Annotated in this window: 163 protein-coding genes, 1 tRNA gene, 5 pseudogenes and 1 riboswitch (1 of these 170 running past the window's edge); of the genes and pseudogenes, 103 read left to right on the plus strand and 66 right to left on the minus strand. The window is 74.1% G+C overall.

The window, feature by feature from the left end; genetic code table 11:
• The 3 genes from AB0883_RS22655 to AB0883_RS22665 all read right to left on the minus strand — a co-directional run.
• A protein-coding gene (locus AB0883_RS22655; RefSeq protein WP_366643176.1) for an NAD(P)/FAD-dependent oxidoreductase crosses the window boundary here: on the minus strand, nt 1–359 show its start. It extends 991 nt beyond the left edge of the window; 359 of the gene's 1,350 nt are visible here — the first part of the coding sequence; its start codon is at nt 357–359; the stop codon falls past the left edge of the window.
• Nucleotides 360–372: 13 nt separating this feature from the next.
• A complete protein-coding gene (locus AB0883_RS22660; RefSeq protein ID WP_121398742.1) occupies nt 373–723 on the minus strand; it encodes a TcmI family type II polyketide cyclase in 351 nt (116 codons plus the stop codon).
• 123 nt (nt 724–846) lie between these two features.
• Nucleotides 847–1,656, minus strand: a complete 810-nt coding sequence (locus AB0883_RS22665; RefSeq protein WP_366643177.1) for a BTAD domain-containing putative transcriptional regulator — start codon at nt 1,654–1,656, stop codon at nt 847–849.
• A gap of 418 nt (nt 1,657–2,074) precedes the next feature.
• Here AB0883_RS22665 and AB0883_RS22670 point away from each other — a divergent pair, with 418 nt between their 5' ends.
• From AB0883_RS22670 to AB0883_RS22715, 10 genes are all read left to right on the plus strand, one after another.
• The gene (locus AB0883_RS22670; RefSeq protein ID WP_366643179.1) at nt 2,075–2,413 is read left to right on the plus strand and encodes a TcmI family type II polyketide cyclase; all 339 of its coding nucleotides are present in this window, start codon (nt 2,075–2,077) and stop codon (nt 2,411–2,413) included.
• Entirely contained in the window at nt 2,410–4,131 is a 1,722-nt protein-coding gene (locus AB0883_RS22675; RefSeq protein WP_366643180.1) for an acetyl-CoA carboxylase carboxyltransferase subunit alpha, read from the plus strand. Before AB0883_RS22670 ends, AB0883_RS22675 begins: the two co-directional genes overlap by 4 nt.
• A 140-nt stretch (nt 4,132–4,271) precedes the next feature.
• Nucleotides 4,272–4,829, plus strand: coding sequence for a biotin/lipoyl-containing protein (locus AB0883_RS22680; protein ID WP_366643363.1), 558 nt, complete (start codon nt 4,272–4,274; stop codon nt 4,827–4,829).
• 14 nt (nt 4,830–4,843) lie between these two features.
• Nucleotides 4,844–6,220: an acetyl-CoA carboxylase biotin carboxylase subunit gene (locus AB0883_RS22685; protein WP_366643182.1), complete on the plus strand. Its 1,377-nt coding sequence runs from the start codon at nt 4,844–4,846 to the stop codon at nt 6,218–6,220.
• On the plus strand, nt 6,220–6,945 hold the full coding sequence (locus AB0883_RS22690; RefSeq protein ID WP_366643183.1) for an SRPBCC family protein: 726 nt from the start codon (nt 6,220–6,222) through the stop codon (nt 6,943–6,945). Before AB0883_RS22685 ends, AB0883_RS22690 begins: the two co-directional genes overlap by 1 nt.
• On the plus strand, nt 6,938–7,342 hold the full coding sequence (locus tag AB0883_RS22695) for a cupin domain-containing protein (RefSeq protein WP_366643184.1): 405 nt from the start codon (nt 6,938–6,940) through the stop codon (nt 7,340–7,342). The genes AB0883_RS22690 and AB0883_RS22695 overlap by 8 nt, the downstream gene beginning before the upstream one ends.
• 55 nt (nt 7,343–7,397) lie before the next feature.
• Nucleotides 7,398–8,672: a beta-ketoacyl-[acyl-carrier-protein] synthase family protein gene (locus AB0883_RS22700; RefSeq protein ID WP_366643185.1), complete on the plus strand. Its 1,275-nt coding sequence runs from the start codon at nt 7,398–7,400 to the stop codon at nt 8,670–8,672.
• Nucleotides 8,669–9,916 (plus strand): beta-ketoacyl synthase N-terminal-like domain-containing protein, encoded by a 1,248-nt coding sequence (locus AB0883_RS22705; RefSeq protein WP_366643187.1) that lies wholly within the window; start codon nt 8,669–8,671, stop codon nt 9,914–9,916. The genes AB0883_RS22700 and AB0883_RS22705 overlap by 4 nt, the downstream gene beginning before the upstream one ends.
• 83 nt (nt 9,917–9,999) lie before the next feature.
• Entirely contained in the window at nt 10,000–10,302 is a 303-nt protein-coding gene (locus AB0883_RS22710) for an antibiotic biosynthesis monooxygenase family protein (protein WP_121399356.1), read from the plus strand.
• A gap of 618 nt (nt 10,303–10,920) precedes the next feature.
• Nucleotides 10,921–12,306 (plus strand): class I adenylate-forming enzyme family protein, encoded by a 1,386-nt coding sequence (locus tag AB0883_RS22715; RefSeq protein WP_366643189.1) that lies wholly within the window; start codon nt 10,921–10,923, stop codon nt 12,304–12,306.
• A gap of 278 nt (nt 12,307–12,584) precedes the next feature.
• Here AB0883_RS22715 and AB0883_RS22720 read toward each other — a convergent pair.
• Nucleotides 12,585–13,100: pseudogene (locus AB0883_RS22720) on the minus strand (4'-phosphopantetheinyl transferase superfamily protein); the annotation flags it as partial.
• A gap of 15 nt (nt 13,101–13,115) precedes the next feature.
• On the opposite strand from AB0883_RS22720, the gene AB0883_RS22725 reads away from it, so the two are divergent.
• The 13 genes from AB0883_RS22725 to AB0883_RS22785 all read left to right on the plus strand — a co-directional run bounded on the left by AB0883_RS22725 (nt 13,116) and on the right by AB0883_RS22785 (nt 25,460).
• Entirely contained in the window at nt 13,116–13,382 is a 267-nt protein-coding gene (locus AB0883_RS22725) for an acyl carrier protein (RefSeq protein WP_121398730.1), read from the plus strand.
• On the plus strand, nt 13,382–13,627 hold the full coding sequence (locus tag AB0883_RS22730) for an acyl carrier protein (RefSeq protein ID WP_366643190.1): 246 nt from the start codon (nt 13,382–13,384) through the stop codon (nt 13,625–13,627). The genes AB0883_RS22725 and AB0883_RS22730 overlap by 1 nt, the downstream gene beginning before the upstream one ends.
• Nucleotides 13,620–14,702 carry a beta-ketoacyl synthase N-terminal-like domain-containing protein gene (locus AB0883_RS22735; protein WP_366643191.1) on the plus strand — a complete coding sequence of 361 codons (1,083 nt, stop codon included), beginning with the start codon at nt 13,620–13,622 and terminating at the stop codon, nt 14,700–14,702. The genes AB0883_RS22730 and AB0883_RS22735 overlap by 8 nt, the downstream gene beginning before the upstream one ends.
• Nucleotides 14,699–15,241 carry a beta-ketoacyl synthase chain length factor gene (locus tag AB0883_RS22740; RefSeq protein WP_366643192.1) on the plus strand — a complete coding sequence of 181 codons (543 nt, stop codon included), beginning with the start codon at nt 14,699–14,701 and terminating at the stop codon, nt 15,239–15,241. The genes AB0883_RS22735 and AB0883_RS22740 overlap by 4 nt, the downstream gene beginning before the upstream one ends.
• A complete protein-coding gene (locus tag AB0883_RS22745; RefSeq protein ID WP_366643194.1) occupies nt 15,238–16,854 on the plus strand; it encodes a class I adenylate-forming enzyme family protein in 1,617 nt (538 codons plus the stop codon). The genes AB0883_RS22740 and AB0883_RS22745 overlap by 4 nt, the downstream gene beginning before the upstream one ends.
• Nucleotides 16,851–18,089, plus strand: coding sequence for a beta-ketoacyl-[acyl-carrier-protein] synthase family protein (locus AB0883_RS22750; protein ID WP_366643195.1), 1,239 nt, complete (start codon nt 16,851–16,853; stop codon nt 18,087–18,089). The genes AB0883_RS22745 and AB0883_RS22750 overlap by 4 nt, the downstream gene beginning before the upstream one ends.
• 67 nt (nt 18,090–18,156) lie before the next feature.
• Nucleotides 18,157–19,257: a 4-hydroxyphenylpyruvate dioxygenase gene (hppD, locus tag AB0883_RS22755; protein ID WP_366643196.1), complete on the plus strand. Its 1,101-nt coding sequence runs from the start codon at nt 18,157–18,159 to the stop codon at nt 19,255–19,257.
• Complete coding sequence (locus AB0883_RS22760; protein ID WP_366643197.1) at nt 19,254–20,183, plus strand: phytanoyl-CoA dioxygenase family protein; 930 nt, start codon at nt 19,254–19,256, stop codon at nt 20,181–20,183. The genes hppD and AB0883_RS22760 overlap by 4 nt, the downstream gene beginning before the upstream one ends.
• Nucleotide 20,184: 1 nt before the next feature.
• Nucleotides 20,185–20,982: a DUF3050 domain-containing protein gene (locus AB0883_RS22765; RefSeq protein WP_366643198.1), complete on the plus strand. Its 798-nt coding sequence runs from the start codon at nt 20,185–20,187 to the stop codon at nt 20,980–20,982.
• Nucleotides 20,979–21,950 (plus strand): thiamine pyrophosphate-dependent dehydrogenase E1 component subunit alpha, encoded by a 972-nt coding sequence (locus tag AB0883_RS22770; RefSeq protein WP_366643199.1) that lies wholly within the window; start codon nt 20,979–20,981, stop codon nt 21,948–21,950. Before AB0883_RS22765 ends, AB0883_RS22770 begins: the two co-directional genes overlap by 4 nt.
• Nucleotides 21,951–22,922, plus strand: coding sequence for a transketolase C-terminal domain-containing protein (locus AB0883_RS22775; RefSeq protein ID WP_366643201.1), 972 nt, complete (start codon nt 21,951–21,953; stop codon nt 22,920–22,922).
• Nucleotides 22,923–24,281, plus strand: a complete 1,359-nt coding sequence (locus tag AB0883_RS22780) for a hypothetical protein (protein WP_366643202.1) — start codon at nt 22,923–22,925, stop codon at nt 24,279–24,281. It abuts the gene before it with no gap.
• A gap of 147 nt (nt 24,282–24,428) precedes the next feature.
• The gene (locus AB0883_RS22785; RefSeq protein WP_366643203.1) at nt 24,429–25,460 is read left to right on the plus strand and encodes a phosphotransferase; all 1,032 of its coding nucleotides are present in this window, start codon (nt 24,429–24,431) and stop codon (nt 25,458–25,460) included.
• 55 nt (nt 25,461–25,515) lie between these two features.
• Here AB0883_RS22785 and AB0883_RS22790 read toward each other — a convergent pair whose 3' ends face one another.
• From AB0883_RS22790 to AB0883_RS22825, 8 genes are all read right to left on the minus strand, one after another.
• The gene (locus tag AB0883_RS22790) at nt 25,516–26,397 is read right to left on the minus strand and encodes a cupin domain-containing protein (protein ID WP_366643204.1); all 882 of its coding nucleotides are present in this window, start codon (nt 26,395–26,397) and stop codon (nt 25,516–25,518) included.
• Between the two features lie 14 nt (nt 26,398–26,411).
• Nucleotides 26,412–26,831 carry a lasso peptide biosynthesis B2 protein gene (locus tag AB0883_RS22795; RefSeq protein ID WP_366643205.1) on the minus strand — a complete coding sequence of 140 codons (420 nt, stop codon included), beginning with the start codon at nt 26,829–26,831 and terminating at the stop codon, nt 26,412–26,414.
• The gene (locus AB0883_RS22800) at nt 26,828–27,088 is read right to left on the minus strand and encodes a lasso peptide biosynthesis PqqD family chaperone (RefSeq protein ID WP_366643206.1); all 261 of its coding nucleotides are present in this window, start codon (nt 27,086–27,088) and stop codon (nt 26,828–26,830) included. Before AB0883_RS22800 ends, AB0883_RS22795 begins: the two co-directional genes overlap by 4 nt.
• Nucleotides 27,089–27,111: 23 nt before the next feature.
• Nucleotides 27,112–28,917 (minus strand): asparagine synthase-related protein, encoded by a 1,806-nt coding sequence (locus AB0883_RS22805; RefSeq protein ID WP_366643207.1) that lies wholly within the window; start codon nt 28,915–28,917, stop codon nt 27,112–27,114.
• A gap of 108 nt (nt 28,918–29,025) precedes the next feature.
• The gene (locus AB0883_RS22810) at nt 29,026–29,151 is read right to left on the minus strand and encodes a lasso RiPP family leader peptide-containing protein (protein WP_366643208.1); all 126 of its coding nucleotides are present in this window, start codon (nt 29,149–29,151) and stop codon (nt 29,026–29,028) included.
• A gap of 358 nt (nt 29,152–29,509) precedes the next feature.
• On the minus strand, nt 29,510–32,146 hold the full coding sequence (locus AB0883_RS22815) for a tetratricopeptide repeat protein (protein ID WP_366643209.1): 2,637 nt from the start codon (nt 32,144–32,146) through the stop codon (nt 29,510–29,512).
• 158 nt (nt 32,147–32,304) lie between these two features.
• Complete coding sequence (locus tag AB0883_RS22820) at nt 32,305–32,952, minus strand: response regulator transcription factor (protein ID WP_366643211.1); 648 nt, start codon at nt 32,950–32,952, stop codon at nt 32,305–32,307.
• Nucleotides 32,916–34,841 carry a histidine kinase gene (locus AB0883_RS22825; RefSeq protein WP_366643212.1) on the minus strand — a complete coding sequence of 642 codons (1,926 nt, stop codon included), beginning with the start codon at nt 34,839–34,841 and terminating at the stop codon, nt 32,916–32,918. The genes AB0883_RS22820 and AB0883_RS22825 overlap by 37 nt, the downstream gene beginning before the upstream one ends.
• Nucleotides 34,842–34,972: 131 nt before the next feature.
• Between AB0883_RS22825 and AB0883_RS22830 the strand changes: the two genes are divergently transcribed.
• Nucleotides 34,973–35,704 carry an ABC transporter ATP-binding protein gene (locus tag AB0883_RS22830; protein WP_366643214.1) on the plus strand — a complete coding sequence of 244 codons (732 nt, stop codon included), beginning with the start codon at nt 34,973–34,975 and terminating at the stop codon, nt 35,702–35,704.
• Entirely contained in the window at nt 35,704–36,447 is a 744-nt protein-coding gene (locus tag AB0883_RS22835; RefSeq protein ID WP_366643216.1) for an ABC transporter permease, read from the plus strand. The genes AB0883_RS22830 and AB0883_RS22835 overlap by 1 nt, the downstream gene beginning before the upstream one ends.
• A gap of 296 nt (nt 36,448–36,743) precedes the next feature.
• Here the strand turns inward: AB0883_RS22835 and AB0883_RS22840 are convergent, their stop codons facing one another.
• The 5 genes from AB0883_RS22840 to AB0883_RS22860 form a co-directional block, all read right to left on the minus strand.
• A complete protein-coding gene (locus tag AB0883_RS22840; RefSeq protein ID WP_366643217.1) occupies nt 36,744–37,400 on the minus strand; it encodes a hypothetical protein in 657 nt (218 codons plus the stop codon).
• Nucleotides 37,401–37,434: 34 nt separating this feature from the next.
• Nucleotides 37,435–38,112: an SGNH/GDSL hydrolase family protein gene (locus AB0883_RS22845; protein ID WP_366643218.1), complete on the minus strand. Its 678-nt coding sequence runs from the start codon at nt 38,110–38,112 to the stop codon at nt 37,435–37,437.
• Nucleotides 38,113–38,207: 95 nt separating this feature from the next.
• Nucleotides 38,208–38,603 (minus strand): MmcQ/YjbR family DNA-binding protein, encoded by a 396-nt coding sequence (locus AB0883_RS22850; RefSeq protein ID WP_366643220.1) that lies wholly within the window; start codon nt 38,601–38,603, stop codon nt 38,208–38,210.
• Between the two features lie 10 nt (nt 38,604–38,613).
• Entirely contained in the window at nt 38,614–39,849 is a 1,236-nt protein-coding gene (locus AB0883_RS22855; RefSeq protein WP_366643221.1) for an MFS transporter, read from the minus strand.
• On the minus strand, nt 39,846–41,441 hold the full coding sequence (locus AB0883_RS22860; RefSeq protein WP_366643222.1) for an AMP-binding protein: 1,596 nt from the start codon (nt 41,439–41,441) through the stop codon (nt 39,846–39,848). The genes AB0883_RS22855 and AB0883_RS22860 overlap by 4 nt, the downstream gene beginning before the upstream one ends.
• Before the next feature lie 272 nt (nt 41,442–41,713).
• Here AB0883_RS22860 and AB0883_RS22865 point away from each other — a divergent pair, with 272 nt between their 5' ends.
• The 7 genes and pseudogenes from AB0883_RS22865 (at nt 41,714) to AB0883_RS22895 (ending at nt 49,299) form a co-directional block, all read left to right on the plus strand.
• Nucleotides 41,714–43,015, plus strand: coding sequence for an SGNH/GDSL hydrolase family protein (locus AB0883_RS22865; RefSeq protein ID WP_366643223.1), 1,302 nt, complete (start codon nt 41,714–41,716; stop codon nt 43,013–43,015).
• Between the two features lie 65 nt (nt 43,016–43,080).
• A pseudogene (locus AB0883_RS22870) lies at nt 43,081–43,380 on the plus strand (cytochrome P450); the annotation flags it as partial.
• A gap of 86 nt (nt 43,381–43,466) precedes the next feature.
• Nucleotides 43,467–44,384 (plus strand): annotated as a pseudogene (locus AB0883_RS22875) (alpha/beta hydrolase); the annotation flags it as partial.
• Between the two features lie 221 nt (nt 44,385–44,605).
• Nucleotides 44,606–45,730 carry an alpha-hydroxy acid oxidase gene (locus AB0883_RS22880; protein ID WP_366643225.1) on the plus strand — a complete coding sequence of 375 codons (1,125 nt, stop codon included), beginning with the start codon at nt 44,606–44,608 and terminating at the stop codon, nt 45,728–45,730.
• A gap of 3 nt (nt 45,731–45,733) precedes the next feature.
• A complete protein-coding gene (locus AB0883_RS22885; RefSeq protein WP_366643227.1) occupies nt 45,734–47,062 on the plus strand; it encodes a PLP-dependent aminotransferase family protein in 1,329 nt (442 codons plus the stop codon).
• A gap of 67 nt (nt 47,063–47,129) precedes the next feature.
• Nucleotides 47,130–47,390: a hypothetical protein gene (locus AB0883_RS22890; RefSeq protein WP_121398707.1), complete on the plus strand. Its 261-nt coding sequence runs from the start codon at nt 47,130–47,132 to the stop codon at nt 47,388–47,390.
• 226 nt (nt 47,391–47,616) lie between these two features.
• A complete protein-coding gene (locus tag AB0883_RS22895; RefSeq protein WP_366643228.1) occupies nt 47,617–49,299 on the plus strand; it encodes a ribulokinase in 1,683 nt (560 codons plus the stop codon).
• A gap of 190 nt (nt 49,300–49,489) precedes the next feature.
• On the opposite strand, the gene AB0883_RS22900 is transcribed toward AB0883_RS22895, so the two are convergent.
• Complete coding sequence (locus AB0883_RS22900) at nt 49,490–50,929, minus strand: glycine hydroxymethyltransferase (RefSeq protein ID WP_366643229.1); 1,440 nt, start codon at nt 50,927–50,929, stop codon at nt 49,490–49,492.
• Between the two features lie 17 nt (nt 50,930–50,946).
• A riboswitch (ZMP/ZTP riboswitch) is annotated at nt 50,947–51,036 on the minus strand.
• A gap of 173 nt (nt 51,037–51,209) precedes the next feature.
• On the opposite strand from AB0883_RS22900, the gene AB0883_RS22905 reads away from it, so the two are divergent.
• Together AB0883_RS22905 and AB0883_RS22910 are read left to right on the plus strand one after the other, a co-directional pair.
• Nucleotides 51,210–52,016, plus strand: coding sequence for an SDR family NAD(P)-dependent oxidoreductase (locus tag AB0883_RS22905; RefSeq protein WP_366643230.1), 807 nt, complete (start codon nt 51,210–51,212; stop codon nt 52,014–52,016).
• A gap of 91 nt (nt 52,017–52,107) precedes the next feature.
• Nucleotides 52,108–52,959 (plus strand): metallophosphoesterase, encoded by an 852-nt coding sequence (locus AB0883_RS22910; protein ID WP_366643231.1) that lies wholly within the window; start codon nt 52,108–52,110, stop codon nt 52,957–52,959.
• Nucleotides 52,960–53,001: 42 nt separating this feature from the next.
• On the opposite strand, the gene AB0883_RS22915 is transcribed toward AB0883_RS22910, so the two are convergent.
• The 7 genes from AB0883_RS22915 to AB0883_RS22945 form a co-directional block, all read right to left on the minus strand.
• On the minus strand, nt 53,002–53,502 hold the full coding sequence (locus tag AB0883_RS22915) for a hemerythrin domain-containing protein (RefSeq protein ID WP_366643232.1): 501 nt from the start codon (nt 53,500–53,502) through the stop codon (nt 53,002–53,004).
• A 114-nt stretch (nt 53,503–53,616) separates the two neighbouring features.
• Nucleotides 53,617–55,104, minus strand: coding sequence for a S8 family serine peptidase (locus AB0883_RS22920; RefSeq protein WP_366643233.1), 1,488 nt, complete (start codon nt 55,102–55,104; stop codon nt 53,617–53,619).
• A gap of 149 nt (nt 55,105–55,253) precedes the next feature.
• The gene (locus AB0883_RS22925; RefSeq protein WP_366643235.1) at nt 55,254–56,123 is read right to left on the minus strand and encodes an NAD(P)H-hydrate dehydratase; all 870 of its coding nucleotides are present in this window, start codon (nt 56,121–56,123) and stop codon (nt 55,254–55,256) included.
• Complete coding sequence (locus tag AB0883_RS22930; RefSeq protein WP_366643236.1) at nt 56,107–56,838, minus strand: histidine phosphatase family protein; 732 nt, start codon at nt 56,836–56,838, stop codon at nt 56,107–56,109. Before AB0883_RS22930 ends, AB0883_RS22925 begins: the two co-directional genes overlap by 17 nt.
• Before the next feature lie 126 nt (nt 56,839–56,964).
• Nucleotides 56,965–57,687, minus strand: coding sequence for an alpha/beta hydrolase (locus AB0883_RS22935; protein ID WP_366643237.1), 723 nt, complete (start codon nt 57,685–57,687; stop codon nt 56,965–56,967).
• Nucleotide 57,688: 1 nt separating this feature from the next.
• Nucleotides 57,689–58,192 carry a DUF899 family protein gene (locus AB0883_RS22940; RefSeq protein WP_366643239.1) on the minus strand — a complete coding sequence of 168 codons (504 nt, stop codon included), beginning with the start codon at nt 58,190–58,192 and terminating at the stop codon, nt 57,689–57,691.
• A 105-nt stretch (nt 58,193–58,297) separates the two neighbouring features.
• On the minus strand, nt 58,298–59,353 hold the full coding sequence (locus AB0883_RS22945) for a sigma-70 family RNA polymerase sigma factor (RefSeq protein WP_366643240.1): 1,056 nt from the start codon (nt 59,351–59,353) through the stop codon (nt 58,298–58,300).
• 211 nt (nt 59,354–59,564) lie between these two features.
• On the opposite strand from AB0883_RS22945, the gene AB0883_RS22950 reads away from it, so the two are divergent.
• Together AB0883_RS22950 and AB0883_RS22955 are read left to right on the plus strand one after the other, a co-directional pair.
• Nucleotides 59,565–59,795: a hypothetical protein gene (locus tag AB0883_RS22950; protein ID WP_366643364.1), complete on the plus strand. Its 231-nt coding sequence runs from the start codon at nt 59,565–59,567 to the stop codon at nt 59,793–59,795.
• Between the two features lie 163 nt (nt 59,796–59,958).
• Entirely contained in the window at nt 59,959–60,930 is a 972-nt protein-coding gene (locus AB0883_RS22955; protein ID WP_366643241.1) for a DNA primase small subunit domain-containing protein, read from the plus strand.
• Nucleotides 60,931–60,973: 43 nt separating this feature from the next.
• Here AB0883_RS22955 and AB0883_RS22960 read toward each other — a convergent pair whose 3' ends face one another.
• Nucleotides 60,974–61,480 carry an Lrp/AsnC family transcriptional regulator gene (locus AB0883_RS22960; protein WP_366643243.1) on the minus strand — a complete coding sequence of 169 codons (507 nt, stop codon included), beginning with the start codon at nt 61,478–61,480 and terminating at the stop codon, nt 60,974–60,976.
• 104 nt (nt 61,481–61,584) lie between these two features.
• On the opposite strand from AB0883_RS22960, the gene pdhA reads away from it, so the two are divergent.
• The 5 genes from pdhA (at nt 61,585) to AB0883_RS22985 (ending at nt 68,526) form a co-directional block, all read left to right on the plus strand.
• Nucleotides 61,585–62,751, plus strand: a complete 1,167-nt coding sequence (gene pdhA / locus AB0883_RS22965; RefSeq protein WP_121398694.1) for a pyruvate dehydrogenase (acetyl-transferring) E1 component subunit alpha — start codon at nt 61,585–61,587, stop codon at nt 62,749–62,751.
• The gene (locus AB0883_RS22970) at nt 62,751–63,767 is read left to right on the plus strand and encodes an alpha-ketoacid dehydrogenase subunit beta (protein WP_366643244.1); all 1,017 of its coding nucleotides are present in this window, start codon (nt 62,751–62,753) and stop codon (nt 63,765–63,767) included. The genes pdhA and AB0883_RS22970 overlap by 1 nt, the downstream gene beginning before the upstream one ends.
• Nucleotides 63,764–65,140: a dihydrolipoamide acetyltransferase family protein gene (locus AB0883_RS22975; RefSeq protein WP_366643245.1), complete on the plus strand. Its 1,377-nt coding sequence runs from the start codon at nt 63,764–63,766 to the stop codon at nt 65,138–65,140. Before AB0883_RS22970 ends, AB0883_RS22975 begins: the two co-directional genes overlap by 4 nt.
• An 88-nt stretch (nt 65,141–65,228) precedes the next feature.
• Nucleotides 65,229–66,929, plus strand: coding sequence for a right-handed parallel beta-helix repeat-containing protein (locus tag AB0883_RS22980; protein ID WP_366643246.1), 1,701 nt, complete (start codon nt 65,229–65,231; stop codon nt 66,927–66,929).
• A gap of 331 nt (nt 66,930–67,260) precedes the next feature.
• Nucleotides 67,261–68,526, plus strand: a complete 1,266-nt coding sequence (locus tag AB0883_RS22985; RefSeq protein ID WP_366643247.1) for an Ig-like domain-containing protein — start codon at nt 67,261–67,263, stop codon at nt 68,524–68,526.
• A gap of 106 nt (nt 68,527–68,632) precedes the next feature.
• On the opposite strand, the gene AB0883_RS22990 is transcribed toward AB0883_RS22985, so the two are convergent.
• Entirely contained in the window at nt 68,633–69,652 is a 1,020-nt protein-coding gene (locus AB0883_RS22990) for an SMP-30/gluconolactonase/LRE family protein (protein WP_366643248.1), read from the minus strand.
• Nucleotides 69,653–69,805: 153 nt separating this feature from the next.
• On the opposite strand from AB0883_RS22990, the gene AB0883_RS22995 reads away from it, so the two are divergent.
• Nucleotides 69,806–70,156, plus strand: a complete 351-nt coding sequence (locus AB0883_RS22995; protein ID WP_366643249.1) for an STAS domain-containing protein — start codon at nt 69,806–69,808, stop codon at nt 70,154–70,156.
• A gap of 119 nt (nt 70,157–70,275) precedes the next feature.
• On the opposite strand, the gene AB0883_RS23000 is transcribed toward AB0883_RS22995, so the two are convergent.
• Complete coding sequence (locus AB0883_RS23000; RefSeq protein ID WP_366643250.1) at nt 70,276–70,668, minus strand: FKBP-type peptidyl-prolyl cis-trans isomerase; 393 nt, start codon at nt 70,666–70,668, stop codon at nt 70,276–70,278.
• A gap of 193 nt (nt 70,669–70,861) precedes the next feature.
• A complete protein-coding gene (locus tag AB0883_RS23005; RefSeq protein WP_366643251.1) occupies nt 70,862–71,437 on the minus strand; it encodes a hypothetical protein in 576 nt (191 codons plus the stop codon).
• 213 nt (nt 71,438–71,650) lie between these two features.
• On the opposite strand from AB0883_RS23005, the gene AB0883_RS23010 reads away from it, so the two are divergent.
• Together AB0883_RS23010 and AB0883_RS23015 are read left to right on the plus strand one after the other, a co-directional pair.
• Nucleotides 71,651–72,349: a CBS domain-containing protein gene (locus AB0883_RS23010; protein ID WP_366643252.1), complete on the plus strand. Its 699-nt coding sequence runs from the start codon at nt 71,651–71,653 to the stop codon at nt 72,347–72,349.
• A 393-nt stretch (nt 72,350–72,742) separates the two neighbouring features.
• Entirely contained in the window at nt 72,743–73,696 is a 954-nt protein-coding gene (locus AB0883_RS23015; protein ID WP_366643253.1) for a TerC/Alx family metal homeostasis membrane protein, read from the plus strand.
• A 24-nt stretch (nt 73,697–73,720) separates the two neighbouring features.
• Here the strand turns inward: AB0883_RS23015 and AB0883_RS23020 are convergent, their stop codons facing one another.
• Nucleotides 73,721–74,449, minus strand: a complete 729-nt coding sequence (locus AB0883_RS23020) for a helical backbone metal receptor (protein ID WP_366643254.1) — start codon at nt 74,447–74,449, stop codon at nt 73,721–73,723.
• Nucleotides 74,450–74,593: 144 nt separating this feature from the next.
• Here AB0883_RS23020 and AB0883_RS23025 point away from each other — a divergent pair, with 144 nt between their 5' ends.
• Entirely contained in the window at nt 74,594–75,460 is an 867-nt protein-coding gene (locus tag AB0883_RS23025; protein WP_366643256.1) for a phytanoyl-CoA dioxygenase family protein, read from the plus strand.
• A gap of 79 nt (nt 75,461–75,539) precedes the next feature.
• Here AB0883_RS23025 and AB0883_RS23030 read toward each other — a convergent pair whose 3' ends face one another.
• Together AB0883_RS23030 and AB0883_RS23035 are read right to left on the minus strand one after the other, a co-directional pair.
• Nucleotides 75,540–75,926 (minus strand): YciI family protein, encoded by a 387-nt coding sequence (locus AB0883_RS23030; protein WP_366643257.1) that lies wholly within the window; start codon nt 75,924–75,926, stop codon nt 75,540–75,542.
• 336 nt (nt 75,927–76,262) lie between these two features.
• Nucleotides 76,263–76,853, minus strand: coding sequence for a GNAT family N-acetyltransferase (locus AB0883_RS23035; RefSeq protein ID WP_366643259.1), 591 nt, complete (start codon nt 76,851–76,853; stop codon nt 76,263–76,265).
• Between the two features lie 155 nt (nt 76,854–77,008).
• Here AB0883_RS23035 and AB0883_RS23040 point away from each other — a divergent pair, with 155 nt between their 5' ends.
• Both AB0883_RS23040 and AB0883_RS23045 read left to right on the plus strand, forming a co-directional pair.
• Complete coding sequence (locus tag AB0883_RS23040) at nt 77,009–77,893, plus strand: hypothetical protein (protein ID WP_366643260.1); 885 nt, start codon at nt 77,009–77,011, stop codon at nt 77,891–77,893.
• Nucleotides 77,894–78,225: 332 nt separating this feature from the next.
• The gene (locus AB0883_RS23045) at nt 78,226–79,452 is read left to right on the plus strand and encodes a hypothetical protein (RefSeq protein WP_366643261.1); all 1,227 of its coding nucleotides are present in this window, start codon (nt 78,226–78,228) and stop codon (nt 79,450–79,452) included.
• A gap of 51 nt (nt 79,453–79,503) precedes the next feature.
• On the opposite strand, the gene AB0883_RS23050 is transcribed toward AB0883_RS23045, so the two are convergent.
• The 3 genes from AB0883_RS23050 to AB0883_RS23060 all read right to left on the minus strand — a co-directional run bounded on the left by AB0883_RS23050 (nt 79,504) and on the right by AB0883_RS23060 (nt 82,201).
• On the minus strand, nt 79,504–80,754 hold the full coding sequence (locus AB0883_RS23050) for an MFS transporter (RefSeq protein ID WP_366643262.1): 1,251 nt from the start codon (nt 80,752–80,754) through the stop codon (nt 79,504–79,506).
• 320 nt (nt 80,755–81,074) lie between these two features.
• Nucleotides 81,075–81,422 carry an Lsr2 family protein gene (locus tag AB0883_RS23055; RefSeq protein ID WP_121398678.1) on the minus strand — a complete coding sequence of 116 codons (348 nt, stop codon included), beginning with the start codon at nt 81,420–81,422 and terminating at the stop codon, nt 81,075–81,077.
• 137 nt (nt 81,423–81,559) lie between these two features.
• Nucleotides 81,560–82,201, minus strand: coding sequence for a response regulator transcription factor (locus tag AB0883_RS23060; protein ID WP_366643264.1), 642 nt, complete (start codon nt 82,199–82,201; stop codon nt 81,560–81,562).
• A gap of 58 nt (nt 82,202–82,259) precedes the next feature.
• Between AB0883_RS23060 and AB0883_RS23065 the strand changes: the two genes are divergently transcribed.
• The 5 genes from AB0883_RS23065 to lon all read left to right on the plus strand — a co-directional run bounded on the left by AB0883_RS23065 (nt 82,260) and on the right by lon (nt 87,777).
• Nucleotides 82,260–82,991 (plus strand): HAMP domain-containing sensor histidine kinase, encoded by a 732-nt coding sequence (locus AB0883_RS23065; protein WP_366643266.1) that lies wholly within the window; start codon nt 82,260–82,262, stop codon nt 82,989–82,991.
• Between the two features lie 86 nt (nt 82,992–83,077).
• Nucleotides 83,078–83,947 (plus strand): manganese catalase family protein, encoded by an 870-nt coding sequence (locus AB0883_RS23070; protein WP_366643267.1) that lies wholly within the window; start codon nt 83,078–83,080, stop codon nt 83,945–83,947.
• Between the two features lie 67 nt (nt 83,948–84,014).
• Nucleotides 84,015–85,127: a putative manganese transporter gene (locus AB0883_RS23075; protein WP_366643269.1), complete on the plus strand. Its 1,113-nt coding sequence runs from the start codon at nt 84,015–84,017 to the stop codon at nt 85,125–85,127.
• 23 nt (nt 85,128–85,150) lie between these two features.
• Nucleotides 85,151–85,408 carry a hypothetical protein gene (locus AB0883_RS23080; RefSeq protein ID WP_366643270.1) on the plus strand — a complete coding sequence of 86 codons (258 nt, stop codon included), beginning with the start codon at nt 85,151–85,153 and terminating at the stop codon, nt 85,406–85,408.
• 38 nt (nt 85,409–85,446) lie between these two features.
• On the plus strand, nt 85,447–87,777 hold the full coding sequence (lon, locus tag AB0883_RS23085; protein ID WP_366643271.1) for an endopeptidase La: 2,331 nt from the start codon (nt 85,447–85,449) through the stop codon (nt 87,775–87,777).
• Nucleotides 87,778–87,864: 87 nt separating this feature from the next.
• Here lon and AB0883_RS23090 read toward each other — a convergent pair whose 3' ends face one another.
• Entirely contained in the window at nt 87,865–89,661 is a 1,797-nt protein-coding gene (locus tag AB0883_RS23090) for a DEAD/DEAH box helicase (protein WP_366643272.1), read from the minus strand.
• Nucleotides 89,662–89,773: 112 nt separating this feature from the next.
• Here AB0883_RS23090 and AB0883_RS23095 point away from each other — a divergent pair, with 112 nt between their 5' ends.
• On the plus strand, nt 89,774–90,301 hold the full coding sequence (locus AB0883_RS23095; protein WP_366643273.1) for a 2'-5' RNA ligase family protein: 528 nt from the start codon (nt 89,774–89,776) through the stop codon (nt 90,299–90,301).
• Between the two features lie 80 nt (nt 90,302–90,381).
• Here the strand turns inward: AB0883_RS23095 and AB0883_RS23100 are convergent, their stop codons facing one another.
• Entirely contained in the window at nt 90,382–92,601 is a 2,220-nt protein-coding gene (locus AB0883_RS23100) for a family 43 glycosylhydrolase (RefSeq protein WP_366643274.1), read from the minus strand.
• Nucleotides 92,602–92,732: 131 nt separating this feature from the next.
• On the opposite strand from AB0883_RS23100, the gene AB0883_RS23105 reads away from it, so the two are divergent.
• From AB0883_RS23105 to AB0883_RS23130, 6 genes are all read left to right on the plus strand, one after another.
• Nucleotides 92,733–93,482, plus strand: coding sequence for a winged helix-turn-helix domain-containing protein (locus AB0883_RS23105; protein WP_366643275.1), 750 nt, complete (start codon nt 92,733–92,735; stop codon nt 93,480–93,482).
• A gap of 581 nt (nt 93,483–94,063) precedes the next feature.
• On the plus strand, nt 94,064–94,858 hold the full coding sequence (locus AB0883_RS23110) for an isocitrate lyase/phosphoenolpyruvate mutase family protein (protein ID WP_366643276.1): 795 nt from the start codon (nt 94,064–94,066) through the stop codon (nt 94,856–94,858).
• 140 nt (nt 94,859–94,998) lie between these two features.
• On the plus strand, nt 94,999–95,961 hold the full coding sequence (locus AB0883_RS23115) for a DUF5715 family protein (protein WP_366643277.1): 963 nt from the start codon (nt 94,999–95,001) through the stop codon (nt 95,959–95,961).
• A gap of 4 nt (nt 95,962–95,965) precedes the next feature.
• Nucleotides 95,966–97,576, plus strand: a complete 1,611-nt coding sequence (locus AB0883_RS23120; protein ID WP_366643278.1) for an asparagine synthase-related protein — start codon at nt 95,966–95,968, stop codon at nt 97,574–97,576.
• A 125-nt stretch (nt 97,577–97,701) separates the two neighbouring features.
• Nucleotides 97,702–98,634: a PfkB family carbohydrate kinase gene (locus tag AB0883_RS23125; protein WP_366643280.1), complete on the plus strand. Its 933-nt coding sequence runs from the start codon at nt 97,702–97,704 to the stop codon at nt 98,632–98,634.
• A gap of 115 nt (nt 98,635–98,749) precedes the next feature.
• The gene (locus AB0883_RS23130) at nt 98,750–98,971 is read left to right on the plus strand and encodes a DUF2188 domain-containing protein (protein WP_121398663.1); all 222 of its coding nucleotides are present in this window, start codon (nt 98,750–98,752) and stop codon (nt 98,969–98,971) included.
• A 69-nt stretch (nt 98,972–99,040) separates the two neighbouring features.
• Here AB0883_RS23130 and AB0883_RS23135 read toward each other — a convergent pair whose 3' ends face one another.
• A complete protein-coding gene (locus AB0883_RS23135) occupies nt 99,041–100,492 on the minus strand; it encodes a hypothetical protein (RefSeq protein ID WP_366643281.1) in 1,452 nt (483 codons plus the stop codon).
• Between the two features lie 139 nt (nt 100,493–100,631).
• Between AB0883_RS23135 and AB0883_RS23140 the strand changes: the two genes are divergently transcribed.
• The 5 genes from AB0883_RS23140 (at nt 100,632) to AB0883_RS23160 (ending at nt 106,711) form a co-directional block, all read left to right on the plus strand.
• On the plus strand, nt 100,632–101,318 hold the full coding sequence (locus AB0883_RS23140) for a DUF305 domain-containing protein (RefSeq protein WP_366643282.1): 687 nt from the start codon (nt 100,632–100,634) through the stop codon (nt 101,316–101,318).
• Between the two features lie 62 nt (nt 101,319–101,380).
• A complete protein-coding gene (locus tag AB0883_RS23145) occupies nt 101,381–102,625 on the plus strand; it encodes a histidine kinase (RefSeq protein WP_366643283.1) in 1,245 nt (414 codons plus the stop codon).
• Entirely contained in the window at nt 102,622–103,287 is a 666-nt protein-coding gene (locus AB0883_RS23150; protein ID WP_366643284.1) for a response regulator transcription factor, read from the plus strand. The genes AB0883_RS23145 and AB0883_RS23150 overlap by 4 nt, the downstream gene beginning before the upstream one ends.
• 149 nt (nt 103,288–103,436) lie before the next feature.
• Nucleotides 103,437–104,231 carry an ABC transporter ATP-binding protein gene (locus AB0883_RS23155; RefSeq protein ID WP_366643285.1) on the plus strand — a complete coding sequence of 265 codons (795 nt, stop codon included), beginning with the start codon at nt 103,437–103,439 and terminating at the stop codon, nt 104,229–104,231.
• On the plus strand, nt 104,228–106,711 hold the full coding sequence (locus AB0883_RS23160; protein WP_366643286.1) for an FtsX-like permease family protein: 2,484 nt from the start codon (nt 104,228–104,230) through the stop codon (nt 106,709–106,711). The genes AB0883_RS23155 and AB0883_RS23160 overlap by 4 nt, the downstream gene beginning before the upstream one ends.
• A 59-nt stretch (nt 106,712–106,770) precedes the next feature.
• Here the strand turns inward: AB0883_RS23160 and AB0883_RS23165 are convergent, their stop codons facing one another.
• Together AB0883_RS23165 and AB0883_RS23170 are read right to left on the minus strand one after the other, a co-directional pair.
• Complete coding sequence (locus AB0883_RS23165; RefSeq protein WP_366643287.1) at nt 106,771–108,033, minus strand: nucleotide sugar dehydrogenase; 1,263 nt, start codon at nt 108,031–108,033, stop codon at nt 106,771–106,773.
• 268 nt (nt 108,034–108,301) lie between these two features.
• Complete coding sequence (locus AB0883_RS23170) at nt 108,302–109,663, minus strand: protein kinase (RefSeq protein ID WP_366643288.1); 1,362 nt, start codon at nt 109,661–109,663, stop codon at nt 108,302–108,304.
• Between the two features lie 548 nt (nt 109,664–110,211).
• Between AB0883_RS23170 and AB0883_RS23175 the strand changes: the two genes are divergently transcribed.
• The 9 genes from AB0883_RS23175 (at nt 110,212) to AB0883_RS23215 (ending at nt 117,813) form a co-directional block, all read left to right on the plus strand.
• Nucleotides 110,212–110,841 (plus strand): RNA polymerase sigma factor, encoded by a 630-nt coding sequence (locus AB0883_RS23175; RefSeq protein WP_366643289.1) that lies wholly within the window; start codon nt 110,212–110,214, stop codon nt 110,839–110,841.
• A gap of 16 nt (nt 110,842–110,857) precedes the next feature.
• Nucleotides 110,858–111,604, plus strand: a complete 747-nt coding sequence (locus tag AB0883_RS23180) for a hypothetical protein (protein WP_366643290.1) — start codon at nt 110,858–110,860, stop codon at nt 111,602–111,604.
• A gap of 202 nt (nt 111,605–111,806) precedes the next feature.
• The gene (egtA, locus tag AB0883_RS23185) at nt 111,807–113,039 is read left to right on the plus strand and encodes an ergothioneine biosynthesis glutamate--cysteine ligase EgtA (RefSeq protein ID WP_366643291.1); all 1,233 of its coding nucleotides are present in this window, start codon (nt 111,807–111,809) and stop codon (nt 113,037–113,039) included.
• A complete protein-coding gene (egtB, locus tag AB0883_RS23190; RefSeq protein WP_366643292.1) occupies nt 113,036–114,373 on the plus strand; it encodes an ergothioneine biosynthesis protein EgtB in 1,338 nt (445 codons plus the stop codon). Before egtA ends, egtB begins: the two co-directional genes overlap by 4 nt.
• Before the next feature lie 145 nt (nt 114,374–114,518).
• On the plus strand, nt 114,519–115,265 hold the full coding sequence (gene egtC, locus AB0883_RS23195) for an ergothioneine biosynthesis protein EgtC (protein ID WP_366643293.1): 747 nt from the start codon (nt 114,519–114,521) through the stop codon (nt 115,263–115,265).
• A 45-nt stretch (nt 115,266–115,310) separates the two neighbouring features.
• Nucleotides 115,311–116,276 carry an L-histidine N(alpha)-methyltransferase gene (gene egtD, locus AB0883_RS23200; protein WP_366643294.1) on the plus strand — a complete coding sequence of 322 codons (966 nt, stop codon included), beginning with the start codon at nt 115,311–115,313 and terminating at the stop codon, nt 116,274–116,276.
• A gap of 261 nt (nt 116,277–116,537) precedes the next feature.
• Complete coding sequence (locus AB0883_RS23205) at nt 116,538–117,125, plus strand: TMEM165/GDT1 family protein (protein WP_366643295.1); 588 nt, start codon at nt 116,538–116,540, stop codon at nt 117,123–117,125.
• A 38-nt stretch (nt 117,126–117,163) separates the two neighbouring features.
• Complete coding sequence (locus AB0883_RS23210; protein ID WP_366643296.1) at nt 117,164–117,526, plus strand: DUF1622 domain-containing protein; 363 nt, start codon at nt 117,164–117,166, stop codon at nt 117,524–117,526.
• The gene (locus tag AB0883_RS23215) at nt 117,523–117,813 is read left to right on the plus strand and encodes a hypothetical protein (protein ID WP_366643297.1); all 291 of its coding nucleotides are present in this window, start codon (nt 117,523–117,525) and stop codon (nt 117,811–117,813) included. The genes AB0883_RS23210 and AB0883_RS23215 overlap by 4 nt, the downstream gene beginning before the upstream one ends.
• Before the next feature lie 70 nt (nt 117,814–117,883).
• Here AB0883_RS23215 and nhaA read toward each other — a convergent pair whose 3' ends face one another.
• Complete coding sequence (gene nhaA / locus AB0883_RS23220; protein ID WP_366643299.1) at nt 117,884–119,206, minus strand: Na+/H+ antiporter NhaA; 1,323 nt, start codon at nt 119,204–119,206, stop codon at nt 117,884–117,886.
• A gap of 330 nt (nt 119,207–119,536) precedes the next feature.
• On the opposite strand from nhaA, the gene AB0883_RS23225 reads away from it, so the two are divergent.
• A complete protein-coding gene (locus tag AB0883_RS23225; RefSeq protein ID WP_366643300.1) occupies nt 119,537–120,997 on the plus strand; it encodes a polysaccharide biosynthesis tyrosine autokinase in 1,461 nt (486 codons plus the stop codon).
• Here the strand turns inward: AB0883_RS23225 and AB0883_RS23230 are convergent.
• Nucleotides 120,978–121,532: a low molecular weight phosphatase family protein gene (locus AB0883_RS23230; RefSeq protein ID WP_366643301.1), complete on the minus strand. Its 555-nt coding sequence runs from the start codon at nt 121,530–121,532 to the stop codon at nt 120,978–120,980. The genes AB0883_RS23225 and AB0883_RS23230 overlap by 20 nt on opposite strands.
• A 162-nt stretch (nt 121,533–121,694) precedes the next feature.
• On the opposite strand from AB0883_RS23230, the gene AB0883_RS23235 reads away from it, so the two are divergent.
• The 5 genes from AB0883_RS23235 (at nt 121,695) to AB0883_RS23255 (ending at nt 128,937) form a co-directional block, all read left to right on the plus strand.
• On the plus strand, nt 121,695–122,918 hold the full coding sequence (locus AB0883_RS23235) for a glycosyltransferase family 4 protein (protein WP_366643303.1): 1,224 nt from the start codon (nt 121,695–121,697) through the stop codon (nt 122,916–122,918).
• Between the two features lie 121 nt (nt 122,919–123,039).
• Entirely contained in the window at nt 123,040–124,818 is a 1,779-nt protein-coding gene (locus AB0883_RS23240; protein WP_366643305.1) for a DUF4012 domain-containing protein, read from the plus strand.
• 13 nt (nt 124,819–124,831) lie between these two features.
• Complete coding sequence (locus AB0883_RS23245; RefSeq protein WP_366643306.1) at nt 124,832–125,473, plus strand: hypothetical protein; 642 nt, start codon at nt 124,832–124,834, stop codon at nt 125,471–125,473.
• Nucleotides 125,474–125,705: 232 nt separating this feature from the next.
• A complete protein-coding gene (locus tag AB0883_RS23250) occupies nt 125,706–127,031 on the plus strand; it encodes a protein kinase (protein ID WP_366643307.1) in 1,326 nt (441 codons plus the stop codon).
• Between the two features lie 91 nt (nt 127,032–127,122).
• Nucleotides 127,123–128,937, plus strand: a complete 1,815-nt coding sequence (locus AB0883_RS23255; RefSeq protein ID WP_366643309.1) for a substrate-binding and VWA domain-containing protein — start codon at nt 127,123–127,125, stop codon at nt 128,935–128,937.
• 24 nt (nt 128,938–128,961) lie between these two features.
• On the opposite strand, the gene gdhA is transcribed toward AB0883_RS23255, so the two are convergent.
• Nucleotides 128,962–130,299 carry an NADP-specific glutamate dehydrogenase gene (gdhA, locus tag AB0883_RS23260; protein ID WP_366643310.1) on the minus strand — a complete coding sequence of 446 codons (1,338 nt, stop codon included), beginning with the start codon at nt 130,297–130,299 and terminating at the stop codon, nt 128,962–128,964.
• Nucleotides 130,300–130,411: 112 nt separating this feature from the next.
• On the opposite strand from gdhA, the gene AB0883_RS23265 reads away from it, so the two are divergent.
• Complete coding sequence (locus AB0883_RS23265; RefSeq protein ID WP_366643311.1) at nt 130,412–130,732, plus strand: MazG-like family protein; 321 nt, start codon at nt 130,412–130,414, stop codon at nt 130,730–130,732.
• A 185-nt stretch (nt 130,733–130,917) separates the two neighbouring features.
• On the opposite strand, the gene AB0883_RS23270 is transcribed toward AB0883_RS23265, so the two are convergent.
• The gene (locus AB0883_RS23270) at nt 130,918–131,907 is read right to left on the minus strand and encodes an NAD(P)/FAD-dependent oxidoreductase (protein WP_366643312.1); all 990 of its coding nucleotides are present in this window, start codon (nt 131,905–131,907) and stop codon (nt 130,918–130,920) included.
• Between the two features lie 80 nt (nt 131,908–131,987).
• On the opposite strand from AB0883_RS23270, the gene AB0883_RS23275 reads away from it, so the two are divergent.
• Together AB0883_RS23275 and AB0883_RS23280 are read left to right on the plus strand one after the other, a co-directional pair.
• Complete coding sequence (locus AB0883_RS23275) at nt 131,988–132,599, plus strand: XRE family transcriptional regulator (RefSeq protein ID WP_366643313.1); 612 nt, start codon at nt 131,988–131,990, stop codon at nt 132,597–132,599.
• A 183-nt stretch (nt 132,600–132,782) separates the two neighbouring features.
• Nucleotides 132,783–133,202: a protein-tyrosine phosphatase family protein gene (locus AB0883_RS23280; RefSeq protein WP_366643314.1), complete on the plus strand. Its 420-nt coding sequence runs from the start codon at nt 132,783–132,785 to the stop codon at nt 133,200–133,202.
• A 235-nt stretch (nt 133,203–133,437) separates the two neighbouring features.
• Here AB0883_RS23280 and AB0883_RS23285 read toward each other — a convergent pair whose 3' ends face one another.
• Entirely contained in the window at nt 133,438–135,711 is a 2,274-nt protein-coding gene (locus AB0883_RS23285) for an excinuclease ABC subunit UvrA (RefSeq protein WP_366643315.1), read from the minus strand.
• A 177-nt stretch (nt 135,712–135,888) separates the two neighbouring features.
• On the opposite strand from AB0883_RS23285, the gene AB0883_RS23290 reads away from it, so the two are divergent.
• The gene (locus AB0883_RS23290; RefSeq protein ID WP_366643316.1) at nt 135,889–136,629 is read left to right on the plus strand and encodes a MerR family transcriptional regulator; all 741 of its coding nucleotides are present in this window, start codon (nt 135,889–135,891) and stop codon (nt 136,627–136,629) included.
• 1 nt (nt 136,630) lies between these two features.
• On the opposite strand, the gene AB0883_RS23295 is transcribed toward AB0883_RS23290, so the two are convergent.
• The 3 genes from AB0883_RS23295 to AB0883_RS23305 all read right to left on the minus strand — a co-directional run bounded on the left by AB0883_RS23295 (nt 136,631) and on the right by AB0883_RS23305 (nt 138,743).
• On the minus strand, nt 136,631–137,359 hold the full coding sequence (locus AB0883_RS23295) for a methyltransferase domain-containing protein (protein ID WP_366643317.1): 729 nt from the start codon (nt 137,357–137,359) through the stop codon (nt 136,631–136,633).
• A gap of 176 nt (nt 137,360–137,535) precedes the next feature.
• Nucleotides 137,536–138,228 (minus strand): YwiC-like family protein, encoded by a 693-nt coding sequence (locus AB0883_RS23300; protein ID WP_366643319.1) that lies wholly within the window; start codon nt 138,226–138,228, stop codon nt 137,536–137,538.
• A 182-nt stretch (nt 138,229–138,410) separates the two neighbouring features.
• The gene (locus AB0883_RS23305) at nt 138,411–138,743 is read right to left on the minus strand and encodes a cupin domain-containing protein (RefSeq protein WP_366643321.1); all 333 of its coding nucleotides are present in this window, start codon (nt 138,741–138,743) and stop codon (nt 138,411–138,413) included.
• Nucleotides 138,744–139,008: 265 nt separating this feature from the next.
• Between AB0883_RS23305 and AB0883_RS23310 the strand changes: the two genes are divergently transcribed.
• Both AB0883_RS23310 and AB0883_RS23315 read left to right on the plus strand, forming a co-directional pair.
• Entirely contained in the window at nt 139,009–140,352 is a 1,344-nt protein-coding gene (locus tag AB0883_RS23310) for a D-alanyl-D-alanine carboxypeptidase (RefSeq protein WP_366643322.1), read from the plus strand.
• A 141-nt stretch (nt 140,353–140,493) separates the two neighbouring features.
• Nucleotides 140,494–141,276: a peptidylprolyl isomerase gene (locus AB0883_RS23315; RefSeq protein WP_366643365.1), complete on the plus strand. Its 783-nt coding sequence runs from the start codon at nt 140,494–140,496 to the stop codon at nt 141,274–141,276.
• A gap of 187 nt (nt 141,277–141,463) precedes the next feature.
• On the opposite strand, the gene AB0883_RS23320 is transcribed toward AB0883_RS23315, so the two are convergent.
• The gene (locus AB0883_RS23320) at nt 141,464–142,486 is read right to left on the minus strand and encodes a LacI family DNA-binding transcriptional regulator (protein WP_366643323.1); all 1,023 of its coding nucleotides are present in this window, start codon (nt 142,484–142,486) and stop codon (nt 141,464–141,466) included.
• Nucleotides 142,487–142,723: 237 nt separating this feature from the next.
• Between AB0883_RS23320 and AB0883_RS23325 the strand changes: the two genes are divergently transcribed.
• From AB0883_RS23325 to AB0883_RS23350, 6 genes are all read left to right on the plus strand, one after another.
• On the plus strand, nt 142,724–144,022 hold the full coding sequence (locus AB0883_RS23325) for an extracellular solute-binding protein (protein ID WP_366643324.1): 1,299 nt from the start codon (nt 142,724–142,726) through the stop codon (nt 144,020–144,022).
• 8 nt (nt 144,023–144,030) lie between these two features.
• Nucleotides 144,031–144,972 carry a carbohydrate ABC transporter permease gene (locus AB0883_RS23330; protein ID WP_121398630.1) on the plus strand — a complete coding sequence of 314 codons (942 nt, stop codon included), beginning with the start codon at nt 144,031–144,033 and terminating at the stop codon, nt 144,970–144,972.
• A complete protein-coding gene (locus AB0883_RS23335; RefSeq protein ID WP_366643325.1) occupies nt 144,969–145,790 on the plus strand; it encodes a carbohydrate ABC transporter permease in 822 nt (273 codons plus the stop codon). Before AB0883_RS23330 ends, AB0883_RS23335 begins: the two co-directional genes overlap by 4 nt.
• Complete coding sequence (locus AB0883_RS23340; protein ID WP_366643327.1) at nt 145,787–148,165, plus strand: glycoside hydrolase family 3 N-terminal domain-containing protein; 2,379 nt, start codon at nt 145,787–145,789, stop codon at nt 148,163–148,165. The genes AB0883_RS23335 and AB0883_RS23340 overlap by 4 nt, the downstream gene beginning before the upstream one ends.
• Before the next feature lie 3 nt (nt 148,166–148,168).
• Complete coding sequence (locus tag AB0883_RS23345; protein ID WP_366643328.1) at nt 148,169–149,158, plus strand: acetylxylan esterase; 990 nt, start codon at nt 148,169–148,171, stop codon at nt 149,156–149,158.
• Nucleotides 149,159–149,244: 86 nt separating this feature from the next.
• The gene (locus AB0883_RS23350; protein WP_366643367.1) at nt 149,245–150,108 is read left to right on the plus strand and encodes a M15 family metallopeptidase; all 864 of its coding nucleotides are present in this window, start codon (nt 149,245–149,247) and stop codon (nt 150,106–150,108) included.
• A gap of 30 nt (nt 150,109–150,138) precedes the next feature.
• Here AB0883_RS23350 and AB0883_RS23355 read toward each other — a convergent pair whose 3' ends face one another.
• The 5 genes from AB0883_RS23355 to AB0883_RS23375 are packed head-to-tail and all read right to left on the minus strand — an operon-like array spanning nt 150,139 to nt 155,800.
• On the minus strand, nt 150,139–151,317 hold the full coding sequence (locus AB0883_RS23355; RefSeq protein WP_366643329.1) for an acyl-CoA dehydrogenase family protein: 1,179 nt from the start codon (nt 151,315–151,317) through the stop codon (nt 150,139–150,141).
• On the minus strand, nt 151,314–152,270 hold the full coding sequence (locus AB0883_RS23360; RefSeq protein ID WP_366643330.1) for an NAD(P)-dependent oxidoreductase: 957 nt from the start codon (nt 152,268–152,270) through the stop codon (nt 151,314–151,316). Before AB0883_RS23360 ends, AB0883_RS23355 begins: the two co-directional genes overlap by 4 nt.
• 7 nt (nt 152,271–152,277) lie before the next feature.
• On the minus strand, nt 152,278–153,714 hold the full coding sequence (locus AB0883_RS23365; RefSeq protein ID WP_366643331.1) for an aldehyde dehydrogenase family protein: 1,437 nt from the start codon (nt 153,712–153,714) through the stop codon (nt 152,278–152,280).
• Nucleotides 153,711–154,757 carry an oligopeptide/dipeptide ABC transporter ATP-binding protein gene (locus tag AB0883_RS23370; RefSeq protein ID WP_366643332.1) on the minus strand — a complete coding sequence of 349 codons (1,047 nt, stop codon included), beginning with the start codon at nt 154,755–154,757 and terminating at the stop codon, nt 153,711–153,713. Before AB0883_RS23370 ends, AB0883_RS23365 begins: the two co-directional genes overlap by 4 nt.
• Entirely contained in the window at nt 154,754–155,800 is a 1,047-nt protein-coding gene (locus tag AB0883_RS23375) for an ABC transporter ATP-binding protein (protein ID WP_366643333.1), read from the minus strand. The genes AB0883_RS23370 and AB0883_RS23375 overlap by 4 nt, the downstream gene beginning before the upstream one ends.
• A gap of 128 nt (nt 155,801–155,928) precedes the next feature.
• Here AB0883_RS23375 and AB0883_RS23380 point away from each other — a divergent pair, with 128 nt between their 5' ends.
• From AB0883_RS23380 to AB0883_RS23395, 4 genes are read left to right on the plus strand one after another with little or no spacing between them, the layout of a single operon-like run.
• Entirely contained in the window at nt 155,929–156,459 is a 531-nt protein-coding gene (locus tag AB0883_RS23380; RefSeq protein ID WP_366643334.1) for an Lrp/AsnC family transcriptional regulator, read from the plus strand.
• 21 nt (nt 156,460–156,480) lie between these two features.
• Entirely contained in the window at nt 156,481–157,428 is a 948-nt protein-coding gene (gene nikB / locus AB0883_RS23385; protein WP_366643335.1) for a nickel ABC transporter permease, read from the plus strand.
• Entirely contained in the window at nt 157,418–158,341 is a 924-nt protein-coding gene (locus tag AB0883_RS23390; protein ID WP_366643336.1) for an ABC transporter permease, read from the plus strand. The genes nikB and AB0883_RS23390 overlap by 11 nt, the downstream gene beginning before the upstream one ends.
• Nucleotides 158,342–158,361: 20 nt before the next feature.
• Entirely contained in the window at nt 158,362–160,557 is a 2,196-nt protein-coding gene (locus AB0883_RS23395) for a thiamine pyrophosphate-dependent enzyme (protein WP_366643337.1), read from the plus strand.
• Nucleotides 160,558–160,758: 201 nt separating this feature from the next.
• Here the strand turns inward: AB0883_RS23395 and AB0883_RS23400 are convergent, their stop codons facing one another.
• From AB0883_RS23400 to AB0883_RS23420, 5 genes are all read right to left on the minus strand, one after another.
• Nucleotides 160,759–161,739, minus strand: coding sequence for a D-2-hydroxyacid dehydrogenase (locus AB0883_RS23400; protein ID WP_366643338.1), 981 nt, complete (start codon nt 161,737–161,739; stop codon nt 160,759–160,761).
• Nucleotides 161,736–161,939 carry a tautomerase family protein gene (locus AB0883_RS23405; protein WP_089000078.1) on the minus strand — a complete coding sequence of 68 codons (204 nt, stop codon included), beginning with the start codon at nt 161,937–161,939 and terminating at the stop codon, nt 161,736–161,738. The genes AB0883_RS23400 and AB0883_RS23405 overlap by 4 nt, the downstream gene beginning before the upstream one ends.
• Nucleotides 161,940–161,941: 2 nt before the next feature.
• On the minus strand, nt 161,942–162,814 hold the full coding sequence (locus AB0883_RS23410) for a tetratricopeptide repeat protein (protein ID WP_366643339.1): 873 nt from the start codon (nt 162,812–162,814) through the stop codon (nt 161,942–161,944).
• Between the two features lie 70 nt (nt 162,815–162,884).
• Nucleotides 162,885–164,495: an ABC transporter substrate-binding protein gene (locus tag AB0883_RS23415; RefSeq protein ID WP_366643340.1), complete on the minus strand. Its 1,611-nt coding sequence runs from the start codon at nt 164,493–164,495 to the stop codon at nt 162,885–162,887.
• 38 nt (nt 164,496–164,533) lie between these two features.
• Nucleotides 164,534–165,583 carry a membrane dipeptidase gene (locus AB0883_RS23420; RefSeq protein WP_366643341.1) on the minus strand — a complete coding sequence of 350 codons (1,050 nt, stop codon included), beginning with the start codon at nt 165,581–165,583 and terminating at the stop codon, nt 164,534–164,536.
• A gap of 381 nt (nt 165,584–165,964) precedes the next feature.
• On the opposite strand from AB0883_RS23420, the pseudogene AB0883_RS23425 reads away from it, so the two are divergent.
• Nucleotides 165,965–166,186: pseudogene (locus AB0883_RS23425) on the plus strand (DUF664 domain-containing protein); the annotation flags it as partial.
• Nucleotides 166,187–166,248: 62 nt separating this feature from the next.
• Here the strand turns inward: AB0883_RS23425 and AB0883_RS23430 are convergent.
• The 5 genes from AB0883_RS23430 to AB0883_RS23450 are packed head-to-tail and all read right to left on the minus strand — an operon-like array spanning nt 166,249 to nt 169,848.
• Nucleotides 166,249–167,031 carry an alpha/beta hydrolase family protein gene (locus tag AB0883_RS23430; RefSeq protein WP_366643342.1) on the minus strand — a complete coding sequence of 261 codons (783 nt, stop codon included), beginning with the start codon at nt 167,029–167,031 and terminating at the stop codon, nt 166,249–166,251.
• Between the two features lie 22 nt (nt 167,032–167,053).
• Nucleotides 167,054–168,244: a spore photoproduct lyase family protein gene (locus tag AB0883_RS23435; RefSeq protein ID WP_366643343.1), complete on the minus strand. Its 1,191-nt coding sequence runs from the start codon at nt 168,242–168,244 to the stop codon at nt 167,054–167,056.
• A gap of 43 nt (nt 168,245–168,287) precedes the next feature.
• A complete protein-coding gene (locus tag AB0883_RS23440) occupies nt 168,288–168,704 on the minus strand; it encodes a DUF4180 domain-containing protein (RefSeq protein WP_366643344.1) in 417 nt (138 codons plus the stop codon).
• On the minus strand, nt 168,697–169,155 hold the full coding sequence (locus AB0883_RS23445) for a helix-turn-helix domain-containing protein (RefSeq protein WP_366643345.1): 459 nt from the start codon (nt 169,153–169,155) through the stop codon (nt 168,697–168,699). Before AB0883_RS23445 ends, AB0883_RS23440 begins: the two co-directional genes overlap by 8 nt.
• Before the next feature lie 39 nt (nt 169,156–169,194).
• Nucleotides 169,195–169,848 carry a DUF6058 family natural product biosynthesis protein gene (locus AB0883_RS23450; RefSeq protein ID WP_366643346.1) on the minus strand — a complete coding sequence of 218 codons (654 nt, stop codon included), beginning with the start codon at nt 169,846–169,848 and terminating at the stop codon, nt 169,195–169,197.
• Between the two features lie 463 nt (nt 169,849–170,311).
• Between AB0883_RS23450 and AB0883_RS23455 the strand changes: the two genes are divergently transcribed.
• From AB0883_RS23455 to abc-f, 4 genes are all read left to right on the plus strand, one after another.
• Nucleotides 170,312–170,384: transfer RNA gene (locus AB0883_RS23455), tRNA-Pro, on the plus strand.
• Between the two features lie 239 nt (nt 170,385–170,623).
• A complete protein-coding gene (locus AB0883_RS23460) occupies nt 170,624–171,823 on the plus strand; it encodes an RtcB family protein (RefSeq protein ID WP_366643347.1) in 1,200 nt (399 codons plus the stop codon).
• A gap of 128 nt (nt 171,824–171,951) precedes the next feature.
• Complete coding sequence (locus tag AB0883_RS23465) at nt 171,952–173,046, plus strand: SRPBCC family protein (protein ID WP_366643348.1); 1,095 nt, start codon at nt 171,952–171,954, stop codon at nt 173,044–173,046.
• Between the two features lie 223 nt (nt 173,047–173,269).
• On the plus strand, nt 173,270–174,919 hold the full coding sequence (abc-f, locus tag AB0883_RS23470) for a ribosomal protection-like ABC-F family protein (RefSeq protein ID WP_366643349.1): 1,650 nt from the start codon (nt 173,270–173,272) through the stop codon (nt 174,917–174,919).
• A 9-nt stretch (nt 174,920–174,928) separates the two neighbouring features.
• Here abc-f and AB0883_RS23475 read toward each other — a convergent pair whose 3' ends face one another.
• Nucleotides 174,929–176,134 carry a chitosanase gene (locus tag AB0883_RS23475; RefSeq protein WP_366643350.1) on the minus strand — a complete coding sequence of 402 codons (1,206 nt, stop codon included), beginning with the start codon at nt 176,132–176,134 and terminating at the stop codon, nt 174,929–174,931.
• Nucleotides 176,135–176,347: 213 nt separating this feature from the next.
• Here AB0883_RS23475 and AB0883_RS23480 point away from each other — a divergent pair, with 213 nt between their 5' ends.
• The 3 genes from AB0883_RS23480 to AB0883_RS23490 all read left to right on the plus strand — a co-directional run bounded on the left by AB0883_RS23480 (nt 176,348) and on the right by AB0883_RS23490 (nt 179,047).
• Nucleotides 176,348–176,827, plus strand: a complete 480-nt coding sequence (locus tag AB0883_RS23480) for a hypothetical protein (RefSeq protein WP_366643351.1) — start codon at nt 176,348–176,350, stop codon at nt 176,825–176,827.
• Between the two features lie 229 nt (nt 176,828–177,056).
• Entirely contained in the window at nt 177,057–178,265 is a 1,209-nt protein-coding gene (locus tag AB0883_RS23485; protein WP_366643352.1) for a snapalysin family zinc-dependent metalloprotease, read from the plus strand.
• Nucleotides 178,266–178,390: 125 nt separating this feature from the next.
• A complete protein-coding gene (locus tag AB0883_RS23490) occupies nt 178,391–179,047 on the plus strand; it encodes a hypothetical protein (RefSeq protein ID WP_366643353.1) in 657 nt (218 codons plus the stop codon).
• Nucleotides 179,048–179,152: 105 nt separating this feature from the next.
• On the opposite strand, the pseudogene AB0883_RS23495 reads toward AB0883_RS23490, so the two are convergent.
• Nucleotides 179,153–179,344, minus strand: a pseudogene (locus AB0883_RS23495) (phytochelatin synthase); the annotation flags it as partial.

Raw genomic sequence — 179,344 nt, forward strand, 5'->3', positions numbered from 1 at the left:
AGCAGGACCTGGCGCAGGGTCATCCGGGCGACGGACCGTTCGGTGTTCACCGGGTCGGTGTCCGGCCGGAGCGTGAACGAGGCCGTGCGCCGCATGCCCTGGGTGATGACGTTGAAGTAGCGGGGAGAGCGGGCACAGGTGGCGAGGTAGACGTCGAACAGGGCGGGTGGCAGGCACTCGCGCAACGCGCGGCTACCGGTCGGTCCGATGCCGACCCGGTAGCCGAGCAGCCCTTCGCCGCGGGTGCGGTACCGCTCGTAGACGGCGACGCTGATGCCGGCCCGGCGCAGGCCGTGCGCCAGGCACAGCCCGCCCGTGCCGGCCCCGACGATCAGGACATGGGGTGGTCTGGAGGACATGGCGACCGCCCGTTCAGCCGGCTGGCTGCGACGACGCCGCCGCGTCGGCGGCGTCCCACCGGTAGAAGCAGCCCGCGATAGCGTCGCGCGGCGAGCGCCAGGTCGGCAGGTACGGCGTGGTGTGCGCGGACAGCCGCTCGTTGACCTGGCGGTAGAGCGGGTGGTTGCGGGCGTCGGCCAACGCGTCCGGGGCCACGTCGGCGGTCTCCATCAGGTGTACGCACAGGTCGTGCAGGCAGTACAGGGACCGGTGCCGGACCCCGGTCAGGGCGGGCAGTTCGGTCGCGTCGGACTCGGCGAAGATCTGCGCCACGCGTCCCTCCGCGCCCGGGATGATCCTGCTGACGATCAGAAGACGGCTCATGGGACCCCTCTCGTCGGTGGCGCTCCGCGAGCACGTCGGAGACCACGGACTGCTGTGCGGCCCACCGTGCCCCGACGACTGTCACCTGTCCGTCACTCGCCCCGCCGCGGCGGTGACGCCGCCTCAGCGCGCGTGGGGCGCGATCCGGGTGGACGGCGCCCGGCGGGGCCCGGCCGGGGCGGTGCGGGTGGCCTCGCGGATCGGCGCGAGGGTGTCGTCGAGCAGGGCGGTCATCGCCGCCGAGGGCTCCAGCCGCAGTTCCCGCAGCAGCAGGTCGCGGTAGACGTAGAAGGCGTGCACGGCCTCGAAGGCGTTGCCCTCGGCGAGGTGGATGCGGACCACCAGCCGGTGCGGCGTCTCGCGCAGGGGTTCGGCGGCCATCGCCTCCAACGCGGCTTCCAGGGCCGCGCCGTGGCGGCCCGCCGACAGGTGCTGGCCGGCCAGTTCCTCCAGCATGTGCAGGCGCAGCTGGCGCAGCCGCTCCCGGTCGGCCAGCACCCAGTCGTCGTACCAGCCGGGGAGCAGGTCGTGCCGGCCGGCGGCGAGCGCGGCGGCGGCGCACGGGTCGTCTCCCTCGCGTACCCGCGCCGCCGTGCCGACGAGCGCGTCGACGTCCACCCGCACGACCGGGCCGAGGGAGACCGTGTCGCCGGAGGTGGTGATCGGGCAGCAGGGATCCTGGCGCAGCCGCCACAGCGCGGTCCGCAGGGAGGACAGCGCGCGGTCCTCCGGCGTGTCCGGCCAGAGCAGGCCGGCCAGGTTGCTGCGGGTGGCGCCGGGGCGCAGCCCGATCAGCGCGATGACGCGTTGCAGGCCGCGCGGCACCACGACCGGGGTGTCGCCGTGCAGCAGCCGGAACCCGCCCAGCAGGTGCAGGGAGATCTCGGCGTCGGCACGGCAATCGGTGGTCGGCGTCGATCGATCAGCGGCCACGGCGGCACCCCCTGCGGAACGCACGTCCCGACTCGTCTGCTGTCCCCGGCGCGGCTGCCCATGACCCCACTGTCGGATCGCTCCGCCGCGGCACGGCGTCGCACACCGCGGCCGCCGGGCTGACCGTGACGAAGATTATCAATTGTGGTCACTCTCGGTCAATATCCTGTGCAGGATCGCGCTTGCCTGTCGGCGTCCCACGAGAACCCTTCCTAACTGCGGATAGTCCACGTCGGATGATCGGTGGCGCACAGCGGATGCACAGGTGGCGTCAACGCAGCGTCACGGAAGCTGCGTCGCCGCCCGGCGGTCGCCGGTGACGCCGCCGTGACGCCCGGGGCCGGATCGTGTCGCCAGTCGTCCGGCTCGGCCGGTGCCGTCGTCACCGACGCCGGATGCCGTGGAGGGAGGCCCGTGCATGGACCGTTCGCTGATCGTCGCGAAGGTGGTGCCGAGCGCCGAGGCGCGTGTCGCCGAGATCTTCGCCGAGTCCGACGCCACCGAACTGCCGCGCCTGGTCGGTGTCCGGCACCGGTCGCTCTACCGGCTGGGTGACCTGTACGTGCACCTGCTGGAGACGGAGGCGCCGGGCGGGAGAGCGGTCGAGGCGGCCCGGGGACACCCCGAGTTCGCTCGGGTGAGCGCCCGGCTGCGGCCGTACGTGTCGCCGTACCTGCCGACGTGGCGGGAGCCGCGCGACGCGATGGCCCAGTGCTTCTACCGCTTCGACGCCGCGCCCGTCGGGCGGTCGTCGTGACCGCCACCGCGCCCCGCGAGGGGCAGCTCTGGTCCCGCTGCGGCGGCTGCGCCACCCTGCTGTACCGCAAGCGGCTGCGGCGCAACCTCGACGTCTGCCCCGAGTGCGGGGCGCACGCCCGGGTCGACGCGCCCGAGCGGCTGCGCCAACTCGTCGACCCGGGGTCGTTCACCGCCCTGCCGGAGCGGCCGGCCGAGGTCGACCCGATCGGCTTCGTCGACCTGCTGCCGTACCCGCACCGGCTCACCGCGGCGCGGGCCGGCACCGGGTTGGACGAGGCGGTCGTCTGCGGTACCGCCGCCGTCGGGCGGCATCCGTGCGTGCTCGCCGTGATGGACTTCCGGTTCCTCGGCGGCAGCCTGGGCTGCGTAGTGGGGGAGCTGGTCACCCTGGCGGCCGAGCGGGCCCTGGCCGACGGGGTTCCGCTGGTCCTGGTCACCGCCTCCGGTGGGGCGCGGATGCAGGAGGGCGCCCTGTCGCTGATGCAGATGGCCACGGTCAGCCAGGCGATCGCCGGGCTGCGGGAGGCCGGCCTGCTCACCGTCAGCGTGCTCACCGACCCGACGTACGGGGGCGTGGCCGCCTCGTTCGCCACCAACACCGACGTGCTGCTCGCCGAGAGCGGGGCGCGGATGGGCTTCGCCGGCCCCCGGGTGATCCGGCAGGTCACCGGCCGGGACCTGCCGGAGGGCTTCCAGACCGCCGACTTCCTGCTCCGGCACGGCCAGGTCGACATGGTGGTGCCCCGGCACGCCCTGCGGGGCCGGCTGGTGGCGCTGCTCGCCGCCGCGCGGGCCGGGCGGCGGCCGGCGTCGCGTCCCGGCGTACCCCGGCAGGAGCCGTCGCCGCTGGTGGCGCGGCCGGCCGGCGGGACCGCCGCCACGACGGCGCCGGGCCCGGACGGCGACGCCTGGGAGACGGTACGGCTGGCCCGGCACCCGGGCCGTCCGACCACGCTGGACTACCTGGAGACGGCGTTCGACGGCTTCGTCGAGCTGCACGGCGACCGGCTCGGCGCGGACTGCCCGGCCGTGGTGGGCGGGCTGGCCCGGCTCGACGGGCGGCCGGTCATGGTCATCGGGCACCAGAAGGGCCACACCACCGCCGAGCTGGTCGGGCGCAACTTCGGCATGGCCAGCCCGGCGGGGCACCGCAAGGCGCTGCGGCTGATGCGTCTCGCCGCCCGCCTCGGCCTGCCGGTGGTCACCCTCGTCGACACCCCCGGGGCGGATCCCGGTGTGCGGGCCGAGGAACAGGGCCAGGCCGCGGCCATCGCGGAGAACATCCTCGCCCTGACCGTGCTGCCCACCCCCGTCGTCGCCGTGATCACCGGCGAGGGCGGCAGCGGTGGTGCGCTGGCTCTCGCGGTGGCCGACCGGGTGCTCATGCTCCAGCACGCCGTCTACTCGGTGATCAGCCCGGAGGGCTGCGCGGCGATCCTCTGGCCGGACCGGGGCGCCGCGCCGCAGGCGGCCCGCGCGCTGCGGCTGACCGCCCCCGACCTGTGCCGGCTCGGGATCGTCGACGACCTCGTCCCCGAGCCGGCCCCGGCCGCCCACCACGATCCGCAGGCAACGGCCCGGGCGCTGCGCGAGGCGGTGCTGGCGCATCTGCTGCCGCTGCTCGACGTGCCGCCCGCCGCGCTGGTCCGGCGCCGGCGGCAGCGCTTCCGGCGCTTCGGCGCCGCCCGCCTCGGCGCCCGGGCGGGTGCCCGGTGAGCGCCGGCGGCATCCCGGTCGACGCCCCGCCGGCGTCGCCCGGCACGGAGGCGACGACCGCCGTGCGGCCGACGCCCGGCACGCGGGCCGCCCCCGACGCGCACCCGGCACCCGACGCGCATCCCGCCCCCGCCGGGCGGGTGGCGCGCGACGTGGAGCCGGCGTCCGGCGGGCAGGTGGCGTGGGACGCGGAGCCGACGTCCGGCGCGCAGGTGGCGTGGGACGCGGAGCCGGCCTCCGGCGTCGCGGCGGAGGCGGGGCACGGGGTGGACGCCGTGCTGGCCGGGCTGCGGCGGCACGCCCGGCACCTCGTCGCCGAGCTCGCCGGCCCGCTGCGGCGGGTGCGGCTGCGCAACGGGGACACGGTGCTGGAGGTGGAGTGGCACGACGCCCCCGCCGGCGCCGCGCCCGCGGCGGCGCCCCCGGGGCCCCCGCCGCCCGTCGCGCCACGGCCCGACCGGTACGCCGTGCGCTCGCCCATCGTCGGCACCTTCTACCGCGCGTCGGAGCCGGGCGCCGCGCCCTTCGTCGCCGTCGGCGACCTGGTCCGTCCCGGACAGGTCGTCGGCATCGTCGAGGCGATGAAGCTGATGAACGAGGTGACCGCCGACCGGGGTGGCCGGGTCGTCGAGGTCCTCGCCGCCGACGGCCACCCGGTCGAGTACGACCAGCCGCTGGTCGCGCTGGATCCGGTCTGAGGGGGCGGGCCGCGATGTTCGAGAAGGTGCTGATCGCCAACCGGGGGGAGGTAGCCCTGCGGGTGCTGCGTGCCTGTCGCGAGCTGGGGGTGCGTACGGCGGTCGTCTACTCCACGGCGGACGCCGACTCCGCCGCCGTGCGCCTGGCCGACCAGGCCGTGCGGATCGGGCCGCCGGCCAGCCGGCGCAGCTACCTCAACGCGGCGGCGATCGTGGAGGCGGCCCGGCAGGTGGGCGCGCAGGCGGTGCACCCCGGCTACGGCTTCCTCTCCGAGGACGCCGACTTCGCCGAGATCTGCGCCGACAACGGCCTGATCTTCATCGGCCCGCCGCCGGAGGTGATGTCCGTGCTGGCCGACAAGTCCTCGGCGCGGGCGCTGATGCGCCGGGCCGGGCTGCCCCTGCCGCCGGGCAGCGTCGCGCCGGTGCCCACCGCCGCCGCGGCGGCGGAGGTCGCCGCCGAGGTGGGCTATCCGGTGATCGTCAAGGCGGCGGCCGGCGGCGGGGGCCGGGGCATGACGGTGGTCGCCACCCCTGCGGAGCTGCCCCGGGCGTACGCGCGGACCCGGGCCGCCGCCCAGGCCGCCTTCGGCGACGACCGGGTGTACGTGGAGCGGTACCTGACCGGTGCCCGGCACGTCGAGGTGCAACTGCTGTGCGACTCCCACGGCAACGGCGTGCACCTGGGCACCCGGGACTGTTCGGTGCAGCGCCGGCACCAGAAGCTGGTGGAGGAGGCGCCGGCCCCGGCACTGTCGGCCGGCACCCTGGAGGCCATCGCGGAGTGCGCCCTGCGCGGCGCGCTGCACGCCGGCTTCACCGGCGCCGGCACCGTGGAGTTCCTCGTCGACCCCGACGAACGGTTCCACTTCCTGGAAATCAACTGTCGGATCCAGGTCGAGCACCCCGTCACCGAGATGATCACCGGGATCGACCTGGTGCACGAGCAGCTGCACATCGCCGCGGGGGTGCCGCTGCGCTGGCGGCAGGAGGACGTCCGGTCGCACGGGGTCGCCATCGAGTGCCGGGTCAACGTGGAGGACCCGGACCGCGGCTTCGCGCCGACGCCCGGCCGGCTGGAGCGCTTCGTCCCGCCCGGCGGCCCGTTCACCCGGGTTGACACGCACGGCTACGCCGGCTACCTGTTCGGCCCGCACTACGACTCCCTGCTGGCCAAGGTTGCGGTCTGGGCACCGGACCGGGAACTCGCGCTGAACCGGTTGGAACGCGCCCTCGACGAGTTCGACATCGCCGGCCCCGGGGTCCGCACCACCATCCCGTTCGTCCGGCGGGTGCTCGACGACGCCGGGTTCCGCAAGGGCCGCTACTCCACCGGCCTGGTCGAGCAGTTGCTCGCCGGCCCGCCCGACGCACACCACAGGAGGCTCTGATGACCGTCACCCATGGCCGTCCGCTGACCGCTGAGATCACCGACATCCTGGTGGCCAACTGCGGGCTGGACGCCGAGGCCGCCGCCCGCGCCCCGGCCGCGTCCCTGGAGGAACTCGGCATGGACTCGCTGGCGCTGCTCGAACTCTCCGCCGTGGTCGCCGACCGGTGGCGGGTGCAGATCCCCGAACAGGCCGGGCAGCTCAGCATCGCGGGTGTGGCCGAGCTGGTCGGCCGCCGCGCCGGGACGCCCGGGCACACGGAGAACAGCGTCCTCATCGCCGCGCCGCTGTCGCTGGTGTGGGACGTCACCAACGACGTCGCCAACTGGCCGCAGCTGTTCACCGAGTACGCCCGGGCGGAGATCCTGCACCGCGACGGCGACACGGTGCGGTTCCGGCTCACCATGCACCCCGACGAGAACGGCACGGTGTGGAGCTGGGTCAGCGAACGCACCGCCGACCCGGTCACCCGGCAGGTCGACGCGCGGCGGGTGGAGACCGGGCCGTTCGAGTACATGCGCATCCAGTGGCGCTACGACCAGGAGCCCGGCGGGACCCGGATGACCTGGGTGCAGGACTTCGCGATGAAGCCCACCGCGCCGGTGGACGACGCGGGCATGACCGACCGGATCAACGCCAACAGTGCGGTGCAGCTCGCCGTCATCAAGGAGAAGATCGAGCGGCTGGCCGGGGCCGACCGGGCGACGGGAGCCGGCGGTGAGTGAGCGGACCCTGCGGCTGGTCGCCGCCGCCGACGTCGCGCCCGACGGCCGCCGCGGCGGCGAGCTGCGGGTGCTGCTCGGCCCGAAGACCGTCGGCAGCACCTCGGGTTTCATGGGGGTGGCGACGCTGCGCCCGGGGGAGCGGATCGCCGAGCACTACCACCCCTACAGCGAGGAGTTCCTCTACGTGGCGCGGGGTGCGATCACCGTCGACCTGGACGACGAGCCGGTGCCGCTGGCCGCCGGAGAGGCGCTGTTCGTGCCGCGCAACGTCCGGCACCGGCTGCGCAACACCGGGGACGAACCGGCCGAGGTGGTCTTCCACCTCGGACCGCTGGCGCCCCGGCCCGAACTCGGCCACGTGGACACCGAGCTGGTCGAACAGCGGGGCAGGCCGTGAGCGCGAGGAGCGAGCCGGGGTTGCGAGCCCCGCAGTCGCGAACCGAGGTGTCGCCGTGAGCGGGCGCCGCACGGTGGTGACCGGCGTCGGGGTGGTCGCCCCCGGCGGCGCCAGCCGGGACCGGTTCTGGAAGACCGTCACCGAGGGGCGTACGGCGACCCGGCGGATCACCTTCTTCGACCCCTCGCCGTTCCGCTCCCAGATCGCCGCCGAGTGCGACTTCGACCCGGTCGCCGCCGGCCTCACCGCGGCCGAGCGGCAACGCGCCGACCGGTACGTGCAGTTCGCCCTCGCCTGCGCCGCCGAGGCCGTCACCGACTCCGGCCTGGAGCTGACCGACGCCGAGCGGGACCGCGCCGGCGTGGTGCTCGGCACCGCCGTCGGCGGCACCACCGCCCTGGAGCAGGAGTACGTCACGGTCAGCGACGCCGGCAGCCGGTGGCTGGTCGACGCCGGGCGTGGCGGCCCGTACCTCTACCAGGCGCTCGTGCCCAGCAGCCTCGCCGCCGACGTGGCGTGCCGGCACGGGCTGCACGGCCCCGCGCAGGTGGTCTCCACCGGCTGCACCTCCGGCATCGACGCGATCGGGTACGCCCACCAGCTCATCGCCGACGGTGAGGCCGACATCGTGCTGGCCGGGGCCGCCGACTCGCCGATCTCCCCGGTCACCGTCGCCTCCTTCGACGCGATCAAGGCGACCAGCCCGGACAACGACGACGCGGCGCACGCCTCCCGCCCGTTCGACGCCGACCGGCACGGCTTCGTCCTCGCCGAGGGGGCGGCCGTGCTGGTGCTGGAGGAGGCCGGGCACGCCCGGCGCCGCGGGGCGCACGTCTACTGCGAGGTGGCCGGCTACGCCAGCCGCAGCAACGGCTACCACATGACGGGGCTGCGGCCCGACGGGCTGGAGATGGGGCTGGCCATCTCGGCCGCGCTGAAGCAGGGCCGCATCGCCCCCGAGCAGGTCTCCTACATCAGCGCCCACGGCTCGGGCACCCGGCAGAACGACCGGCACGAGACCGCCGCGTTCAAGCGGGCGCTGGGGCAGGCCGCGTACCGGGTGCCGATCAGCTCGATCAAGTCGATGGTCGGGCACTCGCTCGGCGCGATCGGCTCGATCGAGATGGCCGCGTGCGCGCTGGCCGTGGAGTTCGGCGTGGTGCCTCCGACGGCCAACTGGAGCACCCGCGACCCGGAGTGCGACCTGGACTACGTCCCGAACGAGGCGCGGGAGCTGCCGGTCGACGTGGCGCTCTCGGTGGGCAGCGGGTTCGGTGGTTTCCAGTCGGCGATGGTGTTCCGCCGGCTGCCGGGGCGGGTGCTGCCGTGACCGCGCGGGCCGTGGTGACCGGCATCGGCGTCGTCGCGCCCAGCGGGATCGGCGTGGACGCGCACTGGCGTACGGTGCTCGCCGGCACCCGCCGCACCGGACCGATCACCCTGTTCGACCCCGCCGGCTACCCCACCCGCCACGGCGGGGAGGTGCCCGACTTCGACGCCGGCGCGTACGCCGACAACCGCCGCCTGGTGCAGACCGACCGGTGGACGCACCTCGGCTTCGCCGCCACCCGGCTGGCGCTGGCCGACGCCGGCCTGCCCGAGCGGGCCCCCGACCCGTACGGCTACGCCGTGGCGCTGGCCAGTTCCTCCGGCGGGAACCTGTTCGGGCAGCGGGAGCTGCAACGGCTCTGGGGCGGGCCGTCGCGCACCGTCGGGGCGTACCAGTCGATCGCCTGGTTCTACGCGGCCAGCGTCGGCCAGCTCTCCATCCACCACCAGTTCAAGGGCCCGTGCGGGGTGCTGGTCGCTGAGGCCGCCGGCGGACTGGACAGCCTGGCGCACGCCGCGCGGGCGGTGCGCCGGGGCACGCCGGTGGTGATCGCGGGGGCGACCGAGTGTCCGCTGAGCCCGTACGCCCTGGCCTGCCAGCTGCGTTCGGGGATGCTCAGCGACGTGGCCGACCCGGAGCGGGCCTACCGGCCGTTCGACGCCGCCGCCAGCGGCTACCTGCCCGCCGAGGGCGGCGCGGTGTTCGTGGTGGAGGAACTGGGCCACGCGCTGTCGCGGGGCGCCCGCGTGTACGGCGAGGTGACCGGCTGGGGCGCCACCCACGACGCCGTCCACACCGGACCGGACTCCGCCGGCGACCCCGGGCAGTACGCCCGCGCCATGCGGCTGGCCCTGGACCGGGCGAGTGTCGGCGCGGAGACGGTCGACGTGGTGCTGCCCGACGCGCTCGGCGTGCCCCGCTACGACCGCAGCGAGGCCGCGGCGCTGCGCGCCGTCTTCGGCGACCGGCCGCCCCCGGTGAGCACCCAGAAGCCGCTGACCGGCCGCGCGCACCAGGGCGGCTCGGCGCTGGACGTGGCCACCGCGCTGCTCGCGTTCGGCCACGACACGCTGCCGGCCTCCGCCGGGCCGGACGAGGTGGCCGAGGGCTGTGAGCTGGACTTCCTGCGGGAGCACCGGCGACCGCGCAGCCGGCTGGCGCTGGTCTGCGCCCGCGGCTTCGACGGTTTCAACAGCGCGCTGGTCCTGCGCGGGGCCGCGCCGCAGAGGAGAGTGACGCCGTGAGCGAGCAGGTCACCGGTACGACCCCCGTCGGGTCCCGGGTCGGGGCGCAGCGGGGAGCCGACGCGGGCGGGCAGCGGGCGCGGGTGGTGTTCCTGGTGCGGGTGCCGCGCGAGCGTACGGAGGCTTTCCTGGCCGCGTACGAGGCGGTCCGGCACCTGGTGGCCGGGGGCGTCGCCGGGCACCTCGTCGACCAGGTCTGCCGCTCGTCGACCGACCCGGAGCAGTGGCTGATCACCAGCGAGTGGGCGAGCCTGGCCGACTTCGAGGCGTGGGAACGCAGCCCGGAGCACCGGGACCTGGTGCGACCGATGCGGGAGTGCTTCACCGACGCCCGGTCGCTGCGCTTCCACATCCACGCCCAGACCCCCGCCACGTCCCCGGCCTGAGCCCCGCCCGACCTGCCCTGCCGACCCGGCTACCCCGGTCGCCGGGGAGGCGGCAGCGACGCCGTGGGCCGCTCGCCCACCGGCGCCGCAGGGCACGAGTGGAACACCAGGGCTGTCAACGGCGGGGGTGACACCCCTGGTGTTCCACTCGTGCGGTGGCAGGTGCGTGCGCCGCCCGGCACACGTCGTTCCTGGCTCGGTCCGTCCCGGCCGCCCACCCCGGCCGTACCACCCCCGCCCGGCCGCCGCGCTCCGGGCCGCCCGGCCACCCCCGCGCGGCCGTACCGTCCCGCTCGCGTAGCGTCCGCCCGGCTGTACCACCCCGCCCCGTCCCGGCCCGCGTGGCCGTACCGGCCCGCCTGAAGACCGCCATCGGCCGTCCGGTGGGCGTGTCGCGCCGTACGCACGACGGGTCATCCGGCGGATACCCTCAGTCGACGTACACGCCCGATCCTGCCCGCCGAACCGGTCGTGGGCAATCCGGCCGGCCGCCCTTTCTGATCTAGCCATTTGCATCTAGCTATGGGTCCGGACGGCGTCGTAAGGTTCCCCGCAGCACCCCGACAGGCACACCTTATGGGCGGTTCCGCCCTTATTGAGGCTGGGCGGTGAACGGTAGTGACCAGGGGAAATCCTGCGGCGACAGACCCGATCTGGGTTGACGAAATTCTGCTCCAAGGCCGTTCGACCGACATTTGTCTCCGACTGCCCGAACCGGTCGACCGGGGCACCCTGCGGCGGCTGGTTACCGAGGCGCAGGCCCGCCTCGGCGCCGCGGGACTGCGCCCCGGGGGCGCCGCCGCGCTGCGGATGCCGCCCTCGCTGGCGTACGTGGTGAACCTGCTGGCCACCTGGCGCAGCGGGGCCCAGGCGATCCTGCTCGACCACCGGCTCACCGACCACGAGGTCGACCGGGCGCTCGCGCGGCTCACCCCGCAGGTGGTCGTGGCCCCGGTCCGCACCGGCGGCGGCGGGCTGCGGGTCTTCGTCGACGTCACCGAGGGCGTCACCGCGTACGCCGACCGCCCGGCGGTCAGCGGGCACGCGGTGATCCAGCTCAGCTCCGGCTCCACCGGACCGTCCAAGGTGATCGGTCGTACCGCCGAAGACCTGATCGCCGAGGTGCGCCGCTACACCCGCGTCGACGGCGTGGCGCTGCCCGGCGAGCGGATCATCCTGCTGCCCTCGATGGTGCACGTGCTCGGCCTCGTCGGTGGCCTGCTCTACGGCCTGCACGCCGGCGTCGAGCTGGTGCCGCCGGAGCGCCTCGCCGGCGACGTGGTGCTGGCCGCGATCGCCGCCGACGACTCGCCGGCCACCGTGCTCGGCGTTCCGTTCCACATCGGACTGCTCGCCTCCACCCGTCCCGCCGGGCCCCTGCCGCAGTTCAGGCGGATGACCACCGGCGGCGAGCTGGTGCCGTCCGCCGTGGCCCGCGCCTTCACCGACCGGTACGGCGTACCGCTGGGCAACATGTACGGGATGACCGAGGTCGGCGTCATCGGCACCGACCTGTACGGGCGGCACCGCCCGTCGATCGCCCCGGCGCCCGGCATCGAGGTCCGCGAGGTCGCCGGCGAGCTGTGGGTGAGCTGCCCCGCGTCACCGTACGTCGGGCTGAGCGACCCCACCCGCTGGGCCGACGGCTGGCTGCGCACCCGTGACGCCGGCGCCGTGGACCCGGACACCGGCCTGGTCACCGTCCGCGGGCGGCTCGACTCGCAGGTCTCCGTCGGCGGCCTGAAGGTCGACCTGACCGAGGTGGAGGCGACCGTCGCCGAGCTGCCCGGCGTCGGCGCCGCCGTGGTCGTCTTCGACGGCGGGATCACCGCCTACGTGCAGCCGGACGGGCCGCTGTCGGAGGAGGTGCTCGACAAGCTGATCGCCGAGCGGCTGGCCGGCTACAAGCGCCCCCGCACCCTGCGCCTGGTGGATCAGCTGCCCCGTACGACCACCGGCAAGCTGGTCCGCTCGGCCGACGCGCTGCGGGTGGCCGCCACGTGAGCGCCCCGCGCCGCCCCGACCGATCCGCCTGTCCCGACCGCCCCATCCGATCCGTCCGCGCCGACCGGCACCGCCCCGACCGGCACGACGTGGACCGGCAGCGCCTCGCCGGCGGTCACCGCGACCGCCAGGACCAGGCCCCCGCCCACCCGGGGATGCCCGACGCGCAGCCGCCCGGCCCCGGGCGGTTGCCGCAGCCCGCCGTCGAGGGCCTCGGACACCGGGCGCAGCGTGCCGCCGAGGGCGTCGGGCACCGGCCACAGCGTGCCGCCGGGGGCGTCGGGCACCGGGCGCAGCGCCCCGTCGGGGGCGTCGGGCACCGGCATGAGCCGCCGCAGACCGCCGTCGCGCAGCCCCGTGCCGAGCGCCTTGCCCACGGCCTCCTTCGCCGTCCACAGCCGCAGGAAGTCCCTCGCCCGCCCGTCGGCGCCACGCCCGGCCAGCCATGCCGCCTCGGCCGGCGCGAACCAACGCCCGGCCAGCGCCAGCGCGGGCAGCGGGCGGCACCACTCCACGTCGACTCCCACGGGGCCGGCTGCCCGGGCGGCGACCGCGACCACTCCGTCGGCCCGGCTGACGCTGACCGGCAGCTCCACCCGGGCCCCCGCGCCGGACGCCGCGACCAGCGGACGCCCGTCGCGGCCGTGCTCCACCACGATCTCCGCCTCCGCGCGGCCGAGCAGCGTGGCACCCGCCCGCCGCAACAGCCGCCCGGCCGGGAGCGGCCGACCGCCGACGCCCCGACCGATCCACACGTACACGGTGTCCCGACCGGGCACCGGTGACTGGCTCACGGAAAGAGGTTAACCATGCGACCCGAGATCCGCGCCTTCGTCGTCGAGCAGCTCGAGGACATGAACTACGACGTCGAGGGCCTCGACGACGACACGACCCTCGGCCCGTCCGGGGTGGACCTGGAGTCCCTGGCCCTCGCCGACCTCGCCGTACGCGTGGAGGACCGCTACGGCCTGAAGTTCGCCGACGACGAGTCCGAGAAGCTGGCCCTGATGACGGTCGGCGAGTTCACCACGATGGTCGCCGACCGGGTCGCCGGGGCCACGAGCGACAACGCCTGATGGCCGGTCAGCCCGAGCTGGAACGGGCCGACCTGGTGGCCATGCTCGCCGAGCTGGCCGGGAAACCGGCCGCCGAGGTCGGCGACCGGATCGGCTCCATGGAGCTGGCCTGGCTGGTGCACCTCGTCGAGCAGCGCCTCGACCGGCGCCTCGACCTCACCGACGACCAGCTCGCCGGGATCCGGACCGTCGACGACGCCCTGGCGGTCTTCCGGACCACCCTGACCGCCGCCGCCGATGGCTGAGCGGGCGGCCGTCCAGCTCACCGGCGTCCAGGCGACCAGCGCGTTCGGCAGGGGAACCGAGGCGCTGCTCGCCGGCGTGCTCGCCGGCGCCCCGGCGTTCCGGCCGGTGGACCGCTTCGACACGACGCCCCGCCGGGTCGACGCCGCCGCCATCCTGTCCGACGCCGACGACCTGACCGACGAGCTCGCCGAGGCGGTCGACGCGGCCTGCCGGGACGCCGGGCTTGACGCCGGTCGCCGGGCCGGCACGGCCCTGCTGCTGGCGGTGCACGGCGGCGCGCACGTGCCGGCGCTCACCACCGGGCTGGCCGCCCGGACCGGGCTCACCGGCCCGGCCCGGGCGTACACCACCGCCTGCGTCTCGGCCAGCAGCGCGGTCGCCGACGCCGCCGCCCTGATCCGCCGGGGCGACGTCACCCGGGCGGTGGTGGCCGCCGGCTACCTGGTCGAGCCGGACCAGTACGCGCTCTTCGACGCCGGTCGCGCCCTCGCCACCGACGGCGCGGTGCGCCCGTTCAGCGCCGGCCGCACCGGGCTGCTGCTCGGCGACGGCGTCGCCGCGGTGGTGCTGGAGTCGCGGGCCGTCGCCCGGGGCGCGGTCGCCGACCTGCTCGGCTGGGGCCGGACCGGGGACGCCTTCCACCCCTGCCAGCCGGAGCCGGGCGGGCGGGGCCTGGCCCGGGCGGTCACCGCGGCGCTGCGCCGGGCCGGGCTCGCGGCGGAGGCGATCGGGTACGTCAACGCCAACGCCACCGGCACCGGCCACAGCGACGCCGCCGAGGCGGCGGCGCTGCGCACCGCGCTCGGCACGGCGGCGGCACGCGTCCCGGTCAGCTCCACCAAGGCGCTGCACGGGCACGCCCTGGAGGCCTCCGGCCTGCTGGAACTGGTGGTGACCGTGCTCGCCCTGCGGCACGGGAAACTGCCCGTCAACGCCGGCTGGCTCGGCCCCGACCCGGCCTGCCCGCTGGACGTCGTCCGCGACGCGCCCCGGCCCGCCGCCACCGGGTACGCGCTGAGCCTGAACGCCGCCTTCGGTGGCGCCAACACGGCGCTGCTGGTCGGTGCGGCATGAGCGCGACAGAAAACCTCACCGTGCTGGCCGAGGCGGCCTGGCCCGAGCCGGGCGACGGGGCGCCGCCGCCGGTGCCCGGGTACGTGCACTCCAGCTTCCCGCCCCTCGTCGCGGCCGTCGCCGAGCGCTGCCTGACCCGGGCGTACGGCCGGCGGCCGGTCCCCGACGGCGAGCGGATCGCGGTCGTGCTGGTCAGCGCGGCCGGGGACCGGGCCAGCGCGGCGCACGTGCGTGCCACGGTCGCCGGCGGCGGCCGACCCGGGCCGCTGTTCTTCTTCCAGTCGGTGCCCAACAGCGTGGCCGGGCACGTGGCCGCCCGCTGGGGCCTCGGCGGGCCGGTGGTCTGCCTCGCGCCGGCCGGCGACCCGCGCGCCGAGGGCACCGCCGAGGCCGAGCTGCTGCTGCACGACGGTGACGCCGACCGGGCGTTGCTGGTCCTGATCGAACAGGCACCCGTCGACGGCGGTGCGCGGGACGCGGGCGGGCCGCCCGAAGCCCGGGCCGTCGCGGTGCTGCTGGGGGGAGGAGACGCACCATGAGGAACAGGGGACTGCGTGGGGTGCTTGCCGCCGACGAGCGGATCGGCGCGGGCAACGTGCTGGCCCGGGTGCTGGCGCACGGCGCCGACCCGGACGGGCCGGGCCTCACCTTCGACACCGCCGTGGACGGCCACCCGGCCGGGCGGGCGCTCACGCTGGGCCGGCTCGACGAGCGGGTCGCCGCCCGCGCGGCCTGGCTGCACGAGCGGGGGATCAAGCCCCGCGACCCGGTCGCCGTGTGGGCCACCGCCGCCGCCGACATGGTGCTCAGCTTCCTCGCGCTGACCCGGCTCGGCGCGATCCCGGCGCTGGTGAACGGCGGGCTGCGTCCCGAGATCGCCGCCGAGTACGTCCGCCGGCTGCGCGGCGTCGGCGTGCTCGCCGACGACGCGCACCGCGCCCTGCTGGCGGGCCACGACCTCGGCGTGCCGGTGCTCGGCACGCCCGCCGAGGCCGGCACCGGCGACCCGGCCGCCGCGCCGGAGCACTACCGGCACCACGCCGACGACCCGGTGGTCATCACCCACACCTCCGGCACCACGGGGGTGCCCAAGGCGGTGCTGCACTCGCACGCCAGCCTGTTCGCCGCCACCCGGCACCTGCTCGCCATGCCGCAGGCGCAGGGCACCCGCCGCATCCTCAACGCCCTGCCCGCTCCGCACACCGCCACCGTGCTCATGGTCAACCAGGCCCTCGGCAACTCCGCCGAGATGCTCCTGCTCTCCGAGCAGGGCGGCGGGCGGGTGCTGGAGGCGATCCAGCGCTGGCGTCCCGACGGGGTCTTCGGGTTCTCCGTGACGTGGGCGGAGCTGGCCCGCTTCGACCTGTCCGCGTACGACCTGGACTCGGTGTCGCTGTGGTTCAACACCGGCGACTGTTCGCACGAGCCGCACGTGCGCCGGCTGGTCGCGGTCGGCTCCCGCGACGTGGTGACCCGCGAGGGGATCACCCGGGTGCCCGGCTCGGTCTTCATCGACGGGCTCGGTTCCAGCGAGATGGGGCACTCGATGTTCCACATCACCCACCGCGTCGACACCGACCGGTACGGCCGCTGCGTCGGCCGGCCCTACCGGTTCGCCCGGGTCGCCGTGCTCGACGCCGACGGCGACCCGGTGCCGGCCGGCGAGGTGGGCTGGCTCGGCGTCGACTCGCCGTCGCTGTTCCGCGGCTACTGGAACGACTCCGTCACCACGTACCGGTCCCGGCGACGCGGCTGGTACCTGACCGGCGACCTGGTGTACGCCGACGACGAGGGCCGCTACCACCACCTGGACCGGGCCGTCGACGCGGTCGACGCGGGAGAGGGGCGGTGGTTCTACACCGCGCTGTCCGAGGAGCGCGTCCTCACCGCCTGCCCGGACGTCACCGACTGCACGGTCGTGATCACCTCGGGGGCCGGCGAGGTGGTCACCGACGTGCTGCTGGAACTCGCCGCCGGCGCCGACCCCGCCGAGGACCGCACCGGGCGGGTCCGGACCGCGCTCGGCCCGGACGTCGGCGCGACCCTGCGCCGGGTCGTGCCGGTCCGCTCCGCCGACATCCCGGTCACCGTCACGGGCAAGGTGCGCAAGGTGGCCCTGCGGGAGCGCTACCTCACCGAGACGCCGTCATGACCGCCGTCATCACCGGGATGGGGCTGTTCACCCCCGTCGGGCGGGGCGTCGACGCCACCTTCGACGCGCTCTGCGCCGGCCGGTCCGGACTGGCCCGGCCGCCGGCCGGGCACCCGGCGGCCGGGTCGCTGGAGGTGGCCGGCGTGCTCCCCGACGTCGATCCCCGCACGGTCGCCACCGGGCCGGAGACCAGGGTGCTGGACCGGGTCGTGGTGCTCGCCCTGCTCGCCGCCGCCGACGCGCTCGCCGACGCCGGCATCGAGGTGGGCCGGGACGTGGATCCGGGCCGGATCGGGGTGATCGTCGGCGGCGTCGGCGGGATGGCCACCCTGGAGGCGCAGGTGCTGGCCCGCGCCGAGCGCGGCCGGGCGGCGGTCAGCCCGTACCTGCTCACCGGCATCCTGCCGAACATGCCGTCGGCCCGCATCGCCATCCGTCACGGCATCCGCGGCTACACCTCGTCCGTCGGCACCGCCTGTGCCTCCGGCGCCCAGTCGATCGCCGACGCGGTGCGGCTGATCCGCGCCGGGGAGGCCGACGTGGTGCTCTGCGGGGCCAGCGAGGCGCCGCTGTTCCCGACCTTCTCCGACACCTTCGGCAACGCCCGGGCGCTCGCCCGGGGCTGGGCCGACCCGACCGCGGCGAGCCGGCCGTTCGACGCCCGCCGCAACGGCTTCGTCCTCGCCGAGGGCGCGGCCCTGCTGGTGCTGGAACGCGCCGAGCACGCCGCCGCCCGGGGCGTCGCCGGCTACGCCGAGGTCGCCGGGTACGGGGTGAACACCGACGCGTACCACCCGACCGCCCCGCGACCGGACGGCGCCGGCGCGGCGGAGTGCATGCGGCGCGCGCTGGTCAGCGGCGGTGTGCCCGCCGCGCGGGTCGGCTACGTCAACGCGCACGGCACCGCCACGAAGCTCGGCGACATCGCCGAGACGACCGCGCTGGCCGAGGTGTTCGGCGCCGGCGGCGTGCCGGTCAGCTCCACCAAGGCCCTCACCGGCCACCTCCTCGGCGCCTCCGGGGCGCTGGAGGCGGCGGCCACCGCGCTGGCGCTCGGCCGGGGCCTGCTGCCGCCGACGCACAACCTCGACGACCCGGACCCGGCCTGTCCCGCGGACCACATCCGCGTCGAGCCGCGGAAGACGGACACCGGATACGCGCTGACCAATTCCTTCGGCTTCGGCGGACAGAACGTGAGCCTGCTGCTCGCGCGGGCCGCCCGGTCGAGGGACTGACCACGCACCATCCCGGGCGGACCGCGCCCGGACGGCAACCACGGGGAACCGTGAAAGGGCTGAGGACATGGACATCCGTGGGATAGACCACATCGAACTCTTCGTGGGCGACGCCCGGCAGGCGGCCTTCTACTTCGACCGGGCGGTCGGCTTCCAACTGCGCGGCCAGGGCGGCCCCGAGACCGGGCTGGCCGACCAGCGGTCGCTGCTGCTGAGCCAGGGCGACGTCCGGATGGTGCTCACCACCGGGCTCACCGCCGAGCACCCGGCGTCGCGGTACGTGCAGCGGCACGGCGACGGCGTGGCCGTGATCGCGCTGGAGGTCGACGACGCCGCCGGCGCGTACGCCGAACTGGTGCGCCGGGGAGCGGCGGGGGTGACGCCGCCGACCACCCGCACCGGCGCGGACGCCGAGGTGGTGACCGCCGAGGTGGGCGGCTTCGGCGACGTGCGGCACCGCCTCGTGTCCCGCCACGGCGACCGGGACGAGTTCCTGCCCGGGGCGATCGAGATGGTCCCCTCCGACGGCGGCGGCAAGCTGCTCGCCGAGATCGACCACCTGGCGGTCTGCGTGCCGCCCGGGCAGCTCGACGAGACCGTCCGGCACTACCGGGACGTCTTCGGGTTCGCGGAGATCTTCACCGAGCACGTGGAGGTCGCCGGGCAGGCGATGAACTCCACGGTGGTGCAGAGCGGCTCGGGGCGGGTGACCCTGGTGCTGCTGGAACCGGACCGCTCCCGCCGGCCCGGGCAGCTCGACGCGTTCCTGGACCAGCACGTCGGCGCCGGGGTGCAGCACCTGGGGCTGCGCACCGACGACATCGTCACCGCCGTGGCCGCCCTCGCCGAGCGGGGCGTGCGCTTCGCCGGCACCCCGGCCAGCTACTACGACGCCCTGGAGGCGCGCGTCGGCCCGGTGGACGCGCCGCTGGAGCGGCTGCGCGACCTCGGCGTGCTCGTCGACCGCGACCACGGCGGTCAGCTGCTGCAGATCTTCACCGAGTCCATGCACGTGCGCCGCACGCTCTTCCTGGAGCTGATCGAGCGGCGGGGGGCGCGGACCTTCGGCAGCGGCAACATCAAGGCGCTCTACGAGGCCAAGGAACGGGAACTGGCCGCGGCGGGAACCACCGTCGCGGCCCCGACACCGCAGGAGGTGCGGGCGTGACCGCGACCGAGTTCGAGCCGACGCTGACCGCCGAGGAGGAGGCGCTGCTGCCCTCCGAGGAGGACGTGGCGTTCTACGCCGCGCACGGCTGGTACCTGTCGAAGAAGCTGCTCACCGACGACGAGGTGGACGCCCTCACGGCCGCCGCCGACCGCTACTACGCGGGCGAGCGGGACCGCCGCCTGCCGGTGCGCCCGCCGAGGCTCGCCTACTGGGAGCCGTCGAAGGGCCCGGTGCAGCGGCACAACGACTACGTCCACCACGAGCACGACGTGCTCGGGGCCATCCTGCGCAAGCCGCTGATCGGTGCGGTCGCCGCCCGCCTCGCAGGGGCCACCGAGATCCGCGTCTTCCAGTCCACGCTGATCCACAAGCCACCGGTCTCGGGCGAACCGTCGAACATCGTGCCCTGGCACTTCGACAAGCACTACTGGGCGTCCTCGTCGTCGGAGAACATGCTCACCGCGTTCATCCCGTTCCACGACTGCGGCGAGGAGATGGGCACCATCACGATGGTCGACGGCTCGCACCGCTGGGCGGAGACCGGCACCGACGACACGGTGGTGCGCCACTTCGCCGAGCGCGACCGCGACCAGTTGGAGGAGATGCTCGCCGAGAACGCGGCCCACAACGGCGCGCGGATCCGCAAGGTGCCGATGGTGATCCCCAAGGGACACATGAGCTTCCACCACTGCCGCACCTACCACGGCAGCGGCGCCAACGTCAGCGGCCGCCCGCGCCGGGCGATCTCGCTGCACCTCCAGGACGGCGACAACGCCTGGCGGGCGTATCCGCTCTCCGACGGCACCCTCGCCGCGTACAACCACGACGTGCTGGTCCGCCGCACCGACGACGGGCGGCCGGACTACGCGGACCCCGAGTACTGCCCGGTCATCTGGCGCCACGGCGCCCCGCAGGGAGGCTGAGATGTCACGGTACGACTGGGGTAGGACGCACCCGGGCATCGAGCGGCTGGAGAAGGCGGTGAGCGAGCGCCGCGAGGCGGTCGTGCGGCACCCCCTCTACGCCGCCCTCGACACCCACGAGGCGCTGGTCGCCTTCATGGAGCACCACGTCTTCGCCGTCTGGGACTTCATGTCCCTGCTGAAGTCGTTGCAGCGGCAGCTCACCTGCGTCACGGTGCCGTGGATCCCGACCGGCCCGACGGGCAGCCGCCGGCTGATCAACGACATCGTGATGGTGGAGGAGAGCGACGAGCTGGGCGACGGCTACGTCAGCCACTTCGAGCTGTACGTGCGGGGCATGCGCGAGGCCGGCGCCGACACCACCGCCGTCGACCGGCTGGTCGAGCTGCTGCGGTCGGGCCGGCCGGTGGCCGAGTCGCTGGTCGAGGCCCGCGTGCCCGCGCCGTCGGCGGCGTTCGCCGGCACCACCTGGCGGATCATCGAGAGCACCCCGGTGCACTGCCAGGCCGCCGCCTTCGCCTTCGGCCGGGAGGACCTGATCCCCGACATGTTCACCCAGGTCGTGGCCGTCAACGAGCGCAGCCGGCGGCTGCACACGTTCGTCGACTACCTGGAACGGCACATCGAGGTCGACGGCGAGCAGCACACCCCGATGGCGATGCAGATGCTCGCCGACCTGTGCGGCGACGACGACGCCAGGTGGCAGGAGTGCGCGGACACCGTCAACACCGCGCTGGCCGCCCGCGCCCGGCTGTGGGACGAGATCCTCGCCGCCGTCGAGGAGGGGCGCGAGCGGTGACGGGCACCGACCCGGTCCGGCTCTACCGGACGGTCCGGCTGATCCGCCGCTTCGAGGAGCGGGCCATCGAGCTGGTGCGCTCCGGGCACGTCGTCGGCGGCATCCACCCGTACCTCGGGCAGGAGGGGATCGCCGCCGGGGTGTGCGCCGCGCTGCGCGCCGCCGACGTGCTCGCCGGCACCCACCGGGGGCACGGGCACGTGCTCGCCAAGGGCGCCGACCCGGCCCGGATGATGGCCGAGCTGTGCGGCCGGGTCACCGGCCTCAACGCCGGCCGGGGCGGCTCGATGCACGCCGCCGACTTCGGCGTCGGCGTGCTCGGCGCCAACGCCATCGTCGGCGCGTCCGGGGCGATCGTCACCGGCGCGGTCTGGGCGCGTCGCCGTCGGGGCGACGACATCGTCGGGGTGAGCTTCTTCGGCGACGGCGCCGTCAACGAGGGGATGCTGCTGGAGGCGTTCAACCTGGCCGCGCTGTGGCGGGTGCCGGTGCTGTTCGTCTGCGAGAACAACGGCTACGCCACCACCATGCCCGTCGCGGGCGCGGTCGCCGGCAGCATCCCCGGCCGGGCCGCCGCCTTCGGCATCCCGGCCGCCGTCGTGGACGGCCAGGACCCCGAGGCGGTACGCGACGCCGCGAGCGCCGCCGTCGACCGGATGCGCGCCGGTGGCGGCCCCGAGCTGATCGAGGCGCTGACCTACCGGTTCGACGCCCACCACACCTTCGAGCACGCGGTACGCCTCGACTACCGCCCGCCCGACGAGGTGGCCCGGGGCCGTTCCCGCGACCCGGTGGACATCCAGGGCGCCCGGCTGCCCGCCGCCGCACGGGCCGACGTGGACGCCGAGGTGGAGGCGACCCTGGCGGCGGCCGTGCGGTTCGCGCTCGCCAGCGCGGAGCCCGATCCGGTCGACGCCCTGGCACACCTGTACGCCAGCGGCCTGACCGCCCGCACCGGAGGGGGCTAGATGCCCAGACTGTCCTACCGCAAGGCCCTCACCCGGGCGCTCGCCGACGAGTTGGCCCGCGACGAGTCGGTGTTCCTGCTCGGCGAGGACATCCGGGTGGCCGCCTCGAACGTCACCGCCGGGCTGGTCAAGCGGTTCGGCCCCGACCGGGTACGCGACACCCCGCTGTCGGAGCAGGCGTTCACCAGCTTCGCCACGGGGGCGGCCCTGGCCGGGATGCGGCCGGTGGTGGAGTTCCAGATCCCGTCGCTGCTGTTCCTGGTCTTCGAGCAGATCGTCAACCACGCGCACAAGTTCCCGCTGATGACCGGCGGGCAGTGCGCGGTGCCCGTCACCTACCTGGTGCCGGGCTCCGGCTCCCGGACGGGCTGGGCGGGCCAGCACTCCGACCACCCGTACGGCCTCTTCGCCCACGTCGGGGTGACCACGGTCGTGCCGGCCACCCCCGCCGACGCGTACGGCCTGCTGGTGTCGGCGGTGCGGTGCGACGACCCGGTGGTGGTCTTCGCCCCGGCCGGGGCGCTGGACGTCCGCGCCGACGTCGACCTCGCCGCGCTCGCCCCGGTGCCGCTGGGCCGCGCCCGGGTGCACCGGCCCGGCGACGACGTGACCGTGGTCGCGGTCGGGCACCTGGTGCACGACGCCCTCGCCGTCGCCGAGGAACTGGCCGACCAGGTTTCGGTGGAGGTGTTCGACCCGCGCACGCTCTACCCGTTCGACTGGGACGCCCTCGCCGCCTCGGTGGGCCGCACCGGGCGGCTGGTGGTCGTGGACGACTCCAACCGCTCCTGCGGCATCGCCGGGGAGATCATCGCGACCGTGGTCGAGCGGGTGCGGCTGGTCGCGCCGCCACGGCGGGTCACCCGCCCCGACGGCGCGGTGCTGCCGTTCGCCCCGGCGCTGGACCGGGCCGTGCAGCCCGGCCGCGAGCAGCTGCGGGCCGCCATCGGACACGTCATGAAGGAGGGATGAATGGACGACGTCGACTACCGCTGGCCCTCCGCCGCGCGGGCGTGGCTCGACCTGCCCGCGCCGGTACGCGCCGAGATGGTGGCCGCCGGGGCGCGGTCCTGGCGGGAGATCTTCGACGGCCGGGCCACGTACAACAAGCAGTGGCGCCTGGCCCGGCCGCCGGTGATGGACGAGACCTCGCTGGGCGTGCTGAACGCCGTCTGCGACCGGATCGCCCAGCTCGTCTTCGAGGCGTGCCGGCGGCGGGCCGGCACGGCGGGGGAGCTGCGCCGGCTGCTGGACGTGCCCGACGGCGCGACCCGGCTGCTCGACGACGACGAGCCGCTGACCGAGGCGCTGCTGGACGCCTTCCGCCCGGACGTGCTGCTCAGCGACGGGGTGCCCCGGTTCGTCGAGTACAACATCGACAGCAGCCTCGGCGGTGCGTTCGACGCCGACACCACGGTGCGCCGCTTCGTCGACGTCTACCGGCGGACCGGCCTCACCGAGCGGGTCCGGCTGGCGGCGGCGCCCTCCGCGGTGGACCGGCGCTTCGCCGCGATCCGCGCCGGCCTCGGCCTGCCCGAGGGCGCCCGCGTCGCCATGCTTGTCGACTTCGACGCCGAGTACCCCGGACTCGACGACCCGCAGCGGTTCATCCGGCTGCTGTCGCCGGTGGTCGAGCGGGCCACCGCGTGCGGCATGGACCTGGTCGTCGCGCCGGTCTCCCAGGTCACGCTCGACGACCGGAAACGGCTGGTCGCCGGCGGGGCACCGGTCGACGGGGTGTTCCGGCTCTTCGTGCCCAACCGGGTCACCCCGAGCGCCGGGGTCGACGCCCTGGAGGCGGCGCTGGCGGCGGGCACGGTGCCGATGTGGGTGTCGGCGGCGGCCTGGCTGGTCGCCAACAAGCGCGCCTTCGCCTGGCTGTGGGAGGACGCCGACACGCTGCCGGCCGCCGATCGGGACCTGGTGCACCGGTACGTGCCGCGTACCTGGTCGCTGACGGCGCAACTGCTCGACCGGGCGGTGGCCGAGCAGGCCGGCCTGGTGGCGAAGCCGGCCGACGGCTCCGCCGGGGCGGACGTGCTGATCGGCCGGGAGACCGACGCCGACGCGTGGCGCGACGGGCTGACCCGCGCCGTCGGGCGGGGCGGCTTCATCCTCCAGGAGTACGTGCGGGCCGACGACGTGCCGCTGGACTTCGTGCACGTCGAGACCGGCGAGACGGTCGCCGCCGAGGTGCCGTACAGCATCGCCCCGTACCTGTTCGGCCGCCGGCCCGCCGGCGCCTGCATCCGTACGGGCTTCCCCGGCTGCGACGGCGTGCTCAACCTGGCCCGCGGCGTCCTCCTCTCCGGCCTCCTGACCACCCCCTGACCACCCCCCCCACCCCCGGCCCTCCGACGCGTCGATCATGCAGTTGTGGTGGGGTACACAGTGGATGAGGCTGGATGACCCGGGCACCACGACTGCATGATCCACGTTTGCGGAGGGCCGGGATCTCCCGGGAGTGGTGTCGGGCTGGTGCGGAACTTCGGGTGGATGGGCGGGTGGGTGCGGGTGGGGTTGACGGTTGGCGAGCTGCGGGCGGTGGCGGGGGCGGCGTTCGGGGGCGGGCGGGTGCTGGTGTCGGCCGAGCGGTTGGCCGGCGGCACGAAGAAGGGCGTCTACCGGCTGACCCTCGACGACGGGTCCACCGGTGTCGCCTACGTGTGGCATCCGGCGGAGGACTACTGGCCGACGCGGGCGGCCTCGGAGCCCGACGACCTCTTCGGGCACGCCACCGGGGCTGGCCTGTTCGCCACGGCGCACCGGGAGTTCAGCGCCGCGGGGGTGCGGGTGCCCCGGCTGCTGCTCGCCCCCACGGCAGGGCTCGTGGCCGGCGAGGTGGCGGTGGTGGAGGACGTCCGGGGTGGCACCCTCCAGCACCTGCGGGAGCGTGACCCGCGACGGGCCGAGGCGGTGCTGGCCCGGCTCGGCGAGGCCGTCCGGAGCATGCATGCGCGCCGTCGCGACCGGTACGGCCGGCCGGGTCTCGACGGGCCGGGTCCATCGGGGCTCGACGGGCCGACGCCCGGCCGGCCGGTGGAGCGGGTCGTGCTCGACCGGGCGCTGCGGGACCTGGCCGAGGCCGCCGCCCGGGTGGAGCGGATCGCCGCCGTGCGGCAACGCCTCGCCGACGCCCTCGCCGAGCGCTGGGCCGCCGTGGCGCCCCGTTCCCGGTACGGCCTGATCCACGGTGAACTCGGGCCGGACCACGTGCTCGTGGACGAGCGGAACCACCCGGTGCTCGTCGACATCGAGGGCGCGATGTTCCTCGACGTCGAGTGGGAGCACGCCTTCCTCGAACTACGGTTCGGCGACGCCTATCCGGCGCTGGCCGTCGACGGGCTCGACGGACACCGACTGTGCCTCTACCGGCTCGCGACACACCTGTCGCTGGTGGCGGGCCCGTTGCGCCTGCTCGACGGCGACTTTCCCGACCGGGCCGGCATGCGCGCCATCGTCGAGCACAACGTCGCCCGGACGTTGCACCAGCTCGCCCGGCCGAGCTGACCGTGCGGTTCGCCCGGACGAGAACCGGTCGTGGGCCGGCCCGCATCCCCCACGATCAACGAGAGGGTGGCCACCCTGTCTCCATCGCGTCTTCCTCCACCATCCTGAGCACCTCGCCGGTGTCGAGTTCACGCACGGCCGAGACGAACTCGCGGGCGATGGTCGCCGCGCGCGCACTCCGCTCCGCGACCGGTCCCGCCGCGAGCCTGGTCCGGACGCCCTGCGCGGCGCGTTCGAACATCGCGAGCAGAAGGTCCTTCGTCTCCGGCTCCTCGACGACGAACGACACATGGGTGCTGGGCTCGTCGGTGGCACGTGCGGTGTGCGCGACCCCCGGCGGCATGTAGAGCGCCTCGCCGCAGCGGAGGATGACGTGTCCGACATCGGTTCCGGGGCCTTCGACGAGGGCACCGGACGACCACCAGCCCGATGGCGCGTTCCTCTCCACGCGCCATTCCTTCGCGCCCGCCAGCTGCACGGCGAACACGTGCTGGGCGTCCCGGTGCCACGCGAGTCCGGGGCTGTCCGCCGGGGTGTGGAACACGGTCGCGCCGCAGCGCGCGCGCAGCGCCGACGAGATGCGCTCGGCGATCGTGCCCAACGAGTCGATCCAGTGGTGAGCCTGGTAGAACATCACGGTGGCCCCGTCGGCCACGAGCGATCTGGCTTTCGCCCTGTCCAGGAGCCCGCTGTGTCCCGCTGCCGACGGCGTCCCCCCGATGGTGACCTCGTGGTCCGGCAGCTGCCTGCCCTCGCGGGCGAAGGAGACGTACGGCGGCCTGAGCGACCTCTCCTCCAGCAACCGGTCGATGGTGATCTGATCGATCGACGCGAGGAAGGACGGCGCCACCGCCATCGGGCTCGTCCGGGATCCCCAGGCGGCGTCGATCATCGAGTCCTCCGTCGTGAGCAGGTCGAATCCCCGTAACGTCGCCATCCCGGCGCCTCCCATCACGAGCGGGGCCCGATCATCACAAGTTCGTGGAAGTAGCGGAGTTGCTCGGCGTCCTCGTCCACCGGCGAGCCCGCCACCTGGATCCAGGCATGGGCCCGGAAGGGCTCCGTCCGCACCCCCACGCACCACTGCGGCCAGGTACCGCACAGCCGGCACAACAGCGCGGCTGCTATCGACCTCTGCAGACACCACGGCCCCGTGCACATCACGCTGACGAAGACGACAGCGTTGCGTGCCCGGTGCGCCTCGTCCACGTTGCACGCGCGGGCTCCGAGGCGAACGGCCTTGAGCAGCGCGAACTGGCGCTCGGGGGTCAGTCTGGCGATGACCCGGGCCAGCAGGACCGCGAGCCTCGCCGGTGGTCGGATCCACAGCGGCGGCGCGACAGCCCTCTCGTTGACCACCGGTGCGCTCATCGGGCGATCAACCTCGCGGCACGTAGTTGTCGCACCAGTTCGTGCACGTCCGACTCGGCGTGGTCGGACGCGTCGGGGTACTTCTCCCGGAGCCGGCTCGCCGTCGATTCCACGGTCTCCCCGCCCAGCAGCAGGCGGAGTGTCTCCGAACCCGTGCCGTTCAGTTGCCAGTAACGTCCGGTCCGTGTGTTCAGGAACACCATCCCGTCCTCGGACTCGATCATCGTGACGAACGGGGACAACGCTATTCCTGCCATCGAGGGCCTCCTGGTTCGTTGGATCACGGCCGCGGTGGGCCGATCTCGGGCGGCAAGGACCGGAGCCACGCCTCACAGGCCAGCGTGCGTTCGAGCCGGTTGATGTTCGCGGCGTCCGGCATGATTTCCGACAGCGACCGGCGGAAGCTGTCGCGATCGATCAGCCCCATCGCGGCGAGACGCGACTCCTCACACATCTCACGCAACTTCCCGAGGTTGTGCTTCCGGCCGACGTAGGTGTCCATGGTGAAGTGACCCTTGGCGGTCCTGTCGAAGACGTAGTCCGGCACGATGCCGCGCAGGGCGGTCACCAACAGGGGCTTGGTACGGCCGAGCACGTACCGGTCCGCCAGACGGACGGACAGGGCCGTCTCCACCGTCCGGTCGTCGATGAACGGGGCTTCGAAGGTCACGTCGAAACGTTCCCCGAGTGCGCTCGCGAAGCGCACGCTCGAACCGTTCAGGAGGACGGAGCGCAGTATCTCGTGCTGGGTGGGGATCGGTGAAAGTGGTCGGGGGTCGATCGCCGCCGACCCGCGGATCGTCTCCCGGACCAGTTCGGCGGCTTCCCGGGTCGCCCACGTCGGAAGTTCCGGAGCGGGCTCCCAACCCACCTGCGACTCGAAGCTCGGTCCGGAGAGCAGTTCGTCGGCGGAGCGGTGCAACCATTCGGCATAGGGCGGAAACGCGCGGATGACTCGCCATGTCGTGGCAAGCGACCAACGCCGCATGGCGCGAATCGCGCGGACGGATCGCAGGGAACCGATCAGGTCGTGTTGTGCGATCGCGTTCACGTACGTCGTTCCGGTGGCCGCCAGTTCGTCGCTGCCGTGCCCCTGGATGTGTCTGGTCACCCCGTGCGAGGCCATTATCCGGGCGACGTCCTCGATGTGGCTCCTGGTGGCGATGAACGGCGGTGGGCCGTCGACGTCGAGATCGTCACGGTCGGGCGAGTCGTAGAACATCGAGGCGCTGGCCCTGTCGAGAAGGACGTGCTTCGCGCCGGACAGGGCGGCCTCCGCCCGGCTGGCGACGGTCGCCTCGGGATTCGTCGGGTCCATGGGTTGGCGACGAATGGTGACCAGCGGGCGGTCCTGCCGGGCGGCGAGGAAGCAGAGGCTCGTCGAGTCCATTCCGCCCGAGAGGTCGGCACCGATGACCGACGACCTGTCCGCTCGCGCGGCGATCGCCGCCAGGAGTCCTTCCCGGAACTGGTGGGCTGCCACGTCGACGGGGAGCTCCGGCTCGGGCGGGGACCACCACCGTACTGACTCGACGGATCCCGCGGGGCTCAGGGAAAGGTAGTGGGCGAAGGGAGCGCAGTCGACCTCGCGCCACACACTCCGCTCGTTCAAGGGCCACGGCGGTGCGTACGACAGGAGGCTCATCGCGAGGTGTTCCTCAGCCAGCGTCAGCCTTCGCAGTTCGCTGAGCACGGAAATGCGATTCGCCACCACCGTGGCGCCGCTGAGCGACGTGTGAAAGAGCTGCCGTGCGGTGGAGAGGCTTCCCTGGGCCCTTACCATTCCGTTCATGGAGGCGACCAGGTGGAAGCAGCCCGGGGTCCGCTCCGCCACCGCGTCCAGTTCCCGCAGACTGCCGGCCGTTTCGAGCTGCCTCGTAAGCACCGTCTCCGTGGTGTGCGCCGAGCCGAGCAGCACGATCTTCGACCCGCCGGCCTCGGCGTGTACGACGGCGCCGGCGGGCCAGCGCCCGATCAGCCAGGGGCGACCGGAGTGGTGGTGGAGGGTGTTCTCCCGGTACCTGCTGGGGAGCCGGGCGCTCACCTCGTCGGCGACGGGGTGGTCCGGCAGGACGACGAACTCCATGGTCGGTTCCCAACTGTCGGTGGCCTGGCATTGGTGCCGCGCCCGTGTGGTGGCCCGGTCGCCGACGGCCGGAACAGCGCCGCCGACGACCGGACCGTGTTCAGGGGATCAGCCCCCGAACGTGCCGTAGAGGTCCGGGAGCCACCCGACGTTGACCCAGCGGGTCTTCTCGGAGAATCCGCCGATCTCGACCAGCATCGGAGCCTCGTAGCGGGTTTCCGCAGTCGCGTCCATGCTTTTCACCCCCTTCCATATCGGGTTCCTTCCCGAATCGGAGGAACCTGGAAACAAGGATGTCCGCCATTGCGTTTCGTGGGCAATGCCCGACGCCGTTCGGTTGTGTGCGGAACGGCGTTCAGCGCGTTCCGTGCAATCTCGAACAGCGGCGCTTCCGCCCTGATTCAGCGATCGTCTGCCGCGTCGAGGGACGGTGCCGGAGACGAGTCAGAGGCAGTGCGTATCGGCAACCGCCGCGAAAAGGAAGTCGCGCCGCCGGCACGATCGCAGGGCGAACGACCAGCCGCACCACGCGCCTTCGTCCGCCGGGCGATGTCTCCCTGGCAGGGCCTGCGGGACACGCAGGCTGCGGATGTCACGCCTGGGCGGCCCGCAAAGCCGTCGCCTCGTCCCGGATCCGGGACGAGGCCACCGGGTCCCCGGCCAGGCGGTGCGCCTCGGCAAGGGTGTCGAGGCCGATCGCCAGCCAACTCCTCGAACCCACCCGTCGCCACAGGTCCACGGCGGCCTCCGCCCGCCGGCGGGCCTGCGCCGGGTGGCCGGCGGCGAGCTGCGCCTCTGCCAGCGCGTACGACGCCGCCGCCTCACCCCACAGGTTGCCGAACTCGCGGTAGGTCCACAGGCTCCGGGCCAGCAGCCGACGTCCCTCGCCGTGCTCGCCCTGGCGGACCAGGACGTCGCCGAGCCAGCAGTTGGCATGGGTCGCGGTGAGCCGGTCGCCGAGTTCCTCGCTGATCGAGGCGGCCCGTCGGAAGCAGTCGGTGGCGGCCGGGTAGGCACCGAGGGCGCGGTGGCTCTGCCCCAGGCAGCGCAGCGCCTGGGCCTCACCGGGCCGGTAGCCGGCGGCCCGGCTCACACCCAGACACTCCTCGAACCGTTGCCGGGCGGCGTCGACCCGCCCCTGTTCCAGGTCGATGACGCCGATGCCGTTGGTGGCGTAGACGAGACAGTTCACGTTCCCCGCGAGCTGGGCCAGCTCGACGGCCTCTTCGAAGTGACGCACCGCCGAGTCGTACCGGCCGAGCAGCCGGTGCACGTACGCCAGGCCGGCGGTGGCGCTGGCCTGGAAGGCGGGATCCTGACCGTGGGCGAGCAGCAGGGCCTGTTCGAAGTGGACCAGCGCCTCCGGGTACCGGTCGAGGATCGTGGTGAGTTCGCCGAGGCAGCGGTGGAGCCTGGCGGCGCTGCGCTCATCCGCGGCGTGCAGCGCGGCCTTGAGCGCCTGACTCTGGAGCCGTTCCCACTCGTCGAAGTGGCTGCGGACCTGGAAGAAGGTGGTCATCGCGGCGGCCAGGCCGGCGGCCAGCCCGACGGCCGATCCGGTCTCGGCGTCGTCGAGCGCCTGGTCGACCAGGGCGATGAGGAAGCGGCGCTCGTCGTCGAACCAGGCCACCGGGTCGGCGACGAACTGGTCGGTGTCTGTCGCCGGGAGCCGCCAGGACACCATCTGGGCCTGTGGGCCGCCCTGGAAGTCCGCCCCCAGGGCATCCGCGGTCAGGTCGGTCAGGTGCAGGCTCGCGCCGAGCAGCCGGGTGAGCGCCTCCGTCCGGCTCCGCCGTGGCACCTCCCGCTCCAGCAGCTCCCGGCCGAGCAGCCGCACGAGGTCGTGCAGGCGGTAGCGGAATCCACTGGCACCGACCGCTCCGATCTCGACCAGGTGCACCTCCACCAGGTCGTCGAGGATGGCTTCCGCGTCGGAGAGGGTGGTGTCGAGCAGTGCGGCCAGCGTCCACGCGGCGAAGTCCGGCCCGGGCGACAGGCTGAGCATCAGCAGGGCCTGCTGGGCCGTCGGGGGCATTCCCCGGTAGGTGAGTTCGAGGCTGGCCCGTACGGCGACGTCGCCCACGGCCAGCTCGTCGAGCCTGCGCTGTTCGTCGGCGAGTGCCTGGGCGACCTTGGCCAGCGGCCAGTGCGGTCGGGCGGCCAGCCGCGCCCCGGCCACCCACACGGCGAGGGGCAGACCGCCGCAGGTCTCCACGATGAAGCGGGCCGCGTCGGGTTCGGCGGCGGCCCGCTCGCGACCCAACATCTCACCCAGCAGTGCCAGCCCCGCGGCCGGGTCGAGGGTGCCCAGGGACAGGCGGCGGCTGCCCAGGTCGGCCAGCGTGGTGCGGCTGGTGACGATGGCGGCGCACCGGCCGCCGTTGGGCAGCAGGTCGGTGACCTGCCGGGTGGTCGCCGCGTTGTCCAGGATGATGAGCATCTGCCGCTGCGCCAGCAGGGTGCGGTAGAGATGGATCCGGCTCATCAGGTCCGGGGGCACCGCGCCCCCGCGCACGCCGAGCGCGCGCAGGAAGGCGCCGAGGACCGTCATCGGCTCCAGCGGCTCGTCGCCGAATCCTCCCAGGTCGACGTAGAGCTGACCGTCCGGGAACTGCGCGGCGAGCAGGTGCCCGAGGCGTACCGCGAAGGCGGTCTTACCGATGCCGGCCGGCCCGCTGACCAGCATCGTCACCGGCCCGGACGCGGCCTGGTCCAGCAGTCGACGCGTCTCGGACAGCTCGCCGTCCCGACCGACGAACAACGGCAGGTCCGGCGGTAGCAGACAGGGGGCCACCTGCCGGACGGCCGGCCCGTCCGGACGGTGGCCGCCGTGCCTGCCCGGGTCGGGCCCGGCGGGTGCCGCCGCCGGGGGCGCCGTGCCCGGCTCGGCGGACGGGTCGGCGGCATCTCCGGTTGTGTCCACGGCTGACACGAAGTGGTCGGGCAGGGCCAGCGCGCGGCGGGCGTCCACCCACTCGCGCACGGTCGCCGGATCGCCGCCGCAGGCTCGCACGAGGGCGGCGACCACCTCCTCCGACGGCAGCGAGACCCGATTGAGCGAGGTCGCGACGGTGCTCGCCGGCAACTGGTCGCCGACCTTCCGTGCCCGCCGCTCGAGCGCCCGGTACGAGAGCCGGGACCACGCCTTCACACCGCGCAACCGGGCGACGAACTCTGCTGCTGTCCTCGTCGAGCCTGGTCCGGGTAGCGGTGTCGTCACGGAACGCATCCTATCGACGCCTATCATGCAGGGCCATCCGCATGGTTGGACCAGCTCGCCTGAGCCGTGACGTCAGTGTCGGTGGCGGCGGGGCGTGCGGTGGCGAGGGTCGCGACGGTGTCGGTGCGTGGTGACAGCTCCACGTCGCAGAGAAAGAGAGCAGGAAGTCAGGTGTCGTTGAGGTACGCGAGGACGGCGAGGACGCGGCGGTTGTCGTCGGAGGACGGGGGGAGACGCAGCTTGTCGAAGATGCTCGCGGTGTGTTTGCCCACGGCACTCTCGCTGAGGAACAGTCGCTGCGAGATGGCGGCGTTGGAACGCCCCTGGGCCATCAGTTCGAGGACGTCCCGCTCGCGTGGCGTGAGGCGAGCCAGGGGCGAGGCGGTGCCACCGGCCGTCAGCAGCTTGGCGATCACCTCGGGGTCCATCGCGGTGCCGCCCGACGCGACCCGGCGTACGGCGTCGATGAACTGGTCGGCGTTCAGCACACGGTCCTTGAGCAGGTAGCCGACCGCGCCGGCCCCGTCGGCCAGTAACTCCCGGGCGTAGAGCTGCTCGACGTGCTGGGACAGCACCAGCACCGGCAGGCCGGGGATGTCACGCCGGGCGGCCAGTGCCGCCTGGAGACCCTCGTCGGTGAAGGTCGGCGGCAGCCGTACGTCGACGATGGCCACGTCGGGCCGGTGCCGGGCCAGGGCGGCGCGCAGTGCCGGCCCGTCGCCGACGGCCTCGGCGAGGGTGAAGCCGTGGCTTTCGAGGAGCAGGACCAGCCCATCCCTCAGGATGTGGAGGTCCTCGGCGAGGACGACGCGCACGGGATCTCCATGGTGACGACGGTGGGCCCGCCGGGCGGACTGTGCAGGGTCAGGGTCCCGTCGAATGTAGCGAGCCGCCGTTGGATGCCGCGCAGCCCGGTTCCCCTGGCCGGGTCGGCCCCGCCGGGACCGTCGTCGGTCACCACCATCCGGAGCATCCCGTCGCGGTGGGACAGCGAGACCGAGATGTGGGCCGCGCAGCGGGCCGCGTTGGTGAGGGCCTCGCAGGTGACGAAGTAGGCGGCGGACTCGACCGGCGCGTCGAGCCGGCCGGGCAGGTCGACGTCCACGTCCACCGGCAGCGGGGTGTCGAGCGCGATCGCCCGGATCGCGTCGCCGAGTCCGCGTTCGGCGAGCACCGGCGGGTGGATGCCGCGTACCAGGTCGCGCAGCTCGGCCAGCGCGGCGGCGGACGTCTCCTGCGCCTGTTCCAGCAGCCGCCGCGCGCGCACCGGGTCGGTCTCCATGAGCCGTGCGACGGCGGCCAGGCCGAGCCCGACGGCGATGAGCCGGGCCTGGGCGCCGTCGTGCAGGTCGCGTTCGATGCGGCGCAGTTCGGCCGCCTGCACGTCGACGGCGTCGGCCCGGGTGGTGGCGAGGTGTGCGACCCGCGAGGCGAGCACGGTGGCCGCCGTGGGGGTGAGCAGGAGCCGGTCCCACGACAGCCGCAGCCTCATCAGTGGGCTGGCCAGGCCGAGCCCGAGCAGCGCCATGACCAGCCCGCCGGGCATGCTCGCCCAGTCCGGAAGCCACGGCGCGACGAGGCCGACGTGCTCGATGCCGAACCACAGGTAGAAGGGGGTGGCCCAGTAGCCGGTGAGCAGGCCGATCGGCACCGCCCAGCCCACCCACGTCAGGGGCTGGCAGAACAGGCCGTAGAACCCGACTGCGACCAGGACCGCCGGGACGAACGAGAGCGGGGCCAGGACGACCGAGCCCAGTGACCACAGCTGGTCCCGCCAGGTGGCCGGGTCGCCGAACAACCACCCCGGCCGCTGGCCCTGGATGGCCGCCGGGAGGTCGGTGTACAGGACCCGCCCGACCCGGTAGTTGCCGTCCTCGGCGGGGCTGGGCGACGGCGGGTACGGCCGGTACGGTGCGGGCATGTCGGTGCCCGTCCACCGGCCGACGTGGCGCCGGTAGAGCTGCACCGGTGACCGCGTGACCGGCAGGGTGTACGGCAGCAGCCCGCCCCACGACACGGCTGCGGCGAGCAGGTTGAGCAGCAGACCGCCGAACGCGGCGAGGGAGAGCCCGGCCAGGCCGGCCCCCCGCCAGGTCGCGGCCGACGTCCGGGTGACCCACCGGCCGACCGCCGTCCGCGGCGGCTCCCTGGTCCCCAGCAGCACGCCGGCCCACAGCCCGTACGCCCGCAGCGCACCCGGCGCGAGCAGGAACGCGGCCACGACGGCCCCGGCAGCCACCGGCACCGACCACGCGGGATCCCAGGGAGGAGAGGCGAGCAGGAACACGCCGGCCGCGAGCAACGCGGGCGGCACCAGGAGCGGGAGCCCGCCGGTGACCGGGGTGAGGATCAGCCACAGCCATTCCCGGCTGAGCGTCGGGTCCTTCGCGTGCTGGTCCAGCTTGAGCAGGAACGCCGGCAGCCGTGGCGACCGGAACAACGTGCCCTCGTGGGCGTACCAGCCGTCCTCGCGCCGGTGCGGTGCGCGTGGCGGCGACCGGACGGGGTCGGGCAGGTCGGCCCCGGCCCAGGCACGGGCGAGCCGGCGCGCCAGCGCGGTCAGCCGGAACTGGCCGGAGACGGCGAGCGGATAGGCGATCACCAGGGTGGCGCCGACCACGAGGAGGTGCCCGTAGGCGAACCCGGCCACGCCCAGCACGACCAGGGCGACGCAGCGTGGCACGGCGAGCGCGAAGCGGGTCATGGGTCGAGTCTTCGTCGCACCGACCGCCGCCGCACTGGGGGAGGGTACCGACCGGGGGTGGGGCTGGGTACACCTCTACCAGGCAGTTGAGCCCATTCTCCCGGCCCTGCGAGATTCCTACCGTCGTCGGCATGCCAGTCATCGAGGTGACGAACCTACGCAAGCAGTACGGCGACCAGATCGCCGTCGCCGACGTGTCGTTGAGCGTGGACGAGGGCGAGATCTTCGGGCTCGTCGGCCCGAACGGCGCCGGCAAGACCACCACTGTGGAGTGCATCGAGGGACTCCGGACCCCGGACTCCGGCACGGTACGGGTGCTGGGGCTGGAGCCGCGCCGGGACCGCGCGGCGCTGCGGCAGAAGCTGGGCATCCAGCTCCAGGAGAGTCAGCTGCCGGATCGGATCAAGGTGTGGGAGGCGCTCGACCTGTACAGCTCGTTCTATCCGCATCCGGCCGACTGGCGGGCGCTGGTGGACGAGCTGGGCCTGGCCGCCAAACGGAACACGGTGTTCGCGAAGCTCTCCGGCGGCCAGAAGCAGCGGCTGTCGATCGCGCTCGCGCTGGTCGGCAACCCGTCGGTGGCGATCCTGGACGAGCTGACCACGGGGCTGGATCCGCAGGCGCGGCGGGACACGTGGGAGCTGGTCCGGCAGGTCCGGGACCGTGGCGTCACGGTCGTGCTGGTGACCCACTTCATGGACGAGGCGGAGCGGCTGTGTGACCGGTTGGCGGTCGTCGTGGCCGGCCGGGTCGTCGCCGTCGACACTCCCCGCAACCTGATCGCCGGTGCCCAGGTGCCCGGCGTCGAACGGCCCACTCTCGAGGACGCGATCCTCTCCCTCACCTCTGCCAGGAGCCTCTGATGACCGCCCGTTCCAAGATCGTCCGCGTCGAGGCGAAGCTGTTCCTCCGGGATCCGGTCGGCACGTTCTTCGCCATCGCGTTCCCGGCCCTGCTGATCCTGGTGCTCGGCCTGGCCATGCCGGGGACCCGCGACCCGTCGGACGAGCTGGACGGCCGGCGCCCCGTGGAGGTCTACCTGCCGATCACCATGACGCTGGCCATCGCGACGGTGACGATGGTGACGCTGGTGGCCGTGGTGGCCAGCTACCGCGAGCGGGGCGTCCTGCGCCGGCTGGCGACCACCCCGGTCTCGCCGACGGCGTTGCTCGTCGCACAGGTGGCCGTGAACGTCGGCGCACTGCTGCTCGCCTGCGGCCTGGCCTGGCTGGTGGCGGCGACCGTCTTCGACGTCCCGCCGCCCGGCAACGCGGTCGGCCTCGTGCTGGCGTTCACGCTCGGGGCGGGCGCGATGTGCGCCGTCGCGCTGCTCGTGGCGGCGGTCACGCCGAGCGCCCGGGCCTCGTCGGGGGTCGGCCAGCTGATCTACTTTCCGATGATGTTCTTCGCCGGGGTGTGGACGCCGGGGCCGCAGATGCCCGACCTGGTGCGGAAGATCGCCGACTTCACCCCGCTGGGCGCCGCGTCCCTGGCCGTGCAGGACGCCTGGGCGGGCTCGTGGCCAACGCTGCTGCACCTGACCGTGATGGTGGCCTTCACCGTGGTGCTGGGCGGGCTGGCGGCCCGCTACTTCCGCTGGGAGTGAGCCGCGACCGGGCGCCATGACGGGGGAGGGGCGGGCGGGGGACTGTCCGTCCCTCATGGTGCCCGTGTGGCAGACCCGCACGTCGGGCGTAGGCGCGGTCAGCGGGTCAGGCCGACCAGGGTGCCCAGCTGCGCCACGTCGGCCGACCGAGCGATGCCGGTGGGCAGGGTCGCCCGCCTCCAGCGTGGCCACTACACCGTCACACCACGTCCAGGTTGGTGCCGTCGCCACGCTGATCCAGTTGTCGCGGTGCGGCCGGTTGGTTGAGCTGCGGCGACGCGTACCGAGGGATGTCGTCAGGCGATGTACTCGCGGAAGCTGCCCCATACTCTGTCGGGGGCCAGTCCGGTCGACGGATCACCATCGTTGACGTCGTAGACCTGCCCGAATTCGGTGCGGGACCGGTCACAGCAGAGGAAGTGGAGGTGCCGCCATCCGACCCCGCCGATCTCGAGCCACACACCGGCCTCCCGCATCGCCGCGACCGCCGCCGGGCCCTCCCACTCCGGGATATCCTCGTCCGCCAGGCGCTCGAGGGTCTTTTCGTAGAGGCCAGCGGTGGCTGTGAGCGCCCAGGAGAACCGGTACACCTTCCGCCCGTACGCGTCCGGGGCACCGTCCTCGTTCAGGGTCCAAAGGCCGCCACCGTGGGTACGCACGAAATCGCCGTAGTCCGCCGGGATCTCGAACGAGTCAACGGCCCCGACGCCGTGGACCTGGGTGACGAGCGCCGCCAGTTCGGCGGGGAGGGTGAGCGACTCCGCCCGCTCGATCGGCCGGTCGTCCCGTACGAGCCGGGGATCGGTGATTTTCACCCAGCGATGGTATTCACTTCCTCCGGCCGAGAGCACCGGTACGGCGACTACGTCATTCCCGACGGCCTCGGCCTGTTGCGCGTCGACCGCGACCTCGACCGGGGCACCTGCACCGAACCGAACGTGTGGGTCCAGCACCGCTGAGCCGCGTCACCGGCTGGTCGATGCCGTGTCAGAGCGCGAGGTGGGCGCCGAGGCGGCGGACGGTCTCGGCGGCGGCGACCGCGTCGCTGCGGGCGCTGCCGTGCCGGCCGTCGCTGCTGTACATCGACGCGTCGGCGGCGAGCGGATGGTCGGTGAGGCGCACGTGCAGGGTGCCGAGCCGTTCCGCGAGGGCCCCGGTGTGCGCCGAGAGCCGCCGCATCCGTTCGCCCAGGCCGGCCCGGTGCCGCTCGGGCACGGCCGGGCTGAGCGACACGTCGAACATGCCGACGGTGATCACGTCCGCCCCGGCGGCCTGTAGCGCCTCGATGATCGCGGTCAGCTCCGCGTCGACCGCGTCCGCGTCGTACCCCCGCCCGAAGGCGTCGTTGCCGCCGCAGACCACCAGCGCCAGGTCGGGGCGGAACGCCAGCGCCGGGGCGAGCTGGGCGGCGCGCACCTCGTGCGCCCGCAGCCCTCGTAGGCCCAGATTGAGGTACGCCAGCTCGGGCCGGACGGCCCGCAGCTCGGCGGCGATCCGGTCGGCCCACTGCACGTCGGGATAGCCGTCGGTGGCCTCGCAGAGCCCCTCGGCCACGCTGTCGCCCAGCACCGCGAAGCGCCGCCACGGGTGGTCGCGCAGCAGCGCCGCGCTCTCCCCGTCGCGCAGGCACCACGGATCCGTCGCTTCGGTCAACGTCGATGGCATGCCGGCACGCTAGCCCACGCCGGGCGGGCGGAACAGGGTCCGTCGCCCGACCCCGGGTGAGCCGTGACGGCAGCGGGAACGGTGCGTTGGTCGGGTCACGCCTGCCGCTCTGCCCGGTAGGCCGCAGCGAGCCGCTTCGGCGCCCGGTCCTGCCACGCCTCGACGATCAGCTCCGCCAGCTCGTCGGGGTCGATCCGGTCGAGTCGGACGAGTACCGCCGGGTAGCCGTCGAAGTGCCCGGTGGTGAAGTAGACGGCCGGGTCGTCGGCGAGCAGCGCCTCCTTCGCCCCCAGGTCCGGCACCCGTACGCCGAGGACCGGACCGTCGGGCGCCGCCGCCCCCAGGGCGTCGAGGTCGGCGCGGCGCAGCGGTCGCTCCCAGACGAACGCCTTGTCGCGGACCTTCCACGCCGGCGCCCCCTGGTAGGACCGGTGCTCGCCCGTCTCCGGCAGACCCAGCGCGATCCGGCGTACGTCCTCCCACGTGGCCATGTCCGCGACCCTACGCCCGACCCACGACACCCGGCGCCCGCTCGGCCGGCGCGGCGGTGGACCGTGGACGCAGTCCGGGCAGGAGCGGCAGCAGGGTGACGACGAGGCAGAAAGCCGCCATGACCAGCAGGGCGGGGACGAGGCCGAGCGCGGTGGCCGACCAGCCGCCCAGCAGCGCGCCCACCGGCAGGCCCGCGAACGCCAGCGACCCGGCCAGCCCGATCACCCGGGTCTGCAGGGCGGCCGGCACCCGCTCGTAGATCGCCACCCCGAGCAGCGGGTTGACCGCCGCGATGCCGATGCCGGAGGCGAACGTCACCGCCAGCACCACCGCCAGTTCCTCGCTCAGCGCCAGGACCAGCAGCCGCGGGGCGCCGCCGAGCGCCGCGCCGACCACGAAGGTCAGGTACCGGGGCAGCCGGGGCCCGTACGCCGTGAACAGCAGGTTGCCCAGCAGCGCGCCGGCCGAGAACGCCCCGAGCAGCAGGCCCAGCCCGGCGGGGCTGCGCAGCACGTCGGCCACCCAGAGCGGGATGTAGACCGCGATGCTCGCGTTGACCGCCATGTTCAGCGCCGAGATCACCAGCAGCATGGTCAGCAGCATCCGGTCGCGGCCCAGGTGGCGGAACCCGCCCGCGAGCGCGCGCAGGTACCGCTCCGGCGCCGCCGGTTCCGACGCCTCGGCCAGCGGCCGGACCAGCAGGCCGACCAGCAGGGCGCAGGCGGCGAAGCTGGCGGCGTCGATGAGGAGCGCCTGCGTCACCCCGAACCACCAGACGAGCAGCCCGCCCAGCCCCGCGCCGAGCAGGGTGACCAGCCGGCCCAACCCGTCGTAGACGGAGGTCAGCCGGATCAGCCGGACGCCGGCGGCCTCGGCGGCCGGACGGAACATCACCTGCTTGACCCGGTCGCCGACGCCCCGCAGCGCGCCCACCAGGGCGACCAGGGCGAGCAGTGCGCCGAACCCGAGCCACGGGGTGAGGGCCACCGCCACCATCAGGGCGGCGCTGCCGGCGTCGGCCAGGACGGAGGTGCGGCGCAGCCCGATCCGGTCCGCCCAGGGCGTGCCCAGGGCGCTGGAGAGCAGGTAGGGCAGCGTCTCGGCGGCGGCCACCGCGCCCATCCTCGCCGGGCTGCCGGTGGTCTCCAGCACCAGCCAGGGGATGGCCACCACCGAGATCCGGCTGCCCAGGTTGGAGATCAGGTCGGCGGCGACCAGGACGGTCAGTTCCCGCCGGGGGGTCACGCCAGGCTGCCGATCGACGCCTCCGGGTGCTCGACCGACGTCGGGTGGTCCGCGGCGTGGCGGGCCCGCAGCGCGCGCTTGTCCACCTTGGCCGAGCGGTTGAGCGGCAGCCGGTCGACGAACTGGACCCCGCCCGGCGCCCAGGTGTCGCTGAGTTCGGCGGTCACCAGGTCGATCAGCTCCCCGGCGGTCACCGTCGCGCCGGGCACCGGCACCACGTAGGCGTACGGCAGTTCGCCCGCCGCCTCGTCCGGCACGCCGATCACCGCCGCCGCCCGCACCTGCGGGTGCCCGGCCAGGACGTCCTCGATCGGGCGGCAGTGGATCGGCCAGCTGCGCCGCCGGGTGAGGATGCGGTCCTGCAACCGGTCGACGAGGTAGAGGTAGCCGTCGGCGTCGAGGTGCCCGACGTCGCGGGTGCGGACCCAGCCGTCGACGAGCGTCTCGGCGGTCAGCTCGGGCTGGCCGTGGTAGCCGGCGAAGCGCAGGTCGGTGTGCACCCACACCTCGCCGTCGGCGCCGGGCGGCAGCACCGTGCCGTCCTCGGCGCGGACCTCGACGCGTACGTCGCCGTAGGGCCGCCCGCAGGAGCGCAGCCGCTGCGGGTGCGCCGGGTCGTCGGTCAGCCCCGGCAGGGCGGTGACCACGACGGCCTCGCTGAGGCCGTACACGATGCGCAGCACCGGCCCGAAGCGGGCGATGGCCTGGCGCAGGCGGGCGGGCGCGGCGGGCCCGGCGCCCACGTTGAACATGAACATGGCGGAGAAGTCCGCGCCGTCGAGGGCCGGGTGGTCGAGCACCTCGTAGAGCATCGGCGGCGTGACGAAGGTCGAGTTGACCCGCTCCCGGTCGACGGTGGCGATGAACCGCGCGGGATCCCAGCCGTCGCGGGGGAACAGCACCCCGCCGGTGAAGAGGCTGAACAGCGTGGTGATCTGGCCGCTGGCCAGCCACATCGGCGAGTGCGACAGGTGTCGCAGCGGCGGATGGCCGGCGGCGCGGAAGTCGGCGGCCAGGGCGAGGATCTGCGCGTAGAAGCTCTCCCGGTGGTGCACCAGCTTCGGGGTGCCGGTGGTGCCGCTGGTCTGCAGGAAGGACTCCGGCGCCGGCACCTCGGCCGGCAGGTCGACCGCCTCGGCGCGGGCGGCCGTGGCGAGGAGGTCCGGGCCCGCGCCGCCCGGGCCGAGGCAGAGCACGGGTACGCCGGACAGCCCGGCGGCCAGCTCCGGGCCGAGGCCGGTCGGGTCCCGGGCGTCGTAGACGAACGCGTCGGGACGCGCCAGCCGGACGAACTCGTCGACCTCCCGGCGGGAGGTGACCGGGGCGACCCACATCGTCCGGCAGCCCAGCAGGTGCAGGGCGAGCTGCACCAGCGGCCCCTCCACCGGGTTGCCGAGCGCGAGCAGCACCGCCTGCCCCGGCCGTACGCCGTGCCCGAGCAGGGTCGCGGCCAGCCCGCGCACCTGCGCGGCGACCTCGGCGTAGCTGAGCCGGTGTCCGTTTCCGACCAGCGCCTCCCGGTCGCCGAAGCCCGCGAACAGCTCCAGCGCCCGGTGCACGTAGCCGGCCCGTCGCTCCGGTCGGTCGGTCATCCGACAGCCCCCTCGCCGCAGAAGTGTTGCCGTGTGCCGGGCAGCCCGGGACGGCGCGGCGGCCGGGCGACCGCACCGCCGCCGTCCGTGAGCGTAGGTACCACCGGCTGTCACCGGACAGGGCCTGAACGGCGCTCCGGCCGGACCGGAGGACATTTGATCGCGTCGATCAGGTTGATTGACGGTCGTGAAACGGGACGGCTAGGTTTCTGGACCATCGTCCAGGCGGTGCCGTCAGCGGACGGCCCTGGGCTGCCAACGATGGAGGTTCAATGTCGACTCCGAAGAGATGGCATGTCGTCGCGTCCGCCGCCGCCCTGCTCGTCGCCGGCACCCCGGCGATGGTGGCCAGCGCCGGCCCGTCGGACCCCGGGGCGTCCCACCGACGCACCGTCTGGGCGGGCAGCTGGGCCGCCGCGGTCACCAGGGGAAACGCGACCGGCCTGACCAACAACGGCCTCAACGACCAGAGCGTGCGGATGGTCGTGCACACCACCGTCGGCGGAGAGCGGTTCCGGGTCCGGCTGAGCAACTCCTACGGCGAGCAGGCCGTGCGGGTCGGCCGCGCCACCGTCGCGAAGCCGAACACCGCGACCCCCGACGACCTGTCCGACATCGACACCTCGACCCTGCGGACGCTGACCTTCGGCGGCGCCACCTCGGCCACCATGAACCGCGGCGCCGAGCTGGTCAGCGACCCCGTCGCGCTGCCCGTCGGCGACCAGCAGGACCTGGTGCTGACGGTGCACTTCCCGACCCCGACCGGGCCGGTGACCTTCCACGGCCAGTCCCGGCAGACCAACTTCATCGGCGCCACCGACCTGACCTCCGCCGCGGGCGGGGCCGGGTTCACGATCCGGCCGAACTGCTGCTGGTTCTTCCTGTCGGGCGTCGACGTGCAGCGCCGGCACAGCCCCGGCTCGGTGGTGGTCTTCGGCGACTCCATCGCCGACGGCAACGGCAGCACCGTCAACGCCAACAAGCGCTGGCCCGACCTGCTCGCCGACCGGCTCATCGACGCCCGCCCGGACGTACGCACCCCGGGCGTGCTCAACCTCAGCCTCGCCGGCAACCGGCTCAACCACGAGGGCCCGGAGCCCGGGGCGGGCGGCTTCCCCGGCTACCACGAACTCGGCCCCAACGCCCTGGCCCGGCTCGACGAGGACGTCTTCGCGCAGACCGACGCCCGAACCGTGATCACCCACCTCGGCATCAACGACGTCTGGATGTCGGGCGACTCCGCCGAGCAGATCATCGCCTCGCTGCGGCAGATCAACCAGCAGGTGAAGGCGCGCGGCCTGCGCAGTCTCGGGGCGACGCTCACCCCGTACGAGGGGCACGGCAACCCGGGGGTGTGGACGCCCGAGAAGGAGGCCACCCGGCAGGCGGTGAACACGTGGCTGCGCGGCAGCGACGAGTTCGACGGGCTGCTCGACTTCGACCGGGTGCTGCGCGATCCGGCGCAGCCGAGCCGGCTGCTGCCCGCGTACGACTCGGGCGACCACATCCACCCGAACGACGCCGGCAACCAGGCGCTGGCGAACGCCGTACCGCTGCGACTGCTCGGCCTGTGACACCGGCGCGGGCGGCGGGCGACCCCCGCCGCCCGCGGCGCCGTCGATGGGGGGACCGGAGGACCGTGGACGTCACCCAGCTGCTGACCCGTCTCTACGGCGACGAGGGCCGGCAGGACCCGTACCCCTGCTACGCCGCCCTGCACCGCCTGGGGCCCGTCAGCCCGGTGCCGGCGCGCGCCGGACACCGCTCGGTCGCCGCCGTCGCCGTCGGCTACGACCTGGTCAGCCAGGTGCTGCGCGACCCGCGGTGGTACAAGCAGGCCCCGCCGGGCTGGCGGGAGCAGGAGGTGCTGCCCACGCTCCAGACCTCGATGATGTTCGTCAACCCGCCGGAGCACACCCGGATGCGGGCGGTGTTCGCGAGGATCGCCGGGGCGCCGACGTACAGCGGCAGCCTCTTCCTGCGCGCCGTCGACAAGCTGACGGTGCATCCCCGAGGAGGTCCCGCGTGAGCGTCCATCCGCAGGTGGCGGCGTACCGGGCCGCCCGCGAGGCGGCCGGCACCCCGCCGCTGTACACCCAGACCCTGGCCGAGGCCCGCGCCGCCGACCTCGCCGCGATCCGCGCCGGCGGCGGCGCGGTCGAGCCGGTGCACGAGGTACGCGACACGCACGTGCCCGGCCCCGCCGGCGACCTGCCGGTGCGGATCCACCGACCGGCGGGGGAGGGGCCGCTGCCCACCCTGGTCTACTTCTTCGGCGGCGGATGGACGCTGGGCAGCGTCGACACCGCCGACGGCATCTGCCGGCGCCTCGCCAACGCGGTGCCCTGCCAGGTGGTCACCGTCGGCTACCGGCTGGCCCCGGAGCATCCCTTCCCCGCCGCCGTGCACGACTGCCACGCGGCCACCCGGTGGCTCGCCACGCACCCGGAGGAGTTCGGCGTCGACCCGCGGCGCGTGGCGGTCGGCGGGGACAGCGCCGGCGGCAACCTCGCCGCCGCCGTCACCCTGCTGGCCCGCGAGCGCGGCGGGCCCCGCCTCGCCGCCCAGCTGCTGGTGTACCCGAACACCGACCAGAGCGCCGAACCCGACGGCGCCGGCGAGGACCCGCTGCTGTTCAACCGCCGCTCGATCGCCTGGTACCGGGGCCACTACCTTCCCGACCCCGCCGACGCGCGGCACCCGCTGGCGTCGCCACTGCTCGCCGCGGACCTGACCGGCCTTCCGCCGGCGCTGGTGATCACCGCCGAGCACGACCCGCTGCGCGCCGAGGGGGAGCGGTACGCGCACCGGCTGCGCGACGCCGGGGTGCCCACCACCCTCACCCGGTACGCCGGAATGATCCACGGCTTCTTCGCCATGCCGGCGGCGTTCGACGACGGCCGGCGCGCCCAGGACGAGGCCGCCGCGTTCCTGCGCGGACGGCTCGGCGTCCCGGGTGACGGCACACCGGGTGACGGCGCGGTGGGTGACGGAGCCCTCGGCGTGGCGGCAGGCGGCGAGGCGCGTGGCGAACCGGCCGGCAGCGAACCGGCCGGCAGTGGGGCGACCGCCGGGGCGACTGCCGCCGGCGCGACGGACGGCGCATCGGCCGGCAGCGCGGCGACCGCCAGTGGGGGCGGCGCCGGTGGGAAGGGAGACCGGTGATGGTGGAGGGCGTGCTGCCGAAGTCGGACCTGCCGGTGGCGCAGCCGTCGCCGGCCAGCCTGGCCGACTTCGCGGGGCTGGCCCGGGCGGCGCTGCCGCCCGACGTGTGGGACTACGTCGACGGTGGCAGCGGCGCCGAGACGACGCTGGCCGCGAACCGCCGCGCGCTGGACCGGGTGGCCGTGCTGCCCCGGGTGCTGCGCGGCGTGCACACCCCGCGCACCGAGGCGCGGCTGCTCGGCGCGTCGTACGCCATGCCGGTGGCCGTGGCGCCGATGGCGTACCAGCGGCTGGTGCACCCCGACGGGGAGCTGGCGCTGGCCGCCGCCGCCGGCGCGGCCGGCGTGCCGTACGTGGCGAGCACCCTGGGCAGCGTGCCGATCGAGCAGATCGCGGAGACCGGCGCGACGGTCTGGTTCCAGCTCTACTGGCTGCGCGACCGGGGCCTGGTCGCGGACCTGCTGGACCGGGCGCACGCGGCGGGCTGCACCGCGCTCACGGTCACCGTGGACGTGCCGATCCTCGGCCCGCGGCGGCGCGACGTGCGCAACGCGTTCGCCATCCCGCCGCACGTCGTGGCGGCCAACCTGCCGGCCGGCCGGGACGACCTCGCGCACACCGCCACCCCGGGGGTCTCCGCCATCGCCGCCCACACCGGCGAGGTCTTCGCGCCCGCGCTGACCTGGGCCGACCTGGAGTGGCTGCGCGGCCGTACCGCCCTGCCGCTGGTGGTGAAGGGCGTGCTGGACCCGCGCGACGCGGAGCTGGCGGTGGCCGCCGGCGCGGACGCCGTGGTGGTCTCCAACCACGGCGGCCGGCAGCTCGACGGGGCGCCGGCCACCGCGACCATGCTGCCGGAGGTGGTGGCGGCGGTGGCCGACCGGTGCGAGGTGCTGCTGGACAGCGGCGTTCGCGACGGCGTCGACGTGCTGCGCGCGCTCGCCCTCGGCGCGCGGGGGGTGCTGGTCGGCCGGCCGATGCTGTGGGCGCTCGCCGCCGGCGGCGAGGCCGGGGCCCGGACGGCGCTCGAGCTGCTGGCCGGCGAGTTCCGCGACGCCCTGGCGCTGGCCGGCTGCGCCGGCCCGGAGGCCGCCGGCGAGCTGCGCGTGCTGACGGAGGGCTGAGCGGTGGCCGACCCGGTGGACCTGCGCGTCGCCGACCTGCACCCGGCGGTCGACGACCCGGCGCTGAACTCGATGAACTTCCTCAACGAGGTGGCGCAGCACTATCCCGACGCGGTGTCGCTGGCGGCCGGCCGGCCGTACGAGGAGTTCTTCGACGTCGCGGCGCTGCACCGGCACCTGGAGACGTTCCGCCGGCACCTGGCCGACGACCTCGGACAGAGCCCCGCGCAGGTGCAGCGGACGCTGTTTCAGTACGGCCGCACCAAGGGCATCGTGCACCACCTCGTCGCCCGCAACCTCGCCGTCGACGAGGGGATGACGGTCGACCCGGAGGCGATCGTGGTGACCGTCGGCTGCCAGGAGGCGATGTTCCTGGTGCTGCGGGCGCTGCGGGCCGACCCGCGCGACGTGCTGCTCGCCGTCGCCCCGACGTACGTCGGGCTGACCGGCGCCGCCCGGCTGCTGGACCTGCCGGTGCGGCCGGTGCGGGGCGGCCCGGCCGGGATCGACCTGGCCGACCTGCGCGAGCAGGTGCGCCTCGCCCGGGCGGCGGGGCTGCGCCCACGCGCCTGCTACGTGATGCCGGACTTCGCCAACCCGTCCGGGACCAGCATCGGCCCCGCCGACCGGCGGCGGCTGCTCGACCTGGCCGCCGAGGAGGACCTGCTGCTGCTGGAGGACAACCCGTACGGTCTCTTTCCGGCCTCGGACGCCGGTCGGCCGCCGACGCTCAAGGCGCTGGACACCGCGCGGCGGGTGGTCTACCTGGGCTCGTTCGCCAAGACGGTGCTGCCCGGCGCGCGCGTGGGCTACGTGGTCGCCGACCAGCGGGTCGCGGGCGCCGACGGCAACGTGGGGCTGCTCGCCGACCAGCTCGCCAAGATCAAGAGCATGGTCACGGTGAACACCTCGGCCATCGCCCAGGCGGTGGTCGGCGGGGCGCTGCTGGAGCACGGGTGCAGCCTCGCGGCGGCCACCGTCCGGGAGCGGGCCGCGTACGGACGCAACCTGCGCCACCTGGTCGACGGCCTGGCCCGGCGCTTCCCGGCGGGCACCTCGCCGGTGCGCTGGAACGTCCCGGCCGGCGGGTTCTTCGTCGTGGTCACCGTGCCGTTCGGTGTCGACGACGCCCTGCTGCACCGCTCCGCCCGGGAGTACGGGCTGCTCTGGACGCCGATGGCGCACTTCTACGACGACGGCGCCCCGGTCGACGCGCTGCGGCTGTCGGTCAGCGCCGTCACCCCGGACCAGATCGATCTCGGGCTGGACCGGCTGGCCGCGCTGGTCGCCGACGAGACGGCCCGCCGGGCGGCGACGGCCGACGTGGGATGACACACCGCGTTCACCGCACGGCAAAGCGCGACCGCCCGTGTTTCGCCGTCCTGGGTGGACACTCATAATGGACGCCATGGTCGCCTGGGAGTACGCGTTGCTGGTCCGCCGCTATCAGGGGCAGGGCCGCAACTTCCATGTCAGCTTCATCTGGTACGGCCCGGACGGGTCGCGCCGGGACATCACCGCGTACGGCGACACCGCGATCGCGCACCTCAACCGGGCCGGCCGGGAGGGCTGGGAACTGGTCTCCGCGGCCGAGGACGTGAACAACGTCCAGGGCAGCACCGAGGTGCACCGCTACCACCTGAAGCGGCCCGTCGCCTGAGGCCGCGGCCCGTCCCCTCCTCCCCGCCGCCCGGGGCCCGCCCCGGGTGAGGCTCGGGTCCGCCCGGATCCGGTTCGCACGACGCCGCCCCGGCGCCGGTTCGTACCACGGCGCCACCCGTCGGCGGCGTGCCGGGCGCGCGGCGATTGTTGCTAGCGTTTCCTCCCGCCGTCGCCGACCGGCCGCCCGCCCGGGGCGCCGACGCCGCGCGGCGGGAGGAGGAGCCGTGGCGGCAGCAGGAGACGCGGCGCGGCCGGCGGCCGGGTCACCCCGGTTCGTCGTGGGCGTCGACTTCGGCACCCTCTCCGGTCGGGCGGTCGTGGTCGACGTCGCCGACGGCACCGTCCGGGGCGAGGCCGTCCACCCGTACCGGCACGGGGTGCTCACCGAGCGGCTGCCGGACGGCACGCCGCTGCCGCCGGACTGGGCGTTGCAGCACCCCGACGACCACCGCGAGGTGCTCCGCGTCGCGGTGCCCGCCGCGCTACGCGCCGCCGGGGTCCGCGCCGAGGACGTGTGCGGCATCGGCGTCGACGCCACCTCCTGCACGATGCTGCCCACCCTCGCCGACGGCACCCCGCTCTGCGAGCTGCCCGACCTGGCCGGGCGGCCGCACGCGTACCCGAAGCTGTGGAAGCACCACGCGGCCCAGCGGCAGGCCGCCCGGATCAACGACGTCGCCGCCGCGCGCGGCGAGCGCTGGCTGCCCCGCTACGGCGGCCGGGTCTCCGCCGAGTGGCAGCTCGCCAAGGCGCTGGAGGTGCTCCAGGAGGATCCGGAGGTCTTCGACCGGGCGGAGCGCTTCATCGAGACCGCGGACTGGCTGGTCTGGCAGCTCTGCGGCCGGGAGACCCGCAACGTCTCCGCGGCGGGCTACAAGGGGCTGCGGCAGGACGGGCGGTACCCGTCGGCGGAGTTCCTGCGCGCCCTGCATCCCCGCCTCGACGGGCTGCTGCCCCGCGTCGACGGCCCGCTCGTGCCGATGGGCGCCCGGGCCGGCGGGCTCACCGCCGACGCGGCCCGGTGGACCGGGCTGCCGGTCGGGACCGCCGTCGCGGCGGGCGCCATCGACGCGCACGTCACCGCCGCGGCGGCCCGCGCGGTCGAGCCCGGCCGGATGCTGGCGGTGCTCGGCACCTCCACCTGCCTGATCATGAACGCGGCGGCGTACCGCGAGGTGCCCGGCGTCTGCGGCGTGGTCGACGGGGGCGTCACCGCCGGGGCCTGGGGCTACGAGGCGGGACAGAGCGGGGTCGGGGACATCTTCGCCTGGTACGCGCGCAACGCCCTGCCGGCCCGCTACGCCGACGAGGCGCGCCGCCGAGGGCTCAGCCCGTACGAGCTGCTGGACACCCTCGCCGCCGACCAGCCGGTGGGCGGGCACGGGCTGCTGGCCCTGGACTGGCACAGCGGCAACCGCTCGGTGCTGATGGACCACGAGCTGAGCGGCGTACTGGTCGGGCTGACCCTGGCCACCCGGCCCGAGGAGATCTGGCGGGCGCTGCTGGAGGCCACCGCCTTCGGTGCCCGGACCGTCGTCGACGCGTTCACCGCCGCCGGGGTGGCCGTCGACGAACTGACCGTGGCCGGCGGACTGACCGACAACCGGTTGCTGCTGCGGATCTACGCCGACGTGCTCGGCCGGCCGCTGCACGTGGTCGACTCCGCACACCCGGCGGCGCTGGGCGCGGCCATCCACGCGGCGGTCGCCGCCGGTGCGTACCCGGACGTGCCGGCCGCCTCGGCGGCGATGGGCGCCGGCCGGCGCGAGACCTGGCACCCCGACCCGGCCCGGGCGGCGGCCTACGACGAGCTGTACGCCGAGTACCGCGCCCTGCACGACCACTTCGGCCGTGGCGGCACCCACGTCCTGCACCGCCTCCGCACCCTCCGCCACCGCCCCCACTGACCCGCCCACCCCACCCAGCGCGTCGATCATGCAGTTGTGGTGGGCCGCAAAACGACATCAGGGCGCCTGGAACGGGCACCGGAACCGCATGATCGACGCGTTGCCCGGGCGTTGCCCGCTCTGGCGGCGGCGCGCGGGGACGGGGACGCCCCCGCTCGGTGGGCCGGGCGGGGGCGTCGGGTGGTGCGGTTCAGCCGAGGTCGACGGCCGGGTAGAGGGGGAAGCCGGTCAGCAGGTCGCTGGCCTGCTTGGCGACCCGGTCGGCGACGGCCGGGTCGAGGACGTACTTGGCCTTGGACGCGGTGCCGTCCGCGTTCGCGCCCGGCTTGGTCTGGCTGAGCACGGTGTGGATCAGCTCGGCCGTCTCGTCCATCTGCGCGGTGCCCAGCCCCCGGCTGGTCAGCGCCGGGGTGCCGACCCGGATGCCGGAGGTGTACCAGGCGCCGTTCGGGTCCTGCGGCACGGAGTTGCGGTTGGTGACGATGCCCGAGTCGAGCAGCGCCTGCTCGGCCTGCCGGCCGGTCAGCCCGTAGCCGGAGACGTCGATCAGCACCAGGTGGTTGTCGGTGCCGCCGGTGACCAGCTTGCCGCCGCGCCGCAGCAGCCCCTCGGCGAGCGCCTGGGCGTTGTCGACGATCCGCTGGGCGTAGTCGGCGAAGTCGGGGCGGCGGGCCTCGGCGAGGGCGACGGCCTTGGCGGCCATCACGTGCGGCAGCGGGCCGCCGAGCACCATCGGGCAGCCCCGGTCGACCTGGTCGGCCAGCTCGGGCTGGCAGAGCACCATGCCGCCGCGCGGGCCGCGCAGCGACTTGTGCGTGGTGGTGGTGACGACGTGCGCGTGCGGCACCGGGTCGAAGTCGCCGGTGAAGACCTTCCCGGCGACCAGGCCGGCGAAGTGCGCCATGTCGACCATGAAGGTGGCGCCGACCGAGTCGGCGATCTCCCGCATGATCCGGAAATTGACCTTCCGCGGGTACGCCGAGTAGCCGGCGACCAGGATCAGCGGCTTGAACTCGCGGGCCGCCTCGGCGACCTTGTCGTAGTCCACGAGGCCGGTGACCGGGTCGGTGCCGTAGCTGCGCTGGTCGAACATCTTGCCGGAGATGTTCGGCCGGAACCCGTGGGTGAGGTGGCCGCCGGCGTCCAGCGACATGCCGAGCATCCGCTGGTTGCCCAGCTCCCGGCGCAGCGCGAACCAGTCCGCCTCGGTGAGGTCGTTGACCTGCCGCACCTGGGCCTTCCTGAGCGCCGGCGACTCCACCCGGTCGGCCAGGATCGCCCAGAACGCCACCAGGTTGGCGTCGATGCCGGAGTGCGGCTGCACGTACGCGTGGGCGGCGCCGAACAGCTCCCGGGCGTGCTCGGCGGCGAGCGCCTCGACGGTGTCGACGTTCTGGCAGCCCGCGTAGAAGCGGCGGCCGACGGTGCCCTCGGCGTACTTGTCGCTGAACCAGTTGCCCATGGTCAGCAGGGTGGCGGGGGAGGCGTAGTTCTCGCTGGCGATGAGCTTGAGCGACTCGCGCTGGTCGGCGAGTTCGGCGCCGATGGCGTCGGCCACCCGGGGCTCGACGGCGCGGATCACCTCGAGGGCGCTGCGGAAGGCGGTGGATTCGGCGTTCAGCGACGACATGCGACCTCCAGTGACGTGCGGAAGGCCCAGGCGCTCGGCATGCGTCCTCATGACGGGACCGCTTCCCGATGGTTCTCCATCCCTACGCGCCAGTCACGGCCCGTGCCGATCCTACCGGGTCGACCCTGGCGGTTCCCGGCCCACCTCGCCCCGGCGGCGGGCCCCCGGCGGGGCGGGCGGGTGTCGACGTGGGGATTGACCGGCCCGGGACCGGGGCACAGCACACCCCGGGACGGCCCCGGTGCGCGGGCCGCCCGTCGACGAGGGGAGTGACGGGCAGATGACCACATCGGGCACGGACCGGCCGTTCGCCGTGGTGACCGGCGCGTCCAGCGGCATCGGGTACGAACTGGCGGCCCAGTTCGTCGAGCACGGGTACGACCTGGTGGTCGCCGCCGAGGACGACGGGATCGGCACGGCGGCGGAGCGGCTGCGGCGCGACGGGGGACCCCGGGTGGATCCCGTCCGGGCCGACCTGACCCGCGCAGAGGGGGTCGAGGCGCTGGCGGCGGCCGTGGCCGCGACCGGCCGCCCGGTCGACGCGCTGGCCCTCAACGCCGGGCGGGGCGCCGGCGGGGAGTTCGTCGGGGGCACCACGATCGCGGACGAGCTGGCGGTCGTCGACCTGAACGTGCGCTCGACGGTGCACCTGGCCAAGCTGCTGCTGCCGGGCATGGTGCGGCGCGGCGCCGGCCGGGTCCTGTTCACCTCGTCGATCGCCGCGACCATGCCGGGGCCCTTCCAGGCCGTCTACAACGCCTCGAAGTCGTTCGTGCAGTCCTTCGCGGAGGCGCTGCGCAACGAGCTGAAGGACACCGGGGTGACGGTGACCTCGCTGATGCCGGGGCCGACCGACACGGAGTTCTTCGCCCGTGCCGAGATGGAGGACACCCGGGTCGGCTCGGGACGCAAGGACGACCCGCGGACCGTGGCCGAGCAGGGCTTCGCGGCGATGATGCGGGGCGACCAGACGGTGACCGCGGGTTCGCTGCTCAACAAGGTGCAGACCGCCGCCGGCAAGATCGTCCCGGACAGGCTCAAGGCGGCGCAGCACCGCAGGATGGCCGAACCGGGCTCCGGCAGCTGACCCTTCCGGGGCGCGGCGGCGGGCCGTGGGGGCCCGCCGCCGGTGCGGGGGAACTTCGCGGTCGGGCGCGCCGCTGCCTATGATCGGCGGCATGGCGGGGGAGGAGGGCGAGGGCGGCAGCCTGCTCGCCATCAGCGACCTGCACGTCGGTCACCGGGACAACCGGGAGGTGGTCGAGGGGCTTCGCCCCGGATCGCCGCGGGACTGGCTGCTGGTCGCCGGGGACGTGGGCGACACCGTGGCCGACGTGGAGTGGGCCCTCGGCCTGCTCAGCCGTCGCTTCGCGAAGGTGGTCTGGGCGCCGGGCAACCACGAACTGTGGACCCCGCCGGCCGACCCGGTGACGTTACGCGGGGCCGCGCGCTACGCGCACCTGGTCGACGTCTGCCGGCGGCTGGGCGTGCTGACCCCGGAGGACCCGTACCCGGTGTGGCGGGGCACGGGCGGGCCCGTGGTCGTGGCGCCGCTGTTCCTGCTCTACGACCACAGTTGGCGCCCGGACGGGTTCGACACCCCCGAGGCGGCGCTGGAGGAGGCGTACCGGACGGGGATCGTGTGCACCGACGAGTTCCTGCTGCACCCCGACCCGTACCCGAGCCGGTCGGCCTGGTGTGCCGCCCGCGTCGCCGAGACCGCGCGTCGGCTCGCCGAACGGGAGCCGGGACTGCCGACGGTGCTGGTCAACCACTGGCCGCTGCTGCGCGAGCCGACCCGGGTGCTGCGCTACCCGATCTTCGCCCAGTGGTGCGGCACCGAGTCCACCGCCGACTGGCACCTGCGCTTCGACGCCGCCGCGGTGGTCTACGGCCACCTGCACATCCCCCGTACCACCTGGCACGACGGGGTGCGGTTCGAGGAGGTCTCGGTGGGCTACCCGCGGGAGTGGCGGCCCCGGGCCGCGCCCCCGGCGCTGCGGCGGATCCTGCCCGGCCCCCCGGCGTGACGACGGGCCCCGGCGCACCGGGGCCCGTCGAGTGCCGTCCGCTCAGGCCGTCACGGCGTCCAGCGACTTCTTGATCGCCTTCGGGTCGGTCGGCTTGCGGGGCGCGTCGGCGCGCAGCTCGATCATCCGCTCGCCGATCTCCTGGAGCTGCTTACGGCCGAGGGCCTCGCGCACCTTCGGGAACCACTCCTGCTCCTCCTCCTCGACGTGGTGCAGGACGTTCTCGATCAGCACCGTGGTCTTGGCGTTGAAGCGCTCGTCGGCGGCGTCCATGGTGAACAGCTCGGCGCAGAGCACGTCGGCGACGTGGTGTTCCTCGTACGACTCGAGGATGTCGTCCTCCAGGTCGGGCAGGAGCCTGCGGACCTCGGGATACATCACCTCGTTCTCGAGGTAGGTGTGGACCGTGAGGGCTTCCAGGATCTCGTTCACCAGCTTCTGCCGCCGCGCCGCCGGACCCTCCTCGGCATCCTGGAACGCCTTGAACAGGCGGCGCATCTCCTTGTGGTCCTCTTTCAACAGGACGATGGCATCGGTGGACACCGTATGACCTCCTAGCTCGGCTGACACCTCCACCCGTACCCCCGGGGTGAGCAGCGAAAACGGATGGGGCCCGGCGAATCACCGCCGGGCCCCACCACGGGTCGTGCCGTGCTGTTACTTCACCACGTTGTACGCGTTGACCATGCCGGCGCCGTAGAAGCCGTTGCGCTTGCCGCCGGAGCAGGTCGCGTCGTAGGCGTTCGGGCCGGCCGCGATCAGCGGCACCGGGTTGTAGACGCCACCGGGGCACGTGATCGCCTCGGCGGTGTTGCCCAGGAAGGCCGACAGCTGACCCGAGGTCATGCCCGGGTGTGCCGAGACGGCCAGGGCGGCCACGCCGGCGGCGTGCGGCGAGGACATCGAGGTGCCCTGCTTGTAACCCCAGCCGTTGGTCTTCGTGGTGGTGTTGTAGGTGGTGGACAGGATGCCGTCGGTCGGGGTCGAGCTGACACCCCGGGTACGGAAGCGGGTGTCGCCACCCGGCGCCGTCACCTCGATCACGCCCTGGCCGTACGAGGAGTAGTAGCTCTTCTGCCCGGTCGGGCCGACCGCCGACACCGTCACCACGCCCGGCGCCTCGCCCGGCAGGACGAGGCAGGAGTTGGTGAGGTTCTCGCGCTCCTCGGGCGTCCCGTTGTTCGGGCTGCCCGTGTCGGTGATCTTGTGAGCGAGGTCGAAGTTCGAGTTACCCGCGGACGCCACGTGCAGCACGCCCTTGCTCTGCGAGTAACGCAGGGCCCGCTGGACCGCCTTCCACACCGGACGCTGGCGTGCGTCGTTGCGGCAGTTGAGCTCCCACGGGTCGATGTAGTAGCTGTTGTTGGTCACCCGCATGCCCTGCTCGGCGGCCCAGATGAACCCGCAGACCGCGGCCTCGGGGAAGATGTAGCCGTCGTCGTTGACCACCTTGACGGCGGCCACCTTGACGCCCGGGGCCACACCGGTCACCCCGACGCCGTTGACGGCGGCGGCGATGGTGCCGGCCACGTGGGTGCCGTGGTCGGAGGTGGTCGGGTTCCAGGCGGACTCGGTGGTGTCGGAGACCCCACCGATGCAGGACGTGCTCTTGTTCTTCGCGATCTGGCTGGCCAGGTCGGGGTGGCTGGAGGAGATGCCGCTGTCCAGCACGCCCACCACCACGTCGGCGCGGCCGGCGTTGACGGCGTGGGCCTGCGGGACGTCGATCATCGGCATGTCCCACTGCTGACCGAAGAGGGGCTCCTTGGTCGGGTCGGCGGTCGTGTTGGCCGCCTCGGCCGCGGAGACCTCCAGGGTCTCGCCCTCCTCGAGGGCGGTGCCCAGGCCGGCCGTGGACGCCACCGAGTCGACGCCCGCGCCTGCCACGTCCGTGACGAAGTCGGGGTTGGTCGACCGGACGACGAGCACGCCGATCTGGTCGTAGCTGGCCACCACGGTGCCGTTGGCGGCGGCCACGCGGGCGGCCGCCTTGTCGGTCGTGGCGCCCTGCGGTGCGAGCACCAGGAACGTGGTGTCCGGGCCGGCGGCCGAGGCCGCCGGGGCCACCCCGCCGGCGACGGCGAGGCCGACGCCGAGCGTCACGGCGGACGCGGCAGCCAGTGTCTTGCGACGGAGGTTCTTCACACAGACTCCCAGGGGCTGTTTCCAGCCGGGGTACGCCCCCTGGCGGGGAGCGACCGGCGGGAGGCGGGCGGGGATGCACGCCTCCGCAAGCACCAGCGTCGCGGCGTCCGGTGGCGTTACACGCGTCCGCGGGGCCCGGGCGGGAGGTGTCAGACGGTCGCCAGGGTGTGGGGGATCTCGTCGAGCAGCTCCCGGGCGAGGAAACCGATCCGGCCGAACCGGGGGACCAGCCGCTGACCGCTCACCGCGTGGGCGAACGCCGCCCAGCAGGCGGCCTGTGCCGGTTCCGCGCCCCGCGACAGCAGCCCGGCCAGCAGCCCGGCGCGGACGTCCCCGCTGCCGGAGGTGCCCAGACCGGCGTCGCCGCTCTCCTCCCGCCAGCTCCGGCCGTCGGGGGTGGCGATGTGGCCGTAGAGCGACACCACCGCGTCGTACCGGCGGGCCAGCTCCGTCGCCTCGGCGTCGAGGTCGTCGCCGGGCTCCCGGTCGAGCAGGTGCCGGGCCTCGGTGAGGTTGGGGGTGAGCACCACCGGCCGGCCGGACCCGACCAGGAGGTCAGGGGCGTGGCTGAGGGCCCCCAGGGCGTACGCGTCGAGCACCAGCGACGTCTCCGGACCGGCCGCGTCGAGCACCAGGCGCAGCAGGCGACCGGTCTCGTCGATGTCCTTCAGGCCGGGGCCGACGGCCACCACGTCCGCCTCGGCCACCAGGTCGCCCAGCAGCTCGCCGGGCCGTCCCGCGACCGCCCCCTCGGTGGTCTCCGGCAGCCCCACCACCAGCGCCTCGGGCACCTGGATGCTCAGCGCGGCGGCGGTGGACTCGGCGGCGGCGAGCTGGAGCACGCCGGCCCCGGCCCGTAGCGCGGCCACGCCGGCGAGCAGCACCGCGCCGGGGGTGAACCGCGAGCCGCCGACCACCAGCACCGTGCCCCGGGCCTCCTTGCCGCCGGTCGGCACGGGCAGCGCCCAGTCCCGCAGCAGACCGGGGGTGATCACCCGCGTGTCAGACCGGTTCGGCATGGACCTCGTCCTCCCTGGTCGGTCGGGCGCCCTGCTCGCGCAGGTGACCGACGTCGTTGAACACATCGGGGGTCAGCCGGCCGTCGGTCCCGGCGGACCAGCCGGTGATCGAGCAGTTGGCGATGACGTGCTCGCGGGTCAGCGCCATCAGCTCCGCCTCGGTGAGCCCCTCCACGAGGTAACGGGTCAGGAAGACCAGGGCGTCGTGGCCGAACAGCAGCACGCGCCGGCCCTCGTGGTCGCGGCGCAGGTCGCCGAGGAGGGCACGCAGGCGCAGCGCCACGTCGGTCCAGGACTCTCCGCCCGGCGGCCGGTAGTAGAACTTGCCGAGCCGGTCGCGGCGCGCCGCCTCCTCCGGGTGCCGCCGGCGCACCCCCTGCCCGGTCAGGCCGTCCAGGATGCCCAGCTCCCGGTCGCGCAGTCGCTCGTCGCGGCTGAGCGGGATCCCGGTGCCGGCCAGTGCCAGCTCGGCGGTCCGCACCGCCCGCAGGTACGGCGACACCACCGCCACGTCCGGCCGGCGGGCCTCGGGCAGCCCGGCCAGCCACCGCGCGGTGGCCCGGGCCTGCTCCTCCCCGGTCGGGCTCAACGGCACGTCCGCGTCCCGGTGGGTCAGGTCGATCAGCTCGGCGCCGGACGTCTCGGCCGCCGTGGCCGCCACGTTCGCCGTGCTCTCGCCGTGCCGGACGATCCAGAGCGTCGCCAGTTCCGCCATGCGGCAACCCCTACCCGCAAGCCCGCCGAGGTAACCGGGCCCGCCACTCGGTGTCATCCGGCCGGGGCAGCGGACGGAGACGGTGCGCCGGGTCGCGCCGTTCCGCAGCCCGCCCCGGCGCACCGCTCAGCGCCGGCGGTCCGGCGCGCGTCGGGCGACCGCGCAGACCTCCCGCCGGATCTCCTCCAGCCGGTCGGCCAGTTCCCGCGGCCGGCTCAGGGCCACCGGGTGCCCGCCGTCCATCTCGTCCGGGATGATCCCCAGCCGGTCGGCCACCAGCTTCCGCAGGAAGTCGATCGGGAAGAAGCGGTCACCCCGGCAGAGCAGCGCCCGGGTCGGCACGTCCGGCCAGGCGGCGAGCGGCCAGGGCTTCTCGAACGGCGTCCCCGACTGGTCCCGGGCGTTCGCCGTGGCCTCCTCGACCAGCCGGGGCGGCAACTCGTGGAAGAAGACGACGTTCGGGTCCTCGTCCTGCTCGGGCGTCCAGCCCTCGCGTTCGGCCTGGACCCGTCGGGCCTGCGCGTAGCCGGTGCCGCTCCACCACTCGCCCGGCGACTCGCCGGGGGCGGGCACCATCGGGGTCAGCAGCACGAGCAGGTCCGCGTGGACCCGGTCGCACACCAGCGGGCCGGTGAACGCGCCGAACGACTGGGCCACGACGACCAGGTCCGTGCGGTCCCCGACGGCCCGGACGGCGGTGTCGGTGTACTCCACCAGCCCCGCCGAGTCGTCGTCGCACGGCAGGTCGACCGCCACCACGTCGTGCCCCCGGTCCCGCAACTGCTCCGCCAGCAGGTGCCAGTACCAGGGCCCGCTGCCCGCGGGCGGGATCAGGACGTAGGTCGCCACGTCAGTGAACCTCCAGCTCCGGGGAGTTGCCGGTGGCCCGCGCGGGCGATGCGTCGCGCCGCCGGGTCTCGCGGCGTCGGACGTCGTACCGGTCGTGGTGCCGCCACCACTGCTGCGGATGTTCGAGCCCCTCCTCCTGCCGGCCCAACGCCGTCAGGCCGAGGTAGTTGTAGGTGTTGATCAACGCGTCGCCGCCCCGTGAGAAGGACGAGTAGGTGTGGAAGACGTCCGCCCCGTCGCGGAGGAACACACTCAACCCGGAGCACTCCGCGTCGTCGCTGGTGGCCCCGAAGTCGGGATTGAAGTCCCCGTCGAACAGACCCGGCAGATCCACCGGGCCGTCCGGGGAGTCGAAGACGTACTCCTTGTCGATCCGGACCATCGGTAGCCGGCGCCGCTGAGCGCTCAACGCGTCGCGTGCCCGGGTGAGCTCCTTCTCGCTGACGAGCAGTTCCGCACGGGCCGCCTCCCACTCGTCTCGGCTGACAACTCTCGGCTGGGTCATGGCGTCTCTCCTGCCTCCGTCCATCCGGCGATGTCAGCGTCGCGCCGCACCGCCGGCCACCCCGTTGAGACGGCGGGGCGCGTGGGAACTCATCGCCGCCATCCGTCAACGGGTCATCGGCAGCCCGAAGGCCGGAAAGACGCGGGGCGGGAACGCGGTGACCTCCGTGACCTCGCCACCCTCGATGCGGAGCACGTCGAGGCCCAGCGCGTGGTAGCGGGACCGGCCCGGTCCACGCACGTAGCAGGCGACGGCGGGCTGGCGGTTGGCCCGGGTGGGCACGTGACACCAGTCCTTCCAGGCGGTGGGCCCGACCAGCGCGGGCGCCCAGCACTCGATGATCGCGTCCCGTCCCTCGTACCAGGTCGGCTTGGGCGGCATGGTGAAGCGGGCATCCTCGCGCAGCAACGCCGCCAGCGCGGTCAGGTCGGCGCTTTCGGTCGCCGCCACGTACCGCTGGAGCACCGCCCGTTCCTCGGCGCTCGGGTCGGTCGCCGCCGGCCACTCCGTCCGCCGTTCCGGCAGGCGCTGCCGGAGGGTGGCGCGCGCCCGTTGCAGGGCGCTGTTGACCGCGGCGACCGTGCCGTCGAGCAGCGCGGCGGTGTCCGCCGCCGGCCAGCCGAGCACGTCGCGCAGGATGAGCACCGCCCGTTGCCGGGGCGGCAGGTGCTGGATCGCGGCGAGGAACGCCAGTTCGATGGTCTCCTTGGCCACCAGTGCCGCGTCCGGCTCGACGTCGGGCGGGGCGGGCGGATCGAGCAACCGGTCCGGATAGGGCTGGAGCCAGGGGACTTCCGCCTGCGGCAACGAGGCCCGGCCGGGCCCGGAGACCCGCGACGACGTCGGCGCGACGAGCGGACCCGGCTGTCGCTGGCGGCGGTCGAGGAAGTCGAGACAGGCGTTGGTGGCGATCCGGTAGAGCCAGGCCCGCACGGTGGAGCGGCCCTGGAAGCTCTCCCGGCTGCGCCAGGCCCGCAGGAACGTCTCCTGCACGAGATCCTCGGCGTCGTCGAACGACCCGAGCATCCGGTAGCAGTGCACCTGCAACTCCCGCCGGTGCCGGTCGGTCAGCTCCGCGAAGGCCTGCTCGTCGCCCGACCGGAGGGCCGCGCCGGCCACGGTCACCCCGCTTCCGCCCGATCCCGCGCCACCTTCACCCACGAACTGTCTCCCCCGTCCCGGTCATCGGATCATCGACGCACCGTAACCCACCGGTACGACGACCGACGGAGTCGTCACCGTCGTCCGGTTCCGGCCCGGAAGGCGTCGACCAGATCGGCCGGGGCCCGGCGCGGCGGGGCGTGATCGGGGCGGGGCCGGGTAAGCGGCGCGTCCATCGATCACCGAGACGGGGAGGTGCGCCGTGGCCACCATGGTCAGGGAGCCGGCGAGCCCGGTGAAGGACCAGAACTACGACCTGATCCACGCGCTGCAGATGTCGTTGCAGCACATCTGGCAGTTGGAGAACTACGTCGCCGACGCCGACGCGCGGGGCGACACGGAGTTGGCCACCTGGTTCCGGAAGATCCAGGAGAACAACCGCAAGGCGGGCGAGCAGGGCAAGCGGATGCTCCTGGCGCGTCTCCAGGAGGAGATGAGCTGAGTCGGCACCGCCGGCGGTCGGACGGCCGGAGACGGGCCGCCCGGCCGCCGCGTACGACCGCCGGTGCCGGCGACGCCATCCGGAGCCGGCGGCCGGCCGAGGTGCCGGCGCGCGGGGCCGTGACGGGGCGTGCCGGCCGACCGGGCGGGTTACGGTGTCAGGCGTGGCGACGCCGGCCGAGGAGATCCAGGTGGGGGAGCGGCTGGTGCGCGTCTCCAGCCCCGACAAGCCGTACTTCCCGCAACTCGGGCTGACCAAGCTGGACGTGGTGCGCTACTTCCTCGCCGTCGGCGACGGCGTCCTGCGCGCCCTGCGGGACCGGCCGACCATGCTCGAGCGGTGGCCGCGTGGCGTCTTCGACGGCGCGAAGATCGGCACCCGGCAGGACAACCGGGGCGACGCCTTCTATCAGAAGCGGCTGCCGGCGGGGGCGCCCGACTGGGTCCGCACCGCCCACATCACCTTCCCGAGCGGGCGTACGGCCGACGAGGTCGCGCCGAGCGAACTGGCGGTGGTGATCTGGGCGGCCAACCTCGGCACGCTGCGGTTCCACCCGTGGCCGGTCTCCGCCGCCGACGTCGAGCGACCCGACCAGCTGCGCATCGACCTGGATCCGATGCCGGGGGTGGGCTTCGGCCAGGTGGTGCCGGTGGCCCACGAGGTGCGCGCGTTCCTCGCCGAGCTGGGCCTGACCGGCTACCCGAAGACCACCGGCGGGCGGGGCCTGCACGTCTACCTCTCCATCGAGCCCCGCTGGAGCTTCGGCGACTGCCGGCGGGCGGTGCTGGCGCTGGGCCGGGAGATGCAACGCCGGCTGCCGGAGCTGGTCACCACCACCTGGTGGCGGGAGCAGCGGGACCGGCCGGTCTTCGTCGACTACAACCAGATGTCCCGGGACCACACGATGGCCTCGGCGTACTCCATCCGCCCCACCCCGCAGGCGCTGGTCTCCGCGCCGTTGGACTGGTCGGAGCTGGACGACGTCCGGCCGGAGGACTTCGCCGTGACCACGATGCCCGCCCGGTTCGCCGAGCGCGGCGACCCGCACGCGGGCCTCGACGACCGGCGGTTCTCCCTGGAACCGCTGCTGGAGCTGGCCGACCGGGAGGGGCTGGAGGCCCCGCCGGAGCGCTGAGCCGGCCGGTCGGGGCCCGCCGGGAGATGCTGGGCGCGTCGGCTCACTCCCACGGGCTGCGTTCGCCGTCGAACTCCTCGAAGACCAGCCAGGTGCGGGTGGAGAGCACGCCGGCGATGCCCTGCACCCGGCCCAGCACCACGTCGCGCAGGGTGGCGTTGTCCGGTGCCCGGACCAGGGCGAGCACGTCGTGGTCGCCGCCGAGCAGGGCGGCGTGCTCGATGTAGCGGACCCGGGCCAGTTCCGCCGACACCTCCCGCCAGGTGTTCTGTTCGATCTTCAACGCGATGTACGCCGAGGTGCCCAGGCCCGCCGCCTCGGGCGCGACCCGGGCCCGGAAGCCGGTGATCACCCCGTCGCGCAGCAGCCGCTCGACCCGGGCGTACGCGTTGGTGCGGGAGATGTGGATCCGCTCGGCGAGGGTGCGCACCGACGTGCGGCCGTCGCGGACCAGCTCGTCGAGGATCCGCCGGTCGACGTCGTCCAGCGGTCGCGCCGAACGTCCCGTTCCGGCCGCCCGCTCCGCCGTGCCCCCGGACTCCTGGCTCATCTCGTCGCCTTTTCCATGCCAGCCGTCCCGCGTTCGTCCTGGATCTTGAGTCAATCATCCGACAGCAGGAGCATAGGCCCACCACACGTCCAGGAGGTCCCGCCGTGACGACCACACCCGAGGCGGTCCGCAGGGCATCCCCGCGCAGCCGCCGGGCGGCCACCCCGCCCGACCCGGCCAAGCCGCTGCTGCCGGCCACCGAGCCCGTCCGCCTGCTCGATCCGACCGGCACGCCGCTGCGCGCCCCCGCCGACTACCCCGAGCCGCCCGTGGAGGCGCTCGTCGAGATGCACCGGCGGATGGTCGTCGGCCGTCGCTTCGACGTCCAGGCCACCGCGCTGACCAAGCAGGGCCGGCTGGCCGTCTACCCGTCCTCGCGCGGCCAGGAGGCCTGCCAGGTCGGTGCCGTCCTCGCCCTGCGCGACACCGACTGGGTCTTCCCGACCTACCGGGAGTCGATGGCCCTCGTCAGCCGGGGCATCGACCCGGTCGAGGTGCTGACCCTGCTCCGCGGGGACTGGCACTGCGGGTACGACCCCGCCGAGCGGCACACCGCCCCGCAATGCACCCCGCTGGCGACCCAGTGCGTGCACGCCGCCGGGCTGGCCTACGGCGAGGCGTACCAGGGGCGCGACACCGTCGCGCTGGCGTTCATCGGCGACGGGGCGACCAGCGAGGGCGACTTCCACGAGGGCGTCAACTTCGCCGCCGTGTTCAAGGCCCCCGTCGTCTACTTCGTGCAGAACAACCGGTACGCGATCAGCGTCCCGCTGTCCCGGCAGACCGCCGCGCCGTCGCTGGCGTACAAGGGCGTCGGCTACGGGGTGCCCAGCGAACAGGTCGACGGCAACGACCCGGTGGCCGTGCTCGCGGTGCTCACCCGCGCGGTGGAGCACGCCCGCTCGGGCAAGGGCCCGTTCCTGGTCGAGGCGCACACCTACCGCATGGAGGCGCACACCAACGCCGACGACGCGACCCGCTACCGCGACGGCGCCGAGGTCGAGGCCTGGCGGGACCGGGACCCGGTGGTCCGGCTGGAGACGTACCTGCGGGCCCGGGGCGCGCTCGACGACGCCGCCGTCGCCGCGGTCGCCGAGGAGGCCGAGGCGTACGCCGCCGACCTGCGCACCCGGATGAACGCGCAGCCGACGGTCGACCCGATGAGCCTCTTCGACCACGTCTACGCCGAGCCCACCCCGCAGCTGGTCGAGCAGCGCGAGCAGGTCCGCGCCGAGCTGGCCGCCGCCGCAGACGAGGAGGGTGAGCGCTGATGGCCGCCCTGACCATGGCGAAGGCGCTCAACGCCGCGCTCGCCGACGCGATGCTCGACGACGACCGGGTGGTCGTCTTCGGCGAGGACGTCGGGGCGCTCGGCGGCGTCTTCCGGATCACCGACGGCCTCCAGGCCCGCTTCGGCGACAAGCGCTGCTTCGACACGCCGCTCGCCGAGGCCGGCATCGTCGGCTTCGCCGTCGGGATGGCCATGTCCGGGCTGCGCCCGGTGGTCGAGATGCAGTTCGACGCGTTCGCGTACCCGGCGTTCGAGCAGATCGCCTCGCACGTGGCGAAGCTGCGCAACCGCACCCGGGGCGCGCTCAGCGTGCCGATCGTCATCCGGGTGCCGTACGCCGGCGGCATCGGCGGCGTCGAGCACCACTGCGACTCCAGCGAGGCGTACTACGCGCACACCCCCGGGCTGAAGGTCGTCACCCCGGCGACGGTGGAGGACGCGTACTCGCTGCTGCGCCAGGCGATCGAGGACCCCGACCCGGTCGTGTTCATGGAGCCGAAGAAGCTCTACTTCTCCAGCGCCGAGGCGCAGCTTCCCGCGGCCACCGCGCCGATCGGCCGGGCGGTCGTGCGTCGCCCCGGCCGCGACGCGACCCTCGTCGCGTACGGGCCGGCGGTGCCGGTCGCGCTGGAGGCCGCCGAGGCCGCCCGCGAGGAGGGCTGGGACCTCGAGGTCGTGGACGTGCGCAGCATCGTGCCGTTCGACGACGAGACCGTCACGGCCTCGGTCCGGCGTACCGGCCGGTGCGTGGTGATCCAGGAGGCGCAGGGCTTCGCCGGGGTGGGCGCCGAGATCGCCGCCCGGGTCCAGGAGCGCTGCTTCCACGCCCTGCACGCCCCGGTGCTGCGGGTGTCCGGGCTGGACATCCCGTACCCGGCGCCGATGCTGGAGCACACCCACCTGCCGTCGGTGGACCGGGTGCTCGACACGGTGGCCCGGCTCCAGTGGGACGACCAGCCCGACGGGCGCTGGCTGAGCCGGGGGAGCGCGGCGTGACCACCGTGGACGGGGCGCAGGTCTTCCTCCTGCCCGACCTGGGCGAGGGGCTGAGCGAGGCCGAGATCGTCGAGTGGCGGGTCGCCGTTGGCGACGTGGTCACGGTGGACCAGAGCGTCGTGGAGGTGGAGACCGCCAAGGCCGTCGTCGACGTGCCCTGCCCGTACGCCGGGCGGGTCGTGGCGCTGCACGGCGCGGCGGGCGAGACCCGCCCGGTCGGCCAGCCGCTGATCACCATCGCGCCGCTCGACGGCGGCGCCGGCGACGAGCCCGCCGGGCACGCCACCTACCGCGAGGAGGAGCGGGCCGGCTCCGGCAACGTCCTCATCGGGTACGGCACCGGCCACGGCGGCCCGGGACGGCGGCGTCGCCGCCCCCGTCTCGTGGCCGCGCCCGAGCCCACCCCGGCCGCCCCGGCGGCGGCTCCCGCCCCGGCGGCGGCGACCGCGGCGGATTCGGCCGACCGCCCGCACGGCGCGGCGGCGCCCCTGGTCATCTCGCCGATCGTGCGCCGGCTGGCCCGCGAGCACGGCCTCGACCTGGCCACCCTGCGCGGCACCGGCCCGGGCGGCGTGGTGCGCCGGGCGGACGTGGAGGCCGCCGTCGCCGAGGCGGCCACGCCCGCCGCCCGGCTCGCCGCGGTGCCGGACGAGCCCGCCCCGCCGGCCGTCCCCGGCGCCGAGGACGTGGTCGTCCCGCTGACCGGCATCCGCAAGGCGATCGCCGACAAGCTCTCCCGCAGCCGGCGGGAGATCCCCGAGGTGACCATCTGGGTGGACGTGGACGCCACCGGGCTGCTGGAGACCCGCGCGGCGATCAACGCGGCGACCCCGGACGCGCCGGTGAGCATCCTGGCCCTGCTGGCCCGGATCTGCCTGTCCGGGCTGCGCCGGTACCCGCAGCTCAACGCCCGGGTCGACACCGAGGGCCAGCGGATCGTCCAGTCCGCCGGGGTGCACCTGGGCATCGCCGCCCAGACCGACCGGGGGCTGGTCGTGCCGGTGCTGCGGGACGCGCAGCGGCTCACCACCGCCGAACTGGCCGCCGAGCTGACCGCGACCACCATGGCCGCCCGGGCCGGCACGCTGCCCCCGGCCCGGCTGACCGGCGGCACGTTCACGCTCAACAACTACGGCGTCTTCGGCGTCGACGGCTCCACCCCGATCATCAACCACCCGGAGGCGGCGCTTCTCGGGGTGGGACGGATCGTGGACAAGCCCTGGGTGGTGGACGGGCAGCTCGCGGTGCGGAAGGTGACGCAGCTCAGCCTGACCTTCGACCACCGGGTCTGCGACGGCGGGGTGGCCGGCGGCTTCCTGCGGCACGTCGCCGACTGCGTCGAGCGGCCGGCGGTGCTGATCGCCAACGTCTGACCCCGGCCGCGACGGCCCCGGCTCCGCCTCCCGGCGGCGCCGGGGCCGTCGCCGTCGCGGCCCGTGTTTTCCCGGGGACGGGCCGGGAATGCGGGCCGGGCAGTCTCGCCGAGGGGAGGACGAGGTGGCGTATCCGGACATACCCTCCGCCGGCGGCGTGCGCCGTCACGCGGTGGCCGGCGCCCCGCTGCTCTGCGACGCCCGGGAGCACGGCCTGACCGGCGACGGGGTGGCCAACGACCAGCCGGCGCTCGCCGCGCTGGTGGACCGGCTCGGCGACGCGTACGCCGCCGACGGCCGGGCCCGGATCATCTACTGCCCGCCCGGGGTCTACTCGATGCGGGACTCGGGCACCGTGTGGCGTACCGGGGTGTCGCTCGTCGGCGCCGGCCCGGGGGCGACCCGCTTCGTGCTCAGCAACTCGGGCAACCGGGCCGATCCGGCGCCGCTGGCCTTCTACACCACGAACGAGCACGGTGCCGACCGGAACCGGCACCTGGCCGACTGCACCTTCTCCGACTTCGAGATCGACGGCTCGGGCGTGGCGTCGGCGGACTACAACCCGCTGGCCAAGGGGCTCGGGTTGCAGTACGTCGTGCGGGGCACCTTCCGCAACCTGTACATCCACCACACCGCCGCCACCGGACTGGGCTGCGACTTCCTCCAGGACTGCCTGATCGAGGGCGTGCTGGTGGTCGGGTGCGGACGGCTGGACAGCGGTACCGAGATGGGCGGCGCCGGCATCGGCGTCGGCATCGGCGGCTGGGGCAGCGTCGAGCGGTTCAACATCGTCAACTGCAGCGCCGTGGCCAACGCCACCAACGGCATCTTCCTGGAGTTGCAGAAGGCGGACCACCTGCGGCCACGGGGGGTGCGGATCATCGGCTGCCACGCCCAGGGCAACCGCTTCGGCATCTCCGACTGGGGCGCCAACGGACTGATCGTCTCCTCCTGCACCATGACGGGGAACCTGGAGGCGGGCTTCCACGTCTCGGCGAAGGGCACCACGCACACCGCCGGGCGGGGCGGCATCCTCACCGACTGCGTCATCGACGGCAACCTGCGCGACGGGGTCAGCATCGGCGACACCCCCGGCCCGTACACGATCCGCGGCAACCGGATCAGCGGCAACGGCCGGTACGGCTACCACCAGCGCAACCTCGGCGGGTCCGAGGAGCGGACCGCCGAGGAGATCGTCATCGAGAGCAACGACTTCTACGGCAACAGCGCCGACGCCATCCGCATCGACCGTCCGGTCCGCGACGCCTTCCTGGTCGCCAACCGGATCCGGAACAACGGGCGGCAGTGGGCGCCGGCGACGAGCGAACACGGGGACTCGGTGCGGTACACCGAGAAGTCGGTGGTGAACCGGCGGGCGAACTGGCCGAACGACGGCCACCGGGGCAAGGTGGTGCGGGTCGGCGAGCGGATCGCCGTGGTGGCGGCCAACGACGACACCGAGCTCACCCTCGCGCCGATCCGGCCGGACTCCCCGAGCGGGTGGAGCGGGGCCACTCCGGCGCCGGGCACGGCGTACGAGCTGCCCGCCGGACCGCCGGTGCGGGCCGGCATCGCGATCAACGCGGCCGTCGAGTCGGCCACCATCCGGGGCAACCGGATCTGGGACAACCGGGAGCCGAGCACGCAGAGCCACGGACTGTGGATCACCGAGCGGGGCAGCTGCGTGGACTGCCGGGTCGAGGACAACGACCTCGCCGGCAACGCGGACTCCGCCATCCGACTGGACACCCCACCTGTCGGCGGCCGGTGGGAACGCAACCACGGCTGACGACGACCGGCGTAGTTGCCACCCCGCCGGCGTTGTGCCGCGTCGTGCCGCACGGCGTCGCCTCGCCGCCGGCGCGGGTGGGGCCGACGGCTGTCCGCCGACACCGACGACGCCGTGGTCCGAACCCGGACGCGGCGGCAGTCCGGGGGCCGGCGGTGGCGCGTCGGGCGATTCCGGACGGACCCGGAAACCGGCGCGTGCGGCCCTATTCCGTGCAGTGCGGGAAATGCTTCCCATAATTGCTTTCGCGATTCCTCCGAAATTGCGCGCCCATCCGGCGCGGCGTGGAGAGAATGTGGCTGAGGGACACCAATCAACGGGGGGACGCATCATGGAGTTGAGGCGGCGACTGACGGTGCTGGCCGTGACCATCGCGGCCGCGCCGTTGGCCCTCGGCGGGTGCACCGCCGACCGCAAACCGGGTGCCCGGCCGGCCGAGGGGCAGGCGGCGGCGCCGGAGCTGACCGTCACGCCCACCGACCGCGCCCGCGAGGTGCCGATCACCGCCGAGGTGGGGACCGCGGTCAGGAACGGCAAGGTCACCGCCGTGCGGATCACCGACGACAAGGGCGCGCAGGTCGCGGCGGAGCCCCGGGAGGACGGCTCGGGCTGGGTGCCGAAGGCGCCCCTGAAGCCGCGGCGCACCTACACCGCGGAGGTGACCGCCACGGGCGACTCGGGTACGACGACGACCCGCAGGACCACCTTCACCACGATGCCGAAATCGACGAAACCGGAAATCACCAGCACGTTGTACTTCGCCGGCGATCGGACGTACGGCACCGCCATGCCGGTGACCGTGGCGTTCGACCCACCCATTCCGAAAGAGGCCAGGGACGACGTGCAGCGCCGATTGTTCGTGAAGACGGATCCGCCGCAGCCGGGCGCCTGGTCGTGGGTCTCCGACGGCAGTCAGGCCTATTACCGGGCCCCCGATTTCTGGCGCCCGGGGACCAGGATCAGCGTCCGGGCCGGGCTGGAGGGCCTGCCGATCGGCAAGGACCGGGTCGGCGACTCCGACCGCACCGCCACCTCCCGGATCGGCCGGCAGGTGGCCCTGGAGATCGACAACGCGACCAAGCAGATGTCGGTGCTGCGCGACGGCAAGGTCGTCCGCCGGATCCCGGTCAGCCTCGGCAAGCCGAGCACGCCGACCTCCAGCGGCAAGATGGTGATCATGGAGAAGCACCAGCAGACGACGTTCGACACGCGGGGCTCGGCCGACCCCTACGTGGTCGACGTCGAGGACGCCCAGCGGCTGACCTGGGGTGGCGAGTTCATCCACGGGGCGCCGTGGTCGGAGGGGGACCAGGGCAGCACCAACGTCTCGCACGGCTGCACCAACGTCTCCGCCGCCGCCGCGGACTGGCTGATGGGGGTCACCCAGGTCGGTGACCTGGTCACGGTCAAGGGCACGGAGGTGCCGTTGACCGAGGGCAACGGCTGGACGGCCTGGAACGTCAGCTGGGACGAGTTCGTCAAGGGCAGCGCGCTGCCCGTGCCGGCCGGGCTGCGGCCGTCCCCGTCGCCCGTGCCGTACCCCGGTGCGGTGGCCGGGGGCTCGCCGGCGCCGGCGCCGTCCGTCCGTGGCGGCTGAGCCGACCGTACGCACACCCGGGGACCGGTCCGCCGCCACGCGGGTCGGTCCCCCGGCGCGTGGGTGGCACCGAGGCGTCCCGCCGACCCCCGTCCGGCGTCGCGGCTCAACCCAGCGGCACCCGGGCCACCCCGGGGCCCGTGAGGCTCCCCAGCCACAGGTGGTCGCCGTGCTGGCGGACGCCGGTGATCATGTCGTAGGTCCCGCTCGGGCCGTGCAGGGTCCGCAGCACCCGCCCCTCGCCGTCGACGAGGGCCACCAGGCCGTAGCGCAGCGGCTTCGGCTGCACCGCCGCCGGCAGCACCGCCACCAGCTGCCGCAGCCGGGGGTGGGGCAGCAGCCGCTCGACCACCGGTACGCGGGGACTGGGCAACGCGATCCAGTACGTCCCGTCGCCCACCGGGGTCAGGTTGTCCGGGTACGCGGGCAGGTCGGCCAGCACGGTGACCGCGCCGTCGGCCAGCGCCACCCGCACCAGTCGATGGGCGGCGGTCTCGACCAGCATCAGCGCCGACTCGTCCGGGGTGAGCGCGAGCCCGTTGGGGAAGTAGAACCCGGTGCGGACGACGTCGGTGCGCCCGCTGCGCGGGTCGTACGCCAGCACCCGCCCGTTGGGCCGGTGTTCCAGCAGGTCCCGTTTCCAGTGCGCGAGCGGGAAGCGGTCGGAGGAGTCGGTGAAGTAGACCGTGCCGTCGCGGGCGACGGTGGCGTTGTCGGCCAGGTGCGCCCTCGCCCCGAGGCCGCCCAGCTCGCGCACCGCCCCGTCACCGGTCACCCGCAGCAGCCCCCGGTACGCGTCGCAGACCACGAGGCTGCCGTCGAGCGGGTCGACCTCCAAGCCCAGCGGCCGGCCGCCGGTGTCGGCGAGCGGCCGGGGCCGGGTGCCGGGAGGCGCGTCGACCGGCCACCACCAGAGCCGGCCGTCCTCCGTGCCGCTGATGACCCGGCCGGACGGGTCGACGACCACGTCCTCCGGGCCGGACACGCCGTCGGGCAGGGGCAGCAGCTCCACGGAGTCGAGGCGCCGGTCGGCGGGCGTCCACGGCCCGTCGAGCGGCGGCGGGACCGTGGCGGGCTCGCGCACGGGGCGGATCAGCCGGGGCACGCGGCGGCGGGGGGCGACCATCGGCTCATTCTCGCCCGCCGATGTGCAGCCCGCAGGCCCTCGTCGCGTCATCCCTGAGGGGGATCCGGGAGCCTCGGGGTATGACCCTGGGCGTACCCGGATCCGGTCCCTCAGCAGGGCGGAAATGTCGGTGGTGGGGGATAGGTTCGTCGTATGCGACAGCGCGACGACCGGCTCCACGTGGACATCACCGTGGCCGACCACGAGGTGGAGGTGCGGGCGACCGGCGAGGTCGACATCGCCACGGTCGCCGCGTTCCGCTCCGCGCTCTGGGACGCTCCGACCCGGCCCGTGCTCCGGCTGGATCTCTCCGGCGTCCGCCTGCTCTCCGCGGCCGGGGTGCGGGCGCTGGTCGCCGCGCACCTGCGCGTCCGGGCCCGGGGCGGTGAGCTGGTGCTGGTCCGTCCCGACCCGGTGGTCGAGCGGGTGCTGCGGGCCACCGGCCTGCACCGGGTCATCCCGATCGTGGACCCGTGCGCCGACCGGGAGCTGGTGCCCTGCTGACCTGCGGCGCCCGGGCTCCAGGTGCCATGGTGAGCGGGCCGGTGCCGACGGCGTCGTCCGCCATCCGCACCGGCCCGTGGCCCGGCGGTCCGCCGTCCGCTCAGCGGATCATCGTTCGCTTAGCGGACGCCGAGCAGGTCGACGACGAAGACCAGGGTCTCGCCCGGCTTGATGACGCCGCCGGCGCCCCGGTCGCCGTAGCCCAGGTGCGGCGGAATGGTCAGGCGGCGCCGGCCGCCGACCCGCATGCCCACGACGCCCCGGTCCCAGCCGGAGATGACCTGACCACCGCCGAGCGAGAACTCGAACGCCTCATTCCGGTTCCACGAGGAGTCGAACTCGCGACCGTTGGAGTGCGCGACCCCGACGTAGTGGACGCTGGCCAGCTGCCCCGGCTGGGCCTCCGGCCCCTCGCCGACGGTGATGTCCTCGATGACGAGATCGGCGGGCGGCGCGCCCTCGATCGGGCCCACCTCGGGCTTGCCCGAGCGGGCGCCTGCTGCCTGGTTCATTCGGGAGTCTCCTGCCGTTTCGGTCCTGATGTCCGTCACCCGAGATCCTGCCCGATGGCGTCCGGCCGATGCCGGGCGGTCCCGGCGCATCCGTCGCGACCGGCCCTCCCCGGGCGACGGCGTGCCGCGGCGGGCACGCGTAAGCGGGCGTCACCGGTGGTGACGCCCGCCGAGGGGGAGGTGCCGCGCCGGATCACCGCAGCCAGGGGAACCGCCGCACGATCGGGAGCTTCGCCCACGTCGCGCCCAGGCCGAGGGTCGCGCCGGCGTTGACCAGTGCGAGACCGACCAGCAGCGCCGCGTTGATCAGGTGCTCGTCCATGAAGGGGTTGTTCTCGGGAGGCAGGACGACCGTCCACATCATCACGTAGAGCACCGCTCCGGCGACGGCGGCGAGGCGCATCCCGATGCCGAGCAGCAGCGCGACGCCGATCGCGGCCAAGCCGGCCATGAAGAGCACGTCGGCCCACGCGGCCCCGGCGATGCCGTGGTAGAAGTCCGCGAACGGGCCGGCCGCGCCGAAGGTCAGGAAGCCCTTGGTGGGGCTGCCGCCGTTGATCCAGGCGTTCTTCGCCTCGGTGGCGAACCCCAGACCGAAGACCTTGTCCAGGAACGCCCAGAGGAAGGTCCACCCGAGGGCGATCCGGATTCCGGCGAAGACGTACCGGGCGGCCCGCTCCCTGGTGGTCTCGCCGGTGTGCCGGGTCTCCGCCACCGCAGCGTCGGTCCCGACGGTGGTGCGCTCGATCGTCGCGGCCATTGTCTCCACGTCCCTTCGTGTGCCTGGCACCGCGCTTTCCGGTGGCATCTCCATTGGACGCCCGCCGGCGTCGGTCGGGCAGGGCCGACCGGGCCCCACCGGACCGGGACCTTCGACCCCTCCCGCGCCGGTCCGTCCGGCCGTGCCGGCCCGGTCCGGCGGCCCTGACCCGGCGGACCGCCGCGGTCGTAGCGTCGCGGTGGGAACGACAGGGAGGTCGCGATGAGGACGTGGCAGGTGGGCGACGTGATGACCCGGGAGGTCGCGACGGTGGGGGAGGAGACCCCCTACCGGAAGATCGTCGACGCGTTGGTCCGGCGGGGCATCAGCGGGGTGCCCGTCGTGGACGGCTCCCGCCGGGTCCTCGGCGTGGTCTCCGAGTCGGACCTGCTGCACAAGGTCGAACGGGCCGGCCGCCCGGACGAGCGGCGGGTCTTCGAGGGGCGCCGGCGTCGCACCGTCCGGGAGAAGGCCGAGGCGCTGCTGGCGCGTGACCTGATGACCGCCCCGGCGGTGGCGACCTGGCCGGAGGCGACGATCTCCGCCGCCGCGCGGCAGATGGACCGGGAGTCGGTGAAGCGGCTGCCGGTGCTCGACGACCTGGGCCGGCTGGTCGGCATCGTCACGCGCGGCGACCTGCTGCGGGTGCACCTGCGCACCGACGCGGAGATCCGCGAGGACGTGGTGCAGGAGGTGCTGCGCCGGGTGCTCGCGGTGCGGGACGGGCTGGTCACCGTCCGGGTGCGCGGGGGCGAGGTGACGCTCGACGGCCGGTTGGACCGGCGCAGCGCCGTCGAGCTGGCAGGCCGGCTCGCGGGGCAGGTCAGCGGCGTGGTCCGGGTGACCAGCACCCTCGCCTACGACGTCGACGACACCACGCTCGCCGATCCGGACCCGGCCCGGACCACCCCGGTGGCCTGACACCCGTGCGGGGCCCGGTCCGCCTGACGCCCGTGCGGGCCCGGTCCGCACGACGCCTGGGCGGGCCGGTCCCCTGACGCCCGTGCCGGTCCGGGCCGGTCTGCCTGAAAAGCCGGGTGGGCGCGGCCCGCCGGTGGCATGGAGCCGTCCGGCCCGCCGGTGGCATCGAGCCGTCCGGCCGGCAATGGCACGGAACCGTCCGGGCCGGTGGCATCGACTTGCCCGGACCGCCGTCGGCCGGTGGGCGGCTCGCCTAGGCTCGAATCGGACGCGCTCCGGGCCCACCGCCGGGCTACCGGGGGGCGGCCCGGCCGCAGGCCGCCTGGCGTACCGGGCCGGCCGGGGCACGCGCGTCGGGAGCGGAGCCGCCGTCGGGGATGCGGAGGACGCCGGGTGGACGAGGCGACGTTCGCGGCACCCCTCTGGGCCTGGGCGGCGGTGGGCGCGGTCATCGCCGTCATGCTCGCCGTGGACCTGCTCTCCCACCGCGACGACCACGTGATCGAGCTGCGCGAGGCGCTGCTGTGGAGCGGCGTCTGGATCACCGCGGGGCTCACCTTCGGCCTGGTCATCTGGCTGTGGCGGGGCGGCGAGCCGGCCGGGGCGTACTTCTCCGGCTACCTGCTGGAGAAGGCGCTCTCCGTCGACAACGTCTTCGTCTTCGCGCTGCTGTTCGGGTACTTCCGAGTGCCGGCCGCGTACCAGCACAAGGTGCTCTTCTGGGGGGTCGTCGGCGCGCTCGCGTTCCGGCTGGCCTTCATCTTCGCCGGCGCGGGGCTGCTGGAACGGCTGACCTGGGCCGGCGTCGTGCTCGGCGCCTTCCTCATCTGGACGGGGTGGCGGCTCGCGGTACGCGGCGAGCCGGACGTCGACCCCGACCGCATCCTCGCGGTGCGGGCGTTCCGGCGGCTGGTGCCGACGGAACCGGGCTACCACGGCGGCCGGTTCACCGTCCGGGTCGACGGCCGGCGCAGGGCCACGCTGCTACTGGTGGCGCTGGTCGCGATCGAGGCCACCGACGTGGTCTTCGCGATCGACTCGGTGGCGGCGATCCTGGCCATCACCACCGACACGTTCCTCGTCTGGACGGCGACCGCGTTCGCCGTGCTCGGCCTGCGCAGCCTCTACTTCTGCCTGGCGGGGCTGCTGCGGCACTTCGGCTACCTGCGGTACGGGCTGGCTCTCCTGCTGGCCTTCGCCGGGGCGAAGCTGATCCTGGCCGAGACGCCGGTCGGGAAGCTGCCGGTCTGGTTGACCCTCGCGGTGGTGGTGCTGACGCTGTCGGTCGCGATCGGGTGGAGCGTGGTCGACGCCCGTCGGGAACGGCGCCGGCGGGCGCGCGGGTGACCGGTCGAGGTGGGGTCGCGGCGGTCAGCCCGGGTGCACGACGGGGTCGGCGAGCTGGACGGAGAGCACGGTGGGCGCTTCGGCGAGCGACGGGCCGTACCAGGTCAGGTGCCTGCCGGAGAGCAGGGCGCAGGGGGTGCCGGGGAACGCCTCCGGCCCGTCGTCGGCGGTGAAGCGGTACGGCTCGTCGGGCAGCACCACCAGCTCCGGCGCGCGGGCGCGCAGCTCGTCGAGACTCGGCCGGGGATAGCGCTCGGCGTCGTCGGCGTACGCGTTGGTCACGCCGAGCCGGCGCAGCACGTCGCCGGCGAAGGTGTCGGCGCCCAGCACCACCCACGGCCGCCGCCAGACCGGCACCACCGCCCGGCGGGCGGGTCGGTCGGCGGGCAGCCCGGCCCACGCCCGGCGGGCCGCGGCGAGCCACTCCGGTTCGGCCGGAGCGCCCAGGTCGCGGAGCAGCTCCGCCAGCTCGGTCAGCGCCTCGTCGACGGTACGCGGGTAGGTCACCCGCACCGGCACACCGGCGGCGGCCAGCGCGTCGGCGTCCTCCCGGCGGTTCTCCTCGACGTTGAGCAGGACCAGGTCGGGGCGCAGCGCGCGCACCCGGTCGAGGTCCGGGTACTTGCTCCCGCCGACCCGCGCCACGTCCAGCCCGGCCGGGTGGGAGCACCAGTCGGTGGCGCCGACCAGCAGACCCGGCAGGGTCAGGGCGACGGCCTCGGTCAGCGACGGCACCAGCGAAACGACCCGCACCCCGCGCACCTCCCCGGTCCCGTGCGTCGACCACCGGCGCACCGGTCGATCATGCCCCGACCCGCCGCAGGGGTCGCGGCCCGGGCGTCCCTTGCGACGTCTCTACAACGTTGTAATACTCGGTTGGTCCCGTCAGGAGGTTCGATGAGGTCCCACTCCACCGCGCCCGCGCCGCGCACCGACCAGCCCGCCCCCGCCGAGGAGGAGGTTCCCCTGGAGGCGCTCGGCGACCTCTACCGGGACGGCATCACCGCGTGCCGGGGGGCCTTCGCCGTGGACTGGGTGGACCGGGTCGGCGAGGACATCGAGGCCGCCTTCCGGGAGGCCCGCTCCCGACCCGACGGCGCGGTCGGCCGCGGCCCGCATCGGTGGTACGTGGAGATCCACCCCGAGCAGCTGCGCGGCTTCGTCGACCTGGTGACCCACCCGTGGGTGGTGTCGGTGTGCCGGGCCGTGCTCGGGCCCGACTACCAGATCGTCGAGCTCGGTTTCGACATCCCGTTTCCCGGCGCGGCCATGCAGCCGTGGCACCGGGACTTCCCGATGCCGGAGGACACCCGCCGGCAGCGGCGGCTGACGTCGCTGGCCTTCAACCTCACCACCGTGGACACGGTGGAGGAGATGGGCCCGTTCGAGATCGCCCCGGGCACCCAGTGGGACGACGGACGGGACTTCGACCACCAGATGTTCCCGCCCCGGGAGCGCTACCCCCGCTACGCGCGACGGGCGGTCCGCAAGTACCCGCAGCGCGGCGACATCTCCGCCCGGTCCGCGCTCACCATCCACCGCGGCACGCCGAACGTCTCCACCCTGTCCCGCCCGGTGCTGGTGCTCGGCGTCGACGCGCCGGGAGCGGGCAACGCCGACCACCACGACATGGCGGTCACCCGGGAGTACTGGGCGGGCCTGCCCGAGCAGGTGCGCGCCCACCTGCCCTGCCCGGTGGTCGACGCCCTGACGCCGATCCGGCAGAAGCACACCATCGAGGGCCTGGTGATGGGCGCGGAGTGACCCGGGTGGCCCGCGCCGGCGGTCGTCCACCGCCGCCATCGCGACGCTGCCAGGACCAGCCACCACGCCCGCCAGTCCGTCACCGAGCCGTGGAAGAACCTCCGGCTGGAACAGCAAGTATCGCGTCCAGTTCAGGATCGGGCATGATTTCCCGAACCTCTTGTGCGCAGCGGCAAGCGGAGGCGAACTTGGCCGCCCACGTCAACGCCTCCTCGGGTGAGGGCACATCGATCACCACGAAGCCGCCGATGACCGTCTTGGTCTCCGGGTCAGGGCCGTCGGTGACCGTTCCGTCCGTGGCTACGATGCTTGCCTTCCGGCGATCGGCTCCACCCCCGGTCACGAACACACCGGCGTCCACGGCCTCGCGCATCACCGCGTGTGTGGCCTTGTTCACCTCGGGGAGATCCTCGTCCCGGATGTGGTCCATCGAGCCGTCATCGAACGAAACCAGGTACCGCGTCATCCCACGTCTCCGTTGTTCCGGCGGCTGCTTTCGCCGCCTCTCGTCTGCCTACGAGCGACTCGCCGTGATCAGATGCTATGCCAGATGAACCTTGATCGGGATTTTCGCCGTTCGCGTCCGCCTGGTCCTCCACCTCCACAGTCAACGGAACCCTGCCAGGACCAGCGCAACTCCCGCAGGCAACTACTGAACCCTGAAACGGATGCCCTGCTGAATTCCCAGGGCCGTCCTGTCGGTTGTGGAAGCCGAATGATGGCGCGGCGATGACAAGGCTGGCCCAATAGAGGGATGCGGTTTGGCGCATCGGGGAGCGAGGTGCCAGGTGGATCCTCGTGTTCAGCTCGCCCCTGGACCGGCCGATGGCCTCGCCGTCTCGCGCAGCCAGCGCTGCCGGGTCAGCGCGTACTCCACCTCGCCGTGCTCCGCGCCGTCGATCGTCTCCGGCCAGTCCCCGACGTACGTCCGCACGAGCCGTAGCCCGGACTTCTCCATGACCCGACGCGACGCGGCGTTGACGGACATCGTGTTCGCGGTGACCCGCTCCACGCCGAGCGCGGTGAAGCCCGTGTCGATCAGCGCCCGGCAGCCCTCGGTGGCGAGGCCGACGCCCCAGGCGGAACGGCGCAGCCGGTAGCCCAGCTCCACCTCGCGGGCGTCGCCGTCGCGGGTCGGGCGGAACTCGAACCAGCCCAGGAAGTCGCCCGACCCCCGGCCCAGCGCCGCCCACCACCCGAGTCCCGGCGGTCGCCGGTAGTGGGCGAGGATCCGGGGCAGGACGCGCTCCCGGACCGCCTCGGGCGGGGTGGGGCGCCCGCCGGTGAGGTACCGCATCACCTCGGGGTCGCCGTCCAGCTCGACGAGCAGGTCGGCGTCGTCGGGGGTGAACTCGCGCAGCACCAGCCGCCCGGTGGACAGGAAGACACTCACCCGCCCATCCCACCGGCGCGGGCAGGGGACCTCAAGCGAATTGCGGCCGTACGGCCCGGGGCACCACCACCACGCCGGTCATGATCGACGGCCTAGACTCGCCCCCGGCCGACGCGTCGGCCTCCGATCGGCGGCGGGACGGACGGATCAGGCGGATGACGGGCACCGGTGGTGGGGACGGCTCCTGGCTGCGCGCGGTCGCCGGGGACGGTGGGCGCGGCCCGCTGCTCGCCCGGGGCGGCCAGCTCGTGCACGGCCCCCGCCGGCTCGGCGAACTGGTGCAGGGGCGTCCGCCGGGCGTCACCGGCAGCCAGTGGAGCACGGCCAGCCGGGAGGGCTACGACCTCGTCGTCTGCGCCGCCGACACGGCCCGGCCGGTCTTCGCCGTCGAGATCGGCCCCGTCGCGGCCCCCGGCTCCGCCGGGCAGCGGGTCGAGCGGCTGAAGAACGCGGTGGCCGAGGCGGTCGGCCTGGCGGTGCTGCGGATCGGGTCGCCGACGCTGCGGGCCACGGAGCACGGGCGCCGGATCGTGGCGTACGTGATCGACGCGCGCGCGTATGCGGCCCTCGGCGCGGGGGAGCCCGACGACACCGGGGTGCCCCCGGTCGGCTTCCGCGACATCCTCGGTCGGCTGCCCGACGGGCGGACCGGGCACGTCAACGACCTCGGCGCCCTGGCCCGGGCCGCCGCCGTCGAGGCGTATGTGGCGCGGCGGCTGGCCGACCCGATCGTGCGGGGGTTGCACGTGCGCTGGACGGGCGGGCCGGCCGAGGGGTGGAGCTGGGTGCGGGTACGCCCCGACGCCTGCCTCGTGGAGCGGGTGACGGTGCACGCCCAGCGCGTCTCGGCCGGGGTGGATCCGGGGCGGCTGGCCGAGGACCTGGCGGCGGTGGCCGTCGGCGAGCGGCTGCGCGCGCCGGACGCCGACGGACCGGTCCTGACGCCCTGGGACGAGGTGCTCGCCGAGATCCGGCGGCTGGAGTCCCGGCACGGCGAGATGACGGGCGGCTTCGCGTTCGCCCACCTCTGCGCGGACTGACCGCTGCGCCGCGCCACCGGTCGCCGGCCCGCGCGGTCACCCTCTTTGCCGGCGTGACACCGGGGGCGCACGTCACCAATCGATGCCCGGGGCCCTTCCGAATTCCCCGAATCGCGTTGAACCTTCGCGCCGGACGTCCCGTACTCCTGCGGGAATGGACAGGATCTCCCCGACCGCGCCGCGCGGCGCGGCGGACGGTGCGGAAAGGGCATCGTCGGCCATCGACGTGCCACCGGTTCGCCGCGACGGTCCCCGTCGGGGTGTGCCGCCCCAATTCCGTCGGTCCGCCGAGATCTCGAACCAACCACCGGATCGCGAAGGAGAGCAATTCGATGCGCAGGTCCACACGGACGCGCCGGTCATCCGGTAGCGCGCGGAGCAAGCGACTGCTGGCCGTCGTCGGCACGCTCGCGGTCTTCGGCGGGATCGTCGCCGTGACCCAGATCTCGTCGGCCGAGGACCGCCGGCCGACCTCCACCCGACCGGCCTCCGCCGCCTGCGTGGAGCCCAGCCCCGGCGCGACCGCGCCGAGCGGGCGGGGCACCAGCCGGACATGGCAGGACGGCCGGTGGGTGCGCAACCACTGGGGGGACGGGCAGCAGTCGGTCGCCGAGTGCGAGCAGACGCGGGGCGGCGGCGCCGACAACGGCGGCTCGGCCGTGGCCTGCCCGGACGTGGCCAGCCGGCTCCCGCGCGTGCCCGAGCGTGCCCGCGCCGAGGTCGATCGGAACCTGAACCTGTTGCAGACCCAGATCGCCGAGGCGGACCGGCGGCTGGCCGCCGAGGGCCGGCGGGGCGAGGAGTTCGTTCGCACCTCGATCCTCCAGCCGCTGGCCGGCAAGCGCCGGGCGACGCTGGAGCGGATCACCGTCGCGATCGACCGGGTTGGCCCCCGGCCGCAGGGCCTGGCCCGGCTCGCCGAGTGCCAGGTGGCCCCGACCGGCAACAACGGTGGCGGCAACAACGGCGGTGGCAGCAACAACGGCGGTGGCGGCAACGGTGGGCCCGGTGCCGGGTCGGGGGTGATCGCGAACGACTGCGACGACAGCCGGTTGCAGCCGCACGACGGCTTCCAGAACGGCAACCGCTGCGTCAGCACCGCGTTCGGCGAGGTCGGCGCCGCCGCGAACAATCCGTCGCTGCTGATCACCGAGTTCCCCGACCGGGTGAACGCCGGCCAGCCGTTCACCCTCCGGGTCTCCACCCGCAACCTCGTGCGGGACCGCTTCCTCGCCGCCGGGCAGGGCGGGTACTACGTGGAGAGCTCGCTGCTCAACGAGCAGGGCCTGGTGCGGGGCCACTTCCACACCGCCTGCCGGATGCTGGACAGCCTCCGGCAGCCGCCGGAGCCGCAGGAGGTGCCGGCGTTCTTCGTCGCCACCGAGGACAGCCGTGGTGGCGCCGAGCCCGACGACGTGGTCATCCAGATCCCCGGGCTGCCCGGATCCGGCACCGCCCAGTGCGCGGTCTGGGCCGGCGACGGCTCGCACCGGGTGCCGATGATGGAACGGGCCAACCAGACCCCCGCCTTCGACGTGGTGCGCATCGAGGTCGGCTGACCGCCGGCCGGGGCCGTCCGGGGCGTACCCCGGCGGCCCCCGCCGGTGCGCTCACACCAGTGCCGCCGCCTCCCGCGGGGCCGGCGGCGCCGCGGCGGCCCGCAGGGCGGCGATCCGCCGGGCCCGGGGCCGAGCCGCGGCGAGGTTGCCGGCCGCGACCAGCAGGGCCAGCCCGGCGAGCCCCAGCCAGAGGACGTCGGTGGAGAACCGGGCGGCGACCAGGCCGCCCAGCGTCGGCCCGGCGAAGCTGGCGAAGGCGTGGCCGAGCGAGTAGACGCCCTGGTAACGGCCGCGTTGGGCAGCCGGCGCCAGGTCCGCGGTCAGCGCCGAGTTCGACGGGGTCATCAGCATCTCGCCGAGCGTCCAGACGGCCACCGTGAGCGCGTAGAACCAGACGGCGTCGGCCAGCGCGGTCAGGGCGAAGCCGGCGCTGATCACCACCACGGCCACGGCGACGGTGCGGGACCGGTCGAAGCGGCCGACCAGGCGGGGCACGAAGAGCTGCCCCAGCACGATCATCAGGCCGTTGACCGCGATGACCGGCCCGAACGCCGACGCCGGCAGCCCGTCGGCCTGCAACGCCACCGGCAGCATCGCGCTGCTCTCGATGCAGAGCCAGGCCAGCCCGGTGAGGGCGGTGAAGGTCAGGAAGACCCGGTCCCGCAGCACGGTGCCGAGCCCGCCGGAGCCGGCCCGGGTGACCTGCCCGACCGCGACCGGGGCCGGGCGCGACTCGGGCACGGTCAGGCCGATCAGCGCGGCGGTGGCGAGCAGCACCGCCGCGTTGATCGCGAACAGCAGCAGCGGCTCGATCCGGACCAGCAGGCCGGCCACGGTCGCGGCGACGGCGAACCCGATGTTGATCGCCCAGTAGTTCAGCGTCAGCGCGCGCAGCCGGTCCCGCTCGCCCACCACGTCGATGATGGTCGCCGTGAAGGCCGGCCGGGCGACGCCGAGGAAGAGCCCGAGCAGCAGGGTCAGGGCCGCGAGCGCCGCCGGGTGCCCGCTGAGGCCCAGCGCCACCGCCGCGGTCGCGGCGGCGACGTTTCCGGCGAGCATGGCGGGCCGTCGCCCCCACCGGTCCGCGACGATCCCGCCGAGCACGCCCCCCGCCGCGCTGCCGGCCCCGTGCAACCCGATCACGATCCCGGCGTACGCGGGGCTGAGGTCGCGTACCGACACCAGATAGACGCCGAGGTAGATGGCGACGAAACTGCCGAGCCGGTTGATCAGCGTGGCCGTCCAGAGGTACCAGAAGGTGCGCGGCAACCCGCCAGCCGTCTGGCTCCACCATCGCGTCATCCGCCACCCCCGAGATCCGTGCAGGTAATGCTCGACAAAGCTGTCGCTCATTACACTCGGGCAGTTCGACGGTCTCCGGTCGCACCGGTGCGATCGTGGCGATGATCACGGTCGTGAGGTCGGCGGGCGTCCGGTTGTCGGACGGCCCGGGGGCGTCCCGGAGACTCGCCGATGGCCGGAGCGGCTAATGGACCGGGCTGAGAATGCACCCGCGGCCGGGTGCGGGTCGTGCGAATGGATGGCCGTGGGAAAAGACCGGCGGGGCCGCGCTGATTCCTCAGCGTGACCCCGCGCGAGCCCGAGCGTGAGCCCGGTGCCGGTCAGCGGTTCTTGTACGCCTCCACGACCTCGACCGGGATGCGGCCGCGCTCGGAAATCTTGTAGCCGTTCTTCGTGGCCCATTCCCGGATGGCCCGGTTCTGCTCCCGGTCCATTCCCGAGCCGCCCGGCGCGCCTGCCCGGCGGGGTGCCCGCCCTGTGTCGGCCGTTCCGCGACCGATTCGCCGGCCAGCGTTGATGTACGGGTCGAGGGCCTTGCGCAGCACGCCCGCGTTCTCGTCGGAGACGTCGATGGTGTAGGCCACGCCGTCCAGACTGAACTCGACGGTCCGGTCGGCCTTTCCACCGTCGAGGTCGTCGGTCAGGACCGTGATTACTTTTCTCGCCATCGTTAATTACTCCCTGTGTGGGGCGGGGTGTGGTCAAAGTTTGACGTATCCCATGGCGAATCCGCAACAATGCGCGTCGTGTTCATTTCGGCGGGTCGCGTTATCGCGGGAAAACAGCCGGACGCAAAGCCCGGGGGTCAGTCGCCGAGCAGACCGGCGTGCCCGGCGAGCGCCGCCGCCTCGGCCCGGGTGGATACCCGCAACTTCCGCAGCAGCGCGGCCGTCATCCGCTTCACGGTGCGTTCCGAGACGTGCATCTGTTCGGCGATCTCGACGGTGCTGCGGCCCGCCGCGATGGCCCGGAGCATCGCCCGTTCCTCGTCGTCGAGATCGACCGGAGCCGCCCGGCCGGGACGCAGCAGCGCGCGCAGCAGGTGCCCCGGCAGCACCGCCCAGCCGTCGAGGACGGCCAGCAGCGGGGGCAGCAACTCCTCCGGCTCGGCGGTCTTCGGCAGGTAGGCCTCGGCACCGGCGCGCAGCGCCTCCAGGGCGGGAGCCGGGTCCTCCGCGCCCGACATCGCCACCACCCGCACCCTGGGCGTGGTGCGCCGGATCGCCGCCACGGCCCGGATCCCGCCCGGTGGCGGCATGTGCAGGTCGACCAGCGCCAGGTCGGGCAGGCAGCGGCTGACCAGCGAGGCGGCGGCCGACGCGTCGCCGGTGGAGCCCACCACCTCCGCCCGCCCGTCGGTCGTGGCCGGCAGCAGCAGCTCCAGCCCGCGGACGAACAGCGGATGGTCGTCCACCACGGCCAACCGGACGACGGGGGGAGCGGGCATGCCTGGTCCGTTCCCGAGCGGGTACCGATCATGCGGCCGAACGAGGGAGGTCGGACGGATGCGCGGACGGCACGGGGAGCGGGGACCGCTGCGACTGCTCCGCTGGGCGGGGCCCGAACCCGGTCCGGCCGACCCGGCAGCGCTGGACACCGATCCGGAACTGCTGCTGCGCGTGCTCTGCCACGAGTTCCGTACGCCGGTCAGCGCCCTCACCTCGCTCACCCGGGCGCTCGCCGACGACAGGCTCCCGCTCACCGACGACGACCGGTGCGCCATCACGGCCCTGGCCCACGAGCAGGCCGTGCACCTGCAGGGCCTGCTGCGTGACGCCGCCGCCGGCACCGGGGCGCTGGCGCCGGCGGCGGACCCGGCGGCGCCGCTGGCGCAGGTCCTGCGCGGTGCGGCGGCCCTCGTGCCCCCGCACCGGCGGCGGACCGGGGTGACCCGGCGGGCCGGGGACTGCCCGGTGCCGCGGCGGCGGACCCGGCAGGTGGTGACCAACCTGGTGGAGAACGCGCTGCGGCACGGTCCGGCCGAGGGCCGCATCGGCATCCACGCGGCGCTCGGCCGCTCCGGTCTGCGCATCGTCGTCACCGACGAGGGGCGGGTCGATCCGCCCCTCGTCGAGGCGCTGTGCCGGCCCGCGCCCGGCGCCGGGGCCTCCGGGCTGGGGCTGTGGATCGTCCGGCGGCTGCTCGCCGCCGACGGCGGCCGGCTGCGCCTGCACCGGCTGCGACCGCGCGGGGTGGCCCTCGAGGTGGTGCTGCCCGCGTTCCCGTCGACAGGTTGACCCCGCCGGGCCGCCGGTTGGCCCGATGGGGCCGCCCGTCGCGGGAACCGCCTCGGTGACAGCCCGACCGGCACCGAGGAGGACACGTGTTCACCCACATCAAGGACCTGCAGTTCGAGGCCAAGCCGGACGGCCCGGACGCCGCGTTCGCCCGCCGGCTCCAGGAGATCCTGGGCGGCAAGTGGGGCGAGATGACCGTCGCCAACCAGTACCTCTACCAGGGCTGGAACTGCCGGCTGCCCGGCAAGTACAAGGACCTGTTCCTCGACGTCGGCACCGAGGAGATGGGCCACGTCGAGATGATCGCCACGATGATCACCCGGCTGCTGGAGAACGCGCCGCTGTCGTTGCAGGAGGCCGCCGACGACAACCCGATGGTGGGGGCGATCTACGGCGGGTCGAACCCGGCACACTTCATCCACGGCGGCGGCGGCGCGCTGCCGGCCGACAGCAACGGCGTGCCCTGGAGCGGCGCCTTCATCACCGCCAGCGGCAACCTGATGGCCGACTTCCAGCTCAACGTCACCGCCGAGGCACAGGGCCGGCTCCAGGTGGCCCGGCTGTTCAACATGACCGACGACCCCGGGGTCAAGAACATGCTGCGCTTCCTGCTGGCCCGCGACACCATGCACCAGAACATGTGGATGGCGGCCATCGAGCAGCTCAAGGAGGATGGCCTGGAGGAGATGCCGGTGCCGGACGCGTTCCCCGACTCCAAGGAGTTCACCGAGAAGTTCAGCTACACGTACCTGGACTTCTCGCCGGGCACCGACGCGTCGGAGGGGCGCTGGGCGTCCGGGCCGGCGCCCGACGGTAAGGGCGAGTTCCGCTACGACCACAGCCCTCGCGCGCACGCGCCCGAGCCGGTCCTGCCGCCGGGTGACCCGCGGCTCTACGGCACGAACCCGGGCCTTGCCAAGGGCGCCGTCAACAAGGTCAAGAGCAAGCTCACCTGACGCCGTCGCGCCGGGTCGTCCGCGAGCGGCGGACGACCCGGCGGCACCGTACCGGAGGAGGTGTGCCGTGACCGAACTCGTGCTCCGCCCGCTCGCGGACGCGTTCATGCAGGTGGGTGTCTACGTCGCCGTCATGGTGGCCTTCTTCGGCTGGCTGCGCTGGCGCCACGGCGACCGGGTCACCGACGGGCTCACCCGCCGGCCCCGCCTCGGTCCGCTCGTCGGCGCCCTGCTGGGCGTCAGTCCCGGCTGCGGCGGGGCGATCATCCTGATGCCGCTGTACGCCCGGGGCAAGGTCTCCTTCGGCACCGTGGTCGCCGCCCTGGCGGCCACCATGGGCGACTCGTCGTGGGTGGTGCTCGCCTGGAACCCGGTGTTCGCCCTCAAGATCCATGCGTTGCTCTTCGCGGTCGGCCTGGTGACCGGGTACGTCGTCGACGCGCTCGGCATCGACCCGGCCCGCGCGGTCAACCACCGGGTCGCCGCCGCGCCCGCGCCCGCACCGGTCGACCTGGCCGCCGTGGGCGGGCCGGACCTCGCCGGGTCGCGGCGGCTGCTCGGCGGGCTGCTGCCCCGCGTGCCGGCGTCCACGGCGTTCTGGGGGTTGACCACGCCGGCGTTCGCGGTGTCGGTGCCGGTGGTCTTCCAGCTGGTCGACCCGGGCGCGCTGACCCGCTCCCTCGGGGGCGTCGACCCGTACCTGGCGCTGGGGGTGCTCGGCTCGATCACCGCGGCGCTGATCTTCGCCGGGGGGCGCGGGAAGCTGGCCGACGACAGCCTGGAGACGGCGCAACCCCGGTCGTTGCGGCAGACGCTGCGGCACAGCGCGCACGAGGCGTCCTTCGTCACCGTCTGGGTCGCCGTGGCGTACCTGGGCTGGCAGGTGGTGACCACCACGACCGGCTTCGACGGCTCGCAGCTCGCCCTCACCGGGCTCGTCGGCGTGCTGGTCGGCGCGGGCATCGGCCTCATCCCCGGGTGCGCGGTGCAGATCGTCTTCACCGGCCTGTACGTCAGCGGCGGCCTGCCGCTGCCCACCCTGGTCGCCAACGCGATCAGCCAGGACGGCGACGCGCTGATCCCGCTCGCCGCGCTGCGCCGGCACTCGGCGGCGCTCGCCACCGTCGTCACCACCGTTCCGGCGGCAGCCGTCGGCGCCGCCCTGCTCGTCCTGCTCTGATCCCGTACGGAGGGGGAGATCCGATGTCCGTCGCGATCCCGATCGCCCGCACCCGTCGCAAGCTCCTCGCCTTCGCCGTGCTGACCGGCGTCGCCGCGGTGGCCGGCCTGCCGGGCTGGACGGTCGCCGCGCTGGCGCTGACCTGCCTGGCGATCCCGCTCGCCGTGGCGGCCGCCGGGGGCACCGGCCTGGCGCGGGAGCTGCTGCGCCCGCGGCGCCGCCCGACGGGCGGGGGTGGTCTGGGTCACAGCCCGGAACAAGGGGAACGATTTGTTACTTGAGTTGGACACGCTCAACTCAACGCGATAGCAGGTGTTCGATGGCAACTCTCCCGGTACTTCCCCTGACCGACGCCGTGCTCCTGCCCGGCATGGTGATCCCGGTGACCCTCGACCCGACCACCCAGGCCGCCGTCGACGCGGCCCGCGCCACCGGCGAGGGCAAGCTGCTCGCCGTGCCCCGCCTCGACGGCGAGTACGGCCCCGTCGGCGCGGTCGCCACCATCGAGAAGGTCGGCCGGCTGCCCGACGGCGAACCGGCCGCCGTCGTCCGCGGCCTGTCGCGCGCCCGGATCGGCTCCGGCGTGCCCGGGCCCGGCGCCGCACTCTGGGTCGAGGCGACCGAACTCGACGAACCCGCCCCGGCCGGCCGCGCCCGCGAACTCGCCCGCGAGTACCGCGCCCTGATGACGTCCGTGCTCCAGCAGCGCGGCGCCTGGCAGGTCATCGACGCGATCGAGCGGATGACCGACCTCTCCGAGCTGGCCGACTCGGCCGGCTACGTGTCCTGGCTCAGCCTCGCCCAGAAGACCGAGCTGCTCGCCGCGCCGGACGTCACCGCCCGGCTGGAACTGCTCGTCGGCTGGGTGAAGGACCACCTGGCCGAGCAGGAGATCGCCGAGCAGATCAGCACCGACGTCCGCGAGGGGCTGGAGAAGTCCCAGCGGGAGTTCCTGCTCCGCCAGCAGCTCTCCGCCATCCGCAAGGAGCTCGGCGAGGACGAGCCGGACGGCTCCGCCGACTACCGGGCCCGCGTGGAGACCGCCGACCTGCCCGACAAGGTCCGCGAGGCGGCGCTGCGCGAGGTCGGCAAGCTGGAACGCGCCAGTGACGCCTCCCCGGAGGCGGGCTGGATCCGGACCTGGCTCGACACGGTGCTGGAGATGCCGTGGGGCACCCGTACCGAGGACAACACCGACCTGGCCGCGGCCCGCGCCGTGCTCGACGCCGACCACGCCGGCCTGGCCGACGTGAAGGACCGCATCCTGGAGTACCTCGCCGTGCGCAACCGGCGGGCCGAGCGCAACCTCGGCGTCGTCGGCGGCCGGGGCTCCGGCGCGGTGCTCGCCCTCGCAGGCCCGCCCGGCGTCGGCAAGACCAGCCTCGGGGAGTCGATCGCCCACGCGCTCGGCCGCAACTTCGTCCGGGTCTCCCTCGGCGGCGTACGCGACGAGGCGGAGATCCGTGGCCACCGGCGCACCTACGTCGGCGCGCTGCCCGGCCGGATCGTGCGCGCCCTGCGCGAGGCCGGCTCGATGAACCCGGTCGTCCTCCTCGACGAGGTCGACAAGCTCGCCGCCGGCTACTCCGGCGACCCGGCCGCCGCCCTGCTCGAGGTGCTCGACCCGGCGCAGAACCACACCTTCCGCGACCACTACCTCGAGGTCGACCTCGACCTGTCGGACGTGCTCTTCCTGGCCACCGCCAACGTGGTGGAGGCCGTCCCCGGCCCGCTGCTGGACCGGATGGAGCTGGTCACCCTCGACGGGTACACGGAGGAGGAGAAGGTCGCCATCGCCCGGGACCACCTGCTGCCCCGGCAGCGCGAGCGGGCCGGGCTCACCGCCGAGGAGGTCGACGTCGCCGACGAGGCCCTCGCCCGGATCGCGGGCGAGTACACCCGCGAGGCCGGCGTGCGGCAGCTCGAACGGTCCCTGGCGAAGATCCTCCGCAAGGTCGCGGTGGCCCTGGCGACCGACCCGGCACCGGTCCGTGTCGACACCGGCAACCTCGCCACCTACCTCGGGCGGCCGAAGTTCACCCCGGAGTCGGCGGAGCGCACGGCCGTACCCGGCGTGGCCACCGGCCTGGCGGTCACCGGAGCCGGAGGCGACGTGCTCTTCATCGAGGCGACCAGCATGGAGGGCGAGCCGGGGCTGACCCTCACCGGCCAGCTCGGCGACGTCATGAAGGAGTCGGCGCACATCGCGCTGTCGTACCTGCGCTCCAACGGGCGCCGGCTCGGACTCGACCCGAACGCCCTCGCCGGACGGCGGATCCACCTGCACGTGCCGGCGGGCGCGGTGCCGAAGGACGGCCCCAGCGCCGGCATCACCATGGTGACCGCCCTGGCGTCGCTGGCCAGCGGCCGGCCGGTGCGCCCCGAGTTCGGGATGACCGGCGAGGTGACCCTCTCCGGCCGGGTGCTGCCCATCGGCGGGGTGAAGCAGAAGCTGCTCGCCGCTCACCGCGCCGGCCTGACCGAGGTCATCATCCCGGCCCGCAACGAGCCGGACCTCGATGACCTGCCCGCCGAGGTCCGGGAGGCGCTGACCGTGCACACCCTGGCCGACGTCGCCGACGTGCTCGCCCTGGCGCTGCGCCCGGCCGACGCCGACACCCGCCCCGATCCGGCGCTCGCCGCCGCCTGAGGCGTCGAGGAAGGGGCCCCGCCACGCGGCAGGGGCCCCTTCCGTCGTCGGAGGCGTGGGGAAGGGAAGGTCCCTGCCCGTACCGTCCTAGCGGCGGTCGCGGCGGTCGAAGTCCCGGTCGCGGCGCTCGCGCCGGTCGGCCCCGTCGAAGCGGCGCTCGCCGCCGCCGTCGCCGTCACGGTCCCGGCGTACGGTCGCCTTGCGGCCCTTGATGGTGCTGCCACGCAGCCCCGCGATCACCTCGTCGGCGACGGTCTGGGGCACCTCCACCAGCGAGAACCGGTCGGCGATCTCGATCGAGCCGATGTCCCGGCCGCTGACCCCGGTCTCGCCGGTGATCGCGCCCACCAAATCCTGCGGGCGGACCCCGGCGCGCCGGCCCAGCCCGATGAAGACCTGGGTGGTGCCGCCGGTGCGGGGCCGGGCACCGCCCCGGCGCTCGCCCCGGCCACCGGCCTCCGGCCGCCCCTCGCGCGGGCCCCGGACGGGGACCTGGGGGATCTCCTCCTCGTCGTCCGAGCCCGGCGACGTCGCCTCGTGGGCCAGCTTCACCGCCGCGAGGGCCACCTCCACCAGGTCGAACTCGTCGGTCAACGACTCGACGATCGCCCGGTACGGGTCGAGGTCGTCCTCCAGCAGGCTCTCCCGCAGGGCGCCCTGGGTCAGCTCCAACCGCCGGGTGCGCATGTCCGCCACCGTCGGGATCTTGTCGATGGCGATGCGCTGGCCGGTGACCCGCTCGATGGTCTTGAGCATCCGGTGCTCGCGCGGCTCGGCGAGGGTGATCGCCACGCCCTCCCGTCCGGCCCGGCCGACCCGCCCGATCCGGTGCACGTACGACTCGGGGGCCGACGGGACGTCGTAGTTGACCACGTGGGTGAGCTGCTCGACGTCCAGGCCACGGGCGGCCACGTCGGTGGCCACGAGCAGGTCCGCGGTGCCCGTGCGCAGCCGGCCCATCACCCGGTCGCGCTGCTCCTGGCTCATCCCGCCGTGCAGCGCCTCGGCCCGGTAGCCGCGGCCGTTCATGGTCTCGGTGAGCCGGTCGACCTCCTCGCGGCTGCGGCAGAAGACGATCGCCGCCGTGGGGGACTCGACGTCCAGCACCCGGCCCAGCGCCGCCGGCTTGTGCGCCCGGGCGACGATGTACGCGCTCTGCCGCACCCGGGGCGCCTCGCCGGCCACCGGCTGCTCGCGGGCGATGAGGATGCGTACCGGGTCGGTCAGGTGCTTGCGGGCCAGCCCGTCGATGCGCGCCGGCATCGTCGCCGAGAAGAGCACCGTCTGGCGCTGTTCCGGCGCGTGCTCCAGGATCGCCTCGATGTCCTCGGCGAAGCCCATGTCGAGCATCTCGTCGGCCTCGTCGAGCACCACCGTGGCCAGCGAGCCCAGGTCGAGCGTGCCCCGGGCGATGTGGTCCAGCGCGCGGCCCGGGGTGGCGACCACGACGTCGACCCCGAGGTCCAGGGCGCGCAGCTGCCGGCCGATCGGCTGCCCGCCGTAGATCGGCAGCACCCGCGCGCCCAGGTCCTTGCCGTAGCGGTGGAACGCCTCGGAGACCTGCACCGCGAGTTCGCGGGTGGGCACCAGCACGAGCGCCACCGGGGCGCCGCCGCGCCGGTCGTCGGGCATCCGCTGCAACAGCGGCAGCGCGAAGGCGGCCGTCTTGCCCGTACCCGTCGCGGCCTGGCCCAGCAGGTCCCGACCGGCCAGCAGGGGTGGGATGGCCTCCCGCTGGATCGGAGTGGGCTCCTCGTAGCCCAGGGCGGTCAGCGCGCCCAGCAACTCGGCGCGCAGCCCGAGGTCCGCGAAGGCGCTCGTGTCGTCGAGGGCGTCGGGGCCGGGCTCGGTGGGCGGGTCGTGCCGTACGGGTGCGGAACTCATGCCGTCAAGCTTTTCATCACCGCCGCGACGCCGTTTCGCCGACCGGCACAACGCGCGCCGGGGCGGGTCCGGCGGGCGCCCGTCGCCGTGCCCGGCGGGCTAGCCTGGCGGCGTGCGTACGGTCGAACTGGTCTGCTCGCCCGACCTGGAGGCCGCCGTGCGCGGCGCCTGGGAGCGGCTGGCCGCGGTGGGGCTGCCCAGCCTGGCCCGCAACGCCCACCCGACGAACCGGCCGCACCTGACCCTCGCCGCGGTCGACGACTTCCCGCCCGGCGCGTGGCGGCGGCTGGTCGACCTGTTCGACGCGGCGTTGCCCCTGCCCGTGCGGCTGGACCGGATCGCGGTGCTCGACGGCAGCGCCCCGCTGGTGTGGCTGGTGCACCCGTCGCGGGAGCTGACCGCCCTGCACACGTCGGTGTGGGACGTCCTCGCCGGGGCGCCGGGCCAGCGCTCCTGGCACGCGCCGGGGCGCTGGTGCCCGCACCTGAGCCTGGCGCTGCGCTTCCGCGACGCCGACCGCCGGCTGGCCCGCGCGGTGGCGGGCGCCGACCGCCCCGACGGTGCCTTCGTCGCCGGACGCAGCTACGACGGACAGAGCCGGACGGTAAGCCCGCTCGGCGGCGCCGACCACCGCACCTGACCGCTGGGAACGCGCCCCGCCGGGCGCCGGGACGGGACCGGGCCCCCACCGTCCGGCGGGGGCCCGACCGATCGCGCGGCTCAGCGGTGGAAGCGCAGGTAGTCGAAGTGCGCGGTGACCGCCGGGTCGGCGCCGCCGTGCGCGACCAGCCCGATCCGGGGGGTGGTGTCGGCCGGGAAGGCCCACACCCCGCCCCACGTCCAGTTCCGCCCGTCCCGGCTGGAGCCGGCCCGGAACTCGTGCTCCCCGGTGGCCGGGTCGACCCGGTGCGCCAGCCGCAGCCAGGTGGTGGTCGCCGGGGTGCCGACGATGTTGCCGCCGTAGACCGGCTGGCCGGCGAAGGGCAGCTCGTAGCCGTACTCCACCTGCCGGGTGTTCCAGATGGCGACCTGCGCCAGCCGGGCGAACCGGTCGTCGTCGACGTAGGCGACCAGCCCGGCCTGCTGGTAGTTGCGGACGGTCTCCTCGCCGAGGTCCAGGGTCACCTTCGTCTCCACGACGTAGTCGCCGACGGGCGCGTCGCGCAGCAGTACGCCGGCGGTGTTGCCGGTGCCGGTCAGGTCGGCGCCCTGCACCGGCCAGCGCAGCGCCCCGCCGGACACGGTGGCCGCCGGGTCCTGCCGGACCCACCGCCACGCCGGGTCCAGCCCGCCGGTGAACTCGTCGGAGAACGCCGGCAGCAGGCGGCCCGCCCGCGGCTCGGCCACGGCGTGGCGCACCGGCCGGTGCAGCCGGGCGACGCTGACGTTGTCGAACCCGGCGGCCCCGCCGGTCGCGGTGAGCGTGAGCCGCCCGGCCACCGGCCGCGCCAGCGGCAGCGACACCACCGCCAACTGGTCGCCGAGCCGGGCCGGGCTCAGCTCGGCCACCAGGTGCCGGCCGCGGACCTCGACGGCGAGGTGGTGCCCGGCCGCGGCGTCGAAGCCGGCGGGCAGCGGCGCGCTCGCGGTGCGGACGCCGTCGCGGGCGACCAGCCGGCCGGCGACGGCGTCCACCCGCACCGAGACCCGGTCGCCGAGCGTGAGCCCGGCCGCTGCGGCGGCGGGCAGCCGCAGGTCGGCCTCCGCGCGCACGTCGCCGCCCACGGTCGTACGGCTGGTCAGCGCGCCGCTTCCGGTGAGCCGGCCGTCGGCGACCCGCCAGTCCCCGGCGCCGCGTCGCCAGCCGGCCAGCCCGGCGTCGAAGCGCTCGTCCACTCGGCCGGTGGTGACCGGCGCGGGCCGGGCGCCCTCGGACGGGCCGGCGCCGGCGTTCACCGTCGGCCAGCCGTCGATCCAGTCGAGGCGGTCCAGCAGCATCGGCCGCTCGTTGATGCCGAACGGCTCGTCCAGGTACGGGTCGGCGCGGTCGATCGCGTGGTAGACGATCCAGTCCTGGCCGGAGAGGTCGGTCAGGAAGCCGTTGTGGCCGGTGCCGATCCACCGGTTGCCGTTCTGGGTGAGCACCGGCGTGCCGCCGGCCCGGGAGGCGGTCAGCGCGATGCCGTCGCGGTCGACGAACGGCCCGCGCGGGTCGCGGGACCGGCCGACGTGCACGGAGTAGCCGGTGGCCGGGCCGGCGCAGCAGTTGGCCGCGGAGGCGAACAGGTAGTACCAGCCGTCGTGGCGCACCACGTGGCTGCCCTCGAACTTGTTGTCGATGGCGACCAGGGTGGGCGTGCCGACCGCGCGCAGCCCGTCGGCGGAGAGCTCGGTCACCGAGATGCCGCCGTAGTAGCTGCCGTGGTAGAGGTAGTGCCGGCCGTCGACGTCGGTGAACTGGCTCGGGTCGATGGTCCACAGCCAGCCCCCGCCACCGCCGGGGCGGGGCGCGACCACGGGCTGGTCGGCGAAGGTCCACGGGCCGGTCGGGGTGGGCGCGGTGGCCGCGCCGACGGCGAAGTCACCCCCGTCGGGGGAGACGGTCGTGTCGGTGACGGTCACGTACATGACCCAGCGGTCGCCGATCCGGCGCACGTCGGGGGCCCAGAAGCCGGCGCCGGGGGCCGCGTACGCCGGGCGTTGGCCGGCGCCGAAGGCGTCCCCGACGTACGTCCAGTCGACCAGGTCGGCCGAGCGGGCGGTGGGCACCCCGTGGAACGTCCCCTCGCCCTCGCGCAGCGGGTCGGTGGTGCCGTACGCGTACCAGAAGCCGTCCTCACCGCGGACGATGACGGGGTCGGCGAAGGTGTCGGCGAACCCGGCCGAGACGGGGTTGCGGTAGCGGGGATCGGGCGTGGCGGCGGCCGGCGCGGACGCCGTCGCGGCCAGGACCAGACCGATGGCGGCGGCGAGCGCCCCGGCGCGGCGGAGATGTCCCATCAGACCTGCCTCGGGTGCGGGAGTTCGATCAGGATCGGTGCGCGTCCGTTTGTACAACGTTGGATACAACGTTGTAAAGACGTGGCGACGCTTCGGTGCCGGCCGCAGGGGGCCCGTGCCAGGATGGGTCCGTGACCATCCCCGCGCCGGACGGCCGGGCCCTGGCCCGGCTCGCCGCCCTGCTCGCCGACGACACCCGGGCCCGCATCTGCCTGGCCCTGCTCGACGGCCGGGCGTGGACGGCGGGGGAGCTGGCCCGGCTCGCCGGGGTGGCCCCGTCCACCGCCAGCGACCACCTCACCCGGCTGGTCCGGGGCGGGCTGTTGGTCGAGCAACGGCAGGGACGACACCGCTACGTCCAGCTCGCCGGCCCCTCGGCGGCCCAGTTGGTCGAGGATCTGGCCGGCTACGCGCCCGGGCGGTCCGAGCCGGCCCGCTCGCTGCGCGCCGCCCGTGCCGGCGCCGCGTTGGCGTACGCCCGCACCTGCTACGACCACCTGGCCGGGCACCTCGGGGTGCTGCTGCGCGACAGGCTGCTCGCGCGCGGGCTGCTCGACGACGCCGGCGGGTCGGCGCTCACCTCGGCCGGGCGGGGCTGGTTGGCTGAGCTGGGGGTGCCGATCGCGCCGCTGCGGGCCGCCCGCCGCCCCCTGGTGCGCGACTGCCTGGACTGGACCGAGCGTCGGCCGCACCTGGCCGGGGCGTTGGGCGCGGCGCTGTGCACCCGCTTCTTCGAGGCGGGCTGGTTGACCCGCGGCGGCGGACGGGAGGTCCGGCTGACCCCGGACGGTGCTCCGGCGCTGGCCGCCGCACTCGGTCTCGCCCCGGCCGACCTCGCGCCGCCCACGACCGCGCCGGACCGCGGCAGCGGTCGCGCCTGACCGGGTCGCGCCTGACCGGTCCGTGCCTGACCGGGTCGTGCTTCGTCCGCCCTGCTCGGCGCCTCCGGGCCTCGTTCCTCGATGCAGTTGGCGATCTCTGGTGACGGCCCTGACCTCGTCCCTTGAGCGGCCGGCGAGGCCCCAGCCGTCACCGTCGTTACCGTTCGTGACGACCGAGTTGGTTACTCGTTGTCACTGCCGCCGTCCCGGCCGCCCGGTTCCCCTCTGCGCCCTTTGCTCTGCATTCCTCGGCGCACCACCAGGCTGAACTGGAGGTTCGAACAGGGAGCGTTGATCGAGGGCGCAAGTCTCGTTGACCGTCCGTAACTGTTGCGTATGTGGATGCAGAGCAAAGGGGCCGGAGGCGTGATGGCCGCTCGGCTCTGGCCGTCACGTCAAGTGACGGAGTGGCTGACGTCGACCCTCGCGACGATCCCTGGAGGGTCCCGTGGCCGACCGTGACGGCAGCGCACGCGCCGGCAGCCGACGTTTCGGCGGGCGCCGAAGAATTCCGGTCATACCGTCGCGGGAGAGGACCGTCGCCGGCCCACGGGCCCGAGCATGATCGAGGTGGAACCCGGATGGACGCGCGCTGTGCCGCCTTCCACGCCCTGCACCACGCCGCCCGGCCGCTGCTGCTGCCCAACGCCTGGGACCACGCCAGCGCCGCCGCGTTCGCGGCGCGTGGGTACCCGGCGGTCGGCACCACCAGCCTGGGGGTCGCCGCTGCCGCCGGCGTGCCGGACGCGGCGGCCGCCACCCGGGCGGAGAACCTCCGCCTGGCCCGGGCGCTGCGCCGGCTCCCGGTGCTGGTGACCGTCGACGTGGAGGCGGGGTGCGCCGACGACCCGGCGGTCGTCGCCGGGCTGGCGGCGGAGCTGGCCGCGCTCGGGGTGGTGGGGGTGAACGTCGAGGACGGCCGGGCGGACGGCACTCTCGACCCGCCCGAGCTGGCGGCGGCGAAGGTGGCCGCCATCAAGGCCGCGGCGCCCGACCTGTTCGTCAACGCCCGCACCGACGCGTGGTGGCTCGGCACGCCCGATCCCCTGCCGGAGGCCCTGCGCCGCGCCCGCGCCTACCTGGCCGCCGGGGCGGACGGGATCTTCGTGCCCGGGGCGCCGGACGCCGCCGCCGTCGCCGCGCTCGTCGCGGGGATCGACGCGCCGCTGAACGTGCTGCACCGGCCGGGCGGGCCCACCCTCGACGAGCTGCGGGCGCTCGGCGTGGCCCGGGTGAGCACGGGCTCGCTGCTGTTCCGGGCCGCGCTGGGCGCCGCCCTGGACGCCCTGGACGCCGTCCGGTCCGACGCCGCGCCGCGCGCGGAACCGCCCTCGTACGCCGAGGTGCAGCGGTTGAGCGCGGCGTCCCGACCGTGACCCTTCGTGCGCGGCGGTGACCGCCGCACGTCCCTAAGGAGTAGATAGGAGGATTGTTCGGACTCATCCCTCTCGGTCCGATTACGGTGTGTGCAGGGCGATGCACACAGTGATGTCGTGACGGGAGAGAGGACCCGACCATGCGAGTGCCCAGCCGAAGCCCGGGACAGCAGCCCGGCTCCTCCGTCACACCCGCCGCCCCGACCCGGCGGCGCGCGTTCGCCACCCCGCCGCGGCCGGCCGCCGCGCCGGACCTGGACGCCTACCGGACGGCCGTGGCCGAGCTGCTGGTCGAGGTGGGCGCCCTGGCCGGCGCGTCCTGCACGGCAGCCCGGCAGGTGCTGATCGACGACCGGTTGCGCGAGCCCGCGATCGCCGCCGTGCTCGACGCCACCCCGCAGGGGCTCGTCGGCGCCCGCGAGACGCTGCTGCTGGAGATGGCCCGCTACCAGCCCAACGCGCGCAGCTCCGCCGCCGACCTCACCGCGCTGGTGCGGATCTACCTGCTCTCCCGCGTCGACGTGATGTGGTGGCGCGACGCTCCCACCTTCCTCACCGACGCCCAGGTCGAGGCCAGTCCCGAGCTGGTGGACCTGGAGTGGTTGCGCCGGCGGGACCTGCTGCGCTTCCGCTACACGGAGCAGCCGCGGACGCTGCTGCGCCGCGGAATGCGGGCGGTGCGGCGCCGGCTGCGGCCCGACGCCACGCCGCGTACCGCCGGACTGCGTTTCCGGCGGGCCCGGCGCGAGATGGTGGCGCTGCTCAACGACGTCGCCCGCCAGTTCGCCGCCAGCACCCCGCCCGCCACGCCGCCGCTGTGGGTGACCAGCCTGGTCCGCAGCGCCGAGCACCAGCACCGGCTGCGCCGACTCGGGTACGCCGCCATGATGCCCAGCGGACACTGCCTCGGCTGGGCGGTCGACGTCGAGATGCAGTGGTTCGACCGCTTCGGCGCGCGGGACACCCTGGCCGAGCTGCTGCTTGCCCGGCAGCGGGCCGGTGAGGTCAACGTGGTCGACGAGGGGCAGGCGTGGCACCTGTGCCTCGCGCCGGCGGCGCGGCGGCGGCTGCGCCGGGCGTACGAAGCCGAGATGGGGGCCTGAGCCGATGTGCGGCATCGCGTTGAGCCTCGGCCCCGAGGCCGATCCGACGATCTTCCGGCGGATGCTCGCCACCCTCGCCCCCCGCGGCGAGGTCACCGAGACCCGCTACGAGAACGGCCTGCTCACCGGCACCCGCCGGCTGCCGATCGTGGACCGGGAACGCGCGGTGCAACCCTGGGCCTCCGCCGACGAGCGGTGGCTGCTCTGCTACAACGGCGAGGTCTTCAACCACTCCGAGCTGCGCGCGGAACTGGTCCGGCTGGGGCACCGCTTCCGCAGCGCCGGCGACACCGAGGTGGTGCTCGCCGCGTTCCTGCAGTGGGGCGAGGGCATGGTGACCCGGCTGCGCGGCGAGTACGCCTTCGCCGTCGTGGAACGCGCCACCGGCCGGGCCTACCTGGTCCGGGACCCGCTCGGCGTCAAGCCGCTGTACTGGGCGCGCACGCCCGGCTGCCTGCACGTCGCCAGCGAGGTCAAGGCGCTGGTGGGACACCGCGCCCCGATCGTCGAGGTGCCGCCCGGGCACCACGGCTGGGCCGAGCCCGGCGGGCCGGTCCGGCTGCGCGCGTACGTCGACCTGCTGACCCTCGGTGAAGGGCTGCCGGTGGTGGACGACCCGGACGAGGCCGCCCTGCTCGTCCGTGCCGCCCTCACCGACAGCATCCGGATGCGGGTGGACACCGACCTCACCGTGGGGGTGGTGCTCTCCGGCGGGCTGGACAGCTCGCTGGCCCTGCTGCACGTGCGCGAGATGCACCCCGACTGTGTCGCGGTCACGGTCGGGGTGCCCGACAGCCCTGACGTCGCGTACGCGCGGCGGCTCGCGAAGGACCTGGGGGTGCCGCACGAGGTGGTCGAGGTGCGCCCGCGCGACATCCGGCTGGCCGACATCCGGGAGACCATCCGGATGTCCGAGCTGACCGAGTACGGCGACATCATCAACGCGGTGGTCACCGTTCCGCTGTTCCGCCGGCTGCGGGAGCTGGGCGTGAAGGTGGTGCTCACCGGCGACGGCTCCGACGAGCTGTTCGGCGGCTACCCGATGTACCACGAGGTCGGCCCCGAGGCGTCCCGCCGGCTCTTCCTGCACAAGATCCGCAATCTCTGCCGTACGGAGTTGCAGCGCGTCGACCGGGCCAGCATGGGGCACGGGGTGGAGGCCCGCGTGCCGTTTCTGGACCTGAGCCTGGTCGAGCTGGCGATGCGGCTGCCGATCGGGCTGAAGATGCGCGAGGGGCAGGAGAAGTGGATCGTCCGGCGGGCCTTCGCCGACCTGCTGCCCGACTACGTCCGGCGCCGGCCGAAGAACCCGATGTCGTACTCCTCGGGGCTGCACGAGCGGGCCCGGCTCTACAAGCCGCTCTTCGCCCGGCTGCACCGCTCGTTCGGCTACCACCTGCTCGAACCGGTGCGCCGCGACTTCGACACCGTGCTGACCCGGTGCGGCAACGACCTGGACCGCGCCATCGCCGACGGCCGGGCCCGGCCCGACTACACCCTGCTGGAGCACGCCCGCGACCTGGCCGGCGCGGCGAAGTGGAACGCCGCCCCGATGGTGCGCCGGCTGGTCGGGCCGCGCCGCACGCGGGGCGACGAGGCGCCGCTGCCCGGGTGACCGGTCGGCACGCGCCCCTCGCGGCGTCGGCCGGCCCGTGCCTCGCGACCGGCCGTGCCTCGCGACCGCGCACGCCTCGCGCTCGGCGCGGATCAATCCGGGCGTTCGCGGGTAGTGGTCCGGGCATGGCGGGACTGGACGTGATGGTGGTCGGGCAGGTGGCGCGGGACCTCGTGCTGCTGGTGGACGAGGTGCCGGGGGCCGGCGGGAGCGCACCGGTACGGCGGCGACGGGAGCTGCTCGGCGGCAAGGGGGCCAACCAGGCCGTCGGGCTGGCGCAGCTCGGCGCCGCCGTCGGTCTGCTCGGGGTGGTCGGCGACGACGAGGTGGGGGAGCGGCTGCTGGCGCAGGCGCGGGCCGACGGCATCGACGTCCAGTGGGTACGGCGCCGGCCCGGCACCCCGACCGGGCTCATCGTCGACGTGGTCGACGCCGACGCCGACTGGCGCTACCTGGAGGACCTTCCCGAGGCCACCCTGCTCACCGCCGACGACGTCGCCGGGGCGGCATCCGCGCTGCGGGCCGCACGGGCCGTACTGGTGCAACTCCAGCAGCCGGCGCGGGCCGCCCTGGCCGCGGCCCGGACCGCCCGGGAGGCCGGCCGGCTGGTCGTGCTCGACGGCGCGCCGACCGACGCGGCCGACGTCGACGCGCTGCTCGCCGTCGCCGACGTGCTGCGTGCCGACGCGCAGGAGGTCGAGCTGATCACCGGCGACGCGCCGCGGGACGCCGAAGCGGGGCTCGCCGCCGGGCGAGGGCTGCTGCGTCGCGGCCCGTCGCTGCTGGCCATCGAGGTGGCCGGGGAGGGGAACGCGTTCGTCTGGCCGGACGGCGAGCTGTTCGTGCCGTTGAGCGAGACGCCCACCGTGGACGACACCGGCGCCGGGGACGCCTTCGTCGCCGCGCTGACCCTCGGCGTGCTGCGCGGTGAGCCCCGGGAGCGGGTCGCGCGGTACGCGGTCGCGGCGGCCGGTGCCACCGTCGGCCATCCGGGCGGCCGGCCCGCGCTGACGCCCGAGGCGATCCGCGCGCAGCTCGACCGGATCCCGGCCGGGTGACCGGCGCTCACCCACGGGTGCCGACGGCGGCGACGGACGTTTGTCCACGGAGGAGGGTTTTCCGCCGCCGGGGCCCGGGTATCCCGGAAGCCTGACCGAGAGGCGGGTGACTGACATGAAGCGCAATCAATACCACGTCGTGCCGAACGGTGGCGGCTGGAAGGTCGAGCAGGGCAACCAGGTCGTCGGCACGTTCGACACCAAGCAGCTCGCCGTCGAGGCGGGGCGCCGGGCGGCGCACGGCAACGAGCCGAGCCAGCTCGTCGTGCACACGTCCGACGGCAAGATCGAGACGGAGTACACCTACCAGAACGACCCGTACCCGCCGGCCGGCTGACCGCCGTCCGCGATGGACACGAACGGGCCCGACCCCCGTGGGGGTCGGGCCCGTCGGCGTTGTGTGCGACTACCAACTCAGGTAGCTGGGCTGGGTCTGCACGTTCAGCTCGCGGTAGCGCACGAGGTTCGCCGACCAGGTGCGCCAGTCGGTCAGCTTCAGGACGTCGAGGCCCTTGGTCATGTCGTTGGAGTAGATGTAGCCGTTGTAGTAGTACGCGGACCAGGTGCCGCCGCCGACGAGCCGGTCGGCCGAGAGCGGACCCCGCTCCCAGAACGCGATCTCCTTCGGGTTGGCCGAGTCGGTGAAGTCCCAGACGGAGATGCCGCCCTGGTACCACGCCTGGACCATGATGTCGCGCCCGAGCACCGGGATCAGCGAGCCGTTGTGCGCCACGCAGTTCTCGGTGTCGGCGTTGATCCGGGGGATCTTGTAGTAGCTGCGGAAGACCATCGTCCGGGCGTCACCGCGCCCGGTGATGTCGTAGATGGCGTCCGCGCCCCGCTCCGGTCCGATGGCCTCGGTGCAGGTGGCCGCGCCGCCGCCGCCCAGCTCGTCGGTGAAGACCACCTTGGTGCCGGCGTTGTTGAACGTGGCCGAGTGCCAGAACGCGAAGTTCACGGTGTCCCGGACCCGGTTGATCAGCCGCGGGGCCTCGCGGTTCGAGATGTCCATCAGGATGCCGTCACCCATGCACGCGCCCGCGGCGAGGTCCTTCTCCGGGTAGGCGGTGATGTCGTGGCAACCGGTGGTCGCCGAACCGCCGGGCCGGCCCTCGTAGCCGCCGTCCGGGAAGAGGTTCGGGGAGGCCACCACCGCCGCCTCCGTGGGGGACTTCACCGGCACCTTGACGATGGAGATGGAGTCGTGCGGGGGCTGGCAGTCGGGGAATTCCGCCCGCGGGCTGTACGAGGAGACGTACAGGTAGACGGTCTTGCGGTCCTTGCCCGGCACGAGGGTGTGGGTGTGCGACCCGCAGGCCGTCTCCACCGCCTTGACGTAGCGGGGGCTGGCCTTGTCGCTGATGTCGAAGATCTTGATGCCCTCCCAGGACGCCTTCTCCGTCGCCGGCGCGCTGGTGCTGTTGCAGGAGTCGTCGCTGCGGGAGGAGTCGGTGGAGAGGAACAGCAGGTCACCGTGGACGGAGATGTCGTTCTGCGACCCGGGGCAGTACACCTGCGACACCACCGTCGGCGCGGTCGGCCGGGAGATGTCGTAGACGACGAACCCGTTGTAGTTGCCGGCGAAGGCGTAGCGGCCCTGGAAGGCGAGGTCGCTGTTGGTGGCGTCCAGCGGCGCCTGCTTGGGCAGGTTGGCGACCTGCCGGAGGTTGGGGCTGCTGACGATCTCGTCGACGCCCGGGATGGTGTTGGTGGCGCCCACCGTGCCCGAGGGGGCCGACCGCGTCGCCACGCCGGCACTTCCCGGTGCGGCGGTGGCGACGCTGGCGAGGAGCAGGCCGGCCGCGGCCAGGCTCACGGTGGTGAGCCGCCTGGCCCGCAAGGTGCGGAAACTGGTCATCGGCGACGTCCTTCGCGAGGGGATGGCGATTGTGGACACCCTAACCGTCCCAAGAGTTCCATCGATGTGACGCAGATCACATGAAAGCTGGTCCGTCGATGGATAGCATCGCCATGACCTCTACCGGGGGGAGTGGCCCATGACCCGCCGTCGCGCGCGGACCCTGGCCGTCGTCATATCCGCGTGTCTGTTGGCGGTGGTGGTCGTCGTCCTGTCCCGTTCCGCCGGTGGCCCGACCACGGCGCCGGCGGGACAGGCCGCCGCCGCGACGTCCGTCCCGGCCGGTCCGAGCCGCCCCGCGGTGATCGTTCCCGGTCGGCCCGGCGAGACCGCCGCGGTCCGGCCCGCCGAGGAGATGCGCGACGCCACCACGGCCCGGCACAACTCGATGGACGTCTGGTTCGTCCGGATGATGATCCCGCACCACGCCCAGGCACTGGAGATGGCGGAGCTGGCCGACGACCGCGCCGGCGACCCGGCCCTGCGCGCCCTCGCCGAGCGGATCCGGGCCAGCCAGGGCCCGGAGATCGGCCTGATGCGGGGCTGGTTGCAGGCTCGCGGGCTCTCCACCGAGGGGGACAGGCACGACCACGGCGGCATGCGGGGCATGCAGACGCCCGAGGCCATCCGGCAGCTCGCGGCGGCGCGGGGCGCCGAGTTCGACCGGCTCTTCGTGCGGATGATGACCGAGCACCACCAGGGCGCGGTCCAGATGGCCACGGACCTGCTCAAGGTCGGCGCCGACCTCACCCTGTCGGAGTTCGCCAACTCGGTCGCCACCGAGCAGACCGTCGAGATCGACCGGATGCGCGAGCTGCTGGCCTGAGCCGGGCGGCCCGGCCAAGTTCCGGGGCGGAGTGACCCCCTGACCTGCGGCACGTACGCTGGGTGACCGTGAACCGCACGATCCTCGGCCGCCCCCTGCGCGGCGTGGCCTTCGACGCCTTCGTCTCCGCCACGGTGGCGCTCCTCGGCCTCGCCGGCCTGGCGAACCAGCCCGGCGGCGGCATGGCCACCCTGGTCGGGGCCGCGATGGCGGTGGCGCTGCTGTTCCGCCGGACCCACCCGTCGGCGGTCGCCCTGGTCGTGGCGGCGCTCGCGCTGGTGCAGGTGGTCGCCGGGTGGGGGCCGCTGGCCTTCGACGTCGCCGTGCTGATCGCCCTGTACAGCGTGGTCAAGTACGCCGACCGGCTCCGCGACGGGGTCCTCGCCGGGATCGGCGCCGCCGTCGGGGTGGTGCTGGCCGGCCTCCAGACCCGGGGCGCCATCTCCTGGTGGGCGACGGCGATCTACTACGGGCTGGTCACCGGGGCGGTCTGGCTGGTCGGGCTGAACGTGCGCACCCGCCGGCTCTACGTGTTCAGCCTGGAGGAGCGGGCCGCCACCCTGGAACGGGAACGCGAGGCGGAGGCGCGCGCCGCGGTCGCCGGGGAACGCACCCGCATCGCCCGCGAGCTGCACGACGTGGTGGCGCACAGCATGGCGGTGATGATCGTGCAGGCCGACGGGGCGCGGTTCATGCTCGACCGGGACCCGGAGACCGCCCGCCAGGCGGTGAAGGTGGTCGCCGACACCGGCCGGCAGGCGCTGGAGGAGATGCGCCGGCTGGTCGGCGTACTGCGGGAGCCCGACGCGCCGGACGCGGAGGCCGGGCCCGGCGCGGCGGGTGCGCCCGGCGCCGCCGGGGCGACCGCCGACCCGGCGCACCGCCGGTTGGCGCTGGCGGAGCTGCCCGCCCTGCTCGACCGGTTCCGCGCCGCCGGCCTCCGGACCCGGCACGCGGTCTCCGGCGAGCCGGCGCCGATGCCGCCCGGACTGGAACTGACCGTCTACCGGGTGGTGCAGGAGGGGCTCACCAACGCGCTGAAGCACGCCGGTGTCGGCGCCGACGTCGAGGTCACCGTCACGCACGCCGGCGACGCCGTGCTGGTCCGGGTGGCCGACGACGGACGCGGCCGGCCGCCGGTCAGCCCGGCGCCGTCCGGCGGGCACGGCCTGGTCGGCATGCGCGAGCGGGTCGGCGTGTACGACGGCAGCCTCACCGCGGGGCCGCGACTCGCCGGGGGCTGGCAGGTCGAGGCGCGGCTACCGCTACCGTCGACGTCCCCGACGACGGAGGTGACGGCGGCATGACGGTCCGCGTGGTGATCGTGGACGACCAGGCGCTGGTCCGCGCCGGCTTCCGGATGGTGCTGGACTCCCAGCCGGACCTGGCGGTCGTCGGCGAGGCGATCGACGGCGCCGACGCCCTGCGGCTGCTGGCCCGCGTCGAGGCCGACGTCGTGGTGATGGACGTGCGGATGCCGACCATGGACGGGGTCGAGGCGACCCGCCGGATCTGCCGGGACCGTCCCGCCGGATCGCCCCGGGTGCTGGTGCTCACCACCTTCGACACCGAGGCGGACGCCTTCGCCGCGCTCCAGGCGGGCGCCAGCGGCTTCCTGCTCAAGAACGTCCCGCCGGAGGAGCTGCTGGCGGCCATCCGGGTGGTCGCCCAGGGCGACTCGGTGGTCGCCCCGTCCATCACCCGGCGGCTGCTCGACCGGTTCGCCGGGCAGCTCGGTCCGGGGCCCGCCGAGGACCCCCGGATCGGCCAGCTCACCGAACGCGAGCGGGAGATCCTCCTGCTGGTGGCGCAGGGGCTCTCCAACGCGGAGATCGCCGCCCGGGTGCACGTCGCGGAGGCCACCGTGAAGACGCACGTCGGCCGGATCCTGGCCAAGCTCCAGCTCCGCGACCGGGTGCAGGCCGTGGTGCTGGCGTACGAGACGGGGCTGGTCACCCCCGGCGGCTGAGCCGGTCTACGACCCAGGTCGTACGGGCCCACCCCGTCAGGGGCTCCCCAGGTCGCAGCGGGATCACCACGCGCGGGTGGACGCGGCCGCAGCGGCGGCGCCCATAGCGTCGGAGACGTCCCAGCCACGATCTCCACGGGGAGCTCCACGTGTCCGTCGCACCTCCCGCGCACGCCACCGCCGGCGTCGCGGTCACCGCCCGCGGCCTGTCCAAGCGGTACGGCTCCGGCCAGGCCGCCGTCGTCGCCCTCGACGGGGTCGACGTCGACTTCGCCGCCGGCCGGTTCACCGCCATCATGGGCCCCTCCGGCTCCGGCAAGTCCACGCTCATGCACTGCCTCGCCGGGCTGGATCGGCCCAGCTCCGGCAGCGTGCGCATCGGCGACGCCGACCTCGCCGGCCTCGACGACAAGCGGCTCACCCTGCTGCGCCGCGACCGCGTCGGCTTCGTGTTCCAGAAGTTCAACCTGCTGCCGGCGCTGACCGCGGAGGAGAACATCGTGCTGCCCCTGGCGATCGCCGGCCGGCGGCCGGAACGGGCCTGGCTGCGCCAGGTCGTCACCGCGGTCGGGCTCGCCGACCGGCTGCGCCACCGTCCCGCCGAGCTCTCCGGCGGCCAGCAGCAGCGGGTGGCGGTCGCCCGCGCGCTGATCACCAAGCCGTGGGTCATCTTCGCCGACGAGCCGACCGGCAACCTGGACTCGCGCTCCGGCGCCGAGGTGCTGCGCCTGCTCCGCGAGGCCGTCGACACCCTCGGCCAGACGGTGATCATGGTGACCCACGATCCGTCGGCCGCCGGGCACGCCGACCGGGTGGTCTTCCTCGCCGACGGCCGACCGGTGCGGGACCTCACCGCGCCGACCGCCGAGCGCGTGCTCGACGCGCTCGCCGGCCTCGACCCGGCGCGCGTACCGGCCGCCGGCCGCGAGGCGGTGACCCGGTGATCCGCACGACCCTGCGCCAGCTCCGCGCCGAGGCACTGCGCCTGATGCTCTCCTCGCTGGCCGTCGTGCTCGGCGTCGCGTTCATCGCCGGCACGCTGATCTTCGTCGACGGGATGCGGGCCGGCGCGTACGACCGGGCCGGGGCGTTCGACCGGCACACCGACCTCGCCGTCTACTCCACCACCGACGACCCGCTGCCGGCCGCCCTGGTCGAGAAGGTGCGCTCCCTCGACGGGGTCGCCGCCGCCGAGGGGGAACTGCTCGGCTCCGGCGGTGTCGTCGGCGCCGACGGCCGTCCCGTGCTCGGCTACGCCGTGCTCGCCGCCATCCCCGTCGACGAGGCGCTGCGCTCGTACGACGTGGTGGCCGGCCGGCTGCCCGACCGCCCGGGCGAGGTCGTGCTGGACGCCGCGACCGCCGACGAGGAGGGCTTCGCCCTGGGCGCTTCCGTACGCGTCGGCGGCGGCGGGGGAGCGGCCCGCCCGTACACCCTGGTCGGCACGGTCGACGTGGCCGGCACCGCCCGCGACGTCGGCGGTCCGTTCATCGGCCTGGTCGGCGCGGACGCCCTCGCCGTGACCGGCCAGCGGGGCTACGACCGGATCATGGTGGCCGCCCGGCCGGGCGCGGCCGACGAGGCGCTCGTCGAGCGGGCCGCCGCGGCCGCCGGCGCCGGCGCGACCGTCAAGGACCGGCAGCGCATCCTCGACGACGCCGTGACCGACGCGGTCCGCGACCTCCAGCAGTTCAACATGGCGCTGCTGACCTTCGCCGGGGTCGCCGTCGTGGTCGCCGGCTTCGTCATCGCCAACACCTTCGCGATCGTGCTGGCCCAGCGGACCCGGCGGACGGCGCTGCTGCGGCTGGTCGGCGCGACCCGGGGCCAGCTGTTCCGTGCCGCGCTGCTGGAGGCCGCGCTGGTCGGGCTGGTCGCCTCCGCGGCCGGCGTGCTGATCGGCGTGGCCGTGGCCGGCGGCATGAACCAGGTGCTGGCGCGGCTCGACGCGCCGACCTCCGGCGGGCTCACCGTCACCGGGTCGACCGTGCTGGTCAGCCTGCTCCTGGGCACGGCGATCACGATGGGCGCCGCCCTGCTGCCCGCGTGGCGGGGCACCCGGATCGCCCCGGTCGCCGCGCTCACCGACGCGGCGGTCCAGCCCGCCCGGGGTGCCGGCCGGCTCCGGCTGACCGCCGGGGCGCTGGTCTTCGCCGCCGGGATCGCCGCGCTGGTCGGCGCCGCGTACGCCGTCCAGGTGGTGCTCGTGGCCGCCGGCGGCGTGCTCACCTTCTTCGGCATCGTGCTCTTCGGCCCGGTGCTCGTGCCGGCGCTGGTCCGGGTGCTGGGGTGGCCGGCCCGCAGGCTGTTCGGGGCCACCGCCGGCCTGGCCGTCGCGAACGCCGTGCGCAACCCGCGCCGGATCGCCGCGACCGCCACGGCCCTGGTGATCGGGATCGGACTGGTGTCGGCCTTCGTGGTCGGCGCCCGCAGCACCAAGGACGGCATCGAGCGCAGCGTGGACGCGGAGATCGGGGTCGACTGGCTGGTCACCGGGATCGGCGGGGACCTGCCGGCGCCGCTCGTGGCCGAGCTGCGCGCCCGACCCGAGTTGGCGGTGGTGCACGAGCAGCGCGGCGCCGTCGCCGCCGGCGTGCGGATCCAGGCCGCGCACCCCGCCCTGGTGGCCCGGACGCTGACGGGCGTCGTGGCGGGCGACGTCGACCGGCTGGGACCCGGGTGGGTGCTGGTGCACCGGGAGCTGGCCGAGGCCAGGGGCTGGACGACCGGCTCCACCGTCACCGTGCGCGGCCGGGCGTTGCGGGTGGCCGCGGTCGTCACCGCCGACGGACCGACGCTCGCCGGCAGCTCCGTCCCCGACGGCCACGTGATCGACGTGGTGGACGCCGACTTCGCCGCCCTCTTCCCCGACGAGCGGGGCTACCTGGCGGAGATCGACCCCGCCGACGGGGTCTCCGCCGAGCGGGCCCGGACCGCCATCGAGGCGGTGGTCGCCCGGTATCCGACGGCCAACCTGATGGACCAGGGCGCGTACAAGAAGATGCTCACCGCCACGGTCGACATGCTGCTCGCCCTCGTCACCGCGCTGCTGGGCCTGGCCGTGGTGATCGCGCTGGTCGGGGTCGCGAACACGCTGAGCCTGTCGGTGGTGGAGCGGACCCGGGAGAACGCCGTGCTGCGGGCGGTCGGCCTGACCCGGGGGCGCATGCGGGCCATGCTGGCCGTCGAGGCGGTGCTGATGGCGCTGGTCGGCGCGCTGCTCGGGGTCGGTCTCGGCACCGGAGTCAGCGCCGCCGCGATGGCCCTGCTGGCCCGGATCAGCGGCGACTTCGCCGTGGTGCTGCCGGTGGGGCAGCTGGCGCTGATCCTCGGCGTCGCGGTCGTGGCCGCCCTGGTCGCCTCGGTGCTGCCGGCCCGCCGGGCGCTGTCCCGGCCGGTGGTCGAGGCGCTCGGCGACCAGTGACATCCGCCGGCCGGTCCCGTCGCCCGTCAGGGGGACGGGACCGGCCAGCGGTGCCGGGTCTACAGGCGTTCCACCACCGGGCCGGCGCACCGGTTGCGGGTGTCGAAGACGTACCGGGCGTGCCGGGTCACCAGGTCGTAGTCGAAGTCGTCGTGGTCGGTGACCACCACCACCGCGTCCGCCGCGTGGACCTCCCGCTCGGTCAGCTCCACCACGAGCACGCCGCCCGGGATCTGGTGCGGCTCCGCGTACGGCTCCACCGCCCGGACGTCCGCGCCGAGGGCCTGCAGCCGCCGGGCGACGTCGACGGCGGGGGAGTCCCGCATGTCACCGGTGTTCTTCTTGTACGCCAGCCCGAGCAGCAGCAGCCGGGCCCCGCTGACGGCGCGACCGGTCCGGTTCAACCCGTTCATGATCCGTTGGGCCACGTGCTCGGGCATCTCGTGGTTGACGTCGTTCGCCAGCTCGATGAACCGGAACTGCCGCCCGAGGCGCCGCTTGACCTGCCAGGACAGGTAACACGGGTCGATCGGCAGGCAGTGCCCGCCGACCCCCGGGCCGGGCCGGAACGGCATGAAGCCGAACGGCTTGGTCTCCGCCGCCTCGATCGCCTGCCAGACGTCGATGTCGAGGTGGTGGGAGAGCATCGTCAGCTCGTTGATCAGGGCGATGTTGACCTGGCGGAACGTGTTCTCGATCAGCTTGGTCAGCTCCGCCACCCGGGTGGAGTCCACCGGCACGGTCCGCTCCACGAGCCGGCGGTAGAACCCGTCCACCCGGGCGAGCGCGACCGCGTCCATCCCGGAGACCACCTTCGGGGTGTTCTCCAGGCGCCAGGTCCGGTTGCCCGGGTCGATCCGCTCGGGGCTGTAGCCCAGGTGGAAGTCGCCCGGGCTGCGCAGCCCGCTGGCCGACTCCAGCAGCGGGCGCAGCAGCTCCTCCGTGGTGCCGGGATAGGTGGTGGACTCCAGGATCACGGTGCAGCCCGGCCGCACGTACGGGCCGATGCCGACGCCTGCCTGCTCCACGAAGCTGAGGTCGGGCGTGCCGTCGCGCAGCGGCGTGGGCACCGTGATCACGCAGATGTCGAAGCCCTCCGCGTCGGTGTACGCCGTGCTCGGCCGGTACCGGCCGCTGCCCAGCGCCCGGCCCAGCCGGTCGGCGGGGATGTCCTCGACGAACGACTCGCCCGACGCGAGCCGCTTGACCCGGTCGGAGTCGACGTCCAGGCCGACCACGTCCAGGCCGGCCTCGACGGCCCGCATGGCCAGCGGCAGGCCGACGTACCCCTGGCCGATCACGACCAACTTCTCAACGCTCACCCGGGCTCCCGAGGCAGACGGCGGAAAGAACCTGCTCGGGAGCCTAGAGCGATTTGTGTGCCCGTAAGTCCGGTTTGGGATTATCGGTGCCGGTGGGTCACCGCAGCGTCGAAACAGGATCACGCGCAGCGGCCTCGGGCGGCGGCGCGAAAGCACCGCGGCCCGAGCTGCGGGACCGCGACGTCGCCGGGCGACCGTCCGCCGGAGCCCGGAGCCCGGAGCCCGGGGTGCAGGCCCGGCGCGCCGCGGCTCGCGGCAGGGCAGGCGGTCAGACCACCGGCGGATTGGCCGGGTCGACCGGGGTGGTCTGCGTCTCGGTCGGCTCCGGCGCCGGCGGTGTGGTCTGCGTCGGGGCGGGGTTGCTGGGCGTCGCTGCCGGGGGATCGTCGGTCTTGGTGGGGTCCGGCGACTCCGGAGCCGCCGACCCGCTCGGCTGGGGAGTGACCGGAGGTGCGGTGGCCGACGGCGAAGGGCTGGAGGTGGAGCCGGTGGGCCGGAACGGCCGGCCGGGGTCGACGGGGGCGTCCTCCTGGTCCACCGGCGCCTCGGCCCCGCCGCTCGGCTCCGCGGCCGGGGTGGTCGCCTGCGGAACCTTGACCGCCGGTGCGTCGGCCTCGCTGGTCATTCCGAGCGCCGCGCCGAGCCCGGCCAGCGCCACCAGCACCGCCGCCGCCGCGCCGACCAGGGTGCCACGTCGCCTACGGCGGGCGGCGGTCGCGGCCATCGGCACGTCGGTGCGGGTGCCCGGGTCGACGCCGCCCGCCGCCGCGGCGGCGGGCACCATGGCGGTCGGCGCGGAGGGGTCGGACACGGCGGCGCGGGCCGCTTCGGCCATCGCCGCCGCGCTGCTGAACCGGTCGGCCGGGTCCTTGGCCAGGGCACGGGAGACCAGCGCGCGGACCGCCTCCGGAACGTCGTGCGGCAACTCCGGCGGCTCGTCGTCGAGGTGGCGCACGGCGACCTGGAGCGGGTTGTCGCCGGTGAACGGCGGGCTGCCGCTGAGGCAGCAGTAGGCCACCGCACCGAGGGCGTAGATGTCGGTCGCCCCGGACACCGGTCGGCCGGCGGCCTGCTCCGGCGCCATGTAGAGCGCGGTGCCCGGCACGGCGTTGGTGCTGGTGATGCTGGTGATGTTCGTCGACCGGGCGACGCCGAAGTCGACCAGCACGACGCTGCCGTCCTCCTGCACCAGCAGGTTGCTCGGCTTGACGTCGCGGTGCACGATCCCGCCGAGGTGCGCGGCGTGCAGCGCCTGCGCGACCTGCGCGACGATCGCCATCGTCTCGGCCACGTCGAGACGCCCGGCGGCCTCGATCCGCTTGGACAGCGGCTGACCGGTCACGAACTCCATGACCAGGTAGTCGGCCCGCCCGCCGTCGGGCAGGTCGTCCTCGCCGCTGTCGAAGACCTGGACGATGCCCGGGTGGCGCAGGGCGGCCATGATCCGGGCCTCGGCACGGAAGCGGGCGATGAAGTCGGGGTCGGAGACCAGCGCCGGCAGCAGGACCTTGACCGCGACCTGGCGGCCGAGGACGAGGTCCTTGCCCCGCCAGACGTCGCCCATGCCGCCTGTGGCGACACGCTCGTCCAGGCGGTAGCGACCGCTGAGTACGACCTCCGATGACAACACAGCATTACCGTACCCAGACCGGCGGGGATCGGCGCGCCGCGTGCCGTCGCCCCGACCCGTGCCGCCCGCACGGCGGGGGCGGCGGGACCGGACCCGCCTCGGATACGCTGTGAGCGCCCGTGGACCGTGCGTGACGACATTCCCCCCATGTCCGCCGTGGGCTGGCCGAATGCGCCGCCGCCCGCGCCCACCGAGAGGGCGCAGCGTCCCGGCCGTCCGCGTCGTTACGGCGACGGGCCGTCCGAACGGCTAGATAATTCTCACTCTTTTGCCCATCGGGGCGGGCTTGCCCGATCGACCCGGCGCTCCTAGCGTTAGCCCGACTCGGGCCCGCCCCACGGCGTCGCCGCGGCACCTGCGCCACCGGCCGTGCCGCCACGGCAGGAGTCCAGACGTAACGTCCGGGCGACGCGGTCCCGGGCGTGATCAGGTCAGCGGGGGGCTGAGGGTGCGGGATCAGGTCCGTTTGCCGGACCGTGCTTGCCTCGCGCACGTCCGGGTCGGCGTGCGCCGCCTGCGCGTGTCCACGGGACGGAAGCGGCGACCCCATGGCGGGTGAGCTGAACGAGGCTGTCGTGGCGGCCCAGGCCGGCGACGAGGACGCGTTCCGCTTCCTCTACCGCAGCCTCCAGCCCGGTCTGCTCCGGTACCTGACCGCCCTGGTCGGCGCGGACGCCGAGGACGTCGCCTCGGAGACCTGGTTGCAGGTCTCCCGCGACCTGCCCAGCTTCACCGGTGGCGAGTTCCGGGCCTGGACCGTCACCATCGCCCGCAACCGGGCCATGGACCACCTGCGCCGGCAACGCCGCCGCCCCTCGCTGCCCGTGCCGGTGCAGGCGCTCGCCGAGCTGGCCGGCGACGCCGACACCGCCGAACGGGCCGGCGAGACGATCGGCACCGAGGCGGCGCTCGCGCTGATCGCCACCCTGCCGCCGCGCGAGGCCGAGGCCGTCCTGCTCCGCGCGGTCGTCGGGCTGGACGCCGAGACCGCCGGGCGGGTGCTCGGCCGCCGGCCCGGTGCCGTGCGTACCGCCGCCCACCGTGGGTTGCGCCGGCTCGCGGCCCTGATGGAACGCTACGACCCGAGCCGGTCGCCGACCACCCCCGAGGCCGCCGCGCCGCCCCGACCGCGGAACGGCCGGCGGCAGCCGTCGCACGCCGAGCCGGCGGACGGTTGACGTGAGGGGATTCAGGATGTTCTTCCGCCGGACCGAGCGGCCCGCCGACCGCGGCGCGTCCGACCGGCTCCTCGACGCCGCCCGTACGCCGGACACCGAGGGGTCCGACCCGCTCGCCCGGCTGCTCTCCGCCGCCGCCGCTCCCGCCCGCCCCGGCGAGTTGGCCGGGGAGGAGGACGCCGTGGCGGCCTTCCGGGCGGCCCGTGCGGCCGGCCCCGCCGCCGGGGGCACCCCGTCGCCGCGCCGACGCCGGTTCACCGCCGGCGCCGTGGCCTGGGGCGCGGGGATCGCGGTCACCGCGACCGCGGGCGCCGCCTTCGCGGCCGTCACGCTGGACCGGGCCGACGACCCGCCGCCCCGCCCCGCCACCCCGTCGCCGGCGGCCCCGGCGGCACCCACCACCACGGACCCGCACCGGGACGGACCGACCGGAGACACCGGTGGCCGCCCCACCGGGACCCCGGCCCGCTCCTCCGCCGCCGCGACCTCGGGCGCATCCGTCCCCGGCAGCACGGCCGGCGACGCGCCGGGGACGCCGCAGCAGCGCACCGAACAACTGCGCGGACTCTGCCGGGCATATCTGGTCAAGAAGCCGGCGCAGCGGGAGAAGGCGCTGGACAGCCCCTCGTTCGCCCACCTGGTGACCGCGGCGGGCGGCCGGGAGCAGGTCGAGGGCTTCTGCGGGGAACTGGTGCCCGAGGCGGCGGCGAAGGCGTCGCCGGACAAGCCGGAGAAGGGGCCGACCCCGACCCCGGCCGGCTGACGTCCTCGCGGTCGGTCCCGGCCGCTGATTCTCCCGGCCCGCGCGGCGGGCCGGGAGACCCGTTTCCGCTGCACGTTCCGGTCTGTCGCGCGGAATTCGTCTGCTAGACAGAAGTGGGTGGGGCCACCGACGCCCGCGCCGATGACGGTGGGTGGCGTTACGGTGACACGGAACGGAAGTCGGCCGGAAGGGGGCCCATGCCGTGGTGACGTCGCCGGAGCTCGATCGGACCACCGTCCTGCGGGAGTCCGCCGCTGCCGAGGGCCACCTCGCGCGCATCTGCTTCAAGACCGGCCCGCCGACCCGCACCGGCGTCGAACTCGAATGGACCGTGCACGACGCCGCCGACCCCGCCCGCCCGGTCGATGGCGAGCGGCTCCGGGCGGCCCTGGGGCGGCACAGCCCCCGCAGCCTCGACAGCGCGAGTCCCGCCGAGCCGCTCCCGCACGGTGGCGCCGTGACCGTGGAGCCCGGCGGGCAGTTGGAGATCTCCACCGCGCCACGCACCTCGCTCGCCACCCTCATCCACGCCACCGACGGCGACATCGCCGCGCTGAGCGGCCTGCTCGACGCCGCCGGGCTGGTCCTCGGACGCAGCGGCATAGACCCGCACCGGCCGCCCCGCCCGGTGGTCGAAGGCCCCCGCTACCGCGCCATGCGCCACGTCTTCGACCGGCGCGGCCCGGCCGGCCGGACGATGATGTACAGCACCGCCGGCCTCCAGGTCTGCCTGGACGCCGGGGAGCCGGAGCACCTGCCGGAACGCTGGGCGGCGGTGCACGCGCTCGGGCCGCCCCTGCTGGCCGCGTTCGCCACCGCCGACCGGCACGCCGGGCGCAGCACCGGCTGGGCGTCCGCCCGGATGGCCGCCTGGTACGGCATCGACCCGGCCCGCACCCGTCCGGTGTGGACGCCGGAGACCGACGCCGACCCGGTCACGGCCTGGACCAGGTACGTCCTCGCCGCGCCGCTGCTCTGCGTCCGCGGCGACGGCCCGGACTGGACGCCGCCGCCGGGGATCACGTTCGCCGACTGGGTCGACGGGGCGCTGCCCCGGCCGCCCACCACCGACGACCTCGACTACCACGTGAGCACCCTCTTTCCGCCGGTGCGACCCCGGGGCTACCTGGAGCTGCGCTACCTCGACACGCAGCCCGGCCGGGGCTGGGTGCTCCCGCTCGCGGTGCTGGCCGTCCTGCTCGCCGACCCCGGCACGGTCCGCGCGACCCGCGCCGTCGCCGGGCCGGTGGCGCACCGCTGGCACGCCGCCGCCCGCCACGGCCTGCGCGACCCGGCGCTGGCCGCCGCGGCGGCGGACCTGTTCGACCTGGCCCTCGCGGCCCTGCCCCGGCTCGACCTGCCGGCGGCCCTGCACGACGACATCGACCGAGGCGTACGGCGGCGGCGGGACGCCGCGGGGAGGAGTCACCGGTGACCGGAGCGACCACGCGCCGGGCGGGCCCGGAGCAGCTGCGCAGCCGGATCGCGGCGGAGCTGGAACGCACCCGCGCCCGCACCGCCCTGCTGACCGAGGCGGTCGACGAGGCCGACCTGATGCGGCAGCACTCGCCGCTGATGTCCCCGCTCGTCTGGGACCTCGCCCACGTCGGCAACCAGGAGGAACTCTGGTTGGTCCGGGACGTGGGCGGGCGCGAACCCGTCCGGCGGGACATCGACGACCTGTACGACGCGTTCAAGCAGCCCCGCCGGGACCGCCCGACGCTGCCGCTGCTGCCCCCGCAGGAGGCCCGCGCCTACCTGCTCACCGTCCGGGACAAGGTGCTCGACCTGCTGGACCGCGTCGCGTTCACCGACCGGCCGCTGGTCGCCGACGGCTTCGCCTTCGGCATGATCGTGCAGCACGAGCAGCAGCACGACGAGACGATGCTCGCCACCCACCAGCTGCGTGCCGGCCCGGCGGTGCTGCACGCCCCGCCACCGCCGGAACCGACGGCCCGGGTCGACGCCGAGGTGCTGGTGCCGGCCGGCGAGTTCACCATGGGCACCGACACCGACCCGTGGGCCCTGGACAACGAGCGCCCCGCCCACCGGGTCCACCTGCCGGCGTACGCCATCGACGCGGCGCCGGTGACCAACGGGCGGTACCGCGAGTTCATCGCCGACGGCGGCTACGAGGACCCGCGCTGGTGGAGCCCGGCCGGCTGGCGACACCGTCGGGAGGCGGAGCTGGTCGCGCCGATGCACTGGCGACGCGACGGCGACGGCTGGGTCTACCGGCGGTTCGGGCGGTGGGCGCCGGTGCGCGACGACGAGCCGGTGGTGCACGTCTGCTACCACGAGGCGCAGGCGTACGCCGCCTGGGCGGGCAGGCGGCTGCCGACGGAGGCGGAGTGGGAGAAGGCGGCCCGCTGGGATCCGGTCACCGGCCGCTCCCGTCGCTACCCCTGGGGCGACGACGATCCCACCGCCGAGCACGCCAACCTGGGCCAGCGGCACCTGTGGCCCGCCCCGGTGGGCGCCTACCCGGCCGGCGCCTCGCCGCTGGGCGTGCACCAGCTCATCGGCGACGTCTGGGAGTGGACCTCCACGCCGTTCCGGGGGCACCCCGGCTTCACCGCGTTCCCCTACCGCGAATACTCGGAGGTCTTCTTCGGCGACGACCACCGGGTGCTGCGCGGCGGGTCGTTCGGCACCGACCGGGCCGCCTGCCGGGGCACCTTCCGCAACTGGGACTTCCCGATCCGGCGGCAGATCTTCAGCGGCTTCCGCTGCGCGCGCGACGCCCGGCCGGAGGAGTCGCAGCCATGAGGACGGGGCCACCGGACGGCCGGGTCGCGCACGGACTGCGCTCCCTCATTCGGGGCCCACACCGGGACGGCCCCGACCCGGGACCGGGCGGCGCCGGGGGCCGGCCGCCGGGCCACCGCGCCGCCGGGCCGGGCGGTGCCGCCTGATGTGCCGCCACCTGGCCTACCTGGGGCCGCCGGTCACCCTGCGGGAGCTGCTGTTCGACCCGCCGTACTCCCTCGTGCGGCAGTCCTGGGCGCCCCGCGACATGCGTGGCGGCGGGACGATCAACGCCGACGGCTTCGGCGTCGGCTGGTACCCGGGCGACGGTGAGCCGGTGCGCTACCGGCGGTCGCAGCCGATCTGGAGCGACCCGACCATCGCCCAGCTCGCGCAGGTCACCTCGGCCGGCGCGGTGCTGGCCGCCGTCCGCTCCGCCACGGTGGGCATGGCGGTCCTCGACGGGGCCGCCGCCCCGTTCGCCGAGGGGCGGTGGCTGTTCAGCCACAACGGGGTGGTGCGGGGCTGGCCCGACTCGATGGTCCCGCTCGCCGCCACCCTGCCGGTACGCGACCTGCTCACCCTCGACGCGGCCACCGACTCGGCACTGCTGTGGGCGCTGGTGCGGCACCGGCTGCGGGCCGGCGTGAAGCCGGCGCGCGCGATCGCCGAGACCGTGACGGCGGCGGCCGGGGCCGCACCCGGGTCCCGGCTCAACCTGTTGCTCACCGACGGGCGCACCGTGGTGGCCAGCGTGGCCGGGCACGCGCTGTCGATCCGCGCGACGCCGGCCTCGGTGCTGCTGGCGTCCGAGCCGCACGACGACGAACCCGGCTGGCAGGCGGTGCCGGAGGGGCAACTGGTGGAGGCCACCGCCACGGGGGTACGCGTCCGCGCCCTCGCCGAGGTCTGACCGCCGGCCGACAGGGACGTTCCACCCGACGACGAAGGGGATGACATGAGCGCGGAGCCGCTGGAGATCCACCTGGAGGAGCAGGACCTGGGCCGCAGCCTGCGGGAGGACGTCCGCACCGGCCTGACGGCCGAGGAGAAGTGGCTGCCCCCCAAGTGGTTCTACGACGCCCGCGGCAGCGAGCTGTTCGAGGAGATCACCCGCCTGCCGGAGTACTACCCGACCCGGGCCGAGCGCGCGGTGCTGGTCGAGCGGGCGGCCACGATCGCCGAGTTGACCGGGGCGAAGACGCTGATCGAGCTCGGTTCGGGTTCGTCGGAGAAGACCCGGCTGCTGCTGGACGCCTTCACCCGCCGGGGCGGGCTCGGCACGTTCGTGCCGCTGGACGTGTCGGTCAGCGCGTTGCGGCAGTCCACCGCCGAGATCGCCGCCGACTACCCCGGGCTGCGGGTGCGCGGCATCGTGGGGGACTTCACCCGCCACCTGGACCGCCTGCCGACCGGCGGACGCCGGTTGGTGATCTTCCTCGGCGGCACGATCGGCAACCTCCTGCCGGCCGAGCGGGCGCGGTTCCTCGCCGCGATGCGGGCCGCGCTGGAGCCGGGGGACTGGCTGCTGATCGGCACCGACCTGGTCAAGGACCCGGCGGTGGTCGTGCCGGCGTACGACGACGCGGCCGGGATCACCGCCGAGTTCAACCGCAACGTGCTGCGGGTGGTCAACCGGGAGCTGGGCGCCGACTTCGATCCGGCGGGGTTCGCCCACGTCGCGCTCTGGGATCCGCAGCGCGAGTGGATCGAGATGCGGCTGCGGGCGCGCCGGCCGATGCGCGTACGGGTGCTCGACCTGACTGTCGACTTCGCCGAGGGCGAGGAGCTGCGCACGGAGGTGTCGGCGAAGTTCCGGCCCGAGGGGATCGCCGCCGAGCTGGGCTCGGCCCGCTTCGCCGCCCACGCCTTCTGGACCGATCCGGACGGCCTCTTCGGCGTCACCCTGGCCCGCGCCGAGTGACCGGTGGCCCGCGCCGGGCGACCGGGGCCGGTCGCCGGCGGGTGAGCATCTTCACCCGCCGGGGCCGGGCCGACCGGTGATCGGCTACGCTGGGCGGCGCGAAGGGGAGTAGCCCCCAATGTCGTGGTCGACACACTGGTGCGTTCCGCATCCGGCCACGCGGCCTCGTCATCCGAGGCGGGCGAGACCTTCGACCCAGGCTGTTGCAGCCGGGTCGAGGGCGCCCCCGTACCTCCTCCCGGCTTGATCCGGAAGGATGTCATGGAAGGTTTCCTCGTCGCGCTGGTGGTCAGCTTCGGCGTTATCTTCGTCGCGGAGCTGGGGGACAAGTCCCAGCTGATGGCCCTCACCTTCGCCACGCGCTTCAAAACCGTGCCGGTCCTGATCGGGATCACCGTCGCCACCGCCGTGGTGCACCTGGCCTCGGTGGCGATCGGCTACGGACTCGGCGCCGCGCTGCCGACGGAGTGGATCTCGCTCGTGGCGGGCGTGGCGTTCCTCGGCTTCGGGGCCTGGACCCTGCGCGGTGACACCCTCACCGAGGAGGAGAAGCGCAAGGCCGAGAAGACCAGCAAGTCCGCCATCGTCGCGGTGTCGGTCGCGTTCTTCCTGGCCGAGCTGGGCGACAAGACCATGCTCGCCACCATCACCCTCGCCACCCAGTACGGCTGGTTCGGCACCTGGCTCGGCTCGACGATCGGCATGGTGGCGGCGGACGCGCTCGCCATCGTCGTCGGGCGGATGCTCGGCCGGCGCCTGCCGGAGAAGACCATCAAGTACGGCGCGGCGGTGCTCTTCGCGATCTGCGGGCTCTGGCTGATCCTGGAGGCCGTCACGCAGCTCACCTGACGCCGACTACCGCCGGGCTGGCCGGGTAACGCCAGCGGATGGGCGTCGAGGAGATCCTGCGCCACGGCTACCAGGCCCTGGTCACCGCGGTGGAGGTCGCCGGGGCGGTGGTGATCTTCGTCGGGGCGGCGTGGGCGGCGCTGCGGTTCGTGGTCGAGGGACTGCGGCGCCGCAGCGCCGCCGTGTTCACCCCGATCCGGCTCTCCCTGGGGCGGTTCCTCACCCTCGGGCTGGAGTTCCAGCTCGCGGCGGACATCCTGCGTACGGCGGTCTCGCCGACCTTCGCCCAGATCGGCCAGCTGGCGGCCATCGCCGCGATCCGGACCGCGCTGAACTACTTCCTGGGTCGGGAGATCCGCCAGGAGCAGCAGCAGGTCCGGGAGTCGGAGCGCGCCGGGTGATCCGTGCCCTGGTCACCGCCACCACGGCCCTCGCCGCCCTGGCCGGGCTGTCGGTGCTGCTCGGCACGGGCTCCTGGCGGTGCGCGATGCGGGTGCTGCTGGACCTGCTGACCGCCGCGGGGCTGCTGCGGCTGGCCGGCGGCCAGGGCTGGACGGCCCTGGCCGCGGCGGCGGCGATCGTCCTGCTGCGCCGGCTGCTCTGGGCCGCGCTCACGGCCGGCGCGCCGGCCGGACCGCCGGGGCGGGGCCGCAACCCGCCGGCACGGGCTCCGGACGCGGCCGGATGATCGACGCCGGGGCCCGCCACCAGCAGCGACGGCAGGCCCGACGACCACGGCGTTCGGCGCGCCGGCCGGCTCAGCCCTGCCCGCGCTGGTAGACGTCCGGCACGCCGTCGCGGTCGGCGTCCACCTGCTCCGCCGCCGCGATCCGCCGGTAGGCGGCGTTGCGCCGCACCAGCACGACCGTGGCGAGCAGCGCGGAGATGACCGAGCCGGTCAGCACGGCCGCCTTGACGTTGGCGTCGGCGGTGCTGCCGGGGCCGAACGCGAGTTCGCCGATCAGCAGGGAGACGGTGAACCCGATCCCGGCGAGCAGCGCCACGCCGAGCAGGTCCGTCCACGTGATGTCCTCGTCGAGCTGCGCCCGGGTGAACCGGGCGAGCAGGAACGTCGAGCCGAAGATCCCGACTGCCTTGCCGAGTACCAGGCCGGCGACGACGCCGATCACGATCGGGTCGGTGACGACGGCCCCCAGGTCGGCGCCCCGCAGCGACACTCCGGCCGCGAAGAACGCGAAGATCGGCACGGCGAAACCGGCCGAGACCGGGCGCCAGCGGTGCTCCAGGTGCGCGGCGAGCCCGTGCGCGTCGCCGGCCCTGCCCCGCACGACGGGCACGGTGAAGCCCAGCAGGACGCCCGCCACGGTGGCGTGCACCCCGGAGGCGTGCATGAGGACCCACGCGGTGGCCGCCAACGGGATCAGCGCCCACCACCACGTCCTACGCCGCTGCACGAGCAGGCCGAAGAGGCCGATGAGGGCCAGGGAGGCGAGCAGCGGCAGCGGGCTGAAGTCGGCGGTGTAGAAGATCGCGATGATGGTGATGGCGAGCAGGTCGTCGACCACCGCCAGGGTCAGCAGGAAGGCGCGTAGGCCCTGCGGCAGGTGGGAGCCGATGACGGCCAGCACGGCGAGGGCGAAGGCGATGTCCGTCGCGGTGGGGATGGCCCACCCCCGCAGCCCTTCGCCGCCGGCGGCGAGGTTGATCCCGAGGTAGATCAGGGCGGGCGCCGCCATGCCGCCTACCGCCGCGACCACGGGCAGCGCCGCCCGGCGCGGATCGCGCAGGTCGCCCGCGACGAACTCGCGCTTGAGTTCCAGCCCGACGACGAAGAAGAAGATCGCCAGGAGGCCGTCGGCGGCCCAGGCGGCCAGGTCCAGGTCCAGGTGCAGGGCCGCCCCGCCCGACCAGGGCACCCACGCGCCGAGGGCGGCGTAGGAGGACGCCCAGGGCGAGTTGGCCCAGAGCAGCGCGATCACCGCGCCGAGCAGCAGGAGGCCGCCGCCGACGGTCTCGGTCCGCAGCACGTCGGCCAGGAACCGGGCCTCCGGCCAGGACGTACGCGAGAAGAACCGGCGGGGCGGTCGGGGGCGGTCGGCGTGCGGGGCGCGGTCGGTCATGCGCGGGATCCACCTTGTCTCGGGCAGCAGGGGTCGTCGCCGACCAGGCTTCCCGGCACACCGTCACCGACCCTATCCAGCGTTGCCGTGACCGGCGAGTGGGGACGGGCGATTGCCGGCCGCGTCACGTCCGGTCGGTCTCTCCCGCCACCCGGGACCCCGTCCGCCCGTTTGTCCCGTGGTGGCTCGGGGGCGAATGTCAAGGGTGAAAACAGATAACTCGGGACATAAGGCGTATGAGTCGCTTTAATGGTTTCACGAGATTAAGTCGACCTTGGGGGTTTTCGTGAAGTTCTTTGGCGTTACCGGCCTGGTACGGAGGCGCGCCTGATGGACCTGTACCGCCAACTCCGCCTCGTGCGCCGGCACTGGTGGATCGTGCTCCTCACCGTCATGGTCGCGCTCGGCGTCACGGCCCTCGTCACCGTCCGGGCGCAGCCCCGCTACGTCGCCTCGGTGACCTTCTTCGTCACCACGCCCAGCCAGGGCGTCACCGACGCCTACCAGGGCGGTCTCTTCCTCCAACAGCGGGTCAAGTCGTACGCGGAGTTGCTGACCAGCGACCGCCTGGCGCAGAGCGTGGTCGCCGAGGCTCCGGTCGGGCTCACCGCCGAGGAGGTCCAGCGCCGGGTCAGCACCTCCACCGAGACCGGCACCGTGCTGCTGCGCGCGTCGGTGACCGACACGGACCAGAACCGGGCCCTGAAGGTCACCGAAGTGCTCTCCGCGAAGTTCGTCGAGCTGGTGCAGAAGGTGGAGACGACGTCGGACGGCAAGGCCGGCCCGATCAGGATCGAGGTGGTCAGCGGGCCCCGGGTCACCCCGACGCCCGTCTCGCCGCAGCCGGTCCGCAACTTCGCCGTCGGTACGCTGCTCGGCCTGCTCGCCGGCGTGGGCCTGGCGATCCTGCGCGGGGTCGCCGACGTCCGCCTGCGCGACGCCGCCGGCCTCCAGCGCACCACCGGCAGCCCGCTGCTCGGCGAGATCCCCTTCGAGAGCACCGCGAGGTCGGAGCCGTTGATCGTCGGCGCGGCGGCGACCTCCGCCCGGGCCGAGGCGGTCCGCAAGCTGCGTACCAACCTGCGCTTCGTCGACGTGCACGAGCCCGCCCGCGTCATCGCGGTCACCAGTGCCCTCCAGGGCGAGGGCAAGACCACGCTCTCCTGCAACCTGGCGATCGCGCTGGCCGAGGCCGGCTGGCGGGTGCTGCTGGTCGACGCCGACCTGCGCCGCCCGAAGGTCGCCGACTACCTGGGGCTCGACGCGGGCATCGGGCTCACCGACGTCCTGGTCGGCGACGTCCAGGTCGGTGACGTGGTGCAGCGCTGGGGCGACAAGTCCCTGCTGGTGCTCCCGAGCGGCTCGGCGCCGCCCAACCCCAGCGAGCTGCTCGGCTCCAAGGCGATGGCGGACCTGCTGCTCGCCCTGCGGGAGTCCGCCGACATCGTCATCATCGACACCGCCCCGCTGCTGGCCGTGACCGACGGCGTGGTGGTGGCCGTGCAGGCCGACGGCGCGCTCCTGGTCTCCCAGCAGGGTCGCACCTCGCGCAGCCAGGTGGCGCAGGCCGCCCGCGCCCTGAACTCGGTCTCCGTCCGGCTGCTCGGCTGCGTGCTGAACATGGCGAAGGTGGCCAAGGCGGAGGCGTACCAGTACGAGGCCTACCGGGTGGTCGCCGCCGCCGCGACTCCGGACGTGCCGGCCGACGCGGCTCCGTCCGCCCGGCACGCGGAGCGGATCGACGGGGTCGTCAGCGACCGTACGCAGGAACTCACCCGGCTGTCGCGATGAGCGCCGCGAGGGGCCGCATCGACCGTTCGATCTCCTCCGCGCAGCGTCGGAAGTCGGCGGCGGTGCCGCCGATCGGGTCGCGCAGGTCGTCCGCGTCGGGGGTGGCGGGTTGCAGCCGCCCCCGGGCGCGGGCGGCCGCCTCGACCGCCGCCCGCAGGGGAGCGTCGGCCGGGTCCGTCGTCGGGTCGGCGGCCGCGGCCAGCCGGCCGAACTGGCGGAGGGTGAACGTCCGGTGCAGCGCGGCCGGCGCGAGGGCGGTGCACACCGAGCGCTGGCGGCGCGTCGCGGCCAGCACCAGCGTCGCCCCGATCAGGTGCTCGCGGCGCAGCCGGCGGCTGCGGAAGTCGGTGGGGTCCCCGCCGGTCTCCGCCGCCAGGTCCGCCGCGTACGGGTGCATGGGCAGGTCGTCGACGGCGTCCGTGCCGGCGCTGGCGACCGTCACCGCGCGCCCGGCCAGCAGGCGACGGGCGATGTACTCGGCCATCGGTGACCGGCACAGGTTGGCGTGGCAGACGAACAACACCCGGTCGACCATGCGGACCCCTCTCGTCGGTGCCGTCGCGGGCGGTGGCGCCGCGGCGGCCGCCGGCCGGCGGAACCGGCCGGACGTGGAGGGGATGTCGGCATCGTACGCGGGCCGGACGCGTCCACGTCACGGTGCCGCGCCGAGGAGTCCTCACCGGACGGGGGCGGGTCGGTGAGGATCGGGATCCTGTCGTACCACTTCCCGCCCGAGCCGGCGTTCATCCCGGGCAGTCTCGCCGAGGAACTCGCCGTCCGGGGGCACGAGGTGAAGGTGCTGACCGGCTTCCCCGACTATCCCGGCGGCCACGTCTACCCGGGCTGGCGGCAGCGCTGGCGGCACGAGACCCGCAGCGAGCGGCTGACCGTCCGGCGGGTTCCGCGCTACTCCGCCGGCGACGGCTCGCTCCGCGGCCGGGTGGCCGGTCACCTGTCGTTCGCCGGCAGCGCGGCGGTGACCGGGCGGTCGTTCCTGGCCGACGTCGACGCCCTCTACGTCCACCTGCCGCCGGCGAACGCCTTCGCCGCGGCGGGCCTGCTCCGCCTGCTGGGCCGGGTGCCGACCGTCGTGCACGTGCAGGACGTCTGGGCGGAGGACGAGCCGGTCGGCGCCGAGAACGGGCGGTGGGCCGGGCGGATCGCCGCCGCCATGGCGCGTGTCTACCGGGCCGCCGACGGGATCGCGGTCGCCGCGCCGTCGCTGCGCGACCGGGTCGTCGCGGCGGGCGCGGACCCGACCCGGGTGCGGGTGGTGCTCAACTGGACCGACGAGCGGATCTTCCATCCCGCCCGGCCCAGTCGTGCGGCCCACCGGCTGGTCAGGCGCGACGAGCGCTGCGTGGTGATGCACGCCGGCACCATCGGTGCCCGGCAGGGTCTGGAGACCGCGGTGCGGGCGGCGGCGGCGCTGGACCACACGGTCGACCTCGTCCTGGTGGGCTCGGGCGCGGACGAGCGGCGGGTGCGGGGGCTCGCCGCCGACCTGCGCGCCGAGAACGTGCGCTTCGTCGAGCGGCGCTCTCCGCCGGACATGCCGGACCTGTACGCCGCCGCCGACTACCAGCTCGTCATGCTGCGGGACCTGCCCGAGCTGCGCAGCACCCTGCCGGCGAAGCTCCAGGCGGCGTTCTCCTGCGCCGCGCCCGTGGTGGCCTCCGCCGGCGGCGACACCGCCGAGCTGGTGGAGCGGGCCCGGGCGGGGCTCTCCTGCCCGCCGGGGGACTGGGCGAGCCTGGCCGACCGGTTCTGGCTGGCCGCCACGATCCCACCGCCCGCCCGGGCCGACATGGGGCGGCGCGGCCGGGAGGCGTACCTGCGGGAGATGTCGATGTCGGCGGGCGTGGACCGGATCGAACGGCTGCTGTACGAGGCGGCCGCCGGGCGCCTCGGCGCCCGGTGAACGGCGAGCGGGGCTCGCATACCGGTCAAGTGCGTCATCTCTAGATGAAAACGATCGTTAGCAGTGGGGAACGGCAGCGGAACGGGGTCCGCTGCTCCGTTCCCCAGAAAGGACGTGTGGTGTGACGGAGAGCGCGAGACCGCGTCGACGGCGGGGCCGTTCCCGCCGGCGGCGGCAGCTGCGCCGGGCCCTGCTCGCCGCCCTCGTGGTGGGTTCACTGCTGCTGCTGACGGGTGGCTGGGTGGGCTTCCGGGGTTGGCAGGCCCGCGCCCACCTGCTGAACGCCGCCGGCCTGGCGCGGGAGCTGAGCGCCCAGGTGGTCGGGGGCGACACCGCCAGGGCGCAGCGCACCCTCGCGGCGCTCCAGGAGCAGTCCGGCAGCGCCCGGGCGGCGACCGGTGACCCCGGCTGGTGGCTCGGTCGGCACACCCCGTACGCGGGGGACAACCTGGCCGCCGTCCGGCAGATCTCGGTGGCCATCGACGACCTGGCCCGGCAGGCGTTCCCGCCGTTGCTGCGCGCCGACCTGACCAGCCTGGTGCCGGCGGGCGGGCGGCTGGACGTGGGCCGGCTGCGGACCCTGTCGGCCGAGCTGGCCAGCGTCAACGCCACGGTGCAGGGCGCCCGGGACAGCCTCGCGACGGTGCCCACCGACGGTCTGGTCGGTCAGGTCCGGCAGGCGCTCGGCGACCTGCGGGGCGAGATCGACCGGCTGGCCGGCCTGACCGCCACCGCGGACCAGGCCACCCGACTGCTCCCGCCCCTGCTGGGTGCCGACGGCCCCCGTACCTACCTGGTGGTCTCCCAGAACCCCGCCGAGCTGCGCGCGACCGGCGGCATGATCGGCGCGTACGCCGTCATCCACGCGGCCGACGGTCGGGTCCGGATGGGGCGGCAGGGCACCAGCAGCGCGCTGGGCCGCTTCGAGCCGCCGCTGAAGGTGCCGGCAGAGGTGCGCGGCCTCTGGGCCGACCTGCCCGGGATCTATCCGGCCGACGTCAACCTCACCCCGCACTTCCCGACCGCCGCCGCCCTCTACCGGGAGATGTTCCGGCGGCGTACGGGCACCACCGTGGACGGCGTGCTCGCCGTCGACCCTGTGGTGCTGTCGTACCTGCTCAAGGCCACCGGCCCGGTGATGGTGCCCGGCGGTGTCCCGCTGGCCGCCGAGAAGGTCGTGCAGACGATGCTCAGCGACAGCTACCAGCGGATGGACAACGAGAAACAGGACGCCTTCTACGCCGCCTCCGCCGCCGCCGTGTTCGAGGCCCTGGTCACGAAGAAAGTAGACCCGAAGGCGCTATTGTCCTCATTTGACCGTGCTGTCACTGAACGCCGGATATTGTTCTGGAGTGCCCGACACGAAGAGCAACGGAAAATCGGCGACAGCCGGATGGCCGGGGCGCTTCCGGAGAAGGACACCGTGCCGACGGTCGGCGTGTTCCTCAACGACGGCAGCGGCGCGAAGCTCGGCTACTACCTCCGGCCCTCGGCGACCCTGGCGGTCGGCGACTGCCGGCCCGACGGCCGCCGGGAGCTCCGACTCCGGGTCACCCTGCGTTCGTCGGCGCCGAAGTCGGGTCTCAGTGAGTCGGTCCTCGGCCTCGGTCTGGCCGGTGACCCGTACACCGTCCGCACGTTGGTGTCGGTGCACAGCCCGGCCGGCGGGGCGGTGCTCGCCGCCCGTCTGGACGGCGTCGAGACGGCGGTGGGCAGCGGCACCGAACGGCGCCGCCAGGTGAGCACCGCCAACGTCGAGGTCGGCCCGGGGGACTCCCGCACGTTGGAGGTCACCGTCCTGACGGCGACCACCGGCGTCGGCACCGCCGAGCTGTGGCTGACCCCCACCGCCACCCCATGGACCACCCAAGTTGTTTCCGCACCAAGCTGTGATCAGTAGGAGGGAACCAATCATGCGGCTATCCCGCATCATCATGGCGCTCACGGTCGGTATGGCCGTGCTGGCCGCGCCGACCGCAGCGGGGGCGGCGCAGCCGCAGCCGGCGCCCGGCACCGGAACGCCACAGCCCCCGGTCTACCCGCCGGGCGGCACCCCGACGCTCGCGGTCAGCCCGCCGACCGTCGTGGTCGGCCAGACCGCCACCCTGATCGGCAGCGGCTGGGCGCCGGGCGAGACGGTGATCATCACCGTCAGCACGTCGCCGCTCGCCGCCGCCGTGCCGGGCGCCGACCAGGCGCGCCGCAGCAACGGCGAGCTGGTCGCCATGGCGCCGGTCTCGTTCCAGCGGGCGCCTCAGCCGAGCCCCAGGACCCTGACGGTCACGGCGGACGCTCTCGGCAACTTCCGCACCACCTACACGCCGCGTCACCACGGCACGTACACCTTCCGGGCCGAAGGTCAGACCTTCCACCGGGTGGCGACCGCGACGCTGACCGTGCTCAAGAAGCACGCGCCGCCGCTGCCCGTCACGGGCGACAGCCTGAGCACCCCGATGAAGTTCGGCGGCGGCCTCGTCGGCGCCGGCGCGGTGCTCCTGCTGTTGTCGCTGGTGTGGCGCAAGCGCCACCGCTTCGGCATGGGAGCCGCGCGCTGACGGTGAAGCTCCCTCCGGGCAGTGCCCGGACACCGCGAAACGGCTGGCGCCCGTCGGAGACATCCGACGGGCGCCAGCTCGTCCCGTGCCACCCCGCCGCGCCGGCCCGTCCGATTCGCCGCGGCCCGCCCCGGCGAGGTCGGCCGGCCCTCGGCCGTCAGGCGGGGACATGGCACCATGACCGTGTCCTCCGCCGCCGGGTGGCCGGGGACACGACATCGATGGAGTCGGGATGACAGGACTGGCCGGCGCGCCGGTGCCGGGGCTGGTGCCACTGTGGACGCACGATCCGGTGACCGCCGGCCCCTACCGGCTGGTGGGTCGGCTGGGTGCGGGCGGCCAGGGAGTGGTCTACCTCGGCGAGGACGACCAGGGCCACCGGGTGGCGGTCAAGATGATCAACATCGACCTGAGTGATCTGCGGGCGCGGTCGCAGTTCATGAAGGAGATCGCCGCGGCGCGCCGCGTCGTGCCGTTCTGCACCGCGCAGGTCCTCTTCGCCGAGGTCGACGGCGAACGACCCTACGTGGTCAGCGAGTTCATCGAGGGCCCGACCCTCTACCGGCACGTCCGCGAGCAGGGCCCGGTCGCCGGCAACGCGCTGCACCGGCTCGCCGTCGGTACCGCCACCGCGGTCGCCGCGATCCACCGCTCCGACATCGTGCACTGCGACCTGAAGCCCGACAACGTGGTGCTCGGCCGGGACGGCCCCCGGGTGATCGACTTCGGCATCGCCCGCGCCCTGGGCGTCACCGAGACCGTGACCAGCCGGGTGATGGGGACCACCGCGTACATGGCCCCGGAGCGGTTCCGCAACGACTCGGTCGGGCCGCCCTGCGACGTCTTCGCCTGGGCCGGCACCATCGCCTTCGCCGCCGGGGGCCGGCCACCGTTCGGCAACGACTCGCTCTTCGCGGTGATGCACCGGGTGCTCAACGAGCCGCCCGACCTGCCCGCGCTGCCACCGGGCCTCGACGAGCTGATCCGGCAGTGCCTGGCCAAGGACCCGGCGGAGCGGCCGGAGGCCGAGCAGGTGCTGATGCGGCTGCTCGGGCAGGACGTCCGGGACGCGGGCCCGCTGCGCCGGGAGACCGTGCTCCAACTGGGCAACGAGACCGCCGGGGCGCCGACGCCGAACCAGCCGCTGCCGTTGCCCCGTACCGCATCGGATCCGCCGACGGCCCGGCCGGAACCGACGGCGCCGACCCGAGTCGGTACGGCATCGACGGCCCGGCCGGAACCGACGGCGCCGACCCGAGTCGGTACGGCACCGACGGCCCGGCCGGAACCGGTGCGACATCAGCAGAGCCCGTCCGCGGCTACCGTGCCCGCCGACCAGGCGGAAGGCGGCTGGGGGCGGCGGCTGCGCCGGGAGTCGACCGACGCCTGGGGCATCTCGACCGCGATCTTCCTCGGCTCGGTCGGCGCCGCAGCCGGCTACGTCGCGTCGAGCGCCGTGGACGGGGCCGCGGCCGCCGGGGCGACCACCTTCGTCGTGGTCTACGCGGTGCGGCTGCTGGTCGCGACGGCCCTCGGTGGCCGCTCCGACCGCCCCTGACCGAGGGTGCGCAGGTGGGCGGGGGTGGGCGTCCCGGACGCCGGGTCGGACACCGCCGGTGGCACCGCACCGATAGGTTGACTTCCACCAGTTGACCGCCGAGGAGGACGTCACCATGGCCCCAGCCCCGTCGCGTGCACGACAGTGGTTGCCGTACACCGCGGCCGTCACCGCCGGGCTGCTGGTCATCGGCGGGGCGTTCGTGCTCGTGCGGCAGCGGGACGCCGGCAGCGACCGGTCCCGCGCCGACTGCGCCGTCCGCCTGGACGTCAACTCCTCGACCGAGAAGGCGGCGCTGCTGGTCGAGTTGGCCGCGCGGTACAACGACAGCGACCGGACGCTCGACGGCGGCGGCTGCGCCCAGGTGCACGTCAGCGCCCTGAACTCGGGCAAGGCCACCGAGGCGCTCGCCGTCGGCTGGAGCGGCACCAACCTGCCGCAGCCGCAGGTCTGGTTGCCGACGTCGAGCCTGTGGACCGGCCAGCTCCGGCTGCTCGACGAGGCCGCCGGGCGGCCGCCGCAGACGCCGGACCGGTACCCGTCGATCGCCAACAGCCCGCTGGTCATCGCGATGCCGCAGCCGAAGGGCGAGCTGGTACGCGGGCGCGGGCCGCTGGGCTGGGGGGAGATCCTCGGCCTCTCCGGGCGGCAGGGCTGGGCGGGCTTCGGCAAGCCGGAGTGGGGCCGCTTCACCTTCGGCAAGGACAACCCGAACCTCTCCACCTCGGGTCTGGCGGCGACCATCGCCACCTACTACGCCGCCGCGAAGCGCTCCAGCGACCTGACCAAGTCGGACCTGTCGGACCCGACGGTGACCCGGTTCGTCCGGCAGATCGAGGCCAACGTGTCGCACTACAGCGACGACTCGGTGGAGCTGCTCCGCGACCTCGCCGAGGCCGACCTGTCCGGTACGGGCGCCGGCACGGGCGACATGAGCGCCATCGTCATGCAGGAGGAGCTGGTCCACCTCTACAACGAGGGCGGGCTGAGCCCGCGGCAGGAGGGCCAGGAGCGGGGCCCCCGGCCGAAGGTCCCGCTGGTGGCCGTACACCCGAAGGAGGGCACCTTCAACCTGGACCACCCGTTCGTGGTGCTCCCCTCCGCCGACGAACGGCAGCGCGCGGCGGCGGACGACTTCCTGAAGTTCCTGACCGAGGACGACCAGCAGAAGAGCTTCGCCCGCCTCGGCTTCCGCGACCACCAGCGGCGGGCCTCGGCGGAGCTGCTCGCCAGCGTCGGCACCGAGCCCGACGGCGGGCTGTCCTACTTCGATCCGCCGAACCCGGAGGTGGTCGAGGCGATGCTGGACGGCTGGGGCACGCTGCGCAAGAAGGCCAACATCCTGATCGCGCTGGACACCTCCGGGTCGATGGAGAAACGGGTCGGGAACAGCACCCGCTTCCAGGTCGCCTCGGCGGCGGCGGCCAAGGGGCTCGCGCTGCTCAACTCCGAGGACCGGGTCGGGCTCTGGTCGTTCTCCTCGGAGACCAAGAAGCGGCCCGAAGGCCCGTACCGGGAGGAGGTCCGGCTCGGCGACTTCGACCACAAGCGGATCAACGACCGGATCGCCGGCCTGCATGTCGAGGGCGACACCGCCCTCTACGCGACGGTCCGGGCCGCCCACCGGCAGCTGCTCGACCGGTACGACCCGGACCGGATCAACGCCGTCGTCGTGCTGACCGACGGCAAGAACGAGTACGCCCGTGACAACGACCTGAACCGGCTGCTCGCCGACGTGGCCCTGGACCCGCGGCGTCCGGTCAAGATCTTCTGCATCGCCTTCGACAAGGACTCGCAGTTCGACACGCTCGACCGGATCGCCAAGGCGTCATCGGGCAAGGCGTTCGACGCCACCGACCCCGCCATGATCGATGAGGCGTTCGTGAAGCTGGTCAGCAGCTTCTGAGCCGGCGCCGGAGAGGCCGGCCGGTCAGATCAGGCCGTGGGCCAGCATCGCCTCCGCCACCCGGCGGAAGCCGTCGATGTTGGCCCCGGCCACGTAGTCGCCGGGCAGCCCGTACTCCTCGGCGGTGCTCCAGCAGCGGTCGTGGATGTTCCGCATGATCCCGCGCAGCCGCTGCTCCGACTCGGCGAACGTCCACGAGTCCCGGCTGGCGTTCTGCTGCATCTCCAGCGCGCTCACCGCCACCCCGCCGGCGTTGGCCGCCTTGCCCGGCGCGAAGCGCACCCCGGCCCGGCCGAGGATGCGGACCGCCTCCGGCGTGGTGGGCATGTTCGCGCCCTCCACCACCGCGACGCAGCCGCCGGCCACGAGCGCCGCGGCCTCCGCGCCGCCGATCTCGTTCTGCGTCGCGCACGGCAGCGCCAGCTCGCAGGGCACCTCCCAGACGGTACGGCCGGCGACCGCCACCGCGTGCGGCACGTGCCGGGCGTAGTCGTCGAGGCGGGCCCGGCGCTGTTCCTTCAGCTCCCGCAGCAGCTCCAGGTCGATGCCCTTGTCGTCCAGGACGTAGCCGGACGAGTCGGAGCAGGCGACCACCTTCCCGCCGAGCTGGTGCACCTTCTCGATCGCGTAGATCGCCACGTTGCCGGACCCGGAGACCACGACCCGCTTGCCGTCCAGGCTGTCCCCGACCTGCCTGAGCATCTCGTCGGCGAAGAAGACCGCCCCGTAGCCGGTCGCCTCCCGGCGCACCTGCGCGCCCCCGTACGCCAGGCCCTTGCCGGTGAGCACCCCGGACTCGTACCGGTTGGTGATCCGCTTGTACTGGCCGAACAGGTAGCCGATCTCCCGGCCACCCACGCCGATGTCCCCGGCCGGCACGTCGGTCTCCGCGCCGATGTGCCGGTACAGCTCGGTCATGAAGCTCTGGCAGAACCGCATCACCTCCCGGTCCGAGCGCCCCTTCGGATCGAAGTCCGCGCCGCCCTTGCCGCCACCGATCGACAGCCCGGTCAATGCGTTCTTGAAGATCTGCTCGAAGCCGAGGAACTTCACGATCCCGAGGTAGACCGACGGGTGGAACCGCAGCCCGCCCTTGTACGGGCCGAGGGCGCTGTTGAACTCCACCCGGAAGCCCCGGTTGACCTGGATCCGGCCCCGGTCGTCCTCCCACGGCACCCGGAAGATGACCTGCCGCTCCGGCTCGCAGATCCGCTCGATGATCCGCGCCTCGGCGTACTCGGGGTGTCGGGCCAGCGCCGGGCCGATGCTCTCCAGCACCTCGCGTACCGCTTGGTGGAATTCCGGCTCGCCCGGATTGCGGGCGACCACGCTGGTGAACACCGTCTCCACGGTCTCCGGCATACGACACGTCCCTTCGCTCGCGCTGGTAGCCCCTGTTGCTACCACCCGGACCCGGTTACCCGCCAACCGTCCCGCGATACGGACCGTGACCTCCGTCCGGTTCACTGGTCGCGTGGACGAGTCGATCTGGGACGCAATCCGGGCCTTGCGCGGCTGGTTGGACGCCGCCAACGGCACCGGGCAGACCGAAATGACCTGCCGGATCCTCAAACTGACCGAGGAGGCGGGGGAGGCGGCGAGCGCCTGGATCGGTCTGCTCGGTCAGAACCCGCGCAAGGGTGTCACCCACAGCCGCGAGGACGTGGCGGCGGAACTGGCGGACGTGGCGTTCACCGCGCTGGTCGCCATCGAGAGCCTCGGGTCGGACTCCCGTCTCGTGCTCGATGCGTGCGCCAGGAAGGCCCGCGCCCGCGTCGGGCCGCCTCCCGCCTGAACCGCCGCGCTCCGGGCTGGGCCACCGCGCTCCCCGCCTCCTACCTGGGCCGCCGTGGTCCCGGCTGGGCCGCCGTGCTTCCGGCTGGGCCGCCGTGGTCCCGGCTGGGCCGCCGTGCTTCCGGCGTGGCGGCCCAGCCGGCGCCTGCCGCGACGTCACAGGCCGTGGCGACGGTCGCCCACCACCTACTCGCAGAGGGCCGCCTCCGACCTCCCGGAGAGCGGGTCGCGGCGGGCGGCGACGGCCCGCCGGGTCTCCTCGGCGACCAGATCGGCGTTGATCTGGGCCGCCGCGAACACTCCGGCCGCCGCGGCGGCACCGACCTGGGCCGCCGGATCGGTGACGTTGCCGGCGACCCACACCCCGGGCACGTCGGTGCGGCCCGTCGCGTCGGAGGGGACGTGCTCGCCGATCCCCGCCGGGTGTTCCGCCGGCCGCAGCCCGAGCGCCGCGAGGAAACCGGCGCGCGCCATCATCCGCGACGAGACGGCCAGCGCCTCGCGGCGCACGAGCGTGCCGTCGCCCAGCCGTACCCCAACGAGGCGGTCGTCGACGATCTCCAGGGCGGCCACCTCGCCGTCCACCACCCCGATGCCGCGGGCCGCCAGCTGATCCGCCTGCTCGTCGGCGAGCGGCGGCGCGGTGTGCCGGAAGTACGTCACGTCGGCGCTCAGCTGCCGGAACAGCAGCGCCTGGTGTACCGACAGCGGCCCGCTGGCCAGCACGCCGATGGCCCGGTCGCGGACCTCCCAGCCGTGGCAGTACGGGCAGTGCAGGACGTCCCTGCCCCACCGCTCCCGCAGGCCCGGGACGTCCGGCAGCTCGTCCACCAGCCCGGTGGCCACCAGCAGCCGGCGCGCACGGACCGTCCGGCCGTCGGCCAGCGTCACCGTGAAGCCGCCGTCGTCGCGAGCCACGGTGCCGACCTCGCCGGTCACCACCCGGCCGCCGTAACCACGGACCTCCGCCCGGCCGCGGTCCAGCAGCTCGGCCGGCCGGATCCCCTCGCGGGCCAGCAGCCCGTGCACGCCCTCGGCCGGGGCGTTGCGCGGAGCGCCCGCGTCGAGGACCACCACCGACCGCCGTACCCGGGCCAGCGTCAGCGCCCCGCTCAACCCCGCGGCGCCACCTCCGATCACCACCACGTCGTAGCTACCGTCCAACCGATCGGTCACCATGACCACCTCCCGCGACCACGATGCGGTCGGAGCCGCCGAGGTGGCAAACATTGTTGCCATAGTGGCAAGATGACGGCATGGACGACGACCTGGACCAGGCGCTCGGCGCGGTCGGGCCCCGGCTGCGCGCGCTGCGCCGGCAGCGGGAGACCACCCTGGCCGACCTGTCGGCGGCGACCGGCATCTCGGTGAGCACGCTCTCCCGGCTGGAGTCCGGCTCCCGCCGGCCCACCCTCGAACTGCTCCTCCCGCTGGCCAGGGCACACGGCGTCACGCTCGACGAACTCGTCGACGCCCCGTCCACCGGCGACCCGCGCATCCACCTGCGTCCGGTCACCCGCCACGGGATGACCATGCTGCCCCTGACCCGCCGGCCCGGCGGCATCCAGGCGTACAAGCTGGTGATCCCGGGCGGCGGTCGCAGGGCGGAGCCCGATCCGCAGACCCACGAGGGCTACGAGTGGCTCTACGTCCTCAACGGGCGGCTGCGGGTCGTCCTCGGCGACCAGGACCTCGTGCTCACGCCGGGGGAGGCGGCGGAGTTCGACACCCGCGTACCGCACTGGTTCGGGTCGGCCGACGCCGAGCCGGTCGAGTTCCTCAGCCTCTTCGGCAGGCAGGGCGAACGCGCCCACCTACGCGCCCGCCCGAGGACCCAACCCCCACCCACACCCCCCGACCCCACCTGACCCACCCACCCACCCACCCCACCCCACCTGCCCTCCCTCGCCCCGCCCCGCCCGTTCTCACCCCGGTGATCATGAGGTTGGCGGCGCTGGCGGAGATCAACATCGCCGCCAACCTCATGATCGACGCGGGTGAGCGGGTGAGCGGGTGAGCGGGGGAGCGGGTGAGCGGGGGAGGATTGGTGGATGGGTGATGAGCGGGTGTGGGGCGAGCAGTCGGGTGTGGTCGTACTGCCCAGCGGGGTGAAGGTGCGGGGGCGGCGGATCGCGGACGCGGCGTCGCCCGCCGACTTCGCCCTGCTGCTGGCGCCCGGACCGACGCCCGCCTGGCCGCACCGGCGGATCCGGTGGCCCGACTTCTGGGTTCCGGTCGACCGGGCGGACGCGGTCGACGCGCTGACCGAGGCGCTGCGCCGCGCCCACGGCGGCGAGCGGGTGGAGGTGGCCTGCCGGGGCGGCACCGGGCGTACGGGCACCGCGCTGGCGGCGCTGGCGATCCTCGACGGGCTGCCGCCCGAGCGGGCGGTGGACTGGGTGCGCTCCAGCTACCGCCCGCAGGCCGTGGAGACGCCCTGGCAGCGTCGCTGGCTGCGCCGCCTCACCTGACGCGCCCTCCCCGTGCCGCACCAGGGGCAGGCGCAGGTGAAGTCGCCGTCGGGCGGTCGGCGGACCCGGTAGGGACGCTGACCGCCCGGCGGCAACCCCGGGCACCGCCCCCGGTAGGCAGCCCGGGGTGTGACCCGGGTGACCGGAGCGATGCGTGTCCGGGGGCCGGACGTGACCGAGCCGGTGACCCGCGCCGGTGCGGCGTCCGGAGGCTCGGCTCCGCCCGGCCGGTGGCTCAGCGGCCCACGTACTCGCGCAGGTGACGGGCGGTCAGCGTGTCGCCGTGGGCGACGAGATCGGCCGGCGTGCCGGTGAAGACGATCCGGCCGCCGTCGTGCCCCGCCCCCGGCCCGAGGTCGATCAGCCAGTCGGCGTGCGCCATGACCGCCTGATGGTGCTCGATGACGACGACGGTGTTGCCGGCGTCGACCAGCCGGTCCAGCAGGGCGAGCAGCTGGTCCACGTCGGCCAGGTGCAGGCCGGTGGTCGGCTCGTCCAGCACGTACGTGCTCCCGCTGTCGGCCATGCGGATGGCCAGCTTGAGCCGTTGCCGCTCGCCGCCGGAGAGGGTGTTGAGCGGCTGGCCCAGGGTGAGGTAGCCGAGCCCGACGTCGACCAGCCGGTCGAGGATCGCCCGGGCGGGGCCGCCGGGGAAGAAGTCCCGGGCCTCCGTGGCCGGCATCGCGAGCACCTCGCTGATGTTCTTCCCGCGCAGTCGGTAGGTGAGCACCTCGTCGGTGAAGCGCCGCCCCTCGCACCCCTCGCAGACCGAGGCGACGCCGGCCATCATCGCCAGGTCGGTGTAGACCAGGCCGATGCCCTTGCAGGTCTGGCACGCGCCCTCGGAGTTGGCGCTGAACAGCGCGGCCTTGACCCCGTTGGCCTTGGCGAAGGCGGTGCGGATCGGGTCCAGCAGTCCGGTGTAGGTGGCCGGGTTGCTGCGCCGGGAACCGCGGATCGGCGACTGGTCGACGACCACCACGCCGTCGCGGCGGTGCAGCGAGCCGTGGATCAGTGAGCTCTTGCCGGAGCCGGCCACCCCGGTCACCACGGTCAGCACCCCGAGTGGGATGTCGACGCTGACGTCCCGCAGGTTGTGCAGGTCGGCACCGCGGATCGACAGTTGGCCGGTCGGCCGGCGTACGTGCTCGCGCAGGCGTACGCGGTGGTCGAGGTGCCGGCCGGTGAGGGTGTCGGAACGGCGCAGCCCGGCGACGTCACCGGTGAAGCAGATCCTGCCGCCGGCCGTGCCGGCCCCGGGCCCGAGGTCGACCACGTGGTCGGCGATGGCGATCGTCTCGGGCTTGTGCTCGACGACCAGCACCGTGTTGCCCTTGTCGCGCAGGCGCAGCAGCAGGTCGTTCATCCGGGCGATGTCGTGCGGGTGCAGGCCGACCGTCGGTTCGTCGAAGACGTACGTGACGTCGGAGAGGCTGGAGCCGAGGTGCCGGACCATCTTCACCCGCTGCGCCTCGCCGCCGGAGAGGGTGGCGGACTCGCGGTCCAGGCTGAGGTAGCCGAGGCCGATCTCGACCAGCGAGTCGAGCAGGTCGCGCAGGTTGCCGATCAGCGGGGCGACCGACGGGTCGTCGACGGCGCGGACGAACGCGGCCAGGTCGCTGATCTGCATCGCCGAGCACTCGGCGATGTTGCGCCCGGCGATCCGGGCGGACAGGGCCGCCTGGTTGAGCCGGGCCCCGCCGCAGTCGGCGCAGGTGGTGAAGGTGACCGCCCGGTCGACGAACGCGCGGATGTGCGCCTGCATCGACTCGCGGTCCTTGGCCAGGTAGAGCCGGCGCACCTTGATCACCAGGCCCTCGTACGTCCAGTTGTTGCTGCCCACCTTGATCTTCGTGGACGGCTTGTGGAGGAAGTCCTCCCACTGCTGCGGCGTGTAGTCCTGGAGCTTGGTGTCGGGGTCGAACAGCCCGGAGTTGACGATGGTCTGCCAGTACCAGGAGTCGACGGCGAAGTTGGGCACCTTGATCGCGCCGTCGTTGAGCGAGCGCTCGCGGTCGACCAGTTCGTCGACGTCCAGGTCCGAGACCCGCCCGAGGCCCTCGCAGGTCGGGCACATGCCCTCGGCGAGGTTGAAGCTGAACGCGCCGGCCCCACCCACGTGCGGGGTGCCGAGGCGGCTGAAGACGATGCGCAGCATCGCGTACGCGTCGGTGGCGGTGCCGACGGTGGAGCGCGAGTTCGCGCCCATCCGCTCCTGGTCGACGACGATGGCCGCGCTCAGGTTGCGCAGCGAGTCGACGTCGGGGCGGCTCAGGTTCGGCATGAACGACTGGAGGAAGGCGCTGTAGGTCTCGTTGATCAGGCGCTGCGACTCGGCGGCGATGGTCCCGAAGACCAGGGAGGACTTGCCGGAGCCGGAGACGCCGGTGAAGACGGTCAGCCGGCGCTTGGGGATGTCGACCGAGACGGAGGCGAGGTTGTTCTCCCGGGCTCCGCGTACCTCGATCATGTCGTGACTGTCGGCGGCGGACCGTGCTGGCTGCTGCATGCGAACCCTTCGCGAGATCGTGGGCGGAGTCCCGCCCGAGGTACATCTACGGGGGCCAGACCGCCTTCAATCGTCTCATTCAACCGCCCGTGGAGGGTTTCACCGTGGTGAGCAGCCGAAGGAGCCCGAAGCAGGAGGGAAAGTCTCAAACCACGTGGAGAGCGATAGGGTGGCCCGGTGGCGGATGCGGGACGACGGGCCGGACGGTGGCGGGGGGCGGAGGTCGCGGCGACGGCCGGCATCTCCGTCCAGCAGGTGCGCAACTACGTCGACCTCGGCGTGCTGCCGCCGGTCGAGCGCACCCCCGCCGGCTACCGCGTCTTCACCGGCGAGCACGTGCGGGCGCTGGCGGTGGTCCGGCGGATGGCCGAGGGGCACGGCTGGGCGCGTACCCGGGAGGTCATGGCCGCGGTGCACCGGGGCGACCTGGCGGCGGCGCTGGCGGCGCTCGACGCCGGCCACGCCGAGCTGAACCGGGAGCGGGCCGACATCCGGCGGGTGCTCGGCGCGTTCGAGACCGTGGTGACCAGCCCGGCGGCCGTCCTGCCGGCGCCCCGGCGCGGGGCCCGCATCGGCGAGGTCGCCGACCTGGTCGGCGTCCGCACCTCGCAGCTACGGCTGTGGGAGCAGCGCGGCCTGCTCCGGCCGGTCCGCGAGCGCGGCACCGGCTACCGGGTGTACGACGCGGCCGAGTTGCGTGCCGCGCAGGTCGTCGCGCTGCTGCGCCGGGGCGCGTACCCGTTCGACATCGTCGCGGCCGTGCTCGGCGAGATGCGCACCACCGGCAGCGCCCAGCGGGTGCACGCCGAGCTGGCCAAGCGGGAGCAGGAGCTGCACCGGCGCAGCCTGCGACGGCTGCGCGCCTCGGCGGCGCTTTACGACTACCTGCGGCACCGCGACCCGGCCCTGCCCGGGTGACTCAGCGCAGCACCAGCAGGTCGAGGTGGTCGACGACCGGGCCGCTCGCCCCGCCGGCCGCGGCCCGCAGCCGGGCCAGGCCGTCGGCGTACGCCTCGTCGGTGATCGACTGGAGTGGTGTGTGGGCCCGGCGGTCGAGGCGCTCGGCGAACTCGGCCAGCGACGCCGCCGTGGTCTGCGCGACGGGCTCGACGGTGCTGACGGTGAACCCGGCCGTGGCGAAGGCCGCGCGCACCCGGGCCAGGCCCGGGTAGGTCTCGAGGACCCGTACCGCCTCCGGGAACCAGCGGAACAGCGTGATCCGCTGGTGGCGGCCGGGAAACGGCGAGCGGATCAGCACGGGGGCGCCCGGGCGGAGCACCCGGCGCAGCTCCCGCGCCGCCGCGTCGAGGTCGGGGATGTGGTGCACCATCGTGGACAGCCACGCGGCGTCCGCCACGGAGTCGCGCAGCGGCAGGGCGACCGCGTCGCCGCCGAGCAGCGGCCGGTGGCTGGCGCGGGAGCGCATCGCCGCGGCGGGCTCCACCCCCACGACCCGGGCGCCGAACCACTCGGTGAAGGCGGCGGCCCAGGCGCCGGTGCCGGCTCCGAGGTCGAGCACCGTGGTGCCGGTACGCGGCCGCAGGTGCTGCTGCACCGCGTGCCGCCACCGGTCGAGGCCGCTGCGGGGGAGTTCCCGGGTCGCGGCGAAGGCCGCCGAGTCGGTGTCGTCGTAGGAGATCAGAGCCACGGCCATCACCTCGCCACCGTCGCCGGGAGGTCCGGGCGATCGTTCCCCGGTTCTAGTCGGTGGGTGATGCCGGAGGCAACGGCTTGTGAGCCAACCGACGCGCTGCGTCCCGCCCCGTGGGAGCCCTCCGTCGACGCGGACCGGCGGGGCCGGGCCAGCGCCCCGCCCCGTCGGGGTCAGAGCGCCACCGCTGCCAGCACCAGCAGGGCGCAGGCCGTCTCGACCAGGCCCACCCGCATCGGCGCGACCCGGCGCCCGGCGAGCAGCACCGCCCGGGCGAGCAGCCCCGCGAAGACCACGGCGACCGGCACCGGCGCCCAGAGCGCCGCCGCGACCGCGACGACGGCGTGGTACGTCCACGACACCCACCGGTACCGGACGCTGTCCCGCTCGCGGATCATCGTCTTGACGTGCAGGACGGTGCCGAGCAGGTAGCCCAGTGCCACGACCGTCACCCCGGCCACCCTGGTCCACGGCACCTCGGCGACCGTGGCGACGACGAGGCCGAGCAGGCCGCACTGCGTCACGAAGGCGAGGTCGTTGACGAACGCCCGGTCCCGGCGCCAGCGCGCGTAGCCGGCGTTGACGGCGGCGAGGGCCGCGAAGAGCGGGGCGTAGACGAGCGTCGCGGGCCGGGCCACCAGCACCGGCGTGCCGAGCACGACCGTGGCGAGGCCGTACCCGACGAGGTGCGGTCGTACCCGGCGGATCCGCCCGGTCTTGACCGCCTGCAACCCGAAGTACGACAGCGGATATCCGGCGAGCGCGGCCCCGAGCAGGGGCAGGTGCAGCGGGTGCGGACCGGTGACGGTCAGCGCCGCCAGGAAGGGCAGCAGGAGCATTGCCCACGCGCCGTGCTGCGGCGGCACCCAACCCTGCGACCGGCCCCGGCCCCGGCCCCGGCCCCGGCCCCGGCCCCGGCCCCGGCCCCGGCCCCGGCCCCGGCCCCGGCCCCAAGCGTGGCCGGGGGCGTCCGCCGTGGGCCGCCCGGCCGGGTCGACGACCGGGCGGTGGCGACGGGCCGGGCGGTGGCGACGGGCCGGGACGGTGCTCACGGCCGCGGCGTCACGGTGAGCAGGACGGCGGCGTCCGTGACGGCGTGCAGCGCGTGCCGCCGCGGCGGAATGACCACGAGGTCGCCGGCGTCGCCCGCCCAGGACTCGTCCCCGGCCACCAGGCGCACCTGCCCCACGAGCACCTGAAGCGTCGCCTCGCCGGGGCTGCCGTGCTCGTCGAGGGACCGGCCGCCGCGCAGGGCGAGCAGGGTCTGCCGCAGCCGGCGGTCCCGGCCCGGGTGCAGGGAACGGGCGCTGCGTCCGCTGTCGGCCTCCCGCGCGGCGGCGAGCTGTTCGTCGGCGAGGCGGGTCAGCGAGAGGGCTTCCATGGTCGTCCCTTCGTCGGTGTCGTGCGGCCCGCGGGGCGGGGACGCCGGTGCGGCGGCGCCCGGCACGCAAACCGGAAGATCTTCTACCGCTTTCCTTATCCAGCTTCCGTCCCGGCCGGGTCCCGCGGCAGGGCCGATGGTCCCGGAACCGGGGTGGTCCGCGCCGCCGGACGGGTGCGAGCCGCCTACGCCTCCGGGACGCCCGGGAGGCTGGGCCTGGCGAACCCGGCCCGCGCCCCGAACTGCGCCGACTAGGGTGCGGGGCATGAAGGTTCGGCTGCTGGCGGCCACGGCGACCGCCGTCCTCCTCGGCACCGGCGCTCCCGTCCCCGCGGCGGCCGGCCCGGCCGGTCCCGCCGCCCTCGTGACCTCCGCGCCCGGCGTCGTCGCGTCCGCGACCTCCGCGCCCGGTGTCGTGGCGTCCCCGCCCGGCGCGGTGCCGCCCGCGCCCGGTGCCGGCTCCGCGCCCGGTGCCGTCGCGTCCGTGCCCTGCCCGAAGGCGCCCGCGCCCAGGGTGTCCCGGCCGCCCCGTCCGTCGCCGCCGCCGGCCGTGCCGCAGGAGCGGGCCGTGGGCGGCCCGGCGCTCGACACCGCCGGTCTGGTCGTCCCGGCGGGGGCCGCCCGCCCGCCGGCGGTCACCGCGACCTCCTGGCTGGTCGCCGACCTGGACACCGGCCAGGTGCTGGGCGGCTGCGGCCCGCACGAGTACGGCACCCCGGCCAGCGTGCAGAAGCTGCTGCTGGCGGCCACCATGCTGCCCCGACTCGACCCGCAGCAGGTCGTCACCGTCACCGACGGGGACATGGACATCGAACCCGGCTCCTCGGCCGTCGGGCTGGTCGCCGGCGGACGGTACCGGATCGAGACCGTCTGGCTCGGGCTGCTGCTCCAGTCCGGCAACGAGGCGGCCAACGTGCTGGCCCGCCTCGGCGGCGGGCCGGACGGGATGGCCGGCGGCGTGCGGGCGATGAACGAGGAGGCGCACCGCCTCGGCGCCCTCCAGACCCACGCGGTGACCCCCTCCGGCCTCGACGGGCGAGGCCAGTTCACCAGCGCGTACGACCTGGCGCTGGTCGCCCGGGCCTGCTTCGCCGACCCGACGTTCCGCCGGTACGCGCTGACCGAGACGCACCGCATCCCCGCCCAGCCGGCGCAGCGGACCAAGGGCTTCGAGATCCAGAACGAGAACCAGCTCATCTACCGCTACCCGGGCGCGCTCGGCGGCAAGACCGGCTTCACCGACCTGGCCCGGCACACGTACGTCGGGGCGGCCCAGCGCAACGGGCGGCGGCTGGTGGTCACGCTGCTCGGTGCCGAGCCGCAGCCCGCGCGGGGCTGGGAGCAGGGCGCCACCCTGCTCGACTGGGGCTTCTCGCTGCCCCGGGACGCCGCCGTCGGCCGGTTGGTCGAGCCGGGGGAGCTGACCGCCTCGGCGGCCCCCTCGCCGCCCGCGTTCGCCGCCACCGGCGACCCGCGCCCGGCCGCGGCCAGCGGCCCGCTCGAGGACGGACTGGTCGCCCGGTGGCCGGTCGCCGCGCTCGTGGCGGCGGCGGTCGCGCTGTTGGGGGCGGCGCTGCTCTGGCGGCGCCGGGCGGACCGGCGGCGATGAGGGAGGCCCCTTCCTGACCTCGGCGGGGGCGGCCGGATCGACAAGCGACGACGGGATCCATAGACTCCGGTCTTTCCGGCGCCACGAGCCCAGGAGGATCCCGTGTCGAGCGAACCCCGACCGCACCCCGTCCCGCCGTCGATCGAGGCGCGCCGCCGGCCGGCCCGTACGCTGTCCCGCCTCGCCGGGGTGGCCCTGGTCGCGGGCGCGCTGGTCGCCGGTGGCGGCGTCGCCGCGGTCGCCGCGCCCGGCGGAGTCCCGGCCGACGCCTCCGCCGGTTCCCGGGTCACGCCCGGCCCGTGCGCCTACACGGCGACGCCCGAGGACCCCGCCGCCAGGCCGGTCCCGCTGCCGCCCGACCCGAGGCGCACCCCCGACCGGGGCACCGTGCGGGTGACGCTGCGCACCAACCAGGGGCCGATCGGGCTGAGCCTCGACCGGGAGGCGGCCCCCTGCACCGTGCAGAGCTTCCTGCACCTGGTGCGCCACCGCTTCTACGACCGGACCTCCTGCCACCGGCTCACCGCGTACCCGACGTTGCGGGTGCTCCAGTGCGGTGACCCGTCCGGGACCGGCTCCGGCGGTCCCGGCTACCGCTACGCCGACGAGCTGCCCACCGAGCTGCCGCCGGCGCCGACCGACCCGACCGGGGTGCGCCGGCTCTACGCCCGGGGCACCCTCGCCATGGCCAACGCGGGACCCGACACCAACGGCAGCCAGTTCTTCCTGGTCCAGTCGGACTCGGCGCTGCGCCCCCACTACACGGTGTTCGGCTCGATCGACGCCGCCGGCCTGGCCACCCTCGACCGGATCGCCGCCGGCGGCATCGCCCCCACCGTCGAGGATCCCGCGCCGGTCGACGGCGCGCCCGCCCTGCCGGTGGACATCCGGCGCGCGGTCCGGCACCACCACCAGCACCGCTGAGCGCGAAGCCAGTAATCCCGACGCCTGCGGCGTCGTCCCGCAACCCCGGGGCGGCCCCGGGCGACCGGGGGAGCGGCGTGGCGGGCCGGAACCTCCGACCCACCGGGCGGTGGAGGCGGCGGCCGACCGGAAGTTCCGGAACGCTACCGGGAGCGCCGCCGAGGGGCGGCCGGCACCGGACCGGCCGTCACGGCCGGCGCGGCGGGGCCGTGCTGTCCCGGACGACCAGGTTGGTGGCGAGTTCCACCCGGGGGGAGTCGATGGCCTCGCCCTGCGCCAGCCGCAGCACGGTCCGGGCGGCCAGGCGACCCATCTCCACCAGCGGCTGCCGGACGGTGGTCAGCGGCGGTGAGGCCCAGCGGGCCTCGGGCAGGTCGTCGAAGCCCACGACGCTGACGTCGTCGGGGATCCGCAACCCCCGGCGGCGTACGGCCTCGTAGACGCCGAAGGCCATCTGGTCGCTGGCCGCGAAGATCGCCGTCGGCGGGTCGTCGAGGTCGAGCAGCGCCGTCCCGGCGGCGAAGCCCGAGGCGTGGTAGAAGTCGCCGGGGTGCACCAGCCGGTCCTCCACCGGCACCCCGGCCGCCTCCAGCCCGGCCCGGTGGCCGTCCAGGCGGGCCCGGCTGCACAGCAGGTGCGTCGGCCCGGCGACGAAGCCGATCCGCCGGTGCCCGAGCGACAGCAGGTGCTCGGTCGCGGCGAGCCCGCCGGCCCAGTTGGTGGCCCCGACGGTGGGCACGTCGGTGGCGGGCACGCCGGCCGGGTCGACCACGACCACGGGCACGTTGAGGCGGCGCAGCTGCGCGTGCAGCGGCGGGCTCAGGTGCGAGGTCACGAAGATGACGCCGTCGGTGGCGCGGGCCCGCAGGTTCTGCAACCACTGCCGGGCGGCGGTCGGCTGGCGGTGGATCGCGGAGACCACCGTGCCGACGCCCGCACCGTGCCCGACGTCCTCGACCCCCCGGATGATCTCCACCGCCCAGGGGCTGTCCAGGTCGTTGAAGACCAGGTCGACCAGGCCGACGTGGCTCACCGTGCGGCTGCCGCGGCGTTGGTAGCCGTGGTGGCGCAGCAGCTCCTCCACCCGCTCGCGGGTGCCGGGAGCCACGTCCGAGCGCCCGTTGAGCACCCGCGACACGGTCGGCACCGAGACCCCGGCCTCCCGCGCGATAGCGGTGATGGTGATCCTGCGCCCGTCGTCGCCGTCCACCCGCGTCTCCTTCACCGGTCGGAAGACCGACCGTACCCGTCACCACCGAAAAACGTCCGGAACGGCGGGGCCGCTCCACCGGCCCATCTTGCCCCACGATCGGGGGTTGACGACACGGCAGGTCGGTTCTAGCGTTCGGACGAGTTACGGAAGTATTCCGGAAACTTGTCGGACACCTTTCGGTCGTCGCGCCGGCGGCGACGTCCCCCACCACACCCCCACCACGAGAGGTCGATCATGACTGTACGCACGCGGCTCGCCCGGGTCGCCGCGCTCGGCGCCGCCCTGGCGTTGGCGTTGCCACTGACCGCCTGCGGCGACGGTGACTCGGCCGCCGGCCCGGACGAGATCCGCATCCTGGTGTACGGCGACGCCACCAACAAGGTCGAGAAACAGCTCGTCGAGACGTTCAACAAGACGTCGAAGGTCAAGGCGGTGCTGGACACCATCCCCGGTGCCGACTACCAGACCAAGCTCCAGACCATCATCAACACCAAGCAGGCGCCGGACGTCTTCTTCAACTGGGGCGGCGGCAGCATCACCCCGTTCGTCAAGGCCGACCTGCTGCTGCCGCTGGACGACATGATCGCCAAGGACCCGGGGCTGAAGGCGAACTTCCTGCCGTCGGTCTTCAACACCGCCATGGTCGACGGCAAGGCGTACGGGGTGCCGATGCGCGGCACCCAGCCGGTGCTGCTGTTCCACAACAAGAAGGTCCTCGCCGACGCCGGGATCACCCCGCCGAAGACGTGGGACGACCTGCTGGCCGCCGTGAAGACCCTCAAGGGCAAGGGGATCACCCCGATCGCCCTCGGCGGCGGCGACCAGTGGCCGACCCAGATGTGGTACCAGTACCTCTACGACCGGGTGGCCGGCCCCGAGCTGTTCGCCAAGGCGCTCGACGGCGACAAGGGCGCCTGGGAGAGCCCGGAGAGCCGCCGCGCCCTGGAGCTGCTGCGGCAACTGACCGACGCGGGCGCGTTCGGCACCAACTTCGACTCGGTCAAGTTCACCGACGGCGGCTCGCCCGCGCTGCTGTCGAGCGGCAAGGCCGGCTTCGAGCTGATGGGCTCCTGGAACTACTCGACCCACCACGACGCCAACCCGACCTTCGCCGCCGAGGGCCTCGGCTGGAGCGCCTTCCCGAGCGTCCCGGGTGGCAAGGGCGACCCGCGCAACGTGGTCGGCAACACCAACAACTTCTACTCCGTGCTGAAGAAGACCCGGCACCCGGAGGCGGTGGCCGAGTTCCTCAAGCTCCAGTACTCCGACGAGTTCGTCCAGGCGCAGCTCGCCATCGGCAACCTGCCCACCACCACCAACACCGAAAAGTTCCTCGACGGCGCCACCAACCCGGACTACCTGAAGTACCAGTTCACCCTGGTCAAGGAGGCCCCGAACTTCCAGCTCTCCTGGGACCAGGCGTACCCGCCGGCCGCGACCACGACCATCCACCAGGCCGTGCAGCAGTACTGCAACGGCCGGATGGACGCCGCCGGCTTCATCAAGGCGATGCAGTCCCTGCAGGCGGGCTGAGCGCGACCATGTCCACCACCACCCTCGCCGCCCCCACCGCGACGGAGCAGCGACGGGCCCGACGAAGCCCGGGCGGCCCCACCCTCAGCCGCCCGGGCTTCGCCTGGGCCCTCCCCGCCACCCTGTTCTTCGGGCTCTTCGCACTCGTCCCGCTGGTCCTCGTGGTCGTGCTCAGCTTCACCAGCTGGGCGGGCCTCGGCTCGCCGGAGTACGTCGGGCTGGACAACTGGCGGCGACTCGCCCGCGACCCCGTGATGATCAACAGCCTGTGGCTGAGTGTCCTGCTCACCGCCCTCGGCGTGCTGGTGCAGACGCCGCTGAGCCTGCTGATCGGCGTGTGGGCGGCCGGGCCGCAGCGCAACCGGGCCGTGCTGTCCGCGATCTTCTTCCTCCCGCTGCTGCTGTCGGCGACCGCCGTGTCGGTGCTGTGGCGGGCGCTGCTCGACCCGAACTTCGGCGTGCCCGGCCAGGCCCCGTGGCTGTTCGGCGACGGCAACCTCTTCGGCAGCCGCACGGGCGCGATCGCCGTGTTGGTCTTCGTCGGCAGCTGGCAGTTCATCCCGTTCCACGCGCTGATCTACCAGGGCGCGGCCCGCGCCGTACCGGCGGTGCTCTACCAGGCCGCCGAGGTCGACGGCGCCGGCCGGTGGGGACAGTTCCGCCACGTCACCCTGCCGCAGCTGCGCAACGCCATGATCACCTCGGTGGTCCTCATGGTCGTCGGCGGGCTCACCACGTTCGACACCGTGCTGATCCTCACCCAGGGCGGGCCGGGCACCGACACCACCATCACCGCCTACCACATGTACGAGCAGGCGTTCCGCAGCTTCGACTTCGGCGCCGGCGCGGCCATCGCCCTGCTGCTCGTCGTCGTCGCGACCGTCATCTCGCTGATCGTGGTCCGGGTCTCCGGCTACGACCGGATGCGCTCCACGATGGAGGGCCTGTGAAGCGGCACCGCCCCAACTGGCTGGCCGGGCTCGGCGCCGTGGCCTGGCTCCTCCTGGTCGGCCTGCCGATCTACGTCATGCTGGCGATCACCGTGCAGACCCGCGAGGGGTACGGCCGCAACGGCCCGATCGCCCTGCCCGACACCTTCACCCTGGACAACTACACCGGCGCCTTCGACGAGGGCTTCGGCCGCTACCTGCTCAACACCCTGGTGGTCACGGCGAGCGTGGTGGCCATCGTGCTGCTGCTCGTGCCGCCGCTGGCGTACGCCATCGTGCGTAGCCGCAGCCGGCTCACCTCCGGCGTGTTCCGGCTGTTCCTGCTGGGCCTGGCGATCCCCGCGCAGGCGGTCATCGTGCCGATCTTCTACCTGATCAGCAAGGCGGGGCTCTACGACAACCTCGTCGGCGTCATCCTGCCCACCGCCGCCTTCTCCCTGCCGGTGTGCGCGCTGATCCTCAGCGGCGTCATGCGCGACATCACCCCGGACCTGTACGAGGCGATGGCGATCGACGGCGCCAGCCCCGCGCGGGTCTTCGGCCAGCTGGTGCTGCCGCTGTCGCGCGGCGGGATCGCCACCATCGCGGTCTTCTCCGCCCTGCAGGCGTGGAACGGCTTCCTGTTCCCGCTGATCCTCACCCAGTCCGACTCCACCAAGGTGATCACCCTCGGCCTCTACAACTTCCAGACGCAGTACGGGATCAACATTCCCGGCCTGCTCGCCGCGGTCGTGCTGTCGATGGTGCCCGTCCTGCTCGTCTATCTGTTCGCCCGGCGGGCCCTGGTGCAGGGGCTGATGGGCGTCGGAGGAAAGTGACCGACAACGTGACCCTCGACATCGCCACCGGCACCGCGATCTGGACCGACCCGACCCTCGACCTCGCGACCCGGGTGGACGCCCTGGTCGCCGCGATGACCCTGCCGGAGAAGGTGGCCCAGCTCTACGGCGTCTGGGTCGGCGCCGCCGCCGACGGGGGAGAGGTCGCGCCGTACCAGCACGAGATGGAGGAACCGGTCGACCTGGCCGCCCTGCTGGACACGGGTCTCGGCCAGCTGACCCGTCCGTTCGGCACCGCCCCGGTCGACCCCGCGCTCGGTGCGCTGTCGCTGCTGCGGACCCAGCAGCGCGTCGCCGCCGCCAACCGGTTCGGCATCCCGGCGATGGCGCACGAGGAGTGCCTGGCCGGCTTCGCCGCCTGGGGCGCGACCGCGTACCCCGTGCCGCTGTCCTGGGGCGCCACCTTCGATCCGGAGCTGATCGGGCGGATGGCCGCCGCCATCGGCGCCGACCTGCGCCGCGTCGGGGTGCACCAGGGGCTGGCCCCGGTGCTCGACGTGGTGCGCGACGCGCGCTGGGGGCGGGTGGAGGAGACCATCGGCGAGGACCCCTACCTGGTGGGCACGATCGCCACCGCCTACGTGCGGGGCCTGGAGTCCGCGGGCGTGGTGGCGACGCTGAAGCACTTCGCCGGCTACTCCGCCTCCCGGGGCGGGCGCAACCTGGCGCCGGTGGCGATGGGCCCCCGCGAGCGCGCCGACGTGATCCTCCCGCCGTTCGAGATGGCGGTACGCGAGGGCGGCGCGCGGTCGGTGATGCACGCCTACACCGACACCGACGGGATGCCCTCGGCGGCCGACGAGGAGCTGCTGACCGGCCTGCTCCGCGACGCCTGGGGCTTCCCGGGCACCGTGGTGGCCGACTACTTCGGCGTCGCCTTCCTGCGCACCCTGCACGGGGTGGCCGGCAGCTGGGCGGAGGCGGCGGCCGTCGCCCTCGCCGCCGGAGTGGACGTCGAGCTGCCGACGGTGAAGACGTTCGGCGAGCCGCTGCGCGAGGCGCTCGCGGCCGGCGCGGTGCCGGAGGCGCTGATCGACCGGGCGGTCCGTCGGGTGCTGACGCAGAAGGCGCAGCTCGGTCTCCTCGACGCCGACTGGACCCCGGTGCCGGCCGCGCTGGCCGGCGCCGACCTGTCCGACCCGGAGGCGCTGCGCGGCACCGTCGACCTGGACCCGCCGGCCAACCGGGCGCTGGCCCGCGAGGTTGCCGAGCGCGCCGTGGTGCTGCTGGCCAACGACGGCACCCTGCCGCTCGACCGGCCGGCCCGCATCGCGCTGGTCGGCCCGCAGGCGGAGAGCCCCACGGCGGTGCTCGGCTGCTACTCGTTCCCGGCCCACGTCGGCTCGCGGCATCCCGAGGTGCCCGTCGGTATCGAGCTGCCCACCCTGGCGGCGGCGCTGCGCGCCGAGTTCGCAGACAGCGTCGTGGTCACCGCGGCCGGCGTCTCCGTCGACGGCGACGACACCGGCGGGGTGGCGGCGGCGGTCGCGGCGGCGCGGGACGCGGACGTGGTGGTCGCCGCGCTCGGCGACCGGGCGGGACTGTTCGGCCGGGGCACCAGCGGCGAGGGCTGCGACGCCGAGTCGCTGGCCCTGCCCGGGGCGCAGCAGCATTTGCTCGACGCGCTGCTGGACACCGGTACGCCCGTGGTGGTCACGCTGCTCGCCGGGCGCCCCTACGCGCTGGGCCGGGCGGTGACCGACGCGGCGGCGATCGTGCAGTCGTTCTTCCCCGGCGAGGAGGGCACCCCGGCCATCGCCGGCGTGCTCAGCGGCCGGGTCGCGCCGCAGGGGCGGCTGCCGGTCAGCGTGCCCCGGGGGCCGGGAGCGCAGCCGACCACCTACCTGTCGGCCCGGCTGGGCCAGGCCAGCGACGTCTCCAACGTCGACCCGACGCCCGCGTACGGCTTCGGGCACGGGCTGGGCTACACCACGTTCGACTGGTCGGGCCTGGGGGTCGACGAGCCGGTCGTGGCGACCGACGGTGAGCTGCGACTGCACTTCACGCTGCGCAACACCGGCTCCCGGTCAGGCAGCGAGGTGGTGCAGGTGTACGCCCACGACCCGGTGGCCTCGGTGGTCCAGCCGGTGCAGCGGCTGGTCGGCTACCTCCGGGTGCCGCTGGAGGCGGGCGCGGCCTGCCGGATCGACCTGGCCGTACCGGCCGACCTGTTCTCCTTCACCGGGCGCGACGGGCGGCGCGTCGTCGAGCCGGGCGAGCTGGAGCTGCGGCTCTCGGCCTCCAGCACGGACCACCGGCTCGTGGCGGCGGTCGCGCTGCGCGGTCCCGCCCGGCCCGTCGACCACACCCGGCGGCTGCACCCCCGGTTCGCCGTCACGCCCTCGGCCGGCTGAGCGGTGGCCCTCACCGACCTGCCCGAGGAGCAGTTGCGGGCGTACCGGGGCCAGGTGGCGGAGCCGGCGGACTTCGACCGGTTCTGGGCGGACACGATCGCCGAGGCGCGGGAGTGCGGCTGGCCGGTGCGCGCCGAGCCGGTGCCCACCGGGCTGGCCACGATCGACGTGCACGACGTGACCTTTCCCGGCTTCGCCGGGCAGCCGGTGCGGGCCTGGCTGCGGCTGCCGCGCGGCGCCGAGGCACCGCTGCCCACGGTCGTGCAGTACGCCGGCTACGGCGGCGGCCGGGGCCACCCGCTGGAGAACCTGCTGTGGGCCTCGGCCGGCTTCGCGCACCTGCAGATGGACACCCGGGGGCAGGGCGCGGGCTGGACCCGGGGGGACACCCCGGATCCGGCCGCCGCCGGCCCCGAGGCGCCCGGGGTGGCCACCCGTGGCGTGGCGGACCCCCGCACGTACTACTACCGGCGGTTCCTCACCGACGCGGTGCGGGCGGTGGACGCCGTCCGCACCCTGCCGGCGGTCGATCCGGCGCGGGTCGCGGTCCTCGGGCACAGCCAGGGCGGCGGCGCGGCGCTCGCCGCCGCCGCGCTGACGCCCGACCTGCGGGCCGTCGTGGCCGGCGTGCCCTTCCTGTGCGACATCCCGCGCGCGATCGTGCTCACCGACGCGCATCCGTACCGGGAGATCCGCGACTACCTGGCCGTCCACCGGCACGCCGAGGAACGGGTGCTGGCCACCCTGGCCTACGTCGACGGGGTGAACTTCGCCCGCCGGTGCCACCTGCCGGCCCGCTTCTCCGTCGCGCTGATGGACGAGATCGTGCCGCCGTCGACCGTCTTCGCCGCCGTCAACGCCTGTCGGGGGCCGACGGAGCTGTCGGTCTGGCGGTACAACGGTCACGAGGCCGGCGGGATCGACGACGACGAGGCGGCGCTGCGCTTCCTGCGCGTACACCTGTCGCCGGAGCGGGCGCCCGACGGCCCGTAGCCTGATAGACAGGGGGCGTGGCCAGGCCAGTCCCGATCCGCCGGCGAGCCCCGGGCGCCGCGACCGCCCGTGGGCGGGCCGTCGCGGTGGCCGTCGTGATCGCGGCGCTCGCGCCCGGCTGCACCCGGCCCGCGCCGCCGCCGTCACCGTCCGTCGCCCCGTCACCGTCCGTCGCACCGACGCCGCCACCGTCCGTCCCGCCACCGTCCGCGCCGCAGACGTCGGCGTCGGCGGCGACGCCGTCCGGGCCGGGCCTCGTCGTCCTCACCGACGTCGACCCGCGCATCCGGACCGACATCCGGTACGCCACCGCGCACAACTTCGTCGGACGGCCGGTCGCCGGCTACCCCGAACCGCTCTGCCTGCTCACCCGCCGGGCCGCCGAGGCCCTGCGCCGGGTGCAGGACGCCGCCCTCGCCCGGGGCCGCAGCCTGAAGGTGTACGACTGCTATCGCCCCCGGCGGGCCGCCGACGACTTCGTCGAGTGGGCCAGGCAGCCCGGCGAGCAGCGGATGAAGGCGGAGTTCTATCCCCGGGTGGCGAAGTCCGACCTGTTCGACGAGGGCTACATCGGCGCGCCCACCGCGCACAGCCGGGGCAGCACGCTCGACCTGACCCTGGTCGACGTGCCGACCCCCACCCAGCCCCCGTACGCCCCGGGCCAGCCCTTGGTCTCCTGCACCGCCCCGGAGGGGCAGCGGTTCGCCGACAACGGCGTCGACATGGGCACCGGCTTCGACTGCTTCGACCCGCTCGCGCACACCGACTCGCCGCGGGTCACCGGCGCGCCCCGGGACAACCGGCGGCTGCTGCGGCAGCTGATGACCGACGGCGGCTTCGTCAACTACGACCGCGAGTGGTGGCACTACCGCTACCGCGACGAACCCTGGCCGGACACGTACTTCGACCTGCCGGTGGCCCGCTCCTCGGCCGCGCCCGCGGGCGGCTGACGCTCCCGTGCCGGCCGGGGTCCGCCCCGCCTACTTGAAGGCGGCGTGGCCGGTCAGCACCTGCCCGATGATCAGCTGATGCACCTCGGACGTGCCCTCGTAGGTGAGCACGGACTCCAGGTTGGCCGAGTGCCGGATGACCGGGTAGTCGAGGGTGATCCCGGCGGCGCCCAGGATGGCGCGGCACTCGCGGGCGATGGCGATGGCCTCCCGCACGCTGTTGAGCTTGCCCAGGCTGATCTGCCGGTGGTCGAGCGTGCCGGCGTCCTTCATCGCGCCGATCTGCAACGCCAGCAGCATCCCCTTGCCCAGCTCCAGCCCCATGTCGGCGAGCTTGAGCTGGGTGGCCTGGTACGCGGCCAGCGGCTTGTCGAAGATCTGCCGGCTGCGGGCGTACGCGATCGTGGTCTCCAGGCAGTCGTGGGCCGCGCCGAGCGCCCCGAAGACGATGCCGAAGCGGGCCTCGTTGAGGCACGTCAGCGGCCCGGACAGGCCGGCGGCCTCGGGCAGCATCGCGTCGGCGGGCAGCCGCACGTCGTCGAGGACGAGTTCCGAGGTCACCGAGGCGCGCAGGGAGAGCTTGCGGGTGATCTCCGGGGCGGTGAAGCCGGGGGTGCCGGCCGGGACGAGGAAGCCGCGTACGCCCTCGTCGGTGCGGGCCCACACCACGGCGACATCCGCGACGGAGCCGTTGGTGATCCACATCTTGGTGCCGTTGAGCACCCAGTCGTCCCCGTCGCGACGGGCCCTGGTCCGCATGCCGGCCGGGTCGGAGCCGAAGTCCGGTTCGGTCAGACCGAAGCAGCCGATCGCCTCGCCGGCGGCCATCCGGGGCAGCCACTGCCGCTTCTGCTCCTCGGAGCCGAAGCGCCAGATGGCGTACATGGCGAGCGACCCCTGCACCGAGACCAGGGAGCGCAGCCCCGAGTCGCCCGCCTCCAGCTCGAAGCAGGCCAGCCCGTACGCGACGGCGGAGGTGCCGGCGCAGCCGTAGCCGCTCAGGTGCATGCCGAGCACGCCGAGCTCGCCGAGTTCGCGGGCCAGGTCCCGCACGGGCAGGCGGCCCTGCTCGTACCAGGTGGCGATCTCCGGGCGGATCCGTCGGTCGACGAAGCCGCGCACGGCGGCCTGGAGGTCCCGGGTGTCGTCGTCGATCAGGGCGTCGACGCCGAAGTACGCGAGCGTGGTCGCGGGGGTGGAGAGGGTCACGGTTGGTTTCCTTCCGGGGCTTGCAGGTGCGCGATCACGCTACGCGCGACGGCGACGGCCATCGCGTCCAGCGCGTCGTGGGTCATCGCCGCCATGTGCGGGGTGGCGAAGACCCTCGGGTGGTGCAGGAGCGGATCGTCGGGGCGGGGCGGCTCGGGCGCGAAGACGTCCACCGCGTAGCCCCGCAGCCGCCCGGCGTCGAGCGCGGCGAGTACGGCCCCGCTGTCCACGACGCCGGCCCGCGCGGTGTTGACCAGCAGGGCGTCCGGTCGCATCCGGGCGAGCGCGGCGGCGTCGACGAGTCCGGTCGTCTGCGGGGTCTGCGGCACGTGCAGGCTCACCACGTCGGCCTCGCGCAGCAGGTCGTCCAGCCCGACGAGGCGTACCCCCGGCGGCGGGTCGGCCGTCGCGACGTCGTACCCGATCACGTTCATGCCCAGTCCGCGGGCGCGGGCCGCGACGCCCCGGCCGATCGCGCCCAGCCCGACCAGGCCCAGGGTGCGGCCGGCCAGCATGGTCCCGGTCAGCCCGGCCGCGACGACCGCGGACGGCAGTGACCGGCCGGCCGGCAGGGCGCCCCGGGCCAACGACACGGCGGCCGCCGGCGCCTGCCGGGCGAGGGCGAGGGCGGCCAGGATGACGAACTCGGCCACCGATTCGGCGTTGGCGCCCGGCGTGCCGACCACCCGGATGCCCAGGCGGTCGGCCGCGGCGAGGTCGATGCCGTCCAGCCCGGCGCCGTGGCGGCCGACGATCCTGAGCCGCCGGCCGGCCTCGAGCATGCCGGCCGTCACCGGTGAGGAGCGCACCACGAGGGCGTCGGCGGAGGTCAGTGGCCCGGCGGCGAGTGCCGCCGGGTCGGTGGCGTGGGCGACGTGCACCTCGCCCGCCGCCCGCAGCAGCGCCATGCCGGCCTCGGCGATCGGCTCGGTGAGCAGGATCTTCGGTGTCACGGCGTCCTCACCAGCCGGTGTAACAGGTCACCGGCACGGAGTAGAAGTCCCGCGCGTAGCCGCCCTGCTCCCGGGGCCCGTGGTTGGAGGCGCCGGTGCCACCGAAGGGCAGGTGCAGCTCGGTGCCGGCGGTGGGCAGGTTGACCGAGACGATGCCGGCGCGGGCGTCGCGCTTGAACCGTTCGGCCGCCGACAGCGACGTGGTCACGATGCCGGCCGAGAGCCCGTAGTCGGTGTCGCCGGCGACGCTGATCGCCTCGTCGAGGTCGTCGACCCTGATCACGCAGGAGACCGGGCCGAAGATCTCCTCCCGGGCCAACCGCATGTCGTTGCGCGCGCCGGCGAAGAGGGTGGGCCGCATGAACTGTCCCTCGTCCGGGTGGTGCGTCCCGCCGGCCACCACGGTCGCGCCCTCGTCGCGTCCGATCCGGACGTAGTCGAGGTTCTGGGCGAGCTGTTCGGGGCTCACCACCGGGCCCAGCTCACTGCGGGGGTCGAGGGGGTCGCCGACCCGCAGCGCACCGGCCGCCGTGGCCAGCGCCTCGACGAACCGGTCGTGGATGCCCGCCTGCACGATCAGCCGGCTCGACGCCGTACAGCGCTGGCCGCTGCTGAAGAAGCTGCCGTCCAGGGCGCAGCGCACCGCGACCTCCAGGTCGGCGTCGTCGAGCACCACGAGCGGGTTCTTGCCGCCCATCTCCAGCTGGAACCGCTTGTTGCCGTGCGCGAGGCACCGCTGGGCCACGTGGCGGCCGGTGCCGGTGCCTCCGGTGAAGGAGACCCCGTCGATCCCGGTGGAGGTCAGCAGCTCCTCGCCGACGACCCGGCCGGCTCCCATGACGAGGTTGAACACGCCGGGCGGCAGCCCGGACCCGGCGATGATCCGGGCGAGTTCCCCGGCGGAGGCGGTGACCAGTTCGGCCGGCTTGAGCACGACCGCGTTGCCGTAGGCGAGCGCGGGCGCGACCTTCCAGGCCGGGATCGCGAGCGGGTAGTTCCACGGCGTGATGATGCCGACCACGCCCAGCGGTCGGCGTCGGACCTCGGCGTGGACGCCCGGGCGGGTGGAGGAGTAGACCTCGCCCTGCGGTTGCAGCAACTGGTGGGCGTAGTAGCGGAAGGTCTGGCCGGCCCGGGTGACCTCCCCGCGCGCCTCGCTGAGCAGCTTCCCCTCCTCCCGCGAGAGCAGGACCGCGAGCTCCTCGGTCCGTCGCAGGATGGTGGTGCCGATGTGGTCCAGGATCTCCATCCGGGACCCGACGGACTGCCCGGCCCAGCCGGGCTGGGCGCGGCGGGCGGCCTCGACCGCCGCGCGGGCGGTGTCCCGGCCGGCCACGGCGTACTCGCTGACGACCTCGCCGGGACGCGCGGGGTTGCCGTTCTGCCGGCGTTCCCCGTCGACCCACTCGCCGTCGACGAGATTGAGATGCACGGTCGTGCTCACCGGCCACCGGCCGCGGCGGCGAGGGGCTGGTCCAGCGGACCGGGTTCCTCCGGGAAGTGGCAGGCGACCTGGTGGCCGCTGCCGGCGGCCGTGGTGAGCACCGGCTCCTGCGCCGCGCAGATGTCCTGCGCCTTCCAGCACCGGGTGCGGAAGCGGCATCCACTGGGCGGGCTGAGCGGGCTCGGCACGTCTCCGGTGAGGATGACGCGCTTGCGCTCGGTCTCGACCAGCGGATCGGGAATCGGCACCGCCGACAGCAACGCCTTGGTGTAGGGGTGCTGGGGCCGGCGGTACATGTCCTCGCACTCGCCCACCTCGACGACGGTGCCGAGGTACATCACGGCGATGCGGTCGCAGAGGTGCCGCACGACGGCCAGGTCGTGGGCGATGAACATCATCGTCAGGCCCAGTTCCTCCTGCAACTGTTCGAGCAGGTTGACGATCTGGGCCTGGACCGAGACGTCCAGCGCGGATACCGGCTCGTCAGCGACGATGAAGTCCGGGTTGCTGACCAGCGCCCGCGCGATGCCGACCCGTTGCCGCTGGCCGCCGGAGAACTCGTGCGGATAGCGACTGTGCCATTGTTCGCTGAGCCCGACCAGCTGCATGGTGTCCACCGCCTTGGCCCGCCGACCGGCGGCGGAGAGATCCGCGTGCACCAGCAGCGGCTCCTCGATGAGTTCGCCGATGGTCATGCGCGGGTTCAGCGACGCGTACGGGTCCTGGAAGATCATCTGCATCCGGCGGCGCATCGCCCGCATCCGGCCCCGGCTCAGGGTGGTCAGCTCGGTGCCGTCGAAGGTCACCGTCCCGCTGGTGGTCTTGAGGAGCTGGAGGATGGCCCGCCCGGTGGTGGACTTGCCGCAGCCGGACTCGCCCACCACACCGATGATCTCGCCACGCCGGACGTCGAGGTCCACTCCGGACACGGCACGCAGTCGGGCCGGTCGCAGCTTGCCGCGCGCGGGCACCTTGAAGTCGACCGCCAGATCGCGCACCCGCAGCAGGGCGTGCTCCGGAGCGGTGACGGGGGATTCGGTCATCGGCTCTCCTCGGTCGAGAGGTAGGGGTGCCGGTCCTCGGTGGAGAGCCAGCCGCCCTCGCTCTCGGGGCGCATGCCCCAGCAGCGGGTCAGCTGGCCCCGGTCCGGCGTCTCCCACGTCGTGATGAGGTCGGGTGCGCCGCCGTGGCAGGTGTCCCGGACGTGCGCGCAGCGGGGCGCGAACCGGCAGCCGGGGGGCATCTCCGACAGCTCCGGCGGGCGGCCGGCGATCGGACGGAGCTTGCCGCCCCGGACGAGGTCCAGCCGGGGCACCGACCCCAGCAGCCCCCAGGTGTAGGGCATCTGCGGGCGGTGGAACAGGTCGACGGTCTCGGCCCGCTCCACGATCTGCCCGGCGTACATCACGTTGACCCGTTCCGCCATGCCGGCCACGACCCCGAGGTCGTGGGTGATGAGCAGGACGGCGGTGCGCGTCTCCCGCGCCAACTCCCGCAGCAGCTCCAGGATCTGCGCCTGGATGGTGACGTCGAGTGCGGTGGTGATCTCGTCGGCGAGGATCAGCCGGGGCTGGCAGGAGAGGGCCATCGCGATCATCACGCGCTGCCGCATGCCGCCGGAGAGTTGGTGCGGATAGGAGCTCAGCCGGGTCTCCGCGGCCGGGATGCGCACCATCTCCAGCAGTTCGACGGCGCGCGCCCGCGCGGCCCTGCGGCTGAGTCCAAGGTGCAGCTCCAGGGTCTCGGTGAGCTGCTTTCCCACGGTCAGCACCGGGTTCAGCGAGGTCATCGGGTCCTGGAAGATCATCGAGATGCCCTTGCCGCGGACGGCCCGCAGTTCGCGAGGGCGTAGGCGCACCAGGTCCCTTCCTTCGAAGAGCACCTGTCCGCCGGTCACCTGACCGGCCGGCGGCACGATCAGGCCCATGATGGACTGCGCGGTGGCCGACTTCCCGCAGCCGGACTCGCCCACCAGTGCCACCGTCTCGCCCGCGTCGACGGTGAAGGAGACCCCGTCGACTGCCGTCACCGAACCCCGTGCCGCACGGAATTCGGTGCGTAGGTCCCGCACCTCCAACAAGGCCATCGAACCCACCCCGCAATCTGGACATCCCAGCGTCGCCATTCGTCAACCAGGAGTGTTGCACAGACGATGTTCGTCGTCTAGGCTCCCGACAGCGACGAATACCGCCACCAAGTGAAGTTGGAGCAACGTTGGCATCCAAGGGCTCGATCGAAAAAGATCGCAGCATCATCCGGGAACTCGTCCAGGACCCGAGGCAGACGAACGTGGCGCTGGCCGCCAAGGTCGGCCTGTCCGAGGGGTCGGTCCGACGACGGATGGAACGACTGGTCGCGGACGGGCAGTTGCAGTTCGCCGCGATCCCCAGCGCCGCTTTCATGGGTCGTCCGGTGCACACGCTCTTCGAGATCCAGAGCGCGCCGGGCAGCACCGAACAGCTCATCGACAAGCTCGCCGGCATGCCCGAGATCGCGTACGTCTACCACGTGACCGGGCAGTTCGACGTCATAGCCGTCGGCTACTTCGCCTCCAGCAACGCCATGCGCCGGTTCTGGACGGAGCGGCTGGGCCACCTCGACGGGGTGATGGAGAGCCGCTCGGTGATGGTGCTACGGGTCGCCAAGCGAGCGCACGAGTGGGCCCGCGACATCGCGGTCACCGGCGACGAGGACTCCGCCTGGGACACAGGCTCGGATCCTGGCGTGCCCGGTTCTGAAGTCTGACCAGACCGAGAGAGGCAAGACATGCTGCGCATCACGCTGATCCGCCTTATATCGGTTGTCCCGGTCCTGCTCGGGATCTCGGTGATCTCCTTCCTGGTGATCCGCATGATCCCCGGCGACGTGATCAGCTCGATCATGGGCCAGGACTTCGGCGACCCCGCGATCGAGGCGGAGATGCGCCGCTACTTCGGGCTCGACATGCCCGTCTACGAGCAGTTCGTGAGGTGGTTGGGAGCCCTCCTCCAGGGCGACCTCGGCACCTCGATGCGTACCGGCCAGCCGGTGCTCGAAGAGATCATGCAGCGCTTCCCGTCCACGCTGCTGCTGGCGGTGTCGGCGCTGCTGGTCTCGATCCTCATCTCGATCCCGCTCGGTGTGCTCAGCGCCACCAAGCGCAACGGGCTGCTCGACGCCAGCACCCGGGTCGCGTCGCTGATCGGGCTGTCGCTGCCGAACTTCTGGCTCGGCATCCTGTTGGTGTACATCTTCTCGGTCTCGCTGGGCTGGCTGCCGTCACAGGGCGCGGGGGAGGGTGAGGGCTTCCTGGGCAGCCTGAAGTACCTCATCCTCCCCTCGGTCACCCTCGGCGCCAGCCTCGCCGCGATCAGCATGCGGATGACCCGGTCCAGCATGCTGGAGGTGCTCAACCAGGACTACGTCCGCACCGCCCGCGCCAAGGGGCTGGGCGAACGCGGGGTCATGGTCCGGCACGCCCTGCGCAACTCGCTGATCCCGGTGGTGACGGTGCTGGGCATCCAGGCCGGGGCGCTGCTGGGCGGCACGGTCATCGTGGAGCAGGTCTTCGCGTGGCCGGGGCTCGGCACCATGGTCATCCGCGGGATCAGCCAGCGTGACTACCCCGTCGTCCAGGGGACCCTGCTCTTCCTTGCCTTCTTCTACGTCGTGGTCAACCTCCTCGTCGACCTGCTCTACACCTACCTGGATCCGAGGTTGCGCAGTGGTCACTGAAGCCGTTCCCGGCCGCCGCCAACGTCGCGGCGAGCAGCAGGAGGGCGCCTCCCCGAAGCCCGCCGGGCGCCGCGGCGGCCACCTGCTGAGACTGATGACGCGGGACAAGGTCGGCCTGGCCGGGCTGGTCATCGTGGTGCTGATGATCGCGGCCGCGGCGTTGGCCCCGCTGATCTCCCCCTACGACCCGACCGCGATGTCCGACCAGCGGCTCGCCCCACCCGGCGGCGACTTCCCGCTCGGCGCCGACGAGGCCGGGCGCGACCTGCTCAGCCGGGCGCTCTACGGCGCACGCACCTCGCTGACGGTGAGCCTGATCGTGGTGACCTGCGCCGGGGCCATCGGCGTACTGCTGGGGCTGCTCGCCGGCTTCTACCGGGGCGTACTCGACGCGATCATCACCCCGGCGACCGACATCATGTTCTCCTTCCCCACCCTGCTGCTGGCCCTGGCGGTCGTGGCCGCCCGCGGACCGGGCACGGAGAACCTCGTCCTGGCCCTGGTCATCGTCTTCATCCCCAGCTTCGCCCGGATCGTGCGCGGCACCGCGATGTCGGTGCGCCGGGAGCCGTACGTGGAGTCGGGGCAGGCGGTCGGGCTGAGCAACACCCGGCTCATCCTCAAGTACATCCTGCCCAACTCGGTCGCTCCGATCGCGGTGCAGTTCACCACGAGCATCGCCTACGCGATCCTGATCGAGGCGTCCCTGGGCTACCTCGGGCTCGGTGTGCAGCCGCCCCAACCGTCCTGGGGCTCGATGCTCTCCAACGGCAAGTCCTTCATGGAGATGTCGATCTGGCCGTCGGTCGTACCCGGGGTCTGCATCATGATCGCCGTCCTCGGTTTCAACCTCCTGGGCGACACCCTTCGCGACGTACTGGACCCGCGGCTGCGGGGCCGCTCGAGTCGCTGACCCGCAAGGAGCACAACCGCGTGGAATCCATCGACGAGCACCTGGTCCGCCGCCTCACCGAGTGGTCCGCGGGCCAGCCGCCGCCCGAGGAGACCTCCCCGGACGTCGACATCGACCCCGGCCTGCTGGTGGACTACCTCGACGCCCAGATCCAGAGCCGGCACCTCGACCTCGCGCTGCGGTGGTTGCAGACCCGGCAGGAGGGGTTCTACACGATCGGGTCCAGCGGGCACGAGAGCAACGCCGCCGTCGCGCTGGCGCTGCGCCCGACCGATCCCGCCCTGCTGCACTACCGCTCCGGCGCCTTCTACGCGGCGCGGGCCGGTCAGGTCGCCGGCTCCACGCCGATCGCGGACGTGCTGCACTCGGCGGCGGCGTCCCGGCAGGACCCGATCTCCGGTGGCCGGCACAAGGTCTTCGGTCACCGGGACCTGAACATCATTCCGCAGACGTCGACGATCGCCTCCCACCTGCCCCGGGCCATGGGCCTGGCGTTCGCGCTCGACCGGGGCGTCACCGACACCGGATACCCGGCCGACGCCGTGGTGGTGTGCAGCTTCGGCGACGCCTCGGCCAACCACTCGACGGCGGCCGGCGCCCTGAACGCGGTGGGCTACAGCGCCCACCAGGGAATCCCGGTGCCGCTGCTGTTCGTCTGCGAGGACAACGGCATCGGCATCAGCACCCGCTCCCCGCGGGGCTGGGTGCGGCGGATGCTGTCGGCCCTGCCCGGCATCCACTACGCGTACGCCGACGGCACCGATCCCGCCGGCCTGCTGGCGACGGCGGCCGAGGTGGCGCATCAGGTGCGTACCCGACGTCAGCCCGCCGTGCTGCACCTGAGCACCGTACGGTTCATGGGCCACGCCGGTTCCGACGCCGAGCTGGCCTACCGGACCCGCGCGGAGATCCTCGCCGACCATGCCCGCGACCCGATCCTGGCGACCGCGGCCCTGCTCGCGCGGCGGCGGATCCTCAGCCCGGCCGAGACCCTCACCCGCTACGAGCACTCCCGCAAGCAGGTCATGGACCAGGCCCGGCTGATACCGGGCCGGGTCGGGCGGCTGGACGACCCGGCGGCGGTGACCGCACCACTGACCGCCCGCCGGGTGGGCCGGGTCGGCGCCGCCGCGCGCCGCACCGGCGCCGGGCGGGAGAGGGCGTTCGGCGGCAGGCTCCCCGAGTCCCGCGGCCCGCTCACCCTGGCCCAGTCGATCAACGCCGCCCTGCACGACGCGCTGCTGACCTGGCCGCAGGCCCAGGTCTTCGGCGAGGACGTGGCGCGCAAGGGCGGCGTCTACGGCGTCACGCGGGGGCTGCGGAAGGCCTTCGGGGCCAACCGGGTCTTCGACACGCTCCTCGACGAACAGACCGTCCTCGGGGTCGCGCTCGGCGGGGCCCTGGCCGGCACCCTGCCGATCCCGGAGATCCAGTACCTGGCATACCTGCACAACGCCGAGGACCAGCTGCGCGGCGAGGCGGCCTCACTGCGCTTCTTCTCCGACGGGCGGTACTCCAACGGCATGGTCGTGCGGATCGCCGGCCTGGCCTACCAGAAGGGGTTCGGCGGGCACTTCCACAACGACAACTCGGTGGCGGTGCTGCGGGACATCCCCGGCCTGGCCTTCGCGGTCGCGTCACACCCGGCCACCGCCCCCGCCCTGCTGCGCCAGTGTCTCGCCCTGGCCGAGCAGGAGGGGCGGGTGTGCGTCTTCCTGGAACCGATCGCGCTCTACCACCGGCGTGACCTGCACACCGACGGCGACGGCGGCTGGCTCGCCGACTATCCGCAGCCGGCGGACTGGGCGGCGACGGAGAACCCGCTGGGCCAGGTGCGGACGGTGTGCGAGGGCACGGACCTGGCGATGGTCACCTTCGGCAACGGCGTCCCGATGAGCCTGCGGGTGGCCGGGACGCTGGCCCGGGAACGACAGGTCGGCACCCGGGTGATCGACCTGCAGTGGCTGGCGCCGCTGCCGGCCGCGAGCCTGCGCGCCGCGCTCGCCGGGATCCCGCGGGTCCTCGTCGTCGACGAGAGCCGCGCCAGCGGTGGAGTCTCGGAGGCGGTGGTGGCCGCACTGGTCGACGGCGGCTTCACCGGCCGCGTCTCCCGCGTCAACAGCGTCGACAGCTACATCCCCCTGGGCCCGGCCGCCGACCAGGTGCTGCTGGGCGAGGACGACGTGCTGGCGGCGGCCCGCTCGTTGCTCGGGTGACCCCGACTCCGACGGCATGACGCCGGCGGCCCACCCGATCGACCGGGTGGGCCGCCGGCGTGGCCGCGGGACGCGTACAGCTGAGCCGTCCACGACATCGGGTGCCACGCCGCCCGGACGCCCGGCGGCCGGGCACGACGTGAGGCGGCGGCGCACCCGGTGTCCGGGTGCGCCGCCGCCTTCCGACGCGGGACGGGTCGGTCAGTACCCCAGCTCCGGCCGACGCTTCGTGCCGGTCAACGGCTCACCGGCCAGGTACCGGTCGAAGTTGGCGCAGAAGTCCGCGTAGAGCCGTTGCAGGTTGCCCGAACCCCGGAACGACGTGTGCGGGGTGGCCGTCGTGCGGGGCAGGCTCCACAACCGGTGGTCCGCAGGCAGCGGCTCCTCCTCGAACACGTCGAGCACGGCACCGGCGATCCGGTCCTGCCGCATGGCGTCGACGAGCGCGTCCTCGACGATCAGCGCACCCCGCCCGACGTTGACCAGGAGGCCGGTCTCCTTCATCGCCGCGAAGTGCGCGGCGTCGAAGAAGTACCGGTTCTCCCCGGTCAGCGGCATGGCCAGCACCACGGAGTCGGCCTCGGGCAGCAGCGCGAGGCGGTCGGCGAACGACTCCACCCGGTCGAAGCCCTCGGCGGGCGTACCCGCGCGGTTGACCCCGATGACGGTGACGCCCAGGGCCCGGGCACGCCAGGCCACCTCACGCCCGATCCCGCCGGTGCCGAAGACCAGCATGGTGCTGCCGATCAGGTCACGGCCGACGATCCGTACCCACTCGCGGCGCTCCTGCGCCTCGCGCAGCTCGGGAAACGCCCGCTGGTGCAGGAGCACCGCGCCGATGATGTACTCGGCGATCGGCACGTTGTACGAGTTGCCGGACCGGGTGTAGACCAGCCCCTCGTCGAGGCGGCGGCGCATGATGTCGCCGCCCACCCAGTCGAAGCCGGCGGCGGTGATCTGGATCCAGCGCAGCCCGTCGCACTTGCTGAGCAGCTCGTCGAAGGTGTCCTCGTTCATCGCGCTGCGCAGGATCACCTCGGCGTCGAGGTACTCCTCGCGTACCGGCTCGTCCTCCGGCACCGGCGTGAACCGGCACTGCGGATAGCGCTCGCGCAGCTGCGGCAGCAGCTCGGCCAGGTTCGGCGTGATCAGGACGTGGGGTCCCCGGGTGGCGACGGTCATGACGACTCCTGCGCCTGCTTCTTCCGCTCGTTGTAGGTCAGGCCACCCTTGGCCCAGTTGTCGTACGAGACCTCGTAGAGCAGGACGTGGGTGTTCTCGCGCGGGGAGCCGTACTTGACCAGCACGTCGGTCAGCTCGGCGATGATCGCGTTCTTGGTCTCCTGGTCACGCTTGCCGATCTCGGCACGGATGATTGCCATCGTCAGTTCTCCTCTGTCGTCGCCGCCGCGGCGAAGTCGGGATTGTTGGCGTACTCGGCCTTGACCGCGAGGTAGGCGAAGGCGTGCGTGACACCGGTCCGCAGCACCCCGTCGAAGACCTCACGGGCCTTCCCGACGTCACCCTCGTGGTAGTACCAGTTGCCCAGACCGTAACCCTGGGTGACGGTCTTCAGGTCGTTGCCGTCGCACATCGTCCACAGCTGCTCCGGGGTGATGTCTCCGGTGTAGAGCTGCATCCGGCCCTCGTACCCGACCAGGTGGTCCTCCTGGACCAGGGCGATCTTGCGGAACCGGTCGAGCACCTCCTCGGCCTCGGCCGGCCGGCCGAGTCGGCGCAGCGCCATGTACTGCCAGTCCTGCGACGCCACGATGCCCTCCTGGTGCCGCGAGGACTCCTCGGCGGCGCGGAAGCTGGGCAGGCAGCCCTCGAAGTCACCGCTCAGGTACTGGGCGACGCCGAGGTGGTACCAGATGCCGGCGTGCAGCGTCGTGTTGTACCGGCCGAGGGCCTCCGGGTCCTCGGCGGCCATGGTGTCGGTGAGGTGCTGCGGGCGCACCTGCTCGGGCCTGCCGAGGATCAGGCTGACGACGTCCTTCTCCACCTCGGGCTGGTACATCTCGTACTCGTCCTCGACGCCGGGCAGCTGGTCGGCCGCGGCGCGCAGGTCGGCGATGGCACCGGCGTAGTCGCCGGTCGAGATGCGTCGGTGCCCCCGGAAGCGCAGCAGCCGTGCGCTGCCCGGCTCCAGCTCGAGCGCCTCGGTCAGCAGTGCCACCGACTCGCCGTGCTTGTTGAGGTAGCCCTTGAGCCGGGCGGCGATGACATAGCGGTCGGTCAGCGGTACGGACGTCATGGGCCTGCCTTTCGTCGTCTTCGCGGATGGTGGCGGGGGCGCCGGGAGGTCGGCGTCCCCGCCACGGCCGTCAGCGGTCGAGCCAGATGTGCCGGTAGAAGCGGTACGTCGGTGTCGGGTCGCCCTGGTATCCCATGACGTCCTTCTGCACCACGTCGAAGTCCGCGTTCAGGAAGGTCATGGCCACCGGTCCGCGCTCGGCCAGGATCTTCTCGGCCTGCTGGTAGAGCGCGGCGCGCTTGTCCTTGTCCAGCTCCGAGCGGGCCTGCACGACGAGGCTCTCGTACTCCTTGTCGGACCAGTTGCCGTAGTTCAGGCCGCCGCCGGGGAGGAAGCTGGCGGTGAACCGCTCGTCCGGGTCGTAGGTCAGACCGAAGCCGGACTGGTACATGTCGAAGTCCGCGGACTTCGTCTTCGTGTCGGCGATGGTCGACTCGACCGACTCGATGGTCACCTTGATACCGATCTTGGCGAGCTGCTGCTGCTCCACCTCGGCCGAGCGCACCTGGAAGGCCGAGGTGGCGATGACCATGAGCTTGGCCTCGAAGCCGTTCGGGAACCCCGCCTCGGCCAGCAACGCCTTGGCCTTCTCGATGTCGGCCTTGCCGTAGATCGGCTCCTTGACCGCGCCGAACCGGTCCGGCGGCAGGTAACCCGCGTTGAGCGCGGTCCCGAAGCCGGAGTTGGCCACGTTGAGGATCTCCTGGCGGTCGAGCGCGAGGTAGATGGCCTGCCGGACCTTCACGTTGTCGTAGGGGGCCTTGGAGGTGTTGAGCCGCAGGTGCAGCGAGAGCGACCCGGATCCGCCGTACCACTTGAGCTTCTCGTCGCGCTTGAGCGCGTCGATGAACTCGGGCGCGGGACGCCAGAGGAAGTCGACGGTGCCACTGCGGACCGCCGCGGCGCGGGCGTTGTCGTCCGGGTTGAAGGTGAAGTCCATCCCGTCGAGGTAGGGAACGCCCTGCTCCCAGTACTGGGCGTGCTTGTCGAGCTTGATGGCCTGGCCGGTGACCCGCGAGGCCATCTTGAACGGGCCGCTGCCGCCGTCGACGCTGCCGTTGAGGCCGCCCGCCTCGGCCACCGTGCGGTCCACGATCGACGAGGCGGCGGTGGAGAGCAGGGTCAGGATGGCGGCGTTCGGCTTGGCCAGCTTCATCTCGACGGTACGCTCGTCGAGCGCCGTGACCGAGCTGATGCCCTCGTAGCTCCGGGCCCGTGGCGCCCGGGTCGCCGGGTCCTTGATCCGTTCGATCGAGTACTTCACGTCCGCCGCGGTCACCTTGCGCCCGCTGTGGAAGACCGCGTTGTCGCGCAGCTTGAACGTCACCGTCAGCCCGTCGGTGCTCTGCGTCCACGACTCCGCGATCGCCGGCTTGATCTCGCCCCGGTACGACTGCACCAGCGACTCGTAGATCTGCTCGTTGATGACGAAGGCCGAGGTTTCCGACATGCGGTGCGGGTCGAGTTCGTTGGCGTCCAGCCGGATCATGATCCGAAGTCGACCGCCGGGCTTCGGGGTGCCTGCCGGCTGCGACTCGTCCTGGAGGCGGACGCTGCCGCTCAGGCCGTCGTTGGAGCTGCTGCCGCTGTTCTTGGACGGAGGCTCACCGCCTCCGCAGCCGGCGGCGAGCGCCGAGACGACGCCCACTGCCAGCACCTTGGTCAAAACACGAGTTCGCATTGGTCTCCTTGGCTGGTGTCACGATCAGCACTTACAGGTCAGGCCGGCTTCCACGTCTGTCCGTAGACCCGGAGCCAGTTGCCGCCGAGGATCTTGGTCACGTCCGCGGGCGAGAAGCCGCCCTTCAGCAGCGCCTCGGTGAAGTTGGGGAAGTCCGCGGCGTCGTCCATCCCGATCGCCCGGCGCTCGGTCCAGCCGAAGTCACCGAGGAGGTTCTGGTGCTCCTTGGACTTCGACTGCGCGATGGACTCCAACTGCGCGATCCGCATCGGTTCGGTCCACGTCTCGTCGTAGTCGGTGGCGATCGCGACGTGGTCGATGCCGGCCACCTCCACCACGCGGCTGACGTGTTCGACGAAGCGGGCCAGATCCGGACGCCGGGACGGGGCCTCCGGGTAGTACAGGAACCCTGACAGGGTGGTGATACCCATGACGCCGCCCTGCTCGCCGAGGCTGCGCAGGTAGCCGTCGGACTTGGCCCGGATGTGCGGCGACATCGCGTCACAGAAGGAATGGGTGACGACGACCGGCTTGGCGGACGCCTCCATGGCGTCCAGGCCGGTGCGCTCGCCGCAGTGCGAGACGTCGACCAGGATGCCCAGCTCGTCCATCGCCTGGACGAAGCGGCGACCCCGGTGCGTCAGACCCGAGTCGTTCTCCTCGCCGCAGCCGGCGCCGAGCAGGTTCTGCCGTTGGTAGGTCAGCTGCAGGATGCGGACGCCGAGATCGTAGAAGGTGCCGAGCAGGTCGAGGTCGGCACCGATCATCTCGGTGTCCTGCGGACCGAAGATGACGGCTTCCTTGCCCTCGGCCTTGGCCCGCTCGATGTCGGCGACGGTCAGCGCGAGCAGCACGTCGTCGGAGTGCTCGTCGATCCACCTGCGGCACCGGTTCACCTCCCGCAGGGCGGTGAGCGTGTCCGCGTACGGCCGGGTGACCGTGTGGTTGACGGCGGTGACGCCGCCTCGCCGGATCCGGTCGAGGTGGGCGTCGCTGAGCTCGATGACCGTGCTCCCGTCCACCACGGTGGCGGCGGCGTGCAGCTCGGTCGCCTGGTTGGCGGGAATTTCCGTGACGGCAGTGTTCACATCATCTCCAGGATCATCGGAAGATGGTGAGACCCTACGAGGGCCGCCGGTTCATGTCCATAGATCCTGGCGAACTCGTCAAATTTTGGTGCCTGAGCGACGAATTTCGTCAGAATGATGGATGGTGAGCCACCGCACGGGAGCGTTATGGCGCAAATCGGACAGTTGCCTGCTGGACGTGGGAGTCTCCGGTTCCTGCGGGTCGAGACGGCGGGAGGGCCGCGCACCACGCCCCGCCCGGCGTCCGGCACGATCTCCCCGAGGCGGGGCTCCGCCGCGCAGCCGGGCGACCGTCGCACGGCGGGCGCGCCGTCACGGGAGGGATAGTGGGCCGTGGCCACCGAACGGATCGGGCCGCCGGTCACCGGGGACGAGCGCGAGATGCTGCGCGCCTTCCTCGACTACCACCGGGCGACCCTCGCGATGAAGTGCGACGGGCTGTCCGACGAGGACCTGCGCCGGCAGTCGATGCCCCCGTCCACGCTGTCGCTGCTCGGCCTGGTCCGGCACATGGCGGAGGTGGAGCGGGCCTGGTTCCGCCGGACCATCGACGGCCAGGACGTGCCGCTGGTCTGGTCGGACTCCGGCGACTTCCAGCCGTCGGCGCCTGAGCGCCCGGCGCCCGGCCACCGGCGCCGCCCGGCCGGCACCCGGGGCCGGTCGGGTCAGCCGCCGGTGCGCAGCGGCAGCCAGGCCAGCACGTCCTGGATCTTCGCGTCCCAGTACGCCCAGTCGTGCGTGCCGGGGGAGAAGTCCACGGTGAGCGGGACGCCGCGCTCGCGGGCCGCCGTGACGAAGGTGAGGTTGTCCTCGTACAGGAAGTCCTCGGTGCCGCAGGCGACGTAGAGCGCGGGCAGGTCGGCGCCCGTCGCCGCGTCGAGCAGGGCGACGGTGTCGTCGTCGGTGCCGGTCACCGTGCGCTCGCCGAAGACGGTGTGCCAGACGTCGGGGTCGAGGGGCGCGGTCGGATGACGGCGGCGGTTGACCACGTCGAGCGCCCCGGACAGGCTCGCCGCCGCGGCGAACCGGCCCGGGTCGCGCAGCGCCCACTTCAGCGCCCCGTAGCCGCCCATCGAGAGCCCGGCGACGAAGGTGTCCTCCCGCCGCGCCGAGAGCCGGAAGAACTCGTGGCACAGCCGGGGCAGCTCGTCGGTGAGGAAGGTCCAGTACCGGTTGCCGTGCTCCTCGTCGGTATAGAAGCTGCGCCCGACCTGGGGCATCACCACGGCCAGGCCGAGCGGCGCCACGTACCGCTCGATCGAGGTGCGGCGCAGCCAGATCGTGTCGTCGTCGGACAGCCCGTGCAGCAGGTAGAGCACGGGCGGTTCGCCCTGTCCGGCGCTGCCGGACATGCCGATCTGCGAGGTGGTTCGCTGGGGCAGGATCACCGTCATCGAGGTGCTGAGACCGAGCACCTCGGAGTGGAAGTCGACACGCGTCAGGGCCACGGTCGTCGACCGTAGCGGATCGTCAGGTCCAGTACAGGACCCGGCAGGCCGGCAGCCGGGCGGCCAGCTCGCGGTGGAACCAGGTGCGCAGCTCGGCCATGGTGTCGCGCGGGTAGACGTACTTCACCGCGCCGAACCTGCCGTACCTGCGGCTGCGGGCGGACTCGTCCATCTCCAGCCTCGTGCGCGGGTACCAGCCGAGCAGCACCTCCTTGCTGCCCGGGGTGAACCGGTGGGTGATCAGCTCGGCGGTCAGGTCGAGCTTGGGCACCCCGGCGACGGCGTCCGCGACCGCGTCGAGCAGCTCGCCGTAGTGCTCCCGCCAGCCGGGCAGCGGCATGATCGGCGCGACGGTCAACCCCACGGGGTAGCCGTCGAGGGCGAGCCGGCGCAGCGCCGCCAGCCGGTGCGCGACCGTGGCCGTGCCGCCCTCCATCCGCTCGCTGACCGGGCGGCAGTTGACGCTGAACCGCACGCGGGTGCGGCCGGCGTGCGGCAGCCCCACGAACGTGTCGACGTCGGCGTACTTGGTGGTCCAGCGCAGCTGCACCGGGGCGTCCCAGCCGGCGAAGTGCTCCACCGCCCGCCGCCAGCTGCCGGTGAGGTGCTCCAGGGCCAGCGGGTCCGTGTAGCAGGACGCCTCGAAGGTGGTGCCCTCGGCGGCCCGCCCGGCGTTGCGGCTGGTGACCGTGCCCCGTCCGGCGTAGTCGGCCAGGCCGGCGAGGATGTCGTCCAGGTCGGCGTACACCCGCGTCACCGGCGGCCCCGACAGCGAGCCGGCCAGGTAGCAGTACTGGCAGTGGGCCGGGCAGCCCTCCGCCAGGTCGAAGCGCCAGTCCGCGCTGGGCGCGATGGGTTGCAGCTTCCGGCGCGACGGCGGGCTGACCACGATCGCCATGGTCGCCTTCGCCCGCGCGTACGTCTCCCGCTCGGTGGCGCCGCGGACGCCGGTGAGCCGGTTGGCGCGCAGCCGCTCGACCTCGATGCCCAGGGCCTCGACCCGCCGGGCGATCCGTCGGCCGTGCGGGTGCTCCAGCGCGGCCGGCGTGGCGACCACCCGGCGCGGCGTCCACCGCCGCGCCGGCCGCGCCGCCGGGGCCAGCCCGGCCAGGTCGCGGGTCGGCACGCGCTCGCCGCTGGCGTCGTGCGGCGCGGGCGGTACGTCGACGGCCAGCGGCTCGTCGATGTCCACCGGCTCGGCCTCCGGCCTCATCCGCACCGGTTACCCGCCCCGCGCGCCGGCAACCCCGGAGCGGTCAGCCGCGCGTCGGCGCCCCGTCCGGCTCGGGTGTGGCCCCACCGGGTCGCGCCGCCGGCGCCAGGCGGGCGTCGAGGGCGTCGAGGTCGGGGACGAACCACACGTGGTCGGAGCGGTTCGACTCGTGGACGAGGGCGCGCAGGGCCGAACTGGCCGCGAGGTGCTCACCGATGTCGCCGACGACGACCAGGCGTAGCCGGTAGTTGACGAACTTCTGCATGATCTCACCGGCGAAGCGGGTGCCGAGGGCGAAGAAGGAGGCGTCGAGCCGGCTCGCCGGCACGGCCACCACCCGGGCGCCGAGGAAGGCCGAGCCGATCAGGTCCAGCGCGTCCTGCTCGGTGGTCACCGGCGGGCCGTCCGGGTCGCACACCAGCACCGGCACCCCGGCCCGCTCCTGGATGACGTCAGGCATCGCCGGCCTCCCCGGTGAGCAGGCCGTTGTCGCCGTCGAGCACGGCGTCGACCAGGTGCAGCACATCGGCGGTGGCCGAGGCGCCGCCCAGGATCACGATCTTCATGCGGTTCCGCTCCTCGTCGTGGACGGTCTGGATGCGCAGCGGGTGCGCGGGGTGGTGGTGGGTGCTGTTCGCCGCGGCCAGGACGAGCGTGGCCAGCCGGTCGGCCGCGGCCCGGTCGACGCCGTCGATCTGCACGATGCTCGACACCTCCACCGCCGCGCCGCCGACGGGACGGGCGGGTGCCGGCCGACCGGTCAGCGCGTCGAGGTCGGCGCGGGCGATCCGGTACTGCTTGCCGATCCGTACCGCCCTGAGCCGACCGGCGCGGATGTAGCCCCGCACGGTCCGCACGTGCAGGCCCAGCCGCACGGCCACCTGCTCGACCGAGTACATTTCCTCACTCATCGTTCCCCAATCTAGCCCCGAAGGGGAAGGATAGGGAAGTCATTGTGATGCAGGTGTCGCTCCCCTCCGCGCTGGTGCCGGCCCCCGCGCGGTCATGGGGCGCTCGCGTAGGCGGGCCCGCACCGCGTCGACGTAGGTGTCCCGGGAGGTCGGGCCGCCGAAGCGCAGCCGGTCGTACGGGGTGAACGCCGGCATCAGCGCGTCCAGTTCGTCGACCAGCGCGGACAGCCGCAGCGCCGTGCCGTCGTCGGCCGGGTCGGCGTCGAGGTCCGCCAGCGTTGCCCGGATGGTCGCCACCAGCTCGTCCTTGCGCCGGATCGTGGCCGGGGCGACCGATCGCAGGCAGACGTACCGGCCGCTGAGATAGGCGTCCCACTCCGCGGCGCCGGCGCCCTCCTCGGTCCAGTGGCCCGTGAACCACGCCTCCAGTGCGTCCGTCCCGCCGGCCTGCTCGGCGAGCGCGAACAGGTCCACGGGCACCATCTCCGCGCCGTCGGAGCGCAGATATCCCGGCAACGGAAGCCGCCGGTCGACCATCAGCCGGCGTACGTCGTCCGCGTCGCACCCCCGTGCCGCGCACAGCTCGTCGAGCACCGCGAACTGCGCGCTCACGTACGCGTCGTCCGCCTCCGTCATCGGATGGTCGCCGTTGACCTGCCAGTACCGTCGCGCCACCCACCGCCTGAGCCGCATCGGAGCCCTCTCCTGCCCGCGTCGTCGGGGCGCAACGGTAGTGGCCGGACGGTTCGGCGCCGGCCGAACGGAACGCGAATATCCATTGCGGCCACCGTCCCGGCCCGCCTACCGTCGTCGGCGCAAGGTCAACCGAACGACCAGGGAGTACGCCGTGTCGCAGCGCACCCGCACCGACGCCGTGTGGCCGACGCCGCGCGGCGGTGCCCCGCTGCCCACGGGCACACCAGCCTGCGGGCGGCGCCTCCCCGGACATGGGCCGCGACGAGGGTGGCGGCGCGTCTAGCGCCCGCGCGTACGCGCAGCCGCCCACCCCGCCGGGGGCCGGGCGGCTTTTTCGTCCACCCCGATCGCCGTCCACCTCCGTGCCGTCCACGCCCCGGCGACGTCACCCGTCCAACTCCACAGTGGAAGCATCGACCCGGTCGCCCCGCACATGGGCCGACCGGGAGCACGACCGTCACCGGGACGAGGGAGCTGGCTGACCCGCTCGCCTTGGGTGCGAGAGACACGGGGTTCGATTCCCCGGTCCCGGACGGCAGGGCAGGGCGTGCGGCCCTGCCCTGACACGGGCCGTCGGAGCATCGGGAGGCTCACCCGGTGCCCGACCGGCCCACCGCCGCACCCGTCGGGCCCCGCCTGGCGGGCCGGCCGCGCGCTGGGCGCGGAGAGGCCGTGCAGGCCACTCCCTCCGGGTTCGATCCCCGGGCGGTCGTCGATGCCTTCCGGTCCCGCCGCCACGGTGGCGACCAGCCGACGACACGAGGAGACGACGATGAGCTACACCCCGCTCGCGGGCACCCGCGCGCCGGTCCGGGTCTGGACCGACCCGTACGGCATCGAGCCGCAGGCCGCCCAGCAACTGCGCAACATCGGCGCGCTCCCGTGGGTGCAGGGCGTCGCGGTCATGCCCGACGTGCACTTCGGCAAGGGCGCCACGGTCGGCTCGGTCATCGCGATGCGGCAGGCCGTCTCGCCGGCGGCGGTCGGCGTCGACATCGGCTGCGGCATGTCCGCGGTGCGCACCTCGCTGACCGCCGCCGACCTCCCGGACGATCTGGCGGGGCTGCGCTCGGCGATCGAGGCCACGATCCCGGTCGGGTTCAACCAGCGGGAGAAGCCGGTCGACCCGCGCCGGGTCCGTGGCCTGGAGCAGGCCGGCTGGGACGACTTCTGGCGCCGGTTCGCCGACCTCGACCGGCGGGTGGCGCAGTTGGAGACGCGGGCCCAGCGGCAGATGGGCACGCTCGGCGGCGGCAACCACTTCATCGAGGTCTGCCTGGAGCAGGGCGGCGCCGACGAGGGGCGGGTGTGGCTGATGTTGCACTCCGGCTCCCGCAACATCGGCAAGGAGTTGGCGGAGCGGCACATCGCGGTCGCCCGGCGGCTGCCGCACAACACCGACCTGCCCGACCGCGACCTCGCGGTGTTCCTCGCCGGCACGCCGGAGATGGACGCCTACCGCCGGGACCTGTGGTGGGCGCAGGAGTACGCGCGGCGCAACCGGGCGGTCATGCTCGCCCTGCTCTGCGGGGTGGTACGGGAGCAGTTCCCGCACGTCGGCTACGACGAGCCGATCAGCTGCCACCACAACTACGTGGCGGAGGAGAGCTACGACGGCGTCGACGTGCTGGTCACCCGCAAGGGGGCGATCCGGGCCGGTCGGGGGGACCTGGGCATCATCCCGGGATCGATGGGCACCGGCTCGTACGTCGTGCGGGGCAAGGGGAACCCGGACGCGTACTGCTCCGCCTCGCACGGGGCGGGACGGCGGATGTCGCGGGCGCAGGCGAAGCGGACGTACAGCACCGCCGACCTGGCCGCGCAGACCGCCGGCGTGGAGTGCCGCAAGGACGCCGGGGTGGTCGACGAGATCCCGGGGGCGTACAAGGACATCACCCAGGTGATGGCGCAGCAGGAGGACCTGGTCGAGGTGGTGGCGCACCTCAAGCAGGTGGTCTGCGTGAAGGGATGACCGCCGACCGGCGCCCGGGAGGGGAGGGCGCCGGTCACCCACCCGACGGCCCGCGCGGTGCCGACCACGGCCGGTGGGGGATCCCCCCGTCCGGGTCGGGCCGCGATCGATACCCGTAGAGTCTCGCCGTGACCGAGATCGACGTACAGGTCGACCTGTTCCACCCGGCTAACCGGTTGTGGCACGCATTGACGGATCGCGCTCTGCTCGCCCGGTGGTTCACCGAGGTCGAGCCGATGGCCGGCTCGCGCGGCCGGCTGCTGCTGTTCACCGCCGACCTGCCCGGGTTCGACGCCGCCGTCGACGCGGAGGTGACCGACCGGCGGGAGCCGGAGCTGATCGTGTTGCGGTGCCTCGAGGGCGGCCGGCGCAGCCGGCTGGCCTGTGCCGTCACCCCCACCGCCGAGGGGTGCCGGCTGTCGGTCCGCGAGGTGCTGGAGCACGGCAGCTGGAGCGAGGAGCAGCGCGAGCAGCGCGAGGAGTCCTACCGGCAGGCGTTGACGGGACGCCTGCCGGCGATCCTCGACTGGCTGGCCTTCCGGCAGGTCGACCTGCGTCGGGGCGAGGCCGGGATGACCGCCGAGATGCCGGTGACCGAGGTGGTCGCCGACGAGCCGGCACCGGCCGGCCGCCGCCGCTGGCCGCTGCTGGTCGCGGGGCTGGCCGGCGTCGTGCTGGCCGCCGGCGCGGCGGTGTGGGCGGTCCTGCCCGCCGAGCCGGACCCGGTCGCCGGCCCGGTCGCGACGCCGTCGCCGACCGCCGCGGCCACCGCGAGCCGTACGCCGCGGGCGACCCCGTCGGCCCGCCCCACGCGCAGCGCCACGCCGACCCCGTCCCGCCCGAGCCGGACGCCGTCGGCGAGCCCCTCGACGACGCCCTCGCGTACGCCCACCTCGAACGCGCCGTCGGCCCCCGCCATGACCGCCCGCTACGAGACCGTGTCGACGCGCCTGCTCGGCTTCACCGGCGAGGTGGTCGTCGACAATCCCGGCAGCACGGTGGTGAACGGCTGGGCGGTGGTCGTCACGCTGGCCGAGGGCGGCACCCTGACCGACGTCAGCGGGGCGGACTGGCGGCAGGACGGGCAGGTCGTCACCTTCACCGGGCCGCCCGTGCCGGCCGGTCGCTCGCGGACCTTCACGTTCGTCGTGCGCGACGTCGACCAGCTCACCAGGGCGCCCGAGGACTGCTCGCTGGGCGACGACCCGTGCGCGGGTCTCTGACGCCGTCGCGGGTATCCGTGGCGCCGCGCCCGCGCTGTTAGGATGGGCACGAGTGATCGGGACAGGGAGACCAGACGTGGCGGGTGACGACGACATCTCCGGGTGAGACCGGAAGTGCCCGGCCAGCGGCAGGCGTTCGACCGCCGCCGTGGCCGCGGGCCGTCGTTTCCGAATCCCGTCCCCAGGGCGCCCCGCGCGCCCACGTCACACCAAGGGTTTCCGCATGTCCGATGCGTTCATCATCTGTTCTCGCCTCTCCTTCTCCTGGCCGGACGACACCCCGGTCTTCGAGGGCCTGTCCTTCACCGTGGGCGCCGGCCGCACCGGCCTCGTCGCGCCGAACGGCGCCGGCAAGACCACGCTGCTGAAGCTGATCGCCGGGGAGCACCGGCCCACCGGCGGCTCCGTGACCGTCGACGGGCTGCTCGGCTACCTGCCGCAGAGCCTTCCGCTGGCCGGCGACCTGACCGTGGCCGAGGTCATGGGGATCGCGCCGGTGCTCGGGGCGCTGCACGCCATCGAGTCCGGGGACGCCGACGAGAAGCACTTCACCACGATCGGCAACGACTGGGACATCGAGGAACGCACCCGCGCCCAACTGGACCGGCTCGGCCTCGATGACGTCTCCCTCGACCGGCCCCTGCACACCCTCAGCGGCGGTCAGGTCGTCTCCCTCGGCCTGGCGGCGCAACTGCTGCGGCGACCCGACGTCCTGCTCCTCGACGAGCCCACCAACAACCTGGACCTCGACGCCCGCCGCAAGCTGCACGCGGTGCTGGAGGACTGGAACGGGTGCCTGCTGCTGGTCAGCCACGACCGTGCGCTGCTGGACCGGATGGACCGCATCCTCGAACTCGACCGGAGCGAGGTCCGCTCCTACGGCGGCAACTACACGGCGTACGAGGAGGCGGTGCGCGCCGAGCGGGAGGTCGCGGAGAAGAACGTCCGCCACGCCGAGCAGGAGGTCAAGCGGGAGAAGCGGGAGATGCAGCAGGCGCGCGAGCGGGCCGAGCGCCGGGCCGGCAACGCCGCGCGCAACCTGAAGAGCGCCGGCCTGCCGAAGATCTTCGCCGGCACGATGAAGCGGGGCGCCCAGGAGTCGGCGGGCCGGTCGAACGAGACGCACGCCGCGCGGGTCGGCGACGCCAAGGCCCGGCTCGACGAGGCGGGCCGTGCCCTGCGCGAGGAGCAGCGCATCACGCTGGAGCTGCCCGGCACCAACCTTCCGGCCGGTCGCACGGTCTTCCACGGCGAGGCGATGCAGGTCCGCTACGGCGAGCGTGCCCTGTTCGCCGGTGACGGCGTGGACCTCACGATCCGGGGGCCGGAGCGGATCGCGCTCACCGGTCCGAACGGCGCCGGCAAGTCCACCCTGCTGCGCCTGGTCAGCGGCGACGTGCAGCCGGAGGGCGGTCGGATCAGGCGGGCCGACGGCCGGGTCGCGTACCTGTCCCAGCGGCTGGACCTGCTGGACCTCGACCGCACGGTGGCGGAGAGCCTGGCCGCGTACGCGCCCGCGATGCCGGAGGCGCAGCGGATGACCCTGCTCGCCCGCTTCCTGTTCCGGGGCGCCCGCGCCCACCTCCCGGTCGGGGCGCTCTCCGGCGGCGAGCGGCTCCGCGCCACCCTGGCCTGCGTGCTGTTCGCCGAACCGGCACCGCAGTTGCTCCTGCTCGACGAGCCGACCAACAACCTGGACCTGGTCAGCGTCGGCCAGTTGGAGAGCGCGCTCGACGCGTACGAGGGCGCGTTCGTCGTGGTCAGCCACGACGAACGGTTCCTCGCGGCGATCGGCGTGGACCGCTGGCTGCGCCTCGCCGACGGCCGGCTGCGGGAGACCGGCGCCCCCGCCGACGTCGCGTCGGAGTCGTGACCGGGGACGTCAGCCGATGCGGTACTGGTCGCCGTAGACGGCGAACACCAGCGGCGTGTCCAGGTTGAGGTTGCCGTTGTTGAGGAAGACCCGCTGCGCGGTGTCCACACGGGAGGTGTCCGAGTGGGCGGGTTCCTTCCTCATCTCGGCGACCCGCTCGTCGAGGAAGGCGTGCAGCCAGGTCCGCTCGTCGCCGCCCTGGGCCGGGGGCTTCGCCCGGGCCAGGGCGCGGCTGCGGATCGCGCGCATGCCCTCGTAGCCGTGCATCACGGCCGCGTCGTAGTAGGCGAACTGCCCGAGCGCCCGTACCCCGTCGGCCTTGCCGTCCCGGACGGACGGGTTGAAGTAGACGCGGTCCCGCTCGGCCTCCTGCGCGGCCCGGAACACCGGGTCGGCGGCGGCGGTGCGCCAGTCGCGGGGGAAGTACGGGTCGAGGCCGGCGTGCGAGTCGCTGCCGTTGACGGCGCGCAGCGCCGGCAGGTAGCCGGCCAGCACGTTGGCGGGCTTGGTCCGCGTGTACGCCTCCACCAGCTCGAGCATGTCGCCGGTGCCGGAGCAGAAGCCGATGATGCCGGCGGTGTAGCCCCGCCCGTCGCCGATGTCCTCGATGTAGGAGAACTGCGCGCGCCAGTCGAGCGAGGAGTTCTCCGCCGCCGACACGAGCTGCATGGCGACGTCCTTCTTGGCCGGGTCGTCGAGGGGCGCGCCGGCCGGGGCGGACGGGGTGGGCGGGGCGCCGCCGCCAGGCAGGGTCCACCGCTGGTTGGCGGTGCCGGCGCAGCTCCAGATCTGCAACCGGGCGCCGTTGGCCGTGCTCCAGTCCGTGACGTCGAGGCACTTGCCCGAGCCGGTGTTGACCAGCGTGCCGTTGCTGGCGGTCCACTTCTGCGCGCCGGTGCCGTTGCAGTCGTACAGCTGCACCTTGGCGCCGTCGGCGGTCGACGCGGCGGTGACGTCCAGGCACTTGCCGAGCGCGCGGACCGATCCGTCGGCGTTGCCGACCGTCCAGACCTGGGCCGCGGTGCCGTTGCAGTCCCAGAGCTGGATCGGCGTGCCGTTGGCCGGGTTGGCCCCGGCGACGTCGACGCACTTCCCGCCCAGGCCGGTGACCGGCCCCGCCGCCGCGGCGCTGGCCGAGGGCAGGCCGTAGCCGATCGCGGCGACGGTGACGGCGAGGGCCCCCGAGAGCTGGGCGACTGTCCGCTTGCGAGGCATGGCGCTCCTCGGGTGGGGTGGCGGCGCGCCGCCTCAGGTGGGTGGCCCCGCAGCCGGCATGGGACGTGCCGGACGGCCACCACGAGCTTCAGGAAACTGTATTAACAAATAGCAGTGCGTCGATTGGCTGTCAACGTCGGGGCCGGTCACCCCTGGGTGGGGTGCCCCGCGGCGTGGCACGATGCGGGGGAGGCCCGAGCAGGGGAGGCGGCAGTGTCCACACCGGTCACCGAGCTGAGTGAGCTGCGGCGTCGCCTGTCACGGGTGATCCTCGTCCATGTCGCGTTCTCGGTCGGGTTCGCGCTGCTCGCGGCGGGCGGCGTGTCGTCGCCCGCCGGGCGGGCGGGGGCGTTCGCCGTACCGTGGCTGGTGATCGGGGCCGCCGGCGCGCTCGGTGCGTCGCTCATCGCCGCCGCCGCGTGGCGACTGCGCGCGGGCCTCGCCGCGGGGCGGTGGCCGGGGAGCCGGTGGGCCCTGCGGTGGGAGGCGTCGGCCCGCCTGGGCATGGCGCTCGCGGCGGCGGTGGCGCTTGCCGCCGGTGTCGCCGTGGCGCCGGCCGGGTCGGAGCGCGGATTCGTGATCGGGGTGGATGCGGCCCTCGCCGGTGCGCTCGCGCTGTTCGCGCTGGCGGCCGGCGACGTCCGCCGGGCCGCCCGTTCGTCGGAGCGGACCGCCGCGTCGTCGGCCGGCTGAGCGCCGGCGCCGGGGCCGGTCCGCGCGGTGCGCCGAGGGGATGGGGGCGGTCTTCCCGGCGGCTGGCACGCCGCCCGCGGCTGCGCGCCGATCCGGTCCGTGCGGCGCGCGGCGGTGTTGCCGGTATGACGATTCCGTTATGCCGCATATCGGCGGCCTTCGCTCTAGCATTCACGTACATCGATGACTGGCGGTGGCACGCCGCCGGACAACCTCAGGGAGTGCGTGTATGTTCCGACGACAACTGCTGCACGCGGCGACCGCCGCGCTGGCGGCGGTGCTGGCCGCAACCGGAATGCAGGTCGCCACCGGCACGAGCGCGTCCGCCGCCGACCCGGGCGCGTCCGCCGCCCGGACCGTCTACTACGACGCGAGCCGCGCCGGCGAGTTCCGCACCAACTTCGACCAGGCCGCCGCCATCTGGAACAGCCAGGTCAGCAACGTCCAGCTGGTCGCCCGTACGCCGGGCAACGTCACCATCTACGTCGACAGCGGCTGGCCGCGCGCGCAGGTCACCAGCCTCGGCGCCGGCCGGGTCTGGATGGGCTGGACCGCCGTCAACCAGGGGTACAACCGCACCCGCATCGCCACCCACGAGCTCGGCCACATCCTCGGCCTGCCCGACCGGCGTACGGGACTCTGCTCCGACCTGATGTCGGGCAGCAGCGCGCCGGTCTCCTGCACCAACGCGTACCCGAGCGCCGCCGAGGCGTCCAGGGTGAACCAGCTCTTCGCCGGTGGTCTCGCCGCGGCGGAGGCGCCCACCGGCACGTTCACGTGGAACGACACCGACGACATCTCGCCGCAGGTGGTCAACGGCCGGCCGGCGAGCGAGAACTACCCGTGGATGGTGTACGTCTCCGGCTGCACCGGCACCCTGATCAAGGCCAACTGGGCGGTCACCGCCAAGCACTGCGGGACGCCCTCCTCGGTGCGGGTCGGCAGCATCAACCGCACCAGCGGCGGCACCGTCGTCTCGGTGATCCGGGCGGTCAGCCACCCGAGCGTCGACGTGAAGTTGCTCCAGCTCGGCAGCTCGGTCAGCTACGCCCCGGCGCCGATCCCGAGCACCTCCGGCGCGGTCGGCACCGCCACCCGGATCATCGGCTGGGGCCAGACCTGTGCCCCCCGGGGCTGCGGTAGCGCCCCCACCGTCGCGCACGAGCTGGACACCTCGATCGTCGCGGACAGCCGCTGCCTCGGCATCAACGGCCCGTACGAGATCTGCACCAACAACACCAACGGCAACGCGGGCGCCTGCTACGGCGACTCGGGCGGCCCGCAGGTGCGCCGGATCAACGGGGCGTGGGCCCTGATCGGCGCCACCAGCCGGGCCGGCAACAACAACTCCACCTGCGCCACCGGCCCGTCCATCTACGTGGACCTGCCGTCCATCCGGTCCTGGATCAACACCCAGGTCGGCGGCCTGCCGGTCTGACCCCACCCCGGTACGGGGGACGCCGCGCGCGGCGTCCCCCGTACGTCGTCGTCCCGGGGCGTCACGCGGCGAGCACCCGGAGTGCGGTACGGTGCCTGGCACATCGACCCCTTCCGAGGTGAACCATGCGTGTCGTGGCCGCGCTCGCCCTGACCCTGGCGCTCGCTCCCGCGCCGACGCCGACGGCCTCCGGCGGGCCGGTCGGTGACCTGCTCGACGGCGTCGGGCGGGTCGTCGACGACCTGCTCCAGGGGGGCGGGAAGGCCACCCCGGGCGCCTCCCCGACACCCGCGCCGTCCAGCTCGGCGGCCCCCGCCCCGTCCCCGGCCGGCCCGTCGGCCGCGCCGGCCGTCCCGGCGGCACCGGGCCGGTCCGCGTCCGCGCCCGCCGGCGACCGGCCTGCCGGGCGACCGGCCGAACGCGAGGCCGACGCGCCGCCCGGGCGGGGCGCCGCCCCCGAGGCCCCCTCGACGGTCGCGGCTGCACCGCGCGAGGACGGCGGGGGATCGGACCGGTGGCTGGTCTACGGCCTGGTGCTGGCGGGATTGGCGGTGCCGGTGCTGTTCGTCCTGCACCGGCGGCGCCGGCCCGCCGCTGCGGCTACCGGCCCGGCCGGGCCGGCCGGCCCACCGGTCCCCGCCCCCGTCACCGCCCTCGACCCCGATCCGGACGACGAACCCGTGGTCGACAACGTGACCCACCTGCCGACGGAACTGAACGCGATCTACGAACTCGGCCGACTCGACGAGCGGCTCAGTCAGGAGCGCAACCGCCGGCCCTGAGCGGGGCGGGCGGGCAGGGGCGGGCCAGCGCCCGGCATGGCGAAAGGGCCGGACCCCCGTGTGGGGTCCGGCCCTCCGTCGTCTTGGTGTGGGTGTTGTCGTCGGTCAGGCGGTGTAGCCGCGGGTGGCGATCCAGTCGGCGAGGTTGTCGACGCTCATCCGGTAGGAGGCCTGGTCGGGGTTGGCGGAGTCGGCGATGGTGACGGTCGCACCGTTGTCGCGGTAGCCGACGACGCTGATGTAGTGCCCGCCTTCGAAGGAGTGGGTGACTCCGTCGGTGTCGGTGGCGGTGCCGGC

This window comes from Micromonospora sp. NPDC047812 (genome assembly GCF_040704175.1).
Taxonomy (GTDB): domain Bacteria; phylum Actinomycetota; class Actinomycetes; order Mycobacteriales; family Micromonosporaceae; genus Micromonospora.

What these genes read in the sequence shown, in the direction of transcription:
- AB0883_RS22660 (WP_121398742.1), bottom strand. Translation starts at nt 723, where the DNA reads ATGAGCCGTCTTCTGATCGTCAGCAGGATCATCCCGGGCGCGGAGGGA.
- AB0883_RS22670 (WP_366643179.1), top strand. Translation starts at nt 2,075, where the DNA reads ATGGACCGTTCGCTGATCGTCGCGAAGGTGGTGCCGAGCGCCGAGGCG.
- AB0883_RS22685 (WP_366643182.1), top strand. Translation starts at nt 4,844, where the DNA reads ATGTTCGAGAAGGTGCTGATCGCCAACCGGGGGGAGGTAGCCCTGCGG.
- AB0883_RS22690 (WP_366643183.1), top strand. Translation starts at nt 6,220, where the DNA reads ATGACCGTCACCCATGGCCGTCCGCTGACCGCTGAGATCACCGACATC.
- AB0883_RS22725 (WP_121398730.1), top strand. Translation starts at nt 13,116, where the DNA reads ATGCGACCCGAGATCCGCGCCTTCGTCGTCGAGCAGCTCGAGGACATG.
- AB0883_RS22730 (WP_366643190.1), top strand. Translation starts at nt 13,382, where the DNA reads ATGGCCGGTCAGCCCGAGCTGGAACGGGCCGACCTGGTGGCCATGCTC.
- AB0883_RS22735 (WP_366643191.1), top strand. Translation starts at nt 13,620, where the DNA reads ATGGCTGAGCGGGCGGCCGTCCAGCTCACCGGCGTCCAGGCGACCAGC.
- AB0883_RS22740 (WP_366643192.1), top strand. Translation starts at nt 14,699, where the DNA reads ATGAGCGCGACAGAAAACCTCACCGTGCTGGCCGAGGCGGCCTGGCCC.
- AB0883_RS22745 (WP_366643194.1), top strand. Translation starts at nt 15,238, where the DNA reads ATGAGGAACAGGGGACTGCGTGGGGTGCTTGCCGCCGACGAGCGGATC.
- AB0883_RS22750 (WP_366643195.1), top strand. Translation starts at nt 16,851, where the DNA reads ATGACCGCCGTCATCACCGGGATGGGGCTGTTCACCCCCGTCGGGCGG.
- hppD (WP_366643196.1), top strand. Translation starts at nt 18,157, where the DNA reads ATGGACATCCGTGGGATAGACCACATCGAACTCTTCGTGGGCGACGCC.
- AB0883_RS22765 (WP_366643198.1), top strand. Translation starts at nt 20,185, where the DNA reads ATGTCACGGTACGACTGGGGTAGGACGCACCCGGGCATCGAGCGGCTG.
- AB0883_RS22775 (WP_366643201.1), top strand. Translation starts at nt 21,951, where the DNA reads ATGCCCAGACTGTCCTACCGCAAGGCCCTCACCCGGGCGCTCGCCGAC.
- AB0883_RS22780 (WP_366643202.1), top strand. Translation starts at nt 22,923, where the DNA reads ATGGACGACGTCGACTACCGCTGGCCCTCCGCCGCGCGGGCGTGGCTC.
- AB0883_RS22790 (WP_366643204.1), bottom strand. Translation starts at nt 26,397, where the DNA reads ATGGCGACGTTACGGGGATTCGACCTGCTCACGACGGAGGACTCGATG.
- AB0883_RS22795 (WP_366643205.1), bottom strand. Translation starts at nt 26,831, where the DNA reads ATGAGCGCACCGGTGGTCAACGAGAGGGCTGTCGCGCCGCCGCTGTGG.
- AB0883_RS22800 (WP_366643206.1), bottom strand. Translation starts at nt 27,088, where the DNA reads ATGGCAGGAATAGCGTTGTCCCCGTTCGTCACGATGATCGAGTCCGAG.
- AB0883_RS22805 (WP_366643207.1), bottom strand. Translation starts at nt 28,917, where the DNA reads ATGGAGTTCGTCGTCCTGCCGGACCACCCCGTCGCCGACGAGGTGAGC.
- AB0883_RS22810 (WP_366643208.1), bottom strand. Translation starts at nt 29,151, where the DNA reads ATGGACGCGACTGCGGAAACCCGCTACGAGGCTCCGATGCTGGTCGAG.
- AB0883_RS22815 (WP_366643209.1), bottom strand. Translation starts at nt 32,146, where the DNA reads ATGCGTTCCGTGACGACACCGCTACCCGGACCAGGCTCGACGAGGACA.
- AB0883_RS22825 (WP_366643212.1), bottom strand. Translation starts at nt 34,841, where the DNA reads ATGACCCGCTTCGCGCTCGCCGTGCCACGCTGCGTCGCCCTGGTCGTG.
- AB0883_RS22830 (WP_366643214.1), top strand. Translation starts at nt 34,973, where the DNA reads ATGCCAGTCATCGAGGTGACGAACCTACGCAAGCAGTACGGCGACCAG.
- AB0883_RS22835 (WP_366643216.1), top strand. Translation starts at nt 35,704, where the DNA reads ATGACCGCCCGTTCCAAGATCGTCCGCGTCGAGGCGAAGCTGTTCCTC.
- AB0883_RS22845 (WP_366643218.1), bottom strand. Translation starts at nt 38,112, where the DNA reads ATGCCATCGACGTTGACCGAAGCGACGGATCCGTGGTGCCTGCGCGAC.
- AB0883_RS22850 (WP_366643220.1), bottom strand. Translation starts at nt 38,603, where the DNA reads ATGGCCACGTGGGAGGACGTACGCCGGATCGCGCTGGGTCTGCCGGAG.
- AB0883_RS22860 (WP_366643222.1), bottom strand. Translation starts at nt 41,441, where the DNA reads ATGACCGACCGACCGGAGCGACGGGCCGGCTACGTGCACCGGGCGCTG.
- AB0883_RS22865 (WP_366643223.1), top strand. Translation starts at nt 41,714, where the DNA reads ATGTCGACTCCGAAGAGATGGCATGTCGTCGCGTCCGCCGCCGCCCTG.
- AB0883_RS22880 (WP_366643225.1), top strand. Translation starts at nt 44,606, where the DNA reads ATGGTGGAGGGCGTGCTGCCGAAGTCGGACCTGCCGGTGGCGCAGCCG.
- AB0883_RS22890 (WP_121398707.1), top strand. Translation starts at nt 47,130, where the DNA reads ATGGACGCCATGGTCGCCTGGGAGTACGCGTTGCTGGTCCGCCGCTAT.
- AB0883_RS22900 (WP_366643229.1), bottom strand. Translation starts at nt 50,929, where the DNA reads ATGTCGTCGCTGAACGCCGAATCCACCGCCTTCCGCAGCGCCCTCGAG.
- AB0883_RS22905 (WP_366643230.1), top strand. Translation starts at nt 51,210, where the DNA reads ATGACCACATCGGGCACGGACCGGCCGTTCGCCGTGGTGACCGGCGCG.
- AB0883_RS22910 (WP_366643231.1), top strand. Translation starts at nt 52,108, where the DNA reads ATGGCGGGGGAGGAGGGCGAGGGCGGCAGCCTGCTCGCCATCAGCGAC.
- AB0883_RS22925 (WP_366643235.1), bottom strand. Translation starts at nt 56,123, where the DNA reads ATGCCGAACCGGTCTGACACGCGGGTGATCACCCCCGGTCTGCTGCGG.
- AB0883_RS22930 (WP_366643236.1), bottom strand. Translation starts at nt 56,838, where the DNA reads ATGGCGGAACTGGCGACGCTCTGGATCGTCCGGCACGGCGAGAGCACG.
- AB0883_RS22940 (WP_366643239.1), bottom strand. Translation starts at nt 58,192, where the DNA reads ATGACCCAGCCGAGAGTTGTCAGCCGAGACGAGTGGGAGGCGGCCCGT.
- AB0883_RS22950 (WP_366643364.1), top strand. Translation starts at nt 59,565, where the DNA reads ATGGTCAGGGAGCCGGCGAGCCCGGTGAAGGACCAGAACTACGACCTG.
- AB0883_RS22960 (WP_366643243.1), bottom strand. Translation starts at nt 61,480, where the DNA reads ATGAGCCAGGAGTCCGGGGGCACGGCGGAGCGGGCGGCCGGAACGGGA.
- AB0883_RS22970 (WP_366643244.1), top strand. Translation starts at nt 62,751, where the DNA reads ATGGCCGCCCTGACCATGGCGAAGGCGCTCAACGCCGCGCTCGCCGAC.
- AB0883_RS22980 (WP_366643246.1), top strand. Translation starts at nt 65,229, where the DNA reads ATGCGGGCCGGGCAGTCTCGCCGAGGGGAGGACGAGGTGGCGTATCCG.
- AB0883_RS22985 (WP_366643247.1), top strand. Translation starts at nt 67,261, where the DNA reads ATGGAGTTGAGGCGGCGACTGACGGTGCTGGCCGTGACCATCGCGGCC.
- AB0883_RS22990 (WP_366643248.1), bottom strand. Translation starts at nt 69,652, where the DNA reads ATGGTCGCCCCCCGCCGCCGCGTGCCCCGGCTGATCCGCCCCGTGCGC.
- AB0883_RS22995 (WP_366643249.1), top strand. Translation starts at nt 69,806, where the DNA reads ATGCGACAGCGCGACGACCGGCTCCACGTGGACATCACCGTGGCCGAC.
- AB0883_RS23000 (WP_366643250.1), bottom strand. Translation starts at nt 70,668, where the DNA reads ATGAACCAGGCAGCAGGCGCCCGCTCGGGCAAGCCCGAGGTGGGCCCG.
- AB0883_RS23010 (WP_366643252.1), top strand. Translation starts at nt 71,651, where the DNA reads ATGAGGACGTGGCAGGTGGGCGACGTGATGACCCGGGAGGTCGCGACG.
- AB0883_RS23025 (WP_366643256.1), top strand. Translation starts at nt 74,594, where the DNA reads ATGAGGTCCCACTCCACCGCGCCCGCGCCGCGCACCGACCAGCCCGCC.
- AB0883_RS23030 (WP_366643257.1), bottom strand. Translation starts at nt 75,926, where the DNA reads ATGACGCGGTACCTGGTTTCGTTCGATGACGGCTCGATGGACCACATC.
- AB0883_RS23040 (WP_366643260.1), top strand. Translation starts at nt 77,009, where the DNA reads ATGACGGGCACCGGTGGTGGGGACGGCTCCTGGCTGCGCGCGGTCGCC.
- AB0883_RS23045 (WP_366643261.1), top strand. Translation starts at nt 78,226, where the DNA reads ATGCGCAGGTCCACACGGACGCGCCGGTCATCCGGTAGCGCGCGGAGC.
- AB0883_RS23050 (WP_366643262.1), bottom strand. Translation starts at nt 80,754, where the DNA reads ATGACGCGATGGTGGAGCCAGACGGCTGGCGGGTTGCCGCGCACCTTC.
- AB0883_RS23055 (WP_121398678.1), bottom strand. Translation starts at nt 81,422, where the DNA reads ATGGCGAGAAAAGTAATCACGGTCCTGACCGACGACCTCGACGGTGGA.
- AB0883_RS23060 (WP_366643264.1), bottom strand. Translation starts at nt 82,201, where the DNA reads ATGCCCGCTCCCCCCGTCGTCCGGTTGGCCGTGGTGGACGACCATCCG.
- AB0883_RS23065 (WP_366643266.1), top strand. Translation starts at nt 82,260, where the DNA reads ATGCGCGGACGGCACGGGGAGCGGGGACCGCTGCGACTGCTCCGCTGG.
- AB0883_RS23080 (WP_366643270.1), top strand. Translation starts at nt 85,151, where the DNA reads ATGTCCGTCGCGATCCCGATCGCCCGCACCCGTCGCAAGCTCCTCGCC.
- lon (WP_366643271.1), top strand. Translation starts at nt 85,447, where the DNA reads ATGGCAACTCTCCCGGTACTTCCCCTGACCGACGCCGTGCTCCTGCCC.
- AB0883_RS23090 (WP_366643272.1), bottom strand. Translation starts at nt 89,661, where the DNA reads ATGAGTTCCGCACCCGTACGGCACGACCCGCCCACCGAGCCCGGCCCC.
- AB0883_RS23100 (WP_366643274.1), bottom strand. Translation starts at nt 92,601, where the DNA reads ATGGGACATCTCCGCCGCGCCGGGGCGCTCGCCGCCGCCATCGGTCTG.
- AB0883_RS23110 (WP_366643276.1), top strand. Translation starts at nt 94,064, where the DNA reads ATGGACGCGCGCTGTGCCGCCTTCCACGCCCTGCACCACGCCGCCCGG.
- AB0883_RS23115 (WP_366643277.1), top strand. Translation starts at nt 94,999, where the DNA reads ATGCGAGTGCCCAGCCGAAGCCCGGGACAGCAGCCCGGCTCCTCCGTC.
- AB0883_RS23120 (WP_366643278.1), top strand. Translation starts at nt 95,966, where the DNA reads ATGTGCGGCATCGCGTTGAGCCTCGGCCCCGAGGCCGATCCGACGATC.
- AB0883_RS23125 (WP_366643280.1), top strand. Translation starts at nt 97,702, where the DNA reads ATGGCGGGACTGGACGTGATGGTGGTCGGGCAGGTGGCGCGGGACCTC.
- AB0883_RS23130 (WP_121398663.1), top strand. Translation starts at nt 98,750, where the DNA reads ATGAAGCGCAATCAATACCACGTCGTGCCGAACGGTGGCGGCTGGAAG.
- AB0883_RS23135 (WP_366643281.1), bottom strand. Translation starts at nt 100,492, where the DNA reads ATGACCAGTTTCCGCACCTTGCGGGCCAGGCGGCTCACCACCGTGAGC.
- AB0883_RS23140 (WP_366643282.1), top strand. Translation starts at nt 100,632, where the DNA reads ATGACCCGCCGTCGCGCGCGGACCCTGGCCGTCGTCATATCCGCGTGT.
- AB0883_RS23150 (WP_366643284.1), top strand. Translation starts at nt 102,622, where the DNA reads ATGACGGTCCGCGTGGTGATCGTGGACGACCAGGCGCTGGTCCGCGCC.
- AB0883_RS23175 (WP_366643289.1), top strand. Translation starts at nt 110,212, where the DNA reads ATGGCGGGTGAGCTGAACGAGGCTGTCGTGGCGGCCCAGGCCGGCGAC.
- AB0883_RS23180 (WP_366643290.1), top strand. Translation starts at nt 110,858, where the DNA reads ATGTTCTTCCGCCGGACCGAGCGGCCCGCCGACCGCGGCGCGTCCGAC.
- egtC (WP_366643293.1), top strand. Translation starts at nt 114,519, where the DNA reads ATGTGCCGCCACCTGGCCTACCTGGGGCCGCCGGTCACCCTGCGGGAG.
- egtD (WP_366643294.1), top strand. Translation starts at nt 115,311, where the DNA reads ATGAGCGCGGAGCCGCTGGAGATCCACCTGGAGGAGCAGGACCTGGGC.
- AB0883_RS23205 (WP_366643295.1), top strand. Translation starts at nt 116,538, where the DNA reads ATGGAAGGTTTCCTCGTCGCGCTGGTGGTCAGCTTCGGCGTTATCTTC.
- AB0883_RS23210 (WP_366643296.1), top strand. Translation starts at nt 117,164, where the DNA reads ATGGGCGTCGAGGAGATCCTGCGCCACGGCTACCAGGCCCTGGTCACC.
- nhaA (WP_366643299.1), bottom strand. Translation starts at nt 119,206, where the DNA reads ATGACCGACCGCGCCCCGCACGCCGACCGCCCCCGACCGCCCCGCCGG.
- AB0883_RS23225 (WP_366643300.1), top strand. Translation starts at nt 119,537, where the DNA reads ATGGACCTGTACCGCCAACTCCGCCTCGTGCGCCGGCACTGGTGGATC.
- AB0883_RS23230 (WP_366643301.1), bottom strand. Translation starts at nt 121,532, where the DNA reads ATGGTCGACCGGGTGTTGTTCGTCTGCCACGCCAACCTGTGCCGGTCA.
- AB0883_RS23245 (WP_366643306.1), top strand. Translation starts at nt 124,832, where the DNA reads ATGCGGCTATCCCGCATCATCATGGCGCTCACGGTCGGTATGGCCGTG.
- AB0883_RS23250 (WP_366643307.1), top strand. Translation starts at nt 125,706, where the DNA reads ATGACAGGACTGGCCGGCGCGCCGGTGCCGGGGCTGGTGCCACTGTGG.
- gdhA (WP_366643310.1), bottom strand. Translation starts at nt 130,299, where the DNA reads ATGCCGGAGACCGTGGAGACGGTGTTCACCAGCGTGGTCGCCCGCAAT.
- AB0883_RS23275 (WP_366643313.1), top strand. Translation starts at nt 131,988, where the DNA reads ATGGACGACGACCTGGACCAGGCGCTCGGCGCGGTCGGGCCCCGGCTG.
- AB0883_RS23280 (WP_366643314.1), top strand. Translation starts at nt 132,783, where the DNA reads ATGGGTGATGAGCGGGTGTGGGGCGAGCAGTCGGGTGTGGTCGTACTG.
- AB0883_RS23285 (WP_366643315.1), bottom strand. Translation starts at nt 135,711, where the DNA reads ATGCAGCAGCCAGCACGGTCCGCCGCCGACAGTCACGACATGATCGAG.
- AB0883_RS23305 (WP_366643321.1), bottom strand. Translation starts at nt 138,743, where the DNA reads ATGGAAGCCCTCTCGCTGACCCGCCTCGCCGACGAACAGCTCGCCGCC.
- AB0883_RS23310 (WP_366643322.1), top strand. Translation starts at nt 139,009, where the DNA reads ATGAAGGTTCGGCTGCTGGCGGCCACGGCGACCGCCGTCCTCCTCGGC.
- AB0883_RS23325 (WP_366643324.1), top strand. Translation starts at nt 142,724, where the DNA reads ATGACTGTACGCACGCGGCTCGCCCGGGTCGCCGCGCTCGGCGCCGCC.
- AB0883_RS23330 (WP_121398630.1), top strand. Translation starts at nt 144,031, where the DNA reads ATGTCCACCACCACCCTCGCCGCCCCCACCGCGACGGAGCAGCGACGG.
- AB0883_RS23370 (WP_366643332.1), bottom strand. Translation starts at nt 154,757, where the DNA reads ATGACCGAATCCCCCGTCACCGCTCCGGAGCACGCCCTGCTGCGGGTG.
- AB0883_RS23375 (WP_366643333.1), bottom strand. Translation starts at nt 155,800, where the DNA reads ATGGCCTTGTTGGAGGTGCGGGACCTACGCACCGAATTCCGTGCGGCA.
- nikB (WP_366643335.1), top strand. Translation starts at nt 156,481, where the DNA reads ATGCTGCGCATCACGCTGATCCGCCTTATATCGGTTGTCCCGGTCCTG.
- AB0883_RS23400 (WP_366643338.1), bottom strand. Translation starts at nt 161,739, where the DNA reads ATGACCGTCGCCACCCGGGGACCCCACGTCCTGATCACGCCGAACCTG.
- AB0883_RS23405 (WP_089000078.1), bottom strand. Translation starts at nt 161,939, where the DNA reads ATGGCAATCATCCGTGCCGAGATCGGCAAGCGTGACCAGGAGACCAAG.
- AB0883_RS23410 (WP_366643339.1), bottom strand. Translation starts at nt 162,814, where the DNA reads ATGACGTCCGTACCGCTGACCGACCGCTATGTCATCGCCGCCCGGCTC.
- AB0883_RS23415 (WP_366643340.1), bottom strand. Translation starts at nt 164,495, where the DNA reads ATGCGAACTCGTGTTTTGACCAAGGTGCTGGCAGTGGGCGTCGTCTCG.
- AB0883_RS23435 (WP_366643343.1), bottom strand. Translation starts at nt 168,244, where the DNA reads ATGAGGCCGGAGGCCGAGCCGGTGGACATCGACGAGCCGCTGGCCGTC.
- AB0883_RS23440 (WP_366643344.1), bottom strand. Translation starts at nt 168,704, where the DNA reads ATGCCTGACGTCATCCAGGAGCGGGCCGGGGTGCCGGTGCTGGTGTGC.
- AB0883_RS23445 (WP_366643345.1), bottom strand. Translation starts at nt 169,155, where the DNA reads ATGAGTGAGGAAATGTACTCGGTCGAGCAGGTGGCCGTGCGGCTGGGC.
- AB0883_RS23450 (WP_366643346.1), bottom strand. Translation starts at nt 169,848, where the DNA reads ATGCGGCTCAGGCGGTGGGTGGCGCGACGGTACTGGCAGGTCAACGGC.
- AB0883_RS23460 (WP_366643347.1), top strand. Translation starts at nt 170,624, where the DNA reads ATGAGCTACACCCCGCTCGCGGGCACCCGCGCGCCGGTCCGGGTCTGG.
- abc-f (WP_366643349.1), top strand. Translation starts at nt 173,270, where the DNA reads ATGTCCGATGCGTTCATCATCTGTTCTCGCCTCTCCTTCTCCTGGCCG.
- AB0883_RS23475 (WP_366643350.1), bottom strand. Translation starts at nt 176,134, where the DNA reads ATGCCTCGCAAGCGGACAGTCGCCCAGCTCTCGGGGGCCCTCGCCGTC.
- AB0883_RS23485 (WP_366643352.1), top strand. Translation starts at nt 177,057, where the DNA reads ATGTTCCGACGACAACTGCTGCACGCGGCGACCGCCGCGCTGGCGGCG.
- AB0883_RS23490 (WP_366643353.1), top strand. Translation starts at nt 178,391, where the DNA reads ATGCGTGTCGTGGCCGCGCTCGCCCTGACCCTGGCGCTCGCTCCCGCG.